The organism is Hydrogenophaga sp. FG152 (assembly GCF_057809615.1).
The window spans coordinates 112,190-277,607 of the sequence record NZ_JBMDKH010000005.1; the positions used below are offsets into that span (position 1 = coordinate 112,190).

At 66.9% G+C, this 165,418-nt stretch carries 166 protein-coding genes, 2 tRNA genes and 1 riboswitch (1 of these 169 only partly in view); of the genes, 116 read left to right on the top strand and 52 right to left on the bottom strand.

Annotation, left to right across the window (positions count from 1 at the left end; translation table 11 throughout):
* Positions 1–244 carry the 3' portion of an iron donor protein CyaY gene (gene cyaY / locus ACODTB_RS07850; protein ID WP_291113827.1) on the top strand. It extends 86 nt beyond the left edge of the window, so the window shows 244 of its 330 coding nt (coding positions 87–330); its start codon lies off the left edge, out of view; it ends in the stop codon at positions 242–244.
* On the opposite strand, the gene ACODTB_RS07855 is transcribed toward cyaY, so the two are convergent.
* On the bottom strand, positions 234–2,660 hold the full coding sequence (locus ACODTB_RS07855; protein ID WP_488929231.1) for a penicillin-binding protein 1A: 2,427 nt from the start codon (positions 2,658–2,660) through the stop codon (positions 234–236). The two genes, cyaY and ACODTB_RS07855, sit on opposite strands and share 11 nt — an antisense overlap.
* 268 nt (positions 2,661–2,928) lie before the next feature.
* Between ACODTB_RS07855 and ACODTB_RS07860 the strand changes: the two genes are divergently transcribed.
* From ACODTB_RS07860 to hisF, 29 genes are all read left to right on the top strand, one after another.
* A complete protein-coding gene (locus ACODTB_RS07860; protein ID WP_291113824.1) occupies positions 2,929–4,008 on the top strand; it encodes a pilus assembly protein PilM in 1,080 nt (359 codons plus the stop codon).
* Positions 4,005–4,610, top strand: a complete 606-nt coding sequence (locus ACODTB_RS07865) for a PilN domain-containing protein (RefSeq protein ID WP_291113821.1) — start codon at positions 4,005–4,007, stop codon at positions 4,608–4,610. Before ACODTB_RS07860 ends, ACODTB_RS07865 begins: the two co-directional genes overlap by 4 nt.
* A gap of 16 nt (positions 4,611–4,626) precedes the next feature.
* Positions 4,627–5,307: a type IV pilus inner membrane component PilO gene (locus ACODTB_RS07870; RefSeq protein WP_291113818.1), complete on the top strand. Its 681-nt coding sequence runs from the start codon at positions 4,627–4,629 to the stop codon at positions 5,305–5,307.
* Positions 5,304–5,858 carry a pilus assembly protein PilP gene (locus tag ACODTB_RS07875; RefSeq protein WP_488929232.1) on the top strand — a complete coding sequence of 185 codons (555 nt, stop codon included), beginning with the start codon at positions 5,304–5,306 and terminating at the stop codon, positions 5,856–5,858. Before ACODTB_RS07870 ends, ACODTB_RS07875 begins: the two co-directional genes overlap by 4 nt.
* Positions 5,855–7,987 (top strand): type IV pilus secretin PilQ, encoded by a 2,133-nt coding sequence (locus ACODTB_RS07880; protein WP_488929233.1) that lies wholly within the window; start codon positions 5,855–5,857, stop codon positions 7,985–7,987. The genes ACODTB_RS07875 and ACODTB_RS07880 overlap by 4 nt, the downstream gene beginning before the upstream one ends.
* Complete coding sequence (locus tag ACODTB_RS07885; protein ID WP_291113811.1) at positions 7,984–8,547, top strand: shikimate kinase; 564 nt, start codon at positions 7,984–7,986, stop codon at positions 8,545–8,547. The genes ACODTB_RS07880 and ACODTB_RS07885 overlap by 4 nt, the downstream gene beginning before the upstream one ends.
* Positions 8,548–8,592: 45 nt before the next feature.
* Positions 8,593–9,714: a 3-dehydroquinate synthase gene (gene aroB / locus ACODTB_RS07890; RefSeq protein WP_291113808.1), complete on the top strand. Its 1,122-nt coding sequence runs from the start codon at positions 8,593–8,595 to the stop codon at positions 9,712–9,714.
* Positions 9,714–10,898 carry a deoxyguanosinetriphosphate triphosphohydrolase gene (locus ACODTB_RS07895; protein ID WP_291113805.1) on the top strand — a complete coding sequence of 395 codons (1,185 nt, stop codon included), beginning with the start codon at positions 9,714–9,716 and terminating at the stop codon, positions 10,896–10,898. The genes aroB and ACODTB_RS07895 overlap by 1 nt, the downstream gene beginning before the upstream one ends.
* Entirely contained in the window at positions 10,895–12,094 is a 1,200-nt protein-coding gene (locus ACODTB_RS07900; RefSeq protein WP_291113803.1) for an MFS transporter, read from the top strand. The genes ACODTB_RS07895 and ACODTB_RS07900 overlap by 4 nt, the downstream gene beginning before the upstream one ends.
* Positions 12,095–12,148: 54 nt before the next feature.
* Positions 12,149–12,850 (top strand): transposase, encoded by a 702-nt coding sequence (locus ACODTB_RS07905; protein WP_291113800.1) that lies wholly within the window; start codon positions 12,149–12,151, stop codon positions 12,848–12,850.
* A 190-nt stretch (positions 12,851–13,040) separates the two neighbouring features.
* Positions 13,041–17,819 (top strand): glutamate synthase-related protein, encoded by a 4,779-nt coding sequence (locus ACODTB_RS07910; RefSeq protein ID WP_488929234.1) that lies wholly within the window; start codon positions 13,041–13,043, stop codon positions 17,817–17,819.
* A gap of 35 nt (positions 17,820–17,854) precedes the next feature.
* Positions 17,855–19,321, top strand: coding sequence for a glutamate synthase subunit beta (locus ACODTB_RS07915; RefSeq protein WP_488929235.1), 1,467 nt, complete (start codon positions 17,855–17,857; stop codon positions 19,319–19,321).
* Positions 19,322–19,409: 88 nt separating this feature from the next.
* Positions 19,410–20,237: an ABC transporter ATP-binding protein gene (locus ACODTB_RS07920; protein ID WP_291118501.1), complete on the top strand. Its 828-nt coding sequence runs from the start codon at positions 19,410–19,412 to the stop codon at positions 20,235–20,237.
* On the top strand, positions 20,234–21,016 hold the full coding sequence (gene mlaE / locus ACODTB_RS07925) for a lipid asymmetry maintenance ABC transporter permease subunit MlaE (RefSeq protein ID WP_291118498.1): 783 nt from the start codon (positions 20,234–20,236) through the stop codon (positions 21,014–21,016). The genes ACODTB_RS07920 and mlaE overlap by 4 nt, the downstream gene beginning before the upstream one ends.
* A gap of 15 nt (positions 21,017–21,031) precedes the next feature.
* Positions 21,032–21,517, top strand: a complete 486-nt coding sequence (gene mlaD, locus ACODTB_RS07930) for an outer membrane lipid asymmetry maintenance protein MlaD (protein ID WP_291118495.1) — start codon at positions 21,032–21,034, stop codon at positions 21,515–21,517.
* Between the two features lie 108 nt (positions 21,518–21,625).
* Positions 21,626–22,363, top strand: a complete 738-nt coding sequence (locus tag ACODTB_RS07935) for an MlaA family lipoprotein (RefSeq protein ID WP_291118493.1) — start codon at positions 21,626–21,628, stop codon at positions 22,361–22,363.
* Positions 22,364–22,485: 122 nt separating this feature from the next.
* Positions 22,486–23,115, top strand: coding sequence for an MlaC/ttg2D family ABC transporter substrate-binding protein (locus ACODTB_RS07940; protein ID WP_291118490.1), 630 nt, complete (start codon positions 22,486–22,488; stop codon positions 23,113–23,115).
* Positions 23,116–23,118: 3 nt separating this feature from the next.
* Positions 23,119–23,391, top strand: coding sequence for an STAS domain-containing protein (locus tag ACODTB_RS07945; RefSeq protein ID WP_291118487.1), 273 nt, complete (start codon positions 23,119–23,121; stop codon positions 23,389–23,391).
* Between the two features lie 121 nt (positions 23,392–23,512).
* Positions 23,513–24,451, top strand: coding sequence for an ABC transporter ATP-binding protein (locus ACODTB_RS07950; RefSeq protein ID WP_291118484.1), 939 nt, complete (start codon positions 23,513–23,515; stop codon positions 24,449–24,451).
* Entirely contained in the window at positions 24,448–25,203 is a 756-nt protein-coding gene (locus tag ACODTB_RS07955; RefSeq protein WP_291118481.1) for an ABC transporter permease, read from the top strand. Before ACODTB_RS07950 ends, ACODTB_RS07955 begins: the two co-directional genes overlap by 4 nt.
* 9 nt (positions 25,204–25,212) lie before the next feature.
* Positions 25,213–25,458, top strand: coding sequence for a BolA family protein (locus ACODTB_RS07960; RefSeq protein ID WP_291118478.1), 246 nt, complete (start codon positions 25,213–25,215; stop codon positions 25,456–25,458).
* A gap of 8 nt (positions 25,459–25,466) precedes the next feature.
* On the top strand, positions 25,467–26,747 hold the full coding sequence (murA, locus tag ACODTB_RS07965; protein WP_291118475.1) for a UDP-N-acetylglucosamine 1-carboxyvinyltransferase: 1,281 nt from the start codon (positions 25,467–25,469) through the stop codon (positions 26,745–26,747).
* Entirely contained in the window at positions 26,744–27,397 is a 654-nt protein-coding gene (gene hisG / locus ACODTB_RS07970) for an ATP phosphoribosyltransferase (RefSeq protein ID WP_291118472.1), read from the top strand. Before murA ends, hisG begins: the two co-directional genes overlap by 4 nt.
* Positions 27,394–28,785, top strand: a complete 1,392-nt coding sequence (gene hisD, locus ACODTB_RS07975; RefSeq protein ID WP_291118469.1) for a histidinol dehydrogenase — start codon at positions 27,394–27,396, stop codon at positions 28,783–28,785. Before hisG ends, hisD begins: the two co-directional genes overlap by 4 nt.
* Positions 28,782–29,870, top strand: a complete 1,089-nt coding sequence (gene hisC, locus ACODTB_RS07980; protein ID WP_291118466.1) for a histidinol-phosphate transaminase — start codon at positions 28,782–28,784, stop codon at positions 29,868–29,870. Before hisD ends, hisC begins: the two co-directional genes overlap by 4 nt.
* The gene (gene hisB / locus ACODTB_RS07985; RefSeq protein WP_488929236.1) at positions 29,867–30,487 is read left to right on the top strand and encodes an imidazoleglycerol-phosphate dehydratase HisB; all 621 of its coding nucleotides are present in this window, start codon (positions 29,867–29,869) and stop codon (positions 30,485–30,487) included. The genes hisC and hisB overlap by 4 nt, the downstream gene beginning before the upstream one ends.
* A 13-nt stretch (positions 30,488–30,500) precedes the next feature.
* Positions 30,501–31,163, top strand: coding sequence for an imidazole glycerol phosphate synthase subunit HisH (gene hisH, locus ACODTB_RS07990; RefSeq protein ID WP_291121391.1), 663 nt, complete (start codon positions 30,501–30,503; stop codon positions 31,161–31,163).
* 27 nt (positions 31,164–31,190) lie between these two features.
* Positions 31,191–31,931: a 1-(5-phosphoribosyl)-5-[(5-phosphoribosylamino)methylideneamino]imidazole-4-carboxamide isomerase gene (gene hisA, locus ACODTB_RS07995; RefSeq protein ID WP_291121393.1), complete on the top strand. Its 741-nt coding sequence runs from the start codon at positions 31,191–31,193 to the stop codon at positions 31,929–31,931.
* Positions 31,932–32,023: 92 nt separating this feature from the next.
* A complete protein-coding gene (hisF, locus tag ACODTB_RS08000) occupies positions 32,024–32,803 on the top strand; it encodes an imidazole glycerol phosphate synthase subunit HisF (protein ID WP_291121396.1) in 780 nt (259 codons plus the stop codon).
* Between the two features lie 9 nt (positions 32,804–32,812).
* Here the strand turns inward: hisF and ACODTB_RS08005 are convergent, their stop codons facing one another.
* Positions 32,813–33,313 carry a LapA family protein gene (locus ACODTB_RS08005; RefSeq protein WP_291121398.1) on the bottom strand — a complete coding sequence of 167 codons (501 nt, stop codon included), beginning with the start codon at positions 33,311–33,313 and terminating at the stop codon, positions 32,813–32,815.
* 109 nt (positions 33,314–33,422) lie between these two features.
* Between ACODTB_RS08005 and hisI the strand changes: the two genes are divergently transcribed.
* From hisI to tatC, 7 genes are all read left to right on the top strand, one after another.
* The gene (hisI, locus tag ACODTB_RS08010) at positions 33,423–33,821 is read left to right on the top strand and encodes a phosphoribosyl-AMP cyclohydrolase (protein WP_291121459.1); all 399 of its coding nucleotides are present in this window, start codon (positions 33,423–33,425) and stop codon (positions 33,819–33,821) included.
* Positions 33,822–33,827: 6 nt separating this feature from the next.
* A complete protein-coding gene (locus ACODTB_RS08015) occupies positions 33,828–34,208 on the top strand; it encodes a phosphoribosyl-ATP diphosphatase (RefSeq protein ID WP_291121400.1) in 381 nt (126 codons plus the stop codon).
* 12 nt (positions 34,209–34,220) lie between these two features.
* Positions 34,221–34,610, top strand: coding sequence for a DUF4870 family protein (locus tag ACODTB_RS08020; RefSeq protein ID WP_291121402.1), 390 nt, complete (start codon positions 34,221–34,223; stop codon positions 34,608–34,610).
* 14 nt (positions 34,611–34,624) lie between these two features.
* Positions 34,625–34,987, top strand: coding sequence for a histidine triad nucleotide-binding protein (locus tag ACODTB_RS08025; RefSeq protein WP_291121404.1), 363 nt, complete (start codon positions 34,625–34,627; stop codon positions 34,985–34,987).
* A gap of 114 nt (positions 34,988–35,101) precedes the next feature.
* Positions 35,102–35,347: a Sec-independent protein translocase subunit TatA gene (gene tatA, locus ACODTB_RS08030; protein ID WP_291121406.1), complete on the top strand. Its 246-nt coding sequence runs from the start codon at positions 35,102–35,104 to the stop codon at positions 35,345–35,347.
* Positions 35,348–35,440: 93 nt separating this feature from the next.
* Positions 35,441–35,926, top strand: coding sequence for a Sec-independent protein translocase protein TatB (gene tatB / locus ACODTB_RS08035; protein WP_291121408.1), 486 nt, complete (start codon positions 35,441–35,443; stop codon positions 35,924–35,926).
* Complete coding sequence (gene tatC / locus ACODTB_RS08040) at positions 35,926–36,726, top strand: twin-arginine translocase subunit TatC (protein ID WP_291121410.1); 801 nt, start codon at positions 35,926–35,928, stop codon at positions 36,724–36,726. The genes tatB and tatC overlap by 1 nt, the downstream gene beginning before the upstream one ends.
* 13 nt (positions 36,727–36,739) lie before the next feature.
* On the opposite strand, the gene ACODTB_RS08045 is transcribed toward tatC, so the two are convergent.
* Positions 36,740–37,888 (bottom strand): Do family serine endopeptidase, encoded by a 1,149-nt coding sequence (locus ACODTB_RS08045; protein WP_291121411.1) that lies wholly within the window; start codon positions 37,886–37,888, stop codon positions 36,740–36,742.
* A gap of 164 nt (positions 37,889–38,052) precedes the next feature.
* Between ACODTB_RS08045 and ACODTB_RS08050 the strand changes: the two genes are divergently transcribed.
* Both ACODTB_RS08050 and pdxA read left to right on the top strand, forming a co-directional pair.
* Positions 38,053–38,838, top strand: coding sequence for a Nif3-like dinuclear metal center hexameric protein (locus ACODTB_RS08050; protein WP_291121413.1), 786 nt, complete (start codon positions 38,053–38,055; stop codon positions 38,836–38,838).
* An 8-nt stretch (positions 38,839–38,846) separates the two neighbouring features.
* On the top strand, positions 38,847–39,887 hold the full coding sequence (gene pdxA, locus ACODTB_RS08055; protein ID WP_488929237.1) for a 4-hydroxythreonine-4-phosphate dehydrogenase PdxA: 1,041 nt from the start codon (positions 38,847–38,849) through the stop codon (positions 39,885–39,887).
* Positions 39,888–39,945: 58 nt separating this feature from the next.
* Here pdxA and mscL read toward each other — a convergent pair whose 3' ends face one another.
* On the bottom strand, positions 39,946–40,383 hold the full coding sequence (gene mscL / locus ACODTB_RS08060) for a large conductance mechanosensitive channel protein MscL (RefSeq protein WP_291121417.1): 438 nt from the start codon (positions 40,381–40,383) through the stop codon (positions 39,946–39,948).
* A 207-nt stretch (positions 40,384–40,590) separates the two neighbouring features.
* Here mscL and petA point away from each other — a divergent pair, with 207 nt between their 5' ends.
* The 6 genes from petA (at position 40,591) to ACODTB_RS08090 (ending at position 44,817) form a co-directional block, all read left to right on the top strand.
* The gene (petA, locus tag ACODTB_RS08065) at positions 40,591–41,199 is read left to right on the top strand and encodes a ubiquinol-cytochrome c reductase iron-sulfur subunit (protein ID WP_291121418.1); all 609 of its coding nucleotides are present in this window, start codon (positions 40,591–40,593) and stop codon (positions 41,197–41,199) included.
* Positions 41,200–41,236: 37 nt separating this feature from the next.
* Positions 41,237–42,637: a cytochrome b gene (locus tag ACODTB_RS08070; protein WP_291121420.1), complete on the top strand. Its 1,401-nt coding sequence runs from the start codon at positions 41,237–41,239 to the stop codon at positions 42,635–42,637.
* Positions 42,638–42,668: 31 nt separating this feature from the next.
* Entirely contained in the window at positions 42,669–43,424 is a 756-nt protein-coding gene (locus ACODTB_RS08075) for a cytochrome c1 (protein ID WP_291121422.1), read from the top strand.
* 115 nt (positions 43,425–43,539) lie between these two features.
* Complete coding sequence (locus ACODTB_RS08080) at positions 43,540–44,151, top strand: glutathione S-transferase N-terminal domain-containing protein (protein WP_291121425.1); 612 nt, start codon at positions 43,540–43,542, stop codon at positions 44,149–44,151.
* A 39-nt stretch (positions 44,152–44,190) separates the two neighbouring features.
* Positions 44,191–44,724 carry a ClpXP protease specificity-enhancing factor gene (locus ACODTB_RS08085; protein ID WP_291121427.1) on the top strand — a complete coding sequence of 178 codons (534 nt, stop codon included), beginning with the start codon at positions 44,191–44,193 and terminating at the stop codon, positions 44,722–44,724.
* 17 nt (positions 44,725–44,741) lie between these two features.
* Positions 44,742–44,817, top strand: a tRNA-Thr gene (locus ACODTB_RS08090).
* Between the two features lie 29 nt (positions 44,818–44,846).
* On the opposite strand, the gene ACODTB_RS08095 is transcribed toward ACODTB_RS08090, so the two are convergent.
* Positions 44,847–45,137, bottom strand: a complete 291-nt coding sequence (locus ACODTB_RS08095; RefSeq protein ID WP_291121429.1) for a DciA family protein — start codon at positions 45,135–45,137, stop codon at positions 44,847–44,849.
* A gap of 79 nt (positions 45,138–45,216) precedes the next feature.
* Here ACODTB_RS08095 and ACODTB_RS08100 point away from each other — a divergent pair, with 79 nt between their 5' ends.
* The 5 genes from ACODTB_RS08100 (at position 45,217) to ACODTB_RS08120 (ending at position 51,747) form a co-directional block, all read left to right on the top strand.
* Complete coding sequence (locus ACODTB_RS08100) at positions 45,217–46,167, top strand: M23 family metallopeptidase (protein WP_291121432.1); 951 nt, start codon at positions 45,217–45,219, stop codon at positions 46,165–46,167.
* A 170-nt stretch (positions 46,168–46,337) separates the two neighbouring features.
* Positions 46,338–49,097: a preprotein translocase subunit SecA gene (secA, locus tag ACODTB_RS08105; RefSeq protein WP_291121434.1), complete on the top strand. Its 2,760-nt coding sequence runs from the start codon at positions 46,338–46,340 to the stop codon at positions 49,095–49,097.
* Between the two features lie 78 nt (positions 49,098–49,175).
* Positions 49,176–50,423, top strand: coding sequence for a bifunctional glutamate N-acetyltransferase/amino-acid acetyltransferase ArgJ (gene argJ / locus ACODTB_RS08110; RefSeq protein WP_291121436.1), 1,248 nt, complete (start codon positions 49,176–49,178; stop codon positions 50,421–50,423).
* Positions 50,420–51,298, top strand: coding sequence for an ATP-binding protein (locus ACODTB_RS08115; RefSeq protein WP_291121438.1), 879 nt, complete (start codon positions 50,420–50,422; stop codon positions 51,296–51,298). Before argJ ends, ACODTB_RS08115 begins: the two co-directional genes overlap by 4 nt.
* Positions 51,295–51,747: an NUDIX domain-containing protein gene (locus tag ACODTB_RS08120; RefSeq protein WP_291121441.1), complete on the top strand. Its 453-nt coding sequence runs from the start codon at positions 51,295–51,297 to the stop codon at positions 51,745–51,747. The genes ACODTB_RS08115 and ACODTB_RS08120 overlap by 4 nt, the downstream gene beginning before the upstream one ends.
* 32 nt (positions 51,748–51,779) lie before the next feature.
* Here ACODTB_RS08120 and ACODTB_RS08125 read toward each other — a convergent pair whose 3' ends face one another.
* From ACODTB_RS08125 to ACODTB_RS08160, 8 genes are all read right to left on the bottom strand, one after another.
* On the bottom strand, positions 51,780–51,983 hold the full coding sequence (locus tag ACODTB_RS08125; RefSeq protein ID WP_291121444.1) for a DNA gyrase inhibitor YacG: 204 nt from the start codon (positions 51,981–51,983) through the stop codon (positions 51,780–51,782).
* Between the two features lie 8 nt (positions 51,984–51,991).
* Entirely contained in the window at positions 51,992–52,747 is a 756-nt protein-coding gene (zapD, locus tag ACODTB_RS08130; RefSeq protein WP_488929238.1) for a cell division protein ZapD, read from the bottom strand.
* A gap of 43 nt (positions 52,748–52,790) precedes the next feature.
* Positions 52,791–53,405 carry a dephospho-CoA kinase gene (gene coaE / locus ACODTB_RS08135; RefSeq protein WP_291121449.1) on the bottom strand — a complete coding sequence of 205 codons (615 nt, stop codon included), beginning with the start codon at positions 53,403–53,405 and terminating at the stop codon, positions 52,791–52,793.
* On the bottom strand, positions 53,402–54,265 hold the full coding sequence (locus ACODTB_RS08140; protein WP_291121452.1) for a prepilin peptidase: 864 nt from the start codon (positions 54,263–54,265) through the stop codon (positions 53,402–53,404). Before ACODTB_RS08140 ends, coaE begins: the two co-directional genes overlap by 4 nt.
* Positions 54,265–55,482 carry a type II secretion system F family protein gene (locus ACODTB_RS08145; RefSeq protein ID WP_291121454.1) on the bottom strand — a complete coding sequence of 406 codons (1,218 nt, stop codon included), beginning with the start codon at positions 55,480–55,482 and terminating at the stop codon, positions 54,265–54,267. Before ACODTB_RS08145 ends, ACODTB_RS08140 begins: the two co-directional genes overlap by 1 nt.
* A gap of 41 nt (positions 55,483–55,523) precedes the next feature.
* Positions 55,524–57,257, bottom strand: a complete 1,734-nt coding sequence (pilB, locus tag ACODTB_RS08150) for a type IV-A pilus assembly ATPase PilB (RefSeq protein ID WP_291121456.1) — start codon at positions 57,255–57,257, stop codon at positions 55,524–55,526.
* Between the two features lie 158 nt (positions 57,258–57,415).
* Positions 57,416–57,492, bottom strand: a tRNA-Pro gene (locus ACODTB_RS08155).
* A gap of 50 nt (positions 57,493–57,542) precedes the next feature.
* Entirely contained in the window at positions 57,543–58,472 is a 930-nt protein-coding gene (locus tag ACODTB_RS08160; protein WP_488929252.1) for a polyprenyl synthetase family protein, read from the bottom strand.
* Between the two features lie 264 nt (positions 58,473–58,736).
* On the opposite strand from ACODTB_RS08160, the gene rplU reads away from it, so the two are divergent.
* From rplU to proB, 4 genes are all read left to right on the top strand, one after another.
* Complete coding sequence (gene rplU / locus ACODTB_RS08165) at positions 58,737–59,048, top strand: 50S ribosomal protein L21 (RefSeq protein ID WP_382161335.1); 312 nt, start codon at positions 58,737–58,739, stop codon at positions 59,046–59,048.
* A 13-nt stretch (positions 59,049–59,061) separates the two neighbouring features.
* Positions 59,062–59,319 (top strand): 50S ribosomal protein L27, encoded by a 258-nt coding sequence (rpmA, locus tag ACODTB_RS08170; RefSeq protein WP_297397423.1) that lies wholly within the window; start codon positions 59,062–59,064, stop codon positions 59,317–59,319.
* Positions 59,320–59,459: 140 nt separating this feature from the next.
* Positions 59,460–60,533 carry an Obg family GTPase CgtA gene (gene cgtA / locus ACODTB_RS08175; RefSeq protein WP_488929239.1) on the top strand — a complete coding sequence of 358 codons (1,074 nt, stop codon included), beginning with the start codon at positions 59,460–59,462 and terminating at the stop codon, positions 60,531–60,533.
* A gap of 69 nt (positions 60,534–60,602) precedes the next feature.
* Positions 60,603–61,733, top strand: coding sequence for a glutamate 5-kinase (gene proB, locus ACODTB_RS08180; protein ID WP_291114897.1), 1,131 nt, complete (start codon positions 60,603–60,605; stop codon positions 61,731–61,733).
* A gap of 20 nt (positions 61,734–61,753) precedes the next feature.
* Here the strand turns inward: proB and ACODTB_RS08185 are convergent, their stop codons facing one another.
* Together ACODTB_RS08185 and ACODTB_RS08190 are read right to left on the bottom strand one after the other, a co-directional pair.
* The gene (locus ACODTB_RS08185; RefSeq protein WP_291114900.1) at positions 61,754–62,290 is read right to left on the bottom strand and encodes a CNP1-like family protein; all 537 of its coding nucleotides are present in this window, start codon (positions 62,288–62,290) and stop codon (positions 61,754–61,756) included.
* Positions 62,287–62,928 carry an RNA pyrophosphohydrolase gene (locus ACODTB_RS08190; RefSeq protein WP_291114902.1) on the bottom strand — a complete coding sequence of 214 codons (642 nt, stop codon included), beginning with the start codon at positions 62,926–62,928 and terminating at the stop codon, positions 62,287–62,289. Before ACODTB_RS08190 ends, ACODTB_RS08185 begins: the two co-directional genes overlap by 4 nt.
* Positions 62,929–63,107: 179 nt before the next feature.
* Between ACODTB_RS08190 and ACODTB_RS08195 the strand changes: the two genes are divergently transcribed.
* Both ACODTB_RS08195 and ACODTB_RS08200 read left to right on the top strand, forming a co-directional pair.
* Positions 63,108–64,853 carry a proline--tRNA ligase gene (locus ACODTB_RS08195; protein ID WP_291114904.1) on the top strand — a complete coding sequence of 582 codons (1,746 nt, stop codon included), beginning with the start codon at positions 63,108–63,110 and terminating at the stop codon, positions 64,851–64,853.
* Positions 64,850–65,479 (top strand): lytic transglycosylase domain-containing protein, encoded by a 630-nt coding sequence (locus ACODTB_RS08200; protein WP_291114906.1) that lies wholly within the window; start codon positions 64,850–64,852, stop codon positions 65,477–65,479. The genes ACODTB_RS08195 and ACODTB_RS08200 overlap by 4 nt, the downstream gene beginning before the upstream one ends.
* Before the next feature lie 14 nt (positions 65,480–65,493).
* Here the strand turns inward: ACODTB_RS08200 and ACODTB_RS08205 are convergent, their stop codons facing one another.
* The 5 genes from ACODTB_RS08205 to hemA form a co-directional block, all read right to left on the bottom strand.
* Positions 65,494–66,498: an AAA family ATPase gene (locus tag ACODTB_RS08205; protein ID WP_291114908.1), complete on the bottom strand. Its 1,005-nt coding sequence runs from the start codon at positions 66,496–66,498 to the stop codon at positions 65,494–65,496.
* 183 nt (positions 66,499–66,681) lie between these two features.
* Positions 66,682–67,005, bottom strand: a complete 324-nt coding sequence (grxD, locus tag ACODTB_RS08210) for a Grx4 family monothiol glutaredoxin (protein WP_291114910.1) — start codon at positions 67,003–67,005, stop codon at positions 66,682–66,684.
* Positions 67,006–67,057: 52 nt separating this feature from the next.
* Positions 67,058–67,897 (bottom strand): peptide chain release factor N(5)-glutamine methyltransferase, encoded by an 840-nt coding sequence (gene prmC / locus ACODTB_RS08215; protein ID WP_291114912.1) that lies wholly within the window; start codon positions 67,895–67,897, stop codon positions 67,058–67,060.
* Positions 67,894–68,982: a peptide chain release factor 1 gene (gene prfA, locus ACODTB_RS08220; protein ID WP_291114914.1), complete on the bottom strand. Its 1,089-nt coding sequence runs from the start codon at positions 68,980–68,982 to the stop codon at positions 67,894–67,896. Before prfA ends, prmC begins: the two co-directional genes overlap by 4 nt.
* Positions 68,983–69,051: 69 nt before the next feature.
* The gene (gene hemA / locus ACODTB_RS08225; protein ID WP_291114916.1) at positions 69,052–70,350 is read right to left on the bottom strand and encodes a glutamyl-tRNA reductase; all 1,299 of its coding nucleotides are present in this window, start codon (positions 70,348–70,350) and stop codon (positions 69,052–69,054) included.
* Positions 70,351–70,398: 48 nt separating this feature from the next.
* On the opposite strand from hemA, the gene ACODTB_RS08230 reads away from it, so the two are divergent.
* Positions 70,399–70,668 carry a hypothetical protein gene (locus tag ACODTB_RS08230; protein WP_291114918.1) on the top strand — a complete coding sequence of 90 codons (270 nt, stop codon included), beginning with the start codon at positions 70,399–70,401 and terminating at the stop codon, positions 70,666–70,668.
* Positions 70,669–70,678: 10 nt separating this feature from the next.
* Here the strand turns inward: ACODTB_RS08230 and ugpQ are convergent, their stop codons facing one another.
* The 5 genes from ugpQ to ugpB all read right to left on the bottom strand — a co-directional run bounded on the left by ugpQ (position 70,679) and on the right by ugpB (position 75,655).
* Positions 70,679–71,437 carry a glycerophosphodiester phosphodiesterase gene (gene ugpQ, locus ACODTB_RS08235; RefSeq protein ID WP_291114920.1) on the bottom strand — a complete coding sequence of 253 codons (759 nt, stop codon included), beginning with the start codon at positions 71,435–71,437 and terminating at the stop codon, positions 70,679–70,681.
* Positions 71,434–72,438 carry a sn-glycerol-3-phosphate ABC transporter ATP-binding protein UgpC gene (gene ugpC / locus ACODTB_RS08240; RefSeq protein WP_291114922.1) on the bottom strand — a complete coding sequence of 335 codons (1,005 nt, stop codon included), beginning with the start codon at positions 72,436–72,438 and terminating at the stop codon, positions 71,434–71,436. The genes ugpQ and ugpC overlap by 4 nt, the downstream gene beginning before the upstream one ends.
* 36 nt (positions 72,439–72,474) lie before the next feature.
* Positions 72,475–73,326 carry a sn-glycerol-3-phosphate ABC transporter permease UgpE gene (gene ugpE, locus ACODTB_RS08245; protein ID WP_291114924.1) on the bottom strand — a complete coding sequence of 284 codons (852 nt, stop codon included), beginning with the start codon at positions 73,324–73,326 and terminating at the stop codon, positions 72,475–72,477.
* A gap of 1 nt (position 73,327) precedes the next feature.
* On the bottom strand, positions 73,328–74,209 hold the full coding sequence (gene ugpA / locus ACODTB_RS08250; RefSeq protein ID WP_291114926.1) for a sn-glycerol-3-phosphate ABC transporter permease UgpA: 882 nt from the start codon (positions 74,207–74,209) through the stop codon (positions 73,328–73,330).
* A gap of 126 nt (positions 74,210–74,335) precedes the next feature.
* Positions 74,336–75,655: a sn-glycerol-3-phosphate ABC transporter substrate-binding protein UgpB gene (gene ugpB / locus ACODTB_RS08255; RefSeq protein WP_291114928.1), complete on the bottom strand. Its 1,320-nt coding sequence runs from the start codon at positions 75,653–75,655 to the stop codon at positions 74,336–74,338.
* Positions 75,656–75,841: 186 nt separating this feature from the next.
* On the opposite strand from ugpB, the gene ACODTB_RS08260 reads away from it, so the two are divergent.
* From ACODTB_RS08260 to ACODTB_RS08395, 28 genes are all read left to right on the top strand, one after another.
* Positions 75,842–79,720, top strand: a complete 3,879-nt coding sequence (locus ACODTB_RS08260) for a DUF3683 domain-containing protein (protein WP_291114930.1) — start codon at positions 75,842–75,844, stop codon at positions 79,718–79,720.
* A 23-nt stretch (positions 79,721–79,743) separates the two neighbouring features.
* Positions 79,744–80,157, top strand: a complete 414-nt coding sequence (locus tag ACODTB_RS08265; RefSeq protein WP_291114932.1) for a gamma-butyrobetaine hydroxylase family protein — start codon at positions 79,744–79,746, stop codon at positions 80,155–80,157.
* 17 nt (positions 80,158–80,174) lie between these two features.
* Positions 80,175–80,906, top strand: a complete 732-nt coding sequence (gene ubiE, locus ACODTB_RS08270) for a bifunctional demethylmenaquinone methyltransferase/2-methoxy-6-polyprenyl-1,4-benzoquinol methylase UbiE (RefSeq protein ID WP_291114934.1) — start codon at positions 80,175–80,177, stop codon at positions 80,904–80,906.
* A gap of 42 nt (positions 80,907–80,948) precedes the next feature.
* Entirely contained in the window at positions 80,949–81,950 is a 1,002-nt protein-coding gene (locus ACODTB_RS08275; RefSeq protein ID WP_291114936.1) for a Tim44 domain-containing protein, read from the top strand.
* A gap of 81 nt (positions 81,951–82,031) precedes the next feature.
* Positions 82,032–82,649: a hypothetical protein gene (locus ACODTB_RS08280; RefSeq protein ID WP_488929240.1), complete on the top strand. Its 618-nt coding sequence runs from the start codon at positions 82,032–82,034 to the stop codon at positions 82,647–82,649.
* Positions 82,646–84,211 (top strand): ubiquinone biosynthesis regulatory protein kinase UbiB, encoded by a 1,566-nt coding sequence (gene ubiB, locus ACODTB_RS08285; protein ID WP_291114940.1) that lies wholly within the window; start codon positions 82,646–82,648, stop codon positions 84,209–84,211. Before ACODTB_RS08280 ends, ubiB begins: the two co-directional genes overlap by 4 nt.
* Positions 84,212–84,362: 151 nt before the next feature.
* Entirely contained in the window at positions 84,363–84,695 is a 333-nt protein-coding gene (locus tag ACODTB_RS08290) for an FmdB family zinc ribbon protein (RefSeq protein ID WP_291114942.1), read from the top strand.
* Positions 84,696–84,705: 10 nt separating this feature from the next.
* Positions 84,706–85,383, top strand: a complete 678-nt coding sequence (locus ACODTB_RS08295; protein WP_291114944.1) for a DUF502 domain-containing protein — start codon at positions 84,706–84,708, stop codon at positions 85,381–85,383.
* A gap of 48 nt (positions 85,384–85,431) precedes the next feature.
* Positions 85,432–87,234: an aspartate--tRNA ligase gene (gene aspS / locus ACODTB_RS08300; protein ID WP_488929241.1), complete on the top strand. Its 1,803-nt coding sequence runs from the start codon at positions 85,432–85,434 to the stop codon at positions 87,232–87,234.
* 139 nt (positions 87,235–87,373) lie between these two features.
* Positions 87,374–87,694, top strand: a complete 321-nt coding sequence (locus ACODTB_RS08305; protein ID WP_291114948.1) for an ElaB/YgaM/YqjD family protein — start codon at positions 87,374–87,376, stop codon at positions 87,692–87,694.
* Between the two features lie 17 nt (positions 87,695–87,711).
* Entirely contained in the window at positions 87,712–88,098 is a 387-nt protein-coding gene (locus ACODTB_RS08310; protein ID WP_291114950.1) for a phage holin family protein, read from the top strand.
* Positions 88,095–88,400 (top strand): YqjK family protein, encoded by a 306-nt coding sequence (locus ACODTB_RS08315; protein WP_291114952.1) that lies wholly within the window; start codon positions 88,095–88,097, stop codon positions 88,398–88,400. Before ACODTB_RS08310 ends, ACODTB_RS08315 begins: the two co-directional genes overlap by 4 nt.
* Positions 88,401–88,416: 16 nt before the next feature.
* Positions 88,417–88,872: a dihydroneopterin triphosphate diphosphatase gene (gene nudB / locus ACODTB_RS08320; protein ID WP_291114954.1), complete on the top strand. Its 456-nt coding sequence runs from the start codon at positions 88,417–88,419 to the stop codon at positions 88,870–88,872.
* Positions 88,869–89,597 carry an endonuclease/exonuclease/phosphatase family protein gene (locus tag ACODTB_RS08325; protein ID WP_291114956.1) on the top strand — a complete coding sequence of 243 codons (729 nt, stop codon included), beginning with the start codon at positions 88,869–88,871 and terminating at the stop codon, positions 89,595–89,597. Before nudB ends, ACODTB_RS08325 begins: the two co-directional genes overlap by 4 nt.
* A 41-nt stretch (positions 89,598–89,638) precedes the next feature.
* Positions 89,639–90,904, top strand: coding sequence for a cardiolipin synthase ClsB (gene clsB / locus ACODTB_RS08330; RefSeq protein WP_291114958.1), 1,266 nt, complete (start codon positions 89,639–89,641; stop codon positions 90,902–90,904).
* 9 nt (positions 90,905–90,913) lie between these two features.
* On the top strand, positions 90,914–91,936 hold the full coding sequence (locus ACODTB_RS08335; protein WP_291114960.1) for a ligase-associated DNA damage response exonuclease: 1,023 nt from the start codon (positions 90,914–90,916) through the stop codon (positions 91,934–91,936).
* Complete coding sequence (locus ACODTB_RS08340) at positions 91,933–93,768, top strand: ATP-dependent DNA ligase (protein WP_291114962.1); 1,836 nt, start codon at positions 91,933–91,935, stop codon at positions 93,766–93,768. Before ACODTB_RS08335 ends, ACODTB_RS08340 begins: the two co-directional genes overlap by 4 nt.
* A 62-nt stretch (positions 93,769–93,830) precedes the next feature.
* Complete coding sequence (gene folE / locus ACODTB_RS08345; RefSeq protein WP_488929242.1) at positions 93,831–94,565, top strand: GTP cyclohydrolase I; 735 nt, start codon at positions 93,831–93,833, stop codon at positions 94,563–94,565.
* Between the two features lie 8 nt (positions 94,566–94,573).
* Positions 94,574–94,999, top strand: a complete 426-nt coding sequence (locus ACODTB_RS08350; protein WP_291114966.1) for a BLUF domain-containing protein — start codon at positions 94,574–94,576, stop codon at positions 94,997–94,999.
* A gap of 137 nt (positions 95,000–95,136) precedes the next feature.
* Positions 95,137–96,018, top strand: a complete 882-nt coding sequence (locus tag ACODTB_RS08355; RefSeq protein WP_291114968.1) for an EamA family transporter — start codon at positions 95,137–95,139, stop codon at positions 96,016–96,018.
* A 5-nt stretch (positions 96,019–96,023) separates the two neighbouring features.
* A complete protein-coding gene (locus ACODTB_RS08360; protein WP_291114970.1) occupies positions 96,024–96,869 on the top strand; it encodes a DUF429 domain-containing protein in 846 nt (281 codons plus the stop codon).
* A 76-nt stretch (positions 96,870–96,945) separates the two neighbouring features.
* Positions 96,946–97,141, top strand: a riboswitch (FMN riboswitch).
* Positions 97,142–97,229: 88 nt separating this feature from the next.
* Complete coding sequence (locus ACODTB_RS08365; protein WP_291114972.1) at positions 97,230–97,739, top strand: 6,7-dimethyl-8-ribityllumazine synthase; 510 nt, start codon at positions 97,230–97,232, stop codon at positions 97,737–97,739.
* A gap of 51 nt (positions 97,740–97,790) precedes the next feature.
* Positions 97,791–98,618 (top strand): AraC family transcriptional regulator, encoded by an 828-nt coding sequence (locus ACODTB_RS08370; protein ID WP_291114975.1) that lies wholly within the window; start codon positions 97,791–97,793, stop codon positions 98,616–98,618.
* Positions 98,619–98,698: 80 nt separating this feature from the next.
* Positions 98,699–99,142: a VOC family protein gene (locus ACODTB_RS08375; RefSeq protein WP_291114977.1), complete on the top strand. Its 444-nt coding sequence runs from the start codon at positions 98,699–98,701 to the stop codon at positions 99,140–99,142.
* A 29-nt stretch (positions 99,143–99,171) separates the two neighbouring features.
* A complete protein-coding gene (locus ACODTB_RS08380; protein WP_291114979.1) occupies positions 99,172–99,597 on the top strand; it encodes a hypothetical protein in 426 nt (141 codons plus the stop codon).
* Positions 99,594–100,169 carry a preprotein translocase subunit YajC gene (locus tag ACODTB_RS08385; RefSeq protein ID WP_291114981.1) on the top strand — a complete coding sequence of 192 codons (576 nt, stop codon included), beginning with the start codon at positions 99,594–99,596 and terminating at the stop codon, positions 100,167–100,169. Before ACODTB_RS08380 ends, ACODTB_RS08385 begins: the two co-directional genes overlap by 4 nt.
* Positions 100,170–100,276: 107 nt before the next feature.
* Positions 100,277–100,498, top strand: a complete 222-nt coding sequence (locus ACODTB_RS08390) for a hypothetical protein (protein WP_291114983.1) — start codon at positions 100,277–100,279, stop codon at positions 100,496–100,498.
* The gene (locus ACODTB_RS08395) at positions 100,495–100,998 is read left to right on the top strand and encodes a thermonuclease family protein (RefSeq protein WP_291114985.1); all 504 of its coding nucleotides are present in this window, start codon (positions 100,495–100,497) and stop codon (positions 100,996–100,998) included. Before ACODTB_RS08390 ends, ACODTB_RS08395 begins: the two co-directional genes overlap by 4 nt.
* A gap of 9 nt (positions 100,999–101,007) precedes the next feature.
* On the opposite strand, the gene ACODTB_RS08400 is transcribed toward ACODTB_RS08395, so the two are convergent.
* From ACODTB_RS08400 to gpmA, 3 genes are all read right to left on the bottom strand, one after another.
* Positions 101,008–101,760 (bottom strand): HesA/MoeB/ThiF family protein, encoded by a 753-nt coding sequence (locus tag ACODTB_RS08400; protein WP_291114987.1) that lies wholly within the window; start codon positions 101,758–101,760, stop codon positions 101,008–101,010.
* 37 nt (positions 101,761–101,797) lie between these two features.
* Entirely contained in the window at positions 101,798–103,279 is a 1,482-nt protein-coding gene (locus ACODTB_RS08405) for a S41 family peptidase (RefSeq protein WP_291115037.1), read from the bottom strand.
* Between the two features lie 152 nt (positions 103,280–103,431).
* Positions 103,432–104,175 (bottom strand): 2,3-diphosphoglycerate-dependent phosphoglycerate mutase, encoded by a 744-nt coding sequence (gpmA, locus tag ACODTB_RS08410; protein WP_291114989.1) that lies wholly within the window; start codon positions 104,173–104,175, stop codon positions 103,432–103,434.
* Positions 104,176–104,327: 152 nt separating this feature from the next.
* On the opposite strand from gpmA, the gene ACODTB_RS08415 reads away from it, so the two are divergent.
* From ACODTB_RS08415 to ACODTB_RS08430, 4 genes are all read left to right on the top strand, one after another.
* Positions 104,328–104,738, top strand: a complete 411-nt coding sequence (locus tag ACODTB_RS08415; RefSeq protein WP_291114991.1) for a rhodanese-like domain-containing protein — start codon at positions 104,328–104,330, stop codon at positions 104,736–104,738.
* Between the two features lie 42 nt (positions 104,739–104,780).
* Positions 104,781–105,038 (top strand): glutaredoxin 3, encoded by a 258-nt coding sequence (gene grxC / locus ACODTB_RS08420; RefSeq protein ID WP_291114993.1) that lies wholly within the window; start codon positions 104,781–104,783, stop codon positions 105,036–105,038.
* 109 nt (positions 105,039–105,147) lie between these two features.
* Positions 105,148–105,606 (top strand): protein-export chaperone SecB, encoded by a 459-nt coding sequence (gene secB, locus ACODTB_RS08425; RefSeq protein ID WP_291114995.1) that lies wholly within the window; start codon positions 105,148–105,150, stop codon positions 105,604–105,606.
* 19 nt (positions 105,607–105,625) lie between these two features.
* On the top strand, positions 105,626–106,642 hold the full coding sequence (locus ACODTB_RS08430) for an NAD(P)H-dependent glycerol-3-phosphate dehydrogenase (protein WP_488929243.1): 1,017 nt from the start codon (positions 105,626–105,628) through the stop codon (positions 106,640–106,642).
* On the opposite strand, the gene ACODTB_RS08435 is transcribed toward ACODTB_RS08430, so the two are convergent.
* Genes ACODTB_RS08435 through panB form a run of 3 tightly spaced genes read right to left on the bottom strand, consistent with a single transcriptional unit; the run spans position 106,639 to position 108,662 of the window.
* Entirely contained in the window at positions 106,639–106,890 is a 252-nt protein-coding gene (locus ACODTB_RS08435; RefSeq protein WP_291114999.1) for a DUF1272 domain-containing protein, read from the bottom strand. The two genes, ACODTB_RS08430 and ACODTB_RS08435, sit on opposite strands and share 4 nt — an antisense overlap.
* A 17-nt stretch (positions 106,891–106,907) precedes the next feature.
* Positions 106,908–107,759: a pantoate--beta-alanine ligase gene (gene panC / locus ACODTB_RS08440; protein ID WP_291115001.1), complete on the bottom strand. Its 852-nt coding sequence runs from the start codon at positions 107,757–107,759 to the stop codon at positions 106,908–106,910.
* A 15-nt stretch (positions 107,760–107,774) separates the two neighbouring features.
* Positions 107,775–108,662 carry a 3-methyl-2-oxobutanoate hydroxymethyltransferase gene (panB, locus tag ACODTB_RS08445; RefSeq protein ID WP_291115003.1) on the bottom strand — a complete coding sequence of 296 codons (888 nt, stop codon included), beginning with the start codon at positions 108,660–108,662 and terminating at the stop codon, positions 107,775–107,777.
* Between the two features lie 72 nt (positions 108,663–108,734).
* On the opposite strand from panB, the gene nadC reads away from it, so the two are divergent.
* A complete protein-coding gene (nadC, locus tag ACODTB_RS08450) occupies positions 108,735–109,598 on the top strand; it encodes a carboxylating nicotinate-nucleotide diphosphorylase (protein ID WP_291115005.1) in 864 nt (287 codons plus the stop codon).
* A gap of 30 nt (positions 109,599–109,628) precedes the next feature.
* Entirely contained in the window at positions 109,629–110,738 is a 1,110-nt protein-coding gene (gene nadA, locus ACODTB_RS08455) for a quinolinate synthase NadA (protein WP_291115007.1), read from the top strand.
* Positions 110,739–110,810: 72 nt separating this feature from the next.
* Here the strand turns inward: nadA and nadB are convergent, their stop codons facing one another.
* Genes nadB through ACODTB_RS08475 form a run of 4 tightly spaced genes read right to left on the bottom strand, consistent with a single transcriptional unit; the run spans position 110,811 to position 115,182 of the window.
* Complete coding sequence (nadB, locus tag ACODTB_RS08460) at positions 110,811–112,409, bottom strand: L-aspartate oxidase (protein WP_488929244.1); 1,599 nt, start codon at positions 112,407–112,409, stop codon at positions 110,811–110,813.
* On the bottom strand, positions 112,406–113,254 hold the full coding sequence (locus tag ACODTB_RS08465; RefSeq protein WP_291115011.1) for a segregation and condensation protein A: 849 nt from the start codon (positions 113,252–113,254) through the stop codon (positions 112,406–112,408). The genes nadB and ACODTB_RS08465 overlap by 4 nt, the downstream gene beginning before the upstream one ends.
* Before the next feature lie 12 nt (positions 113,255–113,266).
* Positions 113,267–113,479: a DUF3460 family protein gene (locus tag ACODTB_RS08470; RefSeq protein ID WP_291115013.1), complete on the bottom strand. Its 213-nt coding sequence runs from the start codon at positions 113,477–113,479 to the stop codon at positions 113,267–113,269.
* A 59-nt stretch (positions 113,480–113,538) separates the two neighbouring features.
* Positions 113,539–115,182 (bottom strand): SulP family inorganic anion transporter, encoded by a 1,644-nt coding sequence (locus ACODTB_RS08475; protein ID WP_291115015.1) that lies wholly within the window; start codon positions 115,180–115,182, stop codon positions 113,539–113,541.
* A gap of 113 nt (positions 115,183–115,295) precedes the next feature.
* On the opposite strand from ACODTB_RS08475, the gene bamE reads away from it, so the two are divergent.
* Positions 115,296–115,808, top strand: coding sequence for an outer membrane protein assembly factor BamE domain-containing protein (gene bamE / locus ACODTB_RS08480; RefSeq protein ID WP_291115039.1), 513 nt, complete (start codon positions 115,296–115,298; stop codon positions 115,806–115,808).
* Between the two features lie 9 nt (positions 115,809–115,817).
* Here the strand turns inward: bamE and ACODTB_RS08485 are convergent, their stop codons facing one another.
* Positions 115,818–116,561: a YoaK family protein gene (locus tag ACODTB_RS08485; protein ID WP_291115017.1), complete on the bottom strand. Its 744-nt coding sequence runs from the start codon at positions 116,559–116,561 to the stop codon at positions 115,818–115,820.
* Between the two features lie 14 nt (positions 116,562–116,575).
* Positions 116,576–118,630 (bottom strand): methionine--tRNA ligase, encoded by a 2,055-nt coding sequence (metG, locus tag ACODTB_RS08490; protein ID WP_291115020.1) that lies wholly within the window; start codon positions 118,628–118,630, stop codon positions 116,576–116,578.
* Positions 118,631–118,790: 160 nt separating this feature from the next.
* Here metG and apbC point away from each other — a divergent pair, with 160 nt between their 5' ends.
* Complete coding sequence (gene apbC / locus ACODTB_RS08495) at positions 118,791–119,882, top strand: iron-sulfur cluster carrier protein ApbC (RefSeq protein ID WP_291115022.1); 1,092 nt, start codon at positions 118,791–118,793, stop codon at positions 119,880–119,882.
* A gap of 60 nt (positions 119,883–119,942) precedes the next feature.
* On the opposite strand, the gene ACODTB_RS08500 is transcribed toward apbC, so the two are convergent.
* On the bottom strand, positions 119,943–121,514 hold the full coding sequence (locus tag ACODTB_RS08500; protein ID WP_291115024.1) for a benzoate-CoA ligase family protein: 1,572 nt from the start codon (positions 121,512–121,514) through the stop codon (positions 119,943–119,945).
* A gap of 35 nt (positions 121,515–121,549) precedes the next feature.
* Positions 121,550–123,127, bottom strand: a complete 1,578-nt coding sequence (locus tag ACODTB_RS08505; RefSeq protein ID WP_291115026.1) for a 3,4-dehydroadipyl-CoA semialdehyde dehydrogenase — start codon at positions 123,125–123,127, stop codon at positions 121,550–121,552.
* Positions 123,128–123,304: 177 nt separating this feature from the next.
* Here ACODTB_RS08505 and ACODTB_RS08510 point away from each other — a divergent pair, with 177 nt between their 5' ends.
* The 8 genes from ACODTB_RS08510 (at position 123,305) to ACODTB_RS08545 (ending at position 133,128) form a co-directional block, all read left to right on the top strand.
* Complete coding sequence (locus ACODTB_RS08510) at positions 123,305–124,252, top strand: helix-turn-helix transcriptional regulator (RefSeq protein ID WP_488929245.1); 948 nt, start codon at positions 123,305–123,307, stop codon at positions 124,250–124,252.
* 145 nt (positions 124,253–124,397) lie between these two features.
* Complete coding sequence (boxC, locus tag ACODTB_RS08515; RefSeq protein WP_488929246.1) at positions 124,398–126,065, top strand: 2,3-epoxybenzoyl-CoA dihydrolase; 1,668 nt, start codon at positions 124,398–124,400, stop codon at positions 126,063–126,065.
* A 35-nt stretch (positions 126,066–126,100) separates the two neighbouring features.
* Positions 126,101–127,528, top strand: coding sequence for a benzoyl-CoA 2,3-epoxidase subunit BoxB (boxB, locus tag ACODTB_RS08520; protein ID WP_291115030.1), 1,428 nt, complete (start codon positions 126,101–126,103; stop codon positions 127,526–127,528).
* A gap of 134 nt (positions 127,529–127,662) precedes the next feature.
* Positions 127,663–128,964, top strand: coding sequence for a benzoyl-CoA 2,3-epoxidase subunit BoxA (gene boxA / locus ACODTB_RS08525; protein WP_291115033.1), 1,302 nt, complete (start codon positions 127,663–127,665; stop codon positions 128,962–128,964).
* Positions 128,965–129,170: 206 nt separating this feature from the next.
* Positions 129,171–129,803: a DUF3305 domain-containing protein gene (locus ACODTB_RS08530; RefSeq protein ID WP_488929247.1), complete on the top strand. Its 633-nt coding sequence runs from the start codon at positions 129,171–129,173 to the stop codon at positions 129,801–129,803.
* A 2-nt stretch (positions 129,804–129,805) separates the two neighbouring features.
* Positions 129,806–130,477, top strand: a complete 672-nt coding sequence (locus ACODTB_RS08535; RefSeq protein ID WP_488929248.1) for a DUF3306 domain-containing protein — start codon at positions 129,806–129,808, stop codon at positions 130,475–130,477.
* Positions 130,437–132,506 carry a 4Fe-4S binding protein gene (locus tag ACODTB_RS08540; RefSeq protein ID WP_291115527.1) on the top strand — a complete coding sequence of 690 codons (2,070 nt, stop codon included), beginning with the start codon at positions 130,437–130,439 and terminating at the stop codon, positions 132,504–132,506. Before ACODTB_RS08535 ends, ACODTB_RS08540 begins: the two co-directional genes overlap by 41 nt.
* A gap of 1 nt (position 132,507) precedes the next feature.
* Positions 132,508–133,128 (top strand): TorD/DmsD family molecular chaperone, encoded by a 621-nt coding sequence (locus ACODTB_RS08545; RefSeq protein ID WP_291115524.1) that lies wholly within the window; start codon positions 132,508–132,510, stop codon positions 133,126–133,128.
* A gap of 409 nt (positions 133,129–133,537) precedes the next feature.
* Here ACODTB_RS08545 and ACODTB_RS08550 read toward each other — a convergent pair whose 3' ends face one another.
* Complete coding sequence (locus ACODTB_RS08550; protein WP_291115521.1) at positions 133,538–135,646, bottom strand: sensor histidine kinase; 2,109 nt, start codon at positions 135,644–135,646, stop codon at positions 133,538–133,540.
* Between the two features lie 16 nt (positions 135,647–135,662).
* Positions 135,663–137,045, bottom strand: coding sequence for a sigma-54-dependent transcriptional regulator (locus tag ACODTB_RS08555; RefSeq protein ID WP_291115518.1), 1,383 nt, complete (start codon positions 137,043–137,045; stop codon positions 135,663–135,665).
* A 423-nt stretch (positions 137,046–137,468) separates the two neighbouring features.
* Between ACODTB_RS08555 and ACODTB_RS08560 the strand changes: the two genes are divergently transcribed.
* From ACODTB_RS08560 to ACODTB_RS08605, 10 genes are all read left to right on the top strand, one after another.
* Positions 137,469–137,702 carry a formate dehydrogenase gene (locus ACODTB_RS08560; RefSeq protein ID WP_291115515.1) on the top strand — a complete coding sequence of 78 codons (234 nt, stop codon included), beginning with the start codon at positions 137,469–137,471 and terminating at the stop codon, positions 137,700–137,702.
* Positions 137,703–137,721: 19 nt separating this feature from the next.
* On the top strand, positions 137,722–140,700 hold the full coding sequence (locus tag ACODTB_RS08565; RefSeq protein ID WP_291115511.1) for a formate dehydrogenase subunit alpha: 2,979 nt from the start codon (positions 137,722–137,724) through the stop codon (positions 140,698–140,700).
* A gap of 15 nt (positions 140,701–140,715) precedes the next feature.
* On the top strand, positions 140,716–141,318 hold the full coding sequence (fdh3B, locus tag ACODTB_RS08570) for a formate dehydrogenase FDH3 subunit beta (protein WP_291115509.1): 603 nt from the start codon (positions 140,716–140,718) through the stop codon (positions 141,316–141,318).
* Positions 141,315–141,569: a hypothetical protein gene (locus tag ACODTB_RS08575; RefSeq protein WP_291115507.1), complete on the top strand. Its 255-nt coding sequence runs from the start codon at positions 141,315–141,317 to the stop codon at positions 141,567–141,569. Before fdh3B ends, ACODTB_RS08575 begins: the two co-directional genes overlap by 4 nt.
* A 10-nt stretch (positions 141,570–141,579) precedes the next feature.
* Positions 141,580–142,815 (top strand): formate dehydrogenase subunit gamma, encoded by a 1,236-nt coding sequence (locus tag ACODTB_RS08580; RefSeq protein WP_291115504.1) that lies wholly within the window; start codon positions 141,580–141,582, stop codon positions 142,813–142,815.
* Between the two features lie 26 nt (positions 142,816–142,841).
* The gene (locus ACODTB_RS08585; RefSeq protein WP_291115501.1) at positions 142,842–143,228 is read left to right on the top strand and encodes a hypothetical protein; all 387 of its coding nucleotides are present in this window, start codon (positions 142,842–142,844) and stop codon (positions 143,226–143,228) included.
* Between the two features lie 70 nt (positions 143,229–143,298).
* Positions 143,299–144,162 (top strand): formate dehydrogenase accessory sulfurtransferase FdhD, encoded by an 864-nt coding sequence (locus ACODTB_RS08590; RefSeq protein WP_488929249.1) that lies wholly within the window; start codon positions 143,299–143,301, stop codon positions 144,160–144,162.
* A gap of 60 nt (positions 144,163–144,222) precedes the next feature.
* Complete coding sequence (upp, locus tag ACODTB_RS08595) at positions 144,223–144,855, top strand: uracil phosphoribosyltransferase (protein ID WP_291115495.1); 633 nt, start codon at positions 144,223–144,225, stop codon at positions 144,853–144,855.
* A 34-nt stretch (positions 144,856–144,889) separates the two neighbouring features.
* A complete protein-coding gene (locus tag ACODTB_RS08600) occupies positions 144,890–147,433 on the top strand; it encodes an ABC transporter permease (protein WP_291115493.1) in 2,544 nt (847 codons plus the stop codon).
* An 8-nt stretch (positions 147,434–147,441) separates the two neighbouring features.
* A complete protein-coding gene (locus tag ACODTB_RS08605) occupies positions 147,442–147,858 on the top strand; it encodes a group II truncated hemoglobin (protein ID WP_291115490.1) in 417 nt (138 codons plus the stop codon).
* Here the strand turns inward: ACODTB_RS08605 and ACODTB_RS08610 are convergent.
* The 3 genes from ACODTB_RS08610 to radC are packed head-to-tail and all read right to left on the bottom strand — an operon-like array spanning position 147,855 to position 149,658.
* Positions 147,855–148,241 (bottom strand): VOC family protein, encoded by a 387-nt coding sequence (locus ACODTB_RS08610; protein WP_291115487.1) that lies wholly within the window; start codon positions 148,239–148,241, stop codon positions 147,855–147,857. The genes ACODTB_RS08605 and ACODTB_RS08610 overlap by 4 nt on opposite strands.
* 42 nt (positions 148,242–148,283) lie before the next feature.
* On the bottom strand, positions 148,284–148,919 hold the full coding sequence (locus tag ACODTB_RS08615) for a Smr/MutS family protein (protein ID WP_488929250.1): 636 nt from the start codon (positions 148,917–148,919) through the stop codon (positions 148,284–148,286).
* A gap of 46 nt (positions 148,920–148,965) precedes the next feature.
* A complete protein-coding gene (radC, locus tag ACODTB_RS08620; protein ID WP_291115481.1) occupies positions 148,966–149,658 on the bottom strand; it encodes a RadC family protein in 693 nt (230 codons plus the stop codon).
* A gap of 99 nt (positions 149,659–149,757) precedes the next feature.
* Between radC and ACODTB_RS08625 the strand changes: the two genes are divergently transcribed.
* From ACODTB_RS08625 to ACODTB_RS08640, 4 genes are all read left to right on the top strand, one after another.
* Positions 149,758–150,204 (top strand): FKBP-type peptidyl-prolyl cis-trans isomerase, encoded by a 447-nt coding sequence (locus ACODTB_RS08625; RefSeq protein ID WP_291115478.1) that lies wholly within the window; start codon positions 149,758–149,760, stop codon positions 150,202–150,204.
* The gene (gene ispH, locus ACODTB_RS08630; protein ID WP_291115475.1) at positions 150,204–151,175 is read left to right on the top strand and encodes a 4-hydroxy-3-methylbut-2-enyl diphosphate reductase; all 972 of its coding nucleotides are present in this window, start codon (positions 150,204–150,206) and stop codon (positions 151,173–151,175) included. The genes ACODTB_RS08625 and ispH overlap by 1 nt, the downstream gene beginning before the upstream one ends.
* A gap of 46 nt (positions 151,176–151,221) precedes the next feature.
* Positions 151,222–152,541, top strand: a complete 1,320-nt coding sequence (gene serS / locus ACODTB_RS08635) for a serine--tRNA ligase (RefSeq protein WP_291115472.1) — start codon at positions 151,222–151,224, stop codon at positions 152,539–152,541.
* A gap of 115 nt (positions 152,542–152,656) precedes the next feature.
* A complete protein-coding gene (locus tag ACODTB_RS08640; protein ID WP_291115469.1) occupies positions 152,657–153,187 on the top strand; it encodes a dihydrofolate reductase family protein in 531 nt (176 codons plus the stop codon).
* A 20-nt stretch (positions 153,188–153,207) separates the two neighbouring features.
* On the opposite strand, the gene ACODTB_RS08645 is transcribed toward ACODTB_RS08640, so the two are convergent.
* Together ACODTB_RS08645 and ACODTB_RS08650 are read right to left on the bottom strand one after the other, a co-directional pair.
* Entirely contained in the window at positions 153,208–154,518 is a 1,311-nt protein-coding gene (locus ACODTB_RS08645) for a serine hydrolase domain-containing protein (protein ID WP_291115466.1), read from the bottom strand.
* Entirely contained in the window at positions 154,515–156,404 is a 1,890-nt protein-coding gene (locus tag ACODTB_RS08650) for a PAS domain-containing hybrid sensor histidine kinase/response regulator (protein ID WP_291115462.1), read from the bottom strand. Before ACODTB_RS08650 ends, ACODTB_RS08645 begins: the two co-directional genes overlap by 4 nt.
* A 294-nt stretch (positions 156,405–156,698) precedes the next feature.
* Between ACODTB_RS08650 and ACODTB_RS08655 the strand changes: the two genes are divergently transcribed.
* Positions 156,699–158,645 (top strand): methyl-accepting chemotaxis protein, encoded by a 1,947-nt coding sequence (locus ACODTB_RS08655; protein ID WP_291115459.1) that lies wholly within the window; start codon positions 156,699–156,701, stop codon positions 158,643–158,645.
* A gap of 39 nt (positions 158,646–158,684) precedes the next feature.
* Here ACODTB_RS08655 and ACODTB_RS08660 read toward each other — a convergent pair whose 3' ends face one another.
* Genes ACODTB_RS08660 through ACODTB_RS08685 form a run of 6 tightly spaced genes read right to left on the bottom strand, consistent with a single transcriptional unit; the run spans position 158,685 to position 165,315 of the window.
* The gene (locus ACODTB_RS08660) at positions 158,685–159,440 is read right to left on the bottom strand and encodes a citryl-CoA lyase (RefSeq protein ID WP_291115456.1); all 756 of its coding nucleotides are present in this window, start codon (positions 159,438–159,440) and stop codon (positions 158,685–158,687) included.
* A 42-nt stretch (positions 159,441–159,482) separates the two neighbouring features.
* Positions 159,483–161,594 carry an acetate--CoA ligase family protein gene (locus ACODTB_RS08665; RefSeq protein ID WP_291115453.1) on the bottom strand — a complete coding sequence of 704 codons (2,112 nt, stop codon included), beginning with the start codon at positions 161,592–161,594 and terminating at the stop codon, positions 159,483–159,485.
* Positions 161,591–162,088: a MaoC/PaaZ C-terminal domain-containing protein gene (locus tag ACODTB_RS08670; protein ID WP_291115449.1), complete on the bottom strand. Its 498-nt coding sequence runs from the start codon at positions 162,086–162,088 to the stop codon at positions 161,591–161,593. Before ACODTB_RS08670 ends, ACODTB_RS08665 begins: the two co-directional genes overlap by 4 nt.
* Complete coding sequence (gene fabG / locus ACODTB_RS08675; RefSeq protein ID WP_291115446.1) at positions 162,085–162,834, bottom strand: 3-oxoacyl-ACP reductase FabG; 750 nt, start codon at positions 162,832–162,834, stop codon at positions 162,085–162,087. Before fabG ends, ACODTB_RS08670 begins: the two co-directional genes overlap by 4 nt.
* A gap of 26 nt (positions 162,835–162,860) precedes the next feature.
* On the bottom strand, positions 162,861–163,826 hold the full coding sequence (locus ACODTB_RS08680; RefSeq protein ID WP_291115443.1) for a Bug family tripartite tricarboxylate transporter substrate binding protein: 966 nt from the start codon (positions 163,824–163,826) through the stop codon (positions 162,861–162,863).
* 25 nt (positions 163,827–163,851) lie between these two features.
* On the bottom strand, positions 163,852–165,315 hold the full coding sequence (locus ACODTB_RS08685; RefSeq protein ID WP_291115440.1) for an aldehyde dehydrogenase family protein: 1,464 nt from the start codon (positions 165,313–165,315) through the stop codon (positions 163,852–163,854).
* Between the last annotated feature and the right edge of the window lie 103 nt (positions 165,316–165,418).

The following is a 165,418-nucleotide window of genomic DNA, read 5'->3' on the forward strand; positions in this document are numbered from 1 at the left end:
TGCCGACGTCGACAACCAGCGGGTGGGCGGCATGATCACCCTGACCTTCGCCAACGGCAGCCAGATCATCATCAACCTGCAGAAACCGCTGCACGAGGTGTGGATGGCTGCGCGCGCCGGTGGCTTCCACTACAAGCACGACGGCCGAGCCTGGATGGATACCAAGGGGCAGGGCGAGTTCTTTGCCCACCTCTCGCGTTGCGCCTCGGAGCAGGCCGGGCAGTCGCTGGGTTTCAGTTCCTGAAGAGGTCCAGGATGCTGCGGCGCTCTTCGGTAGGTCCTGCAGGGGGCTTGCTGATAGGGACACCGTTGGCATCCAGCTCGGGTGGCGCCCCGGTGGCTCCCGGCAGGGGGTCTTGCAATCCCAGGCTGTGCACACCCCGTCCTGGGCCGAACTCCTCGTAGTACCACTCACCGCCCACGTTGATCACGCCGGAGGGTGGTGTGTAGGATGCAACGGGAACGCCTTTGAGGGCCTCCGACATGAAGGAAATCCAGATCGGCAGGCTCAGGCCGCCGCCGGTTTCGCGGCTGCCGAGGTTGCGCGGCGAGTCGTAACCCACCCAGGCCGCGGCCACCAGGGTGGGCTGGTAGCCAACAAACCAGGCATCGACCGAATCGTTGGTGGTGCCGGTCTTGCCGTACAGGTCGGTCCGCTTCAGCGTGGCCTGCGCCCGCGCGGCCGTGCCGGACCGGGTGATCTCCTGCAGCAGGCTGTTCATGATGAAGGCATTGCGAGGTTCGATCGCGCGTTGCTCTTCGGTGGGGCTCACTTCCGGCGCTTCGTACAACAGCTTGCCCTTGTGGTCGCTCACCCGCAGGATGAGGGTGGGTGCGATGCGGTAGCCACCATTGGCAAACACAGCGTAGCCGGTGGCCATCTGCATCGGGGTGACCGAGCCCGCGCCGAGCGCCATCGTGAGGTACGGAGGGTGTTTGTCGGCATCGAAGCCGAAACGCGACACCCACTGCTGCGCACTCTGCGTGCCGACCAGCTGCAGCACGCGAATGGACACCATGTTCTTCGACTTGGCCAGCGCGCGCCGCACCGACATGGGGCCTTCGAACTGACCGTCGTAGTTCTTCGGTTCCCACGGCTTGCCGCCGGTTTCACCCGCAGAGTAGAAGAGCGGTGCATCGTTGACCACCGTCATCGGCGTCACGCCCTTTTCCAGTGCCGCGGAGTAGATGAAAGGCTTGAAGCTCGAACCGGGCTGGCGCCAGGCCTGAGTGACGTGGTTGAACTTGCTCTTCTGGAAGTCGAACCCGCCGACCAGGGCAATCACCTTGCCCGAACGGGGGTCCAGCGCCACGAAGGCCGACTCGACCTCCGGCAGCTGTGTGATGCGCCAGACCTTAGGCGCTGTCTGCACGACGCGGATCACCGCGCCCGGCCGGATCTTGACGTTGGGGCCCGCTTTGTCGGACAGGCCCGATTGCACGGGCTTGAGGCCCTCACCGGTGATTTCGAACGGCTCGCCATCCTGGCGCACGGCCACCACGCGCTTGGCATTGGCCTCCAGCACGACCGCCGACAGCAAGTCGTCGTTGTCCGGGCGATCCGTCAGCGCCTCGTCGATGGCGTCGTCGCGCGCCGCCTTGTCTTCCGGCAGGTCGATGAACAACTCCGGCCCCCGGTAGAACTGGCGCCGCTCGTAGTCCAGCACCCCCTGGCGCACGGCACGGTAGGCCGCGAGTTGTTCGTTCGCCTTGATGGTGGTCGTCACGACCAGGCCTCGCGTATAGGCTTCCTCACCATACTGGGAGACGATGGACTGGCGCACCATCTCAGCCACGAACTCGGCGTGAGGCCGGTTCGAGGGGTTCAATGCCCGCAGCTGGAGCTGCTCGGCCTTCGCCACTTCGGCTTCTTCGGGAGTGATGAAGCCGTTTTCCACCATCCGGTCGATGATGTGCAACTGGCGTGCGCGCGCGCGGCGCGGGTTCTTGACGGGGTTGTAAGCGGAAGGCGCCTGGGGCAGACCGGCGAGCATGGCCGCTTCCGCAATGGTCACATCCTTCAGGGATTTACCGAAGTAGATCTGCGATGCGGCGGAAAAACCGTAGGCCCGCTGCCCCAGGAAGATCTGATTCATATAGATCTCGAGGATCTGCTCCTTGGTCAGCATGTGCTCCAGCTTGAACGTCAGGAGCACCTCGTAGATCTTGCGGGTGTAACTCTTCTCGGCGGACAGGTACACATTGCGCGCCACCTGCATGGTGATGGTGGACGCCCCCTGGCTCTTGGCCTGCCGCAGATTGGCGAGGGCTGCGCGAAGCATGCCACGGTAGTCGACGCCGTTGTGTTCGAAGAAGCGAGCGTCTTCGATGGCCAGCACCGCGTGCTTCATGACCGCGGGGATCTCGTTGATGGTGAGCAGGTTGCGCCGCTCTTCACCAAACTCGCCGATCAACGAGCCATCGGACGAGATCACCCTCAAAGGCAGCTTGGGCCGGTAGTCGGCCAAGCCGGCCACCTCGGGCAGATTGGGATAGGCCACCGCGAGCGCGATGCCCACGGCCATCAACACGCACGCAACACCCGCCACCGCCAGTCCGGCCAGACCCACCACCAAGCGACCGGCCCAGATGAGTGCGGTTCGCCCAGTCAATACTGATGCGTCAGAGGGGCGAGGCGAAGAAGTGTCGTTCTTGGGCATGCAGTCGTTCAGAGCCGGAGCCCGTGATTATAAAAATCGGGATGACGAGCTCAGATGGGCTCGGCAAGCATATTGTGAGTTGTTGTGTATTTCCCGGCCAAACGGCCGATGAAGCGGTAAACACCGGGTCCAGGATGCGTATGCTTTTGACAACGTTTCAGTTTGTCTCAAAGGCAAAAAATCTTTGCTGGACAAGGGGCTTACTGCTAGCATTCAAGTGAATTATTAAGTTTGGCGACGCCTGTCGCCATCATTTTTGGGGGCCACCTTGATCTCATTGGGGTCGTTATTCAGCCGGGAACCGGCGCCCTTGTTGGGCATCGATGTCAGCTCATCCAGCGTCAAACTGGTGGAGCTGAGCCGCAACCGTTCGGGCGACCTGGTGCTGGAGCGTTGCGCCATGGAGCCTCTGGAGCGAGGCTGGATCACCGACGGCAATATCGAGAAGTTCGATGAGGTGGCCGAAGCGGTGCGTCGTGTGGTCCGCAAGAGCGGCAGCAAGACCAAGAATGTGGCGCTTGCCTTGCCAGCGTCGGCCGTGATCACCAAGAAGATCATTCTGCCTGGCGGCCTTTCCGACAAGGAACTTGAGGCCCAGGTCGAATCGGAAGCCAATCAATACATTCCCTTTTCGCTTGACGAGGTCAGCCTCGACTTCTGCGTCATCGGCCCGAGCGCCAATTCCGTGGGCGATGTGGAGGTGCTGATTGCCGCGTCGCGCAAGGAGAAGGTCTCGGACCGCCAAGGTTTGGCCGAGGCGGCCGGGCTCAAGCCGGTCGTGATGGACGTGGAGTCCTACGCTTCCCGAATGGCCGCAGGCCGCGTGATTGAAACCCTGCCCAACCAGGGTGTGGACTCGCTCGTCGCTCTGTTCGAGGTAGGCGCATTGACCACCAGCATGCAGGTGATGCGCAACGATGACGTGCTGTATGAACGCGATCAGGCCTTTGGCGGCGCTCAGCTGACGCAGCTGATCGTGCGCCAGTACGGCTTTTCGTCGGATGAAGCCGAGGCCAAGAAGCGCTCTGGTGACTTGCCCGACGACTACCGCTCTGCGGTGCTCGACCCCTTCATCGAAAGCATGGCGCAGGAAGTCGGCCGTGCCCTCCAGTTCTTTTTCACCAGCACGCCGTACAACAAGGTGGACCACATTCTCCTCGCTGGCGGCAGCGCGGCGTTGCCGGGCCTGACCGAGGCCGTGACCCACCAGACATCGTTCGCCTGCATGGTGATCAATCCTTTTGACGCCATGGAAATGGCGGCTTCCGTACAGGCCCGCAAGATGTCCCGCGAAGCGCCGTCGTACCTGACCTCCACGGGCTTGGCGCTCCGGAGGTTCTACCAATGATCCTCATCAACCTGTTGCCTCACCGCGAGGCGACCCGCAAGCGGCAAAAGGACCAGTTTTTCACGCAGTTGGGTTTGTCCGCGCTGTTGGGTGGGGTGATCTGCGGGGCGGTTTTCACTTGGTACCAGGGACAGATTTCGGCGCAACAGGATCGAAATATCTTTCTCCAGGGTGAAATCACGAAGCTGGATGCCGAGATCAAGGACATCGCCAATCTGCAGCGCGAAATCGCCTCCTTGCGCGCTCGCCAGACGGCGGTGGAGAACCTGCAGGGTGACCGCAATCTGCCCGTGCACTTGCTGGACGAGCTGGTTGCGCAACTGCCCGATGGGGTCTACCTCACCAGCATGAAGCAGGAAAACCAGAGCGTGTTGCTGGTGGGTGTGGCCCAGTCGCAAGAGCGCGTCTCTGATTTGTTGCGCAACCTGTCGAACAACAGCCCCTGGTTGGTGCGACCGGATCTGGTTGAAATCGTATCGGCCAGGCCTTCGGCGGGAAGCCGAGATCAGCGCCGCGTCTCGAATTTCACCATCCGTGTTTCGCTGAAGCGTCCTTCCGCGCCTCCGGCCTCCGCCGCGCCAGCTGCGCAGCGCAAAGTCTGAACAAGGGTCGCGCAACATGGCCAGAACGCCCAAGATCGCTGTGGATTTCAAGGGAATCCAGGACAAGCTCAAAGCCCAGTTCACAGGACTGGACCCCAACGACCCGTCACAATGGCCGGGCCTGCCTCGCAACCTGTTGTTTGTGGCGGTGTGCGTGGCGGTGGTTGCCGCGCTGTGGTTTGCCTGGCTCAAGAATTCGGATGAAGAGTTGATTGCCGAAAAGGCGCGCGAGGTGCAATTGCGCGAAGACTATCGCAAGAAGCTCGTGCAAGCCGTCAATCTGGACGCCCTGCGCAAACAGCTCGAGCAGGTTCAGCAGTACGTGACGCAACTTGAAAAGCAACTGCCCAGCAAGGCCGAGATGGATGCGCTGCTGTCGGACATCAACCAGGCCGGTCTGGGCCGGAGTCTGCAGTTCGAACTCTTTCGCCCGGGCCAGGTGAGTGTGAAGGAGTACTACGCGGAATTGCCAATCTCGGTGCGCGTGACCGGGACTTACCACGACATTGGATTGTTCGCGGCCGACATCGCGAACCTCTCTCGCATCGTCACCCTCAACAATTTGACCTTGACGCCTATCAGAGACCGCGAAGGGGTTCTGACCCTGGATTGCACGGCCAAGACTTTCCGGTATCTGGATCAGGAAGAAATTGCTGCGCAGCAAAGGGCTGCTGCACCAAAGGGAGCCAAGCCGTGACGCACCGCCGATGGATCCCAACGGTCGCTGTTGTGTTGCTCGCGTCGACCCTGGCCGCATGTACTTCGTCCGGACAGGATGAACTGCAGGTCTGGATGCAGACCGAGCGCAACTCGATCAAACCTTCTGTCCAGCCCATCCCGGAGCCCACCAAGTTCGTTCCTCAAGCCTACCTGGGTGAGCGCCAGATGCAGCCGTTCAGCGAAGAGAAGCTGGCGAGCGTGCTGCGCGGCAGCCAGTCAGCGCCCGTGGTCAACGCGGGTCTCCTCGAGCCCGAATTGAACCGACGCAAGCAACCTCTCGAAGCCCATCCGCTGGACGCGATGGCCATGGTGGGTAGCCTTAACCGCGATGGAAAACTGGTGGCGCTGGTGAAGGTGGACAGCCTGCTGTACCAGGTCAGGCCCGGCAACTACCTGGGGCAGAACTTCGGACGCGTCACGCGCATCACCGAGACCGAGGTGGTGATGCGCGAGATCGTGCAGGATTCGGCGGGGGAATGGATCGAGCGCGCTGCGGCGCTGCAATTACAAGAGGGTGCTTCTAAATGAACAAGCCAAACAGGGCAACGGGATTCGCAGCATTGGGGCGAGGGGTGCTCAAGGGGGCCGTGCTCGTCTGCATGACGTTGACCACCGTGTGGGCGCAGGCTCAAAACGCGATCCAATCAATCACGGGGGGCATTCAAGGGGGCGTGGAGGTCATCCGCATCAACACCACCCAGCCTTTGGCTGCCTTGCCCACGGGGTTCACCATCCAGGCACCCGCGCGCATCGCTCTGGATTTCCCCGGCGTGGCCAACGCCATTGGGCGCAATGCAGTCGACATCAATGAAGGCAACCTTCGCTCGGCCAACGTGGTGCAGGCGGGTGATCGCACCCGTGTGGTCATCAACCTGAAGCAGTCGGCCGCGTATGAAGCCAGGATTGAAGGCAAGACCTTGCTGGTGGTGTTGGAGCGTGCTCAACCGGTGACTGCCGCGACGGTGCCACCTTCGGCCTTTGCCGAAAACCGCAACCGCGACGTGGCCGCCTTGCGGGACATCGACTTCCGCCGTGGTGTTGGCAATGCGGGCCGTGTGGTGGTCGAACTGGCCAACAACCAGGTTGGTGTGGACATTCGTCAGCAGGGACAGAACCTGGTCGTCGAATTTCTCAAGACCTCGCTGCCCGAAGGCCTGCGCCGCCGCCTGGATGTCAGCGATTTCGGCACACCGATTCAAAGCGTGACCACCTCGCAGGCCGGTGACCGCGTGCGCATGGTGGTGACCCCGACGGGCAACTGGGAGCATTCGGCGTACCAGAGCGACAACCAGTTCGTGCTGGAAGTGCGTGAACAGAAAATCGATTCTTCCAAGCTGACGCAGGGGCCGGGCTACAACGGCGAGAAGCTGTCGCTCAATTTCCAGAACATCGAGGTTCGTTCGCTGCTGCAAGTCATTGCGGATTTCACCAACTTCAATATCGTGACCTCCGACTCGGTCACCGGTGCGGTCACGCTGCGACTCAAGGATGTGCCTTGGGACCAGGCGCTGGACATCATCCTGCAGGCCAAAGGCCTGGGCATGCGCAAGTCCGGCAATGTGCTGTGGATCGCGCCCAAGGATGAGATCGCGGCCCGCGAGAAGCAGGAGCTGGAGTCCAAGGTGTCGATCGAAAGCCTGGAGACCCTGAGAACGCAGGGCTTCCAGATGAACTATGCCAAGGCGGCCGACATCGCAGCGCAACTCACGGCGGGTGGCAGCAGCACTTCCTCCGCGGGAGGGTCGACCGGTGCGCGCATCCTGTCCGATCGCGGCAGCGTGATTTCCGAGCCCCGGACCAACCAGCTCTTCGTGACCGACATCGCGTCGCGCCTTGAGCAAGTGCAGGAGTTGATCCGCAAGCTCGACATCCCGATCCGTCAGGTGATGATCGAGGCGCGCATCGTGGAAGCCGATGACACCTTTGGCAAATCCCTGGGCGTGCGCCTGGGTGGTGGTGTCCGCGGCTTTGGCGTGGGATCGGCCAACGGCAGCCCGATCCAAGGCAATTTCGGTTCGAACTACGGCGCCGCGTCGTCGCTGGCGGGCCCTACGCTGACGTCGGCGCCCTTCGTCAACCTGCCCGCCAATCCCAGCAATGCGCAGGCGGCCTCTTTTGCGCTGTCGTTGTTCAATCCCAGTGCGTCCCGTTTCCTGAGTCTTGAAATTTCGGCGCTCGAATCGGATGGCAAGGGTCGCATCGTGTCGAGCCCGCGTGTGGTCACGGCCGATCAGGTCAAGGCCTTGATCGAACAGGGCACGGAATTCCCCTACCAGACGGCAACCTCCAGTGGTGCCACGGCGATTGCGTTCCGCAAGGCCAACCTGAAGCTGGAGGTGACGCCGCAGATCACGCCCGAAGGCAACATCATTCTCGACCTCGACATCAACAAGGACAGCCGTGGTGAGTCGACGCCGGACGGTATCGCGATCAACACCAAACACGTGCAGACGCAGGTGCTGGTGGAGAACGGCGGAACGGTGGTGATCGGTGGCATCTTCGAGCAGACCGAACGCGATGAAGTCAACAAGGTGCCCCTGCTGGGCGACTTGCCCGCCGTGGGCAATCTGTTCAAGTCGCGCAACCGTGTCGCGAACAAGTCCGAACTCCTGATCTTCATCACACCACGTGTATTGGGGCGCGCGGCAATCAATTGAGCGTTTCATCGAGCTATCTGATCGGCTTGCCAGGATCCGGCAAGTCGACGGTCGGGCGGCAACTGGCCCGACGCCTCGCTCTCCCCTTCTTCGATTCCGACCATGTGATCGAGCAGCGCCTGGGTTGTTCGATCCGGGAGTTTTTCGAGCGGGAGGGCGAAGCGCGTTTTCGCGACCTCGAAGCCTCGGTCATCGATGAGTTGACGCAAGGACCGGTGGCTGTCGTGTCCACCGGCGGCGGGTCGGTCTTGCGGCCCGAAAACCGCGAGCACCTGCACGAGCGTGGCAGGGTCTTCTACTTGAAGTCCACGCCGGAAGAGGTGTACCGCCGGCTGCGATACGACCGCAACCGGCCCTTGCTGCAGGTGGAAGACCCGTTGCAGCGCATTCGCGACCTGTTCGACGTGCGCGATCCCCTCTACCGTCAGACCGCGCATTTCGTCATCGAAACCGGTCGCCCTTCTGTGGCCACGCTGGTCAACATGATCGTGATGCAGCTGGAGCTCGATGGGTCGGTGGCGCCCGCTTCCGCGCCCCCACCCGCCCCTGGCGCGCCTTAGCGCTTTCCAGACCTTTGGGACGGACACCGAATAAACTCGGTGTCCATGACTTCATCGCACACGGCCCCGCGCACCCAACGGGTGGACATCGATTTCGGCGATCGCAGCTATGGCATCGTGATTGGTGCCTGCCTGCTGGACGCGCCCGAGAGCTATGCCGATCTTCCCAGCGCCGCCAGCGCCATGATCGTCACAAACCAGACGGTGGGGCGTTTGTACCGGGACCGCCTGGTCGACGCTCTGGCGCCGCGCTACAAGGCGATTCACACCGTGGTGCTGCCGGATGGCGAGGCGTACAAGACCTGGGAATCGCTCAACCTCATTTTCGATGCCTTGTTGTCCAACGGTTGCGACCGCAAGACCGTGCTCTTTGCGTTGGGTGGTGGTGTGGTCGGCGACATGGCGGGATTCGCTGCCGCGAGCTACATGCGTGGCGTCCCGTTTGTGCAGGTTCCAACCACCTTGCTTGCGCAGGTGGATTCGTCCGTGGGGGGCAAGACGGCCATCAACCACCCTTTGGGCAAAAACATGATCGGGGCCTTTTACCAGCCTCAGCGTGTGCTGTGCGACCTCGACGTGCTCAAGACCTTGCCCGAGCGGGAGCTCAGCGCGGGGTTGGCCGAGGTCATCAAGTACGGACCGATTGCCGACATGGCTTTCCTGGATTGGGTCGAAAGCAACATGGATGCTCTCATGGCGCGCGACGCCGACGCGCTTGCTTTCGCCGTGCGCCGCAGCTGCGAGATCAAGGCCTGGGTGGTGGGCCAGGACGAACGCGAGTCGGGCATGCGCGCGATTCTGAATTTTGGCCACACCTTCGGGCACGCCATCGAAGCGGGCATGGGTTATGGGGCTTGGCTGCATGGCGAAGCGGTGGGTTGCGGCATGGTCATGGCCGCGCGCCTGTCGGCGGCCTTGGGGCTGGTGGACGCTGCTTTTGTCGAGCGCCTGACCGCTCTGGTGCGGCGCGCGGGCTTGCCCACGGTGGCGCCCGTGCTGGACGCCCAGGACAATGTGGGCCGTTATCTGGAGCTGATGCGGGTGGACAAGAAATCCGAAGCTGGTGCCATCAAGTTCGTGGTGATCGATGCCCCAGGCCACGCCAGCATGCGCAGCGCCCCCGACGCGGTGGTGGCCCAGGTGATCGAAGCCAGTTGCCGGGCCTGATGGCCGTGCCGCCCACCCCCACCGGGCTGGCGGATTTCGCCAGCGATCCGGCGCTCAGCCGGGGACGTCGCCATCCTGAGCCCGAAGCGCCGACCCGCACCGCGTTCCAACGCGACCGGGACCGCGTGATCCATTCGACCGCGTTCAGGCGGCTGGTCTACAAGACCCAGGTGTTCCTGAACCATGAAGGCGACCTGTTCCGCACGCGCCTGACCCATTCGCTGGAGGTCGCCCAGCTGGGCCGGAGCATCGCGCGCTCGCTGCGCCTCAACGAAGACCTTGTCGAGGCCATTGCCCTGGCCCACGATCTGGGCCACACGCCTTTTGGCCATGCCGGGCAGGATGCCCTGAACGCCTGCCTCAAGGCCGCGTCCGCGCAAGCGGTGCCCGGCGATACCGACAGCTGGGGATTCGAACACAACCTCCAGAGCCTGCGCGTGGTCGATGAACTGGAAGAGCGCTACCCCGATTTCGACGGTTTGAACCTCTGCTTCGAGACCCGCGAAGGCATTCTCAAACACTGCTCCCGAGCCAATGCCCAGCGGCTGGAGCAACAGGAGCCGGGCGGCGTGGCATCGCGGTTCCTGCAGGGGGGATCGCCCTCGCTGGAGGCGCAGTTGTGCAACCTGGCCGACGAGATCGCCTATAACGCGCACGACATCGACGATGGTGTGCGCTCGGGCTTGTTGACCCTGGACCAGATGGCCGACGTGGAGCTGTTCGAGCACTACCGCCGCACGGCCTTGAAGGCGCATCCGCAACTGCAGGGGCGCCGCCTGTTGTTCGAGTCCATCCGCCTCATGCTCAGCGACCAGGTCTATGACGTGATCGACACCGCGCGCGCGCGGCTTTCGGCCGCGCAGGTCCACAGCGTGGAAGCGGTGCGCGCGGGTCCGCCGCTGGTGGCCTTCTCCGACGGCATGAGGGAACGCTCGCAAGTGTTGAAAAGTTTCCTGTTCCGCAACCTCTACCGCCATCCGCAGGTGATGGAGACCACCGATCGCGCTCGCCGTGTGGTCAGCGACTTGTTCGATCGCTACATGAATGCGCCTGGCGAATTGCCCGAGGCGCATGGGCGCAAACAACACCTGGCCAGGGCGGTGGCCGACTACATCGCTGGCATGACAGACCGATTTGCCATCCGTGAGCACGAACGCCTTTATGGCGCCGTGCTGTTCCCATGACGGCGTCTCCCGGCCTCGCGTCCCGGCCGCTGGCGGCCCTGGTGGTCGCCGTGGGCGTCACCTGCGCCTTGCACGTGGGCAAACTGCCGGTGGCCATTCCGGTCTTGCGAGAAAGTCTGGGCCTGAGCCTGGTGCAAGCCGGGTTCCTGTTGTCGCTGGTGCAGTTGGCGGGCATGACGCTGGGCCTGGTGGTGGGGCTGATGGCGGATCGGTTGGGTCCTCGCCGCGTCATGCTGGCAGGCTTGTTGTTGCTGGCCGCGGGGAGTGCACTGGGTGCACTGGCCCCCAACGTCCATGTGTTGCTGGTCACCCGGGTGATCGAGGGCATGGGTTTCCTCTCGGCCGTGTTGCCGGCGCCGGGCCTGCTGCGGCAGCGCGTGCACCATGCGCCCACGCTGTCCCGCTCGCTCGGTTGGTGGGGGGCGTACATGCCCCTGGGCACTTCGCTGGCTCTGCTGCTCGGTGTGCCCTTGCTCTCCGTCGTCGGTTGGCGTTGGGCCTGGTTGTTGTTGGCGTTGCTTTCCCTGTTGGCGGCGGTCGGACTGGCGAAATGGGTGACCCCGGACACGCAAGCGCAGTCCGCATCCGGCGCCACGGCCCTGGGTCCACGGCTTCGACGAACCTTGCGGGCGCCTGGCCCCTGGCTGATGGCCTTGGCGTTCTTCCTGTATTCGGGCCAATGGCTGGCCGTGGTCGGTTTCCTGCCGACGATCTACCACCAGGCCGGGTACACCGGCGCCACGGTGGCCGTGCTCAGCGCCCTGGCCGCGGGCATCAACATGGTCGGCAACATTGGCGGGGGCTGGTGGCTCGCCAGGGGCGCGCGCCCTGGTGTGGTGCTGGCGCTGGCCTATGTCGCGATGGGTGTGGGGGCCTGGGTGGCCTTTGGCGCCGAGGGCTACCCGGTGGCGCAGTACCTCGCGGTGTTGGTCTTCTCCGGGGTGGGTGGGCTGATTCCCGGGACGCTGTTTGGCCTGGCGGTCAAACTCGCTCCCGACAACGGGACAGTGTCCACCACGGTGGGCTGGATGCAGCAGTTCTCTGCCATGGGTCAATTCCTCGGGCCACCGCTGGTGGCCTGGGTGGCCACCCTGGTCGGTGGCTGGCAATGGACTTGGACCGTCACTGGCGCTTCCTCCTTGCTCGGCGTGCTGCTGGCGGGCCGGCTGCAGGCCGCGTGGCGCGCCCGGCCATAATCGGGGTCGGATTCGTTTCGAGCCGCGTCGCGGCTGCGTCCATCTGACCGCACCATGGCCCGCCTTCCCCGCCTGACCGTCGCCGGTTACCCGCACCATGTGATCCAGCGCGGCAACAACCGACAAGACATCGTGCGCAGCGACGCCGACCGCGAGTTCCTGCTGGAGCTGTTGGGCGACAACGCGCGCAAGCACCAGGTGGCACTCAACGCCTATGTGCTGATGGACAACCATTTCCATCTGCTGCTCACGCCCGAAACGGCGGAGGGTGTCCCGCTCATGATGCAGGCGGTGGGGCGGCGCTACGTGCGTCACTTCAACGACCTGTACCACCGCACTGGCACGTTGTGGGAGGGGCGCTACAAATCCACGCTGATTCAGACCGAACGCTACCTGCTGGCTTGCATGGTCTATCTGGACTTGAACCCGGTGCGCGCTGGCTTGGTGGTGGACCCGAAAAACCATCTCTGGTCAAGCCATCGCCACTACATCGGGCAGACGCCGGACCGGCGGATCACACCACCCGCCGTGTATTGGGGGCTGGGCAACACCCCGTTCGCCCGCGAAGCGGCGTACACCGAGTTGGTGCATGCGGGGCAATCGGTGGCGCAGCAGGGCGCCATCACCGACGCCACGCTGCACGGCTGGGCGCTCGGGGATGCGGACTTTGCCGCGGAGTTGCAAAAACGCACGCCGCGCCGGATTGCGCGCGGCCGACCGGGCCGCCCCCCGTCCACCTCTTCCAAGGAAAACTGACTTGAGGCTTCAGAAGCCCTGGGACGCGTCTTCACCGCGTTTTAATCTGTCCCCAATAAAACGCCGATCAAATTTGTCGGGATTTAAATGGAATCTGACCCCATTTAATTTGCTTGGCATTGTTGTTGCAATGCAATAAGCTCGCAGTCCCGTTTTTGCATTCACGCCCACGAACCGAGAAGGAAGCGCCATGACCACGGCAGCCGAACAACAGCACCTCCAGCAACACGGTCTGTACGACCCTTCCCACGAGCACGACGCTTGTGGCGTGGGCTTCGTGGCCCACATCAAGGGTGAGAAGAGCCATGCCATCGTGAAGCAGGGCCTGAAGATCCTGGAAAACCTGGATCACCGGGGTGCGGTCGGCGCCGACAAGCTCATGGGCGACGGGGCAGGGCTGTTGATCCAGCTGCCCGACGCGCTGTACCGCGAGGAGATGGCGGCCCAGGGCGTGGTGCTGCCGCCGGCGGGGGAGTACGGCGTGGGCATGATTTTCATGCCCAAGGAGCACGCCAGCCGCCTGGCCTGCGAGCAGGAGATGGAGCGTGCGATCGCTGCCGAAGGCCAGGTGCTGCTGGGCTGGCGCGACGTGCCGGTCAACCGCGACATGCCCATGTCGCCCACGGTGCGCGAAAAGGAGCCGATCATCCGTCAGGTCTTCATCGGCCGCGGCAACGACGTGATCGTTCAGGACGCGCTGGAGCGCAAGCTGTACGTGATCCGCAAAACGGCCAGTGCCAACATCCAGCGCCTCAAGCTGACCCACAGCAAAGAGTATTACGTGGTCAGCATGAGCAGCCGCACGGTGGTCTACAAGGGCCTGCTGCTGGCCGATCAGGTGGGCACCTACTTCCGCGATCTGGAAGATGAGCGCTGCGTTTCGGCCCTGGGTCTGGTGCACCAGCGTTTCTCGACCAACACCTTCCCCGAGTGGCCGCTCGCCCACCCGTACCGCTATGTCGCGCACAACGGCGAGATCAACACCGTCAAGGGCAACTACAACTGGATGAAGGCGCGCGAGGGTGTGATGTCTTCGCCGGTGCTGGGGGCCGACCTGCAGAAGCTGTACCCGATCAGCTTCGCCAGCCAGTCCGACACCGCCACCTTCGACAACTGCCTCGAGCTGCTCACCATGGCGGGTTACCCGCTGGCCCAGGCCGTGATGATGATGATTCCCGAGCCCTGGGAGCAGCACACCACCATGGACGGTCGCCGCAAGGCCTTTTACGAGTACCACGCCGCGATGATGGAGCCCTGGGACGGCCCCGCCTCCATCGTGTTCACCGACGGCCGCCAGATCGGCGCCACGCTGGACCGCAACGGCCTGCGCCCGTCGCGCTACTGCATCACCGACGACGACTTCGTGATCATGGGCTCCGAGTCGGGCGTGCTGCCCGTGCCGGAAAACAAGATCGTGCGCAAGTGGCGCCTGCAGCCCGGCAAGATGTTCCTGATCGATCTGGAACAAGGCCGCATGATCGACGACGAGGAGCTCAAGGCCAACCTCGCCAACAGCAAGCCCTACAAGCAGTGGATCGACAACCTGCGCATCCGCCTCGATGACGTGGAAACGCCGGTGGCCGGCGAGTCCGCGCAAGAGCAGCGCATCACCGCCACCGAGCCGCAGTCCGCGGGCGTCGAGCGCGTCGCGCCCGAGCTGCTGGACCGCCAGCAGGCCTTCGGCTACACGCAGGAAGACATCAAGTTCCTGATGAGCCCGATGGCCGCCAACGGCGAAGAAGGCATCGGCTCCATGGGCAACGACAGCCCCCTGGCCGTGCTCTCCGACAAAAACAAGCCGCTCTACAACTACTTCAAGCAGTTGTTCGCGCAGGTGACCAACCCGCCGATCGACCCGATCCGCGAAGCGATCGTGATGTCGCTGGTGTCTTTCATCGGTCCCAAGCCCAACCTGCTGGACATCAACCAGGTCAACCCCCCGATGCGCCTGGAGGTGAGCCAGCCGGTGCTCGACTTCGCCGACATGGCCAAACTGCGCGACATCGATGCCGTGACGCAGGGCAAGTTCCGCAGCCACACGCTGGACATCACCTACCCCGCGACCTGGGGCCGCGAAGGCGTGGAAGCCAAGCTGGCCTCGCTGTGCGCGAGCGCGGTGGACGCGATCAAGGGTGGCAAGAACATCCTGATCATCAGCGACCGCGCCGTCAGCGCCACGCAGATCGCCATTCCCGCGCTGCTGGCGCTGTCCGCGATCCACCAGCACCTGGTGCGTGAAGGCCTGCGCACCACCGCCGGCCTGGTGGTCGAGACTGGCACGGCGCGCGAAGTGCACCACTTCGCCGTGCTCGCCGGCTACGGCGCCGAGGCCGTGCATCCCTACCTGGCCATGGAAACCCTGGCCGCGATCAGCCAGGGCCTGCCTGGCGACCTGAGCGCCGACAAGGCGATCTACAACTACGTCAAGGCGATCGGCAAGGGCCTGTCCAAGATCATGTCCAAGATGGGCGTATCAACCTACATGTCCTACTGCGGTGCGCAGCTGTTCGAGGCGATCGGCCTCAACAGCGAAACCGTGGACAAGTACTTCACCGGCACCGCCAGCCGTGTGGGTGGCATCGGCGTGTTCGAGATCGCCGAAGAAGGCATCCGCATGCACAAGGCCGCCTTCGGCGACGACCCGGTGCTGGCCACGATGCTGGAGACCGGCGGCGAATACGCCTGGCGCGCCCGGGGCGAAGAGCACATGTGGACGCCCGACGCCATCGCCAAGCTGCAGCACAGCACGCGAGCGAACAACTGGAACACGTACAAGGAGTACGCGCAGATCATCAACGACCAGAGCCGCCGCCACATGACGCTGCGCGGCCTGTTCGAATTCAAGATCAACCCCAGCACCGCGATCTCGATCGACGAGGTCGAGCCGGCGGCGGAAATCGTCAAGCGCTTCGCCACCGGCGCCATGTCGCTGGGTTCCATATCGACCGAGGCCCACGCGACGCTGGCCGTGGCGATGAACCGCATCGGCGGCAAGAGCAACACGGGTGAAGGTGGGGAGGACGCCCTGCGTTATCGCAACGAGCTCAAGGGCATCCCGATCAAGCAGGGCCAGACCATGTCGGACCTGCTGGGCAAGGACACCTTCGAGGTGGACTACGAGCTGCAGGCGGGCGACTCCATGCGCTCCAAGATCAAGCAGGTGGCTTCGGGCCGCTTCGGGGTCACGGCCGAGTACCTCAACAGCGCCGATCAGATCCAGATCAAGATGGCGCAGGGCGCCAAGCCCGGCGAGGGCGGCCAACTGCCCGGGGGCAAGGTGAGCGACTACATCGGCAAGCTGCGCCACAGCGTGCCGGGCGTGGGCCTGATCTCGCCGCCGCCGCACCACGACATCTATTCCATCGAGGATCTGGCGCAGCTGATCCACGACCTGAAGAACGTCGCACCGCACTCCAGCATCAGCGTCAAGCTGGTGTCCGAGATCGGCGTGGGCACCATCGCCGCGGGCGTTGCCAAGTGCAAGGCCGACCATGTGGTGATCGCGGGCCACGACGGCGGTACGGGCGCCTCGCCCTGGTCGTCCATCAAGCACGCTGGCAGTCCCTGGGAAATTGGCTTGGCCGAAACGCAGCAGACGCTGGTGCTCAACCGCCTGCGCAGCCGCATCCGCGTGCAGGCCGACGGCCAGATGAAGACCGGCCGCGACGTGGTGATCGGTGCCTTGCTCGGTGCCGACGAGTTCGGCTTCGCCACCGCGCCACTGGTGGTCGAGGGCTGCATCATGATGCGCAAGTGCCACCTCAACACCTGCCCGGTGGGTGTGGCCACGCAGGACCCGGTGCTGCGCAAGAAGTTCAGCGGCAAGCCCGAGCACGTGGTGAACTACTTCTTTTTCATCGCCGAAGAAGCGCGCCAGATCATGGCGCAGCTGGGCATCCGCAAGTTCGACGACCTGATCGGCCGCGCCGACCTGCTGGACATGAAGCAGGGCATCGAGCACTGGAAGGCGCGCGGCCTGGACTTCGGCCGCCTGCTGGCGCAGCCGATCGTGCCGGCCGACGTGCCGCGTTTCCACACCCAGGCGCAGGAGCACGGGCTGGAGAAGTCGCTCGACAACATCCTGATCCAGAAGTCGCGCGCGGCGATCGACAAGGGCGAGCGCGTGCAGTTCATCGAGGTGGCGCGCAACGTCAACCGCTCGGTGGGCGCGATGCTCTCGGGCGCCGTGACGAAGGTGCACCCCGAAGGCCTGCCGGACGACACCATCCGCATCCAGCTCGAGGGCACGGGTGGCCAGTCGTTCGGCGCATTCCTCACGCGTGGCATCACGCTGTACCTGATCGGCGACGCCAACGACTACACCGGTAAGGGCCTTTCCGGCGGGCGCGTGGTGGTGCGCCCCAGCATCGACTTCCGTGGCGAAGCCACGCGCAACATCATCGTGGGCAACACCGTGATGTACGGCGCCACCACCGGTGAAGCCTTCTTCAGCGGCGTGGCCGGCGAGCGGTTCGCGGTGCGCCTGTCGGGCGCCACCGCGGTGGTGGAGGGCACGGGCGACCACGGTTGTGAATACATGACCGGCGGCACCGTGGTGGTGCTGGGCAAGACCGGCCGCAACTTCGCCGCCGGCATGAGCGGCGGCATTGCCTACGTGTACGACGAGGACGGCGACTTCGCCAAGCGCTGCAACACGGCCATGGTCAGCCTGGAAAAAGTGCTGCCCGCCGCCGAGCAGGAGGCCACGCTGGACCGCGCCATCTGGCACCGCGACCTGAGCGACGAAGCGCAGCTCAAGAAGCTGCTGGAGGAGCACAACCGCTGGACCGGCAGCAAGCGCGCGCGCGAACTGCTCGACACCTGGGCGCAGTCGCGCGGCAAGTTCGTGAAGGTGTTCCCGAACGAATACAAGCGCGCCCTGGGCGAGATCCACGCCCGCAAGGCCGCCGCCGTCGTCACCACCAAGGCCCAGACCACGGCGAAAACAGCCACGGCGCCCGCCAAGTAAGCCCGCCGCACGCACGAACACGAAGGAATCGCATCATGGGAAAAGTCACCGGCTTCATGGAATACGAGCGTCTGGAAGAGGGCTACAAGCCCGTGCCCGAGCGCCTGAAGCACTACAAGGAATTCGTCGTCGGCCTTAGTGAGCCGCAATCCAAGGTCCAGGCCGCGCGCTGCATGGACTGCGGCACGCCGTTCTGCAACAGCGGCTGCCCGGTCAACAACATCATTCCGGACTTCAACGACCTCGTGTATCAGGGCGATTGGCAGAACGCCATCACCGTGCTGCACAGCACCAACAACTTCCCCGAGTTCACTGGCCGCATCTGCCCCGCGCCGTGCGAAGCCGCCTGCACGCTGAACGTGAACGACGACGCCGTGGGCATCAAATCGATCGAGCACGCCATCATCGACCGCGCCTGGGCCGAAGGCTGGGTGCAGCCGCAGCCACCGCGCCACAAGACCGGCAAGAAGATTGCCGTGGTGGGTTCGGGTCCGGCCGGCATGGCCGCGGCGCAGCAGCTCGCGCGTGCTGGTCACGACGTGACCCTGTTCGAGAAGAACGACCGCGTCGGTGGCCTGCTGCGCTATGGCATTCCCGACTTCAAGATGGAGAAGAGCCACATCGACCTGCGCGTCAAGCAGATGGAAGCCGAAGGCGTGGTGTTCCGCACCGGCGTCATGGTCGGTACCCTGCCCAAGGGCAGCAAGGTTACGAACTGGGCCAAGGAAACCGTCACGCCCGAGCAGTTGCAGAAGGACTTCGATGCCGTGCTGCTGACCGGCGGCTCCGAGCAGAGCCGCGACCTGCCAGTGCCCGGCCGCGACCTGGATGGCATCCACTTCGCGATGGAGTTCCTGCCGCAGCAGAACAAGGTCAACGCCGGCGACAAGCTCAAGGGCCAGCTGCGCGCTGACGGCAAGCACGTCATCGTGATCGGCGGCGGCGACACCGGCAGTGACTGCGTGGGCACCAGCAACCGCCACGGCGCGGTCAGCGTCACGCAGTTCGAGGTGATGCCTCAGCCGCCGGAAGAAGAGAACAAGCCCCTGGTGTGGCCCTACTGGCCGCTCAAGCTGCGCACCAGCTCCAGCCACGAGGAAGGCTGCGTGCGCGAGTTCGCCATCTCCACCAAGGAATTCATCGGCGAAAAAGGCAAGGTCACCGGCCTCACGACCGTTCACGTCGAAATGAAGGACGGCAAGCTGGTCGAGATCCCTGGCACGGAAAAGACCTACAAGGCCGACATGGTGCTGCTCGCCATGGGCTTCGTGAACCCGGTCGCCACCATCCTGGACGGCTTCGGCGTCGAGAAGGACGCGCGCGGCAACGCCAAGGCCAGCACCGACTTCACGGGTGGCTACGCGACCAACGTGCCCAAGGTGTTCGCCGCTGGCGACATGCGCCGTGGCCAGAGTCTGGTGGTGTGGGCGATCCGCGAAGGCCGCCAGGCCGCGCGCGCGGTGGACGAATTCCTGATGGGCTTCTCCGACCTGCCTCGCTGACATTGATCGAAACAAACGGCGTCGAGGGTTTACCCCTGAATCCCGTATCATCCAAAAACCGGGCGCTGAACTGCCCGGTTTTTGTTTGATGCCCACCGACTCCACCTCCCCTCTGGTCGAACTGCGCAACCTGACCTTCGGTTACGGCGAGCGCGCCATCCTCGACAACATCTCGCTGACCGTGCCGCGTGGCAAGGTCACGGCGCTCATGGGTGCGTCCGGCGGCGGCAAGACCACGGTGCTGAAGTTGATCGGTGGTCAGATCCGCGGCCAGTCCGGCCAGACCCTGTTCGACGGACAGGACGTCACCACCATGGGCCCGAAGGCGCTGTACGAAGCGCGTCGGCGCATGGGCATGCTGTTCCAGTTCGGTGCCTTGTTCACCGACATGAGCGTGTTCGACAACGTGGCCTTCCCGCTGCGCGAGCACACGCAACTGCCCGAAGCCATGGTGCGCGACATCGTGCTGATGAAGCTCAACGCGGTCGGCCTGCGCGGCGCGCGCGACCTCATGCCCAGCGAGCTCTCCGGCGGCATGGCCCGGCGCGTGGCGCTGGCGCGCGCGATCGCGCTGGACCCCGAACTCGTGATGTACGACGAGCCCTTCGCCGGCCTGGATCCGATTTCGCTGGGCACCGCCGCGCGCCTGATCCGCCAGCTCAACGATGCCATGGGCCTGACCAGCATCGTGGTCTCGCACGATCTGGACGAAACCTTCCACATCGCCGACCAGGTGATCGTGCTGGCCAACGGCAAGATCGCCGCCCAGGGCACGCCGGAGGAAGTGCGGCACAGCCAGGACCCGCTGGTGCACCAGTTCGTCAACGCCCTGCCCGACGGGCCGGTGCGTTTCCACCACCCGGGCCCGGAACTCCTGGAAGATTTCGGCCCCACCCGCCAGGGAGCACGCCCATGAACGCCCTGCATCCCGCCCGCGTGGGCCGTGCGGTGCGCCTGCGGCTCGCCGGCATCGGCCATGGCACCCGCCTGTTCGGCCGCCTGGTGTGGTTGATGGGGGCCGCGCTGCGCCGCCCCTCGCTGGTGCGCGACCAGATCCATTTCCTGGGCAACCACTCGCTGGCCATCATCAGCGTCTCCGGCCTTTTCGTCGGCTTCGTGCTCAGCCTGCAGGGTTACTACACGCTGCAGCGCTACGGCGCCACCGAGGCGCTGGGCCTGCTGGTGGCGCTCTCGCTCATGCGCGAGCTCGGCCCGGTGGTCACGGCCCTGCTGTTCGCGGGCCGTGCCGGCACCTCGCTCACGGCCGAGATCGGCCTCATGAAGGCCGGCGAGCAGCTCAGCGCCATGGAAATGATGGCCGTGGACCCGGTGCGCCGCGTGCTGGCGCCGCGTTTCGTGGCGGGCGTCATCACCATGCCCTTGCTCGCCGCGGTGTTCAGCGCCGTGGGCATCGTGGGCGGCTGGGTGGTAGGCGTGCTGCTCATCGGCCTGGACGGCGGCGCCTTCTGGAGCCAGATGCAAGGCGGGGTGGACGTCTGGGCCGACGTGGGCAACGGCATCATCAAGAGCGTGGTGTTCGGCTTCGCCGTCACGTTCGTGGCCCTGCTGCAGGGCTTCGACGCGCATCCCACGCCCGAAGGGGTTTCTCGCGCCACCACCCGCACCGTGGTGGTGGCTTCGCTGAGCGTGCTGGCGCTGGACTTCGTCCTCACCGCCATGATGTTCAGCATCTGATTGGAGTGGACGGACATGCAAACTTCCAAAAATGACGTCTGGGTGGGGCTGTTCGTGCTGATCGGCGCGGCCGCCATCCTGTTTCTCGCGCTGCAGTCGGCCAACTTGCTCAGCCTGAATTTCGAGAAGACCTACCACGTGGTCGGCCGCTTCGACAACATCGGCGGCCTCAAGCCCAAGGCGGCCGTGCGCAGCGCCGGCGTGCTGGTCGGTCGTGTCGAGTCCATCACCTTTGATGACAAGACTTTCCAGGCCAACATCCGGCTGGAGCTGCAATCGCGCTACGCCTTCCCCAAGGACAGCTCGCTCAAGATCCTCACCAGTGGCCTGCTCGGCGAGCAGTACATCGGCATCGAACCGGGTGGCGACGAGCGCAACTTCGCCGACGGCGACGTGGTGACCCAGACGCAATCGGCCATCGTCCTGGAGAACCTGATCAGCCAGTTTCTCTTCAGCCGTGCCGCCGATGGCAGCAACAAGGACGCCGAAACGGCGAAATAGCGCTGTGGGGGCTTTGCAACGCCCCTCACGAAGGCATTCCAGTGGCGCCGAAAATACAGGCTGTCGCAAAAACAACAGCCGGGTGCACAACCCAGGGGAACCCACAACATGACGCACCTCCACAGCCCCATCGGGGCGGTCTGCAAAGGCGCCACGCTGGCGCTGACGTTTTCAGTGATCGCGGGCTGCGCCACGGGCCCGGACGCCAACCCGCGCGATCCACTCGAACCGTTCAACCGTGGCGTCTACCAGTTCAACGATGCCGTGGACACGGCGGTGCTCAAGCCCGTCGCCACCGCCTACCAGAAGGTCACGCCCAGCCCGGTGCGCACCGGCGTGGGCAACTTCTTCGGCAACCTGGGCGACCTCTGGTCCTCGGTGAATGCCGGTCTGCAACTGCGCCCGCGCGAGGCGACCGAAAACCTCATGCGTTTCAGCGTGAACACGGTGTTCGGCCTGGCCGGCCTGCTCGACATCGCCAGTGAAATGGGCATCCCCCGCACGCGCCTGGATTTTGGCCAGACCATGGGTCGCTGGGGCGCGCCATCGGGCCCTTACCTGGTGCTGCCGCTCCTGGGGCCCTCATCGGTGCGCGATGGTACGGGCTTGATCGTGGACGTGGTCGGCGACCCCGTGACGGGGGTGGACCATGTGCCCACGCGCAACTCCCTGATGGCGCTGCGCGTGGTCGACACCCGCGCCGGGCTGCTGCGCGCCGGCACCCTGCTGGACGACGCCGCACTGGACAAATACAGCTTCATGCGCGATTTCTACCTCAACCGCCGGCAAAACCAGATCGACGACCTGATTGATAAAGGCATCGGGCTGGGTGACGGTGAGCGGTAAAGAGCACCACACGGATACGAATCGCAACGATTGAGGGGGAACCGCTTCACAATCCGGGCCCTCGGATGAACTACGCTGCGGTGTCTGCAGCAAGGCCGCCTGGCCTCGAAAGGAACCACATGATGAAACGCCGCTCCTGGCTCGCCGCCCTGTTGATGTCTGCCGCAGCGGGTGTCGTATCGCTTCCCGCGCTGGCTCAGGACGAGGCGCCGGACGCCATGGTCAAACGCCTGTCCGCCGAGGTGCTGGCCACCATCAAGGCCGACCCGGCCATCCAGGCAGGTGACGTGAACCGCATCATCGCGCTGGTGGACAGCAAGATCATGCCCAACGTGAATTTCTCGCGCATGACCGCCTCTGTGGTGGGCCGCTACTGGCGCCAAGCCACGCCCGAGCAGCAGAAGCAGCTGCAGGACGAGTTCAAGACCCTGCTGGTGCGCACCTATTCGGGCGCGTTGGGTGAGGTCCGGGACCAGACCCTGAGCTTCCGCCCGATGCGCTCCAAGCCCGAGGACACCGAGGTGGTGGTGCGTTCCGAGGTGCGGGGCAAGGGCGATCCGATCCAGCTTGACTACCGCATGGAAAAGACGCCCAGCGGCTGGAAGATCTATGACCTGAACGTGCTCGGCGTCTGGCTGGTCGAAACCTACCGCACCCAGTTTGCCCAGGAAATCAGCAGCAAGGGCATCGACGGCCTGATCGCTTCGCTGGCGCAGCGCAACAAGAACGGTGCGGCCCCCAAGGCCAGCTGACCCATGGCCAGCCTTGAATTGCCCGAGCGGCTGACGCTGGCCGAAGCGGACCAGACCCTGGCCCGCCTCGGCGGCGAACTGGCCGGCCAGTCGGAGGCCACGGTGGTGGTCAACGCCGGCTCGCTCCAGGTGTTCGACTCTTCGGCGCTGTCCGTGTTGCTGGAGCTGCGCCGGCGCCTGTTGACCCAGGGCAAGGCCTTGCAGGTCAGCGGCTGGCCCCGCCGGCTGGAAGACCTCGCCTCGCTCTACGGCGTGCACGAGTTGCTCGCGGCCTGATAGGTGCTGGCAAGCGACCCCTCGCCAGCGCGGTGGGAGGGGGGCGCATAAAATACCCGGTTCACCGGCGGGCGCCAGATGTCCTGCCCCGTGGCCGGTGACCCATGGGTCCCGCCCGCGCATGCCAGCCGTCTCCTTCCAGCAAGTATCCAAAACCTACTCGACCCCGCGCGGCGACCTGCACGCGCTGCAGTCGGTGTCCTTCGACATCGAGCCCGGCGAGTTCTTCGGCCTGCTCGGCCCCAACGGTGCGGGCAAGACCACCCTCATCAGCGTGCTCGCGGGCTTGGCGCGCGCCACTTCGGGCCGCGTGCTGGTGCACGGTGCCGACGTGCAGGCCGACTACGCCACCGCTCGCCGCCAGCTCGGCGTGGTGCCGCAGGAACTGGTGTTCGACCCCTTCTTCAACGTGCGCGAGGCCTTGCGCATCCAGTCCGGTTACTTCGGCATCCAGCGCAACGACGCCTGGATCGACGAACTGCTCGAAGGCCTGGGCCTGGCCGACAAGGCCACGGCCAACATGCGCCAGCTCTCGGGCGGCATGAAACGCCGAGTGCTGATCGCGCAGGCGCTGGTGCACAAGCCGCCGGTGATCGTGCTCGATGAGCCCACCGCTGGCGTGGACGTGGAGCTGCGCCAGACCCTTTGGCAGTTCGTCTCGGACCTCAACAAGCGCCTGGGCAGCACGGTGCTGCTGACCACGCACTACCTGGAAGAGGCCGAGGCCCTGTGCGGCCGCATCGCCATGCTCAAGCAGGGCAGGGTGGTGGCGCTCGAATCCACCTCCGCGCTGCTGGCGCGCGCGGCCTCCAACGTGCTGCGCTTCAAGACCGACGCGGCCCTGCCGATCGACCTCGCTGTGCAGGCCCGCATCACCGGCCGCGTGGTGCAGTTGCCGGCCAACGACGCGCTGGCGGTCGAGCGCATCCTGGCGCGCCTGCGCGAGGTGGGTGTGTCGCCTGAGGACATCGAGATCCGCAAGGCCGACCTGGAAGACGTGTTCCTGGACCTCACCGGCGCGCAACCGCGCGCCGCCGCGCCGGCGGAGGTTGCAGCATGACCGGCTGGCAGACCCTGTTCTACAAGGAAGTGCTGCGCTTCTGGAAGGTCGGCTTCCAGACCGTGGCCGCGCCCGTCATCACGGCCATCCTCTACCTCATGATCTTCGGCCACGTGCTCGAAGACCGGGTGCAGGTCTACGACTCGGTGAGCTACACCGCCTTCCTGCTGCCCGGCCTGGTGATGATGAGCGTGCTGCAAAACGCCTTTGCCAACAGCTCGTCCTCGCTGATCCAGAGCAAGATCATGGGCAACCTGGTGTTCCTGCTGCTCACGCCGCTGTCGCACCGCGCCTGGTTCGTGGCTTATGTGGGTTCGTCCGTTGTGCGTGGTCTGGCCGTGGGCCTGGGCGTGATGCTGGTCACCTGGTGGTTCGCGCAGCCCTCGATGGTGGCGCCGCTGTGGATCCTGGCCTTCGGCTTCATGGGTGCGGCGCTGCTGGGCACCCTGGGGCTGATTGCCGGGCTCTGGGCCGAGAAATTCGACCAGATGGCCGCGTTCCAGAACTTCATCATCATGCCCATGACCTTCCTCTCGGGCGTGTTCTACTCCATCCATTCCCTGCCCGCTTTCTGGCAGCGCGTGAGCCACCTCAACCCGTTCTTCTACATGATCGACGGCTTCCGCTATGGCTTCTTCGGGGTGAGCGACGTGTCACCCTGGATCAGCCTGGCCCTGGTGGGCAGCGCGCTGGCCGTGGTGAGCGCAATCGCGCTGCACCTGCTCAAGACCGGCTACAAGATCCGGCACTGACGAAACCCCATGACCGCTGAAGAACTGCAATCCCTCATCGCCGCCGGCCTGCCCTGCGAGCACCTCGAAGTCACCGGTGACGGCCGCCACTGGGCGGCGGTGATCGTCTCGCCCGCGTTCGAGGGCCAGCGGCTGATCAAGCGCCACCAGGCCGTCTACGGCACGCTGGGCGGACGCATCCAGACCGACGAGGTGCATGCCCTGTCGATGAAGACCTTCACGCCCGCCGAATGGGCCACCCAACCCCGTAACTGACGCGCCCCATGGACAAACTGCGAATCAACGGCGGCCGCACCCTGAAGGGTGAGGTGACCATCTCCGGCGCCAAGAACGCCGCGCTGCCCGAGCTGTGCGCCGCACTGCTCACGTCCGAGCCGGTGACGCTGAACAACCTGCCGCGCCTGCAGGACGTGGTCACCATGCGCAAGCTGCTCGACAACATGGGTGTGCGGACGCAGACCCGGGAAGACCGCAGCGGCATCACCCTGCAGGCGGCCGACCCGATCAAGGCCGAGGCACCGTACGAGCTGGTCAAGACCATGCGCGCGTCGGTGCTGGTGCTCGGCCCGCTGCTGGCGCGCTTTGGCCACGCCCGCGTGTCGCTGCCCGGCGGCTGTGCCATCGGCTCCCGGCCAGTGGACCAGCACATCAAGGGCATGCAGGCCATGGGCGCGGAGATCGTGGTCGAGCACGGCTACATGGTCGCGAAGCTGCCTGCGGGCAAGACACGCCTGCACGGCGCGCGCATCGCCACCGACATGGTGACCGTCACCGGCACCGAGAACTTCCTCATGGCCGCCGCGCTCGCCCAGGGTGAGACGGTGCTGGAGAACGCGGCCCAGGAGCCAGAGATCGGTGACCTGGCGGAAATGCTGATCGCCATGGGCGCGAAGATCGAAGGCCACGGCACCAGCCGCATCCACGTGCAGGGCGTGGACCGCCTGCAGGGCTGCACGCACCAGGTGGTGGCCGACCGCATCGAGACCGGCACTTTCCTGTGTGCCGTGGCCGCCGCAGGTGGCGACGTGGTGCTGCGCCATGGCCGCGCCGACCACCTCGACGCCGTGATCGACAAGCTGCGTGAGGCAGGGGCCCAGATCGAGGCCGGCAAGGACGCGCGTGGCGACTTCATCCGCGTGCGCGCCTCCGGTCGCCTGAAGGCGCAGAGCTTCCGCACCACCGAGTACCCCGGCTTTCCGACCGACATGCAGGCCCAGTTCATGACGCTCAACTGCATCGCCGACGGCGCGAGCAAGGTGACCGAGACCATCTTCGAAAACCGCTTCATGCACGTCAACGAGCTGGTGCGGTTGGGCGCGCGCATCCAGACCGATGGCAAGGTGGCGATCATCGAGGGCATCCCGCGCCTGTCGGGCGCCACCGTGATGGCCACCGACCTGCGCGCTTCGGCCAGCCTGGTGATCGCCGGCCTGGTGGCCGACGGTGAAACCATCGTCGACCGCATCTACCACCTGGATCGGGGCTACGACCAGATGGAAGCCAAACTGCGCGGCATCGGCGCGGACATCGAACGCATCAAATGATCACCCTCGCCCTCTCCAAAGGCCGCATCTTCGACGAGACCCTGCCGCTGCTCAAGGCGGCGGGCATCGAGGTGCTGGAAGACCCCGAGAAGTCGCGCAAGCTCATCCTGCCGACCAGCAACCCCGAGGTGCGCGTGGTGCTGGTGCGCGCGACCGATGTGCCCACCTATGTGGAATATGGCGGTGCCGACATCGGCGTGACCGGCAAGGACACACTGATCGAACACGGTGGCCAGGGCCTGTACCAGCCGCTGGACCTCCACATCTCGCGCTGCCGCGTGAGCGTGGCGGTGCGCGCCGACTTCGACTACGCCTCGGCCGTGCGCCAGGGCTCGCGCCTGAAGGTCGCCACCAAATACACCGCCATCGCGCGCGAGTTCTTCGCGGGCAAGGGCGTGCACGTGGACCTGATCAAGCTCTACGGCAGCATGGAGCTGGCACCGCTGACTGGCCTGGCCGATGCCATCGTCGACCTGGTCTCCACCGGCAACACGCTCAAGGCCAACCACCTGGTCGAGGTCGAACGCATCATGGACATCAGCGCTCGCCTGGTGGTCAACCAGGCCTCGCTCAAGCTCAAGCAGGCGGCCATCCGCCCCATCATCGACGCCTTCGCGCAAGCCATCGAAAAGGATCCCGTCTCCTCATGAGCCTCTCTGCCCGCCCCGCCCGACTGTCCACCACCGCCGCAGATTTCGAGGCGCAGTTCGCGGCCCGCCTGCATTGGTCGGCCGAGACCGACGGGGCGATCGAGCAGCGCGTGGCCGACATCCTGGCCGACGTGCGCGAGCGCGGCGATGCGGCGGTGCTGGAATACACCGCGCGCTTCGACGGCCTGACGGCGGGCGGCATGGCCGACCTGGAGCTGACGCAAGCCGACTTCAAGGCCGCGTTCGATGGCCTGCCCTCGGCCCAGCGCGAGGCCTTGCAGGCCGCTACCCGCCGCGTGCGCAGCTACCACGAGGCGCAGAAAAAGGCCGGCGGCGAAAGCTGGAGCTACCGCGACGAGGACGGCACGCTGCTGGGCCAGAAGGTCACGCCACTGGACCGCGTGGGCATCTACGTGCCCGGCGGCAAGGCGGCCTATCCGTCCAGCCTGATCATGAACGCCGTGCCCGCGCACGTGGCGGGCGTGCAGGAAATCATCATGGTGGTGCCCACGCCCGTGCGGGGCAGTGTGGCCACCGGCGGCAGCGGTGCGGGCACCTCGGCGCGCGGCGAGCGCAACGACCTGGTGCTCGCGGCGGCCTACGTGGCCGGCGTCACGCGCGCCTTCACCATCGGCGGTGCGCAGGCCGTGGCCGCGCTGGCCTACGGCACGGCCACCGTGCCCAAGGTCGACAAGATCACCGGCCCCGGCAACGCCTACGTGGCCAGCGCCAAGAAGCGCGTGTTCGGCACCGTGGGCATCGACATGATCGCCGGCCCGAGCGAAATCCTGGTGCTGGCCGACGGCAGCACGCCGGCCGAGTGGGTCGCGATGGACCTCTTCAGCCAGGCCGAGCACGACGAGCTGGCCCAGAGCATCCTGCTGTGCCCGGACGCCGCCTACATTGACGCGGTGCAGCGCGAGATCGACCGCCTGCTGCCGGGCATGCCGCGCGCGGCCATCATTGCCAAGAGCCTGAACGACCGGGGAGCGCTGATCCACACCCGCGACATGGAAGAGGCTTGCGCGATCAGCAACCGCATCGCGCCCGAGCACCTGGAGGTGTCCAGCAGCGAGCCGCACCGCTGGGAGCCGCTGCTGCGGCACGCGGGTGCCATCTTCCTCGGCGCGTACACCAGCGAAAGCCTGGGCGACTACTGCGCCGGCCCCAACCATGTGCTGCCCACCAGCGGCACCGCGCGGTTTTCCTCGCCTTTGGGCGTGTACGACTTCCAGAAGCGCAGCAGCCTGATCGAGGTGAGCCAGGCCGGCGCGCAGAGCCTGGGCGCCATCGCGGCCGAAATGGCCTATGGCGAGGGCCTGCAGGCGCATGCGCGCGCGGCCGAAATGCGGCTCCAGGACGTGCCGCCGATGCGGGGTGCCTCATGAGCCAGAATCCTTTGAACACGATCCGCCAGGACGTGCAGTCCATGCACGCCTACGCCATCCAGGACTCGACCGGCATGGTCAAGCTCGATGCGATGGAGAACCCGTTCGCCCTGCCGCCCGCCCTGCAGGCCGAGTTGGGCGCGCGCCTGGGCGCGGTGGCCATCCATCGCTACCCCGGCGCCCGCATCGACGAACTCAAGCAGGCGCTGGCCCGTCACGTGGACCTGCCTGCGGGCTGCGGCCTGATGCTGGGCAATGGCTCGGACGAGCTGATTTCGCTGCTGGCCATGGGCTGCGACCTGCCGGGCGCCACCATCCTGGCCCCCCTGCCGGGCTTCGTCATGTACGCCATGAGCGCCCAGCTGCAGGGGTTGAAGTTCGTGGGCGTGCCGCTCACGGTCGATTTCGAACTCGACGAGCCGGCCATGCTGGCCGCGATGCGCGAGCACAAGCCGGCCATCACCTACATCGCCTACCCCAACAACCCCACCGCCAACCTCTGGAGCGCGGGCACCATCCGTCGCCTGATCGCCGAGGCGGCCGGTTTCGGCGGCCTGGTGGTGATGGATGAGGCCTACCAGCCGTTCTCCAGCCACAGTTGGCTGGACGAGATCCGCGCCCAGCCGTCCGCCCATGCGCACGTGCTGCTCATGCGCACCCTCTCCAAGTTCGGCCTGGCTGGCGTGCGCATCGGCTACATGGTGGGTGCGCAGGCGCTGGTCCACGAGATCGACAAACTGCGCCCGCCGTACAACGTGAGCGTGCTCAACGCCGAGTGCGCCCTGTTCGCGCTGGAGCACGCCGAGGTGTTCGCCGACCAGGCCGCGCAGATCCGCGAACAGCGCGCTTTGCTGATCGACGCGCTGGCGGCCATGCCGGGCGTCACACCCTTCCCGAGCGAGGCCAACATGGTGCTGGTGCGTGTGCCCGATGCACAACGCAGCTTCGATGCGCTCAAGGCCCAGGGGATTCTGGTGAAGAATGTTTCTAGAATGCATCCTTTGCTGACCCATTGTCTGCGCCTGACGGTGGGTACACCGTCGGAAAACGCCCTGCTGATCCGAGCCCTCCAGACCGCCCTATGACCCAGACGCCTCCCGCCCCCGCCGTGTCCGACCGCGTGGCCCAAGTGCAACGCAACACCTCGGAGACGCAGATCGGCGTGCGCATCAACCTCGACGGCACGGGACAGGCCAGCCTGTCCACCGGCATCGGTTTCTTCGACCACATGCTGGATCAGATCGCCCGCCATGGGTTGATCGACCTCGATGTGCAAGCCAAGGGCGACCTGCACATCGACGGCCACCACACGGTGGAAGACGTGGGCATCACGCTCGGCCAGGCCTTTGCGCAGGCCGTGGGCGACAAGAAGGGCATCCGCCGCTACGGCCACGCCTACGTGCCGCTGGACGAGGCCCTGTCGCGCGTCGTGATCGACTTCTCGGGCCGCCCGGGCCTGCACATGCGCGTGCCATTCAAGAGCGGCATGGTCGGTGGCTTCGACACGCAGCTCGCCTTCGAATTCTTCCAGGGCTTCGTCAACCACGCCGGCGTGACCCTGCACATCGACAACCTGCACGGCGAAAACGCGCACCACCAGGCTGAAACCGTGTTCAAGGCTTTCGCCCGTGCCCTGCGCATGGCCCTGGAGCGCGACCCGCGCATGGGCGACGTGGTTCCCTCGACCAAAGGCTCGCTCTGAGTTCTTCACCCCGATGAAACGCAAGACGGTCGCCGTGGTGGACTACGGCAGCGGGAACCTGCGCTCGGTATCGCAGGCGGTGCAACACGTGGCGCGCGCGCAGGACGTGGAGGTGCGTGTCACGGCCCATGCCCAGGAGGTGCTGGACGCCGATCGCGTGGTGCTGCCCGGCCAGGGCCACATGGGCGATTGCATGCGTGAGCTTGCCGCGTCCGGTTTGCTGGAGGCCGTGCTGCATGCCGCCGCCCACAAGCCCCTGTTCGGCGTCTGCGTCGGCATGCAGATGTTGCTGGATCGCAGCGAGGAAGGACCCACCGACGGTCTGGGCCTGATCCCCGGCGAAGTCGTGCGTTTCCAGCTGGAAGGGCGTTTGCAGGCCGATGGCAGCCGTTTCAAGGTGCCCCAGATGGGGTGGAACCCGGTGTTCCACGAACTGGGCCGGGGTCCGGCCCACCCGCTATGGTCAGGCATCGCCGAGGGCGCCTATTTCTATTTCGTGCACAGCTTCTACGCCCGGCCTGCCCAGGCGGTGCACTGCGTGGGTGAAGCGGACTACGGCGGGCGCTTTGCGGCGGCCATTGCCCGCGATAATATTTTTGCCACCCAGTTTCACCCGGAAAAAAGCGCCGATCAGGGGCTGGCGCTCTACCGCAATTTCCTGTCCTGGAATCCCTGAGTCCATCCGCCCTTCACCCACACCATCATGCTGCTGATTCCTGCCATTGATCTGAAAGACGGCCAGTGCGTTCGCCTCAAACAGGGCGACATGGACCAATCCACGGTGTTCGGCGAAGACCCGGCGGCCATCGCTCGCAGCTGGGTCAACAAGGGTGCGCGCCGCGTGCACCTGGTGGACCTCAACGGTGCCTTTGCCGGCAAGCCCAAGAACGAGCAGGCGATCCGCGCCATTCTCAAGGAGGTGGGCTCGGAAGTGGACGTGCAGCTCGGTGGAGGCATCCGCGACCTCGACACCATCGAGCGTTACCTGGACGCCGGCCTGCGCTACGTGATCATCGGCACGGCGGCGGTGAAGAACCCGGGCTTCCTGCAGGACGCCTGCACGGCGTTCGGCGGCCACATCATCGTGGGCCTGGACGCCAAGGACGGCAAGGTCGCCACCGACGGCTGGAGCAAGCTCACCGGCCACGAGGTGGTGGACCTGGGCAAGAAGTTCGAGGACTACGGCGTCGAAGGGATCATCTACACCGACATCGGCCGCGACGGCATGCTCTCGGGCATCAACATCGAGGCCACCGTCAAGCTGGCGCAAGCGCTGTCGATTCCCGTGATCGCCTCGGGAGGCCTGTCCAACCTGGAAGACATCCGTGCGCTGTGTGCCGTGGAAGACGAAGGCGTCGAAGGTGTGATCTGTGGCCGCTCGATCTACAGCGGCGACCTCGACTTCGAGGCCGCGCAGCAGCTTGCCGACGACCTGAACGGATGACATGAACCGCCCCCACGCTCATCACTTCGTGTATTCGCTGCCCCCCAAGGGGGCGCGGCCTTGCTTGGGACGGCCCTGCGCCGCGGCCTGACATGCTCGCCAAGCGCATCATTCCCTGCCTGGACGTCACCGGCGGCCGTGTCGTCAAGGGCGTCAACTTCGTGGAATTGCGAGATGCGGGCGACCCGGTGGAGATCGCCGCGCGCTACAACGAGCAAGGTGCCGACGAACTCACCTTCCTGGACATCACCGCCACCTCCGATGGCCGGGACCTGATCCTGCACATCATCGAGGCCGTCGCTTCGCAGGTCTTCATTCCGCTCACGGTGGGTGGTGGCGTGCGCACGGTGGAAGACGTCCGCCGCCTGCTCAATGCCGGCGCCGACAAGACCAGCTTCAACTCGGCTGCGATCGCCAACCCGCAGGTGATCCGCGACGCATCGGACAAGTACGGTGCGCAGTGCATCGTGGTGGCGATCGATGCCAAGCGCCGCCAGGGCGACGACCTGACCCAGCGCGGCGAAGGCTGGGACGTCTACAGCCACGGTGGGCGCAAGAACACCGGCCTGGACGCCGTGGCCTGGGCCTCGAAGATGGCTGACTTCGGTGCCGGTGAGATCCTGCTCACCAGCATGGACCGCGATGGCACCAAGTCCGGCTTCGATCTGGCACTGACCCGCGCGGTGGCCGACGCGGTGAGCGTGCCGGTGATCGCTTCGGGGGGCGTGGGCAACCTTGACCACCTGGCCGATGGCGTGCAACAGGGTGGGGCGGATGCCGTGCTGGCCGCCAGCATCTTCCACTACGGCGAGTTCACCGTGGCGCAGGCCAAGGCGCGCATGGCCGAACGCGGCATCCCGGTCCGGCGCTGAGGCGTTTCTTCAGAGGTGGTCGCCGCTGTGGCGGGGTGGGAGCTGGCGCTCCAGCCGGTCTTCCAGTTCGCCCACGCTCGCACTCAGACCATTGCCCGTCTGCTCGATCACCTGGGTCAAGGCCGCCTGGACCTGGTCCAGCTTGGTGTGCACCTTCTCCGACAACGCCTGTTCGCGTGCCGTGGTGGCCTGCAGTTCGGTCTGCAGGTATTGCCGCAGCTCGGTGAAGCGCGAAGCTTCGGCCTTGTCGGCCAGCAGGCGCTGGTCGGCCGCCTCGCGGGTGATGCGGCGCACCTCCATCAGGTGCAGCGTCTGGTAGTACACCAGCGCGGCCAGAAACACCACGAGCACCAGGGCCAGCATGCCCAGCAACACCAGGCCCATGGGCGCTTGCACCTGGGTGAAACCGAAATTGAGCGCGGTGGGTTGCAGGATCTGTTCGAAGTTCAGGGCCACGAAGCCCGCGATGAACAGAATGAAGAGGACCAGGAGCAGGGTGCGGAGTTTCATGGTGTTCCTTGTCGTGGTGGGGGGTAGGGCGGTGTGCCTCGGACCGGTGCCTGGACCATCCTAACGGCATTCCGGCCGCCAGGGGCGCCAAGCCCGGGCCCCATGGTAGATTCCTGCCATGAACTGGCTCGACGAAGTGAAGTGGGACGCGCAAGGCCTGGTGCCTGTGATCGCGCAGGAAGCCGCCTCGGGCGACGTGTTGATGTTCGCCTGGATGAACCGCGAGGCGCTGCAGAAGACGGTCGAACTGGGCCGTGCGGTCTATTACAGCCGCTCACGCGAACGGCTGTGGTTCAAAGGGGAGGAATCGGGCCATGTGCAGAGTGTGCACGACATCCGCCTGGACTGCGACAACGACGTGGTGTTGCTCAAGGTCACGCAGCTGGGGCACGAACCCGGCATTGCCTGCCACACCGGCCGCCACAGCTGCTTCTTCCAGCGCTTCGAGGGCGGCCATTGGCACGCTGTCGAGCCCGTGCTCAAAGACCCTGAATCGATCTACAAGTGAACCGACATGTCCACCACCGATGACCTGGCGCGTTTGGCCGCCGTGATCGAAAGCCGCAAACCGGCCAACGGGGGCGATCCCGAAAAAAGCTACGTGGCCCGCCTGTTGCACAAGGGGCCCGATACCTTCCTGAAAAAAATCGGCGAAGAGGCCACCGAGGCGGTGATGGCGGCCAAGGACGCCGACCATGGTGGCGACCCCCAGAAGCTGATCAACGAAATCGCCGACCTTTGGTTCCACAGCATGATCGCGCTGGCGCACTACAACCTGAGCCCGGCCGACGTGGTGGCCGAACTGGTGCGCCGCGAGGGCCTGAGCGGTCTGGAGGAAAAGGCGATGCGCAAAGTGCTGCAGCGAGAGGCTGCAGCCGGTCCGGAAGCTGGCTGAAAGGAGCTTGTGATGAGCGACATCATTGACGTCAAGGCGGTCGACAGCGAGAAGGCCCAGTCTCTCAAGACGGTGGGCTGGGTCAGCTACCTCTTGCACCTGATCGTGGCCGTGGCGGCGGTGTTGCCCGGCGCGCAGGCCAGCCCGGTGTTGCTCATCATTGCCTTGATCGTCGACCTCGTGAAAAAAAGCGATGCCGAGGGCACCTGGCAAGCGAGCCATTTCTCCTGGCGCATCCGCACCGTCATCTGGGCCGCCGTGCTGTACTTGGTGACCCTGCCGCTGTGGCTGCTGTTCCTGGCGCCCGGCTGGATTGCCTGGTGCCTGATCTCCATCTGGTTCCTCTACCGCATCGTCAAGGGCATGGTGCGCATGAACGCCAGTCAGGCCATGCCCGACTAACACCCTCCGATCCCATGAGCGCTCACGACCCGAATTGCATCTTCTGCAAGATCATTGCCGGCCAGATCCCGTCGAAAAAGGTCTATGAAGACGAAGACATCTATGTCTTTCACGACATCCACCCCTGGGCACCGGTGCATTTCCTCATGGTGCCAAAGGCACACATCCCGTCCATGTCCCAGCTGGGCCCCGAGCACGAGCGGCTGATGGGCCGCATCATGACCCTGGCCCCGCGCCTGGCGCTGGAGCAGGGTTGCAATCCATACCCCGAAGGCGGATTTCGCATCGTGTGCAACAACGGTGCGGAAGGTGGGCAGGAGGTGCACCACCTTCACGTGCACGTGATGGGTGGTCCCCGGCCCTGGTTGCGTGGATAAGTGCCGTCCGGCGGGCCCTGGTATTGCGCCGAGAGGGCGGCTGAACTCCCACCGGGGCTTAGAATCCCACGCATAGCGGCTCTCGCTTCCCTATTTCCCTATCTGGAGTAACTCATGGGTTCGTTTTCCATCTGGCACTGGTTGATCGTGCTGCTGATCGTGGTGATGGTGTTCGGCACCAAGAAGCTCAAGAACATCGGTTCCGATCTGGGCGGTGCGGTCAAGGGCTTCAAGGACGGCATCAAGGAAGGCGGCCAGACTCCCGCCGACAACGCGGCGGCTGCCCCCGCTGGGCAGGTGACACAGGACACCCGCACCGACAAGAACACGATCGACGTCGAAGCCAAGCACAAAAGCTGATGCTCATGCTGCCCGCGATGGGTTTGAATACCCTGGGCAGCACCGTTTCCGGGCGGACCTCCCGCCCCACATTGCCCGCAGGATGGCTGACACATGATTGATCTGGGCATTTCCAAGCTCGCTCTCATCGGGGCGGTGGCGTTGATCGTCATCGGCCCCGAAAAGCTGCCTCGCGTCGCCCGCACGGTGGGCGCGCTGCTGGGCAAGGCGCAGCGTTATGTGTCCGACGTCAAGGCCGAGGTCAGCCGCTCCATGGAGCTCGAAGAGCTCAAGAAGATGAAGGACTCGGTGACCGAGGCGGCGCGCGACGTGGAGGCCTCGGTGCAGAGCGGTGCCAACGATTTCGAGAAATCGTGGTCGGACGCGACCGCTGGTCTGGATGGCACGTCCACCATCTATGGTTCCGACAACTCACTCCAAACACCACCGGTTTACAAACACCCCAAGAAGAACTGGCGCCTGAAGCAGAAGGCGATGCCCCAGTGGTTCAAGGCCCGCACCGGCGTGCGCACCCGCACCCAGTCGGGTGCGGCCCGCGTGGCCCGGTTCCGGCCCCGCTCCTCTTCCGCTCCCCGTTGATGTCCGATCCCAAAGATTCCACCGACGAACTCGCCGGTTCCGAGCAGCCGTTTGTCCAGCACCTGATGGAGCTGCGCGACCGGCTTCTGTACGGCATCATCGGCCTGGCCATCTGCATGGCCCTGTTGGCCATCTGGCCCGGTCCCAGCGGTCTGATCGACCTGATCGCGGTGCCGATCCGGGCTCACATGCCGCCCGACGCCAAGCTGATCGCCGTGGGCGTGTTCTCGCCCTTCTTCGTGCCGATCAAGGTACTGGCCATGGCGGCGCTGCTGCTGTCCCTGCCCTGGTGGATGTACCAGGTCTGGGCCTTCGTGGCGCCCGGCCTGTACAGCCACGAGAAGCGCTTCGCCGTGCCCCTGATCGTGCTGGGCAGCTTGCTGGCTTACATCGGCATCGCGTTCGTACAGTTCTTCGTGCTGGACAAGATGTTCGGCTTCATCCAGAAGTTCACGCCGGCGAGCGTGGCCGCCACGCCCGATATCGCCTCATACGTGGAGGCCATTCTGTCGCTGTACCTCGCCTTTGGCCTGGCGTTCCAGGTGCCCATTGTCGTGGTGTTGCTGGTCAAGATGAACATGGTGACGGTGCAGAAGCTCAAGGAGTTCCGGGGCTACTTCATCGTCGTGGCCTTCGTCATCGCGGCGGTCGTGACGCCGCCGGATGTGATCTCCCAGCTGGCGCTGGCCGTGCCCATGTGCCTGCTCTACGAGCTCGGCATCTGGGGCGCGCAGTGGTTCATCAAGGCGTCGGCCAAGACCGACGAAGAAGCCAGGGAAGAAGAAAAGCCGGCGGCCTGATCGATCCTGCGCTTCAGCGTGGGGTTGCCTGCTGACGCGGCAGGTTGCGCCGGCCCGGTGTGACCTCGATCTTTGTCTTGCCCTCGCGCCGCACCACATCGAGCGACGCGGGCGTGCCCGGCGACAGGTTGGCCACGGCCGACAGCAGCTGCGCGACGTTGTTCACCGAGCGGCCGGCCACGGCGGTGATGACATCGCCTGGACGAATGCCGGCCTGGGCGGCGGGACCGTTCTGCAGCACGCCGCTGATGATGACACCCGTGCCCGGCTGCATGCCGAAGTTCTCGGCGAGTTCGGGGCTCAGGTCCTGGGGCTCCACGCCGATCCAGCCGCGCGTGACCTGTCCGTCCTTCACGATGGCTTCCATCACACTGCGCGCGGTGGAGGTGGGGATGGCAAAGCCAATGCCCATCGAGCCACCAGAGCGTGAGTAGATCGCGGTGTTGATGCCCATCAGCTGACCACTCACGTCCACCAGTGCGCCGCCCGAATTGCCCGGGTTGATGGCGGCATCGGTCTGGATGAAGTTCTCGAAGGTGTTGATGCCCAGCTGGGTGCGGCCAAGCGCGCTGACGATGCCGCTGGTGACGGTCTGGCCCACGCCAAACGGGTTGCCGATGGCCAGCACCTGGTCGCCGATTTCCAGGGCATCGGAGTTGCCCAGGGTGATCACGGGCAGGTCGGTCAGGTTGATCTTCAGGATCGCCAGATCGGTTTCCGGGTCGGTGCCGATCACCTCCGCCACGGCCTTGCGCCCATCGTTGAGGATGACCTCGATCTCATCGGCTTCTTCGATGACATGGTTGTTGGTCAGCACGTAGCCGGCAGGACTGACGATCACGCCCGATCCCAGGCCACTTTGCTGCTGCGAGGGGGCCTGGTCGCCAAAGAAAAAACGGAACCAGGGATCCGCGCTTTGCGGGTTGTGGGCTGGCGACTTGCTGGTGTTGATGCTCACCACGGCCGGCGATGCGGTGCGGGCGGCGGCACGGAAGCTCCCTGTGCCTTCGACCGTCGCCACCGGCGTGCCCGATGGGGCTTCGAACACGGGCACCACGGCGGTCTGGCGGCCCAGCCATTGGGGCTGCAAGGTGCCCACCACGAACAACGCCGCCACGAGCACAGTGACGGTTTGGGCGAACAGGAGCCAGAGTCGTTTCATGGGAATGTCGAGCGGGTTGAGGAGGGACGCGGCCTTGGCCGCGTCCGCCGATATTGTCCCGCATATGGGCGTGAACGGCGACGGCTTCAAGGGGCGGTCGGCCCGGTCGGTGGAGGAGGGGCTGTCAGAATGGAGGACTCCGCCCAGCCCCACGCCGACCGCCCATGCCCGATCCGCGCACCGATCACCCTGCCGTTTCCCGCGCCGCCCTGACCGATGCTCTGGACACGCTGCTGCAGCCTGCGCTGTTCAAGGACTACGGGCCGAACGGGTTGCAGGTCGAGGGCCGGGCCGAGGTGCACAAGCTGGTGAGCGGGGTGACCGCCAGCCGGGCGCTGATCGAGGCCGCCGTGAAGGAGGGCGCCGATGCCATCCTGGTGCACCACGGCCTGTTCTGGCGCGGGCAGGACGGCCGCGTGACCGGCTGGATGAAGCAGCGCCTGGCGCTGCTGCTGGCGCACGACATCAATTTGCTGGCCTACCACCTGCCGCTGGATGCGCACCCCGAGCTGGGCAACAACGCGCAGCTTGCACGCCAACTGGGGGTGGCCGTGTACGCCGATGCGCGCGGCCGCTTCGGCGAGCAGGCCCTGGGCTTCATGGGCGAGCGCCGCAGCGAGTCGGCCGCCGCGCTGGCCGATCATGTGGCCCGGTGTCTGGGCCGCGCGGTGACCTTGGTCGCCGAGCCCGATCGCCCGGTGCACCATGTGGCGCTGTGCACCGGTGGCGCGCAGGGCTATTTCGAGGCGGCCATCGCGGCCGGCGCGGACGTGTTCATCACAGGCGAGATTTCCGAGCCGCAGGCGCACTATGCCCGCGAATGTGGCGTCGCCTACATCGCCTGCGGCCACCACGCGTCCGAGCGCTATGGTGCGCCTGCTGTCGGTGCCCATGTGGCCGCGCAGCTGGGGCTGGCGCACGTGTTCATCGACATCGACAACCCCGCCTGAGGCGCCACATGCCGCCGTTCCCACCCCCTCCGCTGATTCTGAGCATGGGCGATCCTGCGGGCATCGGGCCCGAGATCATCGCCAAGGCGTTCCGTGAACGGCCGGCGCTGCAGCGCCAGGTGGTGGTGGCCGGCGACGTGGCGACGATGCACCAGGCCTTGCGCGCCACGGCGGCGGAGCGCGGCTCGGCCGCCGAAGCGCTGATGCTGGCCGAAATCGAGGCGTTGCCGGATCTTGACGCCGTGCCTTCCGGCAGCATGGCCGTGGTGCAGGCGTGTTCGCTGGCCCGCCCGGTGCCCATGGGGCGTGTGAATGCCGAGGCCGGGTTGGCGGCAGCCGACTGCATTCGTTGGGCCGCACAGGCGACCCTGACGGGGCGGGCCCGAGCCCTGGTGACCGCGCCCATCCACAAAGAAGCGCTGGCAGCCGCCGGTGTCGATCACCCAGGCCACACCGAGTTGCTGCAGGCGCTCGCGGCTGCGCACGCCGGCGTGCCGATCTCTGCACTGCCGGTGCGCATGATGCTCAGCTGCCCCGGGTTGAGCACCGTGCTGGTGAGCATTCATGTGTCCTTGCAGCAGGCGCTGCAAGCCGTGACCCAGGCCCAGGTGCTGCAGACCATCCGCATCACCGACGCGCATTTCCGGCGGACCGGGCTGGCCGCGCCACGCATCGCCGTGGCCGGGCTGAACCCGCACGCGGGGGAGGGTGGATTGTTCGGCCGGGAAGAAATCGAGACCATTGCGCCGGCGGTGGCACAGGCGCAACAGGAAGGTGTGCAGGCCAGCGGACCGCACGCACCCGACACGGTGTTCATGCGCGCCCGCCAGGGGGCCTTTGACGTGGTGGTGGCGATGTACCACGACCAGGGGCTGATTCCCGTCAAGCTGTTGGGTCTGGAGCATGGCGTGAACACCACGCTGGGCCTGCCCTTCGTGCGCACCAGCCCCGACCACGGCACGGCGTTCGACATCGCCGGCACCGGCCAGGCCAGCGCCACCAGCCTGCTGGCGGCCATTGACGCCGCCCTGGCCGCCACGGTCGTCTGAGGCATGAAAAACGCCGCATCCCCGTGAGGGGTGCGGCGTGGCCGGAAGCAGCGGGCGATTACTTGCGCAGGCTGTCGCGGATCTCGCGCAGCAGGGCGATGTCTTCGGGCGTTGCGGGCGGCTCGGCCGGCGCGGCGGGCGCGGCGGGCGCTTCGCGCTTGAGGCGGTTGATCTGCTTGACCATGATGAAGATGATGAACGCCATGATGGTGAAGTTCAGCGCCACCGTGATGAAGTTGCCGTAGGCCAGGGTCGGCACGCCGGCCGCCTTCAGGCCGGCCAGCGTCGCGGGCGTGCCCTCGGGCACTTTGCCGAGCGCGAGGTACAGGTTGGTGAAATCCAGGCTGCCGAAGATGGCGCCCACGATGGGCATGATCACGTCGTCGACCATGGAGGTGACGATCTTGCCGAAAGCTCCGCCGATGATCACGCCCACGGCGAGGTCGATCACGTTGCCCTTGACGGCAAATTCCTTGAACTCTTGCAACATGCCCATGAGGTCCTCCGGTTGGCGAGTGATTGAAATGGATGGCGGAAAGTCGAGAAGCATTCTCACACAGCCGTGCGTGGCGTTCGCTGGCATCGAGTGCTCCCGGGCAATAGCCAAGTCCCACACCCCGACAAGCGGTAAAGCCCCTTGACTGCTCCAGTACAATGCCGGGTTGTCCCTAGTGTCCCGTCTCGACCCCATTGAAAGATCCCCATGAGTGAAGCAACCGCCGGTGCGACTGTTGATCGCAGCCGCAGAACCTGGCTGATCACCTCCTGCGCCATGGGTGGTGCTGGTGCAGCCGCCGTCGCCGTTCCCTTCGTGAGCACCTTCCAGCCATCCGAACGGGCCAAGGCCGCGGGCGCCGCCGTGGAAGTGGACATCTCCGGCATCCAGCCCGGGGAAAAGATCGTGGTCGAATGGCGCGGCAAGCCGGTGTGGATCCTGCGCCGCACGCCCGAGCAGCTCGCCGCGCTCGAGACCATCGAGGGTCAACTGGCCGACCCGAACTCGGATCGCACGGCTTACCCGACGCCGGCCTACGCCAAGAACCGTCACCGTTCCATCAAGCCCGAATTCCTCGTGACCGTGGGCATCTGCACCCACCTCGGTTGTTCCCCCGGCGACAAGCTCACCCCCGGCCCGCAGCCTTCGCTGCCGGACGACTGGAAGGGCGGCTTCCTGTGCGCCTGCCACGGCTCCACCTTCGACGTGGCCGGCCGCGTGTTCAAGAACAAGCCGGCGCCCGACAACCTGGAAGTGCCGCCGCACTACTACCTGTCCGACACCACCTTGCTGGTGGGTGAAGAGAAGCAGGCTTGAGCGGCACTGACAGACAACGGATCACAGAGGCATCCCCATGGCTGAATTCAAAGAAATTTCCCCCGACGCGCCGATCGGTCAGAAAGCGCTGAACTGGATCGACAACCGGTTCCCGGCATCCAAGCTGTACAAGGAGCACCTCTCCGAGTACTACGCGCCCAAGAACTTCAACTTCTGGTACTTCTTCGGCTCGCTGGCCCTGCTGGTGCTCGTGATCCAGATCGTCACCGGCATCTTCCTGGTGATGCACTACAAGCCTGACGCCAACCTCGCCTTCGCGTCGGTCGAGTACATCATGCGCGACGTGCCCTGGGGCTGGCTGATCCGCTACATGCACTCCACCGGCGCCTCGGCGTTCTTCGTGGTGGTGTACCTGCACATGTTCCGCGGCCTCATCTACGGCAGCTACCGCAAGCCGCGCGAGCTGGTCTGGGTGTTCGGCTGCGCGATCTTCCTGTGCCTGATGGCCGAGGCCTTCATGGGCTACCTGCTGCCCTGGGGCCAGATGTCCTACTGGGGCGCCCAGGTGATCGTCAACCTGTTCTCCGCCATTCCCTTCGTCGGTCCCGACCTGGCGCTGCTGATCCGCGGCGACTTCGTGGTGGGCGACGCCACGCTGAACCGCTTCTTCAGCTTCCACGTGATCGCTGTGCCATTGGTGCTGCTGGGTCTGGTGGTCGCTCACCTGATCGCCCTGCACGAAGTGGGCTCCAACAACCCCGACGGTGTGGAGATCAAGGCCACCAAGGACGCATCGGGCAAGCCGCTGGACGGCATCCCGTTCCACCCCTACTACACCGTGCACGACATCCTGGGCGTCTCGGTCTTCCTGATGGTGTTCTCGGCGATCATCTTCTTCGCCCCCGAGTTTGGCGGCTACTTCCTCGAGTACAACAACTTCATCCCGGCCGACCCGCTGGTGACGCCGCTGCACATCGCGCCGGTCTGGTACTTCACGCCGTTCTACTCGATGCTGCGTGCCATCACCACCGAAATGATGTACGCCCTGGTGGCCATCGTCGTCATCGCGGCGGTCCTGGGTGCGCTCAAGGCCAAGGTGTCCGGCGCGATCAAGGGTGGCATCGTGATCGCTGCACTGGTGCTGGTGGCGCTGATGCTGTCCATCGACGCCAAGTTCTGGGGCGTGGTCGCCATGGGCGGCGCCGTCATCATCCTGTTCTTCCTGCCCTGGCTCGATCACAGCCCGGTCAAGTCCATCCGCTACCGCCCGAACTGGAACATCTGGCTGTACACGGTGTTTGTGATCAACTTCCTGATCCTCGGTTACCTTGGGGTGCAACCGCCGTCGCCCATTGGCGAGCGGGTGTCCCAGTTGGGTACGCTGTTCTACTTCGGCTTCTTCCTGCTGATGCCCTGGTGGAGCCGCATCGGCGAATTCAAGCCGGTGCCCCAGCGCGTTACGTTCCAGCCCCACTGAACCCACAGAGCCAATCCGGAGAGTCAAGCAAATGAAAAAAATCCTCTTGGGCTTCATGCTGGCCCTGGGCTTGTCGGGCGCGGCGCTGGCCGCTGGTGGAAACTTCCCGCTGGACAAGGCGCCTCAGCGCACCAACGACATGGCTGCCCTGCAGAACGGCGCCAAACTGTTCGTCAACTACTGCCTGAGCTGCCACTCGGCGGCGTTCATGCGCTACAACCGCCTGCGCGACATCGGCCTGAACGACAAGCAGATCGCTGAAAACCTGACCTTCACGACCGACAAGATCGGTGACACGATGAAGGCCGCCATCGATCCGAAGCAGGCCAAGCAGTTCTTCGGCGTGAACCCGCCCGACCTCAGCCTGATCGCCCGTTCGCGCTCCAGCAGCGCGGGCAGCGGTGCCGACTATGTCTACACCCTGCTGCGCACCTACTACCGCGACGACACCAAGCCGACCGGCTGGAACAACCTGGTGTTCCCGAACATCGGCATGCCCCACCCGCTGTGGGAGCTGCAAGGTGAGCGCCGCCCGGTGCACGAGAAGGTGATGAGCCACGGCCACGAGGTGGACCGCGTCAAAGGCTGGGAGCAGGTCAAACCCGGCACCCTGAGCGATGCGCGCTACGAAGAAAACGTTGGCGACCTGGTGGCCTACCTGCAGTGGATGGCCGAGCCTTCCCAGAACTCGCGCGTGCGCATCGGCGTGTGGGTGATGCTGTTCCTGGCGGCTTTCACCATCGTGGCCTGGCGTTTGAATGCGGCCTTCTGGAAAGACGTCAAATAATCCGATCCGGCTGGGGCGGTCTCATGGGAGGCCGGCCCGACCGTTCCACAGTGGTTTGCAATGCCCGACGGGCATGTTCGCAAGCCACTGTTTTTTGCTTTAAGGAGACTCCCACATGATGGTCTTGTATTCGGGCACCACCTGCCCTTACTCCCACCGCTGCCGTTTCGTGCTGTTTGAAAAAGGCATGGATTTCGAGATCCGGGACGTCGACCTGTACAACAAGCCTGAAGACATCAGCGTGATGAACCCGTATGGCCAGGTGCCTATCCTGGTCGAACGCGATCTCATCCTGTACGAATCGAACATCATCAACGAGTACATCGACGAACGCTTCCCGCATCCCCAGCTGATGCCCGGCGACCCGGTGGACCGCGCGCGCGTGCGCCTGTTCCTGCTGAACTTCGAGAAAGAGTTGTTCACGCACGTGTCCATGCTCGAATCGCGCAGCACCAAGGGCAACGAGAAAGCGCTGGAGAAGGCCCGTTCGCACATCCGCGATCGCCTGACCCAGCTCGCACCGGTGTTCCTGAAGAACAAGTTCATGCTGGGTGACAACTTCTCCATGCTGGACGTGGCCATCGCCCCCCTGCTGTGGCGCCTGGATTTCTACGGCATCGAACTCAGCAAGAACGCCGCTCCCCTGCTCAAGTACGCCGAGCGCATCTTCTCGCGCCCGGCCTACATCGAGGCGCTCACGCCGTCCGAAAAGGTGATGCGCAAGTAAACGGCACGCGGTCCCGCAGGGGACCAAGCCAGAAGCTTCATGAGTACCTTCGAACCGGAAATCCCCTCCACGCGGCCGTACCTGATCCGTGCCCTGCACGAATGGTGTGCCGACAATGGGTTCTCGCCCTACATCGCCGTCCAGGTCGATGCGTCGGTGCGGGTGCCCATGGAGTTCGTGAAGAACGGTGAGATCGTGCTCAACGTGAGCATGGAAGCCACCAGCTCGCTCAAGCTGGGCAATGAATTCATCGAGTTCAAGGCCCGGTTCGGTGGGGTGGCGCGCGAGATCATTGTGCCGATCAGCCATGTGATCGCCATTTATGCGCGCGAGAACGGCCAAGGCATGGCTTTTCCAGCGCCGCCCGCGGCGGCCGTTTCCTCCGGGCCCGCCGTGGACGCCGCTGTGGTGCCCGATGCGCCTTCGGGTGTCGAAGAGGCCTCCGATGGTCCCGGCCGTGGCCCGCTGCGGTCCGTTCCCAGCGATGGCGCACCCGCGTCGGGTGATCTGCCCGATCCACCGTCAGGCCCTGGTCGGCCGGGCGGCAGGCCCCAGCTCAAGCGCGTCAAGTAGAATTTTTCGCTCAACCCGCCGCTTTAGCTCAGTTGGTAGAGCAATCGCCTTGTAAGCGATAGGTCGTCTGTTCGAGTCAGACAAGCGGCACCAGGCACCGCCCGCGCAGGCTCAGGGTGCGCTCATCGTCCCGGCGTTTGGACTTTGATGCGGATTGCGTTAACCTGCGCACCCCTTTGGGTCAGAGCCAGTTGCAGCGAAGGCAGCAAATGGCGCAGTTTGGTCGACGCGGCGGAACTGGCCACGAGCAGGCACCACTCCTGATCTTGCAAGGGGCCGGCCAGCACATGCGGACGCAAGCTGGCGGGGATCAGGTGTTGCACCTGATCCAGGCACCAACGGGACTCCCGGATGCGCTCCTGCAGCGCGGCGAGCGTGGGCGCAGCTCCCACGGCCTGCTCCAGGCTGAGCATGGTGTTGTGGGATCGGGGGGCGGTAGACATGCGATGTAGGTGGCCTAGTTGAATCTGGGCAGCCTGGAAAGGTAGAGCAGTGCACATCATTATCACGGACGCCTGGCTGGCCAGGAGCCGCGCCATGCACCTCAGTGGATTCAAGCTCGTCGGCGTCGGCGTGCTCGCGTCGGTGCTGTTGATGCTGGGGGCGATCACCACCTATCACTGGGTGTTTCTGGAGGGGGTGCGCCAGGGCTGGCCCGGGTTTGCGCCGGTGGCGCGGCTGGTGCACCAGGATGAAGCCAACACCCAGAACGCCTACATGCGCGCCAACCTCGACGCCATGGCCCGCAAGCTGGGCGAAATGCAGGCGCGCATGGTGCAGATCGACTCGCTGGGTGAACGGGTCGCAGGCCTGGCGGGCCTGAGCCCGGCGGAGTTCAAGCCCAAGCCGGGTGCCGGCGGCGCGCTGGTGGGGGGGCGTGACCTGAGCATGGACGAATTGATGGGTGCGCTGGATCGGATCGACCAGACCAGCGGTTCGCGGGTGGACTGGTTGACGGTGGTGGAGTCGCGCCTGTTCGACCAGAAGATCCAGCGCACCATGGTGCCGACCGAGCAACCGGTGGCCGGCGTGCAGGTGGGGTCGCCGTTCGGTTTTCGCATCGACCCCATCACCGGGCGATCCGCCCTGCACACGGGCCTGGATTTCCCGTCCGATCCGGGCACCCCGATTCTGGCCGCCGCGGGCGGGATGGTGGTGGTGCAGGAATACCACCCTGCCTACGGCAACATGGTGGAAGTGGACCATGGCAACGACCTTGTCACCCGCTATGCCCACGCCTCGAAAGTGCTGGTCAAGAAGGGCGACATCGTGAAGCGGGGCCAGAAGATCGCGGAAGTGGGCTCCACGGGGCGCTCCACCGGACCGCATCTGCACTTCGAGGTCTGGGTCTCGGGCGTGCCCCAGGATCCGCAACGCTTCCTGGCCGCGGGTGAAAACATGGCCGTGGCCAAGGCGACAGGGCCCGGCCCTCGCAGGCCCTGAGCGCGGTGCAGGTGCGGCGGGTAAAATGCGCGCTTTGCTCTTGAAAGCCCTGCGTCCGTCGGCACATCACGGGTAGTTTCCCGTCGTTTGCTCTCCCGGGTTCGCGAGAGCCCTCCTACCTTCAATTGCCTGCCCGGAATCCACAGGGTGTCCGGCGCAGGCCCGTACGTATGGCCACAAACTTCCTCACCAAAATCTTTGGTAGCCGCAATGACCGTCTCCTGAAGACCTATCGCAAGACGGTGGAGCGCATCAATGGACTGGAGTCGAAGTTCGAGCAGCTCAGCGACGACGAGCTGAAGGCGCAGACGGAGGCGTTCAAGCAGCGCATCGCCCAGGGCGAAGCCTTGGAGGCCTTGTTGCCCGAGGCGTTTGCCGTGGTGCGCGAAGCCAGCAAGCGCGTCATGAAGATGCGCCACTTCGATGTGCAACTGATGGGGGGCCTGGCGCTGCACCATGGCAAGGTTGCCGAGATGCGCACCGGCGAGGGCAAGACGCTGACCGCCACGCTGCCCGTCTACCTCAACGCACTGACCGGCAAGGGCGTTCATGTCGTTACCGTCAACGACTACCTGGCCAGCCGCGATGCCCAGTGGATGGGCCGGCTGTACAACTTCCTTGGCCTGAGCGTGGGTATCAACCTGCCCCAGGCGCCGCGAGAGGAAAAGCAGGCGGCCTACCGCGCCGACATCACGTACGGCACCAACAACGAGTACGGCTTCGACTACCTGCGCGACAACATGGTCTACGAGGCCGCTGATCGCGTGCAACGGGGCCTGAACTACGCGATCGTGGACGAGGTGGACTCGATCCTGATCGACGAGGCCCGCACGCCCCTGATCATCAGTGGCCAGGCCGAAGACCAGACCCAGGTCTACCTAGCGATCAAGCAGCTGGTGCCCCACCTGGTGCGCCAGGAGGGCGAGGCCGATCCGCGCACGGGTGAAGGGGTGATCAAACCCGGCGACTTCACCGTGGACGAGAAGGCGCATTCCATTCACATGACCGAGCAGGGTCATGAGAATGCCGAGCGCCTGCTGAGCCAGGCCGGCCTGTTGCCCGAAGGGGCTTCGCTGTACGACCCCGCCAACATCGCGTTGCTGCACCACCTGGTGACCTCGCTGAAGGCGCACCACCTCTACCACCGCGATCAGCACTATGTGAACCAGAACGGCGAGATCGTCATCGTCGATGAGTTCACGGGCCGGCTCATGTCGGGCCGCCGCTGGAGCGACGGCCTGCACCAGGCCGTGGAAGCGAAAGAAGGCGTGGCCATCCAGCCGGAGAACCAGACGCTGGCGTCCATCACCTTCCAGAACTATTTCCGTCTCTATAGCAAGCTCTCGGGCATGACCGGCACGGCCGACACCGAGGCCTACGAATTCCAGGAGATCTATGGCCTGGAGACGGTGGTGATCCCGCCCAACCGGCCGAGCAAGCGCAACGACCAGCTGGACCGGGTCTACAAGACCACCAAGGAAAAGTATGTTGCGGCGATCGAGGACATCCGCGAGTGCCACGAGCGCGGCCAGCCGGTGCTGGTGGGTACCTCGTCGATCGAGAACTCCGAGATCATCGCCAGCCTGCTGCAGGCCGAAAAGCTGCCGCACGAGGTGCTCAACGCCAAGCAGCACGCCCGCGAGGCCGACATCATCATCCAGGCGGGCCGGCCCGGCGCGATCACCATCGCCACCAACATGGCTGGACGCGGTACCGACATCGTGCTCGGCGGCAACCTCGAGAAGATGGTCGACGCGGTGCAGAACGACGAGTCACTCGACGAAGTGACCAAGGCGGCCCGCATCGAGACGATCCGCCAGCAATGGCAGCAGGACCACGAGAAGGTCAAGGCGCTGGGCGGCCTGCGCATCATCGCGACCGAGCGCCACGAATCGCGCCGCATCGACAACCAGCTGCGTGGCCGCTCGGGCCGCCAGGGCGACCCTGGCTCCTCGCGTTTCTACCTGAGCCTGGACGACTCGCTCATGCGCATCTTCGCGGGCGACCGCGTGCGCGCGATCATGGACCGCCTGAAGATGCCCGAGGGCGAGGCGATCGAAGCCGGCATCGTCACGCGCAGCATCGAGAGCGCGCAGCGCAAGGTCGAGGCGCGCAACTTCGACATCCGCAAGCAGCTGCTGGAGTACGACGACGTTTCCAACGACCAACGCAAGGTGATCTACCAGCAGCGCAACGACATTCTGGACGCCACCTCGTTGCGCGCGCAGATCGACGCACTGCGTGAAGGCTGCTTCACCGACTTGGTGCACCAGTATGTGCCCGAGGGCAGCGTGGAAGAGCAATGGGACTTGCCCACGCTGGAGCGTGTGCTGCGCGATGAGTGGGCCGTGGAAGCGCCCGTGTCCAGCTGGGTGGCCGATGCGGAAGCCATCGATGTCGAGGAAATCGTCGAGCGCGTGCAGGCGGCGGCCAAGACGGTCTTCGAGGGCAAGGTGGCGCTGGTGGGCGAGGAGAACTTCACCCAGTTCGAGCGCGTGGTGCTCCTGCAGACCATCGACAGCCAATGGCGTGAACACCTCTCGGCCCTGGACTACCTGCGCCAGGGCATCCACCTGCGCGGCTATGCGCAGAAGCAGCCGAAACAGGAGTACAAGCGCGAGGCTTTCATGCTGTTCGGCCAATTGCTCGACAGCGTCAAGAACGATGTCACCCGCGTGCTCATGAACGTGCGCGTGCAATCGGCCGAACAGATGGCCGAGGCGGCCGAGCGGCTGGAAGAGCGCGCCGAGCAGATCACCAACGTGACCTACACCGCGCCGACCGAAACGGGCGAGGCCGAGACCATCGCCGATGCGGCCATTGCCGCGGCTGCGCGCCCTGCGGGCGACGTGCCGCGTGTGGGGCGCAACGATCCCTGCCCCTGTGGCAGTGGCAAGAAATACAAACACTGCCACGGCAAGCTGGACTGACGGTGGCGTGAGGGCGGCACCCCAGGGTGCCCGCCGTCGCGCGGCCGTCGGGCATCACGGTACATCCACGGAGTTCACATGCCTGTTCAACTCAACGCCCCCTTGGCCACCGATCTGCTGCCCGTTTCGGGCGTGCGCATTGGCGTGGCGCAGGCGGGCATCCGCAAGGCCAACCGCAAAGACCTTACGGTGTTCCTGCTCGATGAAGGCTGCGCCGTGGGCGCGGTGTTCACGCAGAACCGCTACGCCGCCGCACCGGTTCAGGTGTGCCGGGACCACTTGGCTTCCGGGCAGTCCATCCGCGCGCTGGTGATCAACACCGGCAATGCGAACGCCGGTACCGGCGAGCCCGGCCTGGCCAACGCGCGCCAGACCTGCACCGCGCTCGCGCGCTCGCTCGGTCTGCACCACGAGCAGGTGCTGCCGTTCTCGACCGGCGTGATCATGGAGCCGCTGCCGCTGGACCGCCTGCTGGCCGGCCTGCCGTTGGCGCTGGCCGACGCGGCGCAGCCGCAGACCGAGGGTGGGGCGCAATGGCTCTCGGCGGCGCAGGGCATCATGACCACGGACACCTTGCCCAAGGCCTTCAGCCAGCGCTTCGAGCTGGACGGGCGGACCCTCAGCGTGACCGGCATTGCCAAGGGCGCGGGCATGATCCGGCCCAACATGGCCACCATGCTGGGATTCCTGGCCACCGACGCCGCCGTCGCGCCCGCGCTCATGAATGCGCTGGCGCGCCGCCTGGCCGATGCTTCCTTCAACCGCGTCACGGTTGACGGCGATACCAGCACCAACGACTCCTTTGTCGTGGTGGCCACCGGGCGGGCGGGCAACACCCCCATCACCGATCTGGAGAGCCCCGCAGGGCGTGCACTGCTGGCGGCACTCACCCCGGTGGCGCGGCAGCTGGCGCACGCCATCGTGCGCGATGGCGAAGGCGCCACCAAGTTCATCACCGTGCAGGTGGATGGTGGCCGCGACGCTTCGGAATGCCTGCTGGCCGCGTACGCGGTCGCGCACTCGCCTCTGGTGAAGACGGCGTTCTTCGCCAGCGACCCGAACCTCGGCCGCATCCTGGCCGCGGTGGGCTACGCGGGCATTCACGACCTGGATGTCAACGGCATCGACCTGCACCTGGGCGACGTGCACGTGGTCAGCGCCGGTGGGCGCCACCCCGCCTACAAGGAAGAAGACGGCCAGCGCGTCATGAAGCAGGCCGAGATCCTGGTGCGCATCGGTCTGGGCCGGGGCACGGCGAGCGAGACGGTGTGGACGTGCGACTTCAGCCACGAGTACGTGACCATCAACGCCGACTACCGGTCATGAACGAGCACTTCGAACGCCTGCTGCAGCGCGCCGAGCAGCTCATCAGCCGCATCGAGGCGGTGCTGCCGCAGCCCATGTCGGCGCCGGACTGGGCTGCCGCCGTGGCCTGGCGTTATCGCAAGCGCAGCAGCGGTCATGGCGTCCTGGAGCCTGTGCGTCACGTGGGTGCAATGCGCCTGGGTGATCTGCAGGAGATCGACGGGCAGAAGGAGAAGATCCAGCGCAACACCCTGCAGTTCGTGCAGGGTCTGCCGGCCAACAACGTGTTGTTGACCGGTGCGCGCGGTACCGGCAAGTCCTCGCTGGTGCGCGCCTGCCTCAACGAATACGCGCCGCAAGGCCTGCGGCTGATCGAGGTGGACAAGTCCGACCTGGTGGATTTGCCCGACATCGTCGAAGTGGTCGCTGAGCGGTCCGAGCGCTTCATCGTGTTCTGCGACGACCTCAGTTTCGAGGACGGCGAGCCAGGCTACAAGGCGCTCAAGTCCATCCTGGATGGGTCGGTTTCGGCCGCGAGCCCCAACGTGCTGATCTACGCCACCAGCAACCGCCGCCACCTGCTGCCCGAATACATGAAGGAAAACCTCACCTACACGCACACGGCGGATGGCGAGGTGCACCCGGGCGAGGTGGTGGAGGAAAAGATTTCCCTGTCGGAACGCTTCGGCCTCTGGGTGAGCTTCTACCCGTTCAGTCAGGACGAGTACCTCACCATCGTCGCGCAGTGGCTCTCCTCGTTGGGGGTCCCTGCCGCCGACATCGAGGCGGCGCGGCCCTTGGCGCTGGTCTGGGCACTGGAGCGCGGTTCGCGCAGCGGGCGGGTGGCCTACCAGTTCGCGCGCGACTACGCGGGCACCCACGCCACACAGGCATGAGCGCGCCGGTGTTGGTGGTCGATGCCGACCAGGACGCGCCGCGTCCTGCCAATCGGCCCGTGGTGGACGTGGCCGTGGGCGTGCTGATCGCGCCGGATGGTGCCTTCCTGTTGACTTCCCGTCCACCGGGCAAGGTGTATGCCGGGTATTGGGAGTTTCCGGGCGGCAAGTTGGAGGCGGGTGAAACCGTGGAGCAGGCGCTGCGGCGCGAACTCCAGGAAGAGATTGGCCTGACCATCGGCACCGCGCACATCTGGAAAGTGTCGATGGTGGACTACCCGCATGGACTGGTGCGGCTGCATTTCTGCAAGGTGCGCGACTGGACCGGTGAACTGCAGATGCGCGAAGGCCAGCAGTTCGCTTGGCAGACCTTGCCGGTGTCGTGTGCCCCTGTGCTGGCCGGCACCGTGCCCGTGCTGGAGTGGCTGGCAGCCGAACAGACGGTTTGAGGCCGGTCCGCTGAACCGCGGACGAGGTGGTTTCAGCTTTGTTCGAAGCCGGGGTCGCTCTGGCCTTCCTTTTCCGGCAGGCTGAATTCTTCGTTGGCCCAGGCGCCCAGGTCCATCTGCTTGCATCGCTCGCTGCAGAACGGCCGGTACGCGTTGCTCGGCGCGTAGATGCTGGGTCCGCCGCAATTCGGGCAGCGGACGGTTCTGACGGGTGTGCCGGTGGCTTTGTCGCTCACGGCCGACCTCAGGCGCACAGGGTCAGTTCAAACGCAGCGTCCTCCTGCGCTGGATGCAAGCGGTCGTCTTCGCCGTGGCGCATCAGGCGCACCGACAGCATCAGCCGGTTGCCGCTGATTTCGGGAATGAGCCCCGTGGATGGGTCGATGCGCAAGCGCAGCAGCTGGAAGCTGCGACCCTGCGGAAGGGTCAGCTGGAACTGACCACCTGGCGCGACCACCTTCTGGGCCGAACCCGATTCGCGCAGCATCTTGAGCAACTGCACGATGGATTCGGCCAAGGGTGCCAGCGGGACCGACCAGCGATGCAGGTCGGCCCGGCGTTCCTCCGCGCTCCGGTGCTGCCAGTGGTAGTAGCCGGGCAGATCAAACTCGCAGGTGCCGCCTGGGATGCCGATACGGCTGCGGATGCTCATCAGCCAGTCGTTCTCAGTCAGGGCCTGGCCGGTCTTGCCGGTCATTTCGCTCAGTTGCGTGAAGCAGTCTTCCAGCTTCTGGATGACCTCTTCCAGGGCCTGCTCCGCGATCATCGGATTGCCGCGAAAAGCGATGAGTTGCTGCTTGTGCCGGTCCAGGTCCTTGAGCACATCCGACTTCATGTCGGCCCGGGCCGCCACGTCCATGATCTCGAAGATGGTCTGGATCGCGTAGTGGTGGTCCAGCGGATGGCTGCGGGGCACCAGTTCCACCATGCGACGAAACAGCTGTTCAAGCCGCAGGTAGGTGCGAATGCGTTCGTTGAAGGGGTAGTCGTACAGGATCACGGCAGCGGGGCGGTCGCGGGACGGAGCGGCGGGTGGGGGTTCATCATAGCCCGAACCGCTTGGCCAGGACCTCTGCGGTGCGCTCCAGCAGGGCCAGGTCGTCGGCGTCGTTGAAGACCACGAGGTCGGCTGCGGCCAGGCGCAAGGCACGCGGACTCTGGTTGCGCATCACGGCTTCGGTGGTGGTGGCATCCCATCCACTGCGTGCATTCACGCGGCGGATCTGCGTGGTGGGCGAGCAGTCGACCACCAGCACGCGGTCCAGCTGAGGCCGCCAGCGTGGGGACTCGACGAGCAGAGGCACATCGAACACCAGACAGGAAGAGGTTGATGCCTGGGCTTGGCGCTGGATTTCCGCGCCCACCAGCGGATGGATGATCTGCTCCAACGTGTGGCGGGCTTCGGGGTGTGCGAACACGTGATCGCGCATGCGCTGCCGGTCGAGGGCGCCATCTGGAGCCAGGAATGCCGGGCCAAAGGTGTGTGCGATGGCGGGCATTGCGGCACCGCCGGCTTCTGTGCTGCGGCGGGAGATGGCATCGGCATCGATCACACTGGCGCCACGGGCCTGCAGCAGGCGCGCCAGCGTGCTCTTGCCACTGCCAATGCCACCGGTGAGTCCCAGCCGCAGGGGTGGGCTTTGAGGCGTCGGGCTCACAGGCCGATGGCGGCCAGAATGGCCGAAGGGCCAAAGACCATCGAGGTCAAGCCGGCCAAGGCCAGGAAGGGGCCGAAAGGCACATAGCCTCCCTCGCGCAGGTTGCCCTTGAGTTTGATGGCGATGCCCACCACGGCACCGATCACCGATGCCATCAGGATCACCGGGATCAAGGCTTGCCAGCCGAACCACGCGCCGAAGGCGGCGAAGAGCTTGAAGTCACCGTAGCCCATGCCTTCCTTGCCCGTGATCAGCTTGAAAGCCCAGTACACCAGCCAGAGCGACAGATAGCCTGCCACGGCCCCCCAGAGAGCGTCCGGGAGCGCGGTATCGGTCAGTCGCAGACCTGCTGCGCACAGGCCGGCCCACAGCAAGGGAAGGGTGATGTCGTCGGGCAGCAGCGTGGTGTCCCAGTCGATACACGCGAGTGCCAGCACCGCCGCGGAAAAACCGCACCAGGCCAGGGCCTCCCAGCCGAGCCCCCATTGCCACCCACACCAGGCGAACAGCACCGCGGCTGTCAACTCCACCGCCGGATAGCGTGCGCTGATCGGCGCGTTGCACTGGCTGCATTGGCCGCGCAAGGCGAGGTAGCTGAACACCGGGATGTTCTCGAACCAGCGGATCTGATGTCCGCAATGCGGGCAGCGCGAGCGCGGCACCATCAGGTTGAATGGTTCAGCTTCTGGTGAGGCCGCTGCCGGATTCTCCTCCGTGTTCTGGAGATCCGCGCATTCGGCGGCCCAGCGCAGCTCCATCATCTTGGGCAGGCGGTGAATCACCACATTGAGAAAGCTGCCCACCAACAAGCCGAGCAAGCCCAGCAGCGCCGCGCCCGGCACGCCCGCTTCCGCCAGCATCAAACCACCTGGCCCAGCTTGAAGATGGGAAGGTACATCGACACCACGATGCCGCCAATGACGGTCCCCAGCACGACGATGATGATGGGCTCCATCAGGCTGGAGATGCCCGCCACCATGTCGTCGACCTCGGCTTCATAGAAGTCGGCGGCCTTGCCCAGCATGTGGTCGATGGAGCCCGACTCCTCACCGATGGCGCACATCTGCAGCACCATGGATGGGAAGATGTTGGCATTGGTCATGGCGTTGGTCAGGCTGGTGCCGGTCGACACCTCCTGCTGGATCCGTTCGGTGGCAATGGCGTAGACCGAGTTGCCCGATGCGCCGCCCACAGAGTCCAGCGCTTCCACCAGAGGCACGCCCGCCGCGAACATCGTCGCCAGCGTGCGCGTCCAGCGGGCGATGACCGATTTTTCGATCAATGGACCAAAGATCGGCAGCTTGAGCAGCAGGCGGTCCATGAACCGCTGCACCTTCTCATTGCGCCGCCAGGCCTGCATGAAAAAGTAGAAACCGCCACCGAGGACGCCAAAGATCAACCACCAGTACTCGGTGAAGAACTCGCTTATCGCGATCACGAACAGGGTCGGCGCGGGCAGATCGGCGCCGAAGGAGGAGAACACCTCCTTGAACGAAGGGATCACGAAGATCATGATGATGGTCACCACCACGAAGGCCACGATGATCACGGCGATCGGGTACATCAGCGCCGACTTGATCTTGGACTTGAGCGCCTCGGTCTTCTCCATGTAAGTGGCCAGGCGGTCCAGCAACTCCTCCAGAATACCGGCGGCTTCACCGGCTTCCACGAGGTTGCAGTAAAGGCTGTCAAAGTACAGCGGGTGTTTGCGAAACGCCGAACTCAGCGAGGTGCCGGTTTCCACATCGGTGCGGATGTCGTTGAGCAGCTTGGTGACGCTGGGGTTGGCGTTGCCCCGGCCGACGATGTCGAACGCCTGGAGCAGGGGCACACCGGCCTTCATCATGGTGGCCAGCTGGCGCGTGAAGATGGCAATGTCCTTGGGCTTGATGCGCTTGCCCGAACTCATGCGGCGCTTCTTGACCTTACCGGGCACGATGCCCTGGCGCCGCAGCGCGGCCAACACCTGGTTTTCTCCCGCGGCCCGTGTTTCTCCACGCACGGTCTTGCCGTTGCGGTCTTTGCCTTCCCACTCGAAGACGGCGTCCTTGACGTTCTTGGATACTGCGGTTGCCATGGTGTCCCTCTATCCCTCTGAGCCTTGTGTCTGGAGCTGCGTCACTCGTTGGTCACGCTGAGCACTTCTTCCAGCGAAGTCATGCCCAGCTTCACCTTGAGCAGACCCGATTCGCGCAGCGTGCGAACGCCCTCCTTGCTGGCCTGCTGGGCAATGTCGAGCGCGCTGCCACCACGCAGGATGATGCGTTGGATTTCTTCCGAAATGGGCATCACCTGGTAGATGCCGACGCGGCCCTTGTAGCCGTTGTTGCAGGCCGAGCACCCCACAGGCTTGTAGGGCGTCCAGGTGCCGTCAAGGTCTTCCGGCTTGAATCCGGCGTCCACCAGGGCCTTGCGCGGTACGTCCAGCGGCGCCTTGCAGGTGGCGCACAGGCGGCGGGCCAGCCGCTGGGCGGTGATCAGGATCACGCTGGAGGCGATGTTGAACGTGGGAATGCCCATGTTCATCATCCGCGTCAACGTGGTCGGCGCATCGTTCGTGTGCAGGGTGGACAGCACCATGTGACCGGTTTGTGCGGCCTTGATCGAGATGTCCGCCGTTTCGAGATCGCGAATCTCACCCACCATGATCACGTCGGGATCCTGGCGCAGAAATGCCTTGAGGGCCGCCGCGAAGGTCAGCCCCGCCTTCTCGTTGACGTTGACCTGATTGACGCCCGGCAGGTTGATTTCCGACGGATCTTCCGCCGTGGAAATGTTGATGCCCGGCTTGTTCAGGATGTTCAGGCAGGTGTACAGCGACACGGTTTTCCCCGAACCCGTGGGGCCGGTGACCAGCACCATGCCGTACGGCCGGCTGATCGCGTTCAACAGCCGCTCTTTTTCTTCAGGTTCGTAGCCCAGGGCATCGATGCCGACCTTGGCGCTGCTCGGGTCCAGAATACGGATCACGATCTTCTCGCCGAACAAGGTGGGCAGGGTGCTGACCCGAAAGTCGATCACCCGGTCCGGCCCGATCTTGAGTTTCATGCGCCCGTCCTGGGGCACACGCTTCTCCGAGATGTCCATGCGGGAGATCACCTTGATCCGCGACGCCAGCTTGTCCTTGATCACGATCGGCGGCGACGCAATTTCACGCAGTTCGCCGTCCACCCGAAAGCGCACCCGGTAGTTGTGCTCGTAAGGCTCAAAGTGCAAGTCGGATGCCCGCATGTTGAATGCGTCAATCAACATCTTGTGCAGGAACTTGACCACGGGCGCGTCGTCGACCTCCGACGCTTTGTCGGTCACGTCGCTCACGCTCGTCTCGGTGGCCGCCTCGTCGAACTCGAACTCGCCACCGATGATGTTGTCCATCGTGTCGTTGACGCTGGTGGTCTGGGTCTCCACCAGTTTGCTGAGCTTGTCGTACTCGGCAATCACCCAGTCCACGCCCATCTGGGTCGCGAACTTGATCTTCTCGGCGGCCTGTTGGTCGGCTGGATCGGCCGTGGCCACCATCAAGCGGTTGTTGCGTTTGCTCAGGACGACGATGCGGTAGTCGCTGCAGATCTTGGGATCGAGCAGGCCGGCGGGCAGGCGTTGCACGTCGATCGCGTCCAGATCGAGCAGCGGCGCGGCAAAAGCCACCGACATGGTGTGGGCCAGATCCGACGCGGATACCGCCCCTGAGCCGGTCAGCTCTGCGATGAAGCTCGAGCGGCCGCTTTGTGCTTTGCGATAAAGATCTTCAGCCGCCTTCTGGCCAAGCTTCCCCGCGGACACGAGCGCGCGGCCCAGGCCTGGCAAGGCCATGGACGGGGTCTCCTGAGGGAGGGTTTCGACGGACGCCATAGATTTCTATTTATCGTAAATCAAGGACTTGCCCGCCATTATTGAGGCAACTTGTGTCGGAAATGCGGATTCCCCCGCTGGCCGTTGTATCGAGGACGCGAAATCCGACCGGCCGGTCGTTGGCTCGGTCTGAACGGCAATGTCTGAAAGGGGGAAACTGGTCGGGGTGAGAGGATTCGAACCTCCGGCCTCTACGTCCCGAACGTAGCGCTCTACCAGGCTAAGCTACACCCCGATGGACCAAAGTGGTCGATCGTCTGAAGGCCGTTGGCCTTCAGCGGCTGCTCAAGATCGACGCTCAAGCAGGCCAGCCGCCAATTGTAGCAAAGCCGCGCTGTAGGCATTGACCGGCAGTTGCCTGGCGGCCTCAATCGCCCGTTGGGCCTCCGCGTGCGCACTGACCCGAGCAGCATCCAGGGCGCCCGTTTGAAGAATGATGTCCCTGATGGCGTCGAGATGCGCCACGTCGCCCTGTTCGATGGCCTGGCGCAGCAGCGCCTTCTGCGCCTCGGAGCCGGAACGCAGGGCGCAAATGATGGGCAGGGTGACCTTGCCTTCGCGCAGGTCATCCCCCAGGTTCTTGCCCAGTTCATCGGCACTGCCCTCGTAGTCGAGCACGTCATCGATCACCTGGAAGGCGGTGCCCAGGGCCTGCCCGTACTCCGCGCACAGGGCCTCGGTGTGGGCATCCGCGCCCGCCAGGATGGGCGCCAAGCGGGCGCTGGCTTCGAACAGTTTGGCCGTTTTGGAGCGGATCACGCGCAGGTACGCGGCCTCGTCGATGGTGGCGTCGTGCATGTTCATGAGTTGAAGTACTTCGCCTTCGGCGATCACGTTGGTGGCGTCGGACAGCACCTGCATCACGCGCATGTCGTTGATGTCCACCATCATCTGAAAAGCGCGGGAGTAAAGAAAGTCTCCCACCAGCACACTGGCGGCATTGCCAAATCGCTCGTTGGCGGTCTCGCGGCCTCGCCGCAAGGTGGACTCGTCCACCACGTCGTCGTGCAGCAGGGTCGCGGTGTGAATGAACTCCACCACGGCCGCCAGCGTGTGGCGCTGGGGGTTCTGGCTGTTGATCGCTCCGCTGACCAGCAGCAGCAAGGCCGGGCGCAAGCGCTTGCCGCCTGCCGAGATGATGTACTGGGCGACTTCCCGGACCAGCGGTACCTCGGTGGTCAGGCGTTCGCTGATGACTTGGTCCACCCGCTGCATGTCGGGCTGGATCAGCTCCAAGGGGCTGGCGGGGGAATTGATGGGGGTGGTCAAGGTGGAAACGCGGGGTCGATAGGGGGTGTCGGGCCGGGTTGGGATTATAGGAACGGTGCCCCAGGTCCTCTGAAAATGGCCGCACCAGAAAGCCGAGAAGGCGGTGGCACGCCAGCTGCTTGCTGGTTTTCCGGGCACATGCTAAAATCTAAGGCTCGGTGGAATTGGGTCCGCCGAGCTTCCATTCGTGGAATTTTTAAAGAGGTTCATATGTACGCGGTCATAAAAACCGGTGGCAAACAGTATCGTGTTGCTGCTGGCGAAAAAATTAAAGTAGAACAGATTGCTGCGGATGTGGGCCAAGAGATCGTGTTTGACCAAGTACTCGCTGTCGGCAACGGCACCGATATCAAGGTTGGCACTCCCTTGGTTTCCGGCGCAACGGTCACGGTCACGGTGTTGGCCCACGGCAGGCACGACAAGGTCAGCATCTTCAAGATGCGCCGTCGCAAGCACTACCAGAAGCGCCAAGGGCACCGTCAGAATTTCACCGAACTGCAGATTGCTTCGATCGCAGCCTGAGGAGTAAGTCAACATGGCACAGAAAAAAGGCGGCGGCTCAACGCGAAACGGGCGCGATTCCAAGCCCAAGATGCTCGGCGTGAAGGCGTTTGGTGGCGAGCTGGTCAGTGCTGGCTCGATCATCGTGCGTCAGCGCGGTACCAAGTTCCACCCCGGCATGAACGTGGGCGTGGGCAAGGACCACACCATTTTTGCAACGGTCGATGGCCACGTGAGCTTCGCCATCAAAGGCGCGCTGAACCGTCAGGTTGTCAGCATCACCCCCGTCTGAGTGGGCGTGCTCCGGTGCTGCAAGATTGAGAAATCGGTGCAGTGCGACGAGGCACATGTGATACGTTGAATGCAAAAGGCCCGCCCGTGCGGGCTTTTTGTTTGGCCCTTCTCTAGCAGTTCCTTCCTGGAAAGCATGTCATGAAATTTGTGGACGAAGCCACGATCGATGTCGCTGCGGGCGATGGCGGCAATGGCTGCGCATCTTTCCGGCATGAAAAATACAAAGAGTTCGGTGGCCCCGATGGAGGCGATGGCGGCCGCGGCGGCCATGTGTATGCCGTGGCGGACGCCAGCCTGAACACCCTGGTGGATTTCCGCTTCACCCGCCGCTTCGAAGCGCATCGCGGCGAACACGGCAAGGGTTCGGACATGTTTGGCGTCAAGGGCGACGACATCGTCCTCAAGATGCCGGTGGGCACCATCATTGCAGATGCCGAGACCGGCGAAGTGCTGTTCGAGTTGCTGCAGCCCGGTGAGCAGGTGACGATCGCCAAAGGGGGCGACGGCGGCTTCGGCAACATGCATTACAAGAGCTCGACCAACCGGGCGCCGCGCCAGAAGACGCCCGGCTGGCCGGGGGAAAAGCGCAGTCTGAAACTGGAGCTCAAGGTGCTGGCCGATGTGGGCCTGCTGGGCATGCCCAACGCGGGCAAGTCGACCTTGATTGCGGCGATCTCCAACGCACGGCCCAAGATCGCCGACTACCCGTTCACCACCCTGCATCCCAACCTGGGCGTGGTCCGCGTCGGGCCGGAGAAGAGCTTCGTGGTGGCCGATGTGCCCGGGCTGATCGAAGGGGCCTCGGAGGGCGCCGGCCTGGGACACCAGTTCCTGCGGCACCTGCAACGCACGCGCCTGCTGCTGCACATGCTGGATGTGGCGCCCTTCGACGAAGGCGTCGATCCTGTTGCGCAGGCCAAGGCCATCGTGGCGGAGTTGAAGAAATTCGATCAGAAGCTGTATGAGAAACCTCGTTGGCTTGTGCTCAACAAGCTGGACATGGTGCCCGCCGAGGAGCGGGAGGCCCGGGTCAAGGACATCGTGAAACGCCTGAAATACAAGGGGCCCGTCTTCGAAATTTCAGCGCTCACCCGCGAGGGTTGCGAACTGCTGGTGCAGAAGATCTACCAGCACATCGCGCAGGTGCATCAGTCGATGCAAGCGCCTGTGGATGTGGATCCCCGTTTCGTGAATGGTCCGGACACCCTCTGATTTCGATTCTGCCCACCCATGGACACCGCCTCGACTTCTTCGCCCGTTGACTCAATGAATGTGAATGGCATGGCACCGGCGGCTGTGTTCAAAATGGCCCGGCGCATCGTGGTCAAGGTGGGCTCCAGCCTGGTGACCAATGAGGGCCGCGGCCTCGACGAGGAAGCCATCGGGCAATGGAGTCAGCAATTGGCGGCCCTGGTGCAGCAGGGGCGTGAGGTCATCATGGTCAGCAGCGGCGCGGTAGCCGAGGGCATGAAGCGCCTGGGCTGGACCGTGCGGCCCAAGGAGATCAACGAACTTCAAGCCGCGGCGGCCGTGGGGCAGATGGGCCTGGTGCAGATGTACGAGAGCAAGCTGCGCGGTTGTGGCGTCGGCAGCGCACAGGTGCTGTTGACGCACGCCGACCTCGCGGACCGTGAACGTTATCTCAATGCCCGCTCGACCCTGTTGACCTTGCTCCAACTGGGCGTTGTGCCGGTGATCAACGAGAACGACACCGTCGTCAACGACGAGATCAAGTTCGGCGACAACGACACACTGGGCGCGCTCGTGGCCAACCTGGTGGAGGCCGACGTGCTCGTGATCCTGACCGACCAGAAGGGCTTGTACACGGCCGATCCCAGGCGCGATCCTTCCGCTCAGTTTGTTCACGTCGCCCGCGCTGGCGACGCACGCCTGGAAGCCATGGCGGGCGGGGCGGGCAGTGGCATTGGCAAGGGCGGCATGATCACCAAGATATTGGCCGCCAAGCGCGCCGCCGGCTCCGGGGCCTCCACGGTCATCGCCTGGGGCCGTGAGCCCGAGGTGCTCTTGCGACTGACGGCGGGTGAAGCCATCGGCACCTGCCTCGTGGCCCAGACGCCCAAGCACCAGGCGCGCAAGCGCTGGATTTCCGATCATTTGCAGTTGCGTGGTGCCGTCGTGGTGGACGATGGCGCGGTCGGCAAGATCGTGGGCGAAGGCAAGAGCCTGCTGCCCATCGGCATGACGGGCGTCGACGGCGAGTTCTCCCGTGGGGATGTGATCGCGGTGCGCGATGCGCGCGGGGCCGAGGTGGCGCGCGGATTGGCCAACTACGCGAGCAGCGAGGCCCGGCTCATCTGCCGCAAGTCATCGCAGGACTTCGAGCGTTTGCTGGGTTACGTGGCAGAACCCGAAATGATCCATCGGGACAACCTCGTCTTGGCGCGCGGCTAAGGCCAGCGCCCCCGGCCCGCTCAGCGCGTTTCCGGGCGGCCGTGTTTGAGGGTGTGCAGGATTTTCTGCGCGCTGCCGTTGATGGTTCGGCCTTCGCAGATGCCCGCCCGTGCCAGCAACATGGCAGGGCGGGTAGGGCCGGAGAACGACAGCTCCTGCCATGCTTCCTTGGCGTTGACGTTCCAGCTGGACGCGTTGTTGTTCCAGCGCCCGTAGGTCTTGACTTCAGCGGTCTGGCAGCGGAGGCCCTGGTACAGCACATTGAGCGCCCCGCTGGAGCTGCGGGCGACCAGAACGTAGCGCACCACACCGTCTTCCCCCACGCTCAAGGTCTTGGGGTCGATACCGTAGTTCAACGCCGTACCGGCTGAGACATCGAAGGCCTGCAATTGGTCCGTGCTGAAAGTGGGCGGCGGCTTCACCGCCGCTTCCTGCCACGCAGGGGCGTCGGGGTCGTCTCGCAATTGGGCTTGCAATGCAGGGCTGAAACCCAGAAACGAAATCAGGGCCGCTGCGACGGACAGGCATTGCGGCAACCGGTGGCGGGCAGAAGTCATTTGTGTTCGATGTGGGCAGAGCGGGAGCCGCTCTGCGGGTCGGGATCAAAACTGGCGCCCGGGGGCAACTCCAGGCCCGGCGGTGGGGCTGACAGGGACGAGGATTCGGGACTTTCGTCGTGGCGGTGGCGGGAGCCACCGCGCAGGTAGCGGTTGCGGGTGTCGTTCTTGGGCAGGTAGCGCGAGAGTTCGGTGAGTGCCATTTCATAGACGCCGCGTTTGAACTCCACGACCACGTCGAGTGGCACCCAGTAGTCATGCCAGCGCCAGGCGTCGAACTCCGGATGGCTGGTCGCGCGCAGGTTCAGGTTCCAGTCCTGTGCCACAAGGCGCAGCAGGTACCAGATCTGTTTCTGTCCCTTGTAGTGGCCACGGGCATCGCGGCGGATGAAGCGGTCCGGCACTTCGTAGCGCAACCAGTCCCGCGTGCGGGCAACGATGCTCACGTGCTCGGGCATGAGCCCGACTTCCTCGTGCAACTCGCGGTACATCGCCTGCTCAGGTGTCTCGCCTCTGTCGATGCCACCTTGCGGAAACTGCCAGGAGTGTGAGCGGATGCGCTTGCCCCAGAACACCTGGTTTCGCTGGTTGAGCAGAATGATGCCGACATTGGGCCTGAAGCCTTCTCTGTCAAGCATAATCAACCCCAAATTTTTAAACTGTGTTCATTATGCATCGCGGCATGCAAGTTGCGAAGTGATCACACACCTGTTGCATCTCCGGGCGCAGGTGGGCCGTCCAGATCGCCGGATGCGCCGTTCCCCGGTTCCTACTCCGCTTCTCCCAACACTGCCGATTGGCAGAACCCAGCTCGCCCATGAAAGCCTCCCAGTTCCTGATTTCCACCCTCAAGGAAGCCCCGGCCGACGCGGAAGTCGTCAGCCACCAACTGATGACGCGCGCCGGCATGATCAAGAAGCTCGGCGCTGGCATCTACAGCTACATGCCCATGGGTCTGCGCGTGATCCACAAGGTAGAGGCCATCGTGCGCGAGGAAATGAACCGTGCGGGTTCGGTGGAACTCACCATGCCGGTGATCCAGCCGGCGGAGTTCTGGCAGGAAACCGGGCGCTTTGACAAGATGGGGGCCGAGCTGCTGCGCATCAAGGACCGGCACGACCGCGATTTCGTGGTGCAACCCACCAGTGAGGAAGTGGTCACTGACATTGCCCGTCAGGATTTCCGAAGCTACAAGCAGTTGCCGAAGAACCTGTACCAGATCCAGACCAAGTTTCGCGATGAACGGCGTCCGCGTTTCGGCCTCATGCGGGGCCGCGAATTCATCATGAAGGACGCCTACAGCTTCGACCGGGACGAGTCGACCGCCAAGCTGAGCTATCAGGTGATGGCCGCAGCCTACCGGCGCATTTTCGACCGGTTCGGCCTGCGCTACCGCGCCGTGGCGGCCGACAGCGGCGCCATCGGTGGTGATCTGAGCGAGGAATTCCAGGTGATTGCCGCGACCGGGGAAGACGCCATCGTCTACTGCCCGGCGAGCGACTATGCCGCCAACATGGAAAAAGCCGAGGCGCTGGCGCCAGCGGGGCCGCGCCCTGCGGCGGTCAATGCCATGGCCAAGACGCCCACCCCCGGCAAGGCCACCTGTGCCGACGTGGCCACGCTGCTGGGCGTGCCGCTGGCCACCACGGTGAAATCGCTGGTGCTGGCCACCGACGAACTCGACGAGGCGGGCGAGGTCGCCAAGAGCCAGGTCTGGCTGCTGCTGCTGCGCGGCGACCACGACATGAACGAGGTCAAGGTGGCCAAGGTGCCGGGGCTCAACGCTGGTTTCCGGTTCGCCACTGGCGCCGAGATCGATGCGCACTTCGGCTGCAAGCCGGGCTACCTGGGCCCGATCGGCCTGAAGAAGCCGGTGAATCTCGTGGTCGACCGCGAGGTGGCCGTGTTGGCGGACTGGATCTGCGGGGCCAACGAGCCGGACTTCCACATGACCGGTGTGAACTGGGGCCGTGACCTGCCCGAGCCGACCCTGGTGGCGGACCTGCGCAACGTGGTCGAAGGCGATGCCTCGCCCGATGGCCAGGGCGTGCTGGCGATCGAGCGCGGCATCGAGGTCGGCCACGTGTTCTACCTGGGCACGAAGTACAGCAAGGCCATGAACGCCACCTTCCTGGGCGAGGACGGCAAGCCCGCGCACTTCGAGATGGGCTGCTACGGCATCGGCATCACGCGCCTGCCGGCCGCGGCGATCGAGCAGAACCACGACGAGCGCGGCATCATCTGGCCCGACGCGCTGGCGCCGTTCACGGTGGTGGTCTGCCCCATCGGCATGGACCGCAGCCCGGAGGTGAAGGCCGCCGCCGAACGTTTGTACGGCGAGTTGCTGGCGGCAGGGGTGGATGTGATCCTGGACGACCGGGGCGAGCGCCCTGGCGCCATGTTCGCGGACTGGGAGCTCATCGGTGTGCCGCACCGCGTCACCATCGGCGACCGGGGCCTCAAGGCCGGGCAGGTGGAATACCAGCACCGCCGCGATGCCGCCGCCACCCAGGTGGCTTTGGGCGAGGTGGTGGCGCTCCTGAAGGGCAAGCTGGGCGCATGAAGCCGCTGGCCTGGTCGCGCCGCGACTGCCTGCTGGCTGCCGGCGCGTTGGGCCTGGGCTCTCTGTCCCCGGTCGCGCACGCCGGTGGCCAACTGGAAGAGCCCCTGGCCGATTCGGTGCGCGGTGCCTTGAGCGCTGCGATCGCCAACAGCGCGCCGCCCGTGCCCGAGTTCACCGACCTGGAAAAACGCCTGGCCTATCTGCGCTGGCTGGGCGCGTCCAGCGACCGGCTGCAGCGCCGCAAGCCGGACTTCCAGACCCGCATCGAGTTCCTGCAGACCCTCTGGTACGAAACCCGGCGCGCGGGGCTGGACACCACCCTGGTGCTGGGGCTGGTGCAGGTCGAGAGCGCGTTCCGCAAGTTCGCCATCTCGCGCGTGGGCGCTCGGGGCTACATGCAGATCATGCCGTTCTGGTCGCGCCTGATCGGCGACGGCGATGCCAGCCGGCTCTTCAACATGCAGACCAACCTGCGGTTTGGCTGCGTGATCCTGCGCCACTACCTGGACCGCGAACGCGGCGACACCTTCCTGGCGCTCGGCCGTTACAACGGCAGCCGGGGCCGCGCCGAGTACCCGAACGCGGTCTACGCCGCGGCCAGGAACTGGGCCCACCCGGACGCCTGAGCGCGCCAGTCTGTCTACTGAAGGAAGCCGATGCGGCCTTTGCCTGCGCCCGCGCGAGGCAGATCTTCGGGCTCGATGCGGTAGCGGTTGTCCAGCCGCGCATTGCCAAAGCCGGTGACGAGCGCGCGGCGCATCTCCCGCGGCGCAAGCGTCGCCAGCAGATCCAGCACGTCGTTGGCCGGCTCGGGGTCAAAACGCTGGCCCCAGTCGTGTTCGCCCAGAATGCCCCGGTAGAGGTGGGCCGCGATCTTGCGAGCCGCCTCGGGTGAGGGCGGCGCGATCTCGTACACGTTCATGCGGTTCATGATGGGCTCGGGGATGCCGCGCTCGTGGTTGGCCGTGGTGACCCAGATCACCTGGCTGGCGTCGATCGGCACTTCCGCGAATTCGTCGACGAAGCTCTGCGCCGTGTCGTGTTCCAGCAGGCTGTAGAGCGCACCCAGCGGGTCGTACTGCGCGTCCGCGGCCGCCTTGTCGATCTCGTCCACCACGATGACCGGGTTGGCGTACTGCCCGTCCACCAGCGCCTCGAACACCTTGCCGGGCTTGGCGCCTTTCCACTGCGAGGACGAACCCGAGAGCAGCCAGCCGGCCGTCATGGAACTCATGGGCACCAGGCTCATGCTCGTGCCGAGCAGGTCGGCGAGCTGGCGCGCGAAATGGGTCTTGCCGACGCCCGGCGGGCCCAGCAGCAGGATGGGCGTGACCTCCAGGCTGTCTCGGCTGTCCTGGCTCAGCGCCACGTGGCGCTTCACATCGTCGAGCACCTCACCAAAATTGGGCAGCAGGTCGTAGAGCGGTGCCATGTCGGGCACGCCCGAGGGCTTGACCGCGAAGCGCTGGGGGCCGCGCTCCAGCATGCGCTGCCAGGTGTTGCGAAGGCTTTCGTAGTCGCGTTCGTTGCCGCTGGCCTGCAGGTGGGCCAGCTTGCGCTCGACGTCGTCGGCGCTGAACACGCTGCGCATCTGGGCGATGGGCAGACCGAGGGAGGGTGAAGCGACCAGGCTGCGAGAGCTCATGCGATTCTCCTTGAGGTTCGGTGGCGATTTCATTCAAGCACACAACATGCCCGACCTCAATGCAGAAATGCCCGGCAAAGTCACCGCATTCCGAAAGATGGGCACGAGGTGTGCGAAATCGCGCACCAGAAACAACAAGGCCACCCGAAGGTGGCCCTGGCTGGTGCACGAGAGAAAACAGGATCAGGCTTCGCCGTTGATGACCTGTTGCAGTTCACCGGACTGGTACATCTCCATCATGATGTCCGAGCCGCCGATGAACTCACCCTTGACGTAGAGCTGCGGGATGGTGGGCCAGTTGCTGTATTCCTTGATGCCCTGGCGGATACCGTCGTCCTCGAGCACGTTGACGGTGGTCAGCGTTTTCGTCTCGACGCCACAGGCCTTGAGGATCTGGATCGCACGGCCGGAGAAGCCGCACATGGGGAAACTCGCGTTGCCCTTCATGAACAACACGATGTCGTGGGATTTGACCAGCTGGTCGATTCGGGTTTGCGCGTCGCTCATGGCTGAAAGTCCTTCTGCGGAAGGGTCTGGAGAGACCCGGAAACGGCTCACATTATCGCCGCTGCGGCCACTGGCCGCCGCTGCAGCGCTCAATGCCCGGGAGGTCGGCGCGGCTGCCGACCTGTGTGAAGCCAGCCGCCTGGAGCAGGCTGCGCACCGCACCGGCCTGGTCGTGCCCATGCTCGAGCAGCAGCCAGCCCCCCGGGTTCAGGGCGGCGGGCGCGGTGGACACCAAGGCGCGGATGTCGTCCAGGCCGTCGGGGCCAGCGGTGAGGGCCGAGCCGGGCTCGTGGCCGAGCGCCGCCAGATGGGCGTCGCCTTCGGCGATGTAGGGCGGGTTGCTGGCGATCAGGTCGAAGTGCTGTGCCGGCACCGCGGTGAGCCAATGCCCGAGGTGGAAATCCACCGCCAGGCCCAGCCGATCGGCGTTCTCACGGGCGACGGCCAGCGCATCTGGGCTGGCGTCCGTGGCTGAGACCACGGCGGCCGGGCGCTGGGCCTTGAGGGCCAGCGCAATGGCGCCGCTGCCGGTGCCCAGGTCGAGCACGCGGGCGGCTGCCGGCAGCGCATCCAGCACATCCAGCGCCCAGCTCACCAGGGTTTCGGTGTCGGGCCGTGGCACGAGCACGCGCGGGTCCACCTGGAGCGTGAGGCCGAAGAATTCCTGGTCGCCGCGCAGGTAGGCCATGGGCTCGCCGTGCCGGCGGCGTTGCACCAGGGCCGCGAGGCGGGCGGCCGCCTCGGCGTCCATCGCGTCGCCGTCGTGCGCCAGCAGCCAGGCGCGGTCGTGCGGGCTGCGCTGCAGGGCCAGCAGCAGCAGCATCTGCGCGTCGATCCGGTCCAGGCCGGCGCGCTGCAGATTCGCCAGGGTCTCGCGCAGCGTGGTGCTCATGCGCTGTTGCGTTGTTCGAGCTCGGCCAGCAGCTCGGCGCCGCGCGCGACCTGCAGGGCGTGGATCACCTCGTCCAGATCACCTTCCATCACCTGCAGCACCTTGTAGAGCGTCAGGTTGATGCGGTGGTCGGTCAGGCGGCCTTGGGGGAAGTTGTACGTGCGGATGCGGTCGCTGCGGTCGCCACTGCCGATCAGGCCTTTGCGCGTGGCGGCCTCGGCGGCTGCGCGTTCGCTGCGCTCCTTTTCCTGCAAACGCGCCGTGAGCACCTGCAGCGCCTTGGCCTTGTTGCTGTGCTGCGATCGGCCGTCCTGGCACTCGGCGGTGATGCCGGTGGGCAGGTGGGTCACGCGCACGGCGGAGTCGGTCTTGTTGATGTGCTGGCCGCCCGCGCCACTGGCGCGGAAGGTGTCGATGCGCAACTCGCTCGGGTTGAGCTGCACCGCCTGGGTCTCGTCGGGCTCGGGCATCACCGCCACGGTGGCCGCGCTGGTGTGGATGCGGCCCTGGGTCTCGGTGGCGGGCACGCGCTGCACCCGGTGGCCGCCGGATTCGAAGCGCAGCCGCCCGTAGGCCCCGGGGCCCGCGATGCGCAGCACCACTTCCTTGTAGCCACCGAGCTCGCTGGGCGACTCGCTCACGGTTTCCACTTGCCAGCGCTGTTTTTCGGCGTAGCGCGTGTACAAGCGGGCCAGGTCACCGGCAAACAGGGCCGACTCGTCGCCGCCGGTGCCGGCGCGGATCTCGACGAAGGCGTTGCGCTCGTCGTCCGGGTCTTTGGGCAGCAGGAGTTGCTGCAAATCGGTGTCCAGTTGCGCCAGGTCGGCCTCGGCGCTGAGGATTTCCTCCTGCGCCATCTCGGCCATGTCAGGGTCGTCGAGCATTTCCCGCGCTGTCGCCAGGTCGGTCTCGCGTTGGAGATAGCGGTTGAACACCTCGACCACCGTGGAGACCTCGGCGTGTTCGCGGCTCAGCGCGCGGAAGCGGTCCATCTGGTCGACGACGTCGGGCGCGGACAGCAGCGCATCGAGCTCGTGCAGTCGGGCTCGCTGGCGCAGCAGGGTGTCTCGGACGAAGGGTTTCATGGTGGGGCACGGAGACCCTGCACGCCGGCACGGGCGCGGGCCCGCAACGCCGTGCGCGGGCCGGGTCAGCTAGTTTTGCGCGTTGCGCGGGGGTTTGAGCGGTTCGTCGCGCAGGAACAGCCGCGAAACGGTCTGCGCGGTGGCGGCCCGTGTGGCGCTGTCACCGGTGTGCAGTTCGGCCAGGGTGCCGTGCAGCATTTTTTGCGTGAGGCCGCGCGAGAGCGCTTCCAGCACGGCTTCCACCGGCTCGCCCTTGGCCAGCAGGCGGCGGGCGCGCGCCATTTCCACGGCGCGCCATTCGTCGGCCTGGGCGTTGATCTGCTGGATCAGCGGCACCACGCCGTGGGCCGGGTCGCGCTGCTCCATCCAGTGCATGAAGCTGAGCACCCCCGCATCGATGATGGCCTCGGCTTGCGCCACGGCGGCCAGGCGATGGTCCTTGCCGGTCTGCACCACGGCGGCGAGGTCGTCCACGGTGTAGAGGTAGACGTCGGGCAGGGCTTTGACCTCGGCCTCGATGTCGCGCGGTACCGCCAGATCAACCATGAACATGGGCCGGTGACGGCGCTTCTTGAGCGCGCGTTCCACGGCGCCCAGGCCGATGATGGGCAGCGTGCTTGCGGTGCAGCTGATGACGGCATCGAACTCGTGCAGACGGTCGGGCACGTCGGCCAGCCGCATCACCTGCGCGCCGAAGCGGCTGGCGAGCTTCTCGCCGCGCTCCAGTGTGCGGTTGGCGATCGCCATGCCCTTGGGCGTCTTGGCCGCGAAGTGGGTGGCGGCCAGTTCGATCATCTCGCCCGCGCCGACGAACAGCACCTTGATGTCGCGCAGGTCTTCGAACAGCTGCGACGCCAGGCGCACCGCAGCGGCGGTCATGCTGATGGAGTGGGCGCCGATCTCGGTGGAACTGCGCACTTCCTTGGCCACGGCGAACGAGCGCTGGAACAGCTGGTGCAGGGTGGTGCCCAGGGCGCCCGCGTCGCTGGCAGCGCGCACCGCGTCCTTCATCTGGCCGAGGATCTGGGCTTCGCCCAGCACCATGCTGTCCAGGCCACTGGCCACGCGGAAGGCATGGCGCGCGGCCTGGTCGTCGCGCAGGATGTAGGCGTGGTCGCGCAGCACCTGGCCGCTCACGCCGCCGGTCTGCGCCAGCCAGTCCAGGGTGGGGTCCACCGCCGATTGGTCGCCCGCGCCATACAGCTCGGTGCGGTTGCAGGTGGACAGCAGGGTGGCCTCGGGCTGGCGTGCCAGGCTCTGGCGGTAGCCGTGCAAAGTGGGCTGGATCTGGTCGAGCGCAAACGCAAAACGGCCCCGCAGATCGAGCGGAGCCGTGTTGTGGTTGATGCCGAGGGCCCAGACAGACATGGGGTGATTATAAAATTGAACCCTTATGCACGCCGCCGCCCGCTTCGAATGACGCCTTTGGCCTTCCTCGGGCACATCGCCGGCTTCATCGCCCCCGCCGTTTTCATGGCCCTGGTCCTATGGACGGTGCCCCGCTTCCGCCGGGCCGGCCGTGCGGCGCAGGGCGCCGGCCTGGAGGCCTTCATGCTGGTTGTGGCCGGTGTGGTGGTGCTGCTGGCGGGGCTGGTGTTCTTTGGCCGTGACGGCAAGATGGCCACCTACGCCGCCCTGGTGTTCGTTCAGGGCACGCTGGCCTGGTGGCTGCACCGCAAGCGCTGAGCGCTTCGCCTCAGCGCCCGGGCGCAAACAGGTCGATGCGGTCGGTGATGATGCCGTCCAGACCCAGGTCCAGCAGCCGCTGCGCGGCCCATTCGTCGTTCACGGTGTAGGCCAGGGTGCGCAGGCCGCTTTCCCGGGCCTGGGCCACGGTGCTGGCGTCCCACAGGGCGTGGTTGCACACCACCGCCACGCACCCCAAAGATTGCGCCATGTCCCGCCAGCCTTCCCGCTGGGTGTCGAGCAGCAGACCGCGCGGCAGGTGGGGAGCGGTTTCCCGCGCGCCCTGCAGCGCGTCGGGCTGGAACGAGGTGAGGAAGGGCGTGCGTGGCGCGTCGCTGGCCCAGAGCCGCGCGGCCGCTTCCGCCACGGCGCGCCCCGTGGCCAGCTCCGTGCCGGGTGTGGGTTTGATCTCGATGTTGAGCCAATGGCCCTGCGCCTGGCAGTGGCGGGCCACGGCTTCCAGGGTGGCCAGGGGCTCGCCCGCGAACGCGCGCGAGTGCCAGCCACCGGCGTCGAGCTGGCTCAGCTCGCCCCAGGGGCGCTCACCGGCCACGCCGCTGCCGTTCGTGGTGCGCTCCAGGGTGGCGTCGTGCAGCAGGAAGACCACACCATCGGCGCTGAGTTTGGCGTCGCATTCGTACATGCGGTAGCCGTGCGAGGCCCCGAGGCGGAAGGCGGCGAGCGTGTTTTCGGGCGCCAGCTTGCCGGCGCCGCGGTGGGCAACCCAGTGCGGGTAGGGCCAGTGGCCCCGTTGTTCTCCCGCGCTCATTGCCGCTGGCCGGTCTCGGCGTTGAACCAGTGCAGGCGGTCCTCGCGCGGCTGGGCATGGATGGTGCTGCCGATGGCCGGCGCGCCCTGGTCCTCGTGGGTGCGGATGATCAGCATTTCGTCGCCCAGGCGGGCGTGCACCAGGCGCTCGGCGCCCAGCAGTTCCACGGTTTCCACCTGCAGCGCCCAGCCGGTGTCGCCCACGTCCAGGTGCTCGGGCCGGATGCCCAGGATGCTGCCGGGGCGCCCACCTGGCGCGTGTTTCAGCAGGTTCATGGGCGGCGAGCCGATGAAGCTGGCCACGAAGGTCGTGGCCGGGCGCGAGTAGACCTCTTCTGGCGTGCCGAACTGCTCCATGTTGCCCGCGTTCATCACGATCATGCGTTCGGCCAGCGTCATCGCTTCGACCTGGTCGTGCGTGACGAACAGCGAGGTGATGCCCAGTTCGCGGTGCAGCTTCTGGATTTCCAGTCGGGTCTGGGCACGCAGCTTGGCGTCCAGGTTGGAGAGCGGCTCGTCGAACAGGAAGACCTGTGGCTGGCGCACGATCGCGCGCCCCATGGCCACGCGCTGGCGCTGGCCGCCCGAGAGCTCGCGCGGCTTGCGCTCGAGCAGGTGGCCGAGTTCGAGAATCTTGGCGGCTTTGTCCACACGGGCGCGGATCTCTTCCTTGGGCACCTTGGCGATCTTCAGGCCGTAGGCCATGTTGTCGAAGTTCGTCATGTGCGGGTAGAGCGCGTAGTTCTGGAACACCATGGCGATGTCGCGCTGGGCCGGTTCCAGGTTGTTGACGACGCGGTCGCCGATGCGAAGTTCACCACCGGAGATTTCCTCCAGGCCCGCGACCATGCGCAGCAGCGTGGACTTGCCGCAGCCAGAAGGCCCGACGATGACGACGAACTCGCCATCCTGGATCTCGGCGTTCACCCCATGGATGACCTGGTTGGCCTTGGGACCGATGCCGTAGCGCTTGACGATGTTGCGAAGTGAGAGAGAGGCCATGGCGTTGTTGGGTTCGGATTGTTGTCGGTTGCCGGGTTATTTTTCGGTGTCCACCAGTCCCTTGACGAACCAGCGCTGCATGAAGATCACCACGAGCGCGGGCGGCAGCATGGCCAGCAGCGCGGTCGCCATCACGATGTTCCACTCGTTGCCGGCGTCGCCGCCCGCGATCATGCGTTTGATGCCGATCACCACCGGGTACATCTCTTCCGAGGTGGTGACGAGCAACGGCCACAGGTACTGGTTCCAGCCGTAGATGAACTGGATCACGAACAGCGCGGCGATCGAGGTGCGCGACAAGGGCACCAGGATGTCCTTGAAGAACCGCATCGGGCCAGCGCCATCCACGCGCGCGGCTTCCACCAGTTCGTCCGGCACCGTGAGGAAGAACTGCCGGAACAGGAAGGTCGCGGTGGCGGAGGCGATGAGGGGGACGGTCAGGCCCGCGTAGGTGTTGAGCATGCCCAAGTCGGACACCACCTGGTAGGTCGGGCCGATGCGCACTTCCACGGGCAGCATCAGCGTGATGAAGATCAGCCAGAAGCAGATGCCCTTGAACGGGAAGCGGAAGTAGACGATGGCGAAGGCCGACAGCAGCGAGATGGCGATCTTGCCGAAGGTGATGACGAGCGCCGTGACCAGGCTCACCCACATCATGCGCGCCACTGGCGCGCTGGAGCCCGGGCCGCTGCCGCCGCCGAACAGGGTGTCGCGGTAGGTCTGCCAGAAGTTGCTGCCGGGCAGCAAAGGCATGGGGGCTTGCACGATGTCCTGCGCGGTGTGGGTGGACGCCACGAACGCCAGGTACAGCGGGAAGCCGACGATGAGCACGCCGAGCACCAGGATCAGGTGCGACAGCAGCGTCAGATAAGGACTGCGTTCAACCATGTCAGTACTGCACTTTCTTCTCGACGTAGCGGAACTGGATCACCGTGAGCACGATGACGATCACCATCAGCACCACCGACTGCGCGGCCGAGCCGCCCATGTCCATGGCCTTGAAGCCGTCGTGGTAGACCTTGTAGACCAGGATCGCGGTGTCGCGGCCCGGGCCGCCCTGCGTGGTCGCGTCCACGATGGCGAAGGTGTCGAAGAAGGCGTACACCACATTGATCACCAGCAGGAAGAAGGTGGTGGGTGACAGCAACGGGAACTGGATGCTCCAGAACCGGCGCCAGGGCCCCGCGCCGTCGATGGCGGCGGCCTCGATCAGCGACTTGGGGATCGACTGCAGCCCCGCGAGGAAGAACAGGAAGTTGTAGGAGATCTGCTTCCACACCGCCGCGATCACGATCAGCGTCATCGCGTGGTCGGAATTGAGCATGTGGTTCCAGTCGAAGCCCGACTGGCGCAGCATGTAGGCCACCACGCCGAGCGACGGCGAAAACATGAACATCCAGAGCACGCCAGCCACCGCCGGAGCCACGGCATAGGGCAGCAGCAGCGCGGTCTTGTAGGCCAGTGCGCCTTTGATGATGCGGTCGGCGAAGATGGCCAGCACCAGCGAAATGGCAATGCCGAAACCCGCGACCAGCACCGAGAAGAAGGCCGTGGTCTTGAAGGAGGCCAGGTAGCTCGGGTCTTCGAAAAGGTTTCTGAAGTTCTCGAACCCCACCCACTCCTTGGAAAAGCCGAACGAATCCTGCACCTGGAACGATTGCACCAGGGCCTGACCTGCCGGCCAGAAGAAGAAGATGCTGATGATGGCCAACTGCGGCGCCAGCAACACCCAGGGCAACCACGCAGAGCGAAAGAGCACGCGCTTTTCCATGTCCAGTCTTTCTCAGTCTGTCAAAAAGACAACCCGCCGCTGTGCAAACCGCGGGGGTCTGCAGAGTGGCGGGCTATCGATGCCGACCAAAGGACTGGCGGGCATCGTCAGGCTTCGGGCCAGAATTTACTTGTTGGCGCGGGCGAAACGCACGAGCTGCTCGTTGCCTCGTGTCACGGCGGTGTCCAGCGCTTCCTTGGGCGACTTCTTGCCGGCCCAGATCTGCTCGGTTTCCTCGTCGATGATGGTGCGGATCTGAACGAAGTTGCCCAAGCGGATGCCGCGCGACTTGTCGGTGGCCTTGCGGATCATCTGCGTCACCGCCACGTCGGTGCCCGGGTTCTTTTCATAGAAGCCGGATGCCTCGGTCAGCTTGTAGGCTGCGGTGGTCACTGGCAGGTAGCCGGTGCGCTGGTGGCTGGCGGCCTGCACGCGGGTGTCATTCAGGAAGTTCAGGAAATCGGCCACACCCTTGTACTCCGCAGGCTTCTTGCCGGCCATCACCCACAGGCTGGCACCGCCGATGGCGGTGTTCTGGGGCGCACCCTTGACATCGGCGTAATAGGGCAGGGCGGAGATGCCGTAGGCGAACTTGGCGTCCTTGGACACGCGGGCATACAGGCCCGACGAGCCCGTGATCATGGCGCACTCGCCCGAGGGGAAGGAGGCGTCGGGCGCGTTGCCGCGACCCTTGTAGACAAAGCTGCCTTCCTTGGAGGCCTTGGCGAGGTTCTCGAAGTGGCGCACGTGCAGCGGCGTGTTGATCATCAGCTGTGCGTCGTTGCCGTCGAAACCATTGTTCTTGGAGGCGAACAGGGTGTTGTGCCAGAGCGAGAAGCTCTCCAGCTGCGTCCAGCTGATCCAGCTGGTGGTGAACGGGCAGGCGTGGCCGCTGGCTTTGAGCTTGGAGGCGGCGGCGAACACTTCGGGCCAGGTCTTGGGCGCTTTTTCGGGGTCCAGGCCGGCCTTCTTGAAGGCGTCCTTGTTGTAGTAGAAGATGGTGGTCGAGCTATTGAGCGGGTAGCTCAGCATCTGGCCGTTGGGGGCGGTGTAGTAGCCGGCCACGGCCGACACGTACTGCGTCGGGTCGAACTTGAAGCCGCCGTCGTTGAGCACCTTGGCGGCGGGCACGATGGCGCCCTTGCTGGCCATCATGGTCGCGGTACCGACCTCGAACACCTGCAGGATGTGCGGCGCATTGCCCGCGCGGAAGGCGGCAATGGCACCCGTCATGGACTCGTCGTACGTGCCCTTGTACGTGGGCACCACCTTGTACTGGCTCTGGCTGGCGTTGTACTGCTTGGCCAGGTCATTGACCCACTCGCCAAGCGCTGCGCTCATCGAGTGCCACCACTGGATCTCGGTCGGCGCCTGGGCGTGGACCGGGCCGCTCATCAGGGCGGCGAGCGCCAGGGCGCCGGTCAAGGGAAGAAAACGCTTGTGCATGGGTGTTGCTCCTTGGAATGGATGGTCGGAAACCGATGGGGGTAGGGTAGGGCTCCGATATGTCAAAACGATTGCACATGCGTTTCCCAGGTGTGACAACAGGGGTTTCCACAGGGGGGGTGGGTGAATGTTGCGCTGCGGTACCATCCTGGGTTCTTTACTGTCATGCTGGCGACTGCCACACACATGAACGCACCCACACCGCTTTCGTTGCTCGCCACCGCCACCGACGATGCGCCACGTTTGCGCGAGATTCCCTACAACTACACCTCCTTCTCGGATCGTGAAATTGTGCTGCGCTTGCTCGGCGAGCGCGCCTGGGGCCTGCTGGACGAGCTGAGGGGTGAGCGCCGCACGGGCCGCTCCGCCCGCATGCTGTACGAGGTGTTGGGTGACATCTGGGTGGTGCAGCGCAACCCCTACCTGCAGGACGACCTGCTCGACAGCCCCAAGCGCCGCCAACAGCTGGTGGACGCCTTGCACCACCGGCTGGCCGAAGTGCAGAAACGCCGCACGCCACAGGACGACGCGGTGCGCGATGGCCTGGTGGCCGAGTTGCTCACGGCGGCCCGCGCGGCGGTTGATCAGTTCTCCCGCTCGTTTCAGGACATGGCCGCGCTGCGCCAGCGCGCCACCAAGGCGCTGCGCCGGCTGACGGCCAAGGACAACATCAAGTTCGACGGCCTCTCGCGCGTCTCGCACGTGACCGACGCGACCGACTGGCGCGTGGAATACCCCTTCGTGGTGCTCACGCCCGACACCGAGACGGAAATGGCCTTGCTGGTCAAGGGCTGCTACGAGCTCGGCCTGACCATCATCCCGCGAGGGGGTGGCACCGGCTACACGGGCGGCGCGATTCCGCTGACCTGGAAGAGCGCGGTGATCAACACCGAGAAGCTCGAGGCCATGACCGAGGTGGAGTGGGTGAAGGTGCCCGGGCACGACAAGCCGTTGCCCACCATCTGGACCGAAGCCGGCGTCGTGACCCAGCGCGTGTCCGACGCCGCCGACCGCGCGGGTCACGTGTTCGCGGTGGATCCGACCTCGGCCGAGGCCTCATGCATTGGCGGCAACATCGCCATGAACGCAGGCGGCAAGAAGGCCGTGCTGTGGGGCACGGCGCTGGACAACCTGGTGTCGTGGCGCATGGTCACACCGCAGGCCCAGTGGCTGGAAGTCACCCGGCTGGACCACAACCTGGGCAAGATCCACGACGCCGAGGTCGCGACCTTCGGGCTCCAGTACTTCGAGGCCGACGGCAAGACCCCGGTGCGCAGCGAGCAACTGGTGATCCCGGGCAAGACCTTCCGCAAGGAAGGCCTGGGCAAGGACGTGACCGACAAGTTCCTCAGTGGCCTGCCGGGCATCCAGAAGGAGGGTTGCGATGGCCTGATCACCAGCGCGCGCTGGGTGGTGCACCGCATGCCCGACCACGTGCGCACCGTGTGCCTGGAGTTCTTCGGCAATCCCAAGGATTGCGTGCCGTCCATCGTGGACATCAAGGACTTCATGTTCGGCGAGATGAAGCGCCCGGGCGGCGCCATCCTGGCCGGCCTGGAGCACCTCGACGACCGTTACCTCAAGGCCGTGGGCTACGCCACCAAGAGCAAGCGCGGCACCCTGCCCAAGATGGTGCTGATCGGCGACATCGTGGGCGACGACGCCGATGCCGTGGCGCGTGCCACCAGCGAAGTGATCCGCCTGGCGAATTCGCGCAGCGGCGAGGGCTTCGTGGCCATCAGCGCCGAGGCGCGCAAGAAGTTCTGGCTGGACCGCAAGCGCACGGCAGCCATCAGCCGGCACACCAATGCCTTCAAGATCAACGAAGACGTGGTGATCCCGCTGCCGCGCATGGGCGAGTACACCGAGGGCATTGAGCGCATCAACATCGAGCTGTCGCTGCGCAACAAGATCAAGCTGGCCGACGCGCTCGAGGCCTTCTTCGCCAGGGGCAACCTGCCGCTGGGCAAGACCGACGACGCCAGCGACATCCCCAGCGCCGAGCTGCTGGAAGACCGCGTGCAGCAGGCGCTGGCCCTGGTGCGCGAAGTGCGCACGCTCTGGGCGGGCTGGCTGAGCGACCTGGATGCGCTGTTCCCGCAGCTGCAGGACCACCGCCTGCGCGCGAGCTGGAAGACGCAGATCCGCGCGCCGCTGCAGGCCATCTTCTCTGGCGCGGCGTTCGGCCCCTTGCTGGCCGAATGCACCGCCCTCCACCAGCGCGTGCTCAAGGGCCGCGTGTGGGTGGCGCTGCACATGCACGCTGGTGACGGCAACGTGCACACCAACATCCCGGTCAACAGCGACGACTACGAGATGCTGCAGACCGCGCACGAGGCTGTGGCGCGCATCATGGTGCTCGCGCGCCAGCTCGACGGTGTGATATCGGGTGAACACGGCATCGGGATCACCAAGCTGGAGTTCCTCACCGACGAGGAGCTGCAACCCTTCGCGGACTACAAGCAACGCGTCGACCCCGAGGGTCGCTTCAACAAGGGCAAGCTGCTGCGCCAGGGGCCGGTGGGCGACGCCAGCCTGCGCAGCGCCGACCTGTCCAACGCCTACACGCCCAGCTTCGGCCTGATGGGGCACGAATCGATCATCATGCAGCGCAGCGAGATCGGCGCCATCGCCGACAGCGTCAAGGACTGCCTGCGCTGCGGCAAGTGCAAGCCGGTGTGCGCCACGCACGTGCCACGCGCCAACCTGCTCTATTCCCCGCGCAACAAGATCCTGGCCACCTCGCTGCTGGTCGAGGCCTTCCTGTACGAAGAGCAGACCCGCCGCGGCATCAGCATCAAGCACTGGGAAGAGTTCGAGGACGTGGCCGACCACTGCACGGTGTGCCACAAGTGCCTGAGCCCCTGCCCCGTCAAGATCGACTTCGGCGACGTGACCATGAACATGCGCAACCTGCTGCGCAAGATGGGCCAGAAGAGCTTCCGGCCCGGCAATGCGGCGGCCATGTTCTTCCTGAACGCGACCAACCCCGAGACCATCAAGTTCGTGCGCGGTGCCATGGTGGGCGCGGGCTTCAAGGCCCAGCGCCTGGCCAACGACCTGCTCCAGCGCCTCGCGCGCAGGCAGACCGGCGCGCCCCCGGCCACCCTGGGCCCCGCGCCGATCAAGGAGCAGGTGATCCACTTCATCAACAAGAAGATGCCCGGTGGCCTGCCCAAGAAGACCGCCCGCGCCTTGCTGGACATCGAAGACAAGGACTACGTGCCCATCATCCGCAACCCCTCGGCCACCACGGCCGAGACGGAGGCGGTGTTCTACTTCCCGGGCTGTGGCTCGGAGCGCCTGTTCTCGCAGGTGGGCTTGGCCACCCAGGCCATGCTCTGGCATGCCGGCGTGCAGACGGTATTGCCACCGGGCTACCTGTGCTGTGGGTACCCGCAGCGTGGCAGCGGCCAGTTCGACAAGGCCGAGAAGATGATCACCGACAACCGGGTGCTGTTCCACCGGGTCGCCAACACGCTCAACTACCTGGACATCAAGACCGTGGTGGTGAGCTGCGGCACCTGCTACGACCAGCTGCAGGGTTACGAGTTCGACCAGATCTTCCCGGGCTGCCGCATCATCGACATCCACGAGTACCTGCTGGAAAAGGGCATCACCTTGCCGGCCGGGCAGGGTGGTTACCTGTACCACGACCCTTGCCACACGCCGATGAAGCTGCAGGACCCGATGAAGACGGTCAAGGCGCTGGTGGGCGACAACGTGGTGGAGAGCAAGCGTTGCTGCGGCGAATCGGGCACGCTGGGCGTGACCCGGCCCGACATTTCGACCCAGGTCCGTTTCCGCAAGGAAGAGGAAATCCAGAAGGGCGAAGCCGCCCTGCGCGCCGCCGGCACCGTGGGCGCGAACGACAACGTCAAGATCCTCACCTCGTGCCCGAGTTGCCTGCAAGGCCTGAGCCGCTATGGCGACGACCTCAAGTCCGGCCTGCTGGAAGCCGATTACATCGTGGTGGAGATGGCGCGCCAGATCCTGGGCGAAGAGTGGCTGCCCGAGTACGTGGCCAAGGCCAACGAAGGCGGCATCGAGCGCGTGCTCGTCTGACCCGACCGACAACGGAGATTTTCATGGCCGGCCTCGACAAGAACACCCCCTCGCCGCAGTCGATCACCCTGCACCAGCAGTCGCGGGTGCTGGAAATCGGCTTTTCCGACGGCAGCGAGTTCAAGATCCCGTTCGAGCTGATGCGGGTCTATTCCCCTTCGGCCGAGGTGCAGGGCCATGGCAAGGGCCAGGAGGTGCTGCAGACTGGCAAGCGCGAGGTCGGGGTCTTGGCGCTGGAGCCGGTCGGCAACTACGCGGTGCAGCCCACCTTCTCCGACGGCCACAGCTCGGGCATCTTCTCCTGGGACTACCTGTATTTCCTGGGTTCGAAGCAGGCCGACCTGTGGGCCGAGTACCTGGAACGTCTGCAGGCTGCCGGCGTGGAGCGCGACGCCCCCATGCCGGACAAGGGTGGCCACGCCTGCGGCAGCCACTGAAGCGAGGAAATTCCACCATGGCCTCCACCCATTTCGGTTTCAAGACCGTCGACGAAGGCGAGAAGGCGCAGCGCGTGCGCAGCGTGTTCGACTCGGTCGCACCCAAATACGACGTGATGAACGACCTCATGTCGGCCGGGCTGCATCGCCTCTGGAAGCGCTACACCATCACCGTGGCCAACCCGCAGCCGGGCCAGCAGGTGCTCGACATCGCCGGTGGCACCGGCGACCTCTCGCTGGCGTTTGCCCGCAAGGTGGGCCCCACCGGTCGCGTGGTGCACACCGACATCAACGAGGCCATGCTGCGCGAGGGCCGCTCGCGCCTGCTTGATTTGGGCGTGGTGCTGCCCAGCATGGTGTGCGACGCCGAGAAGCTGCCGTTCGCCAACGAGTCGTTCGATTTTGTTTCGGTGGCTTTCGGCCTGCGCAACATGACGCACAAGGAACTTGCACTGGCTGAAATGCATCGGACCCTCAAGCCGGGGGGCAAATTGCTGGTGCTGGAGTTTTCCCGGGTGGCGAAACCGCTCGAGAAGGCTTATGACTGGTATTCGTTCAACGTGCTGCCCAAATTGGGCAAGCTGGTGGCCAACGACGAGAGCAGCTACCGCTACCTCGCGGAGTCCATCCGCATGCACCCGGGGCAGGAAGAGTTGCGGCAGATGATGCGCACGGCCGGATTTGGCCATGTGGACGTGCACAACCTCAGCGCCGGGGTGGTGGCGTTGCACATGGGCATCAAGTGTTGAATGGGTTTTTCAGGTTCTCTGTTGTTTGAAGGAGGCAAAAGCATGAACAAATTGTGGTCGGTGTTGCTGGTGTTCGCGATGGCGCTGGGCACCCAGGATGTGTGGGCCAAGCGCATGGGCGGTGGCGCGTCGTTCGGCAAACAGTCGGGCAACGTGACGCAGCGCAGCAGCGCGCCGCCGTCCCAGCAGGCCGCGCCGCAGCAGGCGCCTGCCCAGAACGCGGCGGCGGCCCGTCCGGCCACCGCCAATCCGGCTGCCGCGGCGGCGCCCAAGCGGCCCTGGGGCGCCATGCTCGGTGGCCTGGCCGCCGGTCTGGGCCTGGCCTGGCTGGCCTCTTCCCTGGGCCTGGGCGAAGCCTTTGGCCAGATCCTGCTGTTCGCCCTGCTGGCGATGGTGGTCATGGCGGTGATCGGCATGGTGATGCGCCGCCGCGCGCCCGCGGCGGCTGCTCCGGGTGGCATGGCCTACCAAGGCGCAGGCCCGGCCGGCCAGTCGCAGTACGACCCGGCCACGCCGCGCAGCTACAGCCCGCAGAACGTCGGCAACGATGCCTCGGCCCGGCCCTGGGAGCGCAGCGGCCCGGCCGCGCTGGACCACTCCCACCGCCCTGTCGGCGGTTCCATGATCGGTTCGGCGCTTGGCGGCAGCCAGAGCTGGGGCGTTCCCGCCGGTTTTGATGCCGAGGGCTTCCTCAAGGCCTCCAAGGCCAACTTCGTGAGCCTGCAGGATGCCTGGGACCGTTCCGACATCCCTGCGCTGCGCGCGATGATGACCGACGACATGCTCCAGCAGATCCGCGGCCAGCTGGCCGAGCGCGAGCAAGCCCGCGGTGGGGCCAACAAGACCGAGGTCGTCATGCTGGACGCGCAGTTGCTCGGCATCGAGGAACTGCAGGGCGAGTACATGGCCAGTGTCGAGTTCTCCGGTCTCATCCGCGAGGACGCGTCCGCCGGTCCCAACCCGTTCCGCGAAGTCTGGAACATCACCCGCCCGAAGAACGGCCCGGGCGGCTGGCTGGTGGCGGGCGTGCAAGCGCTGCAGTGATGCCGCAGGGGCTGCCTCGCCAGCCCGGCTGATGCACGCTGACGCCGTGCCTCGCGCTTTATCCGTCAAAATCGGGTGGTCATGAAAAATGAACCACCCGATTCTTCTTCCGGGGCCGGTGCGGCCGCCGCCCCCTTGAACTTCCTGCAATCGCTGCTCGGCGCGATCCGCCCGCCCGAATGGGTGGTGGATGAGTTGCAGAACCGCGTGGTGCTGTTCCTCAACCACGTGCTGATGCAGGAAAAAGCGGCCCAGGACCGCCTGCGCCGCCAGAAGGGCAAGCCCGTGCGCATCCAGTGGGGCGATTTCCACCTCACGCTCGCGCCCAGCGCCGCCGGCCTGCTGGAGCGCTGTGCGCCCGATGCGACGCCCGAACTGAGCGTCACGCTCACCCAGCGCTCGCCGCTGGCGTTGGCCCAGAGCGTGCTGGCCGGTCAGAAACCGGGCGTGGACATCCAGGGCGACGTGCAGCTCGCCGCCGAGGTGGCCTGGCTGGTGGACAACGTGCGCTGGGACGTGGAGGAAGATCTCTCCCGCATCGTGGGTGACGCCACCGCCCACACGCTGGCTCGCTTCGCCCAGTCGGCGGCCCAGGCTGTCAAGGCCTTCGTGGAGCGCCTGCCAGCTGGTCGTGCGCCGCGCGCGGCCCCCGGTGGCGATGCGTCGGTGCCTCCGCGCGCCGACGGAACCGCGGCATGAGCCGGCTCTTTCGCGGCGCCTTCATCGTCTGGGTGGTGTTGCGCTACGGCCTGGACGAGCTGGTGCTCTCCAGCTTCGAGCGCCCGGCCATCCGCCTGCTCACCCGCATCGTCTCCATCGGCCGCAACCTGGACGCGCCCCGTGGCGCCCGCCTGCGCGAGGCCCTCGAGCGCCTGGGCCCGATCTTCGTGAAGTTCGGCCAGGTGCTGTCGACGCGGCGCGATCTGCTGCCGCCCGACATCGCCGATGAACTCGCGCGCTTGCAGGACCGGGTGCCGCCGTTCCCCAGCGAGGTCGCGGTTGCCAACATCGAGCGCGCCTTCGGCAAGCCCCTGTCCTCCGTCTTTTCCCATTTCGAGCGGGTGCCGGTGGCCAGCGCCTCCGTGGCCCAGGTGCATTTCGCCACCCTGCTGGATGGCCGCCACGGTGGGCGCGAGGTCGCGGTGAAGGTGCTGCGCCCGAACATGCGCCCGGTGATCGACAAGGACCTCAGCCTCATGCGCATGATGGCCGGCTGGGTCGAGCGGCTGTCGGCCGACGGCAAGCGCCTCAAGCCGCGCGAGGTGGTCGCCGAGTTCGACAAATACCTGCACGACGAGCTGGACCTGCTGCGCGAAGCCGCCAACGCAGCCCAGCTGCGCCGCAACATGCAGGGGCTGGACCTGGTGCTGATCCCGGAAATGCTCTGGGACTACTGCCACACCGAGGTGATGGTGATGGAGCGCATGCACGGCACCCCCATCAACCGGGTCGAGGAGCTGCGCGCCCTGGGCGTGGACATTCCCAAGCTCGCGCGCGATGGTGTCACGATCTTCTTCACCCAAGTGTTCCGCGACGGTTTCTTCCACGCCGACATGCACCCGGGCAACATCCAGGTCAGCACCGCCCCGGCCACCTTCGGGCGCTACATCTCGCTCGATTTCGGCATCGTGGGCACGCTCACCGAGTTCGACAAGGAATACCTGGCGCAGAACTTCACCGCCTTCTTCCGGCGCGACTACAAGCGCGTGGCCGAGCTGCACATCGAATCGGGCTGGGTGCCCGCCGAAACGCGGGTGGATGAGCTCGAATCGGCCATCCGCGCGGTGTGCGAACCCTATTTCGACCGTCCGCTGAAGGAAATCTCGCTCGGCATGGTGCTGATGCGCCTGTTCCAGACCTCGCGCCGCTTCCACGTGGAAATCCAGCCCCAGCTCGTGCTGCTGCAGAAAACCCTGCTCAACATCGAGGGCCTGGGGCGCCAGCTCGACCCCGAGCTCGACCTCTGGAGCACGGCCAAGCCGTTCCTGGAGAAATGGATGGTGGAGCAGGTCGGCCCCCAGAAGCTGTTGCAGCAACTCAAGGCCGAGGCGCCGCAGTACGCCAAGCTGCTGCCGGCCCTGCCGCGCCTGCTGCACGACTACCTGCAGCACAAGCCGCACGAACTGCGGCGCGAGCTCGACACCCTGGTGGCCGAGCAGCGCCGCACCAACCGCCTGCTGCAGAGCATCATCTACGGTGGTATTGGCTTCGTGCTGGGCCTGATCGTCATGCAGGTGCTGGTGCGGGTCCGGCTCTGGTAGGTGGGGGCCGCCGGGCGCCGACGCCCGGCGCACGCGGGACACACCCTCAATTTATAATGACGGGTTTTGTTCCACGTCCCGCACGGGAACGTCCGGCGCCCTCCGGGGTCCGATTCCCCGAGGCGCTCCAGCCCTCATTCCGGTCCACGCCATGCCTATCTATGCCTACAAGTGCGAGTCCTGCGGCCATGCCAAGGACGTGCTGCAGAAAATCTCCGACGATCCGCTCACCGTCTGCCCGGCCTGCGGCCAGGCCAGCTTCAAGAAGCAGCTGACGGCGGCCGGTTTCCAGCTCAAGGGCTCGGGCTGGTACGTGACCGACTTCCGCGAAGGCAGCAAGCCCGCCACCGCGACCGCGACCGCGCCTGCCACGGCCGGCGATGCCGCGGCTCCCGCGCCGGCCAAGGCCGATGCCGCCCCGGCACCGGCCGCCGCACCGGCGCCGGCAACGGCGCCCGCCGGCCCGCCCGCGTCCTCCACCTGAGCCTGTCCTGATGCCTTCCTTGCGCAAATGGCTGCTCTCGGGCCTGCTGGTCCTGGTGCCCCTGATCATCACCCTCTGGGTGCTGGAGTGGGTGGTGAGCACGCTCGACCAGACCTTGCGCATCCTGCCCACCAGCTGGCAGCCCGATCAGCTGCTGGGGGTGCACATCCCGGGCCTGGGCGTGCTGTTCGCCCTGGTGGTCGTGCTGTCCATCGGCGCGCTGGCTTCCAACATCATCGGCAACAAGCTGGTGAGCTGGTGGCACGCCATGCTGCACCGCATCCCGGTGGTGCGCTCCATCTATTCGGGCGTCAAGCAGGTCTCCGACACGCTGTTCTCCGAGAAGGGCAATGCCTTTCGCAAGGCCATGCTGGTGCAATGGCCGCACGAAGGCATGTGGACCATCGCCTTCCTGACCGGCTCTCCTGCGGGCGACGTCCTGACCCACCTCCAGTCCATGCCCGGCGGCGCCGAACACGATGAGTTCTTCAGCGTGTACGTGCCCACCACGCCCAACCCCACCGGCGGTTATTTCGTGATGGTGCGCAAGAGCGCCTGCGTGGAGCTGCAGATGAGCGTGGACGAAGCGCTCACCTACGTCGTCTCCATGGGCGTGATCGTGCCCGGCGGGCCGAAGAACCCGCACTTCAAGGTGGCCGCCGATGGCGCCATCACCGAAACCTCCTGAATGTTCTCCCGCGGGCCTGTCCGCGAACCTGTTGAAAGAAGAGTCGAAATGGCGATGCGTACCCACTATTGCGGTCTGGTGACCGAAGCCCAACTGGGCCAAACCGTTCAGCTGTGCGGCTGGGTCAACCGCCGCCGCGACCACGGTGGCGTGATCTTCATCGACCTGCGCGACCGCGAAGGCTATGTGCAGGTGGTCTGCGACCCCGACCGCGCCGAGACGTTCAAGACCGCCGAGGACGTGCGCAACGAGTTCTGCGTGCAGGTCACCGGCGTGGTGCGCGCGCGCCCCGCGGGCACCACCAACGACAAGCTCAAGAGCGGCCAGATCGAGGTGCTGTGCCACGAACTGAAGGTGCTCAACGCCTCGGTGACGCCGCCGTTCCAGCTCGACGACGAGAACCTGTCGGAGACCACGCGCCTCACGCACCGCGTGCTCGACCTGCGCCGCCCCTACATGCAGAACAATCTGATGCTGCGCTACCGCGTGGCCATGGAAGTGCGCAAGTTCCTCGACGCCAACGGCTTCATCGACATCGAAACCCCGATGCTGACCAAGAGCACGCCCGAAGGCGCGCGCGACTACCTCGTGCCCAGCCGCGTGCACGACGGCCACTTCTTCGCGCTGCCGCAGTCGCCCCAGCTGTTCAAGCAGCTGCTGATGGTGGCCGGCTTCGACCGCTACTACCAGATCACCAAGTGCTTCCGTGACGAAGACCTGCGCGCCGACCGCCAGCCCGAGTTCACCCAGATCGATATCGAAACCTCGTTCCTGACCGAGGAAGACATCCGTGACATGTTCCAGGGCATGATCAAGACGGTGTTCCAGAACACGCTGGGCGTGGACCTGGGCGAGTTCCCCATCATGGCCTACAGCGAAGCAATGCATCGCTTCGGCTCCGACAAGCCCGACCTGCGCGTGAAGCTCGAGTTCACCGAACTCACCGACGTGATGGGCGACGTGGACTTCAAGGTCTTCTCGGCACCCGCCACCATGAAGGGTGGCCGCGTGGTCGCGCTGTGCGTGCGCGGCGGCGCCGACATGAGCCGCAGCGAGATCGACGCCTACACCGAGTTCGTGAAGATCTACGGCGCCAAGGGCCTGGCCTGGATCAAGGTCAACGACGCCGCCCAGGGCCGCGACGGCCTGCAGAGCCCGATCGTGAAGAACCTGCACGACAAGGCCGTGGCCGACATCCTCTCGCGCACCGGCGCGCAGAACGGCGACATCATCTTCTTCGGCGCCGACAAGGCCAAGGTGGTCAACGACGCCATCGGCGCGCTGCGCCTGAAGATCGGTCACAGCGAACTGGGCAAGAAGAACGGCCTGTTCGAAGACCGCTGGGCGCCCATGTGGGTGGTGGACTTCCCGATGTTCGAACACGACGAGGAAGCCGACCGCTGGACCGCGGTGCACCACCCCTTCACCGCGCCGAAGGACGGCCACGAGGACTGGATGGTGACCGCGCCCGAGAAGTGCATCGCCAAGGGTTACGACATGGTGCTCAATGGCTGGGAAATTGGCGGCGGTTCCGTCCGCATCCACACGGCGGCCGTGCAGCAGAAGGTGTTCGACGCGCTCAAGATCACACCCGAGGAAGCCCAGCTCAAGTTCGGCTTCCTGCTGGACGCGCTGCAGTACGGCGCGCCGCCCCACGGCGGCCTGGCCTTCGGCCTGGACCGCATCGTCACGCTCATGACCGGTGCCGAGTCCATCCGCGACGTGATCGCCTTCCCCAAGACCCAGCGCGCCCAGTGCCTGTTGACCCAGGCCCCCAGCCCGGTGGACGAGAAGCAACTGCGCGAGCTGCACATCCGTCTGCGCAACGTGGACCTGGCGAAATCCGCCTGACGAGCCTGTCTGTAGGACACCTCCGAAAGGGGCGCCGAGTGCGCCCCTTTTTCTTGTATCAATGCGCTGATTGCAGTGATCTGCCTTCAAATATCGCCATTCCTTGGGAGTAACATGGCCTTTTGAAAAGGAGTCTCTCATGCCCAAGATTCGTACGACCGCCCTCGATGGCAAGGACAAGCTCGTGGCCGACCTCCAGCGCGTGATCGCCGACGCCGAAGAGTTGATGCAAGCCACGGCCCACCAGACCGAAGGCAAGGTGGTGGAACTGCGCGACCGCATCAACGAGAACCTGCGCGACGCTCGCCACAAGTTGGCGGATGCCGAGGAAGCCATCAAGGAAAAGACGTTGGAAATGGCCCGCGCGACCGACGACTACGTGCACGAAAACCCCTGGTCCGCGATCGGCGCCGCCGCCGGTGTGGGCCTGCTGGTCGGCCTGCTCATCAGCCGCCGCTGATCGGGGCCGCCCGCGCCATGGCCACGCCGCCGCGTTTTTCGTCGTCTCTCCGGGGACTGGCCTCCACCGTCCTGGAACTGGTGCAGATCCGGCTGGAGCTGTTCAGCATCGAGGCACAGGAAGAGGTGCTGCGCGTCGGCGCGCTGCTGGTCTATGGCGCGGTGGCCGTGGCCTTCCTCAGCCTGGGCGTGGTGCTGCTGGCGCTGCTGATCACCGTGGCCCTTTGGGACACCCACCGCCTGTTGGCGCTGGGCATCTTCACCGGGTTGTTCCTTGTCACCGGCGGCGTGGCCGCCTGGCTGGCGCGGGAGCGCGTGCGTTCCGGCACCTACCTGTTCTCGGCCAGCGTCGAGGAACTCCGGCAGGACCGTGAAGGCCTGCGCGCCGCCAAGGAGGACGCTTGAACCCGCGTGCGGTCGTGCTGGCGATGCGGCGGGAGCGGTTGGTGCTGCGCTCGCAGCAGCTTCGCCGGCAGATCACGACCGAGTTGCAGGCGGTGCAGCCCGCGCTGACCTGGGTGGACCGCCTGCAGGACGCCCTGCTGTGGTTGCGCGGCAACCCCTTGATCGCCACCGCCGGCAGCCTGCTGCTGGCGGTGTGGCGCCCGCGCCGTGCGGCCGGCTTCGGCATGCGGCTGTGGTCGGCCTGGAAGTTCGTGCAGGGCCTTCGTGGGGTCGGCGCGAAATCGCCGTCCCCATGGCGCTGAACCACCTGTTCGTCCCGTGAAGATTCCGCAATCGGTGCTGGTGGTGATTCACACCCCGGCGCTGGAGGTGTTGCTGATCGAGCGCGCCGATGCGCCCGGTTTCTGGCAATCGGTCACCGGCTCCAAGGACACCGAGGCCGAGGGCTTCGAGGCCACGGCGGTGCGCGAGGTGCAGGAAGAGACCGGCCTCGATGCCTATGCGCCCGGCCACGCGCTGAACGACTGGGGGCTTGAAAACGTGTACGAGATCTACCCGCAGTGGCGGCACCGCTACGCGCCCGGCGTCACGCACAACACAGAGCACTTGTTCGGCCTGTGCATTCCCCACGCGGTGCTGGTGCGGCTGAGCCCACGCGAACACCGCGACCAGGTGTGGCTGCCCTGGGCGCAGGCTGCGGAACGCTGCTTCTCGCCATCCAATGCCGAAGCCATCGCCTGGCTGCCCCGCCTTGGTGGCATGATTTGCCCATGAGCATCGTCAGGATCGCGACCTACAACATCCACAAGGGTGTGCAAGGCCTCGGGCCAGGGCGTCGGCTGGAGATCCACAACATCGCCCACGCGGTGGAACAGTTCGACGCCGACATCGTGTGCCTGCAGGAGGTGCGGCGCCACAACCGCAAGCTCGAAAAACACTTCACCCGCTGGCCCGAGCTCGATCAGGCGGGTTATCTCTCCCCCGAGGGCTACGAATCGGTCTACCGGACCAACGCGATCACGCGCCACGGCGAACACGGCAACGCGCTGCTCTCGCGCTGGCCGGTGATCGACACCAAACACTCCGACGTGTCTGACCACCGTTTCGAGCAGCGCGGCCTGCTGCACGTGCAGTTGCTGGTCGAGGGCGTCGATGTTCACGTGGTGGTGGTGCACCTGGGCCTGATTCACGCCAGCCGCGAGCGCCAGGTGCAGCGCCTGGGCGAATACATCGCCACCGCCGTGCCGCCGAGCGCGCCGCTGGTGGTGGCGGGCGACTTCAACGACTGGGGTGCGCAGCTGCTGCGGCCCATGGCGGCGCTGGATCTGCGCACCTTCGAGGGGATTCGCCTGGCGACGTACCCGTCGCGCCTGCCGCTGCTGCACCTGGACCGCATCTTCGCGCGCGGCCTGCGGCCGGTCTCGGCCCACGTGCCGCACGGCCGGGTGTGGTCGCGCATGTCGGACCATCTGCCCCTGATCGCCGAGCTCGAGCTGTGAGCGCGGCACCCCTTCGTTCCGCGAGCGCGCGGCACGCGCCCATGCGAAGGGGCCATCAGCTGCTGTTGTTGCAAGGCGGCGTGGAGTTCTTCCCCGCCCTGGTCGAAGCGATGGACGCGGCGCGCATGGTGGTGCACCTGGAGACCTACATCTTCGAGTTCGCGGGCTCGGCCCTGCGCGTGGCCGAGGCGCTGGAGCGCGCGGCGCGGCGTGGCGTGGCGGTGCGCCTGCTCATCGACGGCGTGGGCACGCCCGTGGTGCCCCAGGAGTGGCAGCGCCGCTTCGCCGAGGCCGGCGTGGTGATGCGCATCTACGCCCCGCTGGGCCGGCTCGGCCTGCTGGTGCCGCGCAACTGGCGCCGCCTGCACCGAAAGCTCTGTGTGGTCGACGGCGTGGTGGGCTTCTGTGGTGGCATCAACATCATCGACGACCAGGACGACGTGGCGCTCGGCCGCCTGACCGCGCCGCGGCTGGACTTCGCGCTGCGCGTGGCCGGCCCGCTGGTGGAGGACATGGTCGAGACCATGGAGCAGCTCTGGTGGCGCACCCTGGCCGCGCGGCGCGTGCGCCAGCGCGAGTTCAAAGCCGCGTGGGATGCGCTGCGGGCCTCGCGCCCGGTGGGCGATTTCTCCCGCCTGCTGCAGAAGATCGAGGCCCTGGCCGAGGCCCAGGAGGAGGCCAGGGTAGAGGGCCCTTACGGCGAATCCGCGCCTTCGCCACTGGGGGTGGACGGCGCGCGCGCCACGCTGCTGCTGCGCGACAACGTGACCCACCGGCACGACATCGAGCGCGCGTACCTCAAAGCCATCGGCGAGGCGCGCCAGGAGGTGGTGATCGCCAACGCCTATTTCATTCCCGGGCGCAAGCTGCGCCGCGCGCTCACGATGGCCGCCGCGCGCGGCGTGCGCGTGCGCCTGCTGCTGCAGGGGCGCTACGAGCATTTCCTGCAGTACCGCGCGGCGCGCCCGGTGTACCAGCGGCTGGTGGACGCGGGCATCGAGATCCACGAGTACGCGCCCAGCGCGCTGCACGCCAAGGTGGCGGTGGTGGACCGGCGCTGGTCCACCGTGGGCTCCACCAACCTCGATCCGCTGTCCATGCTGCTGGCGCGCGAGGCCAATGTGATGACCAACGACCGGCGCTTCTCCGGCTTGCTGCACAGCTACCTCGATGGCCTGGTGCAGCACACCGGCCAGTTGCTCGACACGGGCGCCCTGAACCGGCGTCCCTGGGTGCAGCGGCAGCTGGATCGCATTGCGTTCGCCATCATGCGGGCCACGCTGTTCGTGACGGGTCACCGGTATTAGGGCAGCCCCATGCCAGACGACCTGATCGTCCAGCGGCCCGAAGGGCTGTATTGCCCGCCGGGTGACTTCTACATCGACCCCTGGCGCCGTGTCGAGCGCGCCGTCATCACGCACGCCCACGCTGACCACGCCCGCACCGGCCACGCGCACTACCTGGCCACGGCGGTGTCCGAAGGCCTGCTGCGCGCGCGGCTGGGGGCTGACATCAAGCTTCAGGGGCTTGCCTACGGTGAGACGGTGGAGCACCACGGTGTGCGCATCTCGCTGCACCCAGCCGGCCACGTGCTGGGCTCGGCGCAAGTGAGGGTGGAGCACCAGGGGCGCGTGTGGGTGGCCAGCGGCGACTACCGCACCACGTCGGCCGGCGCCGTGCCCGACCGCACCTGCGCGCCCTTCGAACCGGTGCGCTGCGACGTCTTCATCACCGAGTCCACCTTCGGCCTGCCGATCTACCGCTGGCGCTCCGATGCCGAGTTGTTCGGCCAGATCAACCGCTGGTGGCAGGACAACGCCGAGACCGGCCGCGCCAGCGTGCTCTCCTGCTACAGCCTGGGCAAGGCGCAGCGCATCCTGGCCGGGGTGGACGCGTCCATCGGACCCATCGTGTGCCATGGCGCGGTCGAACCGCTGAACCGCGCCTACCGCGCCGCCGGCGTCGTGCTGCCCGACACGCTGCAGGTGAGCGATGTGAGCGACCCCGCCACCTTCCGTCGCGCGCTGGTGCTGTGCCCGGGCTCCGCCTTGGGCACGCCCTGGATCAAGCGCTTCGGCGATTTCTCCGACGCCTTTGCCAGTGGCTGGATGCAGGTGCGCGGCTGGCGGCGGCGCGGTGGCCTGGACCGCGGATTCGTGCTCAGCGACCACGCCGACTGGCCCGGCCTGCTCAGCGCCATCGGTGCCAGCGGGGCCGAGCGGGTCATCGTCACGCACGGCAGCGTGCCGGTGCTGGTGCGCTACCTGCAGGAGCAGGGCCTGCAGGCCGAGAGCTTCGACACCGAGTACGGCGACGAGACCGAGGCCACCGGCGCATGAAACGCTTCGCGGCCCTGTTCGACGAGTTGGACGCGACCACCGCGACCAACGCCAAGGTCGCCGCGCTGCGCCGCTACCTGGCCGAGGTGGACGATGCCGACGCGGCCTGGGCGGTGTATTTCCTGGCTGGCGGGAAGCCGCGCCAGCTCGTCAAGACGGCGCAATTGCGCGCGCAGGCGATCGCCGCCTCGGGCCTGCCGGAGTGGTTGTTCGAGGCCAGCTACCAGGCGGTGGGCGACCTGGCCGAAACCATCGCGCTGGTGTTGCCCCTCCCGCAGCAGGCCGAAAACATGCAGACCCGGTTGAGCGAGTGGATGGAAGAGCGGCTGCTGCCCCTGCGCGGGCAAGGGGACGAAGCCGTGGCCATGGCCCTGGGCGCCTGGTGGCGCGAGCTCGATGCCGCAGGGCGTTTCCTGCTCGTCAAGCTGGTGGGCGGAGGCTTTCGCGTCGGCGTGAGCAAGCTGCTGGTGCAGCGCGCGATCGCCGCACACGCCGGGCTGGACGCCAAGCTGGTGGCCGCGCGCATGATGGGCTTCACCGACAGCAAACGCTCGCCCACGCCCGCCCTGTACCGCGCGCTGGTGGCGCCGGCCGAGCCGCAAGGCGAGGCGCGGGGCGGCCGCGACCCGAGCCAGCCCTATCCTTTCTTCCTGGCCAGTCCCTTGAGCGCGGAGGCGGACGGCGATCTCCTGGCCATGGAGATAGCGAGCGCGGGCCCGGCCCAGACCATGGAGGCCCGCCTGGGCCCCGCAAGCGATTGGCTGGCCGAGTGGAAGTTCGACGGCATCCGTGGCCAGATCGTCAAACGCGCCGGGCAGGTGTGGGTGTGGTCGCGCGGTGAGGAACTGATGAGCGAGCGATTCCCCGAGCTGCAGGCGCTCGCGCAGCGCTGGCCGGACGGCACCGTGCTGGACGGCGAAATCCTGGTGTGGGACGACGGCGACCCGGCCAAGCCCCGGCTGCCCGGCAGCGAAAGACCGGGCGGCCCCGCACCCTTCGCCCTGTTGCAGCAGCGCATCGGCCGCAAGACCCTGGGCCCCAAGGTGCTGGCCGAGGCGCCGGTCAGCTTCATGGCCTACGACCTGCTCGAGGCCGGCCACGATGACCTGCGCCAGCTGCCGCAGCACGAACGCCGCCTGCGCCTGGAGGCCCTGGCCGCCACGCTCAACGCCACGCCCGGCCCGCGCCTGTGGCTCTCGCCCCGGGTGCCGGGCGGGGACTGGGCCACGCTGGCCCGCTGGCGCGCGCAGGCGCGGTCGCTCGACGTGGAGGGCCTGATGCTCAAGCACCGCGCCAGCGCCTACGGCACCGGCCGGCAGAAACGCGGCGACGGCCCGGGTCTGCTGGCATGGTGGAAATGGAAGATCGATCCGCTGACGATCGATGGCGTGCTGATCTACGCCCAGGCCGGCCACGGCCGCCGCGCCTCGGTCTACACCGACTACACCTTCGCGGTGTGGAACCGCCCCCCGGTGGACGCCGCCGAGGCGCAGGGGGTTGTCGAGGCGATCGCGCAGCGCCGCCCGGCCGACCCCGAGGGCCTGCAGCTGGTGGCCTTCACCAAGGCCTATTCGGGTCTGACCGACGAGGAGTTCAAGGCGGTCGATGCGGTGATCCGCCAGAACACGCTGGAGAAGTTCGGCCCGGTGCGCAGCGTGCGGCCCACGCTGGTGTTCGAGCTGGCGTTCGAGGGCATCGCGCGCAGTTCGCGCCACAAGAGCGGCGTGGCGCTGCGCTTTCCGCGCATGCAGCGCATCCGCGACGACAAGCCGCTGCACGAGGCCAACACCCTGCAAGACCTCGAGCAACTGCTGGCCAGCAAGGCCGGCTGAGTCCCGGCGCCCAATGCCCCCAGGCCGGGTACCCCCGGGAGGTCCGGTGTTAGCATGCCCCAATGCTGACGAAAACCGCATCCGACATGACCTCCGCAGCCCCCCCTGACGACGACCACGGCGTGCCCGTTTCCGTCAAGATCCGCGAGCGCGTGAAGGCCGCGCGCCAGCGCTTCCACTCCAACGACAACATCGCCGAGTTCATCCAGCCCGGCGAGCTGGAGAAGCTGCTCGACGAAGTGACCGAGAAGATGCAGGGCGTGCTCGATGCCATGGTCATCGACACCGAGAACGACCACAACACCGGCGACACCGCGCGCCGCGTGGCCAAGATGTACCTCAAGGAGGTGTTCAACGGCCGTTACGTGAAGGCCCCGAGCATCACCGAGTTCCCCAACGCCGAGCACCTCAACGAGCTGATGATCGTCGGCCCGATCACCGTGCGCAGCGCCTGCAGCCACCACTTCTGCCCGGTCATCGGCAAGATCTGGATCGGCGTGATGCCCAACGAGCACACCAACGTGATCGGCCTGTCCAAGTACGCGCGCCTGGCCGAATGGATCATGGGCCGCCCGCAGATCCAGGAAGAGGCCGTGGTGCAACTGGCCGACCTGATCCAGGAGAAGACCCAGCCCGACGGCCTGGCGCTGGTGATGGAGGCCAGCCACTACTGCATGGCCTGGCGCGGGGTCAAGGACATGAACAGCAAGATGATCAACTCGGTCATGCGCGGCGTGTTCCTCAAAGACCCCAACCTGCGCCGCGAATTCCTCGCCCTCATCCCCCGTCAATCCTGAGGCCCATCATGCTGGTACGCCTGCTCTACGTCAGCCGCGCTGTCGACAAGGACTGCGCCAAAGCCATCGAATCCATCCTGGAGTCATCGCGCTCGCACAACCTGGGCAACGGCATCACCGGTGTGCTCTGCTACGGCGGCGGCGTGTTCCTGCAAGCCATCGAGGGCGGCCGCAACGCGGTGAACGACCTCTACAGCCACATCGTGGCCGACCCGCGCCACACCGAGGTGGTGCTGCTGCACTACGAAGAGATCACCGAGCGCCGCTTCGGTGGCTGGACCATGGGCCAGGTCAACCTCTCCAAGCTCAACACCTCCATCGTGCTGAAGTACTCCGAGCGCCCCGAGTTCGATCCCTACGCCGTCTCGGGCCAGGTGTCGCTGGCCCTTCTGGAGGAGTTGATGGCCACGGCCAGCATCATCGGCAGAGCTTGAGGATCTCCCCCCTGCGCCGCTGCGCGGCTTCCCCCCTCCGTGGCGCGCCTTCGGCGCTTCGAGGGGGGACGGCACCTGGGGCCGGCGGAGCCGGACCCCTCGGTGCCCCTTGGGTTGGGCTTCCCTTCTGACGCTGCATGTCGCTGAACGCGTTCTGTCTCATCGTGCTGGCCGGCCTGATCCACGCCGGCTGGAACATCGTCGCCAAGAAGGCCGCGGGCGATGCGCGTTTTGCGTTTTTCAACGCCTTCCTCATGATGCTGGTCTGGGCGCCGCTGGGCTGGTGGCTGGGCCGCGAGGAGGTGCCGCGCTGGGGGGCCACCGAATGGGGTTTCGTGGTCGCCAGCGGCGTGCTGCACGTCTTCTACTACGTGATCCTGCTGCGTGGCTACCGCAAGGCCGACCTCACCGTGGTCTATCCCATGGCGCGCGGCTCGGGGCCGCTGCTGTCTTCGCTCGTGGCCATCGTGTTCCTGGGCGAGCGCATCTCGGCCCTCGGTGCCCTGGGCATCGCGGGGGTGGTGGGCGGTGTGTTCCTGATCGCCGGCGGCCCGGGCCTGCTGCGTGCCGCGCACGATCCGGTGGCGCGCCGCCGCGTGCACAAGGGCATGGTCTACGGCTTGCTCACGGGCGTGTTCATCGCGGCCTACACGGTGGTGGACGGCTACGCGGTCAAAGTGCTGCTGATGTCGCCCATCCTGATCGACTACATGGGCAATTTCGTGCGCCTGGGCCTGCTCGCCCCGGCCGTGCTGCGCGACATCCCCACCGCCCGGCAGCTGTGGCGCGTGCAGTGGCGCTATGCGTTGCTGGTGGCGGTGGTCAGCCCCATTGCCTATGTGCTGGTGCTGTACGCCATGCGCGAGGCGCCGCTGTCGCACGTGGCGCCGGCGCGCGAGGTGTCCATGCTGTTCGCGGCGCTGATCGGCGGCCACCTGCTGGGCGAGGGCGACCGCGCGGCGCGCATCCTCGGTGCCCTGTGCATTGCGGCCGGTGTGACCGCATTGGCGCTGGGCTGAGTGGCATGAGCGAGGCATCGGGCTGGCAGCTGCTGGGCTGCGATTTCAGCAGCGCACCGAGCCGGCGCAAACCGATCACGCTCGCCGTGGGCCGGGCCGACCGGGGTCGCGTGGTGCTCGAGGGCGTGGCGCACTTCGAGACGCTCGACGCCTGGAGCCAGCGCCTGGCGGCACCGGGGCGCTGGGTGGGCGGCTTCGACCTGCCGTTCGGCCTGCCGCGCGAACTGGTCACCACTCTGGGCTGGCCGACCGACTGGGCGGCCTGCATGGCGCACTACAAGGGCCTGAGCCGCGAGTCGATCCGCGAGGCCTTCGCTGCCTTCTGCGATGCGCGGCCGGTGGGCGGCAAGTTCGCGCACCGCGCCACCGATGGGCCGGCCGGCTCCAGCCCGAGCATGAAATGGGTCAACCCGCCGGTGGCCTTCATGCTGCACGCTGGCGTGCCGCGCCTGATCGCCGCCGGCGTCACCCTGCCGGGCCTGTTCGAGGGCGACGGCAGCCGCGTGGGGCTGGAGGCCTACCCGGGCCTGGTCGCGCGCAGTGTGCTGGGCCCGGCCTCGTACAAGAGCGACGACAAGGCCAAGCAGACGCCCGAGCGCCTGATCGCGCGCAAGACGCTGATCAACGCGCTGGAGAACGGCCAGGCCCCGCTGCTGCAGGCCGTGGGCCTGCGCCTGCGGCTCACGCACGCCCAGCGCGACGCGCTGGCCGACGATGCCAGCGGCGACCGGCTGGACGCCGTGCTCTGCCTGCTGCAGGCGGCCTGGGCCGAGCAGCAGCACCGCGCCGGCGTGCCGCGCTGGGGCCTGCCGGTGTTCGACCCGCTCGAAGGCTGGATCGTCACGGCCTGACGGGTTGGTACCCGTGCGACAGCGCGGGATTTCGGCACTGCCTAGAATTCGTCGGGTCCGGCCCTGTGCCGGACACAAGCGTTCTCAGGGCGGGGTGAAACTCCCCACCGGCGGTGATGGCGGCGTGGCGACACGACCGCACGAGTGCCGCGAGCGCCCAGGCGCCGGTTCGTCCAGCGCGTGGGGTCAGCAGACCCGGTGGGATCCCGGGACCGACGGTAAGAAGCGGGTCTGACCGACCCGCTTGACAGTCCGGATGAAAGAGAGCGCGAGCCAGGCACCCCCGTGCGCGCCCGCGCGCCGGCGGCGCGTGCGCTTGTGCGCCCTGATTTGTTGGCCCCTCCTTTTTCCGAGGACACCATGAATCAGACCGAGTCTTCCCACCACCTCCACCTGCCCGCCGGCCTGCGCTTCGCGTTCGTCGAGGCGTCCTGGCACGCCGACATCGTGCACCAGGCGCGCGATGCCTTCTTCGCCGAAATGGCGCAAGGCGGCTTCGGCGCCGACGCCATCGATGTGTTCGACGTGCCCGGCGCCTTCGAGATCCCGCTGCATGCCCAGCGACTGGCCCGTTCCGGCCGCTACGCCGCCGTCGTCGGCAGCGCGCTGGTGGTCGACGGAGGCATCTACCGCCACGACTTCGTTTCGCAGACCGTGGTGCAGGCGCTCATGGACGTGCAGCTCGACACCAGCGTGCCGATGATCTCGGCCGTGCTCACGCCGCACCACTTCCACGAACACGCCGAGCACCGCAAGTACTTCCTGCGCCACTTTGCCGTCAAGGGCACCGAGGCCGCGCAGGCCTGCCTGCAGACCGTGGCCGGCCTGCGCCGCCTGGACGCGTTGCTCAGCCCGACCGCCGCCGCCTGACGGCCGGCGCCTTGAGCGCGCGGTGGCGATGGGGTACAACCGCCGTTCACCATGTCGCTGCTGCGCCTGCCTTCGCCCGCCCTGCGCCCTTTCGTGGCGCAGCTGTGGGCGAGCGAGGACCCGGGCGAGGTGCGCTACGCCACCCCATGGCGCGAGCACGCCTTGCCCAGCGGGGCGATGCACCTCGTCATCCGGCTCTCCGATCACCCGCTGCGCATCGCCGATGCCGGCAGCGGCGACCGCGCGCAGACGGTGGCCCCGTCGCTGGTGGGCGGCACGCGCTCGAGGTTCTACCTGCGGGAGTTGCTCGCACCTTCCTGCTCCGTGGGCGCGGTGCTGCGCCCCGGTGCGGCCCAATGCCTGTTCGGTGGCGTGACCGCCGACGAGCTGGCCGAACGCCACACCCCGCTGGACGCGCTGTGGGGCGCTGAGGCACATCGACTGCGCGAGCGGCTGCTGGCCCTGCGCACGCCGCAGGACCGGTTGACCGTGTTCGAGGCCGCGCTCGCGGCGCGCCTGCCGCGCGTGCAGGGCCTGCATCCCGCGGTGGCCGGCGCGCTGGCGCAGTTCCGGGGTGGGGTGTCGGTGGCGGCCGCCGTGCGGGACAGCGGTTTCAGCCACCGCCGCTTCCTGCAGCTGTTCCGCCAGGGCGTGGGCCTGGCGCCCAAGACCTACCTGCGCGTGCTGCGTTTCCAGCGCGTGCTGCCGATCCTGCGCTCGAATCCCGCGCTGTCCCTGGCGGGGCTGGCGGCAGACCTGGGCTACAGCGACCAGTCGCATTTCAACCGCGAGTTCCTGGCCTTCAGCGGCGTCACGCCACTCGCGTACCGCGAGCGCATGGGGGCCGACACGAACCACCTGCCGATGGGGGGCGGCTGAGGTCAATTTTTTTCTATACGGCCGTCTGAGGCCCGCGGAAGATGCGGCCCCTGTCCCTTCCTGTCCAACGAGGTGAAGCCATGAAGATCGAAGAAGTGTTCGCCTACCTTTGCGTGTCCGACGCGAAGGCCGCCATCGCGTTCTACGGGAACGCTTTCGGCGCGACCGAGAAGTTCCGCCTCACCGAACCGGGGGGTCGCGTTGGCCACGCCGAGATGGCCTTCGGCCCGATGACCGTCATGCTCAGCGACGAGTACCCGGAATACGGCATCCGCTCGGCCTCAGCCATCGGCGCCACGCCCGTGTCCATCCACCTGCACGTGGACAACGCCGACCGCATGATCGAGCAGGCCCTGAAGGCCGGGGCGACGCTCGAGCGCGAGGCGCAGGACGCGTTCTACGGCGAACGCTCCGGCGTCGTGCGCGACCCCTTCGGTCACCGCTGGCTGATCGGCCACGCCATCGAGGAGGTGACCACGGAGGAGATGCAGCGCCGCTACACGGCCTTGATGACATCCGGGTAAGCTGTCTTCCGTGTTTCAGGAGGACTCCCATGTACCCTTGGCTCTTTCTGTGGGCGCCGCAGCTGCAGTTGCCCTTCAGCGGCGATGTGGCGCAGCGCATCGAACCCCGCACCCAGTGGTTCTTTGACGGCATCGACACCGCGTCGGGCGATCCGGTGATCGAGCGCAAGGCCTTCGAGGTGGCGACCTATGGGCGCCAACTTGGGCTGATCACCGAACTGCTGCTCGACATGGCCGTGCAGACGCCGCCACGCACCCCGGCCGGCCGCGAGGCGCGCCAGCGGTTGCAGAAGATCCAGGCCGAGGTCGAGCGCATCAAAGCCGAGGACGCGGCGACCCAGGTGGACATGGTCGAGGCCGGCCTGCGGCGCCTCAAGGCCCGCCACCGACCCGAGTACGAAGCCCTGCGCGAGCGCTTGCAAAAAGCCCTGGCCGCGCCCGAGGCCGCACCGTGAGCCTGACCGACGTCGGAGCCCTGCCACTCACCCTGCTGGCCTCGCTGGGCGTTGCCATCGTGCTGCTGGTGATCCGCGTGCTCGTGATGCAGCGGGTGCAGCAGCGGCGCCAGCGCGAGAACCGCCAGGAAACCGAGCGCCTGAAATCGCTGGTGGCCGCGTACCGTGCGCTGGCGGGGTCTTTCTCGCCGGCCACGGTCGAGCACTCGACGCAGATGGAGGAAACGCTGGCCGAGATCGTGCTGTTCGGCTCTCTGCCTCAGGTCGAATTGGCCGCGGCCTGCGCCACCGCGCTCAAGCGCGGCGAGTCGCCCGACTTCCAGCCCCTGGTGGAAGCCCTGCGCTCCGACCTGCGCCGCCAGCTCGGGCTCGAGCCCATTCCGATCACCCTGCTGTTGCCGACCTCGGGGCCGGGGCGCGCCGCACCGCGCGGGCGGGGGGACGGTGAAGGGGGCGGCGGCGGTACCGGTGGCCGAGGCGGTGCAGGAGGTGGTGGAGGGGGCGGCGGCGGAGGGGCCGCGGCGGGCGGGCTGGGCGCGGGCCTGATTGCCGGGGAAGTCCTTAGCAACTGAGCCAAGGCGCGCTCTGCGGGCCCGCACTTGGTGCATCATGGACGCTTGCGCTGCGCCGCCGACACTCGGGTCGACTGGCGGAAGCACAAGCCTTCGAGGAAATCCCCATGAATGCAGCCAAGCTGGTCGGTATCGTGCTCATCGTCGCCGGTGTGCTCGGTCTGGTGTATGGCAGCTTCAGCTACACCAAGGACACGGAAGCCGTGAAGCTGGGGCCGCTGGAACTGTCGGTGAAGCAGAAGGAAACCGTCAACGTGCCGGTGTGGGCCGGTGTCGGCGCCATCGTGGTCGGCGCGGTGCTGCTGGTGCTGGGTGGCAAGAAGGGTTGAGGCGGGCGCTTTTCTGCGCCGTCCTGGCGCTGGCGAGCGCCGGGGCGCTGCACGCGGCGGATGAGCCCACGGTGTACGCCGCCCGGGTCAGCCGCGTGTTCGATGGCGACACGCTGTGGGTCAAGCCCCTGGACGGAGGCCGTTACCGCAAGCTGCGCCTCGATGGCATCGACGCGCCCGAGATCTGCCAGGCCGGCGGCACGGCCTCGCGCGATGCCCTGGCCCGGCGGGTGTTGAACCAGGTGGTGGCGGTCAGCGTGCGCCATCACGACGACTACGGCCGTGGGCTGGCCAGACTCACGCACCAGGACGACGACATCGCCGCCTGGATGGTGGCGCAAGGCCAAGCCTGGTCCTACCGCTGGCGCCGCAGCCTGGGGCCGTTCCAGGCCGAAGAGGCGCGTGCCAGGCGGGGCCGCAAGGGTCTGTTCGCCGATGCCTCGGCCGAGTTGCCGCGCGAGTTCCGCCAGCGCCACGGGCCCTGTCCGCGGCCCGATTGACGAAAGGCTTCAGTGGGCCTGGCCGCAGACCGCGCATTGCGGGTTCTGCGGCAGCGAGATCGGTGTGAAGGCCAGGTCTCGTCCATCGATCATCAGCAGCTTGCCCGTGAGGCGCGAGCCCAGGCCGGTCAGCAGCTTGAGCGCCTCGGCCGCCTGCATGGTGCCCACGATGCCCACCAGCGGCGCGAACACACCCATGGTGGCGCACAGGGCCTCCTCCACACCAGCGTCCTCGGGGAACACACAGGCGTAACACGGGTTGCCCGGGGTGCGGGGATCGAACACGCTGAGTTGGCCATCCATGCGGATCGCCGCGCCCGACACCAGCGGCTTGCGGTGATTCACGCAGGCGCGGTTGATGGCGTGGCGGGTGGCGAAGTTGTCGGTGCAGTCCAGCACCACGTCGGCCTGTGACACCAGCTGGTCCAGCAGTTCCGCATCGGCCCGCTGGGTGACGGTGGTGACGCGCACGTCCGGGTTGATGGCAGCGATCGCCTCGCGCGCCGATTCGGCCTTGAGGTGGCCCAAACGCGCCAGGTTGTGCGCGATCTGCCGCTGCAGGTTGGTCTCGTCCACGGTGTCGTGGTCCACCAGCGTGATGTGGCCGACACCGGCACTGCCCAGGTAGAGCGCCACTGGAGAGCCCAGGCCGCCCGCGCCGATCACCAGCGCGTGCGAGGCCAACAGCGCTTCCTGGCCTTCGACCCCGAGTTCGTTGAGCAGGATGTGGCGCGAATAGCGCAGGAGCTGGGCGTCGTCCAAGGGTCTTGCCGCAGGCGGTCACCGCCCGCGGCATCCATCAGTTTTCTTTTTTCTCTTCGGTGCGCACCGACAGCGTCTTGCTGATCAGCACCGGCTGGCCCTTGAGCTGGTTGAGCGCCTGCGTCAGCTGGAAGTCCTTGTCGGTGCCGAACTCGGGCACGAGGCGCTGGTTCGGGTTCTTCTTGGCTTCCTCTTCCAGGCGCTTGCGCGCGGCTTCGCGGGCCTCGTCGCGCTGCTGCTCGGCGGCGCGCTGGGCGTCGGTCATGCCCTGGTCGCCCTTGACGGCTTCGGTGCCGTTGTTCAGGTGCTTCTGCAGATCGGCTTCGCGCGTGCGCAGCGCGGCGAACACGTTGCCTTCGGGCGTTTCATCGACCATCACGTCGGGCACGATGCCCTTGGCCTGGATGGAGTTGCCCGACGGCGTGTAGTAGCGCGCCGTGGTGAGCTTGAGGCCCGTGTCGGGGCCCAGCGGACGCACCGTCTGCACCGAGCCCTTGCCGAAGGTCTGGCTGCCCAGGATGGTGGCGCGCTTGTGGTCCTGCAGGGCGCCGGCCACGATTTCGCTGGCCGAAGCCGAGCCTTCGTTGACCAGCACCACCAGCGGCACGCGCTTGAGTGCACCCTGCGTGTTGTCGGTCAAGCGCTTGATGGGGTCGGTGCCACCGCGGCGCAGGTAGTGCTGCGGAATGGCCTTGTAGGTGAACTTGCTGTCCTCGAGCTGGCCGTTGGTGGAGACCACGGTCACATTTTCGGGCAGGAAGGCGGCGGAGAGGGCAACGGCCGCGTCGAGCAGGCCGCCCGGGTCGTTGCGCAGGTCAAGCACGATGCCCTTGAGGTTGGGGTCCGCCTTGTAGATGTCTTCCATCTTGCGGGCGAAGTCCTCGATCGTGCGCTCCTGGAACTGCGACACGCGCACCCACGCGTAGCCGGGTTCGACCACGCGCGACTTCACGCTCTGCGTCTTGATTTCCTCGCGCGTGATCGTCACGGGGAAGCTGCGGTTCTCGTCCTTGCGGTAGATGTTGAGCAGCACCTTGGTGCGCGGCTCGCCGCGCATGAGCTTGACGGCGTCGTTGATGCTCAGGCCCTTGACCTGGGTGTCGTCGATCTTGGTGATCAGGTCGCCGGTCTTGAGGCCGGCGCGGAAGGCGGGGGAGTCCTCGATGGGCGAGACCACCTTGACCAGGCCGTCCTCCATCGTGATCTCAATGCCCACGCCAACGAAGCGCCCGCTGGTGCCTTCGCGGAATTCCTTGAACGACTTCTTGTCGAAATACTGCGAATGCGGGTCCAGACTCGCGACCATGCCCGAAATGGCTTCGGAGATGAGCTTCTTCTCGTCCACCGGCTCCACATAGTCGCTCTTGACCATGCCGAAGACGGCGGCGAGCTGCTGCAGCTCTTCCAGCGGCAACGGGGCCAGCGCACCACGCGCAACCGCCTGCAACTGCACCGTGGTCAGCGCGCCGGCGACCACGCCAATGGCCACCCAGCCTGCAATCTTCAGCTTGTGACTCACCTGTTTTGCCATCGAAATACCCCAGTAAAAAAGCCCGTGCAGGGCCTGCGGGACCCTCTCGGGTCAATATACACCTTGGAGCATGGCGCGATGCTTCGGTTCCCGGGGCTCCACAGTGGTATTCCCGGGGTTGCCGTGACGGATCGCCGGTTTCAGGCCTTGCCCTGCGCCGCCACCGCCGCCGCGGCCTTCGCCGCCGCCTCGGCATCGCCCAGGTAGAAATGCCGGATCGGTTTCAGATCCGCGTCGAGTTCGTACACCAGTGGAATGCCGTTAGGGATGTTCACGCCCACGATGTCGTTGTCGGAAATGCCGTCGAGGTACTTCACCAGGGCGCGGATGCTGTTGCCATGCGCCGCCACCACCACCCGCTTGCCGGCCTTGATGGCCGGTGCCATGGCTTCGTTCCAGAAGGGCAAGACACGTGCCACCGTGTCCTTGAGGCACTCGGTGAGCGGGATTTCTTCGGGCTTGAGGCGGTCGTAGCGCCGGTCGCCGCGCTCGCTGCGCGGGTCCGTGGCCTCCAGGGCGGGCGGCGGCGTGTCGTAACTGCGCCGCCAGACCAGCACCTGCTCGTCGCCGTACTTTTTGGCCATGTCGGCCTTGTTCAGGCCCTGCAATGCACCATAGTGGCGCTCGTTGAGGCGCCAGCTGTGCACCACCGGCAACCAGGTGCGGTCCATCTCGTCCAGCGCGTGCCACAAGGTGCGCGTGGCGCGCTTGAGCACGCTGGTGTAGGCCAGGTCGAAGTCGTAACCCTCGGCCTTGAGCAGACGGCCGGCGTTCTTGGCCTGCTCCAGCCCGGTGGCGGTGAGGTCCACGTCGGTCCAGCCGGTGAAGCGGTTTTCCAGGTTCCAGGTGGATTCGCCATGGCGAATCAGGACGAGTTTGTACATGGGCAGGGCGTGCGTTGAAGAGCGGAAATGGGGACGGACGGGGAGATCACAAGCCGGGCCAACCGGCCTGTCGGGAGAGGTGCCACCGGGATGTGGCCGGCGCGGCACAGCCAAGCATTCTAAAATCCCGGGCTTACTCGAAAGGTGTATCTGTGAGTTTCTTCATCGAAAACTGGGTTCTGATTGCCGTGGCCATCACGTCGGGGGCCTTCCTGCTCTGGCCGCTGGCCTCTGCCGGCGGTCGCGCGGGGTCGCTCAACACGACCGAGGCCGTGCAGCTTATGAACCGCGACAAGGCGGTGGTGGTGGACGTGCGCGACGCCGAGGGTTTTGCGTCGGGTCACGTGATCGGCGCGAAAAACCTGCCTCTGGCCGACCTGGAGGCCAAGCTGCCCACCACGGTCAAGAACAAGGCGCTGCCGCTGATCTTCGTGTGCGCCAATGGCGCGAACGCGAACAAGGGCGTGGCCATCGCCAAGAAGCTGGGTTACGAGAACGCACATGCCCTGACCGGCGGCATGGGTGCCTGGCGCACCGCCAACCTGCCCGTGGAAAAAGCCTGATCATCGGGGCTTGTTCTTCATCGGGTTCGACAGGATTTCCGCATGGCCAAGGTCAAGATGTTCACCAGCGCGTACTGCCCCTACTGCAGCCGGGCCCGGGCCCTGCTCGACCGGCGGGGCGTGTCCGACCTGGAAGAGGTGTATGTGGACGGCAAGCCCGAACTGCGCGCCCAGATGACCCAGCTCACCGGGCGCACCAGCGTGCCGCAGATCTTCATCGGGGACACCCATGTGGGCGGCTGCGACGACCTGCACGCGCTCGACGGGCGCGGCGGCCTGGTGCCGATGCTGCAGGCCTGAGTCACGAAGCCGCCTTGCCGGGCTGACATAATCCCGGCAGTGCCCGCCGCAGGGACTTCGATCCCCGGCGGGTTTGTTTTTTCCTCCCCGAATCTTTCGAGACACCACCATGGCAGAAAACCAGGACCCCATCTTCCAGATCCAGCGCGTCTACCTCAAGGAAGCGTCCCTGGAACAACCCAATTCCCCGGCCATCCTGCTGGAGCAGGAGCAGCCCACGGTGGACATCCAGCTCGGCGTGGAAGCCAGCCCGGTGGCCGATGGCGTGTACGAGGTCTGCGTCACCGCCACGGTGACCACCAAGATCAAGGACAAGACGGTGTTCCTGGTCGAGGCCAAACAAGCCGGCATCTTCGAGATCCGCAACCTGCCGCAGGACCAGATGGGCCCGATCATGGGCATCGCCTGCCCGCAGATCGTCTACCCCTACCTGCGCAGCAACGTGGCCGACATCGTCCAGCGCGGCGGTTTCCCGCCGGTGCACCTGGCCGAGATCAACTTCCAGGCCATGTACGAGCAGCAGCAGGCGCAAGCCGCCGACGACGCACCGCGCATCGTCACGCAGTAAGTCCTCTCGCGGGGGACCCATGAACATCGTCGTGCTCGGAGCGGGTGCCTGGGGCACCGCCCTGGCCGTCGGCGCGACCGCCCAGGGCGGCGAGTTCCGCCAGGTGACGCTGTGGGCGCGCGATGCGCGGCAGGCCGATGACATGCGCGCGCAGCGCGAGAACCGGCGCTACCTGCCGGGCGTGGCCCTGCCGCCCTCGGTGGGCATCGATGCCGGTCCGCTGGATGCGTCCTCGAAGGTCTTGGCCGAGGCCGACCTGCTGATCATCGGCACGCCCATGTCGGGCCTGCGCGGCATGTTGCAGCTGCTGGCATCGCATCCCGCGCCCGTGGCCTGGTTATGCAAGGGTTTCGAGGCACCGCGCGAGGGCCACCATGGCCTGCTGGGCCATGAGGTGCGCGCCCAGGTGGCGCCACGGCTCAAGGCCGGTGTGCTCAGCGGCCCGAGCTTCGCGCAGGAAGTGGCGCGAGGCCAACCGACCGCCTTGGTGGCCGCGAGCGAACACGCCAGCGTGCGCGACATGCTGGTGGCCGCGTTCCACAGCCCCACGCTGCGCGTGTACGCCAACGAAGACATCGTGGGCGTGGAGGTGGGTGGCGCGGTGAAGAACCTGCTGGCCATCGCCACCGGCCTGTGCGATGGCCTGGACCTGGGCCTGAACGCGCGCGCCGCGCTGATCACGCGCGGCCTGGCCGAAATGACGCGCCTGGGGTTGGCCCTCGGCGCGCGCGCCGAGACCTTCATGGGCCTGTCGGGCCTGGGCGATCTGGTGCTCACCGCCACCGGCGATCTCTCGCGCAACCGCCGTGTCGGCCAGCTGCTGGCGCAGGGCATGAGCCTTCAGCAGGCGGTGGACTCGCTGGGCCACGTGGCCGAGGGGGTGTACAGCGCGCGCACCGCGGTGCAGCGCGCGCGCCTGCTGGGCGTGGACATGCCGATCAGCGAGGGCGTGGTCGCCTTGATCGAGGGCCGCCTGAAGCCAGCGCAGGCCGTGGCCGCGCTCATGGGGCGCGACCCGAAAGAAGAAGGCCTCTAGGCCGCCGCTGACGCGCAGCCTTCCGGCTTGAGCACGCGCTCGGTCGAGGCCGGATGCCGCGCCAGCGCCGCCGCCGGCCGGCGTGGGCGGCGCACCAGTTCACCGCCGCAATTGGGGCAGGTGTGGTTGAGCCGGGTGTCGGCGCAGTCGCTGCAGAACGTGCATTCGAAGGTGCAGATGCGCGCTTCGGTGCTTTCGTTGGGCAGGTCCCGGTTGCAGCATTCGCAATTGGGGCGCAGTTGCAGCATGGCAGACCTCCGGGAACTCAGATTTCGAAGTTGTCGATCAGGCGTGTCTTGCCCAGGCGCGCGGCGCCCAGCACCACCAGGGGGTCGCCGGCCTGCGGCGCCTGCAGGTCGGCGCGGCGGCGCACGGTGAGGTAGTCGGGCTGCCAGCCGCGCGCGGCCAGGGCCTTCATGGCGCGTTCTTCCAGCCCCGGCAGGTGCCGCGCCAGGCCATCGGCGGCGGCCAGGGCGTCGCGCCCCAGCGCCCGCAAGGCCAGCGAGAGCTGCACCGCCTCGGCGCGCTCGGCCTCGCTCAGGTAACCATTGCGCGAACTCAGCGCCAGGCCATCGGCCGCGCGCTGCGTGGGCACGCTCACGATGGTCACCGGCAGGGCGAACTGCTGCGCCATGCGGCGGATCACCATCTGCTGCTGGTAGTCCTTCTGGCCGAAGACCGCGTGGCGCGGGCCCTTGCCCTCGGTCAGCACGCACTGGAACAGCTTCATCACCACGGTGCAGACCCCGGTGAAGAAACCAGGCCGGAAATGGCCTTCGAGGATGTCGGCCAGCTCGGCAGGCGGCTGCACCTTGAAACCCTGGGGCTCGGGGTACAGCTCCTTTTCCGATGGGGCGAAGACCACGTCGCAGCCTTCCGCGGCGAGCTTGTCGCAATCGGCCTGCAGGGTACGGGGGTAGGTGTCGAAGTCCTCGTGCGGCGCGAACTGCAGGCGGTTGACGAAGATGCTGGCCACGGTCACGTCGCCCAGGGGTTTGGCGGCGCGCACCAGATCCAGGTGGCCGTCGTGCAGGTTGCCCATGGTGGGCACGAGGGCAGGCGCGTTGAAGGGCCGCAGCGTGGCGCGCAACTCTTCGATGGTGTGAACGAGTTTCATGGGTGGATCGTTGATTTACCAGGCGTGCAGGCTGTCGTCGGGGAAGCTGCCGTCCTTCACAGCGGTCACGTAGGCGGCCATGGCGTCGCGCACGCTGCTGGCGCCTTCCATGAAGTTGCGCACGAACTTCGGGTTCTTGCCCAGGTTGACGCCGAGCATGTCGTGCATCACCAGCACCTGACCGGCCGTGCCCTTGCCCGCGCCGATGCCGATGGTGTGGCAATGCGGCAACTGGCCGGTGATCTCGGCCGACAGCGCGGCGGGCACCATCTCGAGCACCAGCATGGTGGCGCCTGCGTCCTGCAGCTCCAGCGCGTGGCGTTTGAGCGTGAGCGCGGCCGCGTCGCCACGGCCCTGCACGCGGTAACCGCCCAGAGCGTGAACGGTCTGCGGGGTCAGGCCCAGGTGGGCGCACACGGGGATGCCGCGCTCCACCAGGAAACGCACGGTCTCGGCCGTCCAGCCACCGCCCTCGAGCTTGATCATGTGGGCGCCCGCGTGCACCAGCTGCGCCGCGCTTCGCATCGCCTGTTCCTTGGACTCGTGGTAGCTGCCGAACGGCAGATCGCCCAGCAGCCAGGCCGTGCCCTGCACGCGGCGCAGGCCGCGCGCCACGCTCTCCACGTGGTAGGCCATGGTCTCCAGCGTCACGCCGGCCGTGCTGGCCAGGCCCTGGCACACCATGCCCAGCGAATCACCGACCAGGATGCATTCCACGCCGGCGGCGTCGGCCACGGCGGCGAAGGTCGCGTCGTAGGCGGTCAGCATGGTGATCTTCTCGCCACGCTCGCGCAGCTCGTTCAGCCGGGGCAGGCTCACCGGCTTACGCTGGGGCAGGGGCGAGGCCGCGGGCAGTGTGCCATAGGGGGTGGCCATGGGCGTGGGGTTTGTGGGGGTGCTCATCTGGAAATCCCGCAGGGGTTGGGGGTGGGTGAGAATCGGGCACTATAGACCAAACCGCTATGCTTGCGCCCCATGAAACACCTCTCTGAATTCACCCAGGCCGACGTGCAGGAGCTGGCCCGGCGCGACGTGGCGCTGGCGCTGGCCGAAGACGTGGGCGCGGGTGACCTGACCGCCGCACTGGTGGACGCGCAGCGCCCCGCGCAGGCCCGCATTCTGGCGCGTGAAGCGGCCGTGATCTGCGGTACGCCCTGGGTGGAAGCCGCCGTGCGCGCGCTCGACCCGCAGGCCAGGCTGACCTGGCACGTGGGCGAAGGCCAGCGCTGCGCGGCCAACCAGACCGTGCTCGCCATCGAGGGCCGCGCGCAGGCGCTGCTAACGGCCGAGCGCACCGCGCTCAACTTCCTGCAGCTGCTCTCGGCCGTGGCCACCAAGACCGCCACCTTCGTCGACACCGTGGCCGGCACGCGCGCGCAGATCGTGGACACGCGCAAGACCCTGCCGGGCCTGCGCCTGGCCCAGAAGTACGCGGTGAAGACCGGCGGCGGCGTGAACCACCGCATCGGCCTGTACGACGCGGTGCTGATCAAGGAAAACCACATCGCCGCGGCCGGTGGCGTGGCCCATGTGCTGCAGCGAGTGCGCGAGACCGCGCCCCAGGCGCGTTTCGTCGAGATCGAGGTGGAGACCCTGGCCCAGCTTGAAGAAGCCCTGGCCTGCGGCGCCACCATGGTGCTGCTCGACAACATGGACATTCCCACGCTCCAGGCGGCGGTGCGGCTCAACGCCGGCCGCGCGATCCTCGAAATCTCCGGTGGCGTGAACCTGGACACCGTGCGGGCCCTTGCAGAAACCGGGGTCGACCGCATCTCTGTCGGCGCCCTCACCAAGGACGTCAAGGCCACCGACTTTTCCATGCGTTTCCAGACGCTCTGAGGCGTCGGAACTCCGAGACACAACGACCCCATGAACACCGCAGACCCTTCCGTCATCGACGTGGAATACGAACAGCCGGCCTGCCCCACGCAGCATGCCTGGGCGCGCGTGCCGGTCGAGCCCGGCCCGAAGCAGCGCGCCGCGCTCAAGGAGCGCATCCGCCAGCTGTTGAAGGAGCGCAACGCGGTGATGGTGTCGCACTACTACGTGCACCCCGACCTGCAGGACCTCGCCATCGAGACCGGTGGCATCGTGAGCGATTCGCTTGAAATGGCTCGTTTCGGCCGTGACCACGCGGCGACCACGCTGGTGGTCTCGGGCGTGCGCTTCATGGGCGAGACCGCCAAGATCCTGAGCCCGGAGAAAACCGTGCTCATGCCCGACCTCGATGCGAACTGCTCGCTCGACCTGGGTTGCCCGATCGACGAGTTCAATGCCTTCTGCGATGCCCACCCCGACCGCACCGTGGTGGTCTATGCCAACACCAGCGCGGCCGTGAAGGCGCGCTCGGATTGGCTGGTCACCTCCAGCTGCGCGCTCGACATCGTGCAGGCGCTCAAGGAGAAGGGCCACAAGATCCTGTGGGCGCCCGACAAGCACCTGGGTGCCTACATCCAGCGCGAGACCGGTGCCGACATGGTGATGTGGACCGGCTCGTGCATCGTGCACGACGAGTTCAAGGCTTTCGAACTCGAAGCGCTCAAGAAGGAGCACCCCAAGGCCAAGGTGCTGGTGCACCCGGAAAGCCCGGCCGACGTGATCGCGCTGGCCGATGCCGTGGGCTCGACCTCGGCCATCCTGAAGGCCGCGCGCACGCTGGACGCGCCCGAGTTCATCGTCGCCACCGACAACGGCATGATGCACATGCTGCGCCAGCAGAACCCGGGCAAGGTGTTCATCGAGGCGCCGACCGCCGGCAACAGCGCCACCTGCAAGAGTTGCGCGCACTGCCCCTGGATGGCGATGAATGGCCTGGCGGGCGTGGCGCAGATCCTCGAAAAAGGCCTCAACGAGATCCACGTCGACCCGGCGCTGATCCCGCTGGCGCGCCGGCCGATCGACCGCATGCTCGCCTTCACGGCCGCGCAGCGCAACGGTCAGAACCCGGGCGCTCTCGTCCCGAACATCGGCGCGGCGTAGGAGCGCTCCAACCAGGATGCCGCGGAACTGGCTCTGCCAGGCCGCAGGCATCGCCCCCTGGGGGGGTGCGCGTCAGCGCGCGGGGGGGACCAATATCGTCGGTTTCGCCTCGGGCAGCAGCCCGGGGTAGTCGCGGCTGAAATGCAGGCCACGGCTCTCGTGCCGCAGCAGGGCGGACTTCACGATCAGGTCGGCCACCTGCACCAGGTTGCGCAGCTCCAGCAGATCGCGCGTGACGTGGAACTGCGAGTAGAACTCCTGGATCTCGCGCTGCAGCAGCGCGATGCGGTGCGCCGCGCGCTCCAGCCGCTTGTTGGTGCGCACAATGCCCACGTAGTCCCACATGAAGCGGCGCAGCTCGTCCCAGTTGTGCGAGATCACGACCTGCTCGTCGGCGTCGGTCACGCGGCTGTCGTCCCACAGCGGCGCGGCCGGCGCGGCGGGTGCCGCCGGGGCGTTGCGGATCGCGTTGACCGCGCCTTGCGCGAACACCATGCATTCCACCAGCGAGTTGCTGGCCAGGCGGTTGGCGCCGTGCAGGCCGGTGCAGGTGGTCTCGCCCACCGCGTACAGGCCGGCGATGTCGGTGTGGCCGGCCAGGTCGGTCACCACGCCGCCGCAGGTGTAGTGCGCGGCCGGCACCACGGGAATCGGCTCGCGCGTGATGTCGATGCCCAGCTCGGCGCAGCGTGCGAGGATGTTGGGAAAGTGCTCGCGCAGGAACTCGGGCGGCTGGTGCGAGATGTCCAGGTGCACGCAGTCCAGCCCGTGCTTCTTCATCTCGAAGTCGATCGCGCGCGCCACCACGTCGCGCGGCGCGAGTTCGGCGCGCGGGTCGTGGTCGGGCATGAAGCGGCGGCTGCCCAGGTGGGGCGGCAGCTTGAGGTGGCCGCCTTCGCCGCGCACCGCCTCGGTGATGAGGAAGCTCTTGGCGTGCGGGTGGTACAGGCAGGTCGGGTGAAACTGGATGAACTCCATGTTGCCCACCTGGCAGCCGGCGCGCCAGGCCGCAGCGATGCCGTCGCCGGTCGCGGTGTCGGGGTTGGTGGTGTAGAGGTAGACCTTGCCCGCGCCGCCCGTGGCCAGCACGGTGTGGGTGGCGCTGAAGGTCAGGACCTCGTCGCGCTCGGTGTCCAGCACGTAGGCGCCGAAGCAGCGCGGCTGGCCATCGGTGCCCGGGTGTTTGCGGTCGGTGATGAGGTCGACCAGCATGTGGTGCTCAAACAGCTGGATCTCGGGCGTTGCGCGCACGCGCTCGATGAGCGTGGCCTGCACGGCCGCGCCGGTGGCGTCGGCCGCGTGCACGATGCGGCGGTGGCTGTGGCCGCCCTCGCGGGTCAGGTGCAGTTCACCGTCTTCCAGCGAGAACGGCACGCCGAGTTCCTGCAGCCAGGCGATGGCGGCCGGGGCGTTCTCCACCGTGAACTGCGTGGCTTCCAGGTCGCACAGGCCAGCGCCGGCCACCAGGGTGTCCTCCACGTGCGAGGCCACGCTGTCGCCCTCGGCCAGCACGGCGGCAATGCCGCCCTGCGCCCAGTTGCTCGAGCCGTCGCTGAGCGCGCGCTTGGTGATCACCGCCACGCGGTGGGTCTTGGCCAGGTGCAGCGCGGCGGTGAGACCGGCCAGGCCGCTGCCGATGATGAGGACGTCGAGGCGATGGGGGTCGGTCATGCGGGGGTGTAGGCGAGACGGACGTAGATGGGGGCGAAGGCCTCGGCCTGAGTCAGCTCGATCAGCGTTTCCTTGGCGAGTTCGAGCATGGCGATGAAGGTGACGACCAGCACTGGTGAGCCGAGCGAAGGGTCGAACAGCTCGCCGAATTCCACGAATTTTCGGCCCTGCAGATGGCGCAGCACGATGCTCATGTGCTCGCGCACCGAGAGCTCCTCGCGGCTGATCTTGTGGTGCTGCACCAGCTTGGCGCGTTTGAGGATGTCGCGCCAGGCGCTTTGCAGGTCGATCGCGTTCACGTCGGGGAAGCGCGGCACCAGGGCCTGTTCCACGTAGACCTGGGCGCGCAGGAAATCGCGACCGTACTGCGGGCTGTCGGCCAGGCGGTGCGCGGCCAGTTTCATCTGCTCGTACTCGAGCAGGCGGCGCACCAGTTCGGCTCGGGGGTCTTCCGGTTCCTCGCCCTCGGCCGTCTTCTTGGGCGGCAGCAGCATGCGCGACTTGATCTCGATCAGCATGGCCGCCATCAGCAGGTACTCGGCCGCCAGCTCCAGGTTGCTGGCGCGGATCTCATCGACGTAGGTGAGGTACTGGCGGGTCACCGCCGCCATTGGAATGTCGAGGATGTTGAAGTTCTGCTTGCGGATCAGGTAGAGCAGCAGGTCCAGCGGGCCTTCGAAGGCCTCCAGGAAGATCTGCAGCGCGTCCGGCGGGATGTACAGGTCGCGCGGCATGGCGAACAGCGGTTCGCCGTAGAGCCGCGCCAGCGCCACGTGGTCCACCACCGATGGCAGGACATCGTCCAGCCCCTGCGGGGCCTCGTTGAGCGTGTGCGGATCGCTCATGGAAACGAACGATCAGGCGAGGTCGGAACCGGTCTGGTAGACGTAGGGCTGCTGGGGCACGCGGGCGGCCTCGGCCTTGGCCTGGAATTCACGGTCGATCTGCTTGTCCCACAACAGGGCGCGCCCCTGGCGCTGCGACTGCTCCAGCCCCGGCTTGCCGGCCTTGAGCTGTTCGATGAACTGCGTCGTGTCGGATTGGTAATCGGGGCGGCGGAAGAAGGACATGGTGGCCTCGGTGGTGCGCGGAGTGAAAGAGGCCGATTTTACCGGGCCGCCCTGGGGCCTCACTGGAAGGTGTTCAGCCGCCCCGCGAAGCCGGAGCGTTCGATCAGCGAACGCGGTTGGGCGTGCAGGCCCACCATGCCCAGGTGGCCGCCGCGCTTGTGCACCGCCTTGTGCAGCTGTTCCAGCGCGTCCAGCCCGGTGGTGTCGAGCGAGATCATGTGGCTGGCATCCAGCATCACATTGATCGGCGTGGGGGAACGCTCCACGTCGGCGACGATGGGATCGATCTTGGCCACGGCGCCGAAGAACAGCGAGCCGTAGAGCTTGTAGGTGGCCTGCTGCTCGGTGCGCGCCACCGGCTCGGCGCGGAAGATCTCGCTCTGGCGGCGCACGAACAGCACCACCGCCAGCACCAGGCCGAGCTCGACCGCCACCGTGAGGTCGAAGACGATGGTGACGAAGAAGGTGGACAGCAGCATCAACCGGTAGTGGTTGCTGAACTGCCTCAGGCGCCCGAATTCGCGCCATTCGCCCATGTTCCAGGCCACGAACAGCAGCACGCCGGCCAGCACCGCCAGCGGGATGTGGTAGGCCAGCGGCGCGGCCACCAGAACCACGGCGGCCAGCGTGAGCGCATGCACCATGCCGGCCACCGGCGAGGCGGCGCCCGAGCGGATGTTGGTCACGGTGCGCGCGATGGTGCCGGTGGCGGGCATGCCACCGAAGAAGGGCACCACGGCGTTGGCGACGCCTTGCGCCATCAGCTCCTGGTTGGGGTCGTGCTTGGGCGCGTCGCTCAGCTGGTCGGCGACGCGCGCGCACAGCAGCGATTCGATGGCGCCCAGCAGCGCGATGGTGAGCGTGGGCGTCACCAGCAGGCGCACGGTCTCCCACGAGAAGTCGGGCAGCTCGAAGGCCGGCGTGCCGCGCGGGATGCCGCCAAAGCGCGTGCCGATGGTCTCCACCGGCAAGCTCAGGGCCCAGGCCAGCAGCGTGAGCGTGACCAGGGCCACCACCGGGCCGGGCAGGCGCGAGGTGGCCTTGAGCGCGCTCACCCGGTCCAGCTTCTCGATCTGGCGGCGGAACTGGAAATCCACCGCCCACAGGCGCGGCCAGACGAACAGGCCCAGCACGCACAGGCCGCCGAGCGCGAAGGCAAAGGGGTTGAAGCTGTCGAGGTGCTGCGCCAGGGCCTTCATCTGGCCGAAAAAGCTGCCCGGCATCTTCGCGATCTCCAACCCGAGCAGGTCGCGCACCTGCGACAGCGCGATCAGCACCGCGATGCCGTTGGTGAAGCCGATCACGACACTCACCGGCACGTAGCGCACCAGCGTGCCCAGGCGGAACAGGCCCAGCAGGAACAGCAGCACGCCCGCGCTGGCGGTGGCGATCAGCAGGTTGGCCACGCCGTAGCGCTCGACGATACCGTAGACGATGACGATGAAGGCGCCGGCCGGGCCGCCGATCTGCATCGAGGTGCCGCCCAGGGCGGAGATCAGGAAGCCCGCGATGATCGCGGTCCACAGGCCGGCCTCGGGCTTGAGGCCGCTGGCGATCGCGAAGGCCATGGCCAGGGGCAGCGCCACGATGCCCACTGTGGCACCCGCACCCACATCGCGCGCGAGCTTGTCGCGGTTGTAGCCTCGCAGGTCTTTCAGCAGGCGAGGGCGGAACGGCGCCAGGGGCGGCAGGCCTTGGAACATGGGCCGATGTTACCTTTGGCTACGGTTCACGCCGCCCGCCAAGCTTGAGCCGTGGGGTCGGGCATTAGACTGGCCTTTTGATCTGGACAAGGACCGACATGCGAACAGCGGCGATGGGCAGGACGTGGCGTGGCGCGCTGGGGCTGCTGGGCGGGCTCGGCCTGGCGGGCCTGCTGGCGGCCTGCGACCCGCAGAACATCAGCGAGCTGGAAGAGGGCGTGTCCACCGAGGCCGACGTGCGCGAACGCTTCGGCGCGCCCGAGGCGGTGTGGGAAGGCGAAGACGGCGCGCAGATCTACGAGTACAACCGCCAGCCCGCGGGCCACACCAACTACATGATCACCATCGGCCCGGACGGCAAGATGGCCTCGCTGCGCCAGGTGCTCAACCCGCGCACCTTTGCCCAGGTGCAGCCCGGCATGCCGATGGAGGCGGTGCGCCGCATGCTGGGCAAGCCCATGAAGATCACCACCTACGCGCTCAAGCGCGAGACGCACTACGACTGGCGCTACCTCGAAAGCCCGAACGTGGGCGAGTCCCAGGTGTTCACGGTGGTGTTCGACGCCGACCTCAAGGTGGTGCGCACGATGTCGGTGCGCGACCCGGATCTGGACAAGAACCGCTGAACGGCGGCGTCAGGCGGCTGCCCGCAGCCGCTGCCAGTCGTCCAGTGCCGGGCGCATCACCAGCAGCAGAAGCATCAGCGCCAGCGGCAGGGTGCTGATGAAACCAAGGTGCTTGAAGCCCAGCGCGCCCGCCAGCCCGCCGAAGAAGAAGCAGGCGATCAGCTGGCCGTGCACGCGCAGCCTGCCGCGGTGGGCCCGCACCGGCGCCGCACCCGGCTGCCGGTTCACGTAGAGCAGCTTGCCCAGCTCGATGCCCAGGTCCGTCACCAGGCCGGTGACGTGGGTGGTGCGGATGGTCGCGCGCGAGATCTTGGTGATCACCGCGTTCTGCAGGCCCATGATGAAACACAGCAGCACCACGGTGAGCGGCAGGAAGACCGGCGTCATGAAACCCATGGCGGCACCGAACAGGCCGAACACCAGCAGCGCGGCGGCCTCCAGCACCAGGGGCAGGCCGTAGGCGCTGCGCAGTTCGCGGCGCAGGCCCCAGTTCACCAGCCAGGCCGTGGTCATGGCCCCGAGCAGGAAGGCCAGCACCGAGCCCAGGCCGGCCAGGGCCAGCGTGAGTTCGCCCAGCACCAGGTGGTCGGCCACCGACGACACGATGCCCGTCATGTGCGAGGTGTACTGGCCCACGGCCAGCAAGCCGCCCGCGTTGGCCGCCCCGGCCACGAAGGCCAGCACCGAGCCGAGCTTCAGATCGGTCTGCGGCGTGCGCTGCAGACTGGTGAAGCCCCGGATCGGTTTGAACACGGGCGAGCCGCCGTTCAGCGCACCCGCATGCCCGGCGTGGCGCCGGGCCAGGGGTTGAGCACGTGGATGCCGGGCTCGGCGTTCTCGTCGGCGTGGCTGGCGGCCAGCACCATGCCTTCGCTGACGCCGAACTTCATCTTGCGCGGCGCGAGGTTGGCCACCACCACGGTGAGCTTGCCCACCAGGTCTTCGGGCGCGTAGGCGCTGGCGATGCCGCTGAACACGTTGCGCGTGCGGCCCTCGCCCACGTCGAGCGTGAGGCGCAGCAGCTTGCTCGAGCCTTCCACGGCCTCGCAGTTCACGATCTGCGCGATGCGCAGGTCGATCTTGGCGAAGTCGTCGATGGTGATCGTGTCGGCGATCGGTTCGCCCCCCGGCACCGTGGCGGCCTGCGCGGGCGCCGGTGGCGGCTCGAACAGGGCGTCGAGCTGCTTCACGTCCACGCGCTGCATCAGGTGCTGGTAGGCCTTGATCGCGTGCCCCTTGCCGAGCAGGCGCGTGGTGTGGGCGAACTGCAGCGGCGCGGCTTGCAGGAAGTCCTCCACCTGCGCGGCGAGCGCGGGCAGCACCGGCTTGAGGTAGAGCGTGAGCAGGCGGAAGGCCTCGATGCAGGTGGTGCACACGTCGTGCAGGCGCCCGTCCATGCCGTCCTGCTTGGCGAGTTCCCAGGGCTTGTTCTGGTCCACGTAGGCGTTCACGCGGTCGGCCAGCTGCATGATCTCGCGCAGCGCCTTGCCGTACTCGCGCTCGGCGTAGAGCTCGGCGACGCCGGGCGCGGCGCTCTGGAGGTGGTCGAGCAGCGCGTCGCCGTCGGCCGAGACCTCGCCCAGGCGGCCCTCGAAGCGCTTGGCGATGAAGCCGGCCGCGCGCGAAGCGATGTTGATGTACTTGCCCACCAGGTCGCTGTTGACGCGCAGCATGAAGTCCTCGGGGTTGAAATCCAGGTCTTCGTTGCGGCTGCTCAGTTTGGCGGCCAGGTAGTAGCGCAGCCACTCGGGGTTCATGCCCAGCTGCAGGTACTTCAGCGGGTCCAGGCCGGTGCCCCGGCTCTTGCTCATCTTCTCGCCGTTGTTGATGGTGAGGAAACCGTGCACGAACACCGCGTTGGGCACCTTGCGGCCGCTGAACTTCAGCATCGCGGGCCAGAACAGGGTGTGGAAGGTGATGATGTCCTTGCCGATGAAGTGGTACTGCTCGGTGCTCGGGTCGGCCATGAAGGCGTCGAAGTCGCGGCCGGTCTTGTCGAACAGGTTCTTCAGGGAGGCCAGGTAGCCCACCGGCGCGTCCAGCCACACGTAGAAGTACTTGCCCGGGGCGTCCGGGATCTCGATGCCGAAGTAGGGCGCGTCGCGGCTGATGTCCCAGTCGCCCATCTTGGGCTTGCCGTCCTCGCCGGGTTCGATCCACTCGCTGATCTTGTTGAGCACCTCGGGCTGCACCGCACCGCTCTGGGTCCACTGGTCAAGAAAGGCCAGGCAGCGCGGGTCGGAGAGCTTGAAGAAGAAGTGCTCCGATTGCTTGAGCACCGGCTTGGCGCCCGACAGGGCCGAGTAGGGGTTGATCAGGTCGGTCGGGCTGTAGACCTTGCTGCAGACCTCGCAGTTGTCGCCGTACTGGTCCTTGGCGTGGCAGTTCGGGCACTCGCCCTTGATGAAGCGGTCGGGCAGGAACATGTTCTTCTCGGGGTCGAAGAACTGCTCGATGGTGCGCGTCTCGATCAGGCCGTTGGCCTTGAGCGCGCGGTACACGTCCTGGGCCAGCGCGTGGTTTTCCGGGCCGTCGGTGCTGTGCCAGTTGTCGAAGCCGATGTGGAACCCGTCCAGGTAGGGCTTGCGACCGGCGGCGATGTCGGCCACGAACTGCTGCGGGGTTTTGCCGGCCTTGTCGGCGGCGATCATGATGGGGGCACCGTGCGCGTCGTCGGCGCACACGAAGTTCACCTCGTGGCCCTGCATGCGCTGGAAACGCACCCAGATGTCGGCCTGGATGTACTCCATGATGTGGCCGATGTGGAAATGGCCGTTGGCGTAGGGCAGGGCGGTGGTGACGAACAGGCGTCGCTGGCTCATGGGAAGGGCTTTCTGTCGGGGAACCGGCCATTTTACGGGCCGATGCCCTCATGGCGCCTGTGTGTATGCCCTTGACCCGGGGGTGACGTTAGACTTCCCCACGCTCCCGCACCCCTCACAACACCGATACCCCACACCCCCTCTCAGGAGACCGTTTCCCATGGCCGTTGATTCCCAGGCACTGCTGACCGCGCTGCAAGCCGTTGTCGATCCCAACACCGGCAAGGATTTTGTCTCCACCAAGGCGGTGAAGAACCTGCAGGTGGCCGAGGGCGATGTCTCGTTCGAGGTGGAGATGGGCTACCCCGCCAAAAGCCAGCTGCCGTCGCTGCGCCGCGCGCTGATCGCCGCGGCCAGGTCGGTGCCCGGCGTGGACAACGTGTCGGTCAACATGGGCACGAAGATCACCGCGCACGCTGTGCAGCGCGGTGTGCAGCTCATGCCCAACGTGAAGAACATCATCGCCGTGGCCTCGGGCAAGGGTGGCGTGGGCAAGAGCACCACCGCCGTCAACCTGGCGCTGGCGCTGGCCGCCGAAGGCGCGAAGGTCGGCATCCTGGACGCCGACATCTACGGCCCCAGCCAGCCCATGATGATGGGCGTGGAAGGCCGGCCCGAAAGCTCGGACGGCAAGACCATGGACCCGCTGGAAAACTACGGCGTGCAGGTGATCTCCATCGGCTTCCTGATCGACCGCGACGAGGCCATGATCTGGCGCGGCCCCATGGCCACCCAGGCGCTGGAGCAGCTGCTGCGCCAGACCAACTGGACCGACCTGGACTACCTCATCGTCGACATGCCGCCGGGCACCGGCGACATCCAGCTCACGCTGAGCCAGCGCGTGCCGCTCACCGGCGCCGTGATCGTGACCACGCCGCAGGACATTGCGCTGCTCGACGCGCGCAAGGGCATCAAGATGTTCGAGAAGGTGGGCGTGCCCATCCTGGGCATCGTGGAGAACATGGCGGTGCACGTGTGCGAGAAGTGCGGCCACGTGGAGCACATCTTCGGCGCCGACGGCGGCAAGAAGATGGCGGCCGAATACGGCATGGACTACCTGGGCGCGCTGCCGCTGAACATGAGCATCCGTGTGCAGGCCGACAGCGGCATGCCCACCGTGGTGGCCGACCCCGAGGGCGAGATCGCCAACCTCTACAAGGGCGTGGCGCGGCAGGTGGCGATCAAGATCGCGGCCAAGTCCAAGGACTTTTCCAGCAAGTTCCCATCGATCAAGATTTCGAAGGACACCTGAAGCCTTCTCGCCCAAACAAAAGCCGGCGTCAGCCGGCTTTTTTCATGGGGCCAGGGAGGCTTAACCGGCCTCCCGCTCCCGCAGCCGGAAGCGCTGGATCTTGCCCGTGGCCGTCTTCGGCAGTTCCGGCAGGAACTCGATGAAGCGCGGGTACTTGTAGGGCGCGAGCTTTTCCTTCACGAATGCCTGCAGCTCGGCTTCGGTGGCCTGAGCGCCGGCCTTGAGCACCACGAAGGCCTTGGTCTTGGTCAGGCCGTCGGCGTCGGTCTTGCCGATCACGGCGGCTTCCAGCACGGCGGGGTGCTGCACCAGCGTGGCCTCCACCTCGAACGGGCTCACATAGATGCCGCTGACCTTGAGCATGTCGTCGTTGCGGCCCGCGTAGGTGCAGTAGCCGTCCGCGTCGCGGGAATACTTGTCGCCGGCCTTGGTCCAGCCGCCCTGGAAGGTGTCGCGGCTCTTGCCGCGGTTGTTCCAGTACATCAGCGCGGCGCTCGGGCCCTTGATGTAGAGGTCGCCGATCTCGCCATCGGCCACGGGCTGGCCGTCCTCGCCACGCAGTTCGATCTGGTAGCCCGGCACGGGCTTGCCGGTGGTGCCATAGCGCACGTCGCCGGGGCGGTTGGAGAGGAACACGTGCAGCATTTCGGTGGAGCCGATGCCGTCGATGATCTCGACGCCGAAGTGGTTCGTCCAGCGTTGACCGATGTCCTGCGGCAGGGCCTCACCGGCCGAGGAGCACAGGCGCAGCGCCACCTCGCTCTTCCTGGGCAGGTCGGCGGCGGCGAGCATGCCGCCGTAACCGGTGGGCGCGCCGTAGAACACCGTGGGTTGATGGTCCTTGAAGCGCTTGAAGCAGGCCTGCGGCGTCGGGCGCTCGGCCATCAGCACCACGCTGGCGCCGACGCTGAGCGGGAAGCTCAGCGCGTTGCCCAGGCCGTAGGCGAAGAACAGCTTGGCGGCGGAGAACACCACGTCGTTCTCGCGCAGCGCCAGCACGCCCTTGCCATACAGCTCGGCGGTCCAGTACAGGTTGGCCTGGGTGTGCACCGTGCCCTTGGGCGCGCCGGTGGAGCCCGAGGAATACAGCCAGAACGCTGGTTCGTCGCCGTGCGTGTCGGCGGCCTGTGCCGCCGGGGCATGACTGCCCACCAGGGTGCTGAAATGGTGCACGCCATCGGGCAGGGCACCCGTCGCGCGCGAGGCGATGAGGTGCTTCACCTCGTGGCCGCCCTGGGCCGTCAGGTTGTCCAGCGCGGTCTGCAGCGTGGGCAGCAGCGCGGCCGACACCAGCGCGGCCTGGGCGCGGCTGTTGGCCATCATGTATGCATAGTCCTGCGCGGTCAGCAAGGTGTTCACCGCCACCGGCACCACGCCCGCGTGCAGCGCGCCGAGGAAGGCCACCACCCAGTCGCTGCTGTCGTGCATGAGCAGCAGCACGCGCTCTTCACGGCGCAGGCCCAAGGCGCTGAGCGCGGCGGAGAACCGCCGCACCTGATCGCTGAGTTCGCCGTAGCTCAGCTGGCCCTGGTCGTCGATCAGGGCGGTCTTGGCCGCGCGGCCGCTGTTGAATTCCAGCAGGTGGCGCGCGAAGTTGAAGCGCTCGGGGGGCGGTGCGACGGTGGTGTCCATGGGGTTGTCTCCTCTGCGGTTCTCGGGGTTCGGGCTCAATACTTCAAGGCTACCGCCGAGGCGGCCAGGGCGTCCAGCGCGGCGCTGCTGGCCTGCACCGCGCTGCGGCGGTGGTAGAAGCCGAGCGCGCGCAGGCCGCCGAGTTCTTCACCGCCACCGGCGCGGCCGGGGCCGCCGTGCAGCGACATGGGCATCACGTTGCCGTGGCCGGTCTGGCTGGCCGCCACGTCGGGCGAGATGGCGTGCACGCGGCCGTGGGCCGAGCCCAGCTCCAGCGCGGCGCTGGCGGTGAAGGCCGGGTCGGCGCTGTAGACCGAACACACCAGCGAGCCTTCGCCGCGGCGGATGAGTTCGTAGGCCTGTTCGATGCCGTCGTAGGCCATCAGCGTGGCCACCGGGCCGAACACCTCGACCTCGTGCAGCACCTTCGCCTTCGCGGGTTCGCGCGAGCCCAGCAGCGTGGGCGCCACGCAGGCCGCCACCGCGGCGTCGGCGTCCACCAGCGCGGCGCCGCTGCCGTCGAACAGCACCTCGGCTTCGGTGCGCAGCCTGGCGATGCCTTCGAGCACGCTGGCCTTCTGCTCCTGGCTCACCAGCGAACCCATGCGCACGCTCTCGTTGCGCGGGTTGCCCACGCTGGTCTTGGTGAGCTTGGCGCCGATGGCCTGGGCGGCCGCGTCGTACAGCGCGCGCGGCACGAACACGCGGCGGATCGCGGTGCACTTCTGGCCGGCCTTCACCGTCATCTCGCGCACCACCTCGCTCACCAGCAGGTTGAAGGCTTCGCTGTCGGCCGTGGCGGCCGGGTCGAGCAGGGCACTGTTGAGGCTGTCGGCCTCGATGTTGCAACGCACTGAAGCGGAGGCTACCGCCGGGTGGCTGCGGATGATGCGCGCCGTGTCAGCCGAACCGGTGAACGACACCACATCGAAGGGCCGCAGCTGGTCCATGAGGCCGGCGGAGGAGCCGCAGACCACCGAGAGCGCGCCCACCGGCAGGATGTTCGCGTCGATCACGTCCTTGACCATGCGCTGCGTGAGCCACGCGGTGGCCGTGGCCGGTTTGATGATCACTGGCACGCCCGAGAGCAGGGCGGGCGCGGCCTTCTCCCACAGGCCCCAGCTCGGGAAGTTGAAGGCGTTGATGAAGAGCGCCACGCCGTGCGTGGGCTGCAGCACGTGCTGGGTCTGGAACACCGGGTCCTTGCCCATGCGGATGCGTTCGCCGTCGAGCAGCGCGCGCGCGCCGCCCAGGGCCTCGCCCTGCTTGGCGTAATAGCCCAGCGTGAAGATGCCGCCGTCGATGTCGACCGCCGAGTCCTTGGTGGTGGTGCCCGAGTTGGCGGTGGCGATCTCGTAGTAGGCATCGCGGTTGGCCTGAAGCACCTTGACGATGGCCGCCAGCAGGCCAGCGCGTTCGCCATAGCTCAGGGCGCGCAGGGCCCGGCCGCCCTGTTCGCGGGCGAAGTGGAAACCGGCGGCCAGGTCCAGCCCGGCGCTGCTGACGCGCGCGAGTTCGGTGCCGAGCACCGGGTCGAACAAGGGCGTGCCCGCCCCGGTGCCGGTCTGCCATTGGCCGCCGAGGAAGTTGGGAAGCAGGGAAGAGGGGGTCATGGTGGTTGTCTCGGTGGGTGGTGGCGGACCCCGGGCACTGGCCGCAGGGAGAGAATGGCGCTATAAATGCACTATCTTGCGTTTTGCGAATTGTGCATTAAAGTGCATGTTTTGCCGAATGGCAAGCCCTCAAAGGGTTTTTCCCGCCCAACCGATCCACAGAAAGGTCAGCCCACCATGGACATCGACGCGACCGGCGTGATGGCCGCCAGCGAGGCCAAGCAGCCCGGCGCCGAAGAGGAGCGCCACCCCTTTCTGGTGGCGCTGGGCGAGCGCGTGCGCACCCTGCGCTCGCGCCGGGGCATGACGCGCAAGGCGGTGGCGATCGCGGCCGATGTGTCGGAGCGGCACTTGGCCAACCTCGAGTACGGCACCGGCAACGCGTCCATCCTGGTGCTGCTGCAGGTGGCGCAGGCGCTGCAGTGTTCACTGGCTGAGCTGCTGGGAGATGTGAGTACAAGCTCACCAGAGTGGTTGCTGATCCGTGAGTTGCTGGAAAAGCGCAACGAAGCCGACCTGCGGCGTGCCCGCATCGCCATCGGCAGCCTGCTCGGTGGCGGCGCGGCCAGTGGCGGTGACCCTGGGCGCAAGGCGCGCATCGCCCTCATCGGCCTGCGCGGCGCGGGCAAGTCCACCCTGGGCCAGCGCCTGGCCGACGACCTGGGTTTTGCCTTCATCGAATTGAGCCGAGAAATCGAGAAATTCGCCGGCTGCAGCATCAACGAGATCCACTCCCTCTACGGCACGCCGGCCTACCGCCGCTACGAGCGCCGCGCCCTGGAAGAGGCGATCCAGATCTACCCCGAGGTGGTGATCGCCACCCCCGGTGGCCTGGTGTCCGACGCAGCCAACTTCAACCTGCTGCTGTCCCACTGCACCACGGTGTGGCTGCAGGCCGACCCGGCCGACCACATGGGGCGCGTGGCGGCCCAGGGCGACCTGCGGCCCATGGCCGCAAGTCGCGAGGCCATGGAAGATCTCAAGCGCATCCTGGCCGGGCGTTCGGCCTTCTATTCCAAGGCCGACATGGCGTTTGACACCAGCGCCTACAACCTGGAAGACGCTTTCCACGCGCTGCGGGCCCAAGTGCGTGAGGCAATCGGGTTCGAAGAAAAACATGCATGAAAGTGCATTGACGTTTCTGACTTTGTGAATTATTATTCACATCACCAGGTTCGGACCGGCGTTTGAGTGCAGGTCACCGGGCCTGATCCCGCCGCAGTCCCCTGCGGACCGCCATCGACCTCAGACACCTGCCCGGAGACACCCCATGAGCGCCACCGCCACGCCCCCCGCCGTCGACTACCGCACCGATCCCAGCCAGTACCGCCACTGGAAGCTGTCGTTCGAAGGCGATGTCGCCACCCTGGCCGTCGACATCAACGAAGACGCCGGCATCCGCCCCGGCTACAAGCTCAAGCTCAACAGCTACGACCTGGGCGTGGACATCGAGCTGCACGACGCGCTCAACCGCGTGCGCTTCGAACACCCCGAAGTGCGCACGGTGGTCGTCACCAGCGGCAAGGACCGCGTGTTCTGCTCCGGCGCCAACATCTTCATGCTCGGCCTCTCCAGCCACGCCTGGAAGGTGAACTTCTGCAAGTTCACCAACGAGACCCGCAATGGCATTGAAGACTCTTCCAAATACAGTGGCCTGAAGTTTGTCGCCGCGCTCAACGGTGCCTGCGCCGGCGGCGGCTACGAGCTGGCCCTGGCCTGCGACGAGATCGTGCTGGTGGACGACCGTTCCTCTGCCGTGTCCCTGCCCGAAGTGCCGCTGCTCGGCGTGCTGCCCGGCACCGGCGGCCTGACCCGCGTGACCGACAAGCGCCATGTGCGCCACGACCTGGCCGACATCTTCTGCACCACCAGCGAAGGCGTGCGGGGCCAGAAGGCCGTGGACTGGCGCCTGGTGGACTCGATTGCCAAGCCGCAGCAGTTCGCCGCCCATGTGAAAGAGCGCGCCGCCGCGCTGGCCGCGAAGAGCGACCGCCCCGCCGCCGGCAAGGGCGTGGCCCTGACCCGCGTCGAGCGCACCGACAGCGCCGACGGCATCAGCTACCGCTACGTGAACGTGTCGATCGACCGCGCCAAGCGCAACGTCACCCTCACGGTCAAGGCCCCTACCGGCGCACAGCCGATCGACATCGCCGGCATCGAAGCCGCCGGTGCGGCCTGGTGGCCGCTGCAGATGGCGCGCGAACTCGACGACGCCATCCTCTGCCTGCGCACCAACGAACTCGACATCGGCACCTGGCTGCTCAAAACCGAAGGTGATGCCGCCGCCGTGCTCGCCAGCGACACGCTGATGCTCGCGAACAAGGACCACTGGCTGGTGCGCGAGACCCTGGGCCTGATGCGCCGCACCTTCGCCCGCCTGGACGTGTCCTCGCGCAGCCTGTTCGCGCTGATCGAGTCCGGCTCCTGCTTCGCCGGCTCGCTGGCCGAGCTGGCCTTCTGCGCCGACCGCGCCTACATGCTGGCCCTGCCCGACGACGCCGATGCCGCGCCCAAGCTGCAGCTGGGCGAGTTCAACTTCGGCTTCCTGCCGATGGTCAACGAACAATCGCGCCTGCAGCGCCGCTTCTACGAAGAGACGGCCCCGATGGAAGCCGCGCGCGGTGCCATCGGCCAGGCGCTGGACGCCGACGCCGCGCTGGCCCTGGGCCTGGTGACGGCCGCGCCTGACGACATCGACTGGGCCGACGAAGTGCGCATGGCGCTCGAAGAGCGCGCGGCCATGTCGCCCGACGCGCTGACCGGCCTGGAAGCCAACCTGCGTTTCGCGCAGAAGGAAAACATGGCCACCCGCATCTTCGGCCGCCTCACCGCCTGGCAGAACTGGATCTTCATCCGCCCCAACGCCGTCGGCGAAAAGGGTGCGCTGAAGGTCTACGGCAAAGGCGACAAGGCCGCCTTCGATTTCAACCGCGTCTGATTTCATTCCAGCCACCGAACCCGAGGAAGCACGACATGAGCACGATCAACTACAGCGAGAAGATCCCCAACAACGTCAACCTCAGCGAAGACCGCACGCTGCAGCGCGCGCTCGAAGGCTGGCAGCCCAACTTCATCAACTGGTGGGACGACGTGGGCCCCGAGGGGTCGACCAACCACGAGGTCTACTTGCGCACCGCGGTCAGCGTGGACCCGCAGGGCTGGGCCCAGTTCGGCCACGTGAAGATGCGCGACTACCGCTGGGGCATCTTCCTGAACCCGGGCGACGCCGAGCGCAAGGTGCATTTCGGCGACCACCTGGGTGAAAAAGCCTGGCAGGACGTGCCTGGTGAACACCGCGCCAACCTGCGCCGCATCATCGTCACGCAGGGCGACACCGAGCCCGCCTCGGTCGAGCAGCAGCGCCACCTGGGCCTGACCGCGCCCAGCATGTACGACCTGCGCAACCTGTTCCAGATCAACGTGGAAGAAGGCCGCCACCTGTGGGCCATGGTCTACCTGCTGCACAAGCACTTCGGCCGCGACGGCCGCGAAGAGGCCGAGGCGCTGTTGCAGCGCACCTCGGGCAGCCAGGACAACCCGCGCATCCTGGGCGCGTTCAACGAGAAGACGCCCGACTGGCTGGCCTTCTTCATGTTCACCTACTTCACCGACCGCGACGGCAAGTTCCAGCTCTCGGCCCTGGCCGAGTCCGCGTTCGACCCGCTGGCCCGCACGACCAAATTCATGCTGACCGAAGAAGCGCACCACATGTTCGTGGGTGAAAGCGGCGTCTCGCGCGTGCTCACGCGCACCGCGCAGGTGATGAACGAGCTCAAGACCGACGACGCGCAGAAGGTGCGCGCCGCTGGCGCCATCGACCTGGGCACCATCCAGCGTTACCTGAACTTCCACTACTCGGTGACCATCGACCTGTTCGGCGCCGACCAGTCGAGCAACGCCGCGATCTTCTACAGCTCGGGCCTCAAGGGCCGCTACGAAGAAGGCAAGCGCACCGACGACCACGTGCTCAAGGGCCAGACCTACAAGGTGCTCGAGGTGAAGGACGGCCAGCTTGTCGAGAAGGACGTGCCGATGCTCAACGCGCTCAACGAGGTGCTGCGCGACGACTTCATCGCCGACTCCGTGGCTGGCGTGAACCGCTGGAACAAGGTGCTGGAAAAGGCCGGCATCCCCACGCGCCTGACCGTGCCGCACAAGGCCTTCAACCGCCAGATCGGCGCGCTCGCCGGCATCAAGATGTCGCCCGACGGCCGCGTGGTGAGCGAGGCCGAGTGGGCCGCGAAGAAGAGCGAATGGCTGCCGACGCCGGAAGACTTCGCTTTTGTCGCGTCGCTGATGGGCCGCGTGGTCGATCCCGGCAAGTTCGCCGGCTGGATCGCACCGCCGGTCATGGGCATCAACCGTCAGCCGGTCGATTTCGAGTACGTCAGGTTTGGGTGATCCCCCCCGCGCCGCGCCTGCGGCGCGTCACCCCCCAGGGGGCGTCGCTGGCGGCCTGGCAAAGCCAGTTCCGCGGCGACCTTGGTTGAACATCTTCTCGCTCCTACACTGTCTCGATTCCTGGAGACACCATCATGAACGCTGTTGCCGAAGCCGCTGTCATCAAGCAGCACCTGATCGACCCCGAGATCTGCATCCGCTGCAACACCTGCGAAGCGATCTGCCCGGTGCAGGCGATCACGCACGACAACCTCAACTACGTGGTCGACGCGTCCAAGTGCAACCTGTGCATGGACTGCATCTCGCCGTGCCCCACGGGCTCGATCGACAACTGGCGCATGATGCCGCGCGTGCGGGCCTACACGACCGCCGAGCAGCTCACCTGGGAATCGCTGCCGGCCGAGCTGCCGCCCGAAGAGCTCGAAGGCCTGGCCGATGCCGATGCCGACGTGTCCGTGGCCGCGCCGCCCGCCGCCGCGCCCGCGGTGGCGAAAGACCCCAGCGGTGAGGAGGCCTTCAACTCGTCGGCCTTCGGCGCGACGCTGCCGCCCTGGTCGGCCGCGCACGCCTACAGCAACCTCTACGGTCCCAAGGCCACGCAGAAGACCGTGACCGCCACCGTGGTGGGCAATGTGCGCGTGACCGAAGTCGGCAAGACCGCCGGCAGCGACTACGACACCCACCACATCGTGCTCGATTTCGGCGCCATGCCCTTCCCGGTGCTGGAAGGCCAGAGCATCGGCGTCGTGCCGCCGGGCGTGGACGACATCGGCCGCCGTCACCACGCGCGCCAGTACTCCATCGCCAGCCCGCGCAACGGCGAGCGCCCGGGTTACAACAACCTGTCGCTGACCATCAAGCGCGTGCTCGAAGACCACGACGGCGAACCGGTGCGTGGCGTGGCGAGCAATTACATGTGCGACCTCAAGGTGGGCGACAAGGTGGAGGTGATCGGGCCGTTCGGCACCAGCTTCCTCATGCCCAACCACCCGCGCTCGAACATCGTGATGATCTGCACCGGCACCGGCAGCGCGCCCATGCGCGCCATGACCGAATGGCGCCGGCGCCTGCGCGCCTCGGGCAAGTTCGAGGGCGGCAAGCTCATGCTGTTCTTCGGTGCACGAACCCAGGAAGAGCTGCCGTACTTCGGTCCGCTGCAAAGCCTGCCCAAGGATTTCATCGACACCAACTTCGCGTTCAGCCGCACGCCGGGCCAGCCCAAGCGCTACGTGCAGGATGTGATGCGCGAGCGCGCGGCCGACCTGGCCTTGCTGCTGCAGGACCCGAACACGTACTTTTATGTGTGCGGCCTCAAGAGCATGGAAGAGGGCGTGGTGCTGGCGCTGCGCGATGTGGCGCAGGGCGCGGGCCTGAACTGGGACACCGTGGGCGGTGCACTCAAGCGCGAAGGACGCCTGCACCTCGAGACGTACTAGAGGATCCCCCTGCGCCGCGCCTGCGGCGCGTCACCCCCCAGGGGGCGACACCTGAGGCCCGGCAAAGCCGGTTCCTCGGTGTCCTGGATGGGCGTGGCTGGCGTGCCAGCGCTCAGGGTTTCCCCGCGCATGCCGCAGTCGGTGGCTGGGTGATCCCGCACAGACTGCGCTCACCCCGGGTGGATGGCTTACATTGCGATCTTCATATGAAGATTGAACATACGTTGCCCGCCACCCGCAGCCGACCCGCCATCGAGGTCGATGTGGTGATGCGGCGCGAGCCGGTGAGTGGGCCCATGAGCCGCTGGCAGGCCTGGCGATGGGTGCTGGCCGACGTGATGGTGCACAGCGATCCCGACGAGACCGGCCCGGCACCCGAGCACGAAAGCCACGAACCGCAGGCGGTCGAGCCGGTGGACACCCTGGGCGTCGACGCGCAGGCCACGCACTGGCTGTTCCCGCGTTTTCGCGTCGAGCTGTTCCGCGACGATGCCGAGGGCTACTTCCTGAATCTCAACAGCCCGAACCCCTGTTTCTGGGTGTTCTGGCGCGCCGACGAAGCGCGCCTGCTCGACGGCGAGCCCATGGCGGTGCCGCAGATCGTCACGCTGAGTTACCACGATGCCGGCCGCTGGCTTGACGCGCAGGAGCGCGTGGACCAGGTCGCCGCGCCCGACGAGGTGGTGGGCTGGCTGCGCGCTTTCGTGGACACCACCTACCAGCCCGAACCCAAGCGCCGCAAGCGGCCCGACAGCTTCAAGCCACTGACCGACCGCTTCGGCCAGCCCGTGCGCATCAGCACCAGCAAGCTGCGTGGCGGCGGGCCGCCCGGAGAGTGAGCATGGCCGCCGAAGACGACAGCAGCAACTTCTTCTCGCGCTGGTCACGCCGCAAGGTGCAGGTGCGCAGCGGCGAGCCCCTGCCCCCCGAGCCGCCCGCCCCGCCCGTGGCCCCGATCGCGGCCGCGGTGGTGGCGCCGCCGGCGCCTGAGTGGGTGACCGATCCCGTGCCCGCCGACACGCCTGCCGAGCCGCCACCCGCGCTCACGCTGGACGACGTGGCCCGCCTCACACCCGAATCTGACTACTCGGCCTTCGTCGCGCGCGACGTGCCTGCTGACGTGCGCAACGCCGCCGTGAAGAAGCTGTTCACCGACCCGCACTACAACGTGATGGACGGGCTGGACATCTACATCGACGACTACTCCCAACCCAGCCCCATCACGGCCGCCGAGATGGCCAAGATGGTGGGCGCGCAGTTCCTCAAGCTGGTGGACGACCCCAACGAAGTCAAACCCGCCGCCGCCGCCCCGGCCACCGATACACCACCAGACACAACGGCCGCCCAACAGGCCGAAGTCAACGACGCCGTCGACGACGCCCCTGTCGCCGCCGACCCCCGCGAGCCCACTGCCGCCGCCCACGACGCGGCACCCCACGATGACCACGCTGATCTGCAATTGCAACCAGACGATGTCCCTGAACCCCCAGGTTCTGGGCGACGCGCTGGATGAAGACCTGAGCCTGCACACCACGCTGTGCCGCCGCGACGCGCCTGCCTTCCAGAAGGCCTGCCGCAGCAAGGATGAGCTCGTGGTGGCCTGCACGCAGGAAAGCCGGCTCTTCACCGAACTCTCGGAACAGACCGAGGGCGCGGTGTCGCTGGACGTGCGGCCGATCCATTTCGTGAACATCCGCGAGACCGGTGGCTGGGGCCGCGAAGGCGCGCAGGCCATGCCGAAGATGGCTGCGCTGCTGGCGGCGGCGCGCCTGCCCGATCCCGAGCCGGTGCCCACCGTGACCTACAACAGCGCGGGGCGCCTGCTGATCATCGGCGCGCTGGACGAGAGCGAACGCATCGCCGGCATGGTGGGGGACGTGCTCGAGGTCAGCCTCCTGGCCACGGGCGGGCAGGGCATGCAGGCGCGGCGTTACCCCGTGATCGCGGGCGCGCTGGAGCAGGTGCAAGGCTGGCTGGGCGCGTTCGACGTGCAATGGCGCAGCGACAACCCGATCGACCTCGACCTCTGCACGCGCTGCAACGCCTGCGTGGCCGCCTGTCCGGAAGGCGCCATCGGCCTGGACTACCAGATCGACCTGGCCAAGTGCCAGGACCACCGCGCCTGTGTGAAGGCCTGCGAGGCCGTGGGCGCGATCAACTTCCAGCGCGAGCCGCAGACCCACAGCGAGCGCTTCGACATCGTGCTCGACCTGCGCGACGCCCCGGCCTTCACCCAGCACGCGCTCCCGCAGGGCTATTTCCACCTGCGCGGCGGCCTGCAGGCCGAGGGCGCCATGGCCACCGTCGTGCGGCTGCGCGACCTGGTCGGCGAATTCGAGAAGCCCAAGTTCTTCACCTACAAGCAGAAGCTGTGCGCACACGGCCGCAACGAAACCGTGGGCTGCAATGCCTGCGTGGAGATCTGCTCGGCGCTGGCGATCCACAGCGAGATCAAGCGCAACCAGATCGTCGTCAACCCCAACCTCTGTGTGGGCTGCGGCGCCTGCACCACGGTGTGCCCGACCGGTGCGCTGTCGTACGCCTACCCGCGAGCGAGCGAGCAGGGCGTGAAGCTGCGCACCCTGCTGGGCACGTACGCCAAGGCCGGTGGCAAGGACGCCGCCCTGCTGCTGCACAGCGAGGAAGCGGGCGGCGCGCTCATCGGTGAACTCGGGCGTTCGGCCTCGCTGGACAAGAAGGCCGTGCGCGGCGTGCCCGCGCGCGTGATCCCGGTGCCTCTGTGGCACACCGCCTCCATCGGGCTGGACGTGTGGCTTTCCGCCTTCGCCTATGGCGCCTCGCAGGTCTGGGTGCTGATGACCGGCGACGAAGCGCCGCAGTACCGCGACGCGGTGCGCGAGCAGATGGACGTGGCTCAGGCCATCGTGAGCGGCCTGGGCTACAGCGGTCGGCATTTCCGCCTGATCGAAGCGAAGGACGCGAAGGCGCTGGACGCCGAGCTCGGTGACGCACCGGCACAGACCGTGAAGCGCCGCGCGACCTTCGCCATCCAGGCCGAGAAGCGCGCGACCGTGGAGCTTGCGCTCGACCACCTGATGCAGGACAGCGCGGCCCAGCGCGCGCCGGTGGAAGCCATCGCGCTGCCCGGTGCGTCTTTGCTTGGCACGATCGTGGTCAACAAGGACACCTGCACCCTGTGCCTGAGCTGCGTGAGCGCCTGCCCGGCCAGCGCCTTGCAGGACAACACCGAGCGCCCGCAGCTGCGCTTCATCGAAAAGAACTGCGTGCAGTGCGGCCTGTGCGCCAGCACCTGCCCGGAGGACGCCATCACGCTGCAACCGCGCCTTCTGCTGGGCGAGCAGCGCAAGCAATTGCGCGTGCTCAACGAGGCCCAGCCCTACCACTGCATCCGCTGCGCCAAGCCCTTCGGCACGCTCAAGGGCATCGAGGTCATGCTGGCCAAACTCTCGGGTCACGCCATGTTCCAGGGTGAGGCCCTGGAGCGCCTGAAGATGTGCGGCGACTGCCGCGTGGTGGACCTGTATTCCAACCCGGGCGAGACCCGGATTCACGATCTCTGACATGAACAACGCCATTCCCGTCTCGTCCTCCGCGCTGGACGAAGAAACCGCCCGTGCCGAGGTGTACGGCCTGCTGGCTGCGCTGTACTACGCGCCGCCGTCGGCCGAGCTGATGGCGCAGCTGCGTGTGGCCGTGACCGAGGCGCCGGCCGCCGGTGGTTTTCTGGAGGAGCCGTGGCGCGAGGTGGTGGCGGCGGCGCGCGCCTTGAGCGACGAGGCCGTCGTGGCCGAGTACGACGCGCTGTTCGGTGGCGTGGGCAAGCCCGAGGTATTCGTGTTCGGCTCGCATTACCTCAGCGGCTTCCTGAATGAGAAGCCCTTGGCGGCCTTGCGCAACGATCTGGCGGCGCTGGGTCTGGCGCGCGACGAGACCATGCCGGAGACGGAGGACCACATCGCGTACCTGTGCGAGGTGATGCGTTACCTGATCGCGGGCGACGAGGTGGAGGTGGCGAACCTCACGCAGCAGCAGAAGTTCTTCACCACGCACCTGCAGCCCTGGGTGTTGCAGATGTGCGATGCGATTGCCGGGCATCCCAAGGCTTCTTTTTATGCGGCCTTGGCTGGGTTCACCCGGGCGTTTGTCAGCGTCGAGGCGCAGGGCTTCGATATGTTGGCCTGAGGTTCTTTCAGGCGTTTCGCTCTGCCGGGTTGGCAGGGTCGGGTGGTCCGGTCATGCTGGCGCCGGCCGCTCGCGGGTGACTGCCCGTGCGCGCGAACATCACTTCATCAACACCGCGTGGGCACGCAAGCCTTTGTGGCAACCGCGAATGGGGCCAGCGCCCTCATGCCCAAACCACCCGCCCCTGAGAGATGGTGGCGCGCCAAGCTGGGTGTGCTTACGTTGTTTCGCAGGACGGTGGTGGCGTCCGAATGCGCAGGCCCCCATTCGCGGTTGCCACAGAGGCTGCGCGCAGGCCAAGGCGTTGACGAAGGGGTAGAGGCGGACCCGGGCAGACGCCCGCGAGCAGGGCCGGAGCATTCGGATCCCGCCACCGGCCTGACGCGAGGTAGATGCGCGAAATCCAAACTCAAAGCCCCCCAGGCCTCCCATCCCGGGTAGGCGCAGCCTCAGGCGCATGAGGCTCCGTCAACAAAGCCACGCAGAAGGAAGCGCCGGAACCATCCGGGAGGTTCTCGGCCGTGATGTGCCCCCCATACCGTTCCACCAGGCCCTGGCTGATCCACAACCCCAGCCCATTCCCATCGTTCTTCGTCGTGAAGAAAGGCCGGAACAGCCGCTCCAGAACCTCCGAAGAAAGACCGGGGCCGCTGTCCTGCACCCACAGCCGCACCCCCCCACGCCCCGCCTCATCCACCCAATCCCGCGTCACCAAGCGCAACACACCGCCCTGCGGCATCGCCTGAATCGCGTTGATCAACAGATTGATCACCACCTGCTGCAACTCCTGCCGGTTGCACCCCGCGCGCCGCGTCGCCTGCCAATCCCGCTCCACGCGAATGTGCGTCTGTGCCAGCAGATGCCCCACCAGCACCAGACAGTCCTCCATCGTCCGATTGATGTCCAGCGTCTCCACATACCCCGCGTACTCCGTCGGCCGCGCGTACTGCAGCAACTGCGTCACGATGATGCGCATGCGCTCCACCTGCTCGTCCAGCAACTTCAGCTCCGACGCCACCGGCCGGCTCGCCGCCCCCAGCGTCTCGCGCATCAAGTCCAGATTGCCCTGCATCACCGCGATCGGGTTGTTGATCTCGTGCGCGATGCTCGCCGTCAGCTGGCCGATCGCCGCCAGCTTCTCGCTCTTCACCAATTGCTGCTGCGCCAGCTGCAAGGACGCATTGCTCGCCTCCAGCTCCGCCGTGCGCTCAGCCACCTTGTGGTCCAGCTCATCGCCCCAGCGCTGCAAGGCCGCGGTCTTGTCGTCGATCACGTCCAGCAACTCGTCCAGATGGCCCGCCAACGCCCCCAGCTCGTCGCGCGCCGAAATCTCGCCCACGCGCGCCGACGACTGGCCTTCCTCCACCAGCTGCATCGTGCGGTTCATGCGCTGCACCGGCTGGAAAATGCTGCGCGCCCAGCGCAGCGAGAACCAGGCCGAGAGCGCCATCACGCCCAGGAAGATCAGGCCCATCACCCCCAGCATCGCGTAGCGCACCAGCCGGAACGGCGCCTCCAGGTACCCCACGTACAACATGCCGATGCGCTGGTCGTGCGCGTCCAGCAAGGGCTCGTAGGCCGAGACGTACCAGTCGTTCACCACAAAGGCGCGGTCCAGCCAGGTCTGGCCCCGGCCCAGCACCGCGTCGCGCACCGTCTGCGACACGCGTGTGCCGATCGCGCGCTGGTCCTGGAACAGGCGCACGTTGGTGGTGATGCGCACGTCGTCCATGAACAGCGTGGCCGTGCCCTGGCTGCCGAAGGGCAACGAGCCCTCGGGGTACACGATGCGGTTGATGTGGTCGATGAAATCCAGGTTCTGGTTCAGCAGGAGGCCACCTGCGAGCAGCGCGATCGTCTGGCCCGCCGCGTCGCGCACCGGGTGCGTGGCCAGCATCACCATGGCCCGGTGCTCGGCCTCGCGTGTGTCGGGCGCGGCGTTGCGCGTGGCCACCAGCGAAATGCGCAGGCGAGGCGAGAGGTGCGGCGCCAGGGCCTCCAGTTCTTCCGGCTCCAGCACCAGCAACCGCGCGCGCGCGGCCGAGCGGCCGTTGTCGCTCACCGAACCACCGAGCGCGGGGGGCATGAGTGGGATCGGCGCGCTCGCATCCGCGTTGCTCAGCCCGGTGGGCACCGCGCGCGCAAGCGGCTGGCCTTGCGGTGTGTAGAGCAGCAGGAAGTCCAGCCCGAGCCGTTCGCGGGCCAACGCCAGTTGCTCGCTCACGTCGCGCCGGTCCGTGGGATTCGCGGGCCGCAGCGCGGTGTAGAGCGCCTGTGAGCCGGCCACGCCCTGTGTGCCCGAGCCGACCTCGCTGAGCACCTGCTCGAAGTAACCGTGCGCCACCGCCAGGTCGCTGCGCACCTTGGTGATCAGCAGCCGGTCGTAGGCCACGTTGCCCCACAGGGCCAGCGCCAGCGCCAGCATCGGGAATGCCAGCAGCAACGGCAGCAGCGCCATCGCCAACAGCTTGTTGCGGACCGAGCCGGCCAGCCAGCGGGGGGCGCGCCAGAAGCTCATGCGCAGGGCGTCGGTGTCATGTCGCGCCCCATTCGGCCACGCGGCGTTCCAGCGTGCGGCGCGAGACGCCCAGCAGTTGCGCGGCGCGCGTCTTGTCGCCCTGCACCGAATCGAGCACCGAGAGGATGTGCATCTTCTCCAGCGTGTGCAGGTCGGTGGGCGTGGCGCTGCTGGCCTCGGGGCGGCGGGTCTGGCCGGGGTAGAGCGCCGACACGTTGAGACTGCCCAGGATCAGCGAGCGCTCGATCAGGTTGCGCAGTTCGCGCACGTTGCCCGGCCAGTCGTACTGGCGCAGGAAGTCCATCTCGGGTTCGCTGATGGCCAGGGGTTCCACGCCCAGCGAGGGCGCGAGCTGGGCGATGAAGTGGGCGACCAGTTCGGCGATGTCGTCCTTGTGCTCGCGCAGCGGCGGCAGCGTGAGGTCCACCACCTGCAATCGGAAATAGAGGTCCTTGCGGAAGCGGCCGGCCGCCACCTCTTCGCTGAGCTGGCGGTTGGTGGCGGCGACGATGCGCAGGTTCAGTGGCACCAGCTGTTCGCTGCCCACCGGTCGGATGTTGAGGTCCTCGATCGCGCGCAGCAGCGTGGCCTGGATGGACAGCGGCAGCTCGGCGATCTCGTCGAGGAACAGCGTGCCGCCCTGCGCGTAGTGGAACAGGCCGTCGCGCGCGCGCGTGGCGCCGCTGAAGGCGCCCTTGGCGTGGCCGAACAGCTCGCTCTCGATCAGCTCGGGCGAGACCGCTGCGCAGTTGACCGGCACGAAGGGGCCGCCCGCGCGGCTGCTGAGCGCGTGCAGCTCGCGCGCCACCAGCTCCTTGCCGGTGCCAGACTCGCCCTGCAGCAGCACGGTGCTGTTGACCGGGGCCACGCGCGCGATCGACTCGCGCAGATGCTGCATGGCCGGCGAGGCGCCGACCAGCGCCGCGCGCCCGGGCGCGCTGGTGACGACCGCGCGGCGCAGCACGAAGTTCTCGCGCCGCAGGCGCGAGCGCTCGTAGCAGTGTTTCACCGCGTTGAGGATCTGCGGCACGCGGAATGGCTTGAGGATGAAGTCCGACGCGCCCGCGCGCAGCGCTTCGATGGCGGTGTCCAGGTCCGCGAAGGCGGTGATCAGGATCACCTCGCCGGTGAAGCCCTGTTCGCGCAATTCCTTGAGCCAGACCACGCCGCTCTTTCCGGGCAGCGAGATGTCGAGGATCACCAGGTCCACGTGGTGGCCGCGCAGCCACTGGGCGCCGTCCTCGGCGCTGGAGGCGCTCATCACGAAATGGCAGCGCGGTGCCAGGGTCTTGACGAGGAAGTTGAGCATGCCCTGTTCGTCGTCGACGATCAGGATCGACCAGTCGGGCCAACCCTCCAGGGTTCTTTCGGGCGAGGGGGGAAGAAAGGGGGTGTCCACCCCGAAGGATTCTACGGAGTAAGCCTACGAAATCAGTGGGGTATTGGCGCATTTCCGATCCCGTGCGCGAGAGGGCGGTCGCGACAATTTGTCGCGTCGCCGATGGACAGTTTGGCGGTCCACGCCACCGCGTAATGGATTCGTTCCATGGGTTATCCCTAGGCGGCGAAGCGCATTGCCCCGCAAGCCCCCGGGGTCCGTGCGAGGGGTGGTCCACGCCGGCACCATGGCACGGTTCTGGCTATGAATTCAGAAGCGCGGCAGCATGCTGCGCTGCGACATGCGGCGATGAGAACCGCTCGCATTTCACTCGGAGGGCGGCCTTATGGATGGCTTGCATAGGGGGTGGGGGACGGTTAGATTCGACGTATGCAAAAGGCCCGCATGTTGTGATGCGGGACCGATACCCCACAGGAGACATGCATGAACAAGTCCCCACGATCCACGCCCGAAGAAGGCCGTCCGAACCTGAAGCGCCGCACCTTGTTTGCCGGCGCGTCCACCGTGGGCGCCCTGGCCGCCGCGGCCACCCTGTTGCCCCGCATGGCGCCCGAAGAGGCGGCTGCCGTGGCCGAGCCCAAGCCGGCGCCGACCAAGGGCGGTGGTTACTCGCTGAGCGATCACGTCAAGCAGTACTACCAGACCACCCGCATCTGAGCGAACAGGAGCGCCTCCCATGTTGCTGACCAAAAAATCCCCGTCGGGTGCGCACGCTTCGCGCGCATCCTCCTCCACGTCGTCCGGCTTCGTGCACCGCCTGCAGCGCGGCCTGTCGACGGCCCTGCCCACCATGGACCGCCGCGCTTTCCTGCGCCGCTCGGGCCTGGGTGTAGGCGTCGGCCTGGCCGCGAGCCAGCTCACGCTGGTGAAGAAGGCCGAGGCCGCTTCGGGCAAGTCGTCCATCGACGGCACCGGCAAGATCGAGGTCAAGCGCACCGTCTGCACGCACTGCTCGGTGGGCTGCGCGACCGACGCCATTGTGGAGAACGGCGTCTGGGTGCGCCAGGAACCGGTGTTCGACTCCCCCATCAACCTCGGCGCGCATTGCGCCAAAGGCGCGTCGCTGCGCGAGCACGGCCACGGCGAGTACCGCCTGCGTTACCCGATGAAGCTGGTGAACGGCAAGTACCAGCGCATCAGCTGGGACACCGCGCTCAACGAGATCACCGCGAAGATGAAGGAGCTGCGCGAGGCCAGCGGGCCCGACTCGGTGTACTTCATCGGCTCCTCCAAGCACAGCAACGAACAGGCGTACCTGTTGCGCAAGTTCGTGAGCTTCTGGGGCACCAACAACTGCGACCACCAGGCGCGCATCTGCCACTCCACCACGGTGGCCGGCGTGGCGAACACCTGGGGCTATGGCGCCATGACCAACTCGTACAACGACATGCAGAACAGCAAGTGCGCGTTGTACATCGGCTCCAACGCCGCCGAGGCGCACCCGGTCTCCATGCTGCACATGCTGCACGCCAAGGAAACCGGCTGCAAGATGATCGTGGTGGACCCGCGCTTCACCCGCACCGCGGCCAAGGCCGACGAGTACGTGCGCATCCGCTCCGGCACCGACATCCCCTTCCTCTTCGGCGTGCTGTACCACGTCTTCAAGAACGGCTGGGAAGACAAGCAGTACATCAACGACCGCGTCTACGGCATGGAAGCCGTCAAGGCCGACGTGATGGCCAAGTGGACCCCTGCGGCCGTGGAAGAGGCCTGCGGCGTCAAGGAAGAGCAGATGTTCAAGGTGGCCAAGATGCTGGCCGAAGCCAAGCCGGCCACCATCGTCTGGTGCATGGGCCAGACGCAGCACACCATCGGCAACGCCATGGTGCGCGCCTCGTGCATCCTGCAGCTGGCGCTGGGCAACGTGGGCAAGAGCGGTGGCGGCACCAACATCTTCCGCGGCCACGACAACGTGCAGGGCGCGACCGACGTCGGCCCCAACCCCGACTCGCTGCCCGGCTACTACGGCCTGGCCGCCGGCTCGTGGCGCCACTTCGCCAACGCCTGGGGCGTGGACTACGAGTGGATCAAGAAACAGTACGCCGACGGCACGATGGAGAAGCCCGGCATCACGGTCTCGCGCTGGATCGACGGCGTGCTCGAAAACAACGAGCTGATCGACCAGGGCCCGAACCTGCGCGGCGTGTTCTATTGGGGCCATGCGCCCAACTCGCAGACCCGCGGTCTGGAGATGAAGCGCGCGATGGACAAGCTGGACCTGCTGGTGGTGGTGGACCCGTACCCCTCGGCCACGGCGTCGATGGCGGCCATGCCCGGCAAGCCCGAAGACCTCAACCCGAACCGCGCGGTGTACCTGCTGCCGGCGGCCACGCAATTCGAGACCAGCGGTTCCTGCACCGCGTCCAACCGCTCGCTGCAGTGGCGCGAGAAGGTCATCGACCCGCTGTGGGAGAGCCGCAGCGACCACATGATCATGCACCAGTTCGCTGAAAAACTCGGCTTCGCCACCGAGCTCAGCAAGAACTACAAGATGCAGAAGATCAAGGGCCTGGACGAGCCCATGCCCGAGGACATCCTGCGCGAGATCAACAAGTCGGTCTGGACCATCGGCTACACCGGCCAGAGCCCGGAGCGCCTCAAGGCCCACATGCGCAACATGAACGCCTTCGACGTGAAGACGCTCAAGGCCAAGGGCAAGGTGGTGGACAAGGAAACCGGCTACGACATGACCGGTGACTACTTCGGCCTGCCCTGGCCCTGCTACGGCACGCCGCAGATCAAGCACCCCGGCTCCCCCAACCTGTACGACACCTCCAAGCACGTGATGGACGGCGGCGGCAACTTCCGCGCCAACTTCGGTGTGGAGCGCGAGGGCAAGTCCCTGCTGGCCGAGGACGGTTCCTACTCGGTCGGTTCGGAGATCACCACCGGCTACCCCGAGTTCGACCACGTGCTGCTCAAGAAGCTGGGCTGGTGGGCCGATCTCAGCGAGGCCGAGCAGAAGGCCGCCGAGGGCAAGAACTGGAAGACCGACCCGACCGGCGCCATCATCCGCGTGGCCATGGCCCACGGCTGCCACCCGTTCGGCAACGCCAAGGCGCGCGCCGTGGTGTGGAACTTCCCCGACGCCGTGCCGCAGCACCGCGAGCCGATCTACGGCACGCGCCCCGACCTGATTGCCAAGTACCCCAGCCACGACGACCAGAAAACCCGCTGGCGCCTGCCCATCCTGTACAAGTCGCTCCAGCAGAAAAACGTGGACGACAAGATGCATGAGAAATTCCCGCTCATCATGACCTCGGGCCGCCTGGTCGAGTACGAGGGCGGTGGCGAGGAAACGCGTTCCAACCCCTGGCTGGCCGAGCTGCAGCAGGAGATGTTCGTCGAGATCAACCCGAAGGCGGCGGCCGAGCGCGGTGTGCGCAACGGCGAGCGCGTGTGGGTCAACACCCCGACCGGCGCGCGCCTGAACGTGCAGGCGCTGGTGACCGAGCGCGTGGGGCCTGACACGGTGTGGCTGCCGTTCCACTTCTCGGGGCGCTGGCAGGGCGTGGACATGAAGCCCTACTACCCCGACGGCGCCTTCCCTGTGGTGCGCGGCGAGGCCGTCAACACCGGCACGACCTACGGTTACGACATCGTCACGATGATGCAGGAAACCAAGACCACGATCTGCAACGTCGAAAAAGCATAAGACCAGGAGCACCACATGGCACGAATGAAATTCATCTGTGACGCCGAACGCTGCATCGAATGCAACGGCTGCGTCACCGCCTGCAAGAACGAGCACGAGGTGCCCTGGGGCGTGAACCGCCGCCGCGTGGTCACGCTCAACGACGGCATTCCGGGCGAGAAGTCGATCTCGGTGGCCTGCATGCACTGCAGCGACGCGCCCTGCATGGCGGTCTGCCCGGTCAACTGCTTCTACCGCACCGACGAGGGCGTGGTGCTGCACGACAAGGACGTCTGCATCGGCTGCGGCTACTGCTCCTACGCCTGCCCGTTCGGCGCGCCGCAGTTCCCTTCGCAGGGCACCTTCGGCGTGCGCGGCAAGATGGACAAGTGCACCTTCTGCGCCGGCGGCCCCGAGGCCCACGGCAGCCAGAGCGAGTTCGAGAAGTATGGCCGCAACCGCCTGGCCGAAGGCAAGCTGCCGGCCTGCGCCGAGATGTGCTCGACCAAGGCCTTGCTCGCCGGTGACGGCGACGTGGTGGCGGACATCTTCCGCAACCGCGTGCTGCAGCGGGGCAAGGGCGCCGAAGTCTGGGGCTGGGGCACCGCCTACGGCACCGCACAAGGGACCAAGTCATGATGCGCCGCTTCGCACTCACCACCACCGTGGCCGCCGCCTTGCTCGCGCTCACCGCCTGCGGCGAGAAGCCGCAGGAAATGAACGCGGCCGGCGTCAAGCAGGACAGCGCGCCGTACCAGGGCGTGGGCAGCAGCCAGTACGCCAACACCAACTGGAAGGCGGGCGACAAGACCAGCTGGGAGCAGCAGCTCAAGACGCGCGCGCAGTACGGCCAGAACGACTACACCCGCATGGGCGGCAACAAACCCTGAGGCCCCCACCATGTACAGCCTCCTGACTCAAGGCCTGCGCCACCTGGCGTCGCCCAAGGCGTGGTGCATGGCGCTGCTGGCGCTGAGCGCCGCCTGGGCCAATGCCCAGACGCTCAAGGTGGAGCCACCGCAGGAAGACCCGGCGCCCGCCGGCGCGGCCGCACCGGCCAGTGGCCAGATGGGTGGCATCAAGGGCGCCAACATCTTCGAGATCGCGCCCGACGCGAACAAGGACCCGAAGTACCCCGAGCAGACCAACGCCGAACGCGGCCAGGTGCAGCCCGGCAACAACGCGCCGATGTGGCGCGACGTGGGCAAGGGCGTGACCGGCTATTCCAGCCTGCCGTACCCCGAGGCCGGCAACCTGATCCAGCCGTTCGTGAATTACCCCGGCGCGCGCCTGACCAACGCGGGTGAAGCCTGGCGGCAAGTGCGCAACCAGTGGATCATTCCCTATGGCGGTTCGGTGCTGCTCATCGTCGCGGTGGCCATCGCACTGTTCTATTTCGCCAAGGGCGCCATCCCCGTGCACGGCCAGCCCACCGGCCGCGTGATCGAGCGCTTCACCTACTTCGAGCGCGCCGCGCACTGGGTCAACGCCATCGCCTTCGTGGCGCTGGCGGTCTCCGGCATCATCATGGCCTTCGGCAAGTTCTTTCTGCTGCCCATCATCGGCAGCACGCTGTTCGGCTGGCTGACCTACGCGCTGAAGAACCTGCACAACTTCGCCGGGCCGCTGTTCGCGGTGTCGCTGGTGGTGGTGATCCTCACCTTCATCAAGGACAACCTGCCGGCCAAGGAAGACATCACCTGGCTGCTCAAGGGCGGTGGCCTGTTCAGCGGCCAGGAAGTGCCGTCGCACCGGTTCAACGCGGGCGAGAAGGTGGTGTTCTGGGCCGGTGTGTTCTTCTTCGGTCTGATCGTGGTGGGCTCGGGCCTGTTCCTGGACAAGCTGCTGCCCTCGGTGGACTACACGCGCGGCAACATGCAGATTGCGCACATGATCCACGCCAGCGCCGCGGTGCTGATGATGGCGCTGTTCATGGGCCACATCTACCTCGGCACCATCGGCATGAAGGGCGCCTACAAGGCCATGAAGACCGGCTACGTGGACGAGACCTGGGCCAGGGAACACCACGAACTCTGGTACGACGACATCAAGGCCGGCAAGATCCCCGCGCAACGCACGGCGGGCCCGGTGGACGCAGCCAGCGCGGCCGAGGCCTCGCGCGCCGTCAAGGCCTGAACACAACGAGACAACGAGGACAACCCATGAAACGCAGCCTCCTGTGCCTGACCCTGCTGCTGGCCGCAACGGCCCACGCCAAGCTGCCCGCGCCCCCGCCACCGACGGAAGAGGCCAAGGCCAAGGCCGCCGAAGCGGCGGCCAAGACGGCCTGGGCCGCCAAGGCCGACGGCTACAAGCTGTGTGTCTCCATGGACAAGGCCGCCGCCAACTATTTCAAGACCGCGGCGGCTACCGGCAAGAGCGTGCCCCCCGCGACGGCCAACGCCCCGGCCTGCACCGACCCGGGCCCCTTCGCCTACACCGCACCGAAACCAATCGAGGCTTCGGGTGCGCACTCGCCGCCGGAAACCGCCAAGGCGCCGCCGAGTTCCAATGCACCGGCCGCAGCGACGATGCCGGCCAAGAAATAAACCGCTTTCCCTGTCTTGCCATGGGCCGCACCCTCGGGTGGCGGCCCTTTTCATGCGGTAGTCTTCGCCCATGCCCCTGTTGCCCCAACTGACCCAGGCGCGTGCGCCGCTGACCCGTGAAGTCGAGGTCATGAACGAGCATGGCGCGCGCGAGACCATCTCCATCCCCGCCGAGCGCGACCTCACGGTCTACGTGGACAAGCGCGAGCTGGTCACGCTCATGACGCTGGGCGCGCAACCCGAATGGCTGGTGCTGGGCTATCTGCTCAACCAGCGGCTCATCGCCTCGGTGGAGGAGGTCGAATCCATCACCGTGGACTGGGACGTGAACGCCGCGTCGGTCAAGACCCGCCATGGCATCGACCGCATCGAGGAGCGTACCTCCAAACGCGTGGTCACCACCGGCTGCGGCCAGGGCAGCGTGTTCGGCAACCTCATGGACGAGATCGATCGCATCCGCCTGCCCGACGAGGCCGGGCTGACGCAGTCGCAGCTCTACGCCATCGTCAACGCGATCCGGCTCAAGGAGAGCACCTACAAGTCGGCCGGCTCGGTGCACGCCTGCGCGCTGTTTCACGGGCAGGAGCTGCAGCTGTTCGTGGAAGACGTGGGCCGCCACAACGCGGTGGACACGATCGCGGGCTGGATGGCGCTGCAATCGGATGAACCCACCGGCGAGAAGATCTTCTACACCACCGGCCGGCTCACCAGCGAGATGGTGATCAAGTCGGCCCAGATGGGTGTGGCGGTGGTGGTCTCGCGCAGCGGCATCACGCAGATGGGGCTGGACGTGGCCTTGCGTGTGGGCCTGTGCGCCATCGGCCGCGCCACCAACCAGCGCTTCCTGTGTTACGCCAACCCCCAGCGCCTGGTGCTGGACGCGGTGCCGCCGGCAGCGCCCGTGGCCCGTGAGCGCGCCGCCCCCGCGTCTTGACGCGGCTGCGCCCGCGCGTTCGGGCATAAACTCGGATCACCCCCTCCGAGAGACCCCCCCATGAGCCGAGCCGTCCACGTCATTGACCACCCCCTGGTGCAGCACAAGCTCACCCTCATGCGCCGCAAGGACACCAGCACCAAGAGCTTTCGCGAGCTGGTGCACGAGTTGAGTGCCCTGCTCGCTTACGAGATCACGCGCGACATGCCGATGCAGGAGATCGAGATCGAGACTCCGCTGGAGAAGATGACCTCGCGCGTCATCGACGGCAAGAAGGTCGTGTTGGCCTCCATCCTGCGTGCGGGCAATGGTTTCCTGGACGGCATGCTGCAGGTGATCCCGGGCGCGCGCGTCGGCCACATCGGCCTGTACCGAGACCCCGCCACGCTCAAGGCGGTGGAGTACTACTTCAAGATGCCGCACGACATGCACGAGCGCGACGTGATCGTGCTCGACCCCATGCTCGCCACCGGCAACTCCGCCGTGAGCGCGGTGGACCGGCTCAAGAAGACGAACCCGCGCTCGATCCGCTTCGTCTGCCTGGTGACCTGCCCCGAAGGTCTCAAGACCTTCCACGACGCCCACCCCGACGTGCCGGTCTACACCCCCGCCGTGGACCGGGGTCTGAACGAACACGGCTACATCGTCCCGGGCCTGGGCGACGCGGGCGACCGAATTTTCGGCACCAAGTGAACCAGTCGGGCCGCGCGCGCTCGAACCCCGCACCATGACACAGCCCCCTCCTTCCTTGCCCATCCGTTTCTGGACTCTGGGCTGGTCTTCCCTGGTGCGCGACTGGCGCGCCGGCGAACTGCGCCTGCTGATGCTGGCCGTCACCCTCGCGGTGGCCGCGCTCACGGCGGTGGGTTTCTTCGCCGACCGCTTGCAGGGCGGCCTCACGCGCGACGCCAGCGCGCTGCTCGGCGGCGACGCGGTGATCAGCAGCGACCACGTGCCGCCGCCCTCGTTCGAGGCCCGGGCGCGCGAACTGGGCCTGACCACCACGCAGACGCTGGGCTTTCCCACCATGGGCCGCGCGCGCGAAGAAGAAGGCGGCGCCGCGCGCCTGGTGGCGCTCAAGGCCGTGGGTGAGGGCTACCCGCTGCGCGGCAGCCTGCGCGTGGCCGAGGCCCAGGGTGGGCCCGACAGCGCCACCCGCGAGATTCCCGCCCCCGGCACTGTGTGGGTGGACGAAGCCCTGCTGGTCGCGCTCGACCTGAAGATGGGCCACACGCTGCTGCTGGGCGACTCGGCGCTCACCATCGCGCGCCTCATCACGGTCGAGCCCGACCGGGGCGCGGGCTTCATGAGCTTCGCGCCGCGCGTCATGCTCAACGCGGCCGACCTGCCCGCCACCGGCCTGGTGCAGCCCGCCAGCCGCCTGACCTACCGCCTGGCCGTGATCGGCAACGAGGCCCGCGTGGCCGATTTCAGCAACTGGGCCACGAAGGCCATGGAGCAGCCCGACGTGCGCGGCATGCGGCTGGAGTCGCTTGAAGGCGGCCGGCCCGAGATGCAGCAGACGCTGGGGCGCGCCGAAAAGTTCCTCAACCTCGTGGCCCTGCTGGCCGCGCTGCTGTGCGCCGTGGCCGTGGCGATCGCCGCGCGCGGCTTCGCCCAGCGCCACCTGGACGACTGCGCCATGCTGCGCGTGCTCGGCCTCTCGCAAGGCACCATGGCGCGCGCCTACACGCTCGAATTCGCGCTCATCGGCCTGTTCGCCAGCGCCCTGGGCGTGGCCATCGGCTACGCGGTGCACCACGCCTTCGTGCTGCTGCTGGCCGGCCTGGTCGAAGCCAGCCTGCCCGCGCCCAGCATCGCGCCGGTGCTGCTCGGCCTGGGCATGGGCCTCACGCTCATGATGGCCTTCGGCCTGCCGCCGGTGCTGCAGCTGGCCCAGGTGCCGCCGCTGCGCGTGATCCGCCGCGATGTGGGCCAGCTCAAGCCCGCCACCCTGGCTGTGCTGGGCCTGGGCGTGGCCGGTTTTGCCGCGCTGCTGCTCGCGGCCAGCCGCGATCTGCTGCTGGGCGCCATCGCCGTGGGCGGTTTCGCGGGCGCGGTGCTGCTGTTCGCCGCCGCCAGCTACGCGGCGGTGCGCGTGCTGCGCGCCAGTGTGAACGAAGCCACCGCGCCGCGTGCGCTGGTCATGGCCACGCGCCAGCTCTCGGCGCGCCCGGCCTATGCCGTGGTGCAAATCAGCGCGCTTGCCGTCGGCCTGCTGGCCCTGGTGCTGCTGGTGCTGCTGCGCACCGACCTCATCTCCAGCTGGCGCAACGCCACGCCACCCGACGCGCCCAACCGCTTCGTCATCAACGTGCAGCCCGACCAGGGCGAGGCGTTCCAGCAGGCGCTGCGGCAGGCCGGGGTGCAGCGCTACGACTGGTACCCCATGATCCGGGGCCGGCTGGTCACCATCAACGGCAAGGCCGTGGTGCCGGAAGACTTCACCGAAGACCGCGCGCAGCGCCTGGTGGACCGCGAGTTCAACCTCTCCAACTCCGCCACCGTGCCCGAGCACAACCCCGTGGTGGCAGGCCGCTGGACCGACAACGAACCCGATGCGCTGAGCGTGGAAGAAGGCCTGGCCGAAGAACTCGGCCTCAAGCTCGGCGACCGCCTGGGCTTCGACATCGCAGGCCAGGTGACCGAAGGCCGCATCACCAGCCTGCGCAAGGTGGACTGGGGCTCGATGCGGGTGAACTTCTTCGTCGTGTTCCCGGTGGCCCAGGTGCCCGATGTGCCGCTGAGCTACATCAGCGCGTTCCGCGCACCCGAACCCACGAACGGTTTCGACAACGGGCTGGTGCGCCAGTTTCCCAACATCACCAACGTCGACATGAGCCAGACCATCGCGCAGGTGCAGCGCGTGCTGGGCCAGGTCATCAGCGCGGTGGAGTTCCTGTTCGCCTTCACGCTCGCGGCCGGCCTGGTCGTGCTGCTCTCGGCCGTCACCGCCACGCGCGGCGAGCGCGAGCGCGAGTTCGCCATCCTGCGCGCCGTGGGCGCGGGCTCGAAGCTGCTGCGCCAGGTGCAGCGCATCGAGCTGCTCGGCGTGGGCCTGTTGGCGGGTTTCCTGGCCTCGGCCGTGGCGGTCGCGGTGGGCTGGGCCTTGGCCCGTTTCGTGTTCCAGTTTTCGTGGACGGCTTCGCCCTGGGTGCCGCTGGGCGGTGCCGTCGCCGGTGCCTTGCTGGCTTTGCTGGCGGGCTGGTGGGGGCTGCGCAGCGTGCTGCGCACGCCCGTGGTGGAAACCTTGCGCAAGGCAGCTGTCTGAACACCGGCATGAGCGATCTCATTCAACCCCAGGAGCCCACGCAGCACGCCACGCCCTTCGACTGGATCGGCGGCGAGGACAAGGTGCGCGCACTCGTCGACCGCTTCTACGACCTCATGGACATCGAGCCGCGCTACCGCGAACTGCGCGCGGCGCACGGCAGCACGCTGGAGAGCGCGCGCCAGAAACTGTTCTGGTTTCTCTGCGGCTGGCTGGGTGGACCGCAGCACTACACCGATCGCTTCGGCCACCCGCGCCTGCGCATGCGGCACATGCCGTTCGCCATTGGCATCATCGAGCGCGACCAGTGGCTGGCCTGCATGGACCAGGCGATGGGCGAGGCCGGCGTGGACGCGGCGCTGCGCGAGCGGCTCAAGACCAGCTTCTTCCAGACTGCCGACTGGATGCGGAACTCGCCGGGCTAGGGGCTCGCGATGTCCTCGTGCAGGCAGAGGTAGTTGCCTTCGGTGTCCTTGAACCACGCTGCCTTCTCGGCACCGAGCACGCACACGTGGTTCACGGTCTTGAAGTCCGGAAAGTCATAGTCCTCGAACACCACGCCGGTCTGTTTCAGCTTCGCGATGGTGGCCGCGATGTCCGCCACCTGGAAGCTGATCGCCGTGTGCTCGGCTTTCGTGCCTTCGGGTTTGGGGAACAGCGCCAGGGTGCTGCCGCCCACCTGGTACACGAACTTGCCGTCCGGTCGGGCGCCGCCGGGCGTCAGCCCGAGCCGTCCCTCGTAGAACTGACGGGCCCGCGCCATGTCGATGACGGGGAGCATGGTGGTCACTGCAGCGTTGTTCAGCATATGCAGTCCTTTCCAACAGCGGACATGCAGTATGGACCTGCGTCAACCCGAGCGCAACAGCACCACCAGCGCGCCGGCCCCGCCCTCGGCCGGGCGCGCCTGCACGAAGGCGATCACCTCCTTCTTTTGCACTAACCAGCGCAGCACGCGGTTCTTCAGCACCGGGGTGCGCCCGGGTGAGCCCAGGCCCTTGCCATGCACCACGCGCACGCAGCGCAGGCCGGCCAGGTGGGCCTCGCGGATGAAACGGCCCAGGGCCTCGCGGGCTTCGTCGGTGCGCAGGCCATGCAGGTCGATCTGGCGCTGGATGCTCCAGCGGCCCTCGCGCAGCTTGCGCACGATCTCCGGCCCCAGGCCCGGGCGGCGGTAACTCAGCAACTCGTCGGTGTGCAGCAGGGTCTCGACATCGAACTCATCCGACAGCGCCTCGCGCATCACCGAGGCTTCGTCGCGCTGGCGCTGCAGGGGCAAGGGGTCCACCGGCACTGGGCGCGGCTCGATGTGGCCCCGGTGGGGCAGGCGTTGCACCGGGCCCACCGCCAGCTCGAACAGCCGGTGCTCGCGCTCGCGGCGCAGCGTGGCCAGCCGCTCGGCCTCGCGCCGCTGGGCCTCGGCCGCCGCGCGTTCGGCCATGGCCCGCTTGAACGCCTTCAACTCGGCCAGCGTGTGGACTTTCATGGCCGGAATTGTCGCCCGGCCAGACCGCCGCTGTCCGGCGCGGGGTTTACATCAGGCCTTCCTGGGCCATGGAAACGGCGTGCTCCCGCGTGACCACGAAATGGTCCAGCACGCGCACGTCCACCAGGGCCAGGGCGGTGAGCACGGTGCGGGTGAGCTCGATGTCGGCCAGCGAGGGCTCGGCGTTGCCGCTGGGGTGGTTGTGTGCCAGCACCACGGCTGAGGCGTGGTGGTGCAGGGCGCGCACCACGATCTCGCGCGGGTACACGGTCGCCTGGGAGAGCGTGCCCCGGAACATGTCTTCCATCGCGATCAGGCGGTTCTGGCTGTCCAGGAACATCACGGCGAACACTTCATGGGGCCGTGCGCCCAGCTGCAGCTGAAGGTATTCCCGCGCTGCCTTGGGGCTCTCGAAGACGGGTCGTTTCTCCAGCTTCTCGGTCAGCGCGCGGCGCGCAATCTCCAGCACCGCGACCACTTCCGCGCGTTTGGCGGGCCCCAGCCCCTTGATCTGCTTGAGGGAGTCGGCACCGGCGTCCAGCAGGCCTCTGATGCCGCCAAAACGGTTCAGCAGTTCATGGGCCAGCTGCAGCACGTCCTTGCCGGTGATGCCGGTGCGCAGCAGCAGGGCGAGCAACTCGACATCGCTCAGCGCGTTGGGGCCTCGGGCGAGCAGCTTTTCGCGGGGGCGTGATTCGCGCGGCCAGTGCTTGACGCCATTGATTGACAGGCCATTCATGGGCGGTCCTTCCTGATTGGGTGGGGTTTTTACAATAGGGGCTGTGTCGGCCCCCAGCCGCCTTTTTCGCATACTTTTTACTGACATACCCCCCCGCCTATGCCCCAAGTCCAAGAAGGTTCCTTCCTGACCCTGCACTACCGCATGTCCGGTGCGCAGGGGCAGGTGATCATTGACACCTTCGAAGGCAAGCCCGCCACGCTCAGCCTGGGCGCGGGCGAACTCTCGCCCGCGATCGAGCAGCGCCTGATCGGGCTGGAGGAGGGCACGCGCACGGTGATCGAACTCGCCGCGGGCGAGGCCTTCGGCGATCGCCAGCCGGACATGGTGCAGTGGGTGGCGCGCAAGCTGCTCAACGAGCTGGGCGATCCCCACGAGCAATACGCGGCGGGCGACGTGGTGCAGTTCCCCACGCCCGATGGCCTGGGCAGCTACGCGGGCGCGGCCGTTCAGGTGCGCGAGGACGGCGCGGTGCTGTTCGACTTCAACCACCCACTGGCGGGCCAGCCGGTGCGCTTCGAAGTGCAACTGATCGGGGTGCTGTGATGGGCGATTCACCCGAAATCATCATGGCCGAGCCGCGTGGCTTCTGCGCCGGCGTGGACCGCGCGATCGAGATCGTCGAGCGCGCGCTGGTCAAGTTCGGCCGGCCGATCTACGTGCGCCACGAGATCGTGCACAACACCTACGTGGTCAACGACCTCAAGTCCAAGGGCGCGATCTTCATTGAAGAGCTGTCCGACGTGCCGCCTGGCGCCACGCTGGTGTTTTCGGCGCACGGCGTGAGCAAGGCGATCCAGGAGGAAGCCAGGCAGCGCGGCTTCCAGATCTTCGACGCCACCTGCCCCCTGGTGACCAAGGTGCACGTGGAGGTGGCCAAGCTGCACCGCGAGGGCTACGAGTTCATCATGATCGGCCACAAGGGCCACCCCGAGGTGGAAGGCACCATGGGCCAGCTCGACAGCGGCATCCACCTGGTGGAAGACGTGGCCGACGTGGCCCGCGCCGCGCCCGCGCAGACCGAGAAGCTCGCCGTGGTCACGCAGACCACGCTGTCGGTGGACGACGCGGCGGAGATCCTCGCCGCCGTGAAGGCGCGCTTTCCCAGCGTGCGCGAACCCAAGCAGCAGGACATTTGCTACGCCACGCAGAACCGGCAGGACGCGGTCAAGCTGCTGAGCCCGCAGGTGGACATCGTGATCGTGGTGGGCAGCCCCACCAGCTCCAACAGCAACCGCCTGCGCGAGCTGGCGGTGAAGCTGGGCACGCCCAGCCACATGGTGGACAGCGCCGACGAGATCCAGGCCGAGTGGTTCGAAGGCAAAAGCCGCGTGGGCCTGACGGCGGGAGCCTCGGCGCCCGAGATCCTGGTGCGCCAGGTGATCGAGCGCATCAAGGCGCTGGGCGCCATCTCGGTGCGCACGATGGACGGCCTGACCGAGACCATCAAGTTCCCGCTGCCCAAAGGCCTGAAGATCGACGGCGAAGACACCAAGCCGCTGGAACACCTGCGCTGAGGCGCGCCCGCCGCGCCCGGCCAGGGCGCAAAACTACAATCGCCGCATGCTAGACATCGTTCAACTGAGAAAAGACCTCGACGGGGTCGTGGCGCGCCTGCAGACCCGCAAGCAGCCGCAGCCCTACCTGGATGTGCCCGCCTACCAGGCGCTGGAGTCCGAGCGCAAGGCGCTGCAGACCCGCACCGAGGACTTGCAGAGCCAGCGCAACACGCTGTCCAAGCAGATCGGCATGCTCAAGGGCAAGGGCCAGCACGCCGAGGCCGACGCGGCCATGGCCCAGGTGGCGGCGTTCAAGGCCGAGCTGGAAGCCTCGGCCACGCGGCTGGAGGTGATCCAGGCCGAGCTGCAGAACCTGCTGCTGGCCGTGCCCAACCTGCCGCACGAGAGCGTGCCGGTGGGCGAGGACGAAAGCGGCAACGTAGAGCTCCGCCGCTGGGGCACCCCCCGCACGTTCGACTTCGAGCTGCGCGACCACGTCGACATCGGCGAAAAGCTCGGGCTGGACTTCGAGACCGGCACCAAGCTTGCCGGTGCGCGCTTCACCTTCATGCGCGGCCCCATTGCCCGCCTGCACCGCGCGCTCGCGCAGTTCATGCTCGACGTGCAGACGCAGGAGCACGGCTATACCGAGTGCTACACGCCCTACATTGTCAACGCCGAGACCCTGCTGGGCACCGGGCAGTTGCCCAAGTTCGAGGGCGACATGTTCGCCGTGAAGAAGGGCGGCCAGGACGGCGAGGAGGTGCCGGACACGCAGGCGCTCTACCTCATCTCCACCAGTGAAATCACGCTGACCAACACCGTGCGCGACACGGTGCTGGCCGAGGCCGACCTGCCGATCCGCCTGACCGCGCACACGCCCTGCTTCCGCTCCGAGGCCGGCAGCGCCGGGCGCGACACGCGCGGCATGATCCGCCAGCACCAGTTCGACAAGGTCGAGATGGTGCAGATCGTGCACCCCGAGAAGAGCTACGAGGCGCTGGACGCGATGACCGGCCACGCCGAGGCCGTGCTGCAGAAGCTGGGCCTGCCCTACCGTGTGATCGTGTTGTGCACCGGCGACATGGGCTTCGGCTCGACCCGCACGCACGATCTGGAGGTGTGGGTGCCCGCGCAGGGCACCTACCGCGAGATCAGCTCGGTGTCCAACTGCGAAGCCTTCCAGGCGCGGCGCCTGCAGGCGCGCTTCAAGAACGCACAGGGCAAGAACGAACTGGTGCACACGCTCAACGGCTCGGGCCTGGCGGTGGGCCGCACGCTGGTGGCGGTGCTGGAGAACTTCCAGAACGCCGACGGCAGCGTGACCGTGCCCGAGGTGCTGCGGCCTTACCTGGGCGGTCTGGAGCGGCTCACGCCGCAGTGACCGGACACTCGGTGGGCGCTGGCCGCTCCCCGGATGTCGAAAGCGCCTGGCCCGTTCGTCGTGAGGGTGGGGCGCCCATGTTGGCGGCGGCCCCTTGCACCAGAAAGGAAACGCCATGGCCAAGCTCGTGTTCGGCATGAACCAGTCCCTGGACGGCTACGTCGATCACATGGGGTTCGCACCAGGTCCCATGCTCTTTCGCCATTTCATCGAGCAGGCCCAGGGGCAGACGGGCAGCGTCTACGGTCGCGTGATGTACGAGATCATGCGCTACTGGGACGACGAGCATCCGGAATGGAGTGACGAGGAACGCGCCTTCGCGGCGGCGTGGCGCCGGCAGCCAAAGTGGGTGGTTTCGCGCACGCTGAAGTCGGTCGGTCCCAACGCCACGCTGGTGGGGGATGACCTGGAGGGCGCGATCCGCGCGCTGAAGGCCGGGCACGATGGCGAGATCGAGGTGGCGGGCCCGAACCTGGCGAAGCGCCTCACCGAGCTGGGCCTGATCGACGAGTACCGCATCTACCTGCACCCCGTGGTGCTGGGGCAGGGTCAGCCCTATTTCGCCGGGCCCCGGCCGCCGCTGCGCCTGGTGAGTCACGAGCCCATGGGCGAGGACGTGCTTCGGTTGACCTACGTGCCGGCCTGAGTTCGCGAGGGTGGCCGGCGTCAGCGCGGCCGGCGCATGAGGTGTCGCGCCACCGCGTCGAAGGCGGGCAGCGTGGTCGGGTCGTTGGCGGCATTGCTCGCCACCGGGTGCGAGGCGTAGCGCACGATCACCACGCCGGCCTGCGGGTTCACGTAGATGCGCTGGCCGTGCACGCCGCGCGCCATGAAGGCGCTGTCGGGCTGGTGGGTGACCCACCACATGTTGCGGTAGCTCCAGCCGGGCAGCAGGCTGTAGCCGGCCTGGGCGAAGGCCTCGCGGCTGCCGCCGCGCCGGATGTCGTCCACCACGGCCTTGGGGATGATCTGCTGGCCGTTGAAGCGGCCGTTCTGGCGCAGCATCTCGCCAAAGCGCGCGAGGTCGCGCAGGCCGGTGTTGAGTCCGCCGCCGGCGAAGGGGGTGCCGGTGGCGTCCACGGTCAGGTAGGCGTCTTGCTCCGCGCCCAGCCGGCTCCAGATGCGCTCGGACAGCAGCTCGGCCACGTTGCGCCCGGTGACGCGCGCGATGACCCAACCCAGGGCATCGGAGTTGACGGTCTTGTAGGCGAAGGCCGCGCCGTGCCGGCCCTCGGGTTGCACCGTCTGCAGGTACTCGTAGTAGCTGCGCGGGCCGGTGTAGTCCTTCGGCTTGGGCAGCGGGTTGCCGGCCTGTGAGTAGGCCCAGACTTCCGCGTTGGGGTCGGCGTAGTCTTCGCTGTACTTCAGCCCCGTGGTCATGTCGAGCACCTGCCGCACGGTGGCGTTGCCGAAGGCCGATCGCGCCAGCTCGGGCACGTAGTCCGCGACCCGCTTGTCCGCGTCCAGCCGGCCTTCGGCCACCAGCATCGCGCCCAGCGTGCCGGTGACGGATTTGGTCACCGACATGGCGCCGTGCTGCCCCTGCGCGTTCAGCACCCCGAAGTAGCGCTCGTAGACGACGCGGCCCTGGTGCAGCACCAGGATGCCGTCGGTGTAGTTGGCGGCCAGCGATTCGGCCCAGCTCATGGTGGCCGCGCCACCCAGGGGGGTGAAGCGCACGGCGTCGATGTCCTGGCGCAGCGCGCGCGGCAGCGGCGTGGGCGCGCCCACGCCACGCGAGACGTTCACCGTGGGCATGAGCTGGCGGAAGTTCGACACGCTCCAGCGCATCGCGGGAAACTGGAAATAACTCCCGTCGTCGAAGCGCAGTTGCCGCTCCGGTGGGGGCGGGGCGCCCACCATCCAGCCCAGCTTGGCGGGGTCGCTGGCCGCAGCGTCCGGCGGCGGGGTCTGGGCGAAGGCGGTGGCGGTGACCACGCCGAGCGCGAGCGCGAACGGAAGCAGGGCGGATTTCATGGCAGGTGGCTCCCCAGGTGGGCGCGTGTCAACAATTCTCTCAGATCGGACAGCCCCACCGGCTTCTGCAGGCGCGCGTCAAAGCCGGCGAAATCGGCACGGCCGGCTTTCTCGTCTTCGGCGCCGTACCCCGTGACGGCGGCGGCGAAGAGGGTGTCGCCACCGGGCAGGGCACGCAGTTCCTGCAGGACCTGCGCGCCGTTCTTGCCGGGCATGCCGATGTCGAGAAACGCCATGCGGGGGCCGTCCTGCCGGGCGGCTTCGAGCGCGGCCTTGCCGTCGTAGGCGGTGCGCACGCGACAGCCCAGCATGCGCAGGAGGTCTGCGAGGCTGTCGGCCGAGTCGCGGTTGTCGTCCACCACCAGGAGCCAGGGCGTTTCCTGCTGGCTGGCCTGCGCGTCCATGGACGCGCCGGGCAACTCGAAATGAAAGACGCTGCCCTGGCCCGGCCCGGGGCTGGTCGCGGCGATCGTGCCCCCGTGCATCTCCACGATGGAGCGCGCCAGCGCCAGCCCGATGCCCAGGCCGGACTGCCGCGACGCGGCGACGCCGTCGCCCTGGGAGAACAGGGCGAAGATATCGTGGATGGCCGTGGCCGAGATGCCCTCGCCGTTGTCGGCCACCTCCACCCGCAGTCGGGTACCGTTCACGCGCGCGCTCAGCTTGATGGTGCCGCCGATGGGCGTGAACTTGGAGGCGTTGCCCAGCAGGTTCTGCAGCACCTGGGCGAGGCGGATTTCATCGGCGTTGACCCAGAGGTTGGCGGCGGGGATGTCGACGTCGAAGGCCTGGCCCCGCGCGTCCATCGAAGGCCGCGCCACATCGATGGCCCGGGCCACCACGTGGTTGAAGGACACGCGCTCGGGCTTGATGCGGATCTTGCCGCCGGTCAAGCGCCCGGCGTCCAGCAGGTCGTCGATCAGCCGCGTGAGGTGGGTCAACTGCCGGTCGATCATGTCGCGGCTGGTGCGCAGCGTGGGGCTGGGCGAGGCTTCCAGCTGCAGGATCGACACCGCGTTGCGGATGGGCGCGAGCGGGTTGCGCAGCTCGTGGGCCAGCATGGCGAGGAACTCGTTCATGCGTTTCAGGGAATGCTCCAGCTCGCGCAGCCTGCTGCGCTCGCTCATGTCGCGCGTGACCTTGGCGAAGCCCAGCAGGGAACCGTCCGCGCCGTGGATGGGCGTGACGATGATGTTGGCCCAGAAGGTCGAGCCGTCCTTGCGCACGCGCCAGCCTTCGTCTTCGGTCCGGCCGTGGGCCAGGGCGTCCCTGAGCTCCTGCACGGGGCGGCCCGCCTGGACGTCCTCCTGCCGGAAGAACATGCCGTAGTGCTTGCCGATCACCTCGCTGGCCGCGTAGCCCTTGATCTCTTCGGCCCCGCCGTTCCAGCTCTGGATGATGCCGTCGGGGTCGAGCATGTAGATGGCGTAGTCGCGCACGCCCTCGATCAGCAGGCGGAACCGCTCCTCACTTTGCCGCAGGGCGTCTTCGTGGGCGCGCCGCTCGGTGAGGTCGCGCGTGACCTTGCCGAAGCCGGTGAGCGTGCCGTGCGCATCGCGCATCGCGGTGATGACCACGTTGGCCCAGAACGGTGTGCCGTCCTTGCGGACGCGCCAGCCTTCTTCCTCGTACTTGCCGACCGCCGCGGCCTGCCGCAGCTCGTGGTCGGGCCAATGCCGGGCGCGCGCCGGCTCCGGGTAGAACATCGAGAAGTGCTTGCCGATCACCTCGTCGGCACGGTAGCCCTTGATGCGTTCGGCTCCCGCGTTCCACGACATCACGCGGCCCGCCGGGTCGAGCATGAAGATGCCGTAGTCCTGGACGGCCTCCACCAGCAACTGGAAGCGGTCGGCGGTGGACGGTTCGCGCGTGTCGGGGTCTGTCACTGAAGTGCGCTCCAGGGGATGGGAGGATGGGCGGCGGCGGCCCCCAGTCTACGCTGCGACGGCGGCGGGGCTGTGTGGGTTGGCGCACGGACCCCGCGTCGGGAAATTGCCCCGGCTTTCCCCGTCTGTTCGCGGTCTTGCGGATTTGCCGGCGTGGGAAATTCACTGTCCTGACAGGTCGCCTGGCTTCGCCCGCCTTCGGGCAGCGCCAGGCATTCACTTCCACTGGACGAAGAAAGAAGAAGCCGCGTGTCTCATCCCCATTCCCTTTCCACGGGTTCCCCTCTTGCCACCATGAGCCTGCGCACCAAGCTGCTGCTGCTGGTCATCGGAGTGGTGCTGGTCGGATTTGCCGTCACCGTGATCTCGCTGACCCGCCAGGCCGGCCAGCTGCAGGAAAGCACCGCGCTCCTGTACGCCGAGGAGCTGGCGAGCCGCAATGCGGCGCAGGTGGAGTCCGAGCTCAACGCCACCATGACGGCGGCGCGCACCCTGGCCCAGGCGCTCGGTGGCCTGAAGGCCACCGGGCAGGCCGACCGCATCGAGGCCGATGCGCTGATCCGCAACGTGCTGGAGGGTTCGCCCCAGTTCCTCGGGGTCTGGGTGGCCTGGGAGCCCAACGCGTTCGACGGCCGCGATGCCGAGTACGTGGACAAGCCGGGCCACGACGCCACGGGCCGCTACATCCCCTACTGGAACCGGGGTTCGGGTTCGCCGATGGTGGAGCCGCTGGTGGACTACGACAAGCCCGGCCCGGGCGACTACTACCAACTGGCCAAGCGCACCGGCAAGGAAACGCTGATCGAGCCCTACAAGTACACGGTCGCGGGCAAGGAAGTCATGATCACGACCACCTCGGTGCCCATCGTGGTCAACGGCCAGTTCGTGGGCGTGGCGGGCATCGACCTGCCGCTGTCCAGCCTGCAGGAGAAGGTCCAGGCGATCCGCATCTACGACACGGGTTATGCCAGCCTGCTGTCCAACGGCGCCCTGTATGTCGGCGACCGCGACCCCGCCCATGTGGGGCAGGCACTGACCAAGCCGGCCGAGCTGGAGGCCATGCGCACCGCGCTGGGCGAGAACCGGCCGCAGCGCGTGCGCTACCTGCACGAGGGACTGAACACCGAGGTGACCAGTGTCTACGTGCCGATCCGCGTGGGCAAGGACCACTCGTCGTGGGCCTTCGCAGCCACCGTGCCTCAGGACCGCATCCTCGCCGAGGTGCGCCAGCTCAACGTCACCGCCGCGCTTCTGGGCGCGGTGTCGATCGTGCTGGTGTCGCTCGGCCTGCTCTGGGCCCTGCAGCGGCTCGTGCTGCGCCCGCTGGGCGGTGAGCCGGCCGAAGCGGTGGCCGTGAGCGCCCGTGTGGCCCGGGGCGACCTGGGCCAGCCGGTGCCCGTGCGCACCGGCGACACCCACAGCCTGATGGCCCAGCTGGCGATCATGCAGAAGGACCTGGCCAGCGTGGTCGGCCGCGTGCGGCGTGGCGCCGAGGCCGTTGCCACGGCCAGCGCGGAGATTTCCCAGGGCAACCAGGACCTCTCCAGCCGCACCGAGAACCAGGCCAGCGCGCTGGAGGAAACCGCCGCGTCCATGGAGCAGCTGGGCACCGCCGTCGGCCAGAACTCGGGCCATGCGCGCGAGGCCGACCAGCTGGCGCGTTCGGCCACCTCGCTGGCCGAGCAGGGCGGCGCGGCCGTGCAGCGTGTGGTGGACACCATGCAGGACATCGACGCCGGTTCGCGCAAGATCGCCGACATCATCGGCGTCATCGACGGCATCGCCTTCCAGACCAACATCCTGGCGCTCAATGCGGCCGTCGAGGCGGCGCGCGCGGGAGAACAGGGCCGGGGGTTCGCGGTCGTGGCCGGTGAGGTGCGCAGCCTGGCCACGCGCTCGGCGCAGGCCGCGCGCGAGATCAAGGCCTTGATCGGCACCAGCGTGGAGAGCGTGGGCAACGGCACAGTGCTCGTGAACGAGGCCGGCCAGACCATGCAGGAGCTGATCGCCTCGATCCAGAAGGTCTCGCGCCTCATGTCGGACATCAGCACCGCCAGCGGCGAACAGAGCGCGGGCGTGAGCCAGGTTGGCGAAGCGGTGGTGCAGCTGGACCAGTCCACGCAGCAGAACGCCGCGCTGGTGGAAGAAATGTCCGCCGCTGCCAGCAGCCTGCGACAGCAGGCGGACGAGCTGGTGAAGACGGTCTCGGTGTTCCAGCTCGGGACCTCCTCCCACGGCTGACCCCGGCGGCCCGCGACGGCGGGCCGCCTTCTTTGCGCCCTATCCGTGCGCGGCGTGGCCCGAGGCCATGTCCCACACCTTTTGCGCGATGGGGTTCTTCTGCTCTTCGATGATGTGGGCCATCAGGCCGACGGTGCGCCCGATCATGGTGAGCGCCTTGCCCAGTTCGGGCGTGAGGCCCATGTCGAGCACGATGGCGCCCTTGGCGCCAGTGGCGTTGAGCGGGATCTTGCGGCCGGACTGGCGCGCCGCCGCCGCCGCGAGTTCCACCGCGAAGCGCGAGTACACGCCGTAGTAGCCGCACTCGCGGGCGATCTCGAACATCCGCTCGCAGCGGGGGTCGCCGTCCACATGGATGGGGTGCCCCACGCCCGGGATCTTGCGCTTGGCCGCTTTGTTGGCCCGCACGCATTCCTCGGCGCACGCGCGCAGTTCCTCGTCGGTGTAGCTGTCCTTCGGGGGCAGCGCGTCGCGCAGGAAGCGCGCGCTGTACTCGATGACGCCGAGGAAGCGGCTGCCGGCACCGAGCAGGCCGGCGGCCAGCGCGCCCTGCATGGCCTCGGGGGCGCCGTGCAGCGTGAGGCGCGAGGACAGCGCGCTGGGCGTGAGGCCGTGGTCGGTGGCGCTGACCAGGAACAGGTTGAGCATGCGCTTGAGCGGCGGGCTGGGGAACTCGCCCAGCAGCTCCAGCGCCAGCACGTCGATGAAGTCGCGGTTGAACAGGTCGTTGACGAGGTCATGGCCCCGCACCAGGATGGAATGGGCGTCGCCCCCGCCGATCTGGCTGTCGAACATGGTGATGTTTCCTTTGCTTGAGGTATCAGGTGGGCCGGTGCGTCACTCGATCACGGCATCGAGGGCGACCACGCCCTGACCGTCGTCGAGCACGACCAGCGGATTCACTTCCAGGGATTGCACACGCTCGCCCAGGCCCAGGAACAGCGCGGCCATGCGCTGCATGGCGTCCAGCAGCGCGGCGCGGTCGCGCGCGGGCAGGCCGCGGTGGCTGGCGAGCCGTTTGGCGATGCGCGTCTTGTCGAGCGCGCGTTCGAGCACGGCGCGGCCCGCAGGCAGGTGGCAGCGCGCCACATCGGCCTCGACCTCCACCCACACGCCGCCCGCGCCCACGCTGAGCACCGGGCCGAAGACCGCATCGCGGTGGATGCCGACCAGCATTTCCACGCCGTTCGTCACCATCTCCGACACCAGCACGCCGCGGATGGCCTGTGGCGGCACCAGGTGCCGGCGTGCGTTGGCGAGGATGCGATCGAAGGCCTCCCGCACCTGTTCTGCGTCGCGCAGGTGCAGGGCCACGCCGCCGATCTCGCTCTTGTGCAGCACGCCGTCGGCCACCAGCTTGAGCGCCACCGGAAACCCGATGCGGCACGCCTGCGCGGCGGCTTCATCGGCGGTGGTGGCCTGCGCCTCCTGAGGCGAGCGCACGCCGTGTTGCGCGAGCAGGGCCTTGGCCTGGGTCTCGCTGCAGGGCAGCGCCACGGTCGAGGAGGGCCCGCCGACCACCGCGGCCTCGGGTTCGTTGGCGGTGCCGAGCTGCTGCGCGTACCCGCTGCAGCGCTGCAGGGCCAGCGTGGCGTTGCGCAGGCTGTAGATCGGCGCGAAACCTTCTCTCACCAGCAGCTCGTGCGCCGGGCCGCGCCGGCTGCTCATCCAGACCGGCACGAAGGCCTTGCTGCCGGTGCGGGCCACTTCCAGCATGTTGCGCACCAGGCCTTCGGTGCTGGCCGCGTAGTTGGAGGTGATGGGGTACAGCACCACGTCCACGCCGGGGTCGGCGAACAAGGGCGTGAGGCAGCGCCGCGCCAGTTCGGGGTCGACCAGGGCCTTGGTGGTCAGGTCCACCGGGTTGGTCAGCGCGGCGTAGGAGGGCGCGTGCTTCGCCATCTCGGCCACGGTGGCCTCGCCCAGCGTGGCCATGGCCAGGCCCGCTTCGCCCACCTTGTCGGCCGACAGCACGCCGGCACCGCCCGACGACGAGTACACGCAGACCCGCTGCAGGTTGCGCACGCCCACGCGCGAGATCAGGCTGGCCACGTCGAGCAGCTCGTCCAGGTCCTCGACGCGGATCACGCCGTGCTGCGAGAACACCGCGTCGTTGACCACGTCTTCACCGGCCAGCGAGGCGGTGTGCGATTGGGCGGCTTTCTTGCCGAAGTCCGAGCGGCCGATCTTCAGGGCGATCAGCGGCTTGCCGGCGCGGCGCGCGGCCTGGGCCGCGGCCACGAAGCGCGTGCCGTCCTTGATGCCTTCCATCACGGTGCAGATCAGGTCGGTGCCGGGGTCGTTCGCCAGCCAGTGGATGAAGTCGGCGCTGTCCAGATCGACCTCGTTGCCGGTGGAGAACCAGCGCGAGAAGCGCACGCCGCGCTCGTCGCCCTGCATCAGCGAGCGGCCCAGGCCGCCGCCCTGCGTCACCAGGCCGATGCGCGAGAGCGCGCCGCTGCGGCCGTCGTTGCGGAATTCGGTCGAGAAGGTCAAACCCAGGCGGGGCGCCAGCAGGGTCATGCCCGCGCAGTTGGGGCCGTAGATGCGCATGCCGGTGCGCTCGGCCAGAGCCCGCATCTCGGCCTCGACCGAGCGGCCCGCCTCGCCCAGTTCGGCAAAACCACCGGTGAACACGATGGCGTAGCGCACGCCCCGGGCGGCGCAGGCGCTCAGCGTGGCGATGGCCGATTCGGCGGGCACCAGCAGCAGGGCCACGTCGATGCCCTGGGCCGGCACCTCGTCGACGCTGCGGTGCAGCGGCTTGCCCATCAGCTCGCCGCCCTTGGGGTTGACGAGGTGGACCTCACCGCTGAAATCCGAGTGCTCCAGCAGGTTGAGCACGGTGGTGTGCCCCAGCGTGCCGGGGCTGGTGGAGGCACCCACGACCATCACCGAGCGCGGCTGCGTCAGCCCCGCGAGGTCGTCGAAACGGACGGCGCTGTTCATGCGGCCTCCGTTCTGCATTTCATCAGCGTGGTCCATTCGCTCTCCACCACCACCTCGCCGCGCTGGTTCTTCACCGTGCGGTGCATCGCCACGCGGCCGGTGCCGGGGCGTTTCTGCGACAGCGTTTTCTCACCGATGCGCAGCTCCACATGCAGGGTGTCGCCCATGAAGACGGGCGCACGCCACTGGCAGCGCAGTTCGGTCAGCGCCAGGCGGGCGCCGTCCATCAGCCGGTACACCGGCATGCGGGTGGTCAGGCCGGATGCGATAGCCAGGGTCAGCAGGCCGTGCGCGGCGCGCTGGCCGAAGGGGTGCTCGGCGGCGAACACCGCGTCGGTGTGCAGCGCGTTGTAGTCGCCCGAGAGGCCCGCGAACTGCACCACGTCGGCCTCGGTCACGGTGCGGCGCGGGCTTTCCCAGGTCTGGCCGGTCTGCAGGTCGTCGAAGTACAGGCGCCGGCCCAGGTGTTCGTCCAGGTCGAAGGGGGTGCTCATGCGTAGCGCCCTCCGGTGACGTGCACGGTCTCGCCGGTGGTGAAGCCGGCCAGCCGCGAGGCCAGGAAGGCCACGGTGGCGGCCACGTCGGCCGGGTCGCCCAGGCGCGCCACGGGCGTGTTGGACTTGGCGCGTTCGGTGAGCTCGGCGTAGTCGGGCCGCTGCTGCATGCGCGGCGTGGAGATCACGCCGGGCGCGACCGCGTTGGCGGTGATGCCAAACTTGCCCGACTCCAGTGCGAGCGAGCGCGTGAAGCCGATCAGGCCGGCCTTGGCCGCCGAGTAGTTGGTCTGCCCCGGGTTGCCCAGGTGGGCACGCGAGGCGATGTTGACGATGCGGCCGTAGCGCTGCGCCATCATCAGCGGCAGCACGGCGCGCGAGCAATGGAAGGCGCCCAGCAGGGTCACGTCGAGCACCGCGTGCCAGTCTTCTTCGCGCATGCGGGTGAGGTAGCTGTCGCGCGCGAAGCCCGCGTTGTTGACCAGCACGTCCACCTTCTGCCAGCGGTCGGTGGCCTTCTGCACGGCCTGGGCCACCTCGTCCTTGCTGGTCACGTCGGCCCGCACGCCCAGCGCCTGGCCGCCCAGGGCGGTCAGTTCTTCGCAGGCAGCGTCGATCGCGTCCTGGTTGGTGTCGCACACGACGACGTTGCAGCCTTCCTGCACGAAGCGCCGGGCCATGGCCAGGCCCAGCGTGCCCGCTCCGCCCGTGATGAAGGCGGTGCTTTCTTTCAGTCCGAGATCCATGATCGGTCAATCCATTCAAGGCAAGGTCAGTCGATCTGCAGCTTGGCGGTTTCCACCAGGGTCTTGGCCTCGGCGCGTTCCTTTTCCCAGAACTTCGCGAAGACCTCGGGCGTGCTGCCCACCAGCGGCGTGTAGATGCGGGCGAAGCGCTCGCGCACCTCGGGCGTTTCCAGCGTCTCGCGCAGCGCCTTGGAGAACTTGTCGACGATGGGTTTGGGCGTGCCCGCCGGCATGACGACGGCCTGCCAGGTGGTGACCTTGAAGCCGGGGACGCCGGCCTCTTCCACGGTGGGAATCTCGGGCATGTCGGCGGCGCGCTTGCCACCGCTGACGGCCAGGGCGCGCAGCGAGCCGTCCTGGATGAACGGGGCGGTGGTGGAGCGGCTGTCCACCATGAAGGTCAGGCGCCCGGCCAGCAAGTCCTGAATGGCCGGCGCGCTGCCCTTGTAGGGCACGTGGGTCATGGGTGCGTTCAGGGCCAGGGCCAGCGAAGCGCCGGCGATGTGCATGGAGCTGCCGTGGCCAGCCGAGCCGTAGGACATCGTGGCACCGGTTTGCCTGATGCCTTGCAGCAGCTCCTGCATGGTGCGGTAGGGCGAGGACTTGGGCACCACCACCACCAGGGGCGAGTCGGTGAGCTGGGTCACGGGCACGAAGGCCTTGCCCGGATCGATCTTCACGCCCTTGTAGAGGTAGGTGTTGACCGCCAGCGGGCCCACGTTGGCCCACAGCGCGGTGTAGCCGTCGGGCGCGGCGGTGGCCACGGCCTGGTTGGCGATGTTGCCGTTCGCGCCGGGCTTGTAGTCCGGCACCACGGGCTGGCCCAGCCGGCGCGCGAGTTCTTCCTGCACCATCTTGAAGGCGATGTCGGACGCACCGCCGGGGGCGAAACCGATCACCATGCGGATGGGCTTGTCGGGCCATTCGGCCAGGGCGCTGCCCGCGAGCGTGCACGCCGCGAGGCCGAAAACGATTTTTTTGCTGAGTTTCATTGGTGGTCTCCTGGGTTGAAAGGGTTTACACGCTCATGTCGTACTTGACGTTCTTGAGCTGGGTGTTTTCGTAGATCGCTTCGAGCCCGCGCTCCTTGCCGATGCCGGACTGCTTGTAGCCGCCGAAGGGCGCGTCGAAGGAGGTGCGCACGCCGGTGTTGATCGCCACGCTGCCGCTCTGCAGGCCGTGCGCCATGCGCAGGGCGCGGCCGCCATCGCGCGTGAACAGCACGGCGGCCAGGCCGTAGCGCGAGTCGTTGGCGAGGTCCAGCGCCTGGGCCTCGTCGCGAAAGCCGATGACCGATTGCACCGGGCCGAAGATCTCGTCCTGCGCGGACTGCATGCGGTTGTGCGAGTTCAGCAGCAGGGTGGGCCGCACGAAAAAGCCGGCAGCCGTCGTGGCGTCCAGCGCCATCTGCCCGGACGCGGCGGGCAAGGCACCTTCGCGGCCGGCGATTTCGATGTACTGCTCGACGCGCTGCTTCTGCGCCGCGCTGACCAGCGGCCCCATCTCGGTGGCCGGGTCGGTGGGCGAGCCCACGCGCACGGTCGCGAGCCGCTGCTGCAGGCGTTGAATGAATTCGTCGCGGATGCCGTCCTGCACCAGCAGGCGGGTGCAGGAGATGCACACCTGGCCCGAGTTCTTGATGAGGTCGCCCGCGGCCACGGCCACGGCCTTCTCCAGCGGCGCGTCGTCGAACACGATGAGGGGCGATTTGCCGCCCAGCTCCAGGGTCACGCGTTTGACGTCGCTGGCGGTGGCGGCCAGGATGCGCGCGCCGGTCACGGTGCCGCCGGTGAACGACACGCGCGAGACCAGCGGGTGCGTCACCAGCCGCTGGCCCACGGTGGCGCCCGGGCCGTTGACCACGTTCACCACACCCGCGGGGAAACCGGCCTCCTCGAACAAGCGCGCCAGCGCCATGGTGGACAGCGGCGTCACCTCCGAGGGCTTGAGGATCACCGTGTTGCCCGCGGCCAGGGCCGGCCCGAGCTTGTTGACGGTGAGCGTCATCGGGTAGTTCCACGGCATGACCAGGGCGCACACGCCCAGCGGTTCGCGCAGGGTGAAGTTCAGCACGTCCGGCTGCCCCACCGGGATGGTCTCGCCGCGCACGGCGGGGATGATGCCGGCGAAGTACGCCAGCGACGCGGGCATGGCCTTGAGCGATTCCAGCGAATGCGTGATGGGCTTGCCCACGTTCAAGGTTTCGAGCCAGGCGATCTTTTCGCGGTCGCGCTCGAACAGCTCGGCCAGGCGCCGCAGCAGCCGGCCGCGCTCGGCTGGGGTGGTCTTGCGCCAGTGTTTTTGGTGCGCCTCGTGCGCGGCCATCACGGCCGCATCCACGTCGGCCTCGGTGGCCTCGTGCACCTGGGCCAGCACCTGGCCGGTGGCGGGGTTCAGGGTGTCGAAGGTGCGGCCTTGTGCGCCTGCGGTCCAGCGCTCGCCGATGAGCAGTTCATAGGGCCGGGTGTCGACAACGTTCATGGGGAAACTCCTGGGTGGGCCATCTGCAGGTACAGCGACCGGATGTCTGGGTGCGCCAGCGGGCGCGGGTTCAGCGGGGTGGAGGCGCGGCGCCGCGCCCCGG

Excerpts from the sequence above, each read along its gene's own strand:
- ACODTB_RS07855 (WP_488929231.1), bottom strand. The coding sequence starts at position 2,660 with ATGCCCAAGAACGACACTTCTTCGCCTCGCCCCTCTGACGCATCAGTA.
- ACODTB_RS07865 (WP_291113821.1), top strand. The coding sequence starts at position 4,005 with ATGATCCTCATCAACCTGTTGCCTCACCGCGAGGCGACCCGCAAGCGG.
- ACODTB_RS07870 (WP_291113818.1), top strand. The coding sequence starts at position 4,627 with ATGGCCAGAACGCCCAAGATCGCTGTGGATTTCAAGGGAATCCAGGAC.
- ACODTB_RS07880 (WP_488929233.1), top strand. The coding sequence starts at position 5,855 with ATGAACAAGCCAAACAGGGCAACGGGATTCGCAGCATTGGGGCGAGGG.
- aroB (WP_291113808.1), top strand. The coding sequence starts at position 8,593 with ATGACTTCATCGCACACGGCCCCGCGCACCCAACGGGTGGACATCGAT.
- ACODTB_RS07895 (WP_291113805.1), top strand. The coding sequence starts at position 9,714 with ATGGCCGTGCCGCCCACCCCCACCGGGCTGGCGGATTTCGCCAGCGAT.
- ACODTB_RS07900 (WP_291113803.1), top strand. The coding sequence starts at position 10,895 with ATGACGGCGTCTCCCGGCCTCGCGTCCCGGCCGCTGGCGGCCCTGGTG.
- ACODTB_RS07905 (WP_291113800.1), top strand. The coding sequence starts at position 12,149 with ATGGCCCGCCTTCCCCGCCTGACCGTCGCCGGTTACCCGCACCATGTG.
- ACODTB_RS07910 (WP_488929234.1), top strand. The coding sequence starts at position 13,041 with ATGACCACGGCAGCCGAACAACAGCACCTCCAGCAACACGGTCTGTAC.
- ACODTB_RS07915 (WP_488929235.1), top strand. The coding sequence starts at position 17,855 with ATGGGAAAAGTCACCGGCTTCATGGAATACGAGCGTCTGGAAGAGGGC.
- ACODTB_RS07920 (WP_291118501.1), top strand. The coding sequence starts at position 19,410 with ATGCCCACCGACTCCACCTCCCCTCTGGTCGAACTGCGCAACCTGACC.
- mlaE (WP_291118498.1), top strand. The coding sequence starts at position 20,234 with ATGAACGCCCTGCATCCCGCCCGCGTGGGCCGTGCGGTGCGCCTGCGG.
- mlaD (WP_291118495.1), top strand. The coding sequence starts at position 21,032 with ATGCAAACTTCCAAAAATGACGTCTGGGTGGGGCTGTTCGTGCTGATC.
- ACODTB_RS07935 (WP_291118493.1), top strand. The coding sequence starts at position 21,626 with ATGACGCACCTCCACAGCCCCATCGGGGCGGTCTGCAAAGGCGCCACG.
- ACODTB_RS07940 (WP_291118490.1), top strand. The coding sequence starts at position 22,486 with ATGAAACGCCGCTCCTGGCTCGCCGCCCTGTTGATGTCTGCCGCAGCG.
- ACODTB_RS07945 (WP_291118487.1), top strand. The coding sequence starts at position 23,119 with ATGGCCAGCCTTGAATTGCCCGAGCGGCTGACGCTGGCCGAAGCGGAC.
- ACODTB_RS07950 (WP_291118484.1), top strand. The coding sequence starts at position 23,513 with ATGCCAGCCGTCTCCTTCCAGCAAGTATCCAAAACCTACTCGACCCCG.
- ACODTB_RS07955 (WP_291118481.1), top strand. The coding sequence starts at position 24,448 with ATGACCGGCTGGCAGACCCTGTTCTACAAGGAAGTGCTGCGCTTCTGG.
- ACODTB_RS07960 (WP_291118478.1), top strand. The coding sequence starts at position 25,213 with ATGACCGCTGAAGAACTGCAATCCCTCATCGCCGCCGGCCTGCCCTGC.
- murA (WP_291118475.1), top strand. The coding sequence starts at position 25,467 with ATGGACAAACTGCGAATCAACGGCGGCCGCACCCTGAAGGGTGAGGTG.
- hisG (WP_291118472.1), top strand. The coding sequence starts at position 26,744 with ATGATCACCCTCGCCCTCTCCAAAGGCCGCATCTTCGACGAGACCCTG.
- hisD (WP_291118469.1), top strand. The coding sequence starts at position 27,394 with ATGAGCCTCTCTGCCCGCCCCGCCCGACTGTCCACCACCGCCGCAGAT.
- hisC (WP_291118466.1), top strand. The coding sequence starts at position 28,782 with ATGAGCCAGAATCCTTTGAACACGATCCGCCAGGACGTGCAGTCCATG.
- hisB (WP_488929236.1), top strand. The coding sequence starts at position 29,867 with ATGACCCAGACGCCTCCCGCCCCCGCCGTGTCCGACCGCGTGGCCCAA.
- hisH (WP_291121391.1), top strand. The coding sequence starts at position 30,501 with ATGAAACGCAAGACGGTCGCCGTGGTGGACTACGGCAGCGGGAACCTG.
- hisA (WP_291121393.1), top strand. The coding sequence starts at position 31,191 with ATGCTGCTGATTCCTGCCATTGATCTGAAAGACGGCCAGTGCGTTCGC.
- hisF (WP_291121396.1), top strand. The coding sequence starts at position 32,024 with ATGCTCGCCAAGCGCATCATTCCCTGCCTGGACGTCACCGGCGGCCGT.
- ACODTB_RS08005 (WP_291121398.1), bottom strand. The coding sequence starts at position 33,313 with ATGAAACTCCGCACCCTGCTCCTGGTCCTCTTCATTCTGTTCATCGCG.
- ACODTB_RS08015 (WP_291121400.1), top strand. The coding sequence starts at position 33,828 with ATGTCCACCACCGATGACCTGGCGCGTTTGGCCGCCGTGATCGAAAGC.
- ACODTB_RS08020 (WP_291121402.1), top strand. The coding sequence starts at position 34,221 with ATGAGCGACATCATTGACGTCAAGGCGGTCGACAGCGAGAAGGCCCAG.
- ACODTB_RS08025 (WP_291121404.1), top strand. The coding sequence starts at position 34,625 with ATGAGCGCTCACGACCCGAATTGCATCTTCTGCAAGATCATTGCCGGC.
- tatA (WP_291121406.1), top strand. The coding sequence starts at position 35,102 with ATGGGTTCGTTTTCCATCTGGCACTGGTTGATCGTGCTGCTGATCGTG.
- tatB (WP_291121408.1), top strand. The coding sequence starts at position 35,441 with ATGATTGATCTGGGCATTTCCAAGCTCGCTCTCATCGGGGCGGTGGCG.
- tatC (WP_291121410.1), top strand. The coding sequence starts at position 35,926 with ATGTCCGATCCCAAAGATTCCACCGACGAACTCGCCGGTTCCGAGCAG.
- ACODTB_RS08045 (WP_291121411.1), bottom strand. The coding sequence starts at position 37,888 with ATGAAACGACTCTGGCTCCTGTTCGCCCAAACCGTCACTGTGCTCGTG.
- ACODTB_RS08050 (WP_291121413.1), top strand. The coding sequence starts at position 38,053 with ATGCCCGATCCGCGCACCGATCACCCTGCCGTTTCCCGCGCCGCCCTG.
- pdxA (WP_488929237.1), top strand. The coding sequence starts at position 38,847 with ATGCCGCCGTTCCCACCCCCTCCGCTGATTCTGAGCATGGGCGATCCT.
- mscL (WP_291121417.1), bottom strand. The coding sequence starts at position 40,383 with ATGGGCATGTTGCAAGAGTTCAAGGAATTTGCCGTCAAGGGCAACGTG.
- petA (WP_291121418.1), top strand. The coding sequence starts at position 40,591 with ATGAGTGAAGCAACCGCCGGTGCGACTGTTGATCGCAGCCGCAGAACC.
- ACODTB_RS08070 (WP_291121420.1), top strand. The coding sequence starts at position 41,237 with ATGGCTGAATTCAAAGAAATTTCCCCCGACGCGCCGATCGGTCAGAAA.
- ACODTB_RS08075 (WP_291121422.1), top strand. The coding sequence starts at position 42,669 with ATGAAAAAAATCCTCTTGGGCTTCATGCTGGCCCTGGGCTTGTCGGGC.
- ACODTB_RS08080 (WP_291121425.1), top strand. The coding sequence starts at position 43,540 with ATGATGGTCTTGTATTCGGGCACCACCTGCCCTTACTCCCACCGCTGC.
- ACODTB_RS08085 (WP_291121427.1), top strand. The coding sequence starts at position 44,191 with ATGAGTACCTTCGAACCGGAAATCCCCTCCACGCGGCCGTACCTGATC.
- ACODTB_RS08095 (WP_291121429.1), bottom strand. The coding sequence starts at position 45,137 with ATGCTCAGCCTGGAGCAGGCCGTGGGAGCTGCGCCCACGCTCGCCGCG.
- secA (WP_291121434.1), top strand. The coding sequence starts at position 46,338 with ATGGCCACAAACTTCCTCACCAAAATCTTTGGTAGCCGCAATGACCGT.
- argJ (WP_291121436.1), top strand. The coding sequence starts at position 49,176 with ATGCCTGTTCAACTCAACGCCCCCTTGGCCACCGATCTGCTGCCCGTT.
- ACODTB_RS08115 (WP_291121438.1), top strand. The coding sequence starts at position 50,420 with ATGAACGAGCACTTCGAACGCCTGCTGCAGCGCGCCGAGCAGCTCATC.
- ACODTB_RS08120 (WP_291121441.1), top strand. The coding sequence starts at position 51,295 with ATGAGCGCGCCGGTGTTGGTGGTCGATGCCGACCAGGACGCGCCGCGT.
- ACODTB_RS08140 (WP_291121452.1), bottom strand. The coding sequence starts at position 54,265 with ATGCTGGCGGAAGCGGGCGTGCCGGGCGCGGCGCTGCTGGGCTTGCTC.
- ACODTB_RS08145 (WP_291121454.1), bottom strand. The coding sequence starts at position 55,482 with ATGGCAACCGCAGTATCCAAGAACGTCAAGGACGCCGTCTTCGAGTGG.
- pilB (WP_291121456.1), bottom strand. The coding sequence starts at position 57,257 with ATGGCGTCCGTCGAAACCCTCCCTCAGGAGACCCCGTCCATGGCCTTG.
- ACODTB_RS08160 (WP_488929252.1), bottom strand. The coding sequence starts at position 58,472 with ATGCAGCGGGTGGACCAAGTCATCAGCGAACGCCTGACCACCGAGGTA.
- rplU (WP_382161335.1), top strand. The coding sequence starts at position 58,737 with ATGTACGCGGTCATAAAAACCGGTGGCAAACAGTATCGTGTTGCTGCT.
- rpmA (WP_297397423.1), top strand. The coding sequence starts at position 59,062 with ATGGCACAGAAAAAAGGCGGCGGCTCAACGCGAAACGGGCGCGATTCC.
- cgtA (WP_488929239.1), top strand. The coding sequence starts at position 59,460 with ATGAAATTTGTGGACGAAGCCACGATCGATGTCGCTGCGGGCGATGGC.
- proB (WP_291114897.1), top strand. The coding sequence starts at position 60,603 with ATGGCACCGGCGGCTGTGTTCAAAATGGCCCGGCGCATCGTGGTCAAG.
- ACODTB_RS08185 (WP_291114900.1), bottom strand. The coding sequence starts at position 62,290 with ATGACTTCTGCCCGCCACCGGTTGCCGCAATGCCTGTCCGTCGCAGCG.
- ACODTB_RS08190 (WP_291114902.1), bottom strand. The coding sequence starts at position 62,928 with ATGCTTGACAGAGAAGGCTTCAGGCCCAATGTCGGCATCATTCTGCTC.
- ACODTB_RS08195 (WP_291114904.1), top strand. The coding sequence starts at position 63,108 with ATGAAAGCCTCCCAGTTCCTGATTTCCACCCTCAAGGAAGCCCCGGCC.
- ACODTB_RS08200 (WP_291114906.1), top strand. The coding sequence starts at position 64,850 with ATGAAGCCGCTGGCCTGGTCGCGCCGCGACTGCCTGCTGGCTGCCGGC.
- ACODTB_RS08205 (WP_291114908.1), bottom strand. The coding sequence starts at position 66,498 with ATGAGCTCTCGCAGCCTGGTCGCTTCACCCTCCCTCGGTCTGCCCATC.
- grxD (WP_291114910.1), bottom strand. The coding sequence starts at position 67,005 with ATGAGCGACGCGCAAACCCGAATCGACCAGCTGGTCAAATCCCACGAC.
- prmC (WP_291114912.1), bottom strand. The coding sequence starts at position 67,897 with ATGAGCACCACGCTGCGCGAGACCCTGGCGAATCTGCAGCGCGCCGGC.
- prfA (WP_291114914.1), bottom strand. The coding sequence starts at position 68,982 with ATGAAACCCTTCGTCCGAGACACCCTGCTGCGCCAGCGAGCCCGACTG.
- hemA (WP_291114916.1), bottom strand. The coding sequence starts at position 70,350 with ATGTCTGTCTGGGCCCTCGGCATCAACCACAACACGGCTCCGCTCGAT.
- ACODTB_RS08230 (WP_291114918.1), top strand. The coding sequence starts at position 70,399 with ATGACGCCTTTGGCCTTCCTCGGGCACATCGCCGGCTTCATCGCCCCC.
- ugpQ (WP_291114920.1), bottom strand. The coding sequence starts at position 71,437 with ATGAGCGCGGGAGAACAACGGGGCCACTGGCCCTACCCGCACTGGGTT.
- ugpC (WP_291114922.1), bottom strand. The coding sequence starts at position 72,438 with ATGGCCTCTCTCTCACTTCGCAACATCGTCAAGCGCTACGGCATCGGT.
- ugpE (WP_291114924.1), bottom strand. The coding sequence starts at position 73,326 with ATGGTTGAACGCAGTCCTTATCTGACGCTGCTGTCGCACCTGATCCTG.
- ugpA (WP_291114926.1), bottom strand. The coding sequence starts at position 74,209 with ATGGAAAAGCGCGTGCTCTTTCGCTCTGCGTGGTTGCCCTGGGTGTTG.
- ugpB (WP_291114928.1), bottom strand. The coding sequence starts at position 75,655 with ATGCACAAGCGTTTTCTTCCCTTGACCGGCGCCCTGGCGCTCGCCGCC.
- ACODTB_RS08260 (WP_291114930.1), top strand. The coding sequence starts at position 75,842 with ATGAACGCACCCACACCGCTTTCGTTGCTCGCCACCGCCACCGACGAT.
- ACODTB_RS08265 (WP_291114932.1), top strand. The coding sequence starts at position 79,744 with ATGGCCGGCCTCGACAAGAACACCCCCTCGCCGCAGTCGATCACCCTG.
- ubiE (WP_291114934.1), top strand. The coding sequence starts at position 80,175 with ATGGCCTCCACCCATTTCGGTTTCAAGACCGTCGACGAAGGCGAGAAG.
- ACODTB_RS08275 (WP_291114936.1), top strand. The coding sequence starts at position 80,949 with ATGAACAAATTGTGGTCGGTGTTGCTGGTGTTCGCGATGGCGCTGGGC.
- ACODTB_RS08280 (WP_488929240.1), top strand. The coding sequence starts at position 82,032 with ATGAAAAATGAACCACCCGATTCTTCTTCCGGGGCCGGTGCGGCCGCC.
- ubiB (WP_291114940.1), top strand. The coding sequence starts at position 82,646 with ATGAGCCGGCTCTTTCGCGGCGCCTTCATCGTCTGGGTGGTGTTGCGC.
- ACODTB_RS08290 (WP_291114942.1), top strand. The coding sequence starts at position 84,363 with ATGCCTATCTATGCCTACAAGTGCGAGTCCTGCGGCCATGCCAAGGAC.
- ACODTB_RS08295 (WP_291114944.1), top strand. The coding sequence starts at position 84,706 with ATGCCTTCCTTGCGCAAATGGCTGCTCTCGGGCCTGCTGGTCCTGGTG.
- aspS (WP_488929241.1), top strand. The coding sequence starts at position 85,432 with ATGGCGATGCGTACCCACTATTGCGGTCTGGTGACCGAAGCCCAACTG.
- ACODTB_RS08305 (WP_291114948.1), top strand. The coding sequence starts at position 87,374 with ATGCCCAAGATTCGTACGACCGCCCTCGATGGCAAGGACAAGCTCGTG.
- ACODTB_RS08310 (WP_291114950.1), top strand. The coding sequence starts at position 87,712 with ATGGCCACGCCGCCGCGTTTTTCGTCGTCTCTCCGGGGACTGGCCTCC.
- ACODTB_RS08325 (WP_291114956.1), top strand. The coding sequence starts at position 88,869 with ATGAGCATCGTCAGGATCGCGACCTACAACATCCACAAGGGTGTGCAA.
- clsB (WP_291114958.1), top strand. The coding sequence starts at position 89,639 with ATGCGAAGGGGCCATCAGCTGCTGTTGTTGCAAGGCGGCGTGGAGTTC.
- ACODTB_RS08335 (WP_291114960.1), top strand. The coding sequence starts at position 90,914 with ATGCCAGACGACCTGATCGTCCAGCGGCCCGAAGGGCTGTATTGCCCG.
- ACODTB_RS08340 (WP_291114962.1), top strand. The coding sequence starts at position 91,933 with ATGAAACGCTTCGCGGCCCTGTTCGACGAGTTGGACGCGACCACCGCG.
- folE (WP_488929242.1), top strand. The coding sequence starts at position 93,831 with ATGCTGACGAAAACCGCATCCGACATGACCTCCGCAGCCCCCCCTGAC.
- ACODTB_RS08350 (WP_291114966.1), top strand. The coding sequence starts at position 94,574 with ATGCTGGTACGCCTGCTCTACGTCAGCCGCGCTGTCGACAAGGACTGC.
- ACODTB_RS08355 (WP_291114968.1), top strand. The coding sequence starts at position 95,137 with ATGTCGCTGAACGCGTTCTGTCTCATCGTGCTGGCCGGCCTGATCCAC.
- ACODTB_RS08360 (WP_291114970.1), top strand. The coding sequence starts at position 96,024 with ATGAGCGAGGCATCGGGCTGGCAGCTGCTGGGCTGCGATTTCAGCAGC.
- ACODTB_RS08365 (WP_291114972.1), top strand. The coding sequence starts at position 97,230 with ATGAATCAGACCGAGTCTTCCCACCACCTCCACCTGCCCGCCGGCCTG.
- ACODTB_RS08370 (WP_291114975.1), top strand. The coding sequence starts at position 97,791 with ATGTCGCTGCTGCGCCTGCCTTCGCCCGCCCTGCGCCCTTTCGTGGCG.
- ACODTB_RS08375 (WP_291114977.1), top strand. The coding sequence starts at position 98,699 with ATGAAGATCGAAGAAGTGTTCGCCTACCTTTGCGTGTCCGACGCGAAG.
- ACODTB_RS08380 (WP_291114979.1), top strand. The coding sequence starts at position 99,172 with ATGTACCCTTGGCTCTTTCTGTGGGCGCCGCAGCTGCAGTTGCCCTTC.
- ACODTB_RS08390 (WP_291114983.1), top strand. The coding sequence starts at position 100,277 with ATGAATGCAGCCAAGCTGGTCGGTATCGTGCTCATCGTCGCCGGTGTG.
- gpmA (WP_291114989.1), bottom strand. The coding sequence starts at position 104,175 with ATGTACAAACTCGTCCTGATTCGCCATGGCGAATCCACCTGGAACCTG.
- grxC (WP_291114993.1), top strand. The coding sequence starts at position 104,781 with ATGGCCAAGGTCAAGATGTTCACCAGCGCGTACTGCCCCTACTGCAGC.
- secB (WP_291114995.1), top strand. The coding sequence starts at position 105,148 with ATGGCAGAAAACCAGGACCCCATCTTCCAGATCCAGCGCGTCTACCTC.
- ACODTB_RS08430 (WP_488929243.1), top strand. The coding sequence starts at position 105,626 with ATGAACATCGTCGTGCTCGGAGCGGGTGCCTGGGGCACCGCCCTGGCC.
- ACODTB_RS08435 (WP_291114999.1), bottom strand. The coding sequence starts at position 106,890 with ATGCTGCAACTGCGCCCCAATTGCGAATGCTGCAACCGGGACCTGCCC.
- panC (WP_291115001.1), bottom strand. The coding sequence starts at position 107,759 with ATGAAACTCGTTCACACCATCGAAGAGTTGCGCGCCACGCTGCGGCCC.
- panB (WP_291115003.1), bottom strand. The coding sequence starts at position 108,662 with ATGAGCACCCCCACAAACCCCACGCCCATGGCCACCCCCTATGGCACA.
- nadC (WP_291115005.1), top strand. The coding sequence starts at position 108,735 with ATGAAACACCTCTCTGAATTCACCCAGGCCGACGTGCAGGAGCTGGCC.
- nadA (WP_291115007.1), top strand. The coding sequence starts at position 109,629 with ATGAACACCGCAGACCCTTCCGTCATCGACGTGGAATACGAACAGCCG.
- nadB (WP_488929244.1), bottom strand. The coding sequence starts at position 112,409 with ATGACCGACCCCCATCGCCTCGACGTCCTCATCATCGGCAGCGGCCTG.
- ACODTB_RS08465 (WP_291115011.1), bottom strand. The coding sequence starts at position 113,254 with ATGAGCGATCCGCACACGCTCAACGAGGCCCCGCAGGGGCTGGACGAT.
- ACODTB_RS08470 (WP_291115013.1), bottom strand. The coding sequence starts at position 113,479 with ATGTCCTTCTTCCGCCGCCCCGATTACCAATCCGACACGACGCAGTTC.
- ACODTB_RS08475 (WP_291115015.1), bottom strand. The coding sequence starts at position 115,182 with ATGTTCCAAGGCCTGCCGCCCCTGGCGCCGTTCCGCCCTCGCCTGCTG.
- bamE (WP_291115039.1), top strand. The coding sequence starts at position 115,296 with ATGGGCAGGACGTGGCGTGGCGCGCTGGGGCTGCTGGGCGGGCTCGGC.
- metG (WP_291115020.1), bottom strand. The coding sequence starts at position 118,630 with ATGAGCCAGCGACGCCTGTTCGTCACCACCGCCCTGCCCTACGCCAAC.
- apbC (WP_291115022.1), top strand. The coding sequence starts at position 118,791 with ATGGCCGTTGATTCCCAGGCACTGCTGACCGCGCTGCAAGCCGTTGTC.
- ACODTB_RS08500 (WP_291115024.1), bottom strand. The coding sequence starts at position 121,514 with ATGGACACCACCGTCGCACCGCCCCCCGAGCGCTTCAACTTCGCGCGC.
- ACODTB_RS08505 (WP_291115026.1), bottom strand. The coding sequence starts at position 123,127 with ATGACCCCCTCTTCCCTGCTTCCCAACTTCCTCGGCGGCCAATGGCAG.
- ACODTB_RS08510 (WP_488929245.1), top strand. The coding sequence starts at position 123,305 with ATGGACATCGACGCGACCGGCGTGATGGCCGCCAGCGAGGCCAAGCAG.
- boxC (WP_488929246.1), top strand. The coding sequence starts at position 124,398 with ATGAGCGCCACCGCCACGCCCCCCGCCGTCGACTACCGCACCGATCCC.
- boxB (WP_291115030.1), top strand. The coding sequence starts at position 126,101 with ATGAGCACGATCAACTACAGCGAGAAGATCCCCAACAACGTCAACCTC.
- boxA (WP_291115033.1), top strand. The coding sequence starts at position 127,663 with ATGAACGCTGTTGCCGAAGCCGCTGTCATCAAGCAGCACCTGATCGAC.
- ACODTB_RS08530 (WP_488929247.1), top strand. The coding sequence starts at position 129,171 with ATGAAGATTGAACATACGTTGCCCGCCACCCGCAGCCGACCCGCCATC.
- ACODTB_RS08535 (WP_488929248.1), top strand. The coding sequence starts at position 129,806 with ATGGCCGCCGAAGACGACAGCAGCAACTTCTTCTCGCGCTGGTCACGC.
- ACODTB_RS08540 (WP_291115527.1), top strand. The coding sequence starts at position 130,437 with ATGTCCCTGAACCCCCAGGTTCTGGGCGACGCGCTGGATGAAGACCTG.
- ACODTB_RS08545 (WP_291115524.1), top strand. The coding sequence starts at position 132,508 with ATGAACAACGCCATTCCCGTCTCGTCCTCCGCGCTGGACGAAGAAACC.
- ACODTB_RS08550 (WP_291115521.1), bottom strand. The coding sequence starts at position 135,646 with ATGAGCTTCTGGCGCGCCCCCCGCTGGCTGGCCGGCTCGGTCCGCAAC.
- ACODTB_RS08560 (WP_291115515.1), top strand. The coding sequence starts at position 137,469 with ATGAACAAGTCCCCACGATCCACGCCCGAAGAAGGCCGTCCGAACCTG.
- ACODTB_RS08565 (WP_291115511.1), top strand. The coding sequence starts at position 137,722 with ATGTTGCTGACCAAAAAATCCCCGTCGGGTGCGCACGCTTCGCGCGCA.
- fdh3B (WP_291115509.1), top strand. The coding sequence starts at position 140,716 with ATGGCACGAATGAAATTCATCTGTGACGCCGAACGCTGCATCGAATGC.
- ACODTB_RS08575 (WP_291115507.1), top strand. The coding sequence starts at position 141,315 with ATGATGCGCCGCTTCGCACTCACCACCACCGTGGCCGCCGCCTTGCTC.
- ACODTB_RS08580 (WP_291115504.1), top strand. The coding sequence starts at position 141,580 with ATGTACAGCCTCCTGACTCAAGGCCTGCGCCACCTGGCGTCGCCCAAG.
- ACODTB_RS08585 (WP_291115501.1), top strand. The coding sequence starts at position 142,842 with ATGAAACGCAGCCTCCTGTGCCTGACCCTGCTGCTGGCCGCAACGGCC.
- ACODTB_RS08590 (WP_488929249.1), top strand. The coding sequence starts at position 143,299 with ATGCCCCTGTTGCCCCAACTGACCCAGGCGCGTGCGCCGCTGACCCGT.
- upp (WP_291115495.1), top strand. The coding sequence starts at position 144,223 with ATGAGCCGAGCCGTCCACGTCATTGACCACCCCCTGGTGCAGCACAAG.
- ACODTB_RS08600 (WP_291115493.1), top strand. The coding sequence starts at position 144,890 with ATGACACAGCCCCCTCCTTCCTTGCCCATCCGTTTCTGGACTCTGGGC.
- ACODTB_RS08605 (WP_291115490.1), top strand. The coding sequence starts at position 147,442 with ATGAGCGATCTCATTCAACCCCAGGAGCCCACGCAGCACGCCACGCCC.
- ACODTB_RS08610 (WP_291115487.1), bottom strand. The coding sequence starts at position 148,241 with ATGCTGAACAACGCTGCAGTGACCACCATGCTCCCCGTCATCGACATG.
- ACODTB_RS08615 (WP_488929250.1), bottom strand. The coding sequence starts at position 148,919 with ATGAAAGTCCACACGCTGGCCGAGTTGAAGGCGTTCAAGCGGGCCATG.
- radC (WP_291115481.1), bottom strand. The coding sequence starts at position 149,658 with ATGAATGGCCTGTCAATCAATGGCGTCAAGCACTGGCCGCGCGAATCA.
- ACODTB_RS08625 (WP_291115478.1), top strand. The coding sequence starts at position 149,758 with ATGCCCCAAGTCCAAGAAGGTTCCTTCCTGACCCTGCACTACCGCATG.
- ispH (WP_291115475.1), top strand. The coding sequence starts at position 150,204 with ATGGGCGATTCACCCGAAATCATCATGGCCGAGCCGCGTGGCTTCTGC.
- serS (WP_291115472.1), top strand. The coding sequence starts at position 151,222 with ATGCTAGACATCGTTCAACTGAGAAAAGACCTCGACGGGGTCGTGGCG.
- ACODTB_RS08640 (WP_291115469.1), top strand. The coding sequence starts at position 152,657 with ATGGCCAAGCTCGTGTTCGGCATGAACCAGTCCCTGGACGGCTACGTC.
- ACODTB_RS08645 (WP_291115466.1), bottom strand. The coding sequence starts at position 154,518 with ATGAAATCCGCCCTGCTTCCGTTCGCGCTCGCGCTCGGCGTGGTCACC.
- ACODTB_RS08655 (WP_291115459.1), top strand. The coding sequence starts at position 156,699 with ATGAGCCTGCGCACCAAGCTGCTGCTGCTGGTCATCGGAGTGGTGCTG.
- ACODTB_RS08660 (WP_291115456.1), bottom strand. The coding sequence starts at position 159,440 with ATGTTCGACAGCCAGATCGGCGGGGGCGACGCCCATTCCATCCTGGTG.
- ACODTB_RS08665 (WP_291115453.1), bottom strand. The coding sequence starts at position 161,594 with ATGAACAGCGCCGTCCGTTTCGACGACCTCGCGGGGCTGACGCAGCCG.
- ACODTB_RS08670 (WP_291115449.1), bottom strand. The coding sequence starts at position 162,088 with ATGAGCACCCCCTTCGACCTGGACGAACACCTGGGCCGGCGCCTGTAC.
- fabG (WP_291115446.1), bottom strand. The coding sequence starts at position 162,834 with ATGGATCTCGGACTGAAAGAAAGCACCGCCTTCATCACGGGCGGAGCG.
- ACODTB_RS08680 (WP_291115443.1), bottom strand. The coding sequence starts at position 163,826 with ATGAAACTCAGCAAAAAAATCGTTTTCGGCCTCGCGGCGTGCACGCTC.
- ACODTB_RS08685 (WP_291115440.1), bottom strand. The coding sequence starts at position 165,315 with ATGAACGTTGTCGACACCCGGCCCTATGAACTGCTCATCGGCGAGCGC.